Origin of the sequence: Bradyrhizobium sp. RT6a (assembly GCF_040547675.1) — a bacterium.
Classification (GTDB): Bacteria; Pseudomonadota; Alphaproteobacteria; order Rhizobiales; family Xanthobacteraceae; genus Bradyrhizobium.
In genome coordinates this window covers 1-230686 of record NZ_JBEPQC010000009.1, presented here as the reverse complement: position 1 = coordinate 230686, position 230686 = coordinate 1, and the positions used below count along the sequence as shown (strand labels likewise).

Genomic DNA, 230686 nt, shown 5'->3' with positions numbered 1-230686 from the left:
TATGCGCCACGACCTCTTCCTTGGTCGGGTTCGGATTCTTCGCCAGCAGCGATGCCGCCTGCATGATCTGCCCGGACTGGCAGTAGCCGCATTGCGGAACCTGCTCGGCGATCCATGCCTTCTGCAAGGGATGGTCGCCCTTGGCGGCGAGGCCTTCGATGGTGGTGATCTTCTTGCCGGCGACATCGCCGACCATGGTCTGGCACGAACGCACGGCTTCGCCGTTGACGTGCACGGTGCAGGCCCCGCACAGGCCGGCACCGCAGCCGAACTTGGTGCCGGTCATCTGCAATTGCTCGCGGATCGCCCAGAGGAGCGGCGTGTCGTTCGCCGCATCCACGGACATACTCCGCCCGTTGATGGTGAGAGTTGGCATAGGCGTCTTCCCCTGCCGGTGCATGAAGCCGCTTACGGCGGCAACTTGAGTAGCGGACGCCCACCGGGCCGGCGCCAGCCTTGCCCGCAAGAATGATCGCGTTCAGGCGCGGAGGCAAATGCAATTTGGAATCGATCGAAACAAACGCGACGCGCGCATGTTGTGCGTTGCGAGACCAGCGGTGATGCAGCGGCTGAACGCAACAGAGTGCACGCCAAGCATGCAGGCCATCGCGTCACGGCGGTTTCCTCCGAGTAACCGACCGCGTTAGGATGAGCGAAGAAACAAGATGACAAGGTGGATGCAATGCCTGGGATCGATCGGGACGGCGTCCGAATCTACTACGAGGTTCATGGCGAAGGTCCGCCGCTGCTGCTCACCCACGGCTACTCCTCGACCTCGGCGATGTGGCATGGGCAGATCGAGGCGCTTGCCAGGGATCACAAGCTGATCTTGTGGGACATGCGCGGTCACGGCCAGTCTGACTATCCCGCCGATGCCGCCGCTTACAGCGAAGCGCTCACGGTCGGCGACATGGCGGCGATCCTCGATGCGGTCGGCACTGAGCGCGCCATCATCGGCGGACTGTCGCTCGGCGGCTACATGTCGCTCGCCTTCGCTCGCGCGCATCCAAAGCGCGTCCGCGCGCTGCTGATTATCGACACCGGCCCGGGCTTCAAGAAAGATGACGCACGCGAGGCCTGGAATGCGCGGGCGCTCGCCACTGCCGACAAGCTCGACCGCGAAGGGCTCGACGTGCTGAAGGCGGCGACGCGCGAGCGCGCCACCGCGAACCATCGCAGTGCCAGGGGATTGGCGCTCGCCGCGCGCGGCATGCTGACCCAGCGCGATGCGAAGGTGATCGAGCTGCTGCCGGAGATCAAGGTGCCCAGCCTGATCGTGGTCGGCGCCGACGACACGCCGTTTCTCGCCGCGTCCAACTACATGGCGGCGAAAATTCCCGGCGCACAAAAGGTTGTGATCCCCGCCGCCGGACACGCCGTCAACATCGACCAGCCGCAGGCTTTTGTTGACGCGGTGGTGCCTTTCCTGAAGAACTTGCCGGACTAGGTCGGACAGGAACACTGGCAATGAAGCGAGCAATGTTGGCTGCGGGCGCGGTGTTGCTGTCAGTCTCCGCGCAGGCCGAGCAATTCGGCGGGACACCACCCCGCCTGCCCTTCGTCACGACCTTGTCGAACAACACCCCGCTCGCCTTCGGCATGGACGCCGGGCAGACCGCGCGGGCGTTGGGGCAACCGCTGCAATATGTGAGGGGCCGCCCCGGCAACGAGATCTATCTCGCGCTTCGCAATATCGGCGGCAGCGGACTGATTTCCAACCGTCACCGCCTGTTCCTGCAGTTTCGTCATGGCCGGTTGGCGGGATGGAAGGAGGATTACGGCGAGAACTGGATGTGGGAGTGAGCGGCCGCACAACCGCTTCCCCTCATCCTGAGGAGCTTGCAAAGCAAGCGTCTCGAAGGATGAAGGCCCGCTGCTGCATCTCGGCCTCTATCCTTCGAGACGCGCGCCGAGGGCGCGCTCCTCAGGATGAGGGGAGATAGTGAATTCGTGACAACCAACAAGGACAACCCGCGTGGGACAAGACATCAAGCTGACGGCCTCCGATAATTTCCAGCTCAGTGCCTATCGCGCTGACCCCGCGGGCACGGCGAAGGGCGCGGTGGTGGTGATCCAGGAGATTTTTGGGGTCAACCATCACATCCGCTCGGTCTGTGACCGCCTCGCCGGGGAAGGCTATGTCGCGATCGCGCCGTCGATCTTCGATCGGACCTCGCCCGGCTTCCAGTCCGGCTACACACCTGACGAGATCGCGGAAGCGCGCAAGTTCGTCGCCAGTCCGGATTGGGACGCGATGCTGCGCGACACGCAAGCGGCGATCGATGCGGTGAAGAGCGTCGGCCCGGTTGGCATCATCGGCTTTTGCCTGGGCGGTAGCGTCGCCTTTGTCGCGGCGACGCGGCTGTCGGGCCTGAAGGCCGCTATCGGCTATTACGGCGGCGCCGTCGTGCGCTTTGCCGACGAGACACCAAAAGCGCCGACGCAGCTGCATTTTGGCGAGAAGGATGCCGGCATTCCCCTGACCGACGTCGAGACCATCAAGACGAAGCGGCCGGACGTCGAGGTCTTCGTCTATCCGGGCGCCCAGCACGGCTTCCATTGCGATGAGCGGGCGAGCTACGACAAGGCGAGCGCCGACATCGCCTGGCCGCGCAGCATGGAATTTTTCGCCAGGCATTTGAAATCGTAGCGCGCGGCTTCGCTGTCATTCCGGGATGCGCCGACAGGCGCAGGCGCGCAATGACGAGCAGGAATCGGGTGGCTGCATCCTGCTGCCCGGCGATAGAGCTGGCTGATCAAGCCATCGTACGCCGGGAGATCGTCATGCAGCAGGCCAATACGAACATCGTCATCCGCAATCCGTTCGGCACCATGGACGTGCCTGCGCCTGATGATCGCGACGTCATGGACTATGCCGCAACCGCCTTACTTTCGGGCGATGCGGCCGACGTCAACGCGGCGCATTGGGCAGACATTCAGGCGCTGTCCGATCCTCTGGAAGGCCCGTGGGCCAGCCGCTGGAATGGCGGCGCCGATCCGACCATCGCCGGCGATACGCCGGAGACGTGGAAAGACGGGCGCGCGGAGGTGCGGGTCGCAGGCGGACGCATCTATCTGCGCTTCGATTGGGATCACGGCCGACGGCACGGGCTGATCGATGCTGCGCGCGAGGGCGCGCGCCTGGTGGGGAAATACATCAACCTAACCAATCCCGCGATCACGCGGCCATGGATCGGGCGCGTGGTCGATGCCGCGCGCATCGACGGATGTTTTCCGAACGGGCGGCTGGATTTCAGAAGGTGAGCTAGAGCTTCGGTTCTGATTGCATCAGAGCCGAAGCTCTAGATTCGTTTTTGACGCGTTTTCTTCACGCGAACCGGTATCCACTTCGCTCGAAACGCTCTAGAACCAGCGCTCGCCGACGAACACGGTGTCGCCGGGGCTCAAGGGGGTGCCGAGCGGCACCACGGCGCGCATGGCGCCGCCGGCTTCGGTATGCGTGACGGTGACCACGTCGCGCTTGGCGCGGGGCGAGAAGCCGCCGGCGATCGCGACGGCGCTTTCGACCGTCATGTTCGGCACGTAAGGATACTGGCCGGGCGCGGAGACTTCGCCCAGAATGAAGAACGGGCGATAGGCCTCGATCTCGACGGCAACCGAGGGTTCGCGGATGTAGCCGTTGCGCAGCCGCGCGGCGATCTCGCCGGCAAGGCCCGCCGGCGTGCGACCGCGTGCGGGCACGCCGCCGATCAGCGGCATGGTGATGGAGCCGCCGGCGTCGATCGCGTAGCTGTTGGTGAGACCTTCCTGGCCATAGACCACGACGCGCAGCCTGTCGCCGGCGTCGAGATGGTAGGAGGAATCGTAGCGGACCGGCGCCGCCATCGGTGCGGCGTAACCGACCGGCATGGGCGCAGGCGAAGAGGCAAAGGAATTGCGCAACGCCCCGATGGCGCCGCCACCGTCGGCGACCGCGACCGGCTGTGGCGCATAATAGGGCTGGCCATAGGCCATGGAGTCGAGATCGGCGCGCGGCTGCATCACCGCGACGGGGCCGGCGGTCTGCATGCAGCCGCCAAGGGCAAGCGCGGCGGACGCTGCCAGGGACACTGCCGAAATCGACCATCGAAACGCGCGTGCAACCGGCACCGGACCTATCCCTCGAAACGAGACAGATCCAGTGATGCACCGGTTATGGTTAATAAAGCGTTGAGGGGGCGGGTGGCGATGCGGCTAAGGGCGCAGTGCGCTCCCTCTCCCGCTTGCGGGAGAGGGTTGGGGAGAGGGTGTCTCCACGACGAGACAGCCCCCTAGAGGAAAGAGCCCTCACCCGCCGCGCTCGGGACGATGCTTCGCATCGCCCGAGGCGCATCGACCTCTCCCGCAAGCGGGAGAGGTGCAGCGAGTTCGTGGTTAGACTTACGCGCTCACACCCACCCCGATCGGGCAGGACACGCCGGTGCCGCCCAGGCCGCAATAGCCGGCGGGATTCTTGGCGAGATATTGCTGATGATAGTCCTCGGCAAAGTAGAATTCGCCGGCGGGTGCGATCTCGGTGGTGATGGTGCCGAGACCTTTTGCAGCAAGCGCCTTCTGATAGAGCGCCTTCGATTGATCGGCCGCTTTCTTCTGCGCGTCTGAATAGGTGTAGATCGCGCTTCGATATTGCGTGCCGACGTCGTTGCCCTGACGCATGCCCTGCGTCGGGTTGTGGCTCTCCCAGAACGTCTTCAACAGCTTCTCGTACGACACCTTGGTCGGATCGAACACGACCAGCACCACTTCCGTGTGACCGGTGCGGCCCGAGCAGGTCTCTTCATAAGTCGGGTTCGGCGTGTGGCCGCCGGCATAGCCGACAGCGGTGGCGTAGACGCCGTCGCCGAGCTCCCAGAACTTGCGCTCGGCGCCCCAGAAGCAGCCGAGCCCAAACACCGCCTGCTCGAGACCGGCGGGATAAGGCGGCTGCAACTTCGCGCCGTTGACGAAATGGGTGGTCGCGGTCGGAATGGCTTGCGCACGGCCCGGCAGCGCTTCCGTGGCGCTCGGCAATGCGGTGGTCTTGCGCATGAACAGCATGGACGGATCTCCAAGAACGAGCTGTCGGTCGCCTGGGACAAGCTATTGAGCCAAGGCGATGAGCAAAGCGCTCAGGCGGCGTGCTCGCGATCAGTTGGGAATATAGGTCTTTACGCGCAAAGGGGCAGCCCTGTTACGCGCCGGCTCAGTCGCGAATGCAGGCTCAATCCCGGGAATAGCCGATCAGCGGCTTGCGCGGGCGGAACAGGATCATCAGGAGAATGCCGAGAATGCCGAGGACGGCGAAAACCGGCTGATCCAGCACCAGGCGGATCACCGAGGTCCAGAGCCAGGGCGCCTTGGCCTCGACCCAGGTCCGGAATGCCGTCTGGCTGGCCTGATTGATGTCGTTCCAGAACTGGCCGAAGCGGGTGAACCGCAGGGTCTGGTCGGCCACCCAGCGGGCGCCGTCGTAGACCATGAAGATGAACCCGCCGGCGAGCAGCAACAGCCCAATCAGTCGGAAAAAGCCGCGGATCATGCCTCACCCTCTATGGTCGTCCGATCGGACGACCCTCGGAACGCCGCCAGCCAATACAAGGGAGACGGCAGAAATTCAACCTCTTCAGGGCGTTACGGCACTCATCCGCGCCCTAAGGGGCTGCTTGTCCAGCCCGGGAAAGCGTTGACGGTGCCAAAGACCCTCTCTATAAGGGCGCCAACTGGCGGCGGGCGCAATCCTGCCGCCGCTGTTCTTTGAGCAGATGCAGGCTCTTTGGGCCCAGAGGCCCCTTGAGCCTCAGAGACGGCCGCAAGGCTGTCGCTCATGTTCCGGGAACGGCCTAGCAACCGAACACCTTAAATCCGAGCGTCGATTACGCGGTCAAGCAAGCCGGCGCTACCCGACCAAGACGCGACCGGTACCCGCAAAGGACATTGAGACCATGGCCAATACCACTTCCGCCAAGAAAGCGACGCGCAAGATCGCCCGCCGCACCGCCGTCAACAAGTCGCGCCGCACCCAGATGCGCGGTGCCGTGCGTAACGTCGAAGAAGCCATCAAGACCGGCGACCGCGCCGCTGCCGTGACGGCGCTGGCGAATGCCGAGCCCGCTTTGATGCGCGCCGCGCAGCGAAACATCATTCACAAGAACAATGCCAGCCGCAAAGTCTCGCGGCTCACCGCGCAGATCGCCAAGCTCGCCAAGTAAACTCGCGAGCGTTCTGGCACGCCGTCCGGTCGAGTCATTCGATCGGGCGATCACATCGCACATCACACCCGTCAAACAGCCCGGCATCGCGCCGGGCTTTTTTGTTGCCCGTCATAGTCACGCAACCAGTCACGCCTCGAACGACCTTCGATCGGAGGATTGCGGCGTTTGCACCATGATGCGTCCGTAGTTTTACCTGCGAATGGTTTTGCAACAGCGGAAACTTCCACCGCGGTGCAAAAAGCCCCTGCGAGGCGGGCGCAAGTTGAATTCGTGTGCCTGCGAGTTCTGCACACCGTAGTTTCCCCGGATCGCGTCACGCGATGGAGTTACCCTGTGAAACGAGACTCAAAAAACGATGGCTCGCTAACAACTTATCGACATAGTGACGCCAAGCATTTGGAAAATTCACCCGCGCGTCGCGCGCGTGACGCTTTTGTAAAAAATTTTTGGCGGTGGCGGAGAATTGTCACATCAAACGTGGCGTCTTCGATTCTGAGCACGATTCCAAAAACTTGCTCTGAAGCCTGTGCACAAGTCTGCGTGGCGTTAACGCAGATCAAGATTTTTGATGCCTCAAGTGTGAATCAATTCCGTTGCGAGTCTTTCCGCATAGTGTATTCCTTAAGAGGTCAGCGGCGCCCACGATCTTGAGACCAGCGCGGTATCGGAAACGGGGCGAGCGTGCAAATCGGCGGCGATGTGCACGTAGGCGGCGCTTCAACAAGCGATTGTCGGATCAAAACCCACAGCAATGTGGGACGGTAGCTCTTTGTCTGAATGTCTCCAAGCGGGATCTATCTCTTGCGCTTAAGAGACATCTTGAAAGCTGCCCCGACAGGCATGATGGCGAAGCCGAGCGGACGACGAGTACACGGGCAGGCATCCGACTAAGACGCGGGTGTCGTTTAGACACGCAGGACCTTGTCGTGAGCAATTACGGCAGGACGGGGAGGTATCATGTCTTACGAACTCAACGCGGTATTGAAACACATTTCGACTTCCAGCATTTCGACTTCCAGCGATGCCGTTTTAGATCCGTCGGACACCAAGCCTCCCGCGTGTCACGGAGCGCCGAGTACGCGCTGACCTCGCGACCCCTCCATCTCTAGACATTGCTGATCGGACGCGGCGTTTCCGCCGAACGGTCGAGCCATGCCTGCAGGTGAAATCGCTTGAGGTCCCGCCATCGCAAATATCCCTGGGCAGGTATCCCTGGCAGGAACTCTGCATGGCGCTCACCACGCAACCTTATCTCTCAAGAAAAGTTCTCAAATGATGACAACCCCGGAACAGGATCGCTGGTCACGCGTGAAGAGTCGGCTGCGCTCGAACGTTGGCGAGGACGTCTATACGAGCTGGTTCGCGCGCATGGATCTGGAAGGCGTCCAGGACGAGAGCGTGCGTCTGTCGGTGCCGACCCGCTTCCTGAAGAGCTGGATCCAGGCCCATTATGCCGAGCGCGTGCTGTCGTGCTGGCAGGCCGAGATGCCCGAAGTGCATCGCATCGATCTCACCGTGCGCTCGGCCGTGCGCCCCGTGGTTCAGCAGAAGGAAGCGCCCGCGCCGATCGAAACGCGCCGCTCGCCTGCGCCGGAGCTGCGTTCGACCGCGACCGCGCCGGTCTCGGCCAATCATGATGCGCTCGGCGGCTCGCCGCTCGATCCGCGCCTGACATTTGCAAGCTTCGTCGTCGGTCGCTCCAACACGCTGGCGCATGCGGCTGCGCGTCAGGTCGCCGAGGGTCGTCGCGGCGATCCCGTCATGTTCAATCCGCTCTATATCCATGCGGGTGTCGGCCTCGGCAAGACGCATCTCCTGCAGGCGGTGACCTGGGCCGGCAATTCCGGCAACGAGCGCAAGGTGCTCTATCTCACCGCCGAGAAATTCATGTACGGTTTCGTCGCCGCGCTGAAGACGCAGACGGCGCTGGCCTTCAAGGAAGCGTTGCGCGGCATCGACGTGCTCGTGATCGACGATCTCCAGTTCCTGCAGGGCAAGTCGACCCAGGCCGAGTTCTGTCACACGCTGAACGCGCTGATCGATGCCGGCCGCCAGGTGGTGATCGCGGCCGACCGTCCGCCGTCCGATCTCGAAAGCCTCGACGACCGCGTGCGCTCGCGGCTGGCCGGCGGCCTCGTGGTCGAGATGGCCTCGCTCGGCGAGGAGCTGCGACACGGCATTCTCAAGTCGCGCGTCGCCGCGGCCCGCGCCCATCATGCGACCTTCGAGGTGCCGGAGGAGGTGCTGACCTATCTGGCCCGCGCCATCACCCACAACGGCCGCGATCTCGAAGGCGCGATCAACCGCCTGCTCGCACATTCGAAGCTCAACAACCGGCCGGTGACGCTGGAGATGGCGGAGCACGAGGTGCGCGACCTGATCCGGCCGCAGGAGCCGAAGCGGATCAAGATCGAGGACATCCAGCGCGTGGTGGCGCGGCAGTATAATGTCAGCCGTTCCGACCTCTTGTCCTCGCGCCGGACCGCCAACGTGGTGCGTCCGCGCCAGGTGGCGATGTATCTCGCCAAGACGCTGACCCTGCGATCGCTGCCGGAAATCGGCCGCCGCTTCGGCGGGCGCGACCACACCACGGTGCTGCACGCCGTGCGCAAGATCGAGGCCCTGGTTTCCAAGGACACGGCGCTGTCGGACGAGGTTGAATCGCTCAAGCGCCAGCTTCAGGAATAAACGCCTAGGCCTTTCCTCTTTGCTCCCGCCGCCCCGGCCTGCCTGGGCGGCGGTCTTGGTCTGCCTGGGCAGCGGCCTTCCTCCTGCCTGGGCGGCGGCCCCCGTCTTTGCGGGTAAATCGTGGGGAACTGTCGCGCAATCCCTTGAAACGGATGACTTTACGCGCCACCTTGCGCGACCCTGACGGCTTTGGTCATATCGGCTGGATGATCCGGCCTTCCGGGGTCTTCGGTGCCGTGGCGCGCGTCCCGCCGCCCGGCTTTTCCAGATTTGTGTTTCCTTGGGGATCGGGCGAGTAGTGCAATGAAGGTTACGGTCGAACGCGCGCAACTCCTGAAGTCGCTGGGCCACGTCCACCGCGTGGTCGAGCGCCGCAACACGATTCCGATCCTCGGCAACGTGCTTGTTAGGGCCGAGAACGCGAAATTGTCGCTGAAGGCGACCGACCTCGACCTCGAGGTCACCGAAACGCTCGCGGCGGAAACCGCGACCGCGGGCTCCACCACCGTGCCGGCGCACATGTTCTACGACATCGTCCGCAAGCTGCCGGACGGTTCGCAGATCGTGCTCGAAGCCGATGGCGACCGCGCCGTGCTGGCGATCCGCGCCGGCCGCTCCCGCTTCACGCTGCAGACCCTGCCGGAGAATGATTTTCCGGATCTCGCCGCCGGCGACATGTCGCATTCGTTCAGTCTCGCCGCCAAGGACGTCAAGCGGCTGATCGACCGCACCCAGTTCGCGATCTCCACGGAGGAGACCCGCTATTATCTCAACGGCATCTACCTGCATGCCGCGGGCTCCGCCAAAGCCGCCACCCTGCGCGGCGTCGCCACCGACGGCCACCGCCTCGCCCAGCTCGACCTGGTGCAGCCCAAGGGCGCCGAGGGCATGCCCGGCGTGATCGTGCCGCGCAAGACCGTCGGCGAAGTGCAGCGTCTGATCGAGGACAACGAGGCCGAGGTCACGATCGAGCTGTCGCAGGCCAAGATCCGCTTCACCATCGGCAATGTGGTGCTGACCTCAAAACTGATCGACGGCACCTTCCCCGATTACGGCCGCGTGATCCCGCAGGGCAACGACAAGGAGCTCGTCGTCGACAAGAAGGATTTCGAGAACGCGGTCGACCGCGTCTCGACGATTTCCAGCGAGCGCGGGCGCGCCGTGAAACTCTCGCTGTCGCCGGGCAAGCTGGTGCTGTCGGTGACCAATCCGGATTCCGGCAGCGCGACCGAAGAGCTCGAAGTCGAATACGCTTCCGACGCGCTCGATATCGGCTTCAACTCCCGCTACCTACTCGACATCGCCGCCCAGATCGAAGGCGACGTCGCAACGCTCCGGCTCGCCGACCCCGGCTCGCCCACCTTGGTGCAAGACCGCGACGACAAGAGCGCGCTGTACGTGCTGATGCCGATGCGGGTGTGAGGGCTACCGGCGCTCCTTCGCATCGACTACATCCGTCATGGCCGGGCTTGTCCCGGCCATCCACGTCTTTGGAGACAAAACGTGGATGCCCGGCAATGACAAAGACAACATGACCCCCTCCCGCATTCATCGCCTGGCGCTGACGCATTTTCGTAATTACCGGGCGGCGGGGCTCGAGGCTAAGGCTGACTTGGTGGCGCTGGTCGGGCCGAACGGGGCGGGCAAGACCAATTGCATCGAGGCGATCTCGTTCCTCTCACCGGGACGCGGCCTGCGGCGCGCGACGCTGGACGACGTCGCCGACAACCAGGGCGACGGCTCCTGGGCGGTGTCGGCACAGGTCGAGGGCGCGCTGGGCCTTGCCACGCTCGGCACCGGCATCGATCCGCCGCGCACAGATAGCCCGGTCAGCCGGCGCTGCCGCATCGACCGCGAACCGGTCAATTCGGCGGCGTCGTTCGGCGACCACATCCGCATGGTGTGGCTGACGCCGGCGATGGACGGGCTATTCATGGGAGCGGCATCCGAGCGGCGGCGCTTCTTCGACCGCCTGGTGCTTGCCATCGACAGCGACCATTCCAGCCGCGTCTCCGCGCTCGAACGCTCCCTGCGCTCGCGCAACCGCCTGCTCGAGACGCGCAATTACGACGACCATTGGTGTGACGCGATCGAGCGCGAGACCGCGGAGCTCGCGGTCGCGGTCGCCGCAACCCGCGGCCAGACCGCGGCGCGTCTCACCGGCATGCTGAACGCGCGCGCGCAGGCCTCCGCCTTCCCCTCGGCGCAGATCGCGCTCGACGGCTGGATGGAGAACGCGCTGCTGACGGAGACCGCGACCTCGGTCGAGGACCGCTACCGCCAGATCCTGCGCGACAACCGTCCGCGTGACGCCATCGCCGGCCGCACCACGGATGGTCCGCATCTCACCGATCTGCAGGTGATCTACGCGCCGAAAAGCATGCCGGCGCGCGATGCCTCGACCGGCGAGCAGAAGGCGCTGCTGATCGGGCTGGTGCTGGCGCATGCGAGCCTAGTCGCCGAGATGACCGGCATCGTGCCGCTGCTGCTGCTCGACGAGGTCGTCGCGCATCTCGATCCTAATAGGCGCGCGGCGCTGTTCGACGAGTTGCGCAAACTCGGCGCGCAGGTGTGGTTGACCGGCGCAGACCCCGCCGCCTTCGCCGAGATCGGCGCCGGGGGCGAGATCTTTGACGTCGAAAGCGGACAGGTATCGGCCCGGCGCTAGTCGCCGCCGTTGAACCAGCCCCATTTCCGCCGCGACTAGTTGCCGGAGGCGGCGGCGACGGTGTCGCAGCCGTTTTGCAATCGCGCAATGACATCACGCGCGAGACCCTGGACGCGCGAACCCCTGGAGAGTGAGATGCGGGCGGCAAGGTTCGGGGCGCAGGCCCCGGCACGATGGTTGGCGTTTGCGTGCGGCATCGTCTTGCTCGCGACGTGCATGCTCGCGGCGAGCGCCGGCGCCTGGATGCCGCAGCCGCTGTTTTCGGCCGAACTCACGCCGGACCCCGATGCCAGGCTGCCCGCACCGACCCGCTACAGCTTTAGAGGAATCCACACCACCCTGATGCGGGGCGTCGAAGCGCCGCTTCGCGTCAAGCTCGAAGCCACCGTGCCCGCCGGGCTCAGCGACGTTCTCGCCTTCTACCGCAGGGAGCTCGCAAAGCTCGGCTGGCAGGAGCAGCACGATAGCGCCGTCGTCTCCGCCGATCACGTGCAACTCGCGTTCGTCTCTCCGCTCGGGCCGGCCATGCTGGAGCTCGGCCGCAAAGACAGCAGCACCTTGATCCATCTCGTGCAGAAGAACTCGGATACTGCAACCCGGGCGAATGTCATGCCCGAACCGGGCCAGGCGAAGCTGGTGTTCAGCAACATCGGCGAGACGGAAGCCGTGCTCGGGATCAACGCGCGGACGATCAAGCGCGCCGCCGGCGCTAACGCCGTCTCGCTGGATCTGGCGCCCGGCAGATATTCCTACGAATTGGGCGTCCCCGGCCGTCCGGCCCGGACCCACATCCTCACCGTCGCGGCCGGCGACGCCTGGGAGCTCACCGTCGGGCGCGACGGCGAGGCATGGTCGCCGCTCCAGCTGTATTGACTGGTCCGGGATGTTTGAACCTGCCCGGTTCCTGCCGCGACTTCTCGTCTGAGGCTCGCCGACGGTGTCGCAGCCGTTGCAATCGCGCGCGCCCAGGCGACGCGCGGCATCCAGGAGACGTAACAATGGCGATGATCCCGCGCGGGATGCAAGTCCCGGCACGATGGCGGCTGCTTGCATGCGGTCTCTTCCTGATGGCGAGCTGCTCGATCGCAGCCGGCGCCGACGAGGGCGTCGTCGACGTCCACGCGCTGCCGCAGCTCGAAGGTGCGGTGGAAGACACCTCGCGCCCCGATCCCTACCGCGTAGAATATCGTGTACCGACGCCGCAGGCCGTGACACTGCCCGCGATCCAAAAGCTCCTGAGCGCCAACGGCTGGGTGCCCTATGTGATGCCGCTTGAGGAGAAAAGCACCCTGCTGAAGTTCAGGAAGGGACGACAGGGCCTTTCCGTTCATTTCACGCAGGCCCCCGGCCGGCCCGACCAGTCCGTGGTTTACTACACCACCGACCGGATCTACGGGAACGTGCCGTTTCCGGAAGGCGCAAGCGACATCGTGTTTGATGGGACCCGACCCTATCTCGGCTGCATCGCGCCGACGGCGCTTGATGCAACGTCGGGTTTCTATGCCAGCCAGATGGCTGCGATCGGCTGGCAGAAGCTCACGCCGGAAACCGCAGCGCGCTGGACGACCGGCCTGGATGAAACCGCTCCCAACGGCCTGCGCGCGTTCTACGCGCATGCCGATAGCAAGGAGACCGGCTTCTATCAGCAGAAGCCTGTAATGCTGACGCTGACGCGCCGCGACGATGGCCGCACCAATGTCGATATCCGGGTCGCGCCCTTCGCCCTACCCAGCGAGCTCAAGGCCGATAGCGATCTGGCCGGCCTGCCGCGGCCGAGCCCGACCAAGACGGCCAGGGGCCTCGGCAGCGCAAGCTCCGACAAGCGCGAGATGTCGGCCGCCGCGATGGCCGAGCTGCCTGCCGTGCTCGCCTTCTATCATCGCGAACTCGCCGCGCGCGGCTGGCAAGAGGACGGCAGCGCGCCACTCGCGCCCGGCGACGAGATCGCGATCAAGATCTCTTCGGCGGAGGAAACCGGCGTGCTGCGGCTCGGCCGCAAATACGATTTCACCATGGTCAGCCTCACCGTGCAGGTGAAGGGATCCGCGCTTGCCGCCCGTGCAAAGGCGAAGAAAGAGGCGGACGAGAAGTTCCTTGGGGATGCGTTAGGTGCGGCCAAGCAGCTGATCACCGCCGACGAAGCAAGGCGCAAGGTGCAGGCGGCCGCATTGTCTGACGCGCCGCTGAATGCGCTCGCCGACAGCAAGACTCCGGTGCCGCTGCCCGAAAACGCCGAAGGCGTGAACTTCGAGGGCGAGGACGGCAGACTCGAATTCTCCTCGACCTCGAGCGTGAAGGCGCTCACCGCGTTCTATCGCGCATCGCTCAAGCCAGCGGGCTGGAAAGAGCAGCCCTCCGTCATCAACCAGCCCAACATGGCGATGATGGAATTCTCCAAGAGCGGCAAGTCGATTTCGATGACCGTGATGCAGATGGGGCCGAAGGTGAACGTCAGCGCCAACGGCTCCGGTCTGGTCATCGCCGCGGCGAAGCCCGTCGAGGCCAAATCGACCCAGGCCAAGACGATCCAGACCAAATCGAAGGAGCCGCTCACGCCCGATCCCGATTCCGCCCTGCCGGTGCCGACGCAGCGCAGCTCGACCGGATTAAGCTCCACCAAATTCCCCGGCAGCGACCAGTCGTTCCGGACCGAGCTCGAAGCCAGCGTCCCCGCCGAGCTTGGCGAGGTCCTCGTGTTCTATCGCGCGGAGCTGACCAAGCGGGGCTGGCAGGAAAAGACCGACGGCGCGACCGTAACGGCCGAGCGGGCGGAGCTCGCGTTCACCTCGCCGCGGGGACCAGCCGTGCTGAAGCTCGGCCGCGCCAGGGATGAGACGACGGTCAGCCTGGTGCAGCGGAATCCGCAGGCCGCAACCAAGGCCGACATCATGCCGAAGGCGGGACAGGCGAGATTGATGCTCGGCAATATGGGGCCGAAGGAAGCATCGCTGACGATCAACAATCAGACCGTGAAGATCGCGGCCGGCGCCGGCGGTCCGCAGTCGCCAAAAGGCCCGATGCTCGATCTGCCGCCCGGCAAGTACCAGTACGCGCTGCGCCTGCCCGGACGTCCTGCTCGCACCGAGACGCTCACCGTAGCCGCCGGCGATGCCTGGGGCCTCCTGGTGGGACCAAGCGGAGACGTGCTGCCGCTGCAGATGTATTGAGCCAGGGGCGCTGATGCGGAGAACGGAGATGGCGACCGTAAGGCGCATGATGAGGGGGCCGGCACGCCGCTTGCTGCCGCTGTGCGGCGTCGTGCTTCTCGCAGGCGGTCTGGCCGCCGCAAGCGCGGGCGGATGGATACCACATCCATGGCCGCAAACTTCGGCCGCACTCACACCGGCGGATCCCGGCGCCGACATGCCGGTGCCGAAGCAACACAACTTCTTCGCCTCCAAAACCACCCGTGCGACCGGCATTGAAGTCCCGCTGCGTGTCGGATACGAAACCCATGTGCAAGCCGAGCTCAGCGATGTGCTGGCCTTCTACCGCAGGGAGCTCGCAAAGCGCGGCTGGGAGGAAAAGCCGCACGGCACGATGGTCGCCGCCGATCACGCTCAACTCGCCTTCGTCTCCCCAAAGGGGCCGGCCACCTTGAAGCTGGCCCGCGCCAAGGACGAGACCACGGTCGAGCTTGTGCAGCGGAATACCGAGGCCGCGGCCAAGGCCAACTTCCTGCCGATAGCCGAACAAGCGCGGCTGATATTCGGCTATCTTGTACCTGACGTGGCTTCGCTCACGATCAACGATAGGACCGTCAAGATCGCGGGCGGCGCAAATCACCCACAAACGCTGGATCTGCCGCCCGGCACCTATTCCTACGAGCTGCGCGTGTCCGGCCATCTGTCGCGTACCGACACCATCATCCTGGCTGCGGGCGAAGCTTGGTCCCTCAGGTGGGATGACGACGATCAGAAGCCGGATCAGATCTACTGAACCCGCTGGCCGGTTCCGGGGCGCCACGGCCCTCTCAGATCGCTTCTCCGCCCCGCAAAATCCACGTCTCTGAGGGCTAAAAACAGAGCGTCGAATCAGGCTTTTTGCAGCGGCCGGAATCGGCCATCGTGAGGCTTGAAAATAGGCTCAAAAACCCTATCTCATCAAAGACTTGCCGGGAGATACTTTGCGCTAGGCGCAATCCGTCTTTCGTGGCACAAATAGCCTGCATATCAGCGCCTTTTGCGCCGCTGATTCGGGCGACATCTCGAAGGCCTCTCATGACAGAACCTGCTCGGCAGACGCCTGCCGAAAACGAACCCTCAAATCCGAGCGATTACGGGGCGGAATCGATCCGCGTGCTCAAGGGTCTCGACGCCGTTCGCAAGCGCCCGGGCATGTATATCGGCGACACCGATGACGGCTCGGGCCTGCATCACATGGTCTACGAGGTCGTGGACAACGCGATCGACGAGGCGCTCGCGGGTCATGCTACGCGCGTGGATGTGATCCTCAATGCCGACAATTCCGTCACCGTGCGCGACGACGGCCGCGGCATTCCCGTCGACATCCACAAGGGCGAAGGCATCTCGGCAGCCGAGGTCATCATGACCCAGCTCCATGCCGGCGGTAAGTTCGACCAGAATTCCTACAAGGTTTCCGGCGGCCTGCACGGCGTCGGCGTCTCCGTCGTCAACGCGTTGTCGAGCAAGCTGGGCTTGCGCATCTGGCGCGACAACAAGGAGCACTACATCGAATTCGCCCATGGCGATGCGGTCGCGCCGCTCAAGGTGGTCGGCGATGCGCCCGGCAGGCGCGGCACCGAGGTGACGTTCCAGGCCTCGACCGAAACCTTCAAGAACATCGAGTATGATTTCGCCACGCTGGAGCACCGGCTGCGCGAGCTCGCCTTCCTCAACTCCGGCGTCAACATCGCCCTCTCGGACATGCGTCACGCGGTCGAGAAGCGCGAGGAGATGCACTATTCCGGCGGCGTCGAGGAATTCGTCAAATATCTCGACCGCAACAAGAAGGCGATCGTGCCGGCGCCGATCATGGTGCGCGCGGAAGCCAACGGCATCGGTGTCGAGGCCGCATTGTGGTGGAACGACAGCTACCACGAGAACGTGCTGTGCTTCACCAACAACATCCCGCAGCGCGACGGCGGCACCCATCTCGCCGGTTTCCGCGGCGCGCTGACGCGCCAGGTCAACGGCTATGCGGAGGCCAACGCGAAAAAGGAAAAGATCGCGCTCACCGGCGACGACTGCCGCGAAGGCCTCACCGCCGTTCTTTCGGTGAAGGTGCCGGACCCCAAATTCTCGTCGCAGACCAAGGACAAGCTGGTGTCCTCGGAAGTGCGCCCCGTGGTCGAGAACGTACTCAACGAGGCGCTGCAGGCCTGGTTCGAGGAGCACCCCTCCGAAGCCAAGATGATCGTCGGCAAGGTGATCCAGGCGGCCGCCGCCCGCGAAGCCGCGCGAAAGGCGCGCGAGCTGACGCGCAAGAGCCCGCTCTCGGTCTCCTCGCTGCCCGGCAAGCTCGCCGACTGTCAGGAGAAGGATCCCGCGAAATCCGAGCTCTTCATCGTCGAGGGTGACTCGGCAGGCGGCAGCGCCAAGCAGGGCCGCAACCGCGAATTCCAGGCCGTGCTGCCGCTGCGCGGCAAGATCCTCAATGTCGAACGCGTGCGTCCCGACAAGATGCTGGGCAGCGAGCAGATCGGCACGCTGATCACCGCGCTCGGCACCGGCATCAGCGACGAGTTCTCGATCGAGAAGCTGCGCTATCACAAGATCATCGTGATGACGGACGCCGACGTCGACGGCGCCCACATCCGCACGCTGCTGCTCACTTTCTTCTACCGGCAAATGCGCGAGATCATCGACGGCGGCTACCTCTACATCGCCCAGCCGCCGCTCTATAAGGTCAACCGCGGCAAGTCCGAGCAATATTTGAAGGACGAGCGGGCGCTGGAAGACTATCTGATCGACACCGGGCTGGACGATTGCCTCTATATTCCCGGCAGCGGCGGCGATCGCACCGGCCGCGACCTGCGCTCGCTGGTCGACGACGCCCGCGCCGTCCGCGGCATCCTGCGCAGCCTGCACACCCGCTACAATCGCAAGGTGATCGAGCAGGCCGCCATCACCGGCGTGCTCAACAAGGCGATCTACGGCGATCCGGAGAAGGCCGCCGCGGCCGCGCAATACATCGCCGCCCGCCTCGACACGCTCGCCGACGAGGTCGAGCGCGGCTGGATCGGTCAATATGTGGAAGGCCAGGGTTTCCAGTTCGAGCGCACGGTGCGCGGCGTCAAGGAAGTCGCCCTCATCGACGATGCCTTCCTGGGCTCGGTCGAAGCCCGCAAGCTCGACGAGTACACGGTGAAGCTCCAGGACGTTTATGCCCGCCCCGGCAAGCTGCGGCGCAAGGACGTCGAGCACATGGTCTACGGGCCGGTCGATCTGTTCGAGGCCGTCACCGACGCCGGCCGCAAGGGCGTCACGCTGCAGCGCTACAAAGGTCTGGGCGAGATGAACCCGGAACAGCTCTGGGAGACGACCCTGGATATCAATGCGCGCTCGCTGCTCCAGGTGAAGGTCAAGGAGGTCGACGAGGCTGACGACATCTTCACCAAGCTGATGGGCGACGTGGTCGAGCCGCGCCGCGACTTCATCCAGGAACATTCGCTGAGCGCGACGATCGATATCTGAGATCGGTCGTACCGGCGATCTTGTTGCGGCCCATCCTTCGAGACGCCCGCTTTGGCGTGCTCCTCAGGATGAGGTCTCGCTTCGCGGCGAAACTCTAAACCCTCATGGTGAGGAGCGCCGCCTGCGGCGCGTCTCGAACCACGAGGCAGAGCCGTCAGGAGCTTGTGCTCGGCTCTCCCTGAACCTCACCACCCGCGATCGCGACGAAGTGGCATGAACCCGCGAGGCCTGTTCCGGCCGGGAAGCGCCACGCCATGACCTGCTCCGTAGCAACCAGTTCCGCTGTGCCATCTCGCCGTCTAGGCATCATCGGCAGCATTGTCGGCATGCTGGCGCTGATGGCGGCGGTGTTGCCGCATTGGGTCGTCCCGATCGTGTTTCCTCCATCACCGGCGGATCAGGTCATCGTCGACACCGGACACCGCATCAAGGACCGCGTGATCGCGCGGGTGAAGGGCATGGAGTATCAGGCTCCGAAAGTCGAGAAATCGGCTGGACGAAGCTGGAGCGAAGCCTCCTCGGTCACCGCGATCTCGCTCGGCCTGCTCGCGATCCTGCTCTCGGTCCTTGCGCTCATTTTTCGGGAGGAACGGCTGCTCGCCGCCGTGGCGGCCACGCTCGGCACCGGCGCCGTCGCGATCGAAATCTCCTTTGTCGTGATCGGCGCGCTGATTCTGATCGCGATCCTCTATGTGGTGGCGAATATCATCGGGCTGTTTTAAGGCCCTTCGGGCAGGCTCGAGCCGCGGCCGGCGCAATTGCTACCGCGCTCAATTCTCTGTAGTTTCCGCCTCGAAAACCCGCCCCACCAACAGGACAGCGAGAACCCCGTGGCGCCCATCCAGTACATCGTCGAGGGCGGTCACCGGCTCTCGGGCTCGATCGAGCCGTCCGGCAACAAGAATTCGGCGCTGCCGATCATCGCCGCAGCCCTGCTCACCGAGCATCCGGTGACGCTGGAAAACGTGCCGCGGATCCGCGACACCGAGACGCTGGTCGAACTGATCCGCTCGGTCGGCGCTGCGGCGGAATGGACGGCTCGCAACACGCTTCATATTCACGCCAAGAGCATCCGCGCCGCCGATCTCGATCCTGAGCTGTGCGTCCGCATCCGCGCCTCGATCCTCCTCGCGGGCCCCCTGCTCGCCCGCTGCGGCGAAGTGATGCTGCCGCCGCCCGGCGGCGACGTCATCGGCCGCCGAAGGCTCGACACGCATGTGCTGGCGCTCGAGCAATTGGGGGCCAAGGTCACCGCGACCGACCGACTCGAATTCCGCGCTTCGAAACTGACCGGCGCCGACGTGTTCCTGGACGAGCCCAGCGTGACCGCGACCGAGAACGCGCTGGTCGCGGCCGTCGCCGCCGAAGGCACCACCTATTTGCGCAACGCCGCGTCCGAGCCGCATGTGCAGGACCTCGCCAACTTCCTGGTCGCGCTCGGCGCTGGAATCGAGGGCATCGGCACCAACACCATGATCGTGCACGGTCCGGCGACGCTGGGCGGTGCGACCTACCGGATCCAGCCCGACCATATCGAGGTCGGCTCGCTGATCGGGCTTGCGGCCGTGACGCGTTCGCCGCTTCGCATCACGCGCGCGGGCGTCGAGCATCTGCGCTCGATCCGGATGGGGTTCGAGCGGCTCGGCATCGTCTGCCGCATCGAGGGCGACGATCTCATCGTGCCCTCGAACCAGACGCTGAAGATCCAGGACGATTTCGGCGGCCACGTGCCGAAGCTGGAAGACCAGCCCTGGCCGGCCTTCCCGGCCGACCTGATGTCGATCGCAATCGTCACCGCAACGCAATGCGAGGGCGTGATCCTGATGTTCGAGAAGATGTTCGAATCGCGGATGTTCTTCGTCGACAAGCTGATCGCGATGGGCGCGCGCATCGTGCTGTGCGATCCGCATCGCGCCATCATCGCAGGGCCGAGCCGGCTGCACGGCGCGACGATGACCTCACCCGACATTCGCGCCGGAATGGCCATGCTGCTCGCGGCCGTCTGCGCCGAGGGCACCTCCACGATCAACAACGCCGACCAGATCGAGCGCGGCTACGAGCGCATCGACGAACGGCTGAATGCGCTCGGCGCGAAGATCAGGCGCGTACCCGAACGGAAGGGGTGAGACGCTTTTCCCTTCTCCCCTTGCGGGAGAAGGTGGCGCGAAGCGCCGGATGAGGGGTTCTCTCCGCAAATTCACATCGCGAGAGATGGACTCGCGGAGACAACCCCTCACCCGTCTCGCCGCTACGCGGCAAGCCACCCTCTCCCGCAAGGGGAGAGGGGAAGAAGCGGAAGCCATGTTTTCGTCGCCCGGCTGTGCTATTGACCCGGCCATGCTCGACACCATCCAACCCCGTACGCAGCCGCAAGCCGGCGTGCCGCTAAATCCTCTCGCCGACGAATTCGTCGAGACGCTGCGGCTGGCCGTGCCGATGATGCTGACGCAGCTCGGGCAGATCGCGATGATCACGACCGATCTCGCGCTGATCGGGCGGCTCGGCGAGAGCGCGGTCGCAGCAGCAGCGCTGGCGCATACGGTCTATTTCGTCAGCTTCACCTTCGGGCTCGGATTGATGGCGGCGGTGTCGCCGCTGGTCGCGCAAGCCTTTGGCGCCGGCGATATCAGACGCATCCGCCGCTCCTTGCGCGTCGGCTTGTGGGTCGCGTTGCTGATCTCGCTGCCGATGATGGCCTCGCCGCTCTATGGCGAGCACATCCTGGTCGCACTCGGTCAGGCGCCGCACTCGGCCGCGCTCGCCCAGCGCTATCTGAACGGGCTGGCCTGGGGCATCGCGCCGGCGCTCGGCTTCATCGCGCTACGCAGCATGATGAGCGCGGTGAACCGGCCGCAGGCCCCGCTGTGGATCACGCTCGCGGCGATCCCCGTCAATGCCGCGCTGGTCTACGTCCTGATCCATGGCCTGTTCGGCCTGCCGGAGCTCGGCCTGTTCGGCGCGGGGCTTGCGACAACGCTGGTCAATCTCGGCACGTTCGTCGCCACGCTCGCCATTGCGGGCCTGCGCAAGCCGTTCGCGGACTATCGTCCGCTTGCCCATTTCTGGCGGATCGACTGGCCCCTGATGCGAAAACTGATCGCGATCGGCGCCCCGATCTCGTTCTCGCTGCTGCTGGAATACGGCCTGTTCTCTTCGGCGGCGCTGCTGATGGGGTTGATCTCGACCACTGCGCTCGCGGCGCATCAGATCGCGCTCCAGGTTACCGCCGTGCTGTTCATGGTCCCGCTCGGCATCGGCATGGCGGCCACGGTGCGGGTCGGCCATGCCTTCGGCCGCGGTGAGCCGCTCGCGGTGAAGCGCGCAGGTCTCGTCGCGGCCGTGATCGGGATCGCGTTCGTCTCGGCCCTGACCGTCGCGATCATCTTCGGCCGCTATCAGCTCGGACGGCTGTTCTTCGGGAGCGGCGATGCGAGCATGGCGAGCGTCGAGCTGACAGCGAAGCTGCTGCTGGTCGGCGCGACCTTCTTCATCGCCGATGCTATCCAGACCATCATGGGCGGCGCGCTGCGCGGCATCAATGACACCAGGATGACATTGGTATTCGCCGCGATCGGCTATTGGTGCGTGGGCTTTCCGATCGCCTGGTGGCTTGCCTTTCACGCCGATCTCGGCGCGGTCGCTGTCTGGATCGGATTGTCGATCGGATCGTTCGTCTATGCCGGGCTTCTGATCTTGCGCTTCCGGATGCTGACGCGCAAACTGGCGGGATGAACGGAACCGTCCGCGAAGTCACTCCCAATGTCGATGCCGGCACGCTGCTGGCCGGTGCGCATTTCATCGACGCCTTTCGCGTGGAGATCGGCACAGCACCGGTGAATGCCCGCGAGGCCTGCACGAGGATGGTGTTGCACGGACTGCGCTGGATCGATGCACTGATGCGCCTGCGCAATATTCTGGTGGCGCCATTCGGTCTGAAGACATCGGGCGAGGGCGCGCCGGCGCCGGGCGGTTTGATCGGCCCGTTTCCGGTGCTCAGCGAAACGCCGGAACGGCTGGTCGCCGGCTTCGACGATTCCCACCTCGATTTTCGGCTCGTGGTCGATGTGACAGGCGAAGCGACGGGACGGCGGGTGACCTCGACCACGCTGGTGCGGACGCATAATCTGCTCGGCCGCACCTACCTTGCGGCTATCATGCCCTTCCACAAGCTCGTGGTCCGCGGCATGATGAGCCGGATCGCCGAGTCGGCGCGATGACGCTCTCGGTCGACCTCTTCTACTCCTTTCGCAGCCCGTTCAGCTATCTGGCGCTCCCTAAGACGCTAAAGCTCGTCGAAGACTACGACCTGACGGTGAATTTGCGGCCCGTCTATCCGCTCGCAGTCCGTGTGCCCGGGTTTTTCAAGAAGGCCAGCCCGAACTTCATTCGCTATGTGGTGCTCGACAGCACGCGCGTGGCGCAGCACGAGGGCATTCCGTTCCGCTTTCCGAGGCCAGATCCGATCGTGCAGGACAAGGTGACGTTCGATGTCGCGGCGGAGCAGCCCTACATCCACCGCCTGACTCGGCTTGGTGCCATGGCGCAGCTCGAGGGACGGTCGCTCGCATTCACTGATGCGATCGCCCGCGTGCTGTGGGACGGCTCGGTGGCGGGCTGGAATGAGGGCGATCATCTCGCGCGCGCCGCCGACAAGGCCGGCTTTGATCTCGCCGAAATGGATGCCGCGATCACCGCAGACCCGGATCGCTACGAGCAGGTGATCACGGAGAACGAGAAGGACCATGCCGGCTCCGGCCATTGGGGCGTACCGACCTTCGTGTTCGACAACGAGCCGTTCTTCGGCCAGGACCGCATCGATTTGCTGGTCTGGCGCATGGAAGGCAAGGGCTTGATGCGGCGTTAGCTCACTCCGCCACGCGCGCGGGCTTGTCGGCCGCGGCCTCCGACCATTCGCCGACGACGCGGTCGAGATCGCAAAGATTCTGGTGCATCTGCTCCAGCGAAAAGCCGAGCGCGAAGAAGCGCTCCGCGGTGTCGCTGGGCTGGCCACGGATCAGGCCGTCCTGGCGCACGGCGGCGACCGCCTCGGCATAATGCTGGAGCGCGACATGCACGGGATGGATCGGCGGAGCGCCGGCGCCTTCGCGCAAGGCCGCGGCGGCCGAACGCAGGAAGCGTGCGATCACGGTCGAGACTTCCGTCAGCGGCGCGGCAAGCCGTGTCTGCACCTCGGCCGGCAACGGCACCACGGTCGCGCGGCCGATCATCACGACGTCATGGCGCAGCCGCAAGATCGTGCGCAACAACGGGCCGGTGTCCGGCCCGCTCGACAATCGCGCCGAGCGCTCGCGCTCGGCTTCGGCGCCGATGGTATTCATGCCAACCATTGCGGTGCCGATACCGTCCTGAATCCGATGCAGCGCGTCATTGTCCCGGCCGCGCGTCAGGCCGGCGAGCAATTCGGTGAAGGCCTCTGCGATCAGTTCGAGCAGCTTCGCCGCGCTGGCGCGGATTTGCCGCACCGCGCGCGATGGCAGCACCAGGAAGGAGACCAGCAACCCAGTGATGGCGCCGACCGCGACTTCGCTGACGCGATCGATCGCCGAGGCCATGGGATCGGCATGATGCATCGACGGAAGCACGAGCACGATCACGGCCGTCACCGTTGCAGAGCTCAGATTTGGATAAATGGATGCGACAAAGGCAAGCGGCGCCACGGCCAGCACCAGCAGACCCAGCAGTCCCAGTTCGCCGGAATAGGGGATCAGGATCGCGATAGCGCCGCCATAAATCGCGCCGCCGATGGTGCCGAGCATGTAGTCGCGCGTCGCCTTCAGCGAGCGCCCGACGCTCATCTGGGTCACGATGATGGAGGTGAGGACGGCCCAGAGCGGCAACAAGAGATGCAGCGCGGTGGCGAGCGCGTAGGCGCCGGTGGCCGCCACCGTGACCCGGATCGCCAACCCCAATTGGGTCTTTCGCGACCAGACCCGGTCGAACAGCTCTCCTGCGAATGCCATGGTCGCGTATCCCGGTCCAACTCTGGTAAAGCCAGCCAAAAGCATAGCTGATGCCCGCGGCCCCGAGGCCGCTTGAAAGGCCAAATCAGCCCGCCTAACTTGCGCGCCAAAACGAGGAAACACGATGGCTCACGAAACCGCAACGCTCGCCGCCTATGTCGCCAACCTGAAATTCCAGGATATTCCGGCGGAAGTGCTGGATCGGGCAAAAGTGCTGACGCTGGACTTCCTTGGCAGCGCGATCCGGGCCCGCAGCGAAGCGGAATCGACCCCCTCGATCCTGAAGATGCTCGAGGCGCTCGCGCTCGACACCAAAGGCGAATCCACCGTGTTCGGCGACAGCAAGACCTGGACGCCGGCGGTCGCGGCGCTGCTCAACGGTGCGCTCGGCCATTCGCTCGACTTCGACGACACCCACGCCGATTCCTCGCTGCACCCGAGCGCGCCGGTGGTTCCGGCCGCCTTCGCCATCGGCGAGATGGTCGGCGCGTCGGGCCGCGACGTGCTGACCGCGATCGTTGCGGGCTATGAGGTCTGCTGCCGGCTCGGCAACGCGCTCGACCCGACCTCGCATTATGCGCGCGGCTTCCATCCGACCGCCACCGCCGGCACCTATGGCGCAGCAGCGGCCGCCGGCAAACTGTTTGGCCTGTCCGAGCAACAGCTCATCGCCGCCTTCGGCGTCGCCGGCAGCCAGGCCGCGGGCTCGCTGCAATTCCTGGTCAACGGCGCCTGGAACAAGCGCTACCAGGTCGGCGCCGCCGCGATGAATGGCGTGATCGCCGCGACGCTGGCGCGCAACGATTTCGTCGGCGCGACGGAATCGGTCGAGGGCAAGCACGGCCTGCTCACCGGCTACACCGACGATGCGCATCCCGACAAGGCGGTCGCCGAGCTCGGCAAGACCTACGAGACCATGAAGATCGGCGTGAAACCGTATCCGAGCTGCCGCTATACCCACGCCGCGATCGACGCGCTGATCGCGATGCGGCGCGAGCACAATCTGACGCCCGATCAGGTCAAGCGCGTCGAGATCGGCCTGCATCGCAACGGCATCACGCTCACCGGCGACGCCGCGACCAAGCGGCACCCGACCTCGATCGTCGGCGGCCAGTTCTCGATGTTCTTCACCGGCGCGCTCGCGCTCGACCAGGGCTCATTTGGCTGGGACGACTACAACCGCCTGGGCGACGCAGCCATCGACGCGCTCGCCGACAAGTTCGACGTGGTGCAGGACGATCGCCTCGAAGTCGGCCGCACCCATCCGTTCGGCGCCCGCGTCAGTATCACCACCGACCACGGCGTGCATGAGCGGCTCTATGCCGATCCCTCGGGGGAGCCGACCTCCTTCCCCGACGCGCAGGCGATGCAGCAGAAGTTTTTGACGCTGGCCCGCCCGGTGCTGAACGCGCGCGCGGAGAAATTCGCGGACGCGATCATGACGCTGGAGCGGTTCGATCGCGTGGCGAAGGCGACGGAGCTGGGGAGGTGAAGCACCTCAATTCACCCCCGCCACCTTCCCTTTGTCGCGCGTAGCCGCAACCACGTCGCGCACCAGATCGAACACACCGTCCGCTTCCGGCGGCCAGTTCGGCGAACGGCCTAAACGCACGATCACCAGCCGCTCCGACGGAATCACGATCGTATACTGCCCGATCGTACCCTTGGCGAAGAAGGCATCGCGCGGCCAACCGTGATCGACGCGGAAGGTCGCGCCAAAGCTGTCGCCCTGGTTGGTCCAGAAGCCGGCGCCGATACCAACCCACGCGCCTGGCGTCGCCGACGCCGAGTAATTCACCCATCCCTCGGGCAGGATGCGCCGGGCGCCGGCGACGCCGCCGTTGAGATAAAGCTGGCCGAACCGTGCCCAGTCGCGCGCGGATGCGAGCATCTCGCTCGAACCCTTGATCGTGCCGGCGCCGTCGAGCTGGAGCGTGACGTGGCGCATGCCGAGCGGCGCGAACAATTCGCGGCGCGCGAAGGCAAGCGCATCGGCTGGATTGCCGCCGACGGCATTGCGGATCAGACGCGCGAGCATGATGGTGTTGCCATCGTGGTAATTCCACACGGTGCCCGGCGCGGTCGCAAGCGGCATGCTCGCGGCATAAGCCGCCATGTCGTCTTCGATGAATTTCATGCGATTGACCGGCTCGAAGGCGGAGCCGAGCGAGGCCTGAAGCGAGCTGCCGAGCGCCAGGCCCGCGGTGTGGCGTAGCAATTGATCGACGGTGATGGCGTGACGCGGATCGTCCGGATTTGTCCAGGCAGCGACCGGTGCGGGCCCATCGAGTTTCAGTCTGCCCTGGCGCACGAGGACCCCAGTGAGAGCCGAGATCACGGACTTCGTCATGGAGAAACCGAGCAGCGGCGTCTCCGGTCCGATGCCGTCCGCATAGCGCTCGGCGATGATGCGGCCCGATTTCATGACGACGATTGCGCGGGTGCGGCGGTGTGGCTGCGATGTCGGCTCGGCGAAAGCGCGATCAAGCGCGGCTGACAGCTCCGGGCTTTGTGGCGATACGACCGCGGGCCCGGCGATCTCGGGCAGCAAAGCCGGCTGCCTGTCATCAGGCGGCAGCCTGACGTCGGCGATATCAGTGCCGTGCTCGAGCGTGCAGCCGAGGCCCTCGCGATAGACGGCATGGCTGCGGCCAATGCCGAACAGCGTCACCGTGACGTCCTTGCGTGCGCGATCGACCTGATAGTCCATCGCCCAGGTGAGCAGACCGGCGTCCGGCATAGCATCGGCGGTCTCGGACAAATTACGCCTGACATCGAGGCCCGAGACAAACGTCTCGGAACAGAGCACGTCGGCGATGAAGCCGGTGGCGATCTTGGGTACGTCATGGGCGCGAACCGCGCCGAGCGCGAGGCCGGCAAAGACGACGGTGGTGGTGAGAAGGACAATCTTGCGGCGGCGGGTCACAGGCTTGCTCCGGCTTGAGGCGTGTGCCGGAGACGAGACGGCATTCACGCGATGCCCGCTCGCCGGATCTGGAAAACGGCATAGCTGAAAACCGCGAGACGCTCGCCGATTCCAAAATAACCTAGATATTTCAGTACACTAAAGATTAGACAGCATTCACCTTGAGCCGCCGATATTCCGTCGGCGTCACGCCGGTCACGGCCTTGAAGGCGCGGTTGAAGGGGCCGAGCGACTGGAAGCCGGAATCCATCGCGATGGTGATGACGGGGACCTCGGCTTGGGCGGGATCGGCCAGCGCGGCCTTGGCCTCCTCGATCCGGTGGTTGTTCAGGAACACATTGAAATTGCGGTAGCCGAGCCTCTGGTTGATCAGCCGCCGCAGCCGGTATTCGGGAATTTTCAGCCGGCCCGCCAGCACGCCGATGCTGATGTTCTCCTGGCGATAGATCCGCTCGTCCGCCATCAGCCGCATCAGGGCGTCGATGAGCTTTTGGTCGGCGGCGTCCTCGCCAACAGGCTGGCTCGCCGCGATCGCCGGCGCAGCATCCGTGGCGGCTGGAAACAGGTCGGCGCCGTCCACGCGCATGATCGCATAGGCGATGGCCGCGACGATGCTGGCGAGCACGCCGGTATTGACGGTGTTGGCGACATCGCCGACGTCGCTGCCGACCACGAGGATCTGGAGCAGCGCGTTCAGTCCGCCATAGAGCGCGGCAGCACAGACGATGAAGATGCGAACACGGCGGCGGCGCTCGACCAGATCGGCCGACCATGAGCCGATCGTCTGCATGATCGTGAGCGCAATGAAGCCGAGCACGATCAGGTTCACCGCGGTGACGGCGAACCGGACATGTCCGCTCGGTGCGATCCAGAGACAGCTGACGAAGCTGAAGGCTGTCACCGCCCCCCAGGTCAATCCGTGCCACCGGTGCAGGCGAAACTCGTCGTCGAACAGCGCGCGCGTGAACAACCAGAACACCACGATATTGCCAGTCGAGAACGCGACCAGCGGCGCATGCCATGCCGGGACCAGCGGCGATACACCGACGGAATAGCTCGCGGCATGCGCGGCCGAGCCGAGCGCAAAGGCCGCACCGAGCCGGGCTGCCAGCACATTGCGGAAATCGCTGACAAGCGATGCCGTCAGCACTAATAGCAACGCCACAGAAGCGGCGCGGAATGCGAGTTCAAGGGCGGCTGATGTCATCAGATGCTGTGGCCATCGGTATGGGCGAGCCGAACATCGTCCGTCGGGTTGATTTTTTCAAGCACCATCCGCACCACAGCTGTCATCGTCCGGCTTGACCGGACGATCCAGTACTCCGAGAGGGTTGTAATCGAGCTGATGGGCCGCGGCGTACTGGATCGCCCGCTTTCGCGGACGATGACAGTCGTGCATGCGGCACTGCTGCCGTCACAACGTCTGAACCCGGCTTTGTCGCGACGGCGGTGTAAATTTCTGCTAGCGTCGGGACCAAGAAAGCCAAAAGGACTCCATCATGAGTTGGCAACCCTCGAACGATCCCGTGCTCGGCGATCCCATGTCCTGCGATGCGCTCGATCTCGTCATCGTGCCGCGCACGCGCGATCTCGGCGATGGCTTCGCGGTGCGGCGCGCATTGCCGCACGGCAAGCGGCAGATGGTCGGTCCCTTCATCTTCTTCGACCATTTCGGGCCTGTGCAATTCGTCTCCGGCAAGGGCATGGACGTCCGGCCGCATCCACATATCGGGCTTGCCACGGTCACCTATCTCTTTGACGGCGCGATCATGCATCGCGACAGTGAGGGCAACATCCAGGAAATCCAGCCCGGCGCGATGAATTTAATGACAGCCGGCCGCGGCATCGCGCATTCCGAGCGCACGCCGGATGTGCAGCGCGCCTCGGGGCAGAAGATGCTGGGCCTGCAAAGCTGGATCGCGCTGCCGGCCGGATCGGAAGAGATCGCCCCGTCGTTCCAGCACTACGGCGCGGGTGACCTGCCGATGGTCTCCGAGCGCGACTTCACCGCGAAGGTGATTGCGGGCTCGGCTTTCGGCATCACCTCGCCTGTGTCGATGGTTTCGCCATGGTTCTATACCGAGGTCACGGCGGTCGCGGGCGCGACCGTGCCGCTCGATCCTGATCATGAGGAGCGCGCCATCTATGTCGTCGACGGCGAGGTCGAGATCGCGAACGAGCGCTACGAGGGGCCGCGGCTGCTGATCTTCCGTCCGGGCGACCGCATCACGGTGAAGGCGCTCAAAGCCACGCGGATGATGTTTCTGGGCGGCGACGCCCTGGAGGGCCCGCGCCACATCTGGTGGAATTTCGTGTCCTCCAGCAAGGAGCGGATCGAGCAGGCCAAGCAGGACTGGAAAACCGGCCGCTTCGCGGCAGTTCCGCAGGAACATGAGTTCATTCCGCTGCCGGAATAGGCTATCCCGGTTTCCGGTCGCGCGATCAGGTGCGGCCGGATTTCCTGTCGCAAGGCCTTGCTCCGAAAGTTCTGCCGATGACCGCCATGCTCTCCAGCGACCTGCCGCTGCCCAAGATCGGGCGCGGCAAGGTGCGCGATATCTACGCCATCGATGACGACCGCCTGCTGCTCGTCACCACCGACCGCATCAGCGCCTTCGACGTCGTGATGGGCGAGACCATCCCGATGAAGGGCGCGGTGCTGGCGCAAATCAGCGCGTTCTGGTTCAACGAGCTCGAAGGCGTGGTGCCGCATCACATGATCAGCGCCGACACCGACGAGATCATCGGCGCCGTGCCGGCCTTGAAGCCGCATCGCGCAGAAATTCTCGGCCGCGCCATGCTGTGCCGCCGGACCACGGTGTTTCCGATCGAATGCGTGATCCGCGGCTATCTCTCGGGATCGGCGTGGAAGGAATATGCGGCAAGCGGCACGCTGGCCGGCGAGAAGCTGAAGGCGGGTCTCGTCGAGAGCGAGAAGCTGGAGCCTTCGATCTTCAGCCCGGCGACCAAGGCCGAGACCGGCCATGACGAGAACATCACAATCGCGAAGATGCGCGAGGTCGTCGGCGACGAGACGGCCTACACGCTCGAGAGCATGACCCGCGCGATCTACACGCTCGGCGAGGAGCTCGCCCGCGAGCAGGGCATCATCATCGCCGACACCAAGTTCGAATTCGGCCGCGACAAGGACGGCCGGATCATCCTGATCGACGAAGTCATGACGCCGGACTCCTCGCGCTTCTGGGCCGTCGACGCCTACAAGCCGGCCCAGCCGCAGGCGAGTTTCGACAAGCAGCCCTTGCGCGACTATCTCGACGTCGAGCGCCGCGCCGGCCGCTGGAACGGCGACGCCCCGCCGCCGCCTTTGCCGGCAAGCGTGGTGGACGCAACCAGCAAGCGGTATCTGGAAGCGTATCGCCGCGTGACGGGAAGCGAGCTGAAGATCTAGCGCAGGCGCTATCGTCGTCCCGGCGAAGGCCGGGACCCATACCGCGAGGTCTATCGATCGCTGACGGTTCTAATCCCGAACAATCGATCTTCGCCACACATCTCCCTGGGGGTATGGGTCCCGGCCTTCGCCGGGACGACACCGAGTATGTGTGCCTGCTCGGTGACTCTCCATCCGCCTGCTGCGCATGATTGGCCGTTCGCACGCCGTGGACCGAATCCTCACCGAATGCTCCCGAAACTGTCGGGTACTCCACATTTGAAAGAAACTTGTTGCGCTACCGTCCGAGTCGTCTACCTCTCGGAGGGGAATATTCACGAGCGAGTGTCACGGCGTGACAGATCCAGCAATTGGCTTCACTCCGTCGACCGGACTTAATCCGGCCCTCAAGCGCGCGCTGAACGATATATTGGGCGGGAGCGCCGCCAGCGTCCTGACCGTCACGTTCGGACTATCCTACTCGCTGCTGATCTTCGCGGGGCCGTTGTCGCCCTATCTGTCCTACGGCATCACGGCAACTTTCGTCAGCTCCGCGGTGCTTGCGGCCATCATCGGGCTCGGCAGCTCCCTGCCCTTCGCGATTGCAGCCCCCGACAGCTCGACCGCCGCGGTGACGGGTATCCTGGCCGCCTCGGTGGTCGAGCGCATCGAGACGGCGAACCTGTCGGCGCCGTTGCTGTCGCCGATCCTGATCACGCTCGGCCTGTCGACCATGCTGACAGGATTGGTGCTGTGTGGACTAGGCCTGACGCGGCTTGGCCGCGCCATCCGCTACGTGCCCTATCCTGTGGTCGGCGGCTTCCTCGGCGCAACCGGACTTCTCATCGTCATGGGTGCGGTCCGGGTGATCACCGACCATCCGCTGCAATTCGCGACACTGTCGCACTTCGCCAACCGCACTGTCGTGCTGGAGCTCGGTGCCGCCTGCGTGATGGCGCTCGTGCTGTATCTCACCTGGCACCGCTCGCGCAGCCCGTTCGGACTGCCGATCATCCTGGTCGCGGGCATGCTCACCGCGCATCTGGCGTTCTGGATCACCGGCGTTTCCTTCGATGACGCGCGCACATTGGGCTGGACCTTTCAGCCCCCGCCGCAAGCGGCCTTCATGCTGCCCTGGCATACCGACGATCTCGCACGGTATCCCTGGTTTGCCATCCCGGACCTGCTTGGCAATGTCGTCGCCGTCATCTTCGTCACGGCCTCGAGCACGCTGTTCAACACCACCGGCATCGAGGTGGCCACGCATCGCGAAGCCAATCTGGAGTGTGAGCTGAACGTCACCGGCGCCGCCAATATCCTGACCGGCATGCTGGGCGGCTACCCAGGCTGCAGCTCGACCAGCCGCTCGATGCTGAATTTTTCCAGCGGCGGCCGCGGGCGTCTGTCCGGCCTCACCGTCGCGGCGCTGTCACTGCTGATGCTCGCTGTCGCGCCCGATCTGCTCGGCTTCATCCCCAAATTCGTGCTTGGCGGCCTGTTGCTCTATCTCGGCGCCGACCAGTTGCACAAATGGATTATCGAGTCGCGCAAGCGGCTGTCGAAGTTGGAATATCTGTCGCTGATCGCCATCATCGCGATCATCGTCGCCTGGGGTTTCGTGCCGGGCATCCTGATCGGCGTCATCATCGGCTGCGCGACGTTTGCATTCAGCGCCGCGCGGGTGGAGTCGATCAAATACAGTTTCGACGGCTCGGAGTACCGCTCCTCGCTCGACCGCTCGCGCGACGACCAGGACGTGCTGCTGGCCCATGGCGGCAAGATCCAAGGCCTCAATCTCCAGAGCTATCTGTTCTTCGGCTCGGCCAACCGGCTCTATCAGCACGTCAAACGGCTGCTGCAGGAACGCCCCGAATGCCGCTATCTGCTGTTCGACTTCAAGCTCGTCACCGGCGTCGATTCATCGGCCGCGTATAGCTTTGCCCAGATCAAGCGCAGCGCTGGCGAACTGGGCGTCGAGCTGATCCTGGTGCATCTGTCGGCTGCGGCCGAGAAGGTGCTGCGCTCCAGCGACTTCGTCGGCGAGGGCGTCACCATCATTCCCGAGCTCGATCACGCGCTGGAATGGTGCGAAAACGAGCTCATCTCGCAGCATCAGGAGCTGGCGCAGGAAGAAGCCAGCCTGCGCGACTGGTTCACGCGAATGCTCGGCAGCGAGGACGGCGCCGACGAGCTGATCCGCCGCTGCCAGCGCATCGAGGTCGAAGCCGGCGAGGTCATCGTGCAGGCCGGCGATCCCGCCGATTCCATGCATTTCATCCTCGACGGGCGCGTCGGCATCATGATTCCGGCCGACGACGACCGCACCACGCGCGTGCGCAGCCTCGGCCGGTACACCACGATCGGCGAGATGGGGCTGGTGTCACGGACACCGCGTAGCGCCACCATCCAGGCCGAAGTCGACAGCGTGCTCTACGTGCTGAATACGCACCAGTTCGACGCCATCAAGACCGAGGATCCCGCGCTCAGCCACAAGCTGCTGACCTATTTCGTGTCCGTGATGGCGGAGCGGCTGACCTTTGCGAATCGCACGATTGCGGTGTTGAGGCGGTAGCGAACGCCGTTGGGTAATTAGCGCACCACACATTGGATGTCGTCCTGGCGAAAGCCAGGACCCATACCGCGGAATCTATCTCTCGCAGGCGGTGCAAGTACCGGACCACCAATCTTCGCCAAACGCCTCGCTGGGGTAACGGGTCCTGGCTTTCGCCAGGACGACCCTGGAGGGGGCATTGCGTTCATCACATCCGCGAAGACGGCGAGGCTACACCCCGGCCATCATCACGTATTTGATCTCGACATATTCTTCCATGCCGTGATGCGAGCCTTCGCGGCCGAGGCCGCTTTCCTTGACGCCGCCGAAGGGGGCGACTTCGGTGGTGATCAGGCCAGTGTTGACGCCGACCATACCGGATTCCAGCGCCTCGGCGACACGCCAGACGCGGCCGAGATCGCGGGAGTAGAAGTAGGAGGCGAGACCGAACGGCGAGGCGTTGCACATCGCGATGACGTCGGCCTCGTCCTTGAAGCGGATCACCGGTGCGAGCGGGCCGAAGGTTTCCTCCTGCGCCACCAGCGAGTCCGGCTTGACGTCGGCAAGGACGGTCGGCTCAAAGAACGAGCGCCCGAGTTCGCTGCGCTTGCCGCCGGTGACGACCTTGGCGCCGCGCTTGACGGCATCGGCGATGTGGCGCTCGACCTTGTCGACCGCTTTCAAATTGATCAGCGGACCCTGCGTGACGCCGGTTTCCGTGCCATCGCCGATCTTCATCGCCGCAACCTTCTTCGACAGCTTCTGCACGAACTCGTCGTAGATCTTGTCCTGGGCGTAGAGGCGGTTGGCGCAGACGCAGGTCTGGCCCATGTTGCGGTATTTCGAGACAATCGCGCCTTCGACCGCCGCATCGATATCGGCGTCATCGAACACCACGAACGGAGCGTTGCCGCCGAGCTCAAGGCCGAGCCGCTTCACACCGACGGAGGCCTGCCGGTAGAGAATCTTGCCGACCGCGGTCGAGCCGGTAAAGCCGACGAAACGCACGGCCGGATGCTCGCACAGCACCTTGCCGATCGGCGCTGCATCGCCGGTGATGATGTTGAGCACGCCCTTGGGGATGCCGGCCTTCTCGGCGAGCACGGCCAGCGCCAAGGCCGAGAGTGGCGTCTCGTTGGCGGGCTTCAGCACCACGGTGCAGCCCGCGGCCAGCGCCGGCGAGACCTTTCGGGTGATCATCGAGTTCGGGAAATTCCACGGTGTGATGGCGCCGCAGACGCCGATCGGCTGCTTGATCGCAAGCAGGCGCGCATCGGGCCGCTGGGTCGGGATGGTCTCGCCATAGACGCGGCGGGCCTCCTCGGCGAAAAACTCGATATAGGCGGCGCCGATGTCGACCTCGCCGAGCGCTTCGGCGAGCGGCTTGCCCTGCTCGGAGGTGAGGATCAGCGCGAGGTCCTCGCGATTGGCGACAATCAGCTCGAACCATTTGCGCAAAATATTGGAGCGCTGCTTGGCAGTGTGCTTAGCCCAGGCTGGGAACGCGCGTTCGGCCGCTTCGACCGCCTTGGTGGCATCATCCGCGGAGAGCTGCGGAACCTTTGCAAGCTCGACGCCGGTCGCGGGATTGTTGACGGCGAAGCCCGGCGAGCCGACCCAGGCGCCGTCGATGTAGCAGGCCTCCTTCAGAAGCGACGGGTCCTTCAACCGGTCGCGCAGATTGGACGTGGCGTGCTGAGCAAGTGCGGTGGCGGTCGGGGTCATGGCGTTGCTCCCAGAGGGCTTTTCAGGTTCGCCCGCAATATAGGGACAGGCGGCGCGCAATGCACCGTCCCGCAACGCGCATCTGCTGGAAGCCAGGCTCGGAGCGGCGGACTTACGCCGCGCCGCTCAAATAGGTCTCGCGCCGCCCGATCATGCGCTCGGCGGCGGCCTTGGCGTCGGCCTTCGAGGAGGTCGCGCAGGTCCGGTATTCGAGATCAGGGACGTCGGAGGCGTTGCGGCGGCCGAACCAGGACTTTGAACCGACCGGCAGCAATGCAAGCGCCTGCGCCAGATTGTCGACCGCGCCAAACGAATAGAGCGCACCGGTGCCGGCGATGCGGACCTCATAGATGCCGGGCGCGATCGGCGCTTCCAGGTTTTCGCCCCGTCCGGGACGGGGATAGCGCTTCCATTCGCTCCAGGTGGAAATCATCTGAGGTCCCCTCACGGCCGGTGGGCGGCCGCCAAATTTGCATCAAGTCTTAACGTTGGCCCGCGATTGAGCCCGGTGCTGAACGCCACAACTCACAAAATGTTTCAAGTGCTCGAAAACTTTTGAAACATTTCGCCCAGGCCATCCAAGGTCACGGCTGGTTGCGGCCATCCACCGAAGATTGTGACGGCGTGTTGCGGTTCGGCCTGTTGTCGTCCTGCGTGGGTGACGGACCGTCAAGTCACGACATCGCGACCGCGGCAGGTATGTGGATGTGCTTGCCGCGCGGCGCCCGCGGGAGGACAATCGATCGCTTCCAACAATAATCAAACCGGAGGAAACGCGTATGCAAGGCAAAGCTGAGATCGACCAGATTCTGCGCCAGAAGAGCGAAGCCAGGGAGATTCCGGGCGTCGTCGCCATCGCCGCCAGCGGTACCGACGTGCTGTATCAGGGCGCGTTCGGCAAGCGCGACCTGTCCAAGCCGGATGCGATGACCGCCGACAGCGTATTCTGGATCGCATCGATGACGAAGGCGGTGACATCGGCCGGCGCGATGCAGCTCGTCGAGCAAGGCAAGCTGTCGCTGGATGCGCCGATCGGCGACGTGTTGCCCGATCTCGCCAAGCCGCAGGTGCTCGAAGGTTTCGACGCCAAGGGCGAACCAAAACTGCGGCCGGCCAAGGGGCCGATCACGCTGCGCCAACTCATGACCCACACGGCAGGCTTCTGCTACAACATGTGGAACGGCGATCTCGCGGTCTATCTGGACAAGAACGGCATCCCCGCCATCACCACCTGCCAGAACGCGGCGTTGAAGACGCCGATCATGACTGATCCGGGCACGCGCTGGGAATACGGCACCAATATCGATTTCGTCGGCAAGGCGGTGGAAGCTGTCAGCGGCAAGCGCCTCGATGCCTATCTGCGCGACAATCTGTTCGCACCGCTCGGCATGAGCGATACCGCTTTCAAGATCACCGACGACATGCGTAAGCGCCTGGTCGGCATGCATGCGCGCGGCGAGGATGGCCAACTCGCCGCGATCCCGTTCGAGCTCGAGCAGGAGCCCGAATTCCACATGGGTGGCGGCGGCCTCTATTCGACCGCAGCCGACTATATCAGGTTTACCCAGATGATCCTGAACAAGGGCCGCGGCAACGGCAATCAGGTGCTGAAGGCCGAGACCGTCGCGACGATGGGGCAGAACCACATCGGCGACCTCGCCATGGGCAAGATGACCACGGCGGCGCCGATGTACACCAACGACGTCGATCTCTACCCGGAACAGGTGAAGAAGTGGGGCCTCAGCTTCATGATCAACACCGCCAAGACCGCCGAGGGGCGTAGCGCGGGCAGCCTCGCCTGGGCGGGCCTCGCCAACACCTATTACTGGATCGATCCGGCGCGCGACGTCACCGGCGTGATCCTGATGCAACTGCTGCCGTTCGCCGACGCAAAGTGTCTCGAGGCCTTTGCCGGCTTCGAGCGCGGCGTCTATGCCGGGCTCGATGCCGGCAGCGGGCAGAAGGCCGCGTAAGGCGCGCCTGACTCTCACGACGCGTCACGGCCGGGCTTGTTGTCCCGGCCGTCACGCAGCTGGCTGGAGGACATCATTTTGGCAGACAAAGCCGACAGTTACGTTTGCGGCATCTCCGACACGCCGCTGCTCGGCAACACGATCGGGCGCAGCCTCGATCAGGCCGCGCGGCGCTGGAGCGATCGCGAGGCGCTGGTCTCGCCCAGCCACGGCGTGAGATGGACATGGAAGGAGTTTGCCGAGCGGGTCGACGCGCTCGCCGCCGGCTTTGTCGCGCTCGGCCTCGAACGCGGCGAACGGATCGGCATCTGGTCGCTGAACCGGCCGGAATGGACGCTGACACAATTCGCCGCCGCCAAGGCCGGTCTCATCCTGGTGACGATCAATCCGGCCTACCGGCTGAGCGAGCTGGAATTCGCGCTTCACAAGGTCGGATGCAGCGCTATCGTCACCGCGACGGCGTTCAAGACCAGCAACTACATGGACATGCTCAACACGCTGTTGCCGGAGCTTGCGAGCGCCAAGCCCGGACAATTGCGCGCCGCGCGGCTGCCGGCGTTGCGCATCGTGATCCAGATCGGCGGCCCCGCCTGCCCGGGCACGATCCCGTTCGACGAGGTCGCCGGCATGGGTGGAACCCTGCACCGCGAGCAGCTCGCCGCGCTCAGTGCCGCCCTGCAATTCGACGATGCCGTCAACATCCAGTTCACCAGCGGAACGACGGGATCGCCCAAGGGCGTGACGCTGACCCACCACAATATTCTCAACAACGGCTATTTCGTCGGCCGCGCCATGCGCCTGACCGAAGCGGACCGCATCTGCATTCCGGTGCCGCTCTATCATTGCTTCGGCATGGTGATGGGCAACCTCGCCTCAGTCACGCTCGGCGCAACGATGGTCTATCCCGGTGAGGGGTTCGATCCGCTCGCGACGCTGCGGACGATCGAGCAGGAGAAATGCACCGCGCTGTACGGTGTGCCGACGATGTTCATCGCCGAACTCGACCACGGCGAATTCTCAAACTTCGATCTAACGTCGCTGCGCACCGGCATCATGGCCGGTGCACCCTGCCCGATCGAGGTGATGAAGCGCGTCAACAGCGAGATGAACATGGGCGAGGTCACGATCGCCTATGGCATGACCGAGACGAGCCCGGTCAGCTTCCAGAGCGCCGTCGACGATCCGCTCGATCGCCGCGTCTCGACGGTCGGGCGAATCCATCCGCATGTCGAGGTCAAGGTCGTCGATCTCGATGGCAAGATCGTCAAGCGCGGCGAACGGGGCGAGCTCTGCACGCGCGGCTACAGCGTGATGCTGGGCTACTGGGATGAGCCGGAGAAGACCGCGGACGTGCTCGACGCCAACGGCTGGATGCATACCGGCGACATCGCCATCATCGACGACCAGGGTTATTGCAACATCGTCGGCCGCATCAAGGACATGGTGATCCGCGGCGGCGAGAACCTCTATCCACGCGAGATCGAGGAATTTCTCTACCGCCATCCCAAGATTCAGGACGTGCAGATCTTTGGCGTTGCGGATACCCGCTACGGCGAGGAGCTCTGCGCCTGGATCCGCGTCAGGTCCGGCGAGACGCTGACGTTGGAAGAGGTGCGCGCCTTCTGCGATGGCCAGATCGCCCACAACAAGATTCCGCGATACGTGGAATTCGTCGACGAGTTTCCGATGACCGTGACCGGAAAGATCCAGAAATTCCTGATGCGCGACAACGTGGAGCAACGGCTTGGGCTGAAGGCCGCGAAGACTGCGTAGGTTGCCAACCCAATCGTCATTGCGAGCGCAGCGAAGCAATCCAGAATCTTTCCGCAGAGGCAGTCTGGATTGCTTCGTCGCTGCGCTCCTCGCAATGACGGGGGAGAGAGTCCGCGCTACACGGTCAGGCCGCGCTGCCCGGCGAGCTCCTTCAGCGACACCTGCGGACGCGCGCCGATGTGCTGGATCACTTCGGCGGCCGCGAGCGCGCCGAGCTCGCCGCATTGCTTGAACGGCAGGTTGCGCGCCAGGCCATACAGGAAGCCGGCAGCGAACAGGTCGCCGGCGCCGGTGGTGTCCACGAGTTTCGCGATCGGAGACGCCGGCGCTGCGACTGCGTCAGTTGGCGTCACCACCACGCAACCCTTCTCGCTGCGGGTGACCACGCCGAGATTGACGTCATTGCGCAGCTGCTTGAGCGCGGTGTCGAAATCCGAGGTCTGGTAGAGCGAATGCAGTTCGGACTCGTTGGCGAATACGATATCGACGGTGCCGTTGCGCATCAGCCCGAGGAACTCGTCGCGATAACGATCGACGCAGAAGGAATCCGACAATGTCAGCGCGACCTTGCGGTTGGCATCATGGGCGATCTTGGCCGCCTTGACGAAGGCGTCCTTGGCGTTCTTGGGGTCCCAGAGATAGCCCTCGAGGTAGACGATGCCGGCCCCTGCGATCTCGGCGGGATCGATGTCGGCGGGCGACAAATCCTGCGCGGCGCCGAGATAGGTGTTCATGGTGCGCTCGCCGTCATCCGTCACCAGGATGTAGGAGCAGCCGGTCGCAGGGCCGTCCTTCGCCGCGGGCGTATTGAAGGCGACGCCGGCAGCGCGGATGTCGTGGACGTAGAGCTTGCCGATCTGGTCGTCCTTGACCTTGCCGACATAGGCGGCGCGCGCCCCGAGGCTGCCGATGCCGACGATGGTGTTGGCGGCCGAACCGCCGGAAACTTCCGTCGCCGGGCCCATGTCCTTGTAGATGGCGGCGGCCCGCGCCTCGTCGATCAGGGACATGCTGCCCTTGGTCATGCCGTGCTTGCCCAGAAAGGCTTCGTCGGTCTTGACCAGTACGTCGAACAGCGCGTTGCCGATGCCGAGAACGTCATATTTCACGTCAGCCATTCACCTTGATCCTGTTTGGCGGATTGCGATACCCGCGGAAATCCGCTTCCTGTCGGTCTGAAATCTGGCTCGCGGCCTATCACGACCGGCCCTTCGCGGGCAAGCAACGGTATTATGCAGTTCCGATGATCCGCTCCTTCCTGACCGTCTCGACGGGGACACTGGCTTCACGGCTGCTGGGCTTTGCACGCGATTCCCTGATCGCGGCGCTGCTCGGCACCGGTGCCGTGGCGGACGCGTTTCTAGCGGCATTTCAGCTCGTCAATGTGGTGCGGCGCCTGCTTAGCGAGGGGGCCCTGAATGCGGCGTTGATCCCAGCCTGGCTGCGCGTTCGTGACCACGAAGGCGAAGTGGCTGCGGCGGCGTTCGCGGGACGCGTGCTCGGTACGGTCAGCGCAGGCCTGATCGCAATCTCGATCGTGATTGCATTTCTGATGCCGCTGATCATCATGATCATCGCGCCGGGCTTCGTCGGCAGCGCATCGCTCGATCTCGCCGTCCAGAATGCGCGGCTGATGCTGCCTTATCTCGCCTTCGCGGGACCCGTCACGGTGCTGATGGGCCTGCTCAACGCGCAGGGTCGCTTTGCTCTCACCGCGTTCTCGCCGCTGCTGTTCAACATCGCCCTGATCGCCGCCATCGCAGCACTCCTGCTGTGGCACGCCGATGCAATCGTCGCCGCGTGGATGCTGGCGGCCACCGTCGGCATCGCCGGCCTGTTGCAGCTCCTGATGCTGCTGTCGCAGCAAAGTGCGCGTCTGGCGACACCGCTGCGCGTGAGCTTCGACAAGGACATGCGCGGCTTCTTCGCCAAGGCGATCCCGGGCATGATCGCAAGCTCCGGCCCGCAATGGCTGATGGTGGCCGGCGCGATCATCGCCTCCGCCACGCCTGCCGCGGTCTCCTGGCTCTATTTCGCCAACCGCCTGATCGAGCTGCCGCTCGGCATTGTCGGCGTCGCCATGGGTACGGTGCTGGTGCCGGAGCTGACGCGCGCGGTGAGAAGCGGCGACCGTGACGCGGTTGCGCATGCGGAATCGCGCGCGCTGGAACTCGCGACCGGGCTGGCTCTGCCGGCGACGTTCGGCCTGATCGTGCTGGCCGAACCGATCGTGCGGCTGCTGTTCGAACACGGCGCCTTTGGCGCGGAGGACAGCGCGGCCACGGCGCGCGCTCTGATGTGGCTGGTGCTGGGACTACCGGCTCACGTGCTGATCAAGGCGCTGTCCTCGGCCTATTTTGCCCGCAGCGACACCATGACGCCGCTGCTGGCGACAGCGAAGGGGTTCGTGGTCGCGGTCGCGCTCGCGATCCTGCTCGGTCACTTCTTCGGCGCAAGCGGGATCGCCGCCAGCATTGCCGCCGGCGCCTGGAGCAGTGCGATCTCGCTGCTCCGGAAAGGCAGCAGTGAATTCGGCTTCTCGGTCGATGCCGCCGCCCGCAAACGGCTGCCGCGAATCGTGCTCGCCGCGCTCGCCATGGGCGCCCTGCTCTGGCTGACCGCGGGCCTCTTGCCTTCGGAGGCCCATGGGCTCATCCGCTTCATTGCGCTGGGCTCACAGATCGGCGCCGGAATCGTCGTCTATGGCTTGCTCCTGCAAATCCTCGGCGTCGCGTCCTGGCGCGAGGCGGCCGGTGCCTTGAAGCGCCCCGCCCGGCCCGATCCCGGCGCCTGAGGTTAGCGAAATACCCTTGACGAGGCAGCGCCGCTGTTGGAAACGACGCCCGATTATCTCCAGGAAAGCTTGCCAGGACAGCTAACCATGCCATTCGTTGAACGGGTTTTTTCGGGCGTCCAGCCGACGGGCAATCTGCACCTCGGCAATTATCTCGGCGCGATCGTCAACTTCGTGAAGATGCAGGAAACCCACAACTGCATCTATTGCGTCGTCGACATGCACGCGATCACGCAGGGCGTGGACGTCTGGGGCGGACCGGTCGAGCTCGCGCGCAACACCCGCGAGGTCACCGCGGCGTTCATCGCCAGCGGCATCGATCCCAAGAAGCACATCGTGTTCAACCAGAGCCAGGTCTCGGGCCATGCCGAGCTCGCCTGGATCTTCAACTGCGTCGCGCGCATGGGCTGGCTGGGTCGCATGACCCAGTTCAAGGAGAAGGCCGGCAAGGACCGCGAGAACGCATCCGTCGGGCTGTTCGACTATCCCGTGCTGATGGCGGCCGACATTCTGCTCTACCGCGCCACCCACGTGCCGGTCGGCGAGGACCAGAAGCAGCATCTCGAGCTCTCGCGCGACATCGCGCAGAAGTTCAACAATGACTTCGCTGACTCGATCCGCAGCCAGGGCGCCAATGACGGCCTGTTCTTCCCGCTGCCGGAGCCCTTGATCACGGGCCCGGCGACGCGCGTGATGAGCTTGCGCGACGGCACCAAGAAGATGTCGAAGTCGGACGCGTCCGATAATTCACGCATCAATCTGACCGACGACGCCGACACCATCGCGCAGAAGGTGCGCAAGGCCAAGACGGACCCCGAGCCGCTGCCGACCGAGGAGAAGGGTCTGGAAGCGCGCCCCGAGGCCGACAATCTCGTCGGCATCTACGCAGCCCTCTCGGGCCGCTCCAAGGCCGACGTGCTCAGGGATTTCGGCGGCGGCCAGTTCTCCAGCTTCAAGAATGCGCTGGTGGAGCTGTGCGTCACCAAACTCGCGCCGATCGCCGGCGAGATGAAGCGCCTCGTCGCCGACCCCGGCCATATCGACGCGATCCTGAACGACGGCGCCGACCGGGCCCGCGCGATCGCCGACGAGACCATGAAGCTCTCGAAGGACATCGTCGGCTTCATTCGCCCGCGCTAAGGCGCGTTCGCGCAAACGCGGCCGACGCCACCGCGCCGGCCGCTTCTGCTCTCCCCAAGCACGACGGAGTGTGGCAGCATGTCAGCCGTGCACATTCCGGGACATGCATGACCAGCAAGCGACTTTGCTTCGAGCCGGGTCACAAGCCCAAATGCCTCGTCATCGTCGACGACACCGCCGAATGGGATCGCGCGGTCTACTATGCCAGCCGCTGGGCGATCCGCGCCGGCGGCGGCGTGGTGATGCTCCGCATCATCGAGCCCGAACAGCAGAGCCAGGAATGGCTGGGGGTCGCCGACATCATGCGCGCTGAAGCGCAAGAGGCGGCAGAAGCCGCGCTCGACCGTGCCGCCGGCCGCGCCAACGGCATCGCCGCGATCACGCCGGAACGGGTGATCCGCGAAGGCGGCGCCATGGAACAGCTGCTGGCGGTGATCGACGAGGACCCCGACATCGCCATGCTGGTGCTCGCAGCGAACCCCGGCGCGGAGGGCCCGGGGCCGTTGGTCAACCTGCTCGCGCACGCGCTGGGCACGTTCCCGGTGCCGGTGACGGTCATTTCCGGCGCACTAAGCGACCAAAGCGTGGATTCGCTGTCCTAGACGGCTGCTCGTTCGTCTCGCCTCGTTGGCCGGCAGAGGGAGAAGCGGGCACCCTAACCCGCTGATATAACAGGTGAACGGCCAGCTTACCCCTTGACCGTGCGTTCGCCGTCGCCATCTGCTAGTGGATAGAGCACGCGCCGGCCTTGAACCGGCGACGTCTGGAGAAAACCATGTTCATTCAAACCGAAGCCACCCCCAATCCCGCTACGCTGAAGTTCATTCCCGGCCGCGTCGTGGTCGACGGCGGTCCGATGGAATTTGCGAGCCGCGAATCGGCCGCACGCTCGCCGCTCGCCGAAAAGCTGTTCGAGGTCCCCGGCGTCACCGGCGTGTTCTACGGATCGGACTTCATCACCGTGACCAAGGCAAACGGTGAATGGCAACAGCTCAAGCCCGCGATCCTCGGCGCCATCATGGAGCACTACATGTCCGGCGCGCCGCTGCTCGCCGATGGCGCGGCCGCGAGCGATGTCGATCTCGACGACGAGGACGAATTCTTCGACGAGGCCGATGCCGAGACGGTCGACATGATCAAGGATCTGATCGAGACCCGCGTGCGGCCGGCGGTCGCCAATGACGGCGGCGACATCACTTTCCGCGGCTTCAAGGACGGTATCGTCTATCTCAACATGAAGGGCTCCTGCGCCGGCTGCCCGTCATCGACCGCAACGCTCCAGCACGGCATCCAGAACCTGCTCAAGCACTTCGTCCCCGACGTGGTCGAAGTCCGGCCGATGTAAATTGCACGCGCGACCCATCAATTTGAACTCCGTCATGCCCGGGCTTGTCCCGGGCATCCACGTTCTTGGGGCGCAAAGTCGTGGATGGCCGGGTCAAGCCCCGCCATGACGACCGGGATGATGCTATGATCGTTCCATGCTGATCCTCGCCATCGATACCGCGCTGGAAGCGTGCGCGGTTGCCGTTCTCGACACAGATTCCGGCCAGCTCCTCGCGCAGGAGCAGCTTCTGATGAAGCGCGGCCACGCCGAAGCGTTGATGCCGATGATCGCGCGCGTGATGCAGTCAGCCAATCTCGCCTTCACCGCGCTCGACCGCATCGCGGTCACCATGGGCCCCGGAAGTTTCACCGGCCTGCGCGTCGGCATTTCGGCGGCCCGCGGCCTTGCGCTTGCTGCGAAGCGACCCGCCGTCGGCCTGACCACCTTGTCGGCCTATGCCGCCGCCGTCGTTGGCCAAAGCGGGGCGGCGCCGGTGATCTCGGCGATCGACGCGCGGCACGACCACGTCTATTTCCAGATCGTGGCCGGTGACGGCAGCCAGCTGGTGCGGCCGGGCGTCGCTCCCATCGACGAGGCGATCGCGGCTTCGCAATTCGGCGCGCCGCATCTGGTCGGCAATGCCGCCAACATCCTCGCCGAGCGCTGGCCGAAAGACATGCCGCAGCCGGTCGCGGTCGACGCGCAGCCCGCGCCCGACATCGGCTGGGTCGCATGGCTTGGCGCCGCGGCCGATCCCGCGACAAATCCGGCGCGGCCGTTCTATCTGCGGGCCCCCGACGCAAAGCCGTCCGCACAACTGCCGCTTGCAGCACAAGCCGCAAGCTCATGATGAGATGGTTCTCGGAATGGTGGCGCGGCGGCACGGCCGTCGTCGAGCCGGCTGTCGCACGCGACGTCGCACGGCTCGCGCAGCTCCACGGCGCCTCCTTCGCGCGCGGTTGGGGCGAAGGCGAGTTCGAGAGCATGCTCAGCGAGCGCAACACGCTGGTGCACCGGTTGCGCCTCGGCCGCAACACCGTGGGCTTCGCGGTGTCGCGGATCGGCGCGGACGAAGCGGAGATCCTCTCGATCGCGGTCGATCAGGCCCATCGCCGCCGCGGCCTCTCTCGCACGCTGCTGATGACCCATCTCGGCCACCTGGCAGGGCGCGGCGTGCGCACAATATTTCTCGAGGTCGAGGAAAATAACCAGCCGGCGCGGCGGCTCTACGATCGAGCCGGATTCCTGGTGGTCGGACGCCGCGAACGCTACTATAAGCAGCCGAACGGGGAACAATTGAACGCACTTCTGATGCGACGTGACTTGTCGTAACATTGATGGCAGAAAGCGCCCCGTCAGGCGGACATCACATGACTGGTCTTAAACCTTCCCCCGCTTCCAAGGCGTCCGGCATCGAGGCGCGCTGTGCCGCCACCGGCATGCGCATGACCGAGCAGCGCCGTGTCATCGCCCGCGTGCTTGCGGAGGCGGTCGACCATCCCGATGTCGAGGAACTGTACCGCCGCTGTGTCGCCGTCGACGACAAGATCTCGATCTCGACGGTGTATCGTACCGTCAAACTGTTCGAGGATGCAGGCATCATCGAGCGCCACGATTTCCGCGAAGGCCGCGCGCGCTACGAGCAGATGCGCGACAGCCATCACGACCACCTCATCAATCTGCGCGACGGCAAGGTGATCGAGTTCACCTCCGAGGAGATCGAGAAGCTCCAGGCGGAGATCGCCCGCAAGCTCGGTTACAAGCTGGTCGATCATCGGCTCGAACTTTATTGCGTGCCGCTCGACGACGACAAACCCACGAATTAAGTGCCCGTCGATCTCGTCATCTTCGATTGCGACGGCGTGCTCGTGGACAGCGAGGTGATCTCCTGTCGCGCGCATGCGGATGTGCTGTCGAGGCACGGCTATCCGATCACATCGGAACAGGTGCTGGTCCGCTTCCTCGGCGTATCCGAGAAAGACGCACGGCGAATGGTCGAACAGGAGATCGGGCGCAATCTTCCCGACGATCTCGAGAGCCAGGTGAATGCGGCGACGCTGCAATTCTATGCCAGCGATTTGCAGCCGATCACCCATGTGGCCGCAGCGATTGGCGCAATCGATTTGCCCAAATGCGTTGCGTCGAGCGGCACGCCGGAGAAGATCCATCATGGCCTGACCTGCGCCGGTCTCTACGATCTGCTCGCTCCGAACATCTTTTCCGCGAGCCAGGTCGCGCGCGGTAAGCCCGCGCCCGATCTTTTTCTGTTCGCCGCCGCGCAGATGAAAGTCGCGCCGGAGAGGTGCCTCGTGATCGAGGACAGCGTCCCCGGAGTGACCGGCGCGCAGGCCGCCGGGATGACCGTGCTGGGCTTTCACGGTGGCAGCCATTGCCCGCCGGGCCACGCTGAAAGACTACGGGGCGCGGGGGCCGGATTGACGTTCGACGATATGCGGCAATTGCCGGAGCTGGTTCGGCAGGTCGCTGCGGACACCCTGGCGGGCTGAATCCCTCCTCTCGGCGTCATTCCGGGGCGATGCACCTGCATCGAACCCGGAATCTCGTGCCAAAACCTCCGGATTCCGGGTTCGCGACTGCGTCACGCCCCGGAATGACGACCGAAAAGACCCCCAATCGCTGGATTTCCGCGGCCCCAGCCTATATCTGGGGGCGGTCCTCCCACCTCCATTCCGGGTTCCATGACGCCGCCGCGCAAGCTGCACATCAAATCATATGGCTGCCAGATGAACGTCTACGATGCCCAGCGCATGGTGGACACGCTGGCCCCGGAAGGATTCGTGGAGACGGCCAGCGCTGATGACGCCGACCTCGTCATCCTCAACACCTGCCATATCCGCGAGAAGGCCTCGGAAAAGGTCTATTCGGAGCTCGGCCGCCTGCGCGTCGCCAAGGACGCAGCCGCGCGCGACGGGCGGACCATGCAGATCGCGGTCGCAGGCTGCGTGGCACAGGCCGAAGGCGAGGAGATCGTGCGCCGTGCACCCGCGGTCGACGTCGTGGTGGGACCGCAGAGCTATCATCATTTGCCCCAACTGTTGAAGCGCGCTGGCAATGAGGGCCGTGCCATCGAGACCGAATTCCCGGCTCAGGACAAGTTCGGCTTCCTCGCCCAGCCCAAGCCCGGCGCGATCCGCGCCCGCGGCATTTCCGCTTTCGTCACGGTGCAGGAAGGCTGCGACAAGTTCTGCACCTTCTGCGTCGTGCCCTACACGCGTGGCTCGGAAGTCTCGCGGCCGGTGGCAAAGATCGTCGACGACGTGAAGCGGCTCACTGAGAACGGCGTGCGCGAACTCACGCTGATCGGACAGAACGTCAACGCCTATCACGGCGAGGGACTGGACGGAAAAAGCTGGCCGCTCGGCAGGCTGCTGGAGCACCTCGCGGCGCTTCCGGGCGTCGCGCGGCTGCGCTATTCGACCAGCCATCCGCGCGATGTCGACGACAGCTTGATTGCAGCCCATCGCGATCTCGATGCCTTGATGCCGTTCGTGCACCTGCCGGTGCAGTCGGGCTCGGACCGGATTCTGGCCGCCATGAACCGGAAACATACCGCCGATGATTATCGGCGTGTCGTCGACCGTTTCCGGTCCGCACGCCAAGACATTGCTTTCTCATCAGATTTTATCGTCGGCTTCCCGGGTGAGAGCGAGCAAGATTTTCTCGCGACCCTCGCGCTTGTCACGCAAATCGGCTACGCTGCGGCGTATTCGTTCAAATACTCCGCCCGGCCGGGAACGCCGGCCGCGGACATGCAGGAGACGGTGTCCCCCTCCGAGATGGACCAGCGATTGGAGCGGCTCCAGGAACTGATCGACAGCCAGCAATCGGCCTTCAACAAGGCTGCGATTGGCTCAACGGTCGATGTTCTGTTCGAGCGTCCGGCCCGCAAGGATGGCCAGATCGTCGGCCGCACTGCATTCCTCCAGCCCGCGCATGTGATGGCCTCGCCCGACATCATCGGACAGATCCTGCCGGTCCGGATCGACAGCCTCGAACGCTACAGCTTCCTCGGCGAGCTCGCCATGGCGCACGAGCCCGCTTTATCGTCCATCGCCACTGGAGCCTGAACCCTTGCCCAAAAGCGCATCGGATTCGTCTTCTTCCATCGCTCCTAACCGCAAATTTGACCGCGACATGCAGGTTCCACCCGAGACCCAGGTCGTCATCGACTTCGACGACAACCGCGCCGCATCCGCGCTGGTCGGCCCTTACGGCCAGCATCTGGCACAGATCGAACGGCGGCTCGGCGTCGTCGTCGATTCCAAGGGCAACCACATCACGATTGGCGGCTCGCGCGACGGCTGCGATGCGGCGCGCCGCGTGCTGGAGACGCTCTACGCCCAGGCCGTGAAGGGACAGGATCTCGACCAGGGCGAGGTCGAGGGCGCGATCCGGGCCGTGATCGCGCAGGGCTCGCTGTTCGAGTTCGACGCCAAGTCGGCCAAATCCACCTTCGACAGCATCAATCTGCGCAAGCGCCCGGTGCGCGCGCGCACGGCGGCGCAGGATTCCTACATCCGCGCGCTGAAGCGCCACGAGTTGGTGTTCGGCATCGGCCCCGCCGGCACCGGCAAGACCTGGCTCGCGGTCGCGCATGCCGCGCAACTGTTCGAGCGCAAGGAAGTCGACAAGATCATCCTGTCCCGTCCGGCGGTGGAAGCCGGCGAGCGGCTCGGCTTTTTGCCCGGCGATCTCCGCGAGAAGGTCGATCCTTATCTTCGCCCGATCTACGACGCGCTCTATGACCTGATGGACGCGCGTATCGTCGAGCGCGCGCTGCAGACCGGCGAGATCGAGATCGCGCCGCTTGCCTTCATGCGCGGTCGCACGCTGACCAACGCGGCCATCATCCTGGATGAGGCGCAGAACACCACGTCGATGCAGATGAAGATGTTTTTGACCCGTCTCGGCGAGAACAGCCGCATGATCGTCACCGGCGATCCCTCGCAGATCGACTTGCCGAACGGCCAGACCTCGGGCCTCGCCGAGGCGACGCGCCTGCTGAGCGGCGTCGAAGGCATTGCGCAAGTTCATTTCAAGGCCGAAGACGTGATCCGCCACGAACTCGTGGCGCGGATCGTCTCCGCCTACGAAGGGGCACCGCAGCGGCCGGCCGCCGGTAAATCCTGACGAGACAGCAACCGGACCATATGGGCGCGGAGACGGCGCCCCTTCGTTCCGAACAAGGACAATGTCACACTCCAACCTTCCCATCACCGAGGTCCTCGTCGTCGCCGATTGCTGGCAGCGGGAGCCCGAATCCGAAGCCGTGATCCAGCGCGCCGTGGCGGCCGCCGCCGAGAATGTCGACGAAGACGTTGCGGAGGCGGAAGTGGCGGTGATGCTGACCGATGATGCCGGCATCCGCACGCTGAACAGCAACTGGCGCGGCATCGACAAGCCGACCAACGTGCTGTCGTTTCCCGCGCTGCAGCCGGAAGGCGACTGGAAACCGGGCGATGCCCCGCGCATGCTCGGCGACATTGCGATCGCCTACGAGACCATGCGGCGTGAGTCGGACGAGGAACAAAAGCCGTTCGATCATCATTTGAGCCATCTCGCCGTGCACGGTTTCCTGCATCTGGTCGGCTACGACCACGAAAACCAAGACGACGCCGAGGAAATGGAAGCGCTCGAACGAGAGATCCTGGCTCATCTCGGCATTCCCGACCCCTATGCCGACCGCCCAGGGACGCATTGAGATGCCGGATTCGGACCCGATTCAAGACAATCCGCGCACCACGGCAAATTTGCCGGTCGTGGTAACGCCCGGCGAGGTGATGCGCCCGACCGCGGAAGGCTGGCTGCTGCGTGCCATTCGCAGCCTGTTCGGCTGGAAGGCGGGTTCGGTGCGCGACGACCTCCAGGTCGTGCTCGACGCCACGACGCCGGACGACACCGGCTTCTCGACGGTCGAGCGCACCATGCTGCGCAACATCCTCGGCCTGCACGAGCGTCGCATCGCCGATGTCATGGTGCATCGCGCCGACATCATCGCGGTGAAGCGCGACATCCCGCTCGGCGAGTTGATGGACCGCTTCGAGAGCGCCGGCCATTCGCGCCTTGTGGTCTACAACGAGACGCTCGACGATCCCGTCGGCATCGTCCATATCCGCGATCTGCTCGCCTTCATGACCGCGCGTGCGCGCGTGTCGGGGGTCACGAAAACCAAGCGCAAGAAGCCGCTGCCGGCCGGGCTCGATCTGCGTACGGTCGATCTCGCGCTGCCGCTCGAAGAAGCGCGCATCATCCGCAAGTTGCTCTACGTGCCGCCGTCGATGCGGGCGATCGACCTGCTCGCGCAGATGCAGGCCACCCGCATCCATCTGGCGCTAGTCGTCGACGAATATGGCGGCAGCGACGGCTTGGTCTCGCTCGAAGACATCGTCGAGCAGATCGTCGGCGAGATCGACGACGAGCATGACAGCGACGAGCCGCCCTCGATCGTGCGGCTGCCCGACAACGCCTTCATCGCCGACGCTCGCGCCAGCCTGGACGACGTCCGCACCGTGATCGGCGAGGATTTCGTCACCGGGGAGGCCGGCGAGGAAGTGGAGACGCTGGGCGGCTATCTCGTCAGCTTCGTCGGGCGCCTGCCGGTGCGTGGCGAGGTGATCTCGGGCCCCGGCCATTACGAGATCGAGGTGCTCGATGCCGATCCGCGCCGGGTCAAGCGACTGCGGATCTCGACGCGAAAGGAGCGTCCCGCGCCGCGCACCCAGCGCGAGAGCCGGCGCCGCGAGGCTGCGCCGGATGGCAGCCCGCCGACGGCCAGCGACACGCCCACCCCGCCGCCAAGCGACGGGACCGGTCCGCAGTGAGTCCTTTCCAGCGATTCCGCCAGATCGCGCTTGCCATCATCCTGACCTGGGGATGGAAGCGCGCGCTCGTCGCGATAGCTGCCGGTGCGCTCTCGGTGCTGGCGCTGGCGCCGTTCAACGTCTTCCCGGTGCTGTTCATCACCTTCCCGATGCTGGTCTGGCTGATCGACGGCGCCGGCGCCGGACGATATCGCGGCGTCCCCGCCGCGGCGCTCACCGGCTACTGGTTCGGGCTCGGCTATTTCGTGCCCGGCCTCTACTGGATCGGCTACGCCTTCTTCGTCGACGCCGATGTATTCGCCTGGCTGACGCCGTTCGCGGTGCTGGGCCTGCCGGCCTATCTATCCATATTCACGGCAATGGGCTTTGCGCTCGCCCGCCTGCTCTGGACCAAGAACGCGACGCGCGTGCTTGCGCTCGCGGCAAGCCTTACCATCACCGAATGGCTGCGCGGTCATGCGCTGACCGGCTTTCCCTGGAACGCGTTCGGTTATGCGCTGTCCGAGCCGCTGCCGCTGGCACAAACGGCGTCGCTGATCGGCCTGTGGGGCATGACGTTCCTGACGGTTGCGATCTTCGCGAGCCCGGCGGCGCTGATCGACCGCACGCCCGATCGCCGCCTGGCGTGGCGCGCGCCGGCCGCAGCCGTGGCGCTCCTGCTTGTCATGAGCATCTTCGGCGCGATCCGCCTGTCGCTGCATCCGACCACGATGGTCGCGGGCACCAAGTTGCGCCTGATGCAGCCGGATCTCCAGCAGGACGCGAAGTTCAACTACGCCGCCAAGGCGGAGGTGATGAAGAAGTATCTGGCCTTGTCGGACCGCGCCTCCGGGCCGCAATCGACCGGCGTGCGCGATGCCACCATCCTGATCTGGCCGGAATCCGCCTTTCCGTTCTTCCTGACTCGCGAAGCCGATGCGATGGCGCAAATTGCGGAGCTTCTGCCCAAGGGCACCGTGCTGATCACGGGCTCGGTCCGCGCGCCCGACCTGCCGCGGGGCACGCCGATCACCCGCGCCTATAATTCGATTTATGTGATCGACCACGACGGCAGCGTGCTCTCTATGTACGACAAGCTGCATTTGGTGCCGTTCGGCGAATTTCTTCCGTATCAGGGCTTGATGGAGAAGCTCGGTTTCGAGCAACTCACGCGTGTGCGCGGCGGCTTCATTCCCGGCACCGTGCGGCATGCACTGCCGGTCCCCGGTGCGCCGTCCGCGCTGCCGCTGATCTGCTACGAAGCAATTTTTCCCGGCGAGGTGGCTGGACGCAATGAACGTCCGGGCTGGATCGTGAATCTCACCAATGACGGCTGGTTCGGAATCTCGACGGGCCCCTATCAGCACCTCGAACAGGCGCGGATGCGCGCGATCGAGCTCGGATTGCCGCTGGTTCGCTCCGCCAATACCGGCGTTTCCGCGGTAATCGATCCGGTGGGACGCATCGTCGCCAGTCTCGGTCTCGGGATCGAAGGCATTTTGGATGCAGATCTGCCCGCCGCGATCCCGCCGACCATCTATGCGCGCGTGGGCGACGTACCCGCGGCCATGCTCGTCGCGCTCGCCGTGTTTGTGGCGGTCCGCCGACGTGTTGCCAAACGGCACCTCTGATCGCGCAGCCGCGGCCGATAACTTTTGACAACCGTAGTCCCACGGTTGACAGACTGCACGCGGCCTCCTCATTCTGCACCGGCTGCAAAAGACAGTGGGTATTGCTAAATTTCTCCGCAATGTTTCCCAATAACAGGGTCTGATTTTGACGTTGCTTACACCTGAGGCATTCCTGATTGCGCCGAAGGTGATGTTTGGAGGGCTGAGGAAATGTCGAAAGCGCCCAACCCTGTTGACAAATATGTCGGCAGTCGCGTGCGGATGCGCCGCATCATGTTGGGCATGAGCCAGGAAAAGCTGGGTGAAGCTTTGGGCCTGACCTTCCAACAAGTTCAGAAATACGAAAAGGGCACAAACCGGGTCGGCGCGAGCCGCATCCAGCAAATTGCCGAAATTCTCCAGGTGCCGGTGTCGTTCCTGTTCGAGGGCGGTCCGAGCGGCGTGGCGGGGCCGGACGGCTTCGCAGAAGGCGCATCGCCGTCTTACGTCTCGGATTTCCTCGCGACTTCCGAAGGACTCGCCCTGACCAAGGCGTTCACCCGAATCACCGATTCCAAGATGCGCCGCTCGATCGTCGATCTCGTCGAGCAGATCGCGGCCCGCGAAGGCCCCGATAAGCGCTGAGGCGGTATCTCAATCCGATTTGAGGCTGCGTCAAATCTGGCCTATGTCGTCATTTGTGGCCGCGCTTTGATGCGCGTCTTCCTCGATGATGCGATTCAAAGGCACAGATGCGCTCATGACTGGCTCCAATTGGTTCGATACTAAAACTATTCTCGATGGCATCCGCCGCTGGGTGGAGGTCGAGACGCCAACGGACGCGCCTGAACAGGTCAACAAGCTGGTCTCGATGGTCGCGGAGCAATACCGCGACCTCCCTGTTACGCTCGAGCGCATCGCCTGCGTCGATGGCTGCGGCGATCATCTCGTGGCGCGCTCGACCTGGGGTCAGGACCGGCCCGGCATCCTGGTGCTGAGCCACCTCGATACCGTTCACCCCATGGGATTCATCGAGCGCCTGCCGTTCAAGGTCGAAGGCGACAGCGCATTCGGTCCCGGCATCTACGACATGAAGGGCGGCGCCTACATCGCCCATCACGCCTTTCGCGCGCTTTGTGCCACGGCCGATCGCTCGCCGCTCGGCATCACCCATCTGTTCACCTCCGACGAGGAGATCGGCAGCCCCACCTCTCGCGCACTCATCGAGACCGAAGGGCGCAAAGCGAAGTACGTGCTGGTGACGGAGCCGGCCCGCGACGGCGGCAAGATCGTCACCGGCCGCAAGGGCGTCGGGCGATTCGAAGTGTTCATCAAGGGCGTGCCCGCGCATGCCGGCACGCGGCCCCAGGATGGCCGCAGCGCGATCCGCGAGCTCGCCAACGTCATCCTGACGCTGGAAGCGATGAACGATCTGGCGCGCGGCGTCACCGTCAATGTCGGCGTGGTGCGCGGCGGCACGCGGCCCAACGTGACGCCGGAAGAAGCCTATGCCGAAATCGATCTGCGCGTGCTGAGCCTGAAGGACGCGGATGAATTCGTCGGCAAGATCCTCGCCCTGACATCGAAGACGGATGGCGTCACCGTCAAGGTCACGGGCGGGCTCAATCGTCCGCCTTACGAGAAGAGCAATGCCGGCGCCTCGCTGTACGAACATGCGAAGACGGTTGCCACGGAGATCGGCTTCGAGCTGGTCGACGTTCACACCGGCGGCGGCTCGGACGGTAATTTCACCGCCGCCCACACCGCGACGCTCGACGGGCTCGGCGTCGACGGTAAGGGCGCGCACACTCATTATGAGCAGCTCTATGTCTCGTCGCTCGAACCGCGCGCGCGGCTGCTTCATCGCCTGTACCAGACGCTACGATGAGTGAGCGCAAATCAGATCCCGATCGCGAGGACAGCGAGCGCGCCTTCTTCGGACGCCGCAAGGGCCACAAGCTCAGGCAGCACCAGGCCGAGCTGATCGATCAGCTGCTGCCGCGTCTTGCGCTGCCCATCGACCGCGAGGCACCGGCGGATGCCCGCGAGATCTTCGTCCCCGCAGCCGACGATTTGCGGCTCGAGATCGGCTTCGGCGGCGGCGAGCATCTTGCGGCGGAAGCGCAAAACTTCGCAACAACCGGCTTCATCGGCTGCGAGCCCTACGTCAACGGCATGGCGAAGATCCTCGCGCAGATCGAGGCCGCCGACATCGGCAACATCCGCCTGTTCGCAGGCGATGCTGCCGAGCTCCTGGCCTGGCTGCCGAAGGCTTCGCTGTCGCGGATCGACCTGATCCATCCCGATCCCTGGCCGAAACGGCGGCACTGGAAGCGGCGCTTCGTCCAGGACCGGACCATCGCCGCGATGGCGCGCGTATTGAAAGCCGGCGGCGAATTTCGTTTCGTCTGCGACATCGACGATTACTGCGCCTGGACGTTATCGCATCTGTCGCGCTCGACGGATTTCGTCTGGCTTACGGAGCGCGCTGATGATTTCCGGCAGCCCTGGGCTGGCTACACCATGACGCGTTACGGCAGGAAAGCCGCGCGCGAGGGACGCAAGGCGGCGTATCTGCGATTCAGGCGGGTCTAGATCGTCTGCCGATTGCGCCAGAAATTCACGACTCGCTCGGCGGTCGTCGGCATCAGCCGCGTGAAGTTGGCGCGCGCCTGCTCAAGATCGGCATCGGCTGGCGTGCGATTCGGGCCGTACCACATCAGGATCATCGCGCGCACCGTGGGCCAGCCGAGATTCAGCACGCGTCCCAGGACCAGGATTGGATCGTAGCGGTCACCCGTGATCAGGCGGTCGAGGACCGAGAGGCGGACGCCGGACATCGCCGAGAGCGAAGCGATCGCCTCCTCGTATTTGTGGGCCTTCGCGAAGCCAAGCAGCGCGCTCTCGCCAAGATGACCCTCGCGATGCAGGGCCAGCACGGTGCGCTGCGCCCCCGAGAAATCGCGGCGCGGGCCCGGCGGCAGCGTGGCTTCCTCGATGGCCGTCATGGCGCGCTTGATCTCGACCTGGCGCGCGGGATTGACCACGCTCGAGAGCCGGCGGCGGATGACGTCGAGCGTGCCGTCGAGAAGCTGTTTCAGGTTTTCGCCCGAAAGATCGTTGCGCTGGCCGATCCTGAGCGTCAGCACGCCGTCCTGCGCAGCACGCTTGATCAGCTCGGAATAGCTGCCAGGTGAGAACACCGCGCCGGAATTGCCTGCGGCGCGGCGCACTACGTCACGATCGCCGCGCTCGACCAGCACGTCGGTGATAATGGCCGACAGCGTGGGACGCTCGCTCATCGCCAGCAGATGGCCTTGGCCCTTCAGTCGCGCGATCTCGACGAGAGCGGCGTCATCGAGCACGGGCGAATGGCGCAGCACGGGGCCCGCCACCGCGATTTCGTTTTCGCGCGCGAGCTGACTGACGAGATGCCGCGGCGCGTTGTTCAAGCGCGAGAAGCGTTCGGCGAGATCGACGCGCGAGGCGAGCTCGGCATGCGGGACGAGATCGATCAGCAGATTATCGAAGAGATCAACGACATCGGGACGGAGGTTCTCGGCGTCCTGAAAGAACAATTGGGAGATGGCGTGCGCGATCTCGCCGCGACGCCGCGGGTCGCCGCGTTTGACGATATCGTCCAGTCCGGGGATGAGCGACGTGGCAACGGTCATGAAAACGCAAACTCGTACGGGGCACGCCGCGGGTGCGCCCTTGGTCCAAGCCGCCCCACAATCAGGGAATTTAGGCCTCGGAGGTGAAGGAAGCGTTGCGCGGGGCCGCAGGCCGGGCGCAAAAAGCCCGGCCTGCCCTGGATGGGCCTTGTCCGGGAAGACGGAAAGGGCTATATCAGCGCCAATTCATCTTCTCATACGATCCGCGTAGTGAGAGTGGGCCCGAAAGGACCCGCTCTTTTTTATTACCTGAACGCGGCTCGGTGGAAGATGTGCGGCCCGGCGATCTGTCGGGAGAGTTCCGAAGCGGGCTTTGAAATCCTAAACCAAGCCTTAACCATATCGAGCGCCTTGACCTCTGACATGACCGAACCGAACCCTGGTTCCACGGACGCCGAATTGCTGGCCGAGCCGAGGCTCGTGGTCGAGCCGGGCGTGGCGGCACGGGTGTCCGCGGTCGCGGGGCCGGTGCTCGAAGGCATGGGCTACCGCCTGGTGCGGATCCGCATTTCCGGGGAATCTGGCTGCACCGTGCAGGTTATGGCCGAGCGGCCGGACGGCTCCATGCAGATCGAGGATTGCGAGGCGATCTCGCGGGCACTGTCGCCCGTGCTCGACGTCGCCGACCCCGTCGATCGCGCCTATCGGCTGGAAATTTCCTCGCCGGGGATCGACCGCCCGCTGGTGCGCCGCTCTGATTTCGAGCGTTATGCCGGGCATCTGGTGAAGATCGAGATGGCGGTCGCCCATGAGGGGCGGAAGCGGTTCCGCGGCACGATCGGCCCCGTCGAAGGCGACCGGGTGCATCTGCATCGCGACGACGTCAAGGCGGGCGAGACTGCCGACGTTCTCCTGACGATGGAAGACATCGCCGAGGCTCGGCTGGTGCTGACTGACGAGCTGATCGCGGAATCCATGCGCCGCGGCAAGGCCCAGGCACGCGAGATGCGCCGCAATCTCGGCCTGGAGCCGCCGGCTGCACCGCACGCCAGCATCAGCGAAAAAACGACCAAGAACACCAAGCCGGCCAAGAAGCCGGCGCCGGCAACTACGAAGAAGCCGGCTCCGACCAATACCAAGAAACATCGCCTGGCCGCCGAACGCGCGCGACGAGGCGAGATCGATCCTGACGAAGGAGACTAGCCATGGCAGTCAGCGCCAATCGACTTGAATTGCTTCAGATCGCCGACGCCGTTGCGCGCGAGAAATCGATCGACCGCGGCATCGTCATCGCGGCGATGGAGGATGCCATCGCCAAGGCGGCGCGGGCCCGTTACGGCAGCGAGACCGACGTTCATGCCGAGATCGACCCGAAGAAGGGCGAGCTTCGGTTGTCGCGCCACATGCTGGTGGTGGAGACGGTCGAAAACCATTCCAACCAGATCTCGCTGGTGGATGCGCAGCGCGCCAATCCCGGTGCCCAGGTCGGCGACACCATCGCCGACACCCTGCCGCCGCTGGAATATGGCCGCATCGCCGCGCAGTCGGCCAAGCAGGTGATCGTCCAAAAGGTGCGCGAAGCCGAGCGCGACCGGCAATATATGGAATTCAAGGACCGCATCGGCGACATCGTCAACGGCGTCGTCAAGCGCGTCGAATACGGCAGCGTGATCGTCGATCTCGGCCGCGGCGAGGCCATCATCCGCCGCGACGAGATGCTGCCGCGCGAAGTGTTCCGCAACGGCGACCGCGTCCGGGCCTACATCTTCGACGTCCGCCGCGAGACCCGCGGCCCGCAGATCTTCCTCTCCCGCACCCATCCGCAATTCATGGCAAAGCTGTTCGCGCAGGAAGTGCCCGAGATCTATGACGGCATCGTCGAGATCAAGGCGGTCGCCCGCGATCCCGGCTCGCGCGCAAAAATCGGCGTGATTTCCCGCGATTCCTCGGTCGATCCGGTCGGCGCCTGCGTCGGTATGCGCGGTTCGCGCGTGCAGGCGGTGGTGAACGAATTGCAGGGCGAGAAGATCGACATCATCCCGTGGTCGCCCGACATCGCGACCTTCGTGGTCAACGCGCTGGCGCCGGCCGAGGTCTCCAAGGTCGTCATCGACGAAGACCGCGAGCGCATCGAGGTCGTCGTGCCCGACACCAACAACCAGCTCTCGCTGGCGATCGGCCGCCGCGGCCAGAATGTGCGTCTGGCCTCGCAGCTCACCGGCTGGGACATCGACATCCTGACCGAGCAGGAGGAATCGGAGCGCCGCCAGGCCGATTTCGAGAACTCCACCCGGGTCTTCATGGAATCGCTCAATGTCGACGAAGTGGTCGGCCAATTGCTGGCATCCGAAGGCTTCACCTCGGTCGAGGAACTCGCGATGGTGGACGTCAAGGAACTCGCCGGCATCGAAGGTTTCGACGAGGAGACCGCGCAGGAACTCCAGAACCGCGCCCGTGAATATCTCGAACAGCTCGAAGCCGAGCTTGAGGCCAGGCGCAAGGAGCTCGGTGTCGAGGACGCCGTAAAGGACGTGCCCGGCGTCACCTCGAAGATGCTGGTGAAGTTCGGCGAGAACGACATCAAGACGGTCGACGACCTCGCCGGCTGCGCCACGGACGATCTGGTCGGCTGGACCGAGCGCAAGGAAGGCGGCGAGCAGACCAAATATCCGGGCGCGCTCGATGGCCTCGATATCTCCCGTGACGATGCTGAAGCGATGATCATGCAGGCCCGCGTCAAGGCCGGCTGGATCACCGAGGCCGATCTCGCCAAGCCCGCCGAAGAGGCCGAGACGACCGAAGATCAGCCGGCTTAGGGCGAAGGAGGATGTCACCCGGATGCTCGCCGATACTGACCCCGAACTCGACCATGGACCGCGGACCGAAAGGTCCGCGACCATGCGGATGTGTGCGGTCAGCCGCGAGGTCCGGCCGATCGACGAGCTGATCCGCTTCGTCGTCTCGCCCCAAGGGCACATAGTTCCCGATCTCAAGCGCAAGCTGCCCGGACGCGGCATGTGGGTCACCGCCTCGCGCGAGGTGGTTGCGGAAGCCGTTCGGCGTCACCATTTTACGAAAGCCTTCAAGCGCGAGCTGCGCATCCCTCAGACGCTTCCCGCCGACCTCGAGGCGCTCCTGGTCCGGAGCGTGGTCGAAGCCCTTGGGATTGCTGCCAAGGCGCGCCAGATCGTCGCCGGTTTCGGCAAGGTCGAAAGCGCGCTTCGGGAAGGTACGGTCGAGGTCCTGATCCATGCCAGCGATGGGGCCGCGGACGGAATCCGCAAATTGGACATGCTGGCGCGTCAAAATGAGGGAAATCGCGGCGCCAAGCCGCAGATTCCCGTCGTCACCGCACTAAAATCGACAGAATTGGATTTGGCACTTACCCGGTCAAATGTGATACATGCTGCCCTGCTCGCGGGCCCGGCGAGCAAGTCATTCCTGTCACGTAGCCAGATGCTGGTCCGATACCGGATGGCGGACGCTGACAGGACTGCCGAAAAGCCCGGCCAGGATTTCTGAGAGACAACGACCACCCGATAGCACGGTGCGGCAACGCACAACGACAACAAGATCAGGATTAGGACTGCTTAATGGTTGATACCAAGACCCCTGGCGACAAGAAGCTGAGCGTTCCGAGCAAGACGCTATCGCTCAAGCCGCGCGTCGAAACGGGCACCGTGCGCCAGAGCTTCAGTCATGGCCGTAGCAAGCAGGTCGTGGTCGAGAAGCGTGGCAAGCGCCGTGTCGACGGCAGCCCCGAACCGCAGGTGGCCGAGGTGGCGAAGCCCGCGCCGGCCGCCGCCGCGCCCAAGCCTGCTCCGGCCCGCCCCGCGCCGCCGCGCAACGCCGGCTCCGGTGTGGTGCTGCGTACACTGACCGAGGACGAACGTTCCGCCCGCGCCAGCGCGCTGGCCGATGCCAAGGTGCGCGAAGTCGAAGAGCGCCGCCATGCCGAGGAAGAGGCCCAGCGCCGCGCCGTCCGCGAAAGCGCCGAGCGTGCCGATCGCGAGGCCGCCGAAGCCCGCCGCAAGGCCGAGGAGGAGCGTCACCGCCACGAAGAGGAAGCCAAGCGGAAGGCCGAAACCGAGGCCAAGAAGCGTTTTGGCGAAGGCGAGCAACCGCAATCTGCGGCGCGCCCTGCAACGGCGACCTCGGCCGCTCCTGCAGCGCGGCCCGGAGCGCCGATGGCGCGTCCCGGCACAACCACCACGGCACGCCCGGGAACGACGACCGCACGGCCCGGAACGACCACGCAGCGGCCGGGAGGCCCGGTAGGCCGCGCCCCCGCTGTCGCAGCCGGACCGGACGAGGACGAGGGTCCGCGCCAGATCCGTCGCGGCCCCGGCGGCGCTGCGCGGCCTGTGGTCGCTCCCAAGCCCACCCACAAGCCCGGCCCGCAGAAGGAGCGCGGCCGCCTGACGGTCGTCACCGCCTTCAATGCCGACGACGTCCGCGAGCGCTCGATCGCCTCGTTCCGCCGCCGCACCCAGCGCCTGAAGGGCCATGCCGCGAACGAGCCGAAGGAAAAGCTCATCCGCGAGGTGGTCATTCCGGAAGCGATCACCATCCAGGAGCTCGCCAACCGCATGTCGGAGCGCGCGGTGGAAATCATCCGCATGCTGATGAAGCAGGGCGCGATCCACAAGATCACCGACGTGATCGATGCCGACACTGCGCAGCTGATCGCGGAAGAGCTTGGTCACACCGTCAAGCGCGTTGCCGCGTCCGACGTTGAAGAAGGCCTGTTCGACGCCATCGACGATTCCACCGACACCGAGCCGCGCTCGCCGGTGGTGACCGTGATGGGCCACGTCGACCACGGCAAGACTTCGCTGCTCGACGCGCTCCGCCATGCCAACGTGGTCTCCGGCGAAGCCGGCGGCATCACCCAGCATATCGGCGCCTATCAGGTGCTGTCGCCCGAAAGCGGCAAGAAGATCACCTTCATCGACACGCCCGGCCACGCCGCGTTCACCGCGATGCGCGCCCGCGGCGCCAAGGTGACCGACATCGTCGTGCTGGTGGTTGCAGCCGACGACGGCGTGATGCCGCAGACGATCGAAGCCATCAACCACGCCAAGGCGGCGCGGGTGCCGATCATTGTTGCCATCAACAAGATCGACAAGCCCGACGCCAAGCCCGAGCGCGTGCGCACCGAGCTGCTCCAGCACGAGGTGCAGGTGGAATCCTTCGGCGGCGAAGCCGTCGACGTCGAAGTCTCGGCCAAGAACAAGACCAATCTCGACAAGCTGCTCGAGATGATCGCGCTCCAGGCCGACATCCTCGACCTCAAGACCAATTCGGATCGCCCGGCCGAAGGCACCGTGATCGAAGCCAAGCTCGATCGCGGCCGCGGTCCGGTCGCGACCGTTCTGGTCCAGCGCGGCACGCTCCGTGTCGGTGACATCATCGTCGCCGGCGCCGAAATGGGCCGCGTCCGCGCGCTGATCTCGGATCAGGGCGAAACGGTGCAGGAGGCGGGTCCGTCAGTGCCGGTCGAGGTGCTCGGCTTCAACGGTCCGCCGGAAGCCGGCGATCGTCTCGCCGTGGTCGAGAACGAAGCCCGCGCCCGCCAGGTCACCAGCTACCGCGCGCACCAGAAGCGCGAGAACGCGGCTGCCTCGATCTCCGGCATGCGCGGCTCGCTCGAGCAGATGATGTCGCAACTGAAGACGGCGGGCCGCAAGGAATTCCCGCTGATCATCAAGGCCGACGTGCAGGGCTCGCTGGAAGCGATCCTCGGATCGCTGGAGAAGCTCGGCACCGACGAAGTCGCCGCGCGTATCCTGCATGCGGGTGTCGGCGGCATCTCGGAATCGGACGTGACGCTCGCGGAAGGCTTCAACGCCGCCATCATCGGCTTCTCGGTTCGTGCGAACAAGGAGGCCGCTGCGGCCGCCAAGCGCAACGGCATCGAGATCCGTTACTACAACATCATCTACGACCTCGTGGACGACGTGAAGAAGGCCATGAGCGGCCTGCTCGCGCCGACCCTGCGGGAAACCATGCTCGGCAATGCCGCGATCCTGGAGATCTTCAACATCTCCAAGGTCGGCAAGGTCGCGGGCTGCCGCGTCACCGACGGCACCGTGGAACGCGGCGCCAACGTGCGCCTGATCCGCGACAACGTCGTCGTGCACGAAGGCAAGCTGTCGACGCTGAAGCGCTTCAAGGACGAAGTGAAGGAAGTCCAGTCCGGTCAGGAATGCGGCATGGCCTTCGAGAACTATCACGACATGCGCGCCGGTGACGTCATCGAGTGTTACCGCGTGGAGACGATCCAGCGCTCCCTGTAAGTCCAAATCTTACCGAAGCGCCTGGATCTTTTTTGAACTGAATTGCGGGAGTGGGATGGCCGGATTTTTTCCGGCCATCCACCCCTCTTCGTTTCAGCAAGACAAATGACAATGCCCGTGTCCCAAAAGCGGGCACGACGAGGTGATTTTCAGACCATGCCCCGCCATCATCAGAAAAAGAGTTCCGCGTCCGGCGGCTCGCAACGTCAGTTGCGGGTCGGCGAGCAGGTTCGCCATGCGATAGCCGAGATTCTGGCGCAAGGCAGCGTGCATGATGCTGACCTTGAAGGCCACATCATCACCGTGCCGGAGGTGCGGATGTCGCCCGACCTGAAGCTCGCAACAGTCTATGTGATGCCGCTTGGTGGCCGCGACACCGAGATCGTCCTCGTTGCGCTTGAGCGCAACAAGAAATTCCTGCGCGGCGAGGTCGCGCGGCGCGTTAACCTGAAATTTGCACCTGACCTTCGCTTCCGCGTCGACGAACGATTCGACGAAGCGGAACGGATCGAGAAGCTTTTGCGAACACCCGCGGTGCAGAAGGACCTGGAACAGGATCCGGATTCGGATCGGGAAGAAGAACGATGACGATGGACCCGGCTCACGGCACGATCGGCGGCGAAGAGACCGATCAGCTCGACGTGCAGAAAAATAATTTTGCGGACATGAGCGGCAATTCTCAGCCGCATCAGGAGCCGCGCCGCGTCAATAACGATCCGCGCGCCAACAAGCAGAAGGGCAATCAGCCGCGCCGCGACCGCCGCGACGTCCACGGCTGGGTCGTGCTCGACAAGCCGATCGGCATGACCTCGACGCAGGCCGTTGCCGTGCTGAAGCGCCTGTTCAACGCCAAGCGCGCCGGCCATGCCGGCACGCTCGATCCGCTGGCTTCCGGCGGCCTGCCGATCGCGCTTGGCGAGGCCACCAAGACCGTCCCCTTCGTCATGGACGGCCGCAAGCGCTACCGGTTCACGGTATGCTGGGGCGAGGAGCGCGACACCGACGACATCGAGGGCCGGGCGACCGCAACCTCGGACCATCGCCCGACCCGGGAGGCCATCGAGGCCCTGCTGCCCCGTTTCACCGGGGTGATCCAGCAGATCCCGCCGCGCTACTCCGCGATCAAGGTCCAGGGCGAGCGCGCCTACGACCTCGCCCGCGACGGCGAGATCGTGGAGCTTGCCCCCCGTCCGGTCGAGATTCACCGTTTAAGCCTTGTAGATCAACCGGATAGCGGCCATGCCGTGTTCGAGGCCGAGTGCGGCAAGGGCACCTATGTCCGCGCGCTGGCCCGCGATATGGGCCGGATTCTCGGCACTTACGGCCATATCTGCGCGCTACGGCGGACCCTGGTCGGCCCATTTGGCGAGAACGACATGATTCCGCTGGATCAGTTGGAGGCTTTGTGCGATAGAGCCGCGTCCGGCGAGGGTAGCCTCGCCGACGCGCTTATGCCCGTTGAGACCGCGCTGGACGACATCCCGGCACTGGCCGTCACTCGGGCTGATGCGGCAAGGCTCCATCGGGGCCAAGCCGTTTTGTTGCGCGGACGGGATGCGCCCACTTGTAGCGGCACAGTCTATGTCACGGTGGCAGGCCGGCTTCTCGCGCTTGCCGAAGTCGGCAATGGCGAAATCATCCCCAAGCGTGTGTTCAACCTGACCGGCCTGACTGCCAGCGCCGATCGCAACGAGAGAAATTGACCGATGTCGATTGCCGCAGAACGCAAAGCGGAAGTCATCAAGACGAATGCCAACAAGGCCGGCGATACCGGCTCGCCAGAGGTTCAGGTCGCGATCCTGTCGGAACGCATCGCCAACCTCACCAACCATTTCAAGACCCACGTGAAGGACAACCATTCGCGTCGCGGCCTCTTGAAGCTGGTCTCGACCCGCCGCTCGCTCCTCGACTATGTGAAGAAGAAGGACGAGGCGCGCTACAAGGCGCTGCTCGAGAAGCACAACATTCGTCGTTAAGAGTTCTTGCGCGCGCCAACCGGCGCGCGTTTTCGCGCGTGATTTCGAACGAAAGCGTTTGTTTAAAGGTTTTTCGTCGAGGCTGCGTGCGCATCGGATGCGAGCAATTGACGGCGAGCATCCGGGGCATGATGGGCGAACACCGCGCTTCGGTGTTCGCGTTCGTGCCGACTGACAGTCCAGCAGCAATCCGGCGGCTGGGCACAACGGGCAAGGCGCCCGTATGACCCGAAGGGATGGACGCCATCCGAAATCCAAAAACCATGGCAGGATCGCAGGACGCTGATCGCCCGCTTCGATCAACGTCCCGCAATCTTGCGCATGGTTTTTGTTTTTCGACCCGTCCTTCTTTCGAGAACCCATGAAAGAAGACCTCTATGTTCAATAAGCATTCAGTCGAGATCGACTGGGGTGGACGCCCTCTCAAGCTCGAAACCGGCAAGATCGCCCGCCAGGCCGACGGCGCCGTCGTCGCGACCTACGGCGAGACCGTGGTGCTCGCCACCGTCGTTGCCGCGAAGTCGCCCCGCGAGGGCGTCGACTTCCTGCCGCTGACCGTCGACTACCAGGAGAAGACCTACGCAGCCGGCCGCATTCCCGGCGGCTATTTCAAGCGCGAGGGTCGTCCGACCGAGAAGGAAACGCTGGTCTCCCGCCTGATCGACCGTCCGATCCGTCCGCTGTTCGTCGACGGCTGGCGCAACGAGACCCAGGTGATCGTCACCGTGCTCTCGCACGACATGGAGAACGATCCCGATATCGTCGCGCTGGTGGCATCGTCGGCTGCGCTGACCCTGTCGGGCGCCCCCTTCAAGGGCCCGATCGGCGCCGCGCGCGTCGGCTTCGCCAATGACGAGTTCATCCTCAACCCGACGCTCGACGAGATGGTCGACACCCAGCTCGACCTCGTCGTAGCCGGCACCGCGGACGCCGTGCTGATGGTGGAATCGGAAGCCAAGGAGCTGAACGAAGAGATCATGCTCGGCGCCGTGATGTTCGGTCACCGCCACTTCCAGCCGGTGATCAACGCGATCATCGAGCTGGCTGAAAAGGCCGCGAAGGAGCCGCGCGAGGTCACCACGATCGACAATTCGGCGCTCGAAAAGGAAATGCTCGGCATGGTCGAGCAGGAGCTGCGCGCCGCTTACGCCATTCCGGTCAAGCAGGATCGCTACGCCGCGGTCGGCAAGGTCAAGGAAAAGGTGATCGCCCACTACTTCCCCGAAGGGCAGGAGCCGAAATACGACAAGCTGCGCATCGGCGGCGTGTTCAAGGAGCTCGAAGCCAAGATCGTTCGCTGGAACATTCTCGACACCGGCAAGCGTATCGACGGTCGCGATTCCAAGACCGTGCGCAACATCGTCGCCGAAGTCGGCGTGCTGCCCCGCGCCCACGGCTCGGCGCTGTTCACCCGCGGCGAGACCCAGGCGCTGGTCGTGACCACGCTCGGCACCGGTGAGGACGAGCAGTACATCGACGCGCTGTCGGGAACGTACAAAGAGACGTTCCTGCTGCACTACAATTTCCCTCCCTACTCGGTCGGTGAGACCGGCCGCCTCGGTGGCACCAAGCGCCGCGAGATCGGCCACGGCAAGCTCGCCTGGCGCGCGATCCACCCGGTGCTGCCGCCGCACCACGAATTCCCCTACACCACGCGCGTGGTGTCGGAGATCACCGAATCCAACGGCTCCTCGTCGATGGCTTCGGTCTGCGGCGCCTCGCTCGCGCTGATGGACGCCGGCGTGCCGTTGAAGCGGCCGACCGCGGGCATCGCGATGGGCCTGATCCTCGAAGACAAGCGCTTCGCGGTTCTCTCGGACATTCTCGGTGACGAGGACCATCTCGGCGACATGGACTTCAAGGTCGCCGGTACCGAGCAGGGCATCACCTCGCTCCAGATGGATATCAAGATCGAGGGCATCACCGAGGAGATCATGAAGGTCGCGCTCGGCCAGGCCAAGGATGGGCGTATCTACATCCTCGGCGAGATGTCGAAGGCGCTCACCAATGCCCGCGCCGAGCTCGGCGAATATGCGCCGCGCATCGAGACGTTCAAGATCGCCACCGACAAGATCCGCGAAGTGATCGGCACCGGCGGCAAGGTGATCCGTGAGATCGTCGAGAAGACCGGCGCCAAGGTCAACATCGAGGACGACGGCACCGTGAAGGTCGCCTCCAGCGATGGCGAGGCCATGAAGGCCGCGATCAAGTGGATCAAGTCGATCGCCTCCGATCCGGAAGTCGGCCAGATCTATGACGGCACCGTCGTCAAGGTGATGGAGTTCGGCGCTTTCGTGAACTTCTTCGGCTCCAAGGACGGTCTCGTCCACATCAGCCAGCTCGCCTCGGCGCGTGTGCAGAAGACCTCCGACGTCGTCAAGGAAGGCGACAAGGTCAAGGTCAAGCTGCTCGGCTTCGACGACCGCGGCAAGACCCGCCTGTCGATGAAGGTGGTCGATCAGGAGACCGGCGAGGACCTCGAGGGCAAGGGCGAGAGCCAGCAGCCCGCGCGCGAAGCGGCCGGCGAGTAAATCTCGCTGCCTGCCAGAAACACGAAGGGCGGCCTCGCGGCCGCCCTTTTTGTTTGTGCGCCTTTAGAGTGTTTGCGCGCCTCGGCGATGTGCGATTCCGCCGCAGCATCAAAATGCCTTTGGCTGAAACCGGCAATGCGGCTTGACCCGTAACTGAGCGCACTGCCCGCGCCGCATCTCATCGGCGTCTTCACCCATGAAGCGAAGGAAGTTCAAATGTCATCGATCTCCAGGCGCCATCTCATGCTGGCCGCCACCGGCATTGCGGCGGTCGCCGCCGCCCCGCGTGTGTTCGCTCAAGCCGCGTCACCGGCCGCCGCAGCAGGTCCCTTCATGCTGCCTCCGTTGACCTATCCGACCGCGGCACTCGAACCGCATATCGACGCGAAGACCATGGAGATCCATCACGACCGACATCACCAGGCCTTCATCACCAACCTCAACAATTTCGCCAAGGACAACCCAGGGATTGCCGACAAACCGATCGGCGACGTTCTCGGCAATCTTGCCGCGGTGCCCGAAGCGATCCGCACCGGCGTGCGCAACAACATGGGCGGCCATGCCAACCACACGATGTTCTGGCAGATCATGGGACCGAACGGAGGCAAGCCGGAGGGCGAAGTGCTGGCCGCGATCGATCGCGATCTCGGCGGCATGGAAAAATTCCAGACTGACTTCAACGCTGCCGGCGGACGGGTGTTCGGCTCGGGATGGGTGTTCGTCATCGTCGACAAGGATGGCAAGCTGGCGATCGAGACGCGGCCGAACCAGGACAATCCCATCATTGACGGCAAGCGCGCTTTGCTCGGCAACGACGTCTGGGAGCACGCCTATTATCTGAATTATCAGAACCGCCGTGCCGACTACCTCAAGGCCTGGTGGAACACGGTGAGCTGGAGCAAGATCAGCGAGCGTTACGCTGCGGCGAAGGGCGGCACGCTCGGGGTGTAGACGCCGCAAATTTCGAGCAAAAAAAGGGCGGCTTCTCAGCCGCCCTTTTCATTACCGCTTGCTGAACTCAGCGATCAAGCCGCGATGTCGTACCGGTCGAGGTTCATCACCTTGGTCCAGGCCTTGGCGAAGTCCTTGACGAACTGCTCCTTGGAATCCGACGTGGCATAGACCTCGGCGTAGGCGCGAAGCTGCGAGTGCGCGCCGAAGATCAGGTCGACGCGCGTCCCGGTCCACTTGACCGCATTGGTCTTGCGGTCGCGGGCCTCATAAGTGCCGTCGGTGCCGGCCGGCGTCCACTGCGTGCTCATGTCGAGCAGGTTGACGAAGAAGTCGTTGCTCAGCGTTCCCACCTTCGAGGTGAGGACGCCGTTCTTCGAACCATTCGCATTGGCACCGAGCACGCGCAGACCGCCGACGAGCGCCGTCATCTCCGGGCCGGTAAGCCGGAGCAGCTGCGCACGATCGACCAGAGCCTCCTCGGGCATCATGAACTGCTGCCGCTTGCCGATGAAGTTGCGGAAGCCATCGGCCCGCGGCTCCAGCGGAGCAAACGAAGCGGCGTCGGTCTGCTCCTGCGAGGCATCCATGCGGCCCGGCGTGAAGCCGACCTTGACGTCGACGCCGGCATCCTTCGCGGCCTTCTCGACCGCGGCGGTGCCGCCGAGCACGATGAGGTCCGCCAGCGAGACCTTCTTCGCACCGGATGACGCGTTGAAGTCCTTCTGGATCGCTTCGAGCTTGCCCAGGACCTTCGAGAGCTGAGCCGGCTCGTTCACCTCCCAATCCTTCTGCGGGGCGAGGCGGATGCGCGCGCCGTTGGCGCCGCCACGCTTGTCCGAGCCGCGGAACGTCGAGGCCGACGCCCAGGCAGTCGAGACCAGCTCCGATACCGACAGACCGGAGGCCAGGATCTTGGTCTTCAGCGAGGCGATATCCTGCTCGCTGGCCAGCTCGTGATTAACGGCCGGGATCGGGTCCTGCCAGATCAGCGTTTCCTTCGGCACCAGCGGGCCGAGATAGCGCTGGATCGGGCCCATGTCGCGATGGGTGAGCTTGAACCAGGCGCGGGCAAAGGCATCCGCGAACTGGTCCGGATTCTCCAGGAAGCGGCGCGAGATCTTCTCATAGGCCGGATCCATACGCAGCGAGAGGTCGGTCGTCAGCATCGTGGGCCGGTGCTTCTTCGACTTGTCGAAGGCGTCGGGAATGATGGCGTCGGCGTTCTTGGCCGTCCACTGTTGCGCACCGGCCGGGCTCTTCGTCAGCTCCCATTCGAAATTGAACAGGTTCTCGAAAAAGTTGTTGCTCCACTTGGTCGGTGTCGTCGTCCAGGTCACCTCGAGACCGCTGGTGATGGAATCGCCCGAGTGGCCCGACGCGTGCTTGCTCTTCCAGCCGAGGCCCTGATCCTCGAGCGCGCCTGCTTCCGGCTCCGGTCCGACCAGCGACGGATCGCCGGCACCATGGGTCTTGCCGAAGCTGTGGCCGCCGGCGATCAGCGCGACGGTCTCTTCATCGTTCATCGCCATGCGGGAGAAGGTCTCGCGGATGTCCTTGGCCGCGGCGACCGGATCCGGCTTGCCGTTCGGGCCTTCCGGATTGACGTAGATCAGGCCCATCTGCACCGCGCCGAGCGGCTCGGCGAGCTGGCGTTCGCCGCTGTAGCGCTCATCGCCCAGCCACGTGCCTTCCGGACCCCAATACAGCTCTTCCGGCTCCCAGACGTCGACGCGGCCGCCGGCAAAGCCAAAGGTCTTGAAGCCCATCGACTCCAGCGCGACGTTGCCGGCCAGCACCATCAGATCGGCCCAGGAGATCTTGCGGCCGTATTTCTGCTTGATCGGCCAGAGCAGACGGCGTGCCTTGTCGAGATTGGCGTTATCGGGCCAGCTGTTCAGCGGCGCGAAACGCTGCTGCCCGGCACCGGCGCCACCGCGGCCGTCGGTGGTGCGATAGGTGCCCGCGCTGTGCCAGGCCATGCGGATCATGAGGCCGCCGTAGTGACCGAAGTCGGCGGGCCACCATTCCTGCGATTCGGTCATCAAAGCGGTCAGGTCCTTGATGACCGCGTTCAGGTCGAGCGACTTGAATTCCTTGGCGTAGTCGAAGTCCTTGTCCATCGGGTCGGACTTGGCCGAATTCTTATGCAGCATCTCGATGCTGAGCTGGGTCGGCCACCAATCGCGGTTCGCCGGCACACGTTTTCCACCCGAAAACGGGCACTTTGAAGAGTCGTCCATGAATACCTCCTCTGGTGGCGTCGAACTCGCGCCTTTGACCAGGTAGAAGCACTCTAAGCTTCGCGTTCGATCAGGGGAAGTTGACTTTAATGATCGCAGCGATAAGATTTTCTGATGCTAAACCTCACCCTGCGCCAGCTCCGGTACTTCGACGCCCTGGCGCGTCACAATCATTTCGGGCGCGCGGCTGAGTCTTGCTCGATCTCGCAGCCTGCCCTGTCGATGCAGATCAAGGAGCTGGAGGAGGCGCTCGGCGGTCTGCTGCTGGAGCGCAGCGCCCGGCAGGTGGCGTTGACCCGATTTGGCGAGGAGCTCGCGCAGCGCGTCCGCGACATTTTGCGCTCGGTCGACGAGCTTGGCGATTTCGCCCGCGCCTCGCAGGACCGATTCTCCGGACGGCTGCGCATCGGCATGATTCCGACGATCGCGCCCTATCTGCTGCCGACGATCACCAAGAACCTGACGCGCATGCATCCGGAGCTCGACATCCGCGTGCGCGAGACGATGACGCCGCGGCTGATCCAGGAACTGGTGGAAGGCCGGCTCGATACCGCCATCGTTGCGTTGCCGGTGTCCGAGCCCTCGCTCACCGAGGTCGCCCTGTTCGAGGAAAAATTCCTGCTGGTGCGGCCGAGCGCGGATGAGGGCACGCCGGCCCCATCGCGGGAGATGATGCGCGAGATGCGGCTGTTGCTGCTCGAGGAAGGGCACTGCTTCCGCGATCAGGCACTGTCATTCTGCAACATGCAATCGGCACCGCCGCGCGAGATGCTGGATGCCAATTCGCTGTCGACCTTGGTCCAGATGGTCAGCGCCGGCATCGGCGTCACCTTGATCCCGGAGATGGCGGTGTCGGTGGAGACGCGATCGGCCTCGGTCTCGCTCGCGCGCTTCCGCGACCCGCAGCCGTCGCGCACCATCGGCATGGTCTGGCGCAAGACCAGCCCACTGGCGCGGCAGCTGCTGCAAATCTCCGAGGTGGTGTGCCTGTCGGCGGGCAAGGTGCGCGCACGCCCATCCGTGCGCAGCAAGCCGACCTGAGGCCTCGATGTCGCATCCCACCATCCGCCCGGCCCGCGCGGACGAATACGACGAGATCGGCCGTGTCTGGATGGAGAGCTGGGTCTCGACCGGGCTCGGCGAGGCGAGCGAGTTCCTGCTGGCAAACCTGCGTGCACGCGTCCGGCGCGAGATCGAGGACGGCTGGAGCCTGTTCGTCGCCGACGACAGCGGCACGATCGCCGCTATGCTGGCGCTGCATTTGCCAAAACTCTATCTCGACATGCTGTTCGTCGCGCCCGGCTATCAGGGCCAATCGCTCGGCCGCCAATTGCTCGCCTTCACGCGCACACAAATGCCCGACGAGATATATCTGCGCTGCGTCCGCGAGAATGAAAAGGCCTGGCGCTGGTACGAGCGCGAAGGCTTTGTGTTCGAGAAGCAAGAGATCGAGCCGTCGAACGGGTTTGTGATGAAGTATTATCGGTGGCGGCGGCAGGGACGTACCGGATAGGCAGAGATCCCCGGCTGCAGCTTGCGGTTGTCACGATCGCAACCTAATGTGGCGCGTCCGATGACCTCCTGTCGCTGATCCCCTGCCGCTAATCCCCTGGAATCCATGTTTCGATTTGCTGCCTCAGTGCTCGTCCTGCTGTCCTTTCTGGCTCCGGCAGCAGCGCAAACTCCTTCCGCAACCACCGCATCTCCCGCAGCGGCCGCACCGGCAAAACCAGCTGCCAAGAAGCCCGCGAAAGCCAAACCGGTGGCGAAGCAGCCGGTCGCGCTCGAGAGCGGCCCGTGCCGGCTTGGCGTGATCTCGGTGATCGGCGAGCGCTATTCCGTCCAAAAATTCGGGCTGACCATTTTCGAGAACGAGGAGACCGAAGTTCCCATCGACTGGGGTCTCGACGATCTCGTGTTTGCGCGGGTTAAAGCCGCAACGGGTGGCGATCCCGGTATTCGCAGGATCGCCTACCCCAAGGGAACCTTCGAACCCTTTTACAATCCGAAATCGCGATTCATTCCCGATCCTAACGAACGTCTGCCAGCGATCGTGCGCGGCATCACTCCGAACGGGAGCTGCGATCGCTATCTGGTTGCGACCACGTACAAGGGAGAACTTCCGGGCACCCGCCTGATGTTAAACGGCATCGGCACGTTCAATCAGGGGCTCGGAAATCTGATCCGGCATTCGCATTTGTTCGCCAACATCTCGATCAACCTGATCGACGGCAGAAGCTATGAGGAAATCAAGCGCCCCTTTGTGAATTTCGGCGCGAACTTCGCCGCAAGTATGCGACTGACCGAAGACCCGCTGACCAAACTCGACAACTCAATGTTCCCCGACCCGCCCGCGGCAGCTTCGGCCAACGCCGCGTTGCGCGAGAGGACACGAACACTCGTCGCAGACAGGCTCGACCGGGGTCTGCCCGGCTATCTCAAGGAAGACTGAGCCGGAGCATTCTGTACCTGAGCGTAGTGCGTTGCGAATGCGCGGCAAACGCGCCATGAATTGCGCGCTGTTCGCCTCCCGTCGCTGAAAGGTCCGCTCCCATGATCAAGCTCTACTGGTCGCCCCGCTCGCGCTCGTTCACGACGCTCTGGCTGATGGAAGAAAGCGGTCTGCCCTATGAGCGCATGCTGACCGACATTTCGACCGGTGCGCAGAAAGCGCCGGACTATCTGAAGGTCAATCCGATGGGCAAGGTTCCGGCGCTGACCGACGGCGATGCCGCGCTCGGCGAATCCGCCGCCATCTGCGCCTACATTGCCGACCGCTATCCCGAGACCAGGCTGGCGCCAGCCGTGACCGACCCGCGCCGTGCGCGTTACCTGCAATGGCTGTTCTTCTCGCCGGGCTGCATCGAACCCGCCATCATCCAGATCTTCACCAAGATCGAGATCCCGACCTCGACCGCGGCCTGGGGCAGCGCGACGCAGGTCTTCGACGTGCTGGAAGCCGCGCTCGCCAAGGGACCGTGGATTCTCGGCGAGGAGTTTTCGGCCGCCGACATCACGATCGGCTCGGGCCTGAACTTCGCGGTGCGCCTGTTCAAGATGGTGCCGTCGCGCCCGGCCTTCGACGCCTATCTCGCCCGCTGCATGGCGCGGCCGGCGTTCCAGCGCGCGGAGAAGATCGCAGCGGGTTAGTCTTCCGACTTCAAATCATCCGGCCTCGGCATCAGGACGATGTTGTAGCCGGAATCGACATAGTGGATCTCGCCGGTCACGCCGCCGGAGAGATCCGATAACAGATACAGCGCCGAGCCGCCGAGCTCGTCGAGCGTGACGCCGCGGCGAAGCGGCGAATGTTTCTGCATGAAGGCGAACATCGCGCGCGCCTCGCCGATGCCGGAGCCGGCGAGCGTGCGGATGGGACCGGCGGAGATCGCGTTGACGCGGATGCCGCGCGGCCCGAAATCGGACGCAAGATAGCGCACCGAGGCTTCCAGCGCCGCCTTGGCCACGCCCATCACGTTGTAGTTCGGCATCGCGCGTTCCGAGGCGCCGAAGGTCAGCGTGATCATGCTGCCGCCCTCCGTCATCAGCTCAGCGCCGCGTTTTGCCACTTCCGTGAAGGAAAAGCAGGAGATCACCATAGTGCGCGAAAAATTCTCGCGGCTGGTGTCGGCGTAACGGCCCTTGAGCTCATTCTTGTCGGCGAAGCCGATCGCATGGATCACGAAATCCAGCCGGCCCCAGTTTTCGCGCAAGGCCGTGAACGTAGCGTCGACGCTGGCGATGTCCTCGACGTCGCATGGCAGCACCATGTCGACGCCAAGCTGCTCGGCCAGCGGCTTGACACGCTTGCCGAGAGCCTCGCCCTGGAAGGTGAAGGCGAGCTCGGCGCCGTGGGCATGCAGCGTCTTCGCCATGCCCCAGGCGATCGAATGATCATTGGCGATGCCCATGATCAGACCGCGCTTGCCTTTCATTAAACCTTCCATCTCGCAATTACCCTCCGCTCTCCGTCATGCCCGGGCTTGTCCCGGGCATCCACGCTCTTCCGAACCAGTAGCAAAGACGTGGATGGCCGGGACAAGCCCGGCCATGACTAACTATCCGTCGACGACAGTAACGTCACACGTCCAGCCGGCTGAACACCAGCGTGGCGTTGGTGCCGCCGAAGCCGAAGGAGTTCGACAGCACGGTGCCGATCTTGACGTTGTCGATGCGCTTGCGCACGATCGGCATGTCGGCGAACACGGGGTCGAGCTCCTGGATGTGGGCGCTCTCGCAGATGAAACCATTGTTCATCATCAGCAGCGAATAGATCGCTTCCTGCACGCCGGTTGCGCCCAGGGAGTGACCGGTCAGCGCCTTGGTCGCCGAGATCGGCGGGCACTTCTCGCCGCTTCCGAACACCCTGCGGAGCGCGTCGATCTCCGGCGGATCGCCGGCCGGCGTCGATGTCGCGTGCGGATTGATGTAGTCCACCTTGGTCTTCACGGTCGACATCGCCATGCGCATGCAGCGCTCGGCGCCCTCGCCTGATGGTGCGACCATGTCGTAACCGTCGGACGTCGCGCCGTAGCCGACGATCTCGCCGTAAATGCGCGCGCCGCGCGCCTTGGCATGCTCGAGCTCTTCCAGCACCAGCACGCCGGCGCCGCCGGCAATCACGAAGCCGTCGCGGTTGACGTCGTAGGGACGCGAGGCCGTGGCCGGCGTGTCGTTGTACTTCGAGGACATCGCGCCCATGGCGTCGAACAGCACCGACAGCGACCAGTCCAGCTCCTCGCAGCCGCCGGCGAAGATGACGTCCTGCTTGCCGATCTGGATCGTCTCATAGGCGTTGCCGACGCAATGGTTCGAGGTGGCGCAGGCCGACGAGATCGAATAGTTCACGCCCTTGATCTTGAACCAGGTCGCAAGCGTTGCGGAGGCCGTGGAGGACATCGCCTTCGGCACTGCGAACGGTCCGACGCGCTTCGGTCCCTTGGTGCGGGTGATGTCGGCGGCCTCGACGATGGTGCGCGCGGACGGACCGCCGGAGCCCATGATGATGCCGGTGCGAATATTGGAAATTTCGTCAGGCGAAAGACCGGAATCCTGGATCGCCTGTTCCATCGCGACGTGATTCCACGCCGCGCCCTGACCGAGGAAACGCATTGCGCGGCGGTCGACCATCGTCGAAGGATCGAGCGTCGGCGCACCTTGCACCTGCGAACGGAAGCCGAGCTCGGCATATTTCTCAGCCCGCGAAATGCCCGACTTCGCCTCGTGAAGGCTCGCAAGCACTTCCTGGGTGTTGTTTCCGATGGAGGAGACAATGCCCATCCCGGTGACCACAACCCGCCTCATGACAGCCTCGCCTCAATCGTTGTCTTCGTGGTGATGCGCTCAGCCCAGGCTCGTGCCCTGCTTGAACAGGCCGACCTTCAGATCCTTCGCGCGATAGATAATCTGGTCATCGACCGAAAGCCATCCGTCGGCGATACCGAGCACTAGCTTTGAACGCATCACGCGCTTGATATCGATGTTGTACACAACCTTGCGGGCCTCCGGCAGCACCTGGCCGCTGAACTTCAGCTCATTCAGGCCAAGCGCGCGACCGCGACCTTCCCCGCCGCTCCAGCCCAGATAAAAGCCGACCATTTGCCACAGCGCATCGAGCCCGAGGCAGCCGGGCATCACCGGATCGTTCTTGAAGTGGCAGCCGAAAAACCAGAGGTCGGGCTTCACGTCGAGCTCGGCGCGCACCACCCCCTTGCCGAATTCACCGCCGGTCTCGCTGATGTCCGTAATGCGGTCGAACATCAGCATCGGCGGCAGCGGCAATTGCGCATTGCCAGGGCCGAACATCTCGCCGCGGGCACATGCCAGCAGATCTTCATATTCGTAACCGTTGCGCCTGTTCAGCATGCGGAAGCCTTTGTGTTCTAACCCCGATTGAGCGGCGTTTCCGGCGAAAATGGGCCCCATCCTGTTCGAAAAGCAACATCTGCTGCCATTGTCAGACGAGAATACCGAAGGGCCCCGAATGGATAGCGAGCGGCCTTCAATGCCGGGTCGCGCCAAAATCGGTTAAGCGGAACCGCGGGCTCTCTAACACAGGCCATTTCGGGTAGCAAAGCGCTCTCATGAAGGTAAAATGACGGGCCGCCAAGCCGGTTCCCGCGCTAATTAGAACCACTCTAGTTGCGAGAAACTTGCATCTGCATCTATCTCTCCATATATGTTTGAGAACCACAGTGTTCACGCGTGCCCGAAGCTGGAAATGAACGAAAATAACGCGCCCCATCGCGACGACGAGGCCCACGCGGCGGCTCTTATGTCCGGCCGCCAGCCGGCTTTGACCGGTTGCCCGTGGCACGACGTCAACGAAATGCTCCAGTCCGCAGGGCTTCGCCCGACGCGCCAGCGCATGGCGCTCGGCTGGCTCCTGTTCGGCAAGGGTGCACGTCACCTCACGGCCGAAATGCTCTACGAAGAAGCGACGCTGGCCAAGGTGCCGGTCTCGCTGGCGACCGTCTACAACACGCTGAACCAGCTCACCGACGCCGGTCTGCTGCGTCAGGTCAGCGTCGACGGCACCAAGACCTATTTCGACACCAACGTCACGACCCACCATCACTACTATCTCGAGAACAGCCACGAGCTGGTCGACATCGAGGATCCGCATCTGGCGCTGTCCAAGATGCCGGAGGTGCCTGCGGGTTACGAGATCGCCCGCATCGACATGGTCGTACGGCTGCGCAAGAAGCGCTGAGCTTCGAATCTCGCGTCGTCCCGGCGAAGGCCGGGACACCCATACCGCGTGATTTATCGGTAGACACAGCTATCTGTACCGCGGGACGACTGTGTAACCACCAGTCTTCCTCAAACTACTGCCTGTGGTTATGGGTCCCGGCCTTCGCCGGGACGACAACCAGATCAGTTCACCTGCTCGTCCGAGTAGACGCCCCAGAGGCGCTCCTGCTGGATCCAGCCGTCAAAGCCGTTGCCGAGGACGTGACACCAGTTTGCGGTGCACTTCTTCACCTGTGTGACGACGCCGGCCTGGAGCCTGGCCGCAACCGCGCTGTCGGGATCGGCGCGATCGTAGATCGGCGCGAGGTCGTCCTTGTGCTTCATGGTGACGACAGCGGTACGGCGGCCCGACAGCAGCGAGTGATAGACCCAGCCCTCGGCGCCCTCGGAATCGCGGACCCGGCGCCAGTTCTCGAACTCGGCGGTGATTTCGACCGGCAGGCCGGAGCGGGTGTAGACCCAGGCGACGTCATTGTCCTTGGTCGGGCCGGCGCGGACGTTGACGTGATCCGATTTCAGGCTGACGTAGCGCGGCACCGGGAGGCCCGAGGCCGTCTGGGGTGTGCTGTCCTTTGCCGAATGCCCGGGACTGACCGAAGCGCTCAACCAGGTGCAAACGAGCGCCATCACCGAACAAAAACGCCCCAACGCCATCAACCCGTCTCCTGTCGAAGGTCCGACCGAGCCGGGCCCTCACCCCAAAATTCCAAAACCAGGCCGCTGTCGCCCCTGGCCCGCCCCACGCCGGTGTTCCCGAGCCCTTTACCCGTGGTTCTTGTCTTGGCCCGGCCTTCTGCTAGAGAGGACGGACATCTGAACAACCGGTTTGTCCCGATTTTCCGGCCGGAAATGTCGGGAGAGCTTGAAGGAAACGCCGGGGGACGACACGGCAAGCGCAGTGTCGAACAACCGGGTTAATGAGGCCTCAACGGCCGGCCTTTGGCGACAGAGGCGGCTCGCAACGCCTCATGAGGGCAGGAAATGTCGGTGAAGAAAAAGCCCCTCGTCGTGGTGACGCGCAAGCTTCCGGACTCGATCGAGACCCGGATGCGCGAGCTGTTCGACGCGCGGATCAATCTCGACGACGCGCCGATGTCGCCCGAGCAGATCGCGGAAGCCGCCCGCACCGCGGACGTGCTGGTTCCGACCGTGACCGATCACATCTCCGCCGACATCGTCAATCAGCCCGACTGCAGGCTGAAACTGATCGCGAATTTCGGCAACGGCGTCGACAACATCGATGTCGAGGCCGCGCATGCCCGCGGCATCACCGTCACCAACACGCCGAAAGTTCTGACCGAAGACACCGCCGACATGACCATGGCGCTGATCCTCGCCGTGCCCAGGCGGATGATCGAAGGCGCCTCGATCCTGACGGAAGGAAAACCCTGGCCGGGCTGGTCGCCGACCTGGATGCTCGGTCATCGCATCGGCGGAAAGCGCCTCGGCATCATCGGCATGGGCCGCATCGGCCAGGCGGTCGCACGCCGCGCCCGCGCCTTCGGCTTGCAGATCCACTATCACAACCGCCGGCCGGTGGCGCCGAAGATCGCGGAAGAGCTGGGCGCGACCTATTGGGAAAGCCTCGACCAGATGCTGGCGCGGATGGACATCATCTCCGTGAACTGTCCGCACACGCCGGCGACCTACCATCTGCTGTCGGCGCGCCGGCTGAAGCTGATCCGCAAGGACGCCTACATCGTCAACACCGCGCGCGGCGGGGTCACCGACGAGGACACGCTGATCAAGCTGATCGAAGGCGGCGAGATCGGCGGCGCCGGCCTCGATGTCTACGAGCACGAGCCCGCGGTGAACCCGAAGCTGGTGCGGCTCGCCAAGGCCGGCAAGGTGACGCTGCTGCCGCATATGGGCTCGGCCACGATCGAGGGCCGCGTCGAGATGGGCGAGAAGGTGATCATCAACATCCGCACCTTCCTCGACGCGCACAAGCCACCGGATCGCGTGCTGCCGAGCATGCTCTGAGAGTTCGGTGTCTCAGCGCGTTTCGCGCTTGCGCCTGTCGGCGACGAAATCGATGAAGGCCCGCAACGCCGGCGGCGTCTGGCGCCGGCTTGGATAATACAGGAACGGTCCGGAAAACGGCTCGCACCAATCCTGGAGCAGGCTGACCAGCGCGCCTGACTTCAGGGCTTCGCCGACATAACCATCAAGCGTCGCCCAGATACCGGCACCGTCGAGCGCAGCGCGCATGGAAAGACCCATGTTGGTCGAGATCAGCTTTGCAGGCGGATTGACCTTCACCAACTGACCGGCCTTCTCGAACTCCAGATCATGCATGACACCGCTGGAGTATCTGGCGCGGATGCAATCGTGGTCGAGCAGATCCTTCGGATGCTCAGGCTTGCCGCGGCGCGCGAGGTAATCGGGCGAAGCGACCACGACATAGCTCTGCGGGCCGCTCAGCGAGATCGCGACCATGTCCTGCGCGAGATGCTCGCCATAACGCACGCCGGCATCGAAGCCCGCGCTGACGATGTCCACGAACCCGCTCTCGGAGACAATGTCGAGGTCCACCTGCGGATAGTCCTTGAGGAACGGCCCGATCATCGGCGCCAGCACGAGATCGACCGCGGGCGGCGGCGCGTTGATGCGCAGCCGGCCCGAGGCCACTTCGCGCAGGCCGCGGACCTGATCCAGGGCGTCACCGACATCGCGCAGCGCCGGCGCCACGCGCGACAGCAGCAGCTCGCCTGCCTCGGTCAGGGCGACGCTGCGGGTGGTGCGGTTCATCAGGCGGACGCCGAGGCGCTCCTCCAGATCCCGAAGCCGCTGGCTAAGGCTCGACACCGACACACGAATTTCGACCGCCGCGCGCCGGAAATTGCGGGTGCAGGCAACCGCCACGAAGACGTCGAGATCACGCAGGTCGGGTTCAGCCATTGTTCGCTAATGTGAACAAGCCATTCTCGATTGTCCAGCTTATCGGCGCAATCGATCAGGCGCATATCAGGCCTCGTCACGCGGCGCAGTCAGCGCCTTTTCGAGGAGAGCCACCATGGAACAGCGCAAACTCGGTTCAACCGGTCCCACCGTCTCCGGTCTCGGTCTCGGGTGCATGGGCATGTCCGAGGTCTACGGCCCCGCCGATCGGGGCGAGAGCATCGCCACGATCCACGCGGCGCTGGATGCCGGCATCACCCTGGTCGACACCGGCGATTTCTACGCCATGGGCCACAATGAAATGCTGGTGCGCGAAGCGCTCAAGGACGTGCCGCGCGAAAAAGTGCAGATCAGCGTGAAATTCGGCGCGCTGCGCGGTCCTGCCGGCGAATTCACCGGCATGGACACGAGGCCGGCCGCAACGAGGAACTTCCTCGCCTATTCGCTGCAGCGGCTCGGCACCGACTACATCGACATCTACCGTCCAGCGCGGCTCGATCCCAACATCCCGATCGAGGAGACCATCGGCGGAATCGCCGATCTCGTGAAGGCCGGCTACGTCAAACATATCGGCCTGTCCGAGGTTGGCTCCGACACCATCCGCCGCGCGCATGCCGTGCACCCGATCGCCGATCTCCAGATCGAATATTCGCTGATCGAGCGCGGCATCGAACGCGACATCCTGAAGACCTGCCGCGAGCTCGGCATCGGCATCACGGCTTACGGCGTGCTGGCGCGCGGCCTGATCAGCGGCCACTGGTCGAAAGACGCCGGCAAGACAGGCAAGGACTACCGGCTGATGACGCCGCGCTTCCAGGGATCGAATCTCGATGCCAATCTCGCGTTGGTGGAGCAGCTGCGCGCTATCGCCGCCGAGATTGGTGCGACGCCGGCGCAGGTCGCGATCGCCTGGGTGGCGGCGCAAGGGAAAGAGATCGTGCCGCTGGTCGGCGCCCGCACCCGCAACCGGCTCAGCGAGGCACTTGGTGCGGCCAAGGTCACTCTGACGCCGGCTCATCTCGCGGTGCTGGCAAAGGCATTCCCGCCCGATGTCGCCGCCGGTACGCGTTACGCGGCCGAGCAGATGGCGCATCTCGACAGCGAGAAGCCGGCCACAATTTAACGGCTGCGATCAGGGCGATGGGCGCTCAAGTCGGTCACGACCGGCCCATCGCCATTGAGCGGATTCGCCGGATCGCGCGCGTAACGCAGCGTCTCGAAGCGCATCGCGCGCGCATCGATCATCAGGAGGCGGCCAACCAGGCCGTCGCCAAAGCCGACGATCTCGCGGATCGCCTCCAGCGCCATCATCGAGCCCATCACGCCCGCGAGCGCGCCCATGACGCCGGCTTCCGCGCACGCCGGCACGGTCCCGGGCGGCGGCGCCTCCGGGAACAGGCAGCGATAGGTCGGATTGAACTCGCCCTGCTCGTTCTTCTCATGGGCGCGGATGGTGGTCAGCGAACCATCGAAGGTGCCGAGCGCCGCCGTGATCAGCGGTCTCTTGGCGAAGAAGCAGGCGTCCGAGGCCAGATAGCGGGTCGAGAAATTGTCGGAGCCGTCGAGCACGAGGTCATAGTCGCCGATCAGCGACAGCGCATTGTCGGCATTGAGCCAGGTGGCGTGGCCGACGAAGCGGACATGCGGATTGAGCGCCGTGATCCGTTCGGCCGCGCTCTCGACCTTGTGCCGGCCGATATCGGGCGTGGTGTGAATGACCTGGCGCTGGAGGTTCGATAGCGACACCACATCGTCATCGACCACGCCGAGCGTGCCGATCCCTGCCGCAGCCAGATACATCAGGGCCGGCGCGCCGAGCCCGCCGGCGCCGATCACCAGCACGGAGGCCCGCTTCAGCGCAGCCTGGCCGGGGCCACCGACATCGCGCAGCACAATATGGCGGGCATAACGTTCGAGTTCGTCCGGGCTCAGCATCGTTATCCTTCGTCCTCTCAACCCTCATGGTGAGGAGCGCGGAACGCGCGTCTCGAACCATGCAGGCCCTGCTATCGCCGGGAGCCATCCTTCGAGACGCGGCCTTGAGGCCGCTCCTCAGGATGAGGGCCTGAGTCTGTGCCTCTATCGCCGGCCTGAACCACCGCAACATTGTTCGCGACCAACGAGATGTGCTTCAATGGCATTGCGTTCAATGGGCTGGCTGGATTTGTCATGAGATCGATGCTTGCGGCAACACTGATGTTTGCGGCTGCGACAGGCGCGAACGCCCAGATGACGACACCGCAGATTCCCGGCACCAAGCCGAAGACGGTCCAGACCGTTCCGATCCGGCCTCCTGCACTGCAGACGCCGGCTGCGACGGCCGATGCCATGGCGCAGGCGGAGCGGCTGTCGCTGCAGTCCGACCTCGCCTGGGTCGACCAATATAACGGCGCCATCACCGGCGACGTCAGCGCGCGCCTGGTCGAGGCGATCAAGGAGTATCAGAAGGCCAAGGGCGGCAAGCCGACTGGCGTGCTCAATCCGCAGGAACGCGCCGCGCTCGCCGAGACCGCGCGACGAAAGCAGGACAGCGTCGGCTGGAAGATCGTGACGGAGATGACCAGCGGCGCGCGGCTCGGCATTCCCTCAAAACTGGTGCCGCAGCAGGCGACCGACGCCAACGGCTCGAAATGGACCTCGCCCACTGGCACGGTGCAGGTTCTGCTCAGCCGCCGCAAGGAGACGAACCCGACCACCTCCAAGCTTGCCGAAGCGGAGAAGAAGGAGCCGGGTCGCAAGGTCGACTACACCGTGGTGAAGCCTGACTTCTTCGTGCTGTCGGGTTTGCAGGGCCTGAAGAAATTTTACGTGCGCGGCACTTCTCGGGGTGATGAAGTTCGCATCATGACGATCCTCTACGATCAGGCGACCGAGAACACGGTCGAGCCGGTCGTGATCGCGATGTCGAGCGCGTTCAATGCATTTCCGTCGGGACCACAGGCCGGGCCGCCGCCGCGCAAGACCGTCGAATATGGCACCGGACTCGTCGTCAGCGACGATGGTGCGATCGTCACCGACCGCCTCGTCACTGATTCCTGTCTCGCGATCACGGTCGCCGGCTACGGCGGTGCCGACCGCCTCGCCGAGGACCGGGAACACGATCTCGCGCTGCTGCATATCTACGGCGCCCGCGGCCTGAAGCCGCTCAGCCTCGTCGGGGGCGCGGCAAAGACGAGTGTCGATGTCGTCGGCATCGCCGACCCGCAGAGCCAGGGCGGCGCGGCCGGTGTGTCGACCCTCAGGGCTGCGCTGGCATCTGTCGGCGGCGGCGATTCCCCGCTCTCACCGCCACCGGCCGTCGGATTTTCCGGCAGCGCCGCCACCGACGCCGACGGCAAGTTCGCCGGCATCGCACTGTTGAAGCCGACGATGGTTGCGGGTCCCGCGACGTCGGTACCGGCGTCGCAGGCGGTGATGGTCTCCGCGGAAACCGTACGTGATTTCCTGAAGGCGAACGCCATCACAGCGAACGGCACCTCGACTGATGCGAAAGCCGCTGTCGTACGCGTGATCTGCGTGCGGAAGTAACTCTCCTGTCCGGGGCTGCGGCATGTAATGCCGCGCCGCTGCGTCTGGGGCACGAGACCTAGCTCAGCCTGAACCTGATCCCGGCCTTCGCAAGACCACCCGAGATTCCGATTGGCGTACCGTCCGCACGCCAGCAAGCGGCGCCACTCATGGTTCCGTCGTCGTGGAAGGCGATGCCGTTCATGCCGCCGGCGACTGTCGCCACAGGCTGCACCTTGTGGCCGAGGCTCTCGAGCTTCGCGCGCACGCTCTCCGGCACCTTCTGCTCGACTTCGAGTGCATTGCCCTCGGTCCAGACCCGCGGCGCCTCGACTGCTTCCTGCAAGCTCATACCGTGGTCGATCAGATTAACCAGCGCCTGCATCGCGCTCGGGAAGATTCGTTTTCCTCCGGGCAAGCCCAGCGCGTAGCGCAGCTTGCCGTCACGCAGCGCCATCATCGGCGACATCGAGGTCGTCACCCGCTTGCCCGGCGCCAGCGACAGGGCGTGGCCTGGACGCGGATCGAACAGGTTCATGTAGTTGTTGGCGATGACGCCGAGGCCCGGGATCATGATCTTGGCGCCGAACAGATTGTTGATGGTCTGCGTGGTCGCAACCACGTTGCCGAACGCATCGGCCGCCGTCATGTGCGTGGTGTGAGCGCCTTCAAGCTGCGACACGCCGGCGCCCCAGCTCTGCGCCCGCGCCGGATCGATCGCAGCGCTGCGTTCCTCGGCATAAACTTTTGAGGTCAGCCGCTCCACGGGGACGCCGACATAATCAGGATCGCCGCTGGCCGCGGCGCGATCGGCGAATGCGATCTTCAGGACCTCGGCGAGATAGTGGATCGTTTCCGGCGTGCCGAAGCCAAGGCTGCCGATGTCGTAACCCTCCAGGATGTTCAGCATCTGCGCGATATGCACGCCGGAGGCCGCAGGCGGCGGCGGGCCAAAGATGGTCCAGCCGCGGTAATCGACTCGGATCGGCTGCCGTTCGACGGTCTTGTAGCTGGTGAGATCGTTGCGTCGGATGAAGCCGCCGGCCTTTTTCATGTAGTCGACGAGGATGTCGCCAAGCGGCCCCTCATAGAGCGCCTGCTCGCCGTGGTCGGCGATATGCCGCAAGGTCTCGGCATATTCGGCCTGCACCACGCGCTCGCCGACCTTGAGCGGCTCGCCGTCTGGCAGATAGATCGCCGCGATCGGCTTGTCCTTGCGCATCTCGGCGGCGCTCTCGGTGATGCATTCGTGCAGATAGGGTGTCGCTGCATAGCCGCGCGCGGCGTGCTTGATCGCGGGCTGCATGACGTCGGCGAGGCTCATGGTGCCGAAGCGGCGCAGCGTCTCGCACCAGGCTTTCAGCGAACCCGGTGTAGCGACCGCCTTTGGGCCGTTGTGATTTTCATTGCCGACGGTATCGAACACGTCATGCGCGGAACCCGGCGTGGGGGTGTAGCTGGTGTCAAGCACCGCCGCGGGCACTGTGCTCTGCCCGTCGATGAAACGATGGCTGCCGTCGGCGAGCCGGATGTGCGCCATGCCACCGCCGATGATGCCGACCATCATCGGCTCGACCACGGTCAGCGTGAACAGGGTCGCAATCGCGGCGTCGATGGCGTTGCCGCCGGCGGCCAGCATCTCCGCGCCGGCGCTCGAGGCCAGTGGATGGTTGCTGACCACCATGCCGCGGCTCGATACCGCGGGCATCTTCTGGCATTCAAAATTCGTCGCCGTCCGGTCGCGCCAGTTTCCGCCCATGCCGCTTGTCCTTATTTATTCACGGCAGCAAGCACAGCACACGTACAAGTACGGGTCCAGTAATGGTACGGATTCGCTGGTATTCCCGATTCCGCCATCATCGTTACTGCTGATTCGGACCTCCGCGATCCCCTTTGGATCGGGCCGGCACGTCCTGAGCGAGAAGAGCTCAGCATCGAGATCGATGCACGTTCGCGTGGCGTTGTCCCGAGACCCGAGCACTCCAAAGGATTGATCTTCAATGCACACGATCGTACTGGCCACCCAAAAGGGTGGCAGCGGGAAGAGCACGCTCGCCATCGGCCTCGCGCTGGCAGCCAAGCAGGCCGGCTTCACCGTCCGCCTGATCGAAACCGACCCGCAGGGCACACTGTCCAACTGGCAGCGCCGCCGCACTACAGATGATCTCGTCGTCGAGCCGATCTATCACGCCGCCAACATCGAGCCGCGCCTGAAGATGCTGGCCGACAGCGGCCTCCAGCTCGCGATCGTCGATACCGCAGCCGGCCTCAGCGCCGCGACCACCGCCGCGATCCGCCATTGCGACCTCTGCCTGATCCCCGCCCGCCCGAGCGCTGCCGACATCGAGGCGACCGTTTCGACGCTGAGCGTCGCGCGCGCCTGGAAGCGGCCTTACAGCTTCGTGCTGAACCAGACGCCGATCCGCGGCCAGCGCATCGATAATGCCGCCAACACCCTCGCCGAGGAAGCAGCCCTCGATCTCGCCGAGGTGCTCGCGCGTCCCCTGATCGTGATGCGCAACGACCACCAGGACTCGCTCGCAAGCGGCCTTGCGGTCAGCGAGTTCGCGCCGAACGGCAAATCGACCGAGGAGATCCGCGGCCTTTGGCATTGGATCGAGACCCGGCTCGAGCTCGCCGCCACCACCAATGTCTTGATCGACCAGGTCATCGCGGCCGCGGACGGAATGTTGCACGTCGCCGCCGAGCTTGCGGCCGACGAGACCACGACACTGGCGTCCTGAGCGGGGCAATCGCTCAGACGGCAGCCGGCCCTTCGCCATCCGGAAGGGCCTTAGCGACGAAGCAATCCGGCCACCAGCCCGGCCGGATTGCTTCGCTTCGCGCTTGTGAGAACGCTCTATCGTGCCGTCATTGCGAGGAGCCCTTGCGACGAAGCAATCCAGATTGTTTCGTCGGAAAGATTCTGGCTTGCTTCGCTGCGCTCGCAATGACGATCGTGGTGGGCTCGTCACCCTCGCAGAAGCTCACGGCCTCTCGGTTACGAGCCTGATTTTCACTTCTGACATTTCGGACACCAGAAGGTCGACCGGCCGTTCTGCGTAAAACGCTTCACCGTGCCGCCGCATCGCGGCGTGGTGCATTTCTCGCCCTCGCGGTCATAGACCTTGAACGAGTGCTGGAAATAGCCGAGCTCGCCGGAGGTCTGACGGTGGTCGCGCAATGACGATCCGCCGGCCTTGATCGCGTCATTCAACACGGTGTGGATCGCGCCGACCAATCGCTTTGCGTGGTCCGTCGTCTCGCCCTTTTTTGTCGACATCGTCGCGGCGATCCGGCGCGGCGACAGATGCGAGCGATGCAGGGCTTCGCAGACATAGATATTGCCGAGCCCGGCGACCACGCGCTGATCGAGCAGCGCGGCTTTCAGGCTCGTGGTCTTGCCGGCGCAGGACCGCGCCAGCATCGCGGCGTCGAATTCGTTGCCGAGCGGCTCGGGGCCGAGCCCGCGCAGCAGCGGCTCCTCGTCAAGGGCACTGCGCGCGATCACTTTCATGTAACCGAAGCGGCGCGGATCGTTGAAGATGATGTCGGCGCCGGAGGACATCCGAAACAGCACGTGATCGTGCGTGGAGTCCTTGGCTCGCGGATAGTGAAACTCGCCGGGCGCCGCCTCGTTGCCGGGCTTGATGACGCGAAACGAGCCTGACATGCCCAGATGCATCAACAGCACGTCGCCGGAGGCGAGATCGGCCATGAGATATTTTGCACGGCGCCCGAGCCCGGTGACGACCTGTCCCTTCAGTCGGGCCACGAAATCCGGCTGGAAGGGAAAGCGCAAATCCGGCCTGCGGGCCTCCGCGACGAGGATTTTCGCACCCTCCATGACAGGCTGAAGGCCGCGGCGGACGGTCTCGACTTCGGGCAATTCGGGCATGGTCAGGCATTCACCTTATCAGGGCGGTGTGATAGCGCCATTGCGGCGGGCGCGCTATGGTCCGCCTCGTGGAGTAGAGTAATGGATCGGCCGGGCGAAACCACGCATTTTGGCTTCAGGGACGTTCCCCTGGGCGACAAGCAGACGCTGGTGAACGATGTGTTTCACAGCGTGGCGTCGCGCTATGATTTGATGAACGATTTGATGTCCGGCGGACTGCACCGGGTCTGGAAGGACATCATGATCACCACGCTCGACCCGCCGCGAGGCGACCGGCCGTTCGCGCTGCTCGACGTTGCCGGCGGCACCGGCGACATCTCGTTCCGCGCCGCCAAGGCCGCAGGAGCGGGCTTCCATGCCACCGTCTGCGACATCAACACCGAGATGCTGGCGGTGGGCCGCGAGCGTGCCGCAAAGCGGCATCTCGAGGCCCGGGTCGATTTCGTCGAGGGTAATGCCGAAGCGCTAGCCTTCGCCGATCGCAGCTTCGACGCATATACGATCGCTTTCGGCATTCGCAACGTGCCACGGATCGATCTCGCGCTGGCCGAGGCGTATCGCGTGCTTAAGCCAGGCAGCCGCTTCCTCTGTCTGGAATTCTCCACCGTCGAGATGCCCGGGCTCGACCGCCTTTATGACCTGTTCTCGTTCAAGGTGATCCCGCCGCTCGGCCGCATGATCACGGGTGACGCCGAGTCCTACCAATATCTGGTCGAGTCGATCCGCAAATTCCCAAGACCCAACGCCTTCGCCGACATGATCCGCGACGCCGGCTTCGCCCGCGTGAACTGGCAGATATTGTCCGGCGGCATCGTCGCACTGCATTCGGGCTGGCGTTTGTGATCTCTGCCATAACCCATAGTGCGCGCCTGATGCGCGCCGCGTTCGTATTCGCGCGCGAGGGCGTGTTCGGCGCCGTCGATCCGAGCCTGGTCCCGCCGCACGGACAGCTCGCGCTGAAACTTGCGCGCCTGATCGAACGGCGCGGTCCGAAGCATGGCCCGCGGCTGTCGCGCGCGCTGACCCGGATGGGCCCGGCCTATCTCAAACTCGGACAATTTCTGGCGACCCGCCCCGACGTCGTCGGCGTCCTCATGGCGCGCGACCTTGAAAGCCTTCAGGACCGCCTGCCACCGTTCTCGCAAGCCGAAGCGGAAGTTGCGATCGCGACGTCGCTGGAACGGCCGCTGACCGATGTGTTCGCGAGCCTTAGTGCGCCGGTCGCAGCCGCCTCGATCGCACAGGTGCATCGCGGCGAAGTCGTGCGCGACGGCATCCGCAAGGCCGTCGCCGTGAAAGTGCTGCGCCCCAACGTGGCCGCACGCTTCCGCCGCGACCTCTCCGACTTCTTTTTCGTCGCACACAAGGCCGAATCCTATTCGTCCGAGGCGCGGCGCCTGCGCCTCATCGAGGTTATCAACACCATGTCGCGTTCGGTCGCGATGGAGATGGACCTGCGCCTCGAGGCCGCGGCGCTGTCGGAGATGGCGGAGAACACGCGCGACGATCCGGATTTCCGCGTGCCGACCGTCGACTGGGACCGTACCACGCATAACGTGCTGACGATGGAGTGGATCGACGGCATCGCGCTGAACGATCACAAGCGCCTGGCAGAGTCGCAGGTCGACCTGCCCGATCTCGGCCGCAAGGTGATTCAAAGCTTCCTGCGCCACGCGCTGCGCGACGGCTTCTTCCATGCCGACATGCATCCGGGCAATCTGTTCCTGGATGACGCGGGTCGCCTCGTCGCGGTTGATTTCGGCATCATGGGCCGGCTCGGAATGAAGGAGCGGCGCTTCCTCGCCGAAATCCTGCTCGGCTTCATCACCCGCGACTATCGCCGCGTCGCGGAAGTGCATTTCGAAGCGGGTTACGTGCCCGCGCATCACTCGGTCGAGAACTTCGCGCAAGCGATCCGCGCCATCGGCGAGCCCATTCACAACCGCACGGCGGAAGAGATCTCGATGGCGCGGCTGCTGACGCTGCTGCTCGAGGTCACCGGCCTGTTCGACATGACCACGCGGCCCGAGCTGATCCTGCTGCAGAAGACCATGGTGGTGGTCGAGGGCGTGGCGCGCGGCTTCGATCCCAAGCTCGACATCTGGAAGGTCGCCGACCCCGTGGTGCGGGAATGGATTGAGCGCAATCTCGGACCGATCGGCCGGGTCCAGGGCGCGATTGCGGGGGGCGGCGATCTCGCGCGCATCCTGATGCGTCTGCCTGACATCGCCGAGCGCTCGGTTGCCGTGCTCGAGCAGCTCGAGACCATGACGCGGGATGGCATCCGGCTGTCGCCGGAGAGCATCGCGGCGATGGGCCGCAGCGAGGGCCGGAAGAACCGTTGGCGCACCGTGGCGCTCTGGATCATTGCCGCGACCTTCATCGGCATCCTGATCGCCGTCCGGAATCTGTGATTGCACTGCAATCACGCAAGTGATAGCATCGCTATCATTTGTGCTGGAGAGGCGTCATGGCGAGCCTGACCATTCGCAAGCTCGACGAAGGCATCAAAAATTACCTCAGGCTGCGCTCGGCCAAGAACCGCAGGTCGGTCGAGGAAGAGGTCCGGGTTATCCTCGGGGAGCTGATCGAAGGCCGTGAGGAGCCCCTGACGCCGTTCACGGCGCCGCCCGTGACCTCCACCACCCCGATGTCCCAACGCACCGGTGCCGTTCCAGAAGCCAGCGTCACCCTGATCATCGGCGGCGGGATCGCGGCCTACAAATCGCTCGACCTGATCCGAAGGCTCAAGGAGCGGCGGATCGAGGTCCGCTGCGTGCTGACCAAGGCGGCGCAGCAATTCGTCACGCCGCTGGCCGTGAGCGCGCTCTCGCATGAGCGCGTCTACACCGACCTGTTCGATCCCCAGAGCGAGTTCGACGCTGGCCATATCCGGCTGGCGCGCGAGTGCGACCTGATCGTGGTGGCGCCGGCGACCGCCGACCTGATGGCGAAGATGGCGCACGGCCATGCCGATGATCTCGCCAGCGCCGTCCTGCTCGCGACCAACCGCAAGATCCTGCTGGCGCCGGCGATGAACCCGCTGATGTGGAACAATCCGGCGACCCGCCGCAACGTCGCGCAGCTTCAGCGCGATGGGGTTGTGCTGATCGGGCCGAATTCCGGAGAGATGGCCGAGGCGGGCGAAGCCGGTGTCGGCCGGATGTCCGAGGCGATCGAGATCGCCACGGCTGCCGAGCGGCTATTGCGGCCGCCGGTGCCGCGCCCGCTTGCCGGCAAGCGCGTGCTGATCACCGCGGGCCCGACGCACGAGCCGATCGATCCGGTGCGCTACATCGCCAATCGATCCTCCGGCAAGCAGGGCTTTGCGATCGCCGCCGCCGCACAGGCCGCGGGCGCCGAGGTGATCCTGGTCAGCGGCCCGGTCGATCTCAGCGATCCCCAGGGCGTGACGGTCAAGCATGTGGAATCGGCACGGCAGATGCTTGAGCAGGTGCAGGCCGCGCTCCCCGCTGACATCGCGATCTTCGCCGCCGCCGTCGCCGACTGGCGCGTCGTCAATGAAGGCGAGCAGAAGCTCAAGAAGACCTCGGCCGGCATGCCGCCGCTCCAGCTGGTCGAGAACCCCGACATCCTCGCGACGATTGCCAAGCTGACCGACAAGCGTCCGCCACTGGTGATCGGCTTTGCCGCCGAGACCGAGCACCTCATCGACAACGCCAAGTCGAAGCTTGCCCGCAAGGGCTGCGACTGGATTGTCGCCAACGACGTCTCCCCCGCAACAGGCGTGATGGGCGGGGACCGCAACACCGTGCACCTCATCAGCCGCAAGAAAGGTGAGAAGCACGATGAGAAGGATGGCGAGATTGCAGTTGATCCCTGGCCGGCGATGACCAAGGAACAGGTCGCCATTGAACTGGTCGCGCATATCGCAAAGAGCGTGACCGGCAAATCCCGGGAGCCCGCATCTTGAGCACCAAAGTCACGGTCGAACTGCAACGCCTGGCCCATGCGGAGGGGCTGCCGCTGCCGGCCTATCAGACAGCCGATGCCGCCGGTCTCGACCTGATGGCGGCGGTGGCCGAGAACGAGCCGCTGACGCTGGCGCCCGGCCAATACGCGCCGGTGCCGACGGGCCTCGCGATCGCACTGCCGCCCGGGCACGAGGCGCAGGTGCGGCCGCGCTCGGGGCTTGCGGCCAAGCACGGCGTCACCGTGCTGAACTCACCGGGCACGATCGACGCGGACTATCGCGGCGAGATCAAGGTGATCCTGATCAATCACGGCCAGACTGCCTTCGTGGTCAAGCGCGGCGAGCGCATCGCGCAGATGGTGATCGCGCCAATGGTGCAGGCCGCGCTGGTTCCCGTCGCGACATTGTCGGCGACCGACCGCGGCGCCGGCGGATTTGGCTCGACGGGTCGTTAAACGCACGGCAATTCCCGCCGAATCACCCGAGGAACTACGTGAAACTGGAACACCGCGCCCCGCATTTTTTTGGGAGCGCCTTTGCGTTCACGATCTGGACTCTTACCGGTGGAGTCACGGTGAGGGTATTGTCGTTTGATTCGCGCGCGACGGGGGTCGCCGCGCGCAAATTCGTGCGATCTTGGGGCAACTATGTCAGGCGTGATCGTGTCGATGCGTCGGACGCTGCTGTCGTGCACATCGCTCGTGCGCAACGGCTTGTTGGGAAGCGCTCTCGCGGCGCTGCTGCCGGCTGCGCCGGCTGAGGCCGCCGACCTCGTCGACACACTCTCAACGTTGCTGGATTTCAACCGGCAGGAGCTCGCGGTGCTGGCCACCGCGCTGGCCCTGCTCGGCTTCTCTGTAGTCGCCGCGATCCTCCTGATGCGCACGCGCGTGCGCACGGCAAGGAACGAGGCGCGGCTGCGCGCCCGGATCGGGGAACTCCAGCTCCAGGCCGACCGCTTCCGCGCACTTCTGTTCGCCGAGCCGCAGATCCTGATTTCCTGGCCCGCCGGCGACAATCGCGCGCAGATCTCCGGTGACATCTCATTGGTGCTGCCGCGCGACTCTTCTCCACAGCGCGTGCTCGCGTTTGGAACCTGGTTGCCGCCGGAACCGGCGCTCCAGATGGATCACGCGGTCGATGCGCTGCGCGACCGCGGCGACGGGTTCCAGCTGACGCTCACCACCGCGCATGGCCACACGCTGGAGGCCATCGGCCGCGCCATCGGTGGCCAGGCCATCGTCAGGATTCGCGAACTCTCGGGGCTCCGCCGCGATCTGGCCGAGACCAATCTGCGTTACAAGGCACTCTCCGACGAGACGGAGATGCTGCGCGGATTCGCGACCGCCGCACCCTGGCCCATCTGGGCCAAGGGCGAGAACGGCGCGCTGGCTTACGCCAACCCCGCCTATGTCCGTGCGACCGAGGCAGCCAGCATCACCGACGCCCAGGAGCGCAAGCTCGAGCTGCTCGACAGCGCCGACCGGACCGCGATGGAGCGCGGACTGAAGGAAACCGCCAATTTCACCTCGCGGCTGCCGATCGTGATCGGCGGCGAGCGGCGCATCTATGACGTGCGCGCCGTCAATGTGGGCGGCGGCAATGTCGGCGTTGCCATCGATGCCAGCGAGGCGGATGCCTTGAGCTCGGCGCTGGTGCGGATGGCGGAAGCGCATCGCCGCACGCTCGACCAGCTCTCCTCCGGCGTTGCCGTGTTCGACGGCCAGCGCCGGCTCGCCTTCTACAATGATTCCTACCGCCAGCTGTGGGACCTCGACCGCGCTTTTCTCGACGCCAACCCTGATGATTCCAGCGTGCTCGACAAGCTCCGCTCCTCACGCAAATTGCCGGAGCAGCCGGACTTCCGCGCCTGGAAGGCCAAGCTGCACGAGGCCTATCGCGCAGTCGAGGCCGCCAAGGACACCTGGTACCTGCCCGACGGCCGCGCGCTCTCCGTCGTCACCACGCCGAACCCCGAAGGCGGCGTCACTTATTTGTTCGACGACGTCACCGAGAGCCTCGAACTCGCCCGCCGCTTCGACGGCATGATCCGCGTCCAGCGCGAGACGCTGGACAGCCTGGCCGAGGGCGTCGCGGTGTTCGGCAGCAACGGCAAGGCGCAGCTGTTCAACCCGGCCTTCGTCCGGATGTGGAAGCTGTCCGCTGACGCCATGCGCGACGAGCCGCACATCCAGACGGTCGAGGGCTGGTGCCATCAGCTGTTCGACGACGCGATCGTCTGGCGCCAGATCCGCGAGGCCGTCACCTCGATCGAGAGCCGCGCCGACGTTCCGCTGAAGCTGGAGCGCAAGGACGGCAGCGTGCTCGACGGCATGATCCGGCCCCTGCACGATGGCGCCACGATGCTGACGTTCCAGGACATCACCGACACCGAGAACGTCGAGCGCGCGCTGCGCGAGCGCAACGAGGCGCTGGAGGCGGCCGACCAGATGAAGGTGGATTTCGTCCACCACGTCTCCTACGAGCTGCGCTCGCCGCTCACCACCATCATCGGCTTCGCGCATTTCCTCAGCGATCCCTCAACCGGGCCGCTGACGCCGAAACAGGCCGAGTATCTCGACTACGTCACCAAATCGACCAATGCGCTGCTGGCGCTGACCAACAACATCCTGGATCTCGCCACCATCGACGCGGGCGCCATGAAGCTGGAACTCGGCCCGGTCGACGTCAGCAAGACCATCGAGCTCGCCGCCGAGGGTCTCCAGGACCGGCTCGCCACCGACCGCATCCGCCTCAAGGTCGAGATCGCGCCCGATGTCGGCAGCTTCACCGGCGACGAGAAGCGCGTGGTGCAGGTGCTCTATAACCTCCTTGCCAACGCCGTCGGGTTTTCTCCACCGGATTCCACCGTCGGCATCAGCGCCCGCCGCACCGAACGCAGTGTGGTCTTCACTGTGACAGATTCCGGGCCTGGAATACCTGCCGACATGAAGGACAAGGTGTTCAACTGGTTCGAAAGCCGCTCGCAGGGCTCGCGTCATCGCGGCGCCGGGCTTGGCCTGTCGCTGGTGCGCTCCTTCGTCGAGCTGCATGGCGGCAATATCCGGGTGGATTCGATCGTGGGCAGGGGCACGGTCGTGATCTGTGACTTCCCGACCGACCAGGCGGCGCATCGCGACGCCGCCGAATGACTGCGCCAACCACATTTTCCGTCGCGCTCCACAACGAGACGGCCACTGCGCAACTGATGGCCGACCTCGCGCTGCTGGTCGGCCCCGGCGATGTCATCACGCTCACCGGCGATCTCGGTGCCGGCAAGACCGCGGCGGCGCGGGCCATGATCCGCTACCTCGCCGGCGATGACGCACTGGAAGTACCGAGCCCGACCTTCACGCTGGTGCAGGGCTACGAGCTGCCACCATTCCCGGTGATGCATGCCGACCTCTACCGCGTCGAGGACGAGAGCGAGCTCGAAGAGATCGGGCTGTCGCCGCTGCCGGAAGCAACCCTCGTCCTGATCGAATGGCCGGAGCGCGCACCATCGGCGATGCCTCAAGACCGCATCGACATCGCGCTGACGCACCGGCCGGCGCTGGGCTCGAATGCACGCGCTGCCGACATCACCGGTCACGGCAAGGCTGCCGCCACCGTCGCGCGGTTGAAGGCGCTGCGCGAATTCCTCGATGCATCCGGCTACATGGAGGCAACGCGCAAGCGCATGGCGGGCGACGCCTCGACCCGCTCCTATGCGCGGCTGCTGCGCGACGACGAGATCGTTATCCTCATGAATTCTCCGCAGCGCCCGGATGGCGCTGCCATGTACAGCGGAAAATCCTACAGCGCCGCGGTGCATCTCGCCGAAAACATCAAACCGTTCGTTGCCATCGACGAGGGCCTGCGCGCGCAAGGAATCTCCGCGCCCGCGATCCATCATTCCGACCTCGACCACGGATTCCTGATCAGCGAAGACTTCGGCAGCGAAGGCGTGATCGAGGGCGATCCGCCGCGCCCGATCGCCGAACGCTACGAAGCCGCAACCGATTTGCTGGCCGTGCTGCACGGCAAGACGCTGCCGGAGACGCTGCCGCTCGGGGACCAGACCTACGCCATTCCCGTCTTCGATACCGAGGCGCTGCTGATTGAAATCGGCTTGATGCCGGAATGGTACCTGCCCGATCGCAACGCGCCGCTGGGCGACGGGAAGCGCGCCGAATTCTTCGCGATGTGGCGCGAGCTGTTGAAGAAGCCGCTGGCGACACCGAAGACGTGGATCATCCGCGATTATCACTCACCGAACCTGATCTGGCTCGGGAATCGCACCGGCATTGAACGCGTCGGCGTGATCGATTTCCAGGACACCGTGCTGGGGCCGCAATCCTATGACGTGGTGTCGCTGCTCCAGGACGCCCGCATCGACGTGCCTGAGGCGATCGAACTGACGCTGCTGTCGCGCTACATCAAGGCGCGCCGCACGAGCGACGCGAGCTTCGACGCGGCCGGCTTCGCCGAGCTCTACGCCATCATGTCGGCGCAGCGGAACACGCGTCTGCTCGGCACCTTCGCCCGCCTCAACCGCCGCGACGGCAAGCCGCATTATCTGCGTCACCAGCCGCGGATCTGGACCTATCTCCAGCGCTCCCTGGCGCATCCCGCGCTCGCCCATCTGCGCGACTGGTATCTCGCCAACGTCCCGCCGCCCCAAAGGCCGGCCCAAGGCTGAACAGCCAAAAGAGGCTGAAAAGGCTGATTTGGAACCCGATTTACCGGCTGTTAGCCAAGGCGCCGGTAATCTGGCGGCGAGGCAGCCGGATGATTACGGGGCTGGAGCAGGGCAGATGGCGGTGAAGACGGACGAGCGCGGCAACAGCCGGATTGTTTTCGAGCGCGGGATCGCGGCCCAGATGATGGGTATCGACGGTACCTGGCGGCGCGACTGCACCATGGAGGACGTCTCCGAGAGCGGCGCCAAGCTGACCATAGACGGCTCGGTCGAAGGTCTGCACCTGAAGGAATTTTTTCTGCTGCTGTCGTCCACCGGACTTGCGTATCGGCGCTGCGAGCTTTCCTGGGTCAATGGCGACCAGATCGGCGTCAACTTTCTCAAGCTCGGCGACAAGAAGAAAAAGGCGCGTTCCACATCCATCGGGGCGTAACGGCAACACCCGTCGTACAAGCGTCACGGCAGGTGGTTAAGGCGGTTAAGACGCGGTGCGGTCAGTTGAGCCTCGTGTTAGGATTGCTGCGAACGCGAAATCAGTGGGTCTGAGAAAGCGAAGGATGCCCGTCAAACCGACCAAAGCCATGGTGCTCGCCGCAGGATTCGGCCTGCGTATGCGTCCGCTGACGGACAAGATGCCGAAACCGATGGTTCCGGTGGCCGGTCAGCCGCTGCTCGACCACGTGCTCGACAAGCTTGCCCAGGCCGGCGTGAGCGAGGCGGTGGTCAACGTGCACTACCTGCCGGACCAGATCATCGATCACACCGCATCTCGCCAGCATCCGCGCGTGACCATCTCGGACGAGCGCGACCAGGTGCTCGGCACCGGCGGCGGCGTGGTCAAGGCACTGCCGCTGCTCGGGGACGCACCGTTCTTTCACGTCAATTCCGACACGCTGTGGATCGACGGCGTGCGCTCGAACCTGACGCGGCTCGCCGAAAACTTCGACCCTGAGCGCATGGACATCTTGCTCCTGATGGCGCCGACGGCGACCAGCATTGGCTATAGCGGCCGCGGCGATTACGGCATGCTGGCCGACGGCGCCCTGCGCAAGCGCAAGGAAAAAGAGGTCGTTCCGTTCGTCTATGCGGGCGCCGCGATTCTGTCGCCGTCGATCTTCGCCGATGCCCCGACTGGCGAGTTCTCGCTGACCAAGATGTTCGACCGTGCCAACGAGCAGGAGCGGCTGTTCGGCCTTCGCCTCGACGGCGTCTGGATGCATGTCGGCACGCCTGATGCCGTCCACGCGGCGGAAGAGGCGTTTTTGGAGAGCGTGGCGTAAGAGTTGCCTCGTCATTCCGGGGCGCGCGTAAGCGCGAACCCGGAATCTCGAGGTTCCGGGCTCGGTGCTGCGCACCGCCTCGGAATGACAGCGGGAGAGCGGGGACTATCCGCCTCCGCCCCATATCCATTTGAGTCCGCCTCCCTATATTGGCGCCTGATTCCCGAATCAGGCAGCTCATGCGCGTTTTCAGCGTTCCTATCTCAGTTCCGTTCCTGCGCACCGTCGTCTCGAGCCTGCTCGACGGCCGGCTGGTCGAGGGCTTTGAGGCGCGCAAGGAGCCGGCACGGCTTGCCGATGCCACGCTGTACCTGCCGACACGGCGCGCCATGCGCGTCGTCCGCGAGATCTTCCTCGACGAGATGAAGGCGGATGCGGTCGTGCTGCCGCGCATCGTCGCGCTCGGCGACATCGACGAGGATGAACTCGCGTTCGCCGATGAGGGCGAACAATTTTCCGGCGCAACGCCGCTCGACATTCCGCCGCGGCTCGGCGAGCTCGAACGGCGGCTGACACTGGCGCAGCTCGTCGCGGCCTGGGCCAAGGGTCCGGTGCTGTCGCCGCTGGTCGTCGGCGGCCCCGCTTCGACGCTGGCACTGGCGTCCGATCTCGCGCGCCTGATCGACGACATGGTCACGCGCGGCGTCGACTGGAGCGCGCTCGATGGCCTGGTGCCTGATATGCTCGACCGGTACTGGCAGCACTCGCTTGAATTCCTGCGCATCGCGCGCATCGCCTGGCCCGGTCATCTCGCCGAAATCAAACGCATCGAGCCCGCTGCCCGCCGCGACCTCCTGATCGATGCCGAAGCCAGGCGGCTGACCGCGCATCCCCTTGGCCCCGTGATCGCGGCCGGTTCGACCGGCTCGATGCCGGCCACGGCAAGATTTCTCCACGCAGTCGCCTCGCTGCCGCATGGCGCCGTGGTGCTGCCCGGCCTCGACACCGATCTCGACGACGATGCATGGCGCAGCATCGGCGGCGTCCGCGACTCGCTCGGCAAGTTCGCGGAGCATCCAGTCTCGAACCATCCGCAATATGCAATGCACGCGCTGCTGGATCGCTTTGGCATCAAGCGCAGCGACGTCGATATCCTCAAGCCTCCGGCGGAAGGCGGCCGCGATCTGCTGGCGTCGGAATCGATGCGGCCCTCGGCCAAGACGGAGATCTGGCACGACCGGCTGAAGCAGCCGGATGTGGCCGCGAAGATCACCGGCGGCATGAAGAACCTCGCGGTGGTCGAAGCTCCCAACCCCGAGATGGAAGCGCTCGCGATCGCCATCGCGATGCGCGAGGCGCGGCATCTCGACAAATCCGCGGCGCTTGTCACGCCCGATCGTGCGCTGGCGCGGCGGGTGATGGCTGCGCTGACACGGTGGGATCTCGCTTTCGACGATTCCGGCGGCGACGTCCTGATGGAAACGTCCGCCGGCGTCTTTGCGCGACTGACAGCGGAGGCTGCGACCAGGGGATTGGAGCCGCCGACGCTGCTCGCAATGCTGAAGCACCCGCTGTGCCGGCTCGGCCGGGCGCCTGGCGCATGGAAGGCGGCGATCGAAAGCCTGGAGCTCGCTTTGTTGCGCGGCACGCGCCCGCCTGCGGCCATCGCCGGGCTGTTGCGCGAATTCAATCGCTTTCGCGAGGAACTGGCAAAGCTGTGGCGCAGCGAGGTCTCCGCGCTGCACAAGGCCGAGCCGCGCGCACGTCTCAAGGCGGAAGACCTCGATCGCATTCAGGCGCTGATCGATGGCCTACGACAAGCCTTGGCGCCGATCGAGAGTCTTGCGTCATCAAAACCGTTTGACTTCGCCGAACTCGCGCATCGGCATCGCGAGATCATGATCGAGCTGTCGCGCGACGAGCAGGGTATCCCCCTGGCGTTCGAGGAGCGCGAAGGCCTCGCGCTCGCGAGCGCCTTCGACGATCTCCTGCGCGGCGGCACGACCAGCGGATTGATAGTCACGCTGCCCGACTACGCAGACGTGTTCCAGACCGCGTTCAGCGATCGCGCGGTGCGGCGGCGGGACAGGCCGGGCGCGCGGCTCCAGATTTACGGCCCGCTGGAATCGCGCCTGATGCAGGCCGACCGCATCATCGTCGGTGGGCTGATCGAGGGCGTCTGGCCACCGGCGCCGCGCATCGATCCGTGGCTGAGCCGGCCGATGCGGCACCAGCTGGGCCTCGATCTGCCGGAACGCCGTATCGGCCTCTCCGCGCATGATTTTGCGCAACTGCTCGGTGGCGACGAGGTCATCCTCACCCACTCCGCCAAGGCCGGCGGTGCGCCGGCGGTCGCCTCGCGCTTCCTGCACCGGTTGGAGGCGGTCGCGGGCGATGCGCACTGGAAGGCCGCCATTCGCGCGGGCGAGAAATACGTGCAGTTCGCAGCCGCGCTGGACCAGCCCGACGAGGTCAGACCGATCAAGCAGCCCGAGCCGCGACCGCCACGCGCAACCCGGCCGCTCAGGATGTCTGTGACTGGGATCGAGGACTGGCTGCGCGATCCCTATACGATCTACGCAAAACACATTTTGCGGCTCGACGCGCTCGATCCCGTCGACATGCCGCTGTCGGCCGCCGACCGCGGCTCGGCGATCCATGATGCGCTCGGCGAGTTCACGGAACGCTACGCCAACAATCTGCCCGATGATCCCGCGCGCGTGCTGCGCGCGATCGGCGAAAAACACTTTGCACCGCTGATGGAGCGACCCGAGGCGCGGGCGCTGTGGTGGCCGCGCTTCCAGCGCATCGCGCGCTGGTTCGGCGAATGGGAGACGGCGCGGCGCGACGCGATCGAGGCGATCGCCGCGGAAACTCGCGGCGAGATTTCGATCCCGCTCGACCATGGGCGCAGCTTCCGTCTCTCCGCGCGCGCCGACCGCATCGAACGGCGCCAGGGCGGCGGCTACGCCATCCTCGACTACAAGACCGGCCAGCCACCGACCGGCAAGCAGGTCCGCATGGGCCTGTCACCGCAGCTCACGCTGGAAGCCGCGATCCTGCGCGAGGGCGGTTTTCCCGACATCGATGCCGGCGCGTCCGTGAGCCAGCTCGTCTATGTTCGCCTGAGCGGCAACAATCCGCCGGGCGAAGAACGCATTCTCGAGCTCAAGTTCAAGCAAGGTGACGAGCCGCAGCCGCCGGACACCGCGGCTGCCGAGGCCAGGGCCAAGCTCGAGGCGCTGATTCGCGCCTTCGAGGACGAGAACCAGCCCTACACCTCGTTGAACCTGCCGATGTGGACCAACCGCTACGGCGCCTATGACGATCTTGCCCGGATCAAGGAATGGTCCGCGGCTGGCGGATTGGGGATTGAGGAATGGTAAAGGCACCGCGCCCGATTCCGGATGAGGTGCGCGCGAGGCAAGCGCGTGCATCGGACCCGACCGCATCAGCCTTCGTGTCGGCCAATGCCGGCTCGGGCAAGACGCATGTGCTGGTGCAGCGGGTGATCCGCCTGCTGCTCGCGGGTGTGCCGCCGGAAAAGATTCTCTGCATCACCTTCACCAAGGCGGCTGCCGCCAACATGGCCGAGCGCGTGTTCACCACGCTCGGGCATTGGGTGACGCTCGACGACACCGCACTCGATGCAGCGATCCGCGCGGTCGGCATCCCGCACCCCACTGCAAAATTGCGGCGCGACGCACGAAAGCTGTTCGCCTGTGCGCTGGAGACGCCGGGCGGGCTGAAGGTGCAGACCATTCACGCCCTGTGCACCCGCCTGCTCCAGCAATTTCCGTTCGAGGCCAACGTCCCGGCGCGCTTCGCCGTCATCGACGAGCGCGACCAGACCGACATGATGGAACGCGCCAATCTGAAGGTGCTGCTGGAGGCCGCGCGGGACCCCGACAGCGTGACCGGTCGCGCGCTGCTGACTGCGATGGCGAGCGCCGCCGATGTCACCTTCAAGGAGGTGGTGCGCGAAGCCTGTCTGAGCCGCGATCATTTCATGGCGTGGACCGATGAAGCCGGCAGCGCGGAGCTGGCTGCCGCGCAGATGGCAGCCGCGCTGGGCGTGGCCGCCAGCGATCGCATCGAGGACGTCGAGACCGAGATTGTCGACGGTCCGTTCCTGCCGCGATCGCGGTGGGACGACATCGCCTTTGCGCTGGAGGATGGCAGCAAGTCCGACAACGACCAGGCCTGCCGGCTTCGCGAGGCGAAGGTGTTTTCCGGCGGCGCGCAGGTCGATGCGTATCTCAGCGTCTTCCTGACTGACGAAAAGCTGCCGCGCAAGGCGGTGCTGACCAAGAAGTTCTGCGATCACAACCCGTCCGTCGCCCGCCTGTTCGAGAACGAGGCGCAGCGCGTCAGTGGGTTGGTCGAGACGCGCCGCGCGGTGACCATGCGCGACCGCACCGCGGCCCTACTGCATATCGCGACTGCTGCCGCCGCGAACTATCGCCGCGAGAAGCAGGATCGCGGGCTGCTCGACTATGACGACCTCATCGACAAGACGCTGGCGATGCTCGACCGCGTCTCTTCAGGTTGGGTGCATTACAAGCTCGACCGCGGCGTCGATCACGTGCTGATCGACGAAGCCCAGGACACCAGTCCGCGGCAATGGGACATCGTCGCGCATATCATCTCGGAGTTCACGGCCGGCGAAGGCGCGCGAGAAGGCCTGAACCGCACCGTCTTCGCGGTCGGCGACGAGAAGCAGTCGATCTTTTCGTTCCAGGGCGCTCAGCCCCGGGAGTTCGACGCACGCCGGCGCGAGCTGCACCGCAAGTTCATGGCGGCCGGGCTGAAATTCGATCCGGTCGCCTTCACCTATTCCTTCCGCTCCGGCGCCGCAATCCTGCATTCGGTCGACCACGTCTTCCGCGAGCCCGCGATCTACAAGAGCATCCATTCGATCGAGACCGGCCATCCCCTGCACAATGCACTCGGCGATGCCGGTCCCAGCGTGATCGAGCTGTGGGACCTTGCGGAAGCCGACGACAGGCAGGAGATCGAGGGCTGGCGCGCACCGTTCGACGGCGTCGCCGCCACCAGCCCCGAGGTGAAGCTCGCGCGCCGGATCCAGATTGAGATCAAGCAGCTGGTCGAGAGCGGCACGCTGACCGGGCACGAAGGCGAGCGGCGTCCCCTGCGGTATGGCGACATGCTGATCCTGGTGCGCCGGCGCGGCAATGCGTTCGACGCGGTGATCCAGGCCCTGAAGCACGCCAACGTTCCCGTCGCCGGCGCCGACCGGCTCAAGCTGACCGAGCACATCGGAATCATCGACCTGATGAACCTTGCGGACGCGCTGCTGCTGCCGCAGGACGATCTCGCGCTCGCGGTGGCGCTGAAGAGCCCGCTGTTCGGGCTCGATGACGACGATCTGTTCCAGTTGGCCTGGGATCGCAAGGGATCGCTGCGCCGCGCGCTTGGCGAGCATGCCGGGACAAGCGAGAAATTCACTGCGGCGTTGCGACGCCTCGAGGCCTGCGAAACCCGAGCCCGCGAGGAGACGCCGTTCGCCTTTTACGCCTGGCTGCTCGGGGGCGACGGCGGACGCGCGCGCATGCTGCGCCGGCTCGGTCATGAGGCCAATGACGCGCTCGACGAATTTTTGGAGCTCGCGCTGAACTACGAGCGCAAGGCGCCGGCCTCGCTGCAGGGTTTCATGGCCTGGCTGCGCTCGGCCGATACCGAGGTGAAGCGCGACATGGAGATCTCGCGCGACGAGGTGCGGGTGATGACCGTGCACGGTGCCAAGGGACTGGAGGCCTCGGTCGTGTTCATGGTCGACACCACATCGTCGCCTGCGGATTCGCAGCGGCTGCGGCTGATCCAGGTCCCGCGCGGCAATGGCGGCGAGGTCGTGGTCTGGGCCGGACGCAAGGCGGACGATCCCAAGCCCGTCGTCGAGGCGCGCAAGGCGATGCTCGAGGAGACCGAGGACGAATATCGCCGCCTACTCTACGTGGCGATGACGCGCGCCGCCGACCGGCTCATCGTCGGCGGCTGCATGCCCGGCAACATGAAGACGGTCCGCAAGCTGAGCTGGTACGATCTGGTCGACACCGGGCTCGCCGGCTCGGGCCTGACGAAAGAGACAGTCGAGACGCCGCTGGGCAAGGTGACGCGTTTCTCCCGACCGGAGGATGTCGTGGCGCTGGGCACGCCCGCGACGTCGTTGGACCAGACCACCGCGCTCCCGGACTGGCTGAGGACACCGGTACCGCGCGAGACCATCGACGACGATCCGGTGCGTCCCTCCGGCCAGTCGTCCGGGGAAGGCCGCGCGGTGCTGTCAGGCGAATCAGTGCAGTCCCGCGCGCTCGCGCTGCAACGCGGCACGCTGGTGCACCGGCTGCTGCAATCGCTCCCCGACATCGCCACTGAGCGCCGGCGCGAGGCCGCGATCGGTTTCATGGCACGCAATGCCGCGGACTGGGCGGAGGCCGACCGCGCCGCGCTGGCCGACAAGGTGCTCGCCTTGATCGCCGAGCCACGATTCGCGCCGGTGTTTGCCGCCGGCAGCCGGGCGGAGGTCGCGATCGTCGGCAGGCTGGAGCGGCCGGGCCGCGCCCCGGCGCTGGTGTCGGGCCAGATCGATCGGCTCGTCGTTCGGCCGGACGAGGTCCTGATCGTCGATTTCAAGACCAATCAGGCGGCTCCCAGCAGCGCCAATGCGGCGCCCGCCGCCTATGTCCGGCAGCTGGCGCTATACCGGGCGGTGCTATCGAGGCTTTATCCCCAAAAGCCGGTCCGTGCCGTCCTGCTCTGGACCGAGGCCCTTGAATATATGGAGATTTCGGCTCCCGCGCTGGACGCGGCGCTGGCATCTCTTCATCTCGGTGTGAGCGTCCTTGACCCGGCAAGGAGCCATTCATAGGTTGACGCCATGATCTCGGGCGCGATTCCCGTCGCGCCCCTCTCTCAGGTACGAGGTACTCCCATGGCCGTTGGTAAGGTTTCTGACACCGATTTCGAAGCCGAAGTGCTCAAGGCAAACGGCCCCGTGGTCGTCGATTTCTGGGCCGAATGGTGCGGCCCCTGCCGCATGATCGCACCCGCGCTCGACGAGATCGCCGGCGCGATGGGCGACAAGGTCAAGATCGTGAAGCTCAATGTCGACGAGAGCCCGAAGACCGCATCGAAATATGGAGTGATGTCGATCCCGACCCTGATGATCTTCAAGGGCGGCGAGATGGCTTCCCGCCAGGTCGGCGCGGCGCCGAAGGCGAAGCTGCAGCAGTGGATCACCTCCGCGGTCTGACCCGCGACTGCACGAAATTATTTTTGGAAACGGCCGGCGAAAGCCGGCCGTTTTGCGTTGATGGGACAGTTCCAGCGTAAGACGAGTCCCTGCCTGTGCCTCCCCCTGCAAGACGCGCGCGAAAATCTACGTCCCTCGTAGCGATGGAAGCGCGCTCGGTCGACGCGATCCCGCGCGGCAAGGAGTGGCAATACGAGCCGAAATGGGACGGCTTCCGTTGCCTGCTGTCGCGCAACGGCGGCAGCATTGATCTGCGCTCGAAATCGGGCGAGGACCTCGCGCGCTATTTCCCCGAGATTGTCGCCGCGGCACTGAAGCTGAAGGCGGATCGCTTCACGCTCGACGGCGAGATCGTCGTGCCGCACGGCAAGGGGTTTTCCTTCGACGCGCTGCTGCAACGTATTCATCCGGCGGCGAGCCGCGTGAACAAGCTCTCGGAGGAAACGCCGGCGCTCTATCTCGCCTTCGATCTGCTTGCGACGGCCAGGGAGAAACAACTTGCCGAGCAGCCGCTGAGTGAGCGGCGACCGGCGCTGGAAGCGTTTGCCAAAGCCAATCTGAAAGGCAGCCTCTTCCGCCTCTCACCGGTGACGACGAGCTACGCCATCGCGAAAAAATGGCTGGCGCAATCCGGCGGCGGCTCGGACGGCGTCATCGCCAAACGTATCGACCTGCCCTACCAGGCGGGAAATCGCGACGGCATGCAGAAGATCAAGAAATTCCGCAGCGCCGATTGCGTGGTCGGCGGCTTCCGTTATGCCACCAACAAGATCGCCGGCCGGAGCGTGGTCGGCTCGCTGCTGCTCGGACTCTATGATGACGAAGGTCTCTTGCACCATGTCGGTTTTACCTCGGCAATCAAGGCGACGGAAAAGCCTGACCTGACCGATCGGCTGGAGGCGCTGATCGGCGAGCCCGGCTTCACCGGCAACGCGCCGGGCGGGCCGAGCCGCTGGTCCACCGAGCGGTCGGCAAAATGGTGTCCGCTCAAGCCGAAGCTGGTGATCGAGGTCTGCTACGACCATTTCAGCGGCGAGCGCTTTCGCCACGGCACCTCGATCCTGCGCTGGCGCCCCGACAAGGCCCCGCGGCAATGCAGCTTCGAGCAGCTGAAGCAGAAGGTGGCCGATCCTATGAAGCTGCTGAAACAGCTGTAGCCGGTAGCCCGGATGGAGCGCAGCGTAATCCGGGGCCGTCGTCATTTGTGGTACGATTCCTGGATTGCGCTTCGCTCCATCCAGGCTACGAGGCGACGGCGCTAGGCAATCCATCCCGTCGCCAGCGCGTTTGCCAACTCCGGCTGGCCATTGCGGCGAGCGAGCGCGGCCATCGCCTCGTGATCGTAGACGACATGGCGGAACGTGACCTGCCAGGCACCATCGGTTAGCTCGAGGATCGCATAGCGCGCGTGCGGCGTGCCGGCCTCGACGACATGCGGGAACGGATGCTTGTCACGAAAGCCGGGGCCGCCGACGCTGCCGGGATTGACGATCAGTCTTCCGTCGCGAAGTCGCACCGCACGGGCGAGATGGGTGTGGGCGCACAGGGTCAACGATTGCACGATACCTTGCGCAAACTGTTCGATGCGATCGAGCGGCGACAGCGCCACCGCGCCGTCGGGATGCACGGTATCGAGCCAATAGACTTCGTCGCTGTCGGGCGTCGCGTGGCAGAGGAACACCTGATCGCGAAACACGCGCGTCATCGGCTGCGCGCGCAGCCAATCGAGTTGCGCGGCGTCGAGCGCCGCATGGGCCGGACGATCCCACGAACCCATCTTCTCCGGCGGACGGTCGAGCAGATAGCGATCATGATTGCCGAGCACATGCACGGCATCGAGCTGCATCAGGATCTCGATGGTGCGGCGCGCATCGAGCGGCCCGCTCAGCATGTCGCCGAGATTGACGATGTCGGAGACACCTTGCGCGCGGATGTCGGCGAGCACAGCTTCCAGCGCGAGATAATTTCCGTGGACGTCGGCAATCGCTGCAAAACGCATGGGTCTTCCTGTAGCCCGGATGGAGCGAAGCGTAATCCGGGGCCTTCGTCACTTGCGGTACAGTCCCGGATTGCGCTTCGCTCCACCCGGGCTACCCAACCTCTATACAGGAGGCGTGCCGTTGATGGCGAGCACGTGGCCGGCGAGATAGAGCGAGCCGGTGATCAGGATGCGCGGCGGCACTTCGTAGGCGAGCTTCGCCAAGGCGCGCAGTGCGGCCTCGACGCCGGGCGCGGGCTCGACGCGCATGCCGAGGCTGCGGGCGGCGTCCGTGAGGCGGTCGACCGGCATGGCGTTGTCGGTGTCGGGAATCGGCACCGCGATGATGTGACGCGTCAGACCGGCGAAATTGGCAAGAAAAGCCTGCGCGTCCTTGTTGGCCATCATGCCCGCGATCACGACCAGCGGCCGCGACACCCGCTCTTCGAGATCGCCGAGCGCGGCCGCCGCGACGCGGCCGCCTTCCGCATTATGGCCGCCGTCGAGCCAGATCTCCGAGCCCTGGGGGCCGAGAGCGAGCAGCTCGCCCGAAGCGATGCGCTGCATCCGCGCCGGCCATTCCGCACCGACGATCCCGGCTTCGAACGCCGCCTGGTTGATCTTGAAGGCGTTGGTGGCCCGCAACGTCGCGATCGCGAGGCCGGCATTGTCGAACTGGTGGCGGCCGAACAGGCGCGGCGCCGTGAGATCCATCAAGCCGCGCTCATCGGAATAAACCAGCCGCCCGTGCTCGACATTGACATGCCAGCTCTCGCCCCCGGCAAACAACGGCGCGCGCATGCGCTTGGCCTGCGCCTCGATCACGGCCATCGCCTCAGCCGATTGCTCGGCGCAAACCACGGGCACGCCACGCTTGATGATCGCGGCCTTCTCACCGGCGATGGGCGTCAGCGTATCGCCGAGAAAGTCCATGTGGTCCATGCTGACAGGCGTGATCACGCAGGCCACCGGTGTATCGACCACGTTGGTTGAATCGAGTCGGCCGCCAAGGCCGACCTCCAGCAGAACCACGTCGGCCGGGTTCTGCGCAAACAGATGAAACGCAGCAGCCGTCTTGAGCTCGAACACGGTAGCCGGCTCGCCGGCATTGACACGCTCGACCTCTTCCAGCGCCGCGCGCAACTCGTCGTCGCCGACCAGCACGCCGCCACCGACCCGGCCGAGCCGGAAACATTCGTTGATGCGCACGAGATAGGGCGAGGTGTAGGCGTGGACGCGCAGGCCGGCGGCTTCCAACGTCGCGCGCAGATAAGCGAGCGTCGAGCCCTTGCCGTTGGTACCGGCGATGTGGATCACCGGCGGCAGCTTGCGCTCGGGGTGACCGAGCCGCTCGAGCAGGCGGTGCATCCGCTCCAGCCCGAGATCGATGCGTTTCTGATGCAGGGCCGACAGCCGCCCGATCAATTCGTCAAGCGACGGTTTAGCGCGGTCAGAGGAAGCGTTCACGCGTGCGGCGCGGCCGGCGCCGTTTCGGGAGCCGACACGATCTGCGCCGGGCTCACGACCGGCTGCACCGGTTTCGATGCGCTCTCCAGCGCCGGCGCCCTGGTCAACAGTCGGCAGAGCCGCGCCAGGGTCGGGCGCAATTCGTGGCGGTGCACGACCATGTCGACCATGCCGTGCTCCTTGAGGTATTCGGCGCGCTGAAAGCCCTCGGGGAGTTTTTCGCGAATGGTCTGCTCGATCACGCGCGCGCCGGCAAAACCGATCAGCGCACCGGGTTCGGCAATCTGCACGTCGCCGAGCATCGCATAAGACGCGGTGACGCCGCCGGTGGTCGGGTTGGTCAGCACGACGATGTAGGGCTGTTTTGCTTCACGCAGCATCTGCACCGCGACCGTGGTGCGCGGCATCTGCATCAGCGACAAGATGCCTTCCTGCATGCGCGCGCCGCCCGATGCGGCGAACACGATGAACGGCGACTTCTTCTCGACCGCGAGTTCCAGTCCGCGCACGATGGCTTCGCCCGCGGCCATGCCGAGCGAGCCGCCCATGAAGTCGAAATCCTGCACGGCGACGACGACGGCGGCACCTTCGAGCTTGCCGTAGCCGACCTTGATCGCGTCGTTGAGGTTGGTTCGCGCGCGCGCATCCTTGATGCGATCGACGTACTTCTTCTCGTCACGGAATTTGAGCGGATCCAGCGTGACGTCAGGCAGCGCGACGTCGTACCAGGTCTCGTTGTCGAAAATCGACTTCAGACGCGCCACCGCGTTCATGCGCATATGGTAGTTCGAGCCGGGGATGACGAACTGGTTGGCCTCGACGTCCTTGTAGAACACGAGCTGTCCGGAATCCGGGCACTTGATCCAAAGATTCTCCGGCGTCTCCCGCCGCAGCATATTGCGGATCTTCGGCCGGACCACATTGGTAAGCCAGTTCATGGTTTGCTCCGATGTGCGATCCCGCCTGGGGACCGCCTGAAGGGATATATGGCGGCCGGGACCCGGCCCGGCAAGCCGCCGTATCGTCCGCCTTGCTCGTCGGACTTGCTCGTCGGACTTGGCAGCGGAATTAAGGCCTATTCCGCCGCCTGTTGCGCGCCTTTGACGCCCTGGGCCAGTGCCGCCGTCAGCTCAGCGACGGCGTTGACGGTTTTGCCGGTGGCGTGCCCGTCCGCATCGAGGCTGTTCTTGAGGGCATCGACCAGCGCGGTGCCGACCACGGCGCCATTGGCATGCGAGGCAATCGCGCGGGCATTCTCCGGCGTGCGGATGCCGAAGCCGACGCAGACCGGCAGCTTGGTGTGCCGTTTGATGCGGATAACCGCCTCGCCAACGGCGGAGGCATCCGCGGCCGCCGCGCCGGTGATGCCGGTAATCGCGACGTAGTAGACAAAGCCCGAGGTGTTGGCGAGCACGGCCGGCAAGCGCTTGTCGTCGGTGGTCGGCGTCGCCAGGCGGATGAAATTGAGGCCCGCCTTCATTGCGGGCAGGCAGAGCTCGTCGTCCTCTTCCGGCGGCAGGTCGACGATGATCAGGCCGTCGACGCCGGCGCTCTTCGCATCGACCAGGAATTTGTCGACGCCATAAATGTAGATCGGGTTGTAGTAGCCCATCAGCACGACCGGCGTCGTGTTGTCGTCCGTGCGGAAGCCGCGCACGAGATCGATCGTCTTCTTCAGCGTCATGCCGGCCTTGAGCGCGCGCAGGCCTGCCGCCTGGATCGACGGACCGTCGGCCATCGGGTCGGTGAAGGGCATGCCGAGCTCGATCACGTCGGCACCCGCCTTCGGCAGCGCCTTGATGATCTCGAGCGAGGTCGCCGGATCGGGATCGCCGGCCATCACGAAGGTGACGAAGGCCGCGCGGCCGGCTTTCTTCAGCTCGGCAAAACGGGTGTCGATACGCGTGGTCACTTGCTCTTGCCCCTCAGGATGTCGCCGACCTGTGGGACGTCCTTGTCGCCGCGGCCGGAGAGGTTGACGACCATCAGGTGATCTTTCGTCCGCTTCGGCGCGAGCTCCATCACCTTGGCGATGGCATGTGCCGGCTCGAGCGCGGGGATGATGCCTTCCAGCTTTGACAGCAACTGGAACGCTGCGAGCGCCTCGTCGTCGGTCGCGGAGAGATAGTTCACGCGGCCGATTTCGTGCAGCCAGGAGTGCTCGGGCCCGATGCCGGGATAGTCGAGGCCGGCGGAAATCGAATGCGCGTCCTGGATCTGCCCGTCCGCGTCCATCAGCAGATAAGTGCGGTTGCCGTGCAGCACGCCGGGACGGCCGCCCGCGATCGATGCCGCATGCAGTTGGGTCAGGCCGTGGCCCGCGGCTTCGACGCCGAAGATCTCGACGGTGGAATCGTCGAGGAACGGATGAAACAGGCCCATCGCGTTGGAGCCGCCGCCGATGCAGGCGACCAGCGAATCCGGCAGGCGTCCCTCGATCTCCTGCATCTGCGCCTTGGTCTCGTTGCCGATGATCGACTGGAAGTCGCGCACCAGTGTCGGATAGGGATGCGGACCCGCGACCGTGCCGATGCAGTAGAAGGTGTTGTGCACGTTGGTGACCCAGTCGCGCAGCGCCTCGTTCATGGCGTCCTTCAGCGTGCGCGTGCCCGACTGCACCGGGACCACGGTTGCGCCCAGCATCTCCATCCGGATGACGTTGGGCTGCTGCCGCTCGACGTCGACGGCGCCCATGTAGACGATGCATTCCAGCCCGAAGCGCGCGCACAGCGTCGCGGTGGCGACACCGTGCTGGCCGGCGCCGGTCTCGGCGATGATGCGCTTCTTGCCCATGCGCCGCGCCAGCATGATCTGGCCGAGCACGTTGTTCACCTTGTGCGAGCCGGTGTGGTTGAGCTCTTCGCGCTTGAGATAGATTTTGGCGCCGCCGAGATGCTCGGTCAGACGCTCGGCGAAGTAAAGCGGCGAGGGCCGACCGACATAATTCTTGAGATAGCCGTTCATCTCGGTCTGGAAGGCCGGATCGGCCTTGGCCTCGATGTAGGCTTTCTCCAGATCGAGGATCAGCGGCATCAGGGTTTCGGCAACGAAGCGTCCACCGAAAATGCCGAAATGGCCGCGCTCGTCGGGACCGCTGCGATAGGAATTGGGTTTTACAGCATTCATCGGACGCTCAACTCTTGACTTGCATCTTGGCTTGCGCGCGCGGCGCGAATGAAGGCCTTGATCATCTCGGGGTCCTTCACGCCCGGGGCGCTCTCGACACCGGAGGAGACGTCGACACCACCGGCTCGGGTGACGCGAACGGCTTCGGCGACGTTGTCGGCGCTGAGGCCGCCCGAGACCATATACGGCAACGCAAGCTCGAGGTTTCCGAGCAGATGCCAATCGAACGGTGCACCGAGGCCGCCGGGCCGGGTCGCGTCCTTCGGTGCGCGCGCGTCGAACAGGATGCGTTCGGCCACCTCTGCGTAACCGGGCAGCACGGCGAGATCGGCTGACGTTGCGACCGGCACGACCTTCATCACGGGGCGACCGAACCGCTGCCTGATGTCGCGCAGCCGCGCCACGCTCTCCGTGCCATGAAGCTGGAAAATGTCCGGCGACAGCGCGTCCATGATGTTGTCGAGCGTGGCATCGTCGGCATCGACGGTGAGCGCGACCTTGAGCGCGCGCCGCTTCACCTGCCGGCCGAGCTCCCGACCGGCTTCCAGCGACAAATGCCGCGGCGACGGCGGGAAGAACACGAAGCCCACCATGTCGGCACCCGCATCGAGCGCCGTTTCGAGCGTCGCGGGCGTGGACAGGCCGCAGATTTTGACGAGCAGGGACATGTTCTCGCGGGATATGGGCTCAAAGCAAATGGAGGCCGCGGGCCCGCGGCCGGAAAACGGGCTTTTCGGTTTCGGCCGCTTCTACAACGTCGCGCGCTGCTTGTCTCGCCCGACGGGCCCGTAAAGCCCCATCCCGGAGGGAACGGGGAGGCGCTGGGACTCAGGCCTTGCTGCGGCCGCCTGGGCCCGGAGATCAGCCAGCTCGCTTCGCGCGGCCCGGGCATCCGAGTCATGCCGGCGCGCCGCACGCCGCCAGTGCCGCTGGCCGAACCAGACGGCACAACCGCCCGCGAGGACCCCGAGCGCAGCCACCACGATCAGGAGCAGGAACAGCGGCAGCGTGACCGAGAATGACGGGTCGTTGGAAACGAAGGGATCGAACGAGACCGTGACGAATTGCCGGTTGGCGACGGCAAAGACCATCAGGATCAGGCCCAGCGGAATCACGACCAACGCGGTCAGGAATTTTCGCATCTCGGCTCGCTCGCCTTGAATCAAGCTTGCGGCCGCATCGCGCGCGGCCGCGGGAAACCTGAGGTGGACCTCAGTCTGGCGCGCCTGGATCCGGGTGGTCGCGATTCAGCCGTTCGCGCATTTCCTTGCCGGTCTTGAAGAACGGAACGCTCTTCTGATCGACAGGTACATGGGCGCCGGTGCGCGGATTGCGCCCTGCGCGCGCAGGGCGATGCTTGACCGAGAAGGCGCCGAAGCCGCGCAACTCGACGCGGTCACCGCGCGCGAGAGCCGCTACGATCTCTTCGAGAATCGCATTCACAATGTTCTCGACATCCCGCTGGTACAGATGCGGGTTGTGCTCGGCGATACGCTGAACAAGTTCGGATTTGATCATCGAGAGATAGGACCCGGGAGCGTGCGGACGACCATTTCCGTGAAAATACCGTGATCTGTCAAGACGCTAAATGAAGGTTGAGCGTCGTGAAAATACGTGACAAATGCCAAAAAAGCGGGCTGGCCCTGTACGCGCCGAACGGGAAAAACCTCCGGGGCTCGCCCAGTTCCGTCAGTTCGACGCCGCCGGCTGCCACAAGGCGAGCATTCCATCCATTCCGAGCCGATCGACCGCCTGTGCGACGCCGGTTTGTCCGATTTGATGCGCAATCGAGCCTAAACCCAGTGCTTCCAGCGTCACTGCGGCCGCCGTCTTGAGGAACGGCAGATCGCTGAAGCGCGGCTGCAGCTTGTAATCGCGCACGGAGAGCCCCTTCTTGATGCCCTTCTGCTCGACCAGCCAGGTCACGGCGGTCTTCTCGTCGCCGATCTGATCGATCAGCTTGAGATCGATGGCCTGGCGTCCGGTGAAGACACGGCCATCAACCACTTTCTCGAGCTGCGTGTCATCCATGCCACGCCGGTCCTTCACCAATCCCTTGAACCAGGCGTAGGAATCCTTCACCAGCGCATCGAGCGCGGCCCGTGCCTCGGGGCTGGTTGGCTCGAAACCGTTGGGCGCGGCCTTCAGCGGCGTGGATTTTACCTCCTCGACCTTGACGCCGACGGTCTTCAACAGCTCCGAGACGTTCGGAAACTGGAACAGCACGCCGATCGAGCCGACCAGCGAGCTCTGCTGGGCGATGATGTGATCGCTGGCGATCGCGGTGATGTAGCCGCCGGAGGCGGCGAGGCCTTCGACGACCACGACGAGCGGCTTCTTTGCCTTCAGCCGTACAAGCGAATCGTAGAGCTGCTCGGAGCCGGCGGTGGTGCCGCCCGGCGAATTGATGTGGACGATGACGGCGGCAGCCTGCGAATTTTCCAACCGCTCGAGCGCCTGCGTGCGATCGGAATCGCTGCGGATCAGGCCGTCAATCTGGACCCGAGCGATCGAGCCGGCGGATGCGAACGTGCCGCGCGCACCCGGCGTCGCGACCAGCGCGAAGCCTGCGATCGCCGCGATCGCGATCAGCGCGGCCAATACGCGCCAGAACGTCAGCTTCCGGCGGATCCTGCGCCGATCGACGATGATGTCCGAATCGAGCGACATCGAGATATCTCCAAATGAAAGGCCAGGCGCGTTGTGCCGTCGCAGCGTCACCATTGGCTTATCTGGATACATCAATTGCGGCGCAATTAGAAGAAAACAAGGCCGGTAGCGGCATGGGCCACGACGTAGCGACACACTCATTGTCGTCCCGGCGAAGGCCGGGACGACGATAGCAACAAAAAAGCCCCGGCTCGCGCCGGGGCTTTGATGCAGTGAAACCTGCGTTTCGCTTACTTGGTGTCGCGGTTCTTGAGCGCGGTGCCGAGGATGTCGCCGAGCGTCGCTCCCGAATCGGAGGAGCCGTATTGCGCGATGGCTTCCTTCTCTTCGGCGACTTCGAGCGCCTTGATCGACACCTGGACCTTGCGGGCCTTCTTGTCGAACTGGATCACGCGGGCATCGACCTTCTCGCCGACGGCGAAGCGTTCGGCGCGCTGATCGTTGCGGTCACGGGCAAGCTCCGAGCGCTTCACGAACGTGGTGAAGTCGGTACCGGTGATCTTCACCTCGATGCCGCTCTCCTTCACTTCGATCACTTCGCAGGTCACTACCGCGCCCTTCTTGACATCGCCCGGCTCGGCGAAGGGGTCGCCTTCAAGCTGTTTGATTCCAAGAGAAATGCGCTCCTTCTCGACGTCCACATCGAGCACCACGGCCTTGACCATGTCGCCCTTCTTGTAGTTGTCGATCACCTGCTCGCCCGGCTGCTTCCAGTCGAGGTCGGAGAGATGGACCATGCCGTCGACGTCGCCCTCGAGGCCCAGGAACAGACCAAACTCGGTCTTGTTCTTGACCTCGCCTTCGACCGTCGAACCGGTCGGGTGACCTTCGACGAAGACCTCCCACGGGTTGCGCATGGTCTGCTTGAGGCCGAGCGAGATGCGGCGCTTGACGGAATCGACTTCCAGCACCTGCACTTCGACTTCCTGCGAGGTCGAAACGATCTTGCCGGGGTGCATGTTCTTCTTGGTCCACGACATCTCGGAGACGTGGATCAGGCCTTCGATGCCCGGCTCGAGCTCGACGAACGCGCCGTAGTCGGTGATGTTGGTGACGCGACCGGTGAAGCGGGCACCCAGTGGGTACTTGGCTTCGATGCCCTGCCACGGATCGTCCAACAGCTGCTTCATGCCCAACGAGATGCGGTGCGTCTCGTGGTTGATCTTGATGATCTTGACCTTCACGGTCTGGCCGATCGAGAGCACCTCGGTCGGATGGTTGACGCGGCGCCACGCGATATCGGTGACGTGCAGCAGACCGTCGATGCCGCCGAGATCAACGAACGCACCGTAATCGGTGATGTTCTTGACCACGCCGTCGATGACCTGACCCTCTTCGAGGTTCTGCACCAGCTCCTGACGCTGCTCGGCGCGGGTCTCTTCGAGAACCGTGCGGCGGGACACGACGATGTTGCCGCGGCGGCGGTCCATCTTGAGGATCTGGAACGGCTGCGAGTTGTTCATCAGCGGCGCAACGTCGCGGATCGGACGGATGTCGACCTGCGAACGCGGCAGGAAGGCCACGGCACCGTCGAGGTCGACGGTGAAGCCGCCCTTGACCTGGTTGAAGATGACGCCGTTGACCTTCTCGTTGTTCTGGAAGGCCTTCTCGAGCTTGCCCCAGCTCTCTTCGCGGCGCGCCTTGTCGCGCGACAGCACGGCTTCGCCGAGGGCGTTCTCGATCCGGTCGAGGAACACTTCCACCTCGTCGCCGACCTTGAGCTCGCTGTCACGGCCGGGGCCGGAAAATTCGCGCAGGGCAACGCGGCCCTCGGTCTTCAGGCCGACGTCGATGACGGCCATGTCCTTTTCGATTGCAACAACCTTGCCCTTGATGACGGAGCTTTCCTGCAGGTTGCCACCAGCGAAGGACTCGTCGAGCATCGCGGCGAAATCGTCGCGCGACGGGCTATAGGTATCAGCAGAAGTCGAAGCCATTTGTTCTCCAGTTGCGGATGTCGTGCCGGCCGTTGGGTTCTTGGGCGCATCGTACGCGCAGTGTCGGAAGGTCCGCAGAACCTTCGAGCGACCGCTCGCTGCTCCGACCTGGAGGCGGAACAGCGGAAGCGGGCCGGCTGAGGCCCGCGCGTTCGATACGTGGAAATCTTTTGTCCGGAGCCTGGATCGCGTCGGCCCCAAGCAGGGACCGAGAGTATCGACCTCAAAGAGCGGGAGCGGGCGCTTCCTCCAATGACGGCAGCGGCTTAACCCCGCGACCGGCCCGCTCGGACGGCCTCGATAATGTCGATGGCGGCCCGGACGCCGCCTTCTATATCCAGTTGGGAGTTATCTAGCAAGTAAGCATCCGCGGCCGGCTTCAGGGGCGCGATCGCCCGGTTCTTGTCGCGTTCGTCGCGCTGGATGATGTCGGCGAGCACGGCCGCCTCGTCAGCCTCCTCGCCCCGCGCCTTGGCCTCCATGGTTCGACGGCGGGCGCGGACCTTGGGGTCGGCGACGACGAAGATCTTCACGTCGGCATGGGGGCAGATCACGGTTCCAATATCCCGGCCATCGAGCACGGCGCCGGGCGGGTCGGCGGCGAATTGCCGCTGAAAACTGACCAGGGCCTCGCGCACCCTGGGGATCGCCGAGACGATGGAGGCGCCCTCGCCGGCCTTTTGGGTCTTCAAGGCGGGATTGCCGAACTTTTCGGGATCGAGTTCCAGAGCCGCGGCGACCGCCGCCGCCTCGTCCCGGAGATCATGCCCGGACTGCATCAGGGAATAGGCCACCGCGCGATAGATCACGCCGGTATCAAGATGACGGTAGCCGTAATGATGGGCAAGACGCTTGCCGAGCGTGCCCTTGCCCGACGCCGCGGGCCCGTCGATAGCGATGATCATGAAAACTCGGCCCCAAGCGAACGCATCATCGGGATGAAATCCGGAAAACTGGTGGCGATGAAGGCGGTGTCGTCGACGGTCACGGGCTGGTCGGAGGCGCAGCCCATCACCAGCGCGGACATCGCGATGCGATGGTCCATGTGGGTGGCCACAACGCCGCCGCCGGGAACGTGGCCGCGGCCGTCGACGATCAAATCATCGCCGGAGACCTCGACCTTGACGCCGTTGACCCGGAGCATCGCGGCGGTGGCTTCGAGACGGTTGGATTCCTTGACGCGCAGCTCCTGGAGGCCGCGCATGATGGTCGTGCCCTCGGCGTAGGCGGCCGCCACCGCCAGCACCAGAAATTCGTCGATCATCGACGGTGCGCGCTCTGGCGGCACCTCGACACCGCGCAGTTTCGAGGCGCGTACGCGCAGCTTCGCCATAGGCTCGCCGGCGTCGCCGCGAACTTCGCTTTCCTCGATCGAGGCACCCATTTCGCGCAGCGTGGTGAAAAGACCGGTCCGCAGCGGATTGGTCATAACATCGGACAGGACGATTTCGGAGCCTTCGACGATCAGCGCAGCAACGATGGGGAACGCCGCCGACGAGGGATCGGCGGGCACGACAACATTGGCGCCATGCAGTTCCGGCTGGCCCACGAGCGTGATACGGCGGCCGTGCTGACCTTCCTGCACCGAGGTGATCTCGGCGCCGAAATGCTTGAGCATCAGCTCGGTGTGGTCGCGACTGGCCTCGGTTTCGATGACGGTCGTGGTGCCCGGCGCAGCCAGGCCCGCGAGCAGCACGGCGGATTTGATCTGGGCCGAGGCAACAGGCGTCTTGTAGGTGATCGGGAGCGGATCGCGCGCACCCTGGACAGTTAGCGGCAAACGGCCGCCCTCGCCGCCGGAGACGACCTTCGCACCCATCTTTTCCAGAGGGTCCAGAATCCGGCGCATGGGCCGGCTCCGCAGCGAGGCATCGCCGTCGAAAATCGCAGAGATCGGGCAGCCCGCAACGGCGCCCATGACGAGCCGGCACCCGGTGCCGGAGTTGCCGAAATCCAGCGGCGCTTTGGGCTCCGCAAAGCCTGCCACACCCACGCCGTTCACCTTCCAGGCGAAATCCCCGGTGCGCTCGACCCTGGCGCCAAGCGCCTGCATGGATTTAGCGGTGTTAAGGACGTCTTCGCCCTCCAGGAGGCCCGAAATCCGCGTCTCTCCGACCGCGAGCGCGCCGAGGATGAGGGCACGGTGGGAGATCGACTTGTCTCCGGGCACCCGTATTTTCCCGGTCAGGGGACCGCTGGCGCGCGACTGGAGCGGCGTCGGCTTGTCGGAATCGGTCAAGTTTGTGTCCTTGGATAGGCCCGAAACGTCCCCGCGGGACTCGCGGGGCAGGTACCACATGGTCTCCCCGCCGTCACGGGCATGTCGTTCTCCCGCAATGCGCTATTGACAGCGGGCCGCCAACTAGCCAAGTGAAGCACCGCTTTTCAGACATTTCCAGGATTCCTCTGCCGTGGCCAAGTCCGAACTCGGAACTAAACGTATTTGCCCGACCACGGGCAAAAAGTTCTATGACCTCAACAAGAATCCGGTGATCTCGCCCTATACCGGTGAAGTCGTGCCGATCGCGCCCATCGCGCCTGCTCGGGCACCCCGCGGCGCCGAAGCTCGCCACGCAGCCGCTGCCGCCGACGCCACGCCGGAGCCGGCGGAGGTCGAGGAGGTCTCGCTCGAGGAGGCCGATGCCGAGGAGAACACCGGCAAGGTCAAGGCCGTCGTGCCCGAATCCGAGGACGACATCGAAGTCGATGAGACCATCGAGGACGACGACGACGATGATTCGACCTTTATCGCCGACGACGAAGAGGGCGATGAGGACGTCACCGACATCATTGGTGATGTCGGCGGTGACGAAGAGACTTGAGATAATTCCAGAACTGTGGTTCTGGGTCTTTCCCGACGCGTCGCCCAAGGCGCGTCGGACGGTTAAGGGGCCATAGCTCAGCTGGGAGAGCGCTTGCATGGCATGCAAGAGGTCGGCGGTTCGATCCCGCCTGGCTCCACCAGCCTTCGCTCGCTTCGCGAGCTTCGGCTGGGCAAGCCCGGGAAGTCCCTCGTAGCGAAGTGAGCGAAGGCTGTCCCGCCATAGCCCGAAGAGCGACGGCGGACGAGGCAAGCACCTTTAAGGCGCCCGGGAACTGCTATCCTGCCCTCAGGGAGGAAGCGGAATGAAATACGTCTATATTCTTGAAAGCCTCGATTCCGAGCACTTCTACGTTGGCATCACCGACGACTTACGAGCCCGTTTGGCAAAACATAACGCCGGGGAGGTGCCACACACGTCAAAGTACGGACCTTGGCGAATTCGGACCTATTTCGCGTTTGATGACGCGGCACGCGCTGTCGCCTTCGAGCGATACCTGAAATCTGGCTCGGGCCGCGCGTTCGCGAAGAAGCACTTCTAACCCTACTCCCCGATCACCGCATTCAACCGATCGCGCAACGCCACAATCTCATCCTTCATCGCGACCAGTTCCGCGACCGAGCAGTCCGATGCCGCCAGGATCGATTGCGGCACGGCGCGCGCCTTGTCCTTCAGGGCGTGGCCCTGCGGGGTCAATGCGATCAGCACCTGACGCTCGTCTTCGCTCGAGCGCGTGCGCTTGACGAGGTGGGCTGCCTCGAGGCGCTTGAGCAGCGGCGTCAGCGTGCCCGAATCCAGGTGCAGCTTTTCGCCGATGCTTTTGACCGGCACGTCGTCGCGCTCCCACAGCACCAGCATCACCAGATATTGCGGATAGGTCAGGCCGAGCCGGTCCAGCAGCGGCTTGTAGACGCGGTTGAAGGCATGCGCGGCCGAATAGACCGCGAAGCAGATCTGGTTGTCGAGGCGCAGCGGCGCGTCCGCTGCTGAATGTTTCCGGGGCATCGAGAATCTCACAGGACCAGCTCCATTCTGGGGCCGGCCGGCGCCACATTCAATTGCGAACAATTAAATGTGAGACGCCATAATTTCAATTGTGCGCAATCTAATTGTTTGCGATAAGGATCGCGCCCCACCCGAAACACAGGGAGACCAAAATGTCAGTGAACGTCCTCTACAAGACCAGCGCAAAGGCCACCGGCGGCCGCGACGGCCATGCTGCGACCCTCGACGGCGCGCTCGACGTCAAGCTCACCACGCCGAAGGAGCTCGGCGGCGGAGGCGGCGCCGGCAACAATCCCGAGCAGCTGTTTGCGGCGGGCTATGCCGCTTGCTTCATCGGCGCGATGAAGTTCGTATCCTCGCAGGGCGGCCCCAAGGTTCCGGCCGACGCCTCCGTGACCTCCACCGTCGGTATCGGCCCGCGCGCCGAGGGCGGCTTCGGTCTCGACATCGATCTTGCCGTCTCGCTGCCGGGCCTCGCCCGTGCGGAAGCCGAGGCGCTGGTCGAGAAGGCGCACCAGGTGTGCCCGTATTCCAACGCGACGCGCGGCAATGTCGACGTTCGTCTGACGGTCGTCTGATCGGTTCGGTGAAGCGGCTGGCCCGGCATTCCCCCGGGTCGGCCGCTTCCCTTGATTTGCCAAGCCTTGATTTGCCATGCCGCGGGATTGCGGCAACCGGCCTGCATAACGCCCTACGCGGGAGGCCATTGCCGGCTCGGACGAACCTCGTTAGGCCTGTGATCACATCGACACAGGGGACGCGAAGGCATGACTGAAGCCGCCAGTTCTGGAGCTGCCACGGGCGCAATGAGCGGCCTGCGCGTCATCGATCTCACGCGCGTGCTCGGCGGTCCCTATTGCACCCAGATCCTCGCCGACCATGGCGCCGACGTGATCAAGGTCGAGCCGCCCGCAGGCGACGAGGTGCGCGACTGGGGCCCTCCCTTCCACGAGGAAGACGCGGCCTATTTCATCGGCATCAACCGCAACAAGCGCTCGATCGGCCTCGACCTCGCCTCCGAGGGCGGCCGGACCGTGCTGCTCAAGATGCTGGAGAGCGCCGACGTCCTGATCGAGAACTTCAAGCCGGGCACGCTGGAGAAATGGGGCATCGGCAACGAGGTGTTGCGCGAAAAATTCCCGCGCCTCGTGCATTGCCGGATCTGCGGCTTCGGCGCCGACGGCCCGCGCGGCGGCAATCCCGGCTATGACGCCATCATCCAGGCCATGACCGGCATGATCGCGGCGACCGGCTCGCCCGAGAGCGGACCGATGCGGATCGGCGTGCCGCTGGTCGATATCGGCACCGGCCTCTATGCGGCGATCGGCATCTTGATGGCGCTGGCGGAGCGGCAGCGCTCGGGCCAGGGCCAGTTCCTGGAAACCACGCTGTACGAGACCGGTCTCGCCATCATGCATCCGCACACCGCGAATTATTTCATGCATGGCAAGCCGCCGTCGCTCACCGGCAACGAGCATCCCAACCTCGTGCCCTATGCGATCTTCCCGACCAAGACCGACAACATCTTCATCGGCGTCGGCAATGACGGCACCTTCCGCAAGCTCGCCAAGGAGATCGGCAAGCCCGAGCTCGGCACCGATCCGCGCTTTGCGCGCAACAAGGATCGCATCGCCAATCGCGAAGCGCTGCGGGCCGAGCTCGCCGCCGTGTTCAGCCAGCACGAGGCCGAGCCGCTGTGCAATCGCCTGCTCGCCGCGGGCCTGCCCGCAGGGCCCGTGCAGAAGATCGACCAGGCGTTGACCAACCCGCACACGATCGCGCGCGGCGATATTATCGAGAAGGATTGGTACAAGGGCGTGGCGTCGCCGATCCGGCTCGACCGCAGCAAGCCGAGCCTGCGTCGCCTGCCGCCGAAATTCAGCCAGCACGCCGCCGAGGTGCTGGGCGAGTTCGGCTATTCGACGTCCGAGATCGACGCGATGGTCGAGCAGGGCACGGTCTGCGGACCCGAGCGCAAGCGCTAGGGCCCTCGCCTTCCACATCCGACGGCAATGCCGCACTGCGGCGCGGGCGCTCTGTGCACCGCGAACGGAGGACGCTGCGCGCGCGGCATTCGCCTATTTGACGGCTTCCCTTTTGCCGCGCTTGCCGCTTTCGTTTCGGCCGCTTACACAGTCATGTGAACGTCATATGGCGCTGCTAGCGCAAGCGATCTTTTTGACGGCCAAGGGAGGTTTACTTGATGGCTCTTCGACACTTTGGAGCGGCTGCCGCTATTGCACTCACGGTTGGACTCTCGGCCTCGCCGGCCTTGGCCGCGACCGAAATCCAGTGGTGGCACGCGATGACCGGCGCCAACAACGACGTCATCGTCAAGCTCGCCACCGACTTCAACGCGTCGCAGAGCGACTACAAGGTGATCCCGACCTACAAGGGCAACTATCCCGATACGATGAACGCCGGCATCGCAGCGTTCCGCGCCGGCAACGCCCCGCACATCATGCAGGTGTTCGAAGTCGGCACCGCGACCATGATGGCCGCGACGGGCGCCGTGAAGCCGGTCTACAAGCTGATGGCCGACGCCGGCGAGAAGTTCGACCCCAAGATCTACCTGCCCGCCATCACCGGCTACTATTCGACCTCGAAGGGCGAGATGCTGTCCTTCCCCTTCAACTCGTCCTCGACCGTGATGTGGGTGAACCTCGACGAGCTGAAGAAGGCGAACGTCGAGATCCCGAAGACCTGGCCCGAAACGTTCGAGGCCGCCAAGAAGCTGAAGGCTGCCGGTCATGACACCTGCGGCTTCTCGGGCTCCTGGATCACCTGGGTCAATCTCGAGCAGCTCTCCGCCTGGCACAACGTGCCGCTCGCCAGCAAGGCCAATGGCCTCGACGGCTTCGACACCGTGCTCGAGTTCAACGGACCGCTTCAGGTCAAGCATCTCGAAACCCTGGTCGAGCTGCAGAAGACCAAGACGTATGATTACGCCGGCCGCACCAACACCGGCGAGGGTCGCTTCACCTCCGGCGAGTGCCCGATCTACCTGACCTCGTCGGCGTTCTTCGGTAACGTCAAGGCGCAGGCCAAGTTCGCCTTCACCGCCGTGCCGATGCCGTATTATCCGGACGTCAAGGGCGCACCGCAGAACTCGATCATCGGCGGCGCTTCGCTGTGGGTGATGGGCGGCAAGTCGGCCGAGGAATACAAGGGCGTCGCGAAGTTCCTGACCTTCCTCTCGGACACCGATCGCCAGGTCTATATCCACAAGGCCTCGGGCTATCTGCCGATCACCAAGGCTGCTTATGAGAAGGCCAAGGCCGAGGGCTTCTACAAGGATCAGCCCTATCTCGAAACCCCGCTGCTCGAGCTGACCAACAAGGAGCCGACCGAGAATTCGCGCGGTCTGCGCCTCGGCAACATGGTTCAGCTGCGTGACGTCTGGTCGGAAGAGATCGAGCAGGCGCTGGCCGGCAAGAAGACCGCCAAGCAGGCGCTGGATGCCGCCGTCGAGCGCGGCAACACGATGCTGCGGCAGTTCGAAAAGACCGCCGTCAAGTGAGGCAATGAGCGGCAGGCCGCGACCCGGCCTGCCGCTCTGCTGGCATCATGCAAAAGCAAGCCATTTTCCAGTCAAGGCTGTTGCCGTACGCGCTGGTTGCGCCGCAGCTCGCGATCGTCCTGATTTTCTTCTATTGGCCGGCCCTGCAGGCGGTGATCCAGTCCTTCCTGCTCCAGGATGCGTTTGGGCTGTCGACCACCTTTGTCTGGTTCGAGAATTACATCGACCTGTTCAAGGACGCGGCCTATTTCGAGGCGATCGTCCGAACGTTCTTCTTCTCGTTCGCCATCGCCGTCTCGTCGCTGTCCTTCGCGCTGCTGCTCGCCGTGATGGCGGACAAGCCGCTGCGTGGCTCGATGCTCTATCGCACGCTGCTAATCTGGCCCTATGCGGTGGCGCCGCCCGTGGTCGGCGTGCTCTGGATCTTCATGCTGCATCCCTCGCTCGGCGTGCTTTCGCGCTATCTACGCAACATGGGCATCGACTGGAATCCGCTGCTCGATGGCGACCAGGCCGCGGCGTTGATCATCCTCGCCGCCGCCTGGAAACAGATCTCCTATAATTTCCTGTTCTTCCTCGCCGGCCTGCAGGCGATCCCGAAGAGCGTGTTCGAGGCCGCCGCGATCGACGGCGCCCGTCCGATGCGGCGGTTCTGGACCGTGACCTTCCCGCTGCTGTCGCCGACCATCTTCTTCCTGCTGGTGGTCAACATCGTCTACGCCTTCTTCGACACGTTCGGCATCATCGACACCATGACCCGCGGCGGTCCGGGAACGTCGACGGTCACGCTGGTCTACAAGGTCTATTCCGACGGCTTGCTCGGCGGCAATCTCGGCAGCTCGGCGGCGCAGTCGGTGATCCTGATGGTCATGGTCATCGTGCTCACCGGAATCCAGTTCCGGTTCGTCGAACGCAAGGTGACCTACTGATGGTCGAGGAAGAGGGCTTCCGGCGTTACATCGCCCACATCATCCTCTGGATCGGGATCGCGATCGTCGCCTTCCCGGTCTACATCGCGTTCGTCGCCTCGACGCAGGACAACGCGCTGATCGCCAACGGGCAGATGTCGCTGCTGCCGGGCGGTCATTTCTTCGAGGTCTACTACCAGACCATTTTCGTCGGCACGAGCGGATCGACCCGCGAGCCCGTCGGCAACATGATGCTGAACTCGCTGGTGATGGCGCTGCTGATCGCGGTCGGCAAGATCGCGATCTCGATCATCTCGGCCTATGCGATCGTCTATTTCCGCTTTCCGTTCCGGATGCCGATCTTCTGGATCATCTTCATCACCCTGATGCTGCCGGTCGAGGTGCGCATCTATCCGACCTACAAGATCGTCGCGGATCTGCACATGCTCGACAGCTATGCGGGCCTGTCGCTGCCGCTGATCGCCTCCGCCACCGCGACGCTGCTGTTCCGCCAGTTCTTCATGACCGTACCGGACGAGCTGCTGGAGGCCTCGCGCATCGACGGCGCCGGTCCCCTGCGCTTCTTTTGGGATACACTGCTGCCGCTGTCGCGCACCAACATGGCGGCGCTGTTCGTGATCCTCTTCATCCTCGGCTGGAATCAATATCTCTGGCCGCTGCTGATCACCACCCGCGACGACATGCAGACCATCCAGGTCGGCATCCGCAAGATGATCACCACCACCGACGCGCTGACCGAATGGCCGATCGTGATGGCAACCGCCGTGCTGGCGATGCTGCCGCCGGTGTTCGTCGTCGTAGCGATGCAGAAATTATTCGTGCGCGGACTCGTGGAGACGGAAAAGTAGATCTCATGGCTAACGTCACCCTGCGCAACGTCCGCAAGACCTATCCCGGCGGCTTCGAGGCCATCAAGGGCGTCAACGTCGATGTCGGCGACGGCCAGTTCTGCGTGCTGGTCGGCCCCTCCGGCTGCGGCAAGTCGACATTGCTGCGCATGGTCGCAGGCCTCGAGACCGTCACCGGCGGCGAGATCGACATCGGCGGCCGCATCGTCAACCAGATCGAGCCCGCCGACCGCGACATCGCGATGGTGTTCCAGAACTACGCGCTCTATCCGCATATGAGCGTCTTCAACAACATGGCCTACGGCCTGCGCAACCGCGGCATGAAGGAGGCCGAGGTCAAGAGCCGCGTCGACGAAGCCGCGCGCGTGCTCGAGCTCACGTCGATGCTGGAGCGCAAGCCGCGCCAGCTCTCCGGCGGCCAGCGCCAGCGCGTCGCCATGGGCCGCGCCATCGTGCGCCAGCCGAAAGTGTTTCTGTTCGACGAGCCGCTGTCCAACCTCGACGCCAAGCTCCGCATCGCGATGCGGGTCGAGATCCGCAAATTGCAGCGCCGGCTCAACACCACGTCGATCTACGTCACCCACGACCAGCTCGAGGCGATGACGCTCGCCGACGTTCTCGTGGTGATGAATGGCGGCCAGGTCGAGCAGGTCGGCAATCCGCTCGCGATCTACGAGAAGCCGGCGACGACCTTTGTCGCCTCCTTCATCGGCGCGCCGCCGATGAATCTGATGTCGACGCGGCCCGAGGAGATCCGGTCGCAGCTCGCCGGCAGCGGCGCGGCTGACGCCGGAATCCTCGGCATTCGCCCGGAGGATTTCGTCATCACCGACCAGACCCCCGCCGACGGCGTCGTGTTGCCGCTGACCGTCGAAGCGATCGAGCGCGTCGGCGCCGAAACCTTCGTCTACGGCACGCGGGCCCAGGACGAGCAGCGCATCGCCGCCAACCCCGGCGAGCTGCCCCCTGGCGAGGTCATCGTCCGCATTCCCGGCTCAGAGGCGCCGCCGATCGGCGAGAAGATCCGCGTCGCAGCAATGCGCCAAAAGCTGCATCTGTTCAGCGACGACGGCCGGACGCGGATCGAGGCCTGACCGGGTTCCGCGGGGCCGTCGATTAAAAAAACGCGAAAACAACCCCATGCACAGTAGAAGGGGGTTTGTTTTCGTTGAGAAAAATCGCGCCGCAATTTCGTCGTGCCGGGCTTGTCGCAGGCGTTTCGCGCCATGACGAAGTCGGCATTTGTGCATGGCAGAGTGGGTGAGCTGCCAATCCACAGCCCCCGGCTACGTCCTTGAACCTACACGCGGATATGCCCATATTGCTGATCAAGGGGTGCCTTGACGGGCCCTGATGCACCAAAGTCGCTTCGAGAGGACTTTGTAAACTATGTCTCGTGTTCCCATGCTTTCCAGTCCGTTCCTTCTGGGCTTCGACGAGATCGAGCGCGTGCTCGATCGGGTCGTCAAAGGCGCCGACGGTTACCCTCCCTACAATATCGAGAGGTGCGACCGATCGGAGGGCCAGCCCGAGCGTTTGCGGATCACGCTGGCGGTCGCCGGATTCACCCGCGACCAACTCGATGTAACCATTGAAGAAAACCAGCTCGTCATTCGCGGACGGCAGCAGGACGACAAGATCCGGCAATACATCCATCGCGGCATCGCCGCGCGCCACTTCCAGCGCACTTTCGTGCTGGCGGAGGGGATGCTGGTGCTGGGTGCGGATCTGAAGAACGGATTGCTGGCGATCGATCTTGCCCGGCCGGAACCGGAGAGGATCGTTAAGACAATCGCTATCAATGAGCACGAATAATGGAACGAGTAGCGGACTCGACCGCTTAGTTTCTGTGAAGGAGTCGAGACCATGAGTGAAGGTCACGTTGCGTTCGAATACGAAGCCAAGAACGTCTCGCCAGAGACGCTGGCAACCCTCGGCGAAGGCCATATCGCCTATGTGAAGCAGATCCGCTCCGAGGATGTGCCGGGCCTGTTTCCCGAAGCGCCGAAGATCGCGCCGGGCCTCAAGCTCTTCGCGCTCCACGCCGCCGACGGCACGCCGATCATGCTGACCGACAGCCGCGAAGCCGCGATCGCCAACGCCTGGAGCAACGAGCTGCAAGCGGTGAGCGTGCACTGAGCACGCGCGCGTCGCGCGAATAGGGTTTCAAGCGGGCATGCCTTCGCAGGAAGGCGTGCCCGTTTTTATTTCGACGACGGATCGCTGCAATCTCCACGTCATTGCGAGCGAAGCGAAGCAATCCAGTCTCTCTCCGCGGAGACATTCTGGATTGCTTCGTCGCTTTGCTCCTCGCAATGACGGAGTGTGAAGCTAAAGGCGTGCCTAGCACTCGTGTCCCGGACGCGGAGACGATTACGCCGCGGTCGCCGGCGGCAGCGCCAGCACCGAATAGATCGCCTGGGCGTCGCGCGAGGCGCGGAGCTTTTTGGCAATGTCCTGGTCGCGGAGGAGACGGGCGATGCGGGCGAGCGCCTTGAGATGATCGGCGCCGGCGCCTTCGGGGGCGAGCAGCAGGAAGACGAGATCGACCGGCTGGCCATCCATCGATTCGAAATCGATCGGGCGATCGAGGCGCGCGAACAGGCCGAAGATCTTTTCCAGCTTGGGCAGCTTGCCGTGGGGAATGGCGACGCCGTAGCCGACCGCGGTGGTGCCGAGCTTTTCGCGCTGCAGGAGCACCTCGAACACGGAGCGCTCGTTCTGCCCGGTCAGCTCGGCGGCCTTGGCCGCGAGTTCCTGAAGCGCCTGCTTCTTGCTGTTGACCTTCAATGCCGGGAGAATCGCCTCGGGCGCGACCAGATCGGTAATCGGCATGGAAGTCTTCCGAGGTGAATGAAAACGTCAGGTTCCGAATTGGCCAGCCTGGACAAAGAACCTGGGCGGGCCGACGTCGAGAAGTTGAAGCAGGAAGCGGACTTAGCTCGCCCCTGATGTGGGGGGCTTCTACTCCAACGCAATCCCGGTGCCAACTCCCGCGTGCAGCTTTGCCCCGGTCATTGTTAAGGCCGAAAGGGGCCCCGGCGCGGAGCCCCAGGGGCGTCGCCCGACAGCCTCAGGCCTTGCCGTCCTTGCCGTCCGCCTTGGTGCCCGGGGGGTCGATCCAGCCGACATTGCCGTCCGCCCGGCGGTAAATGATGTTCACCCGACCCGAGGAACCGTGCTGAAACACCAGGCAAGGCGCCCCGCTGAGGTCGAGTTCCATGACCGCTTCGCTGACGGACAGCGGCTTCAGCGAGGTGGTGGCCTCGGCGATGATGACGGGGCTGTAGCCGGTGATCTCGTCCTCGTCCTCACCCTCGCCCGGTGCCTCCAGCACATAGCTGGTGGCATCCATGGCGGCCAGCGCCGCGGAGGCGACATGGGCCTTGCGGGCGGAGCGGTCCTTGAGCCGGCTCTTGTAGCGCTTGAGCCGCTTCTCGATCATCAGCAGCGCCTGGTCGGCACTGGCATAAGCGTCCGGTGCGTTCGAATCGGCCTCGAGCGTAATTCCCGAATCAAGATGCAGCGCACAGTCGGTGCGGAAGCCGAAGCCGTCCTTGCTCAGCGTGATGTGACCGGAGTAATTGCCGTCGAAATATTTGCGCAGAACCTCTTCAGTCCGGTCGGTGACGCGGCCGCGCAGGGCCTCGCCGACATTGACGCTCTTTCCCGAGATGCGGAGAGTCATGTGAACCTCGCTTGGTTCGTGCCTGGCCTGGATTTGGGCCCGATAGCAGATCGAGAGTAGCGCGATTTGGCGCCGGCGCAATCAGGCCGGTTCGGGATTGCGGGAGCGATCGGCCATGGCGGTGGAGAGGACGTTACCAAGAGCGCTCTGCTTGTCGCGACGGCGTTGCACCGAGGAAGGAATGCGCATGGCTTCGCGGTACTTCGCGACCGTGCGGCGGGCGATATCAATGCCCGAGCCGCGCAAGCGTTCCACGATGGTGTCGTCGGACAGGATCGCGGACGGCGCCTCCGCATCGATCAGCTGCTTGATGTGATGGCGCACGGCTTCGGCCGAATGCGCCTCGCCGCCATCGGCCGAAGCGATCGAGGCCGTGAAGAAATATTTCAGCTCGAACGTGCCGCGATTGGTCGCCATGTATTTGTTGGCGGTGACGCGCGACACCGTGGATTCATGCATCTGGATGGCGTCGGCGACGGCCTTCAGATTCAGCGGTCGCAGATGCGCCACGCCATGGGTGAAGAAGCCGTCCTGCTGGCGCACGATCTCGGTTGCGACTTTCAGGATGGTGCGGGCACGCTGGTCGAGCGCGCGCACCAGCCAAGTCGCGTTCTGAAGCGCGTCGGTGAAATAGGATTTGTCGCCGTCCTTGCCGATCTTCTTCGAGAGCTGCGAATAGTAGGTCTGGTTGACCAGCACGCGCGGCAAGGTGTCGCTGTTGAGCTCGACATGCCAGCCGCCGTCGGGACCCGGCCGGACATAGACATCGGGCACCATGGTCTGCAGCCGGGCCGAGCCGAACTTCATGCCGGGCTTGGGATTGAGCCGGCGGATCTCGCCGATCATGTCGGCGATGTCCTCGTCGTCGACGCCGCAGACCTTGCGCAAGGCTCCGATGTCGCGCTTGGCGAGGAGGTCGAGATGCTCGACCAGGGCCTGCATCGCGGGATCGTAGCGGTCGAGCTCGCGGAGCTGGATCGCCAGGCATTCGCTCAAATTGCGCGCGCAGACGCCGGGAGGATCGAATTTCTGCAGCACGGCAAGAACGCTCTCGACGTCCTGTTGCGACGCGCCCAGCCGTTCGGCGGCCTGGCCGAGATCCGGGGGCAGATAGCCGGCCTCGTCGACGAGGTCGATCAAATACTGGCCGATCATGCGCTGCGCGGCCCCGGTGAAGGCGACCGAGAGCTGCTCGGCGAGATGGTCGCCGAGCGTGATCTCGGCAGCGACGAAGGCTTCGAGATTGTAGTCCTCGTCACCGGAGGCGCCGCCGCCCCATTCGGTATAGGTGGTCGGCGCCGCATCCTGGGCGTTGCGGGCAGCCGCCTCGGCGGGTTCCTCGGAGAAGACGTTGTCCAGACCGGTGTCCATGGTCTGCTCGATCTCGGCGCGGGTGCCGAGATCCTTGCTCATCCACTCTTCCTGGCCGGGCTCGAAGGCTTCGCCCGGGCCGCCGCCGGGCTCGTCGTTGTGGCCGCCGTCGCTATCGTTGAACTGCCCGGTCTCGGCCGGGCCCTCGCCGGCGGGCGGCTCGTCATTGGCCCGTTCCAGCAGCGGGTTACGCTCGAGTTCCTCTTCGACGAACGTCGTGAGATCGAGATTGGACAATTGCAGCAGCTTGATCGCCTGCATCAACTGCGGCGTCATGACCAGCGACTGCGATTGCCGGAACTCTAATCTCTGCGAAAGCGCCATGAAGCAAGAACCGATCCCAAAAAGTTGGTCCGATTTTTGCTTATCCTAGTCCAAGCCCGATGTACACGTCTTGACGAAATGGAAAAACGGGCTAGAGGCGGAATTCCTCGCCAAGGTAAAGGCGGCGCACGTCCGGATCGGCGACGATCTCATCCGGGCTCCCCTCGGTGAGGATTTCACCGGCATAGACGATGTAGGCGCGATCGGTAAGGCCAAGCGTCTCGCGCACATTGTGGTCGGTGATCAGCACGCCGATGCCGCGGTTGGTGAGGTGGCGGACGAGGTCCTGGATATCGCCGACCGCGATCGGATCGATGCCGGCAAAGGGCTCGTCGAGCAGCATGTAGTTCGGGCGCGTCGCCAGCGCGCGCGCGATCTCGACGCGGCGCCGCTCGCCGCCGGACAGCGCGATCGACGGCGATTTCCGCAGGCGCGTGATGTTGAATTCGTCGAGCAGCGAGTCGAGCTGCTGCTCGCGCTTCTTGCGCGAGGGCTCGACCACTTCGAGCACGGCGCGGATGTTCTGCTCGACGGTAAGGCCACGGAAGATCGAGGCTTCCTGCGGCAGATAGCCGATGCCGAGCCGCGCACGCTGATACATCGGCAGCTTGGTGACGTCGTGGCCGTCGAGCTCGATCGCACCGCGATCGGCCTTGATCAGGCCGGTGATCATGTAGAACACGGTGGTCTTGCCGGCGCCGTTGGGGCCGAGCAGGCCGACCGCTTCGCCGCGGCGCACATAGATGCTGACGCCGCGCACGACCTGGCGGCTGCCAAAACTCTTTTCCACGCTATGCACAGCCAGGAAGCCCGGCCGCTTCAAGAGCTGAGGCCCGCCCGCGCCGTTGGGCCTGCCGGCGGCCCTCACGGGGTGAACCGCCTGGGCCCGGGGCTGCTCGGCCTGATAGTCGCCTTGGAACTGATCGGGTGCATGCATCGGCTGGTTACGGGCGATCGGCGGCGCGTCCCGTACGGGACTGGCCACGAGACCACCGACGCTGTCACCGAGTGCGGTGATGTCCTGGCGCGCAAATCCTGGCCGGCCGCGTTTGGCGGGGCGCCGACGGAACATGCTGAAGAGATCGACCATCCCCGCCTTCTAGCCTTTCGCGACGATCCTGCGCGGTCTTCGCGCGATCTGCCGCGCCGGCCTCAGGATTCGCCGACGCAGCATGAATGAAGGGATGTCTCATGCCCAGTGAAACACGCCCGAAGAGCGGCGGACTCCGCTTCGAAAGCCCTTCGCGCTAGATACAGTCTCGGCGGGCAAGCTTCAACCTCGGATCGGCAGCGCTCAACCCAACCGTCTGAAATCATTCTTCAAATTTACTTTGACTGGCTTGGGTTACTCTGACTTATTTGGGCTTAGTTGCGCCAGGCAATTGCAGAGGTCCCGCATTGGGCTTGGCCGCGCCTCCGGATCCACAATCATTGCCGCCGCCCTGCGGCAGCAGCGCCTGCACCCGGCCACTGTCGGATTCCACACGCGACACGCCGGTGGTCATGTCGACCGCCAGCCGGTCGCCGCGCAGCACGTTCTTGCACTGCGTCAAGACGACGCCGCCAAGCATGGTGATGAGGTTGGTCCGGGTGTCGAACACGGCGGTCTCGCCCGTCACCACTTGGTCCTTCTGGGTGACGACGACATTGCCGCGCGCCTCCAGCCGCTTGATCGAGGAGTTGCCCCCCGGCCCCGGCGTTGCCGACTGCATCGGCGCACCCTTTGCCGACTTCGCCGCAGGCTGCGGCGCGGCGGGCTTGTCGCCGCCCGAATCGTAAAACACCACCAGCGTCTTCGAGGTCATGGTGGTGTCGCCCTGGATGACCTTCACATTGCCGGAGAAGGTCGCTTCCTTTTTCTTGTCGCGCATCTCGAGCGAGGCGGCTTCGATCTGGATCGGCTGATCGCGGTTCTGCGAGAAGCCCTGCATCGCGTTGGGCACGCCTTGCATCGTGCTCTGCGCGCTTGCCGCACCCGTTGCGACCAGTGCGATGCCGACGGCGAGCGCGGCTGCACCAGGGATGACGCGCCGCTTGTCGTCGTTGCGCGGAAAAAACCTGATCATGAAAATCACTTTGAATTGGCAGACTTGTTCTGGGGCGTACGTGTCTTCGCTGGCGACGCGGGCTCGGCCGGCGCAGGCTGAGCGGCGGCGGGGTCGTCCAGCTTGTCGAGGTGCATCACCACATTGCCGTCGAAGCGGATGACGTCGCCGCCTTCCGTGATCCGCAGCCGATCCGCGGTCAGCGTTCCGTTGGTCAGCTTGACGTCGACATGCTCATCCGAGGAGACCGTGCCCTTGCCCATGTCGACGAAGGCCGAGTTCAGCCGCGCCTCGTAGCCGGAGGAGGTGCGCAGGAAGATGTCTTTGTGCAGGTCGAGCTGCTGCTGCTTGTTGTCGAACCTTCCGGTGCGGGCATCGAGGAACAGGGTCGATTGGTCTTCCATCAGCACTTTCGCGCGCAAATCATGGAGATCGACATGATCGGGATCGGTGATGTCCTGGGTCGCGGTCTTGGCCCAGAGCTCGTAGGGCCGTTGGTCCGGCGTGAAGCCGGACATGTGCGGCGATTCCATCGTGATCTTGGTGCCTGTCACCACGAGATTTCCGGAGTCGAGCTTCACGGGAATCTGGAACGGGTTGAAGATGGTCGAGATGAGGACGAGCAGACCCATTGCCGCAGCCACTGTCGCCGGCACCGCGATGCGCAGAATCCGCACCAGGCGGCTGTGGCGCGCCGCGCTGGCGAACTTCGCCGCAAGCGCGGCATCATAGGTGACATTATGGGCCGAATTCACCTGGGCTCCTGAGGTGTCGCTCGCCTTGTCCGGTTGGCGGGCGCCCCATTGTAGCCGGCAACGCCAAAATATGCAGCCCGCGACAGGCCGTTACGAAAGTGTCTGAAACGGGGCGACCGCCCAATCCGGCCGCCACGCGAAAGCCTAGGAATGCGCGAAAATGTCCTCTTCGGCCCAGCCTTGGAGATCGAGCAGGGCGCGGGTCGGCAGGAAGTCGAAACAGGCTTTGGCGAGCGCGGTGCGGCCTTCCCGCACCAGCATGGCATCGAGCCGCTCGCGCAAGCCGTGCAGATGCAGCACGTCGGAAGCGGCGTAGGCGAGCTGCGGCTCGGTCAGGCTGTCGGAACCCCAATCGCTCGATTGCTGCTGCTTGGAGAGGTCGACATTGAGGACCTCGCGCACGAGGTCCTTGAGGCCATGGCGGTCGGTATAGGTGCGGATCAGGCGGGAGGCGATCTTGGTGCAGTAGATCGGCCCGGTCATGACACCAAACGTCTGGTGCAGCACCGCGACGTCGAACCGCGCAAAGTGGAAGATTTTCGTGTTGGCGGGATTGGCCAGCAGGGCTTTCAGATTCGGCGCGTCGGTATGACCCTTGGGGATCTGCACCACGTCTGCGCTGCCGTCGCCGGGCGAGAGCTGCACCACGCAAAGCCGGTCACGATGCGGGTTCAGGCCCATGGTCTCGGTGTCGATCGCCACCGCTCCGGTGTAGCGGGACAGATCGGGCAGGTCGCCGCGGTGCAGGCGTACGGTCATGGCGTTTCAAACCTCAATCGAATCGGTGCGCTTTTGCAGGCTAATCCCCGGGACAGATGCTGGCGAGGGCCGGCCGCGATGTATCCGCTGGCAGCCCCCGGCGCAAGCGTCAGGCGCGGCTAGTAATTCAGGCGCACGAGCACGTCGTTCACGCCAAAGGGGCTGGCGGGCGCATCGCAAGCGCCGCGGCGCGCGAAGACGCAGGCCGGCTTGTCATCGCTCATTGTCGCGCAACTTCGTGGTGAGAAATTCGCCGGCAATTCGCTGGCCAGGGTCGCCGGGCCGATGATGCGGTTGAACCCGGCCTGGTGCGTCTGCACCACAGCCGGAAGTCGTCCTTTGGCCAAGGGGTCGTCCCGATAAAACGAATAGATCGGCTTGCGGGCCGCGAACTGCCCACGTCCGGGCACAAAGGGATAGTTGATGGCGTAGAGGGCCAGACCGCAGAACTCCGGATCGACCTCGAGCTCCGCCATCAACTGGGCCACGCCGATGCCGCGCATCCAGTTGTCGCGCATGATGAGCGTAGCGCCCGACAGACCGAGCGAGAGCAGCAGCCAGCCGCCACATACGACGGCAAGTGCCCGGGAGCGCCACGCGCGTTGCCGGCGCATCATCTGGATCCAATCGGCGGAGCCAAGCGCCGCCGCGATGATCAGCAGCACGATCGACAGGAAAATGAAGCGGTATTCCTTGTGCACGATCATGCTGTGAAACGCGACGTTCACGACGGCCGCGACGATCAGCAGGGGGGCATGTCGCCAGCCGCGCCAGAGCGCCAGCAGCATCAGCAGCGTCGTGCCCGACCACAGAATTGAAGCCTGCAGAACGTACGCGGCCGCCGGCGCATCACCGAATTCCGACGCGCGGTCATGCAGGAGGTTTTGCTGAATATTCTGGACGAGCCACGCAAACGGCGCTGAGCCGTGAACCAGGTCGAGGGCGCCGCACAGCACCAGGACGACGCATGCGCCCGTGACCAGCGCGATCGCGTTTCGCAGGTCGCGCCAGCACGCCGCCAACGCAAACACCGCGCAAGCCGGCACATATTGAAAGCGCCAGACACAGGCGAGAGCAAGCAGTGCGCCTGCGGTGAAGAGCCGGTTTCGCGCCAGTTCGCCCGTCAGCAGATAAGCCGCCGGCAGGATCGCGGCCGTCGCCAGCGGTTCGCTCAGCGTGTGGGGCGCGTAGTAGACCAGCTCGAACCAGACCGCGGCGGCAAACGCCGCAACGACGGCATGCGACCTGGAGATGCGTTCGCCGAAATGCCAGGCGGTCGCGACGATCGACAGCGAGGCGAGCCCGACCATCAGGCGAGGCACGACGAAGGCGCCCCACCCACCCGGCGCAAGCCAGTCTCCGAGAGCGACCGGCCCCGCGAACAAGGTCGGCAGAAACCAGCTCCGAATGCCGTCGCGCCATTCCCAGGTGACGACCCCCTGGTTTCCAAGCAGGCGCCAGGCCGGCTCCAGATATTGATACAGCTCGTCGACGTGAACGATGTTCGGCCAGAAGGCGAGCGGCAGCCGGACTGCCGCGGCCAGCAGCAGCAATGCGCACAAGGCGCCGTACCGCGTCGCGAAGCTCTCGGCTTTGACGGCAGGTGCGATGACGGGCAGAGCTGCGGCGCTCGTCGTCATTGTGTTTTGGCTTCGCCGGCCAAACCGGATTGCGGCCTGACGTAAACGGTCTCGTAAGCGCCGGTGTATTGTTCGCGCCAGCCTCGCCGCTCCACCAGGAACTGCCGCAGCTGTTCGTGCGCCTTGACCCACAGCACGGCGTCGATCCGGTATTTGTCGAGCACCATGTCCCACGCGGCTTCGTCGACCTCCCAGCTCACCAGCTTGAAATAGTCGCGCAGCAAATCGTCCGGATAGGCGGTCGCAGCGCGGCCATCGACGAACAGGGGAACGGTCCCGTGCGTCGCGAAAATCAGATAGCCGCCGACGTTCCAATTGTTCAGGACCCGCCGGCCTGCGAGATGCTTTTGCAGATAGCCGGCATCTTCGCTCGACAGCATCGGCGGAAGTGCGAGCGCCGGCGCCACGCGCAAGTAAGCCATCGGGAGGGTGCCGAGACCGATGATGCCGGCGGCCAGCAACGCTCCCCGCACGTCGCGACCGGTGAGACGCTCAGGCAGCAAGCGGCTGAGGTGAAGCGCCATCGGTGCGGTCGAGAAGATGAAGAAGAAGGCGATGTACCTGAACTGATACAGCCCCAGAATCAGGAACAGCCAGGACATCAATCTCGGCTCGAGCGGGATGGGCCTGGAGTTTCTGTAGCGAAGCTCGAGCGCGACAAAGGCCAGCATGTACAGGATGCCGGGAATGCTGCCCGGCATTTCCATGTTGTGATAGTAGGACAGCCATTCGCCGATATTGCCCTGGACGAAGTGCCCCATCGTCGCGGCGGCACCGGCATAGATAGTCCAGCCGAGCGGATTGACGAAAGTCGCGGCAAGGCACCCGATCCCCGCCAGAGCAAGGATCCTGAGGTCGGCCCAGGCCCCTCTGAGCAAGGCGGCGCCGCAGAAGACGCCAATCACCAAAAAGCCCAGCAGAAAACCGCCGTGCAGATTGGCCCAGAGCACCATCAACACGGGAAGCACGAACCATCGCGTTCGTCTCAGGCATTCGCGATAGAAGACGACGCAGAACAGCATCGTGCATGTATTCGGCGAGACCGCGAGATACATGTTCGGCGAAGCTTCGTAAGCGGGATAGAGCAGGCAGGCCAAGAAGACCGAGACGCAGACTGCGATCGCCGACGCGCCGTAGCCAAGAGAGATCGCAGTCAGGATGCCGACGATCGCTGCGCCACAGGCGACCGTCGACAGGACGAGGCCGCCGAAGCCTGTGTATTGAAACGTCGCACTGGCAAGCGCGTCCCAGAGCCAGGACAGATTGAGCCATGGGTTGTCGCCGTGGGTGAACGACCACGGATCCTGGAGCGGGATGGCGTTGCGTTCCCGGATGAGATCTCCGGCCGCGAGATGCCAACCCAGATCGTAGTGACCGAGCAGAAGCGGTGCGTTCAGGACGTAGAACAGGCAAATGAACGAGATCAGGAACAGATAAATTCCCGATCTCAGGAAGAACGGGCTGATCGCGTTCGCAACCTTGTCGAATGCCGGCTCGTGCCAGACCTGGTGCTGATCCACCGCTTCCCTCACGACAAAGCGAGCCCGATGGCTCCGCGCTCGCCGACGGCCGGATGCGAGCCTGCCCGCTGACTTAGGGCCAGTTTGTCTAAAGTAGGGTAAATTCGGACGGTGCAATCGATGGGGTTTGGCGGAATGAAATTTGGCGCGACGGCGGGCTTCCGAGGCCGCTAAGCAGCTGTTTAGACTTGAAAGTTTCAGCGCCCAATAAAAGTTATTAGACATTGAACGGAGGGTCCGGCATGGCCGTGAGCGCCGATTTGGGAGAGACGCTCGAGAGCGTGATGAACGAACTCGTGGCGTCCGGCCGGTGCCGCCGTCATTGTTCGTCAGCGTAGCTCCTGTTCCACATTCAGGTGAACCAACGCTGGGCCTTCGATGACCAAATTTGCATGTATCACCTATTGGTCGAAAATCTCGTAAGTCAGGTCAAGGCGCATCAAAGGCATTGATTGGAGAGGGCGTAGCCGAAGCCGCATACCCCCTCGTGTTCCCTTCGCACTCGCCGTCCGGCCCTTCCGCCACACCCGCCGGTCTACCGTCTCGCTGAGCTTCATGCGCTCGCAGTGGTATTGTGTTTCATATTTTCGATGCGCCGAACGGAGATCTCCAATGAAGCTCAAACTTGCCGCCGCGATGCTCGCCGCAAGCCTCCCGCTCGCATCGATGGCTTTCGCCCAAGGCATCGCGCCAGCCGAACTTGCGGTGATCGATGGCTGCCTGAAGGCCGCGGAGAAAACCGGCGGTTTCGGCGGCGCGTGCGTCGGGCTCGTCGCCGACCCCTGCATCAAAGCGGCAGAGGGCGCGAATGACGATGTCGCCAAATGGAAAGCCTGCGCGGCGCGCGAACTCGCCATTTGGACGCAGAAAACCAATGAGGCGCTAAAGAAGGTTCAGGCCGGCGGGTTCGCCGACGTGATCCAGGCGGTCAATGACTCGCAGAAAACTTTCGCCGCGTCGCGTGATCGCTTCTGCGCGGTCTTCGACAAGGTCGAGCCCGGCATGTACCCGGGCGACGCGAGCTACTGCCGCCTGCGCGAGACCGCGAACCGCTCGCTGAGCCTGATCAAGCTCGGTGCTGCAGTCAACGAGCACTGAGACCTCTTAGGCGCTTGCAGGCACAGACTGGGCCATTCTGCTCAATGTGGTGCGCCGCTTAGATGGTTACGGCGCTGCTTGCTCGGTGCAACCTGACCAAGGACAATTATGGCCCTGACGCTTGTGGCCATATGCATTATATTCCGCATTGGAATCATTCACGTTTGCTGGGACATTGTTGTCTCGGCCTCTACGCAGCCTTAAGGAAGGGCTCGCTGCAGATGCGCCCATAGGTTTTGACAAAAAACATTCAATTTGCTTGGATTGAAGGCAATTGTAGTTCTCAGATATTTTTGGAGATGGGCATGAGAGTTTTTTTCTTTGTGGTGCTTCTCGCGTACGCAATCGGCGTTGCTCCCAGTTTTTCTCAAGATTCGATTGCGGCAACTTTGGATATGCCGGACGAGCCAACTATGCCTCAAGTGCTCGCAGCTTGCGACGAGGCTAGATTACTTGAGAATATGAGATGGTTTAACAGAGACGCTCCAAATAGCCGCCATACCGCAGCTGTGCGAGGCATATTTGTTCGACTTGTCAACGCGGCGGAAGTCGACTCATTAAGAGAGGCCTACAAAGAAGGGCAACGACATAATGCGGAGGCCTCTCGTCTCATTGATGATTGTGACGATCAGACCGTGATAAATCTCGCGTATACGATGGCCGAGGAAGTGAGAATACAGCAGTGCGGAGGCTCGCCACCGGCCAGATCCGCTTCGTGCGCCGATGTGTATGAAAATATTAGATGGTCATTGTTTGAAGCCGGCATATGCTCGAACCTTACCAGAGTCTATCTTCGCCGGGCGATGGGGTCTGATTTGCTGCTTCACAAGGCGGCCGACGTCATTCGTAAAGGCGTCAAGATTTCTGAAGGCCACAGACGAGAAGTGTATGACTCGGTAGACTATATAGGCGATGCCCTTTTGGTACGGATCGCGGCAAAGGTTATGAAGGATCATAGCATTGATGGTCTTTCCACCTCATACGCCATTAATGACGTTACTCGAAGGCAATGCCCGGGACTCGCCCTGTTGGAGAATAACGAGTGACCTTCGTTGTTAAAGTGTTGCCTTCCTTGCTTTCCGGGCAGCCGCAGCCGTCGTCCCGGTGACGCGAGCAGCTAGTTAGGCAGGAGTGCTCACGCGCGTCGACGAAGTAACCGAATAGCTACTGCTCTTGCGGCCTTTTAATCCGCAGTAGCCGCTTTGCCGGCTTGCAATGCCTAAGTGACGTCAACCCTGGGAAACTTCGCGATAGCGCCCGCCTTCGCCTTAATGGTCACATCTCCGTAGCCCTCCGAAACATTGCGCGGCGCATGCCCCTGAATGGCGTCCAACACGCGCATCTCGACACCTTGATCAATGCCGAACGTCTTGAAGCGATGGCGCCAACCGTGGCTTGGATCAACATTCTTGTCCTTCACCACCTCGCGCACGAATTCGTTGACCTTGTTACGCGCCGTCTTCACCGCGTTGCGCACACCTAGCTCACCGGCCTTGGGGTCAATGAATAGATAGCCGCCCTTCGATTTCTCAAAGAACCCTAAGAAGCCCTCCTCGATGATTTGCCGATGCAGCACGACATCCCGGGCTTCATCCGTCTTCACCGGTCCCGCCTCAGGTGTCACGTGCAGCACCCAGTGCTTGCCCTCGCGCCGAATGTCCTCCTTGCGAATCTGGATCATCTCGCCCACGCGCGCCCCCGTGAAGGCACACAGCCACGGCACCCACCGCTTAGCCGCCGCCAGCTTGGGGGCTTCCCGGCCCGGTACGAACTCGTGGGCATGCTTCAAAATGGCGATGGCCTCCGAATCATAGAACCCCTTCGACCGGAGCTTCCGCGACTTGCCGACCTTGATGGTGATTCCTTCGGCCGGATTACTGGGCAGCCGACGATTGACCACCGCCCAACCGAACACCGTCTTCATGCCCGCGAGGTCGCTATCCTTCACGGTCTTCGGGCTCACGCCGCTCTGCACGCGATAGTCCTTGAAGCGAACGATGTCCTCCGGCGTCACTCGGCTCGCCGTGTCATGCTTCAGGAATGTCACGAGACGCGCCATCGAATTGCGATAGCTCTCATAGGTGCTCTGCTTGCGACCGGCCCGCTTGGCTTCCTTCCACCAGTCCTCGACTAGCCCGCTGAGGGAATTGTTGGGAGCGCCCCGCTTTGGCTTTTCCTTCGGCGCATCTGCCGGGGCCTGCCATTCCGGAAAGCGAGCGGCCTTGGGGTCGAGCGAATAGTCTCCCCCGGCGTTCCGTTGGCGGCTCGCGAAGGCGTCACGCAGTGCCATCCAAAAGGCCGTCAGTAGAAGGGCGCGTGATTCGCTATCAGCACGGCGGATGCCCTTGGTCAGCAAGAGGCGGTCCACAATGGGCCCAAGCGTCTTCTCTAACTTCTCGGCTTCACCGTCGCCGCCGACCCTCCCCCACATCTCCGTTACGGCCGCCCAGTGAGCTTCCTGCTCCTCGTGGCTCTCAGTATCCGGCGCCCAACCCGCACCGGGCGTGTGGACCATGGCGACACTCCGGGCGCGGTTCTCGCTGTCCGCCCAAACGCGATAGAGTTCGCCTGCCAGGGCCGTCGCCTGCCGGTGGGTCAGATACACGGGAGCGTCGTTGCGGAGTGCCTCCCAGACGGTTTCCAGATGAGCCGCTGCGACCGCCTGACGCGTCTTAATCTCGCTGGGCTCTGCCGTGCGAAGGGAGAACCGGACGGCCTGAGCGCCCTCGCTAGGCGTTACGAAAACGAAGCCGTCACCGAGCGGAATCGCCAGCTCAACACCGACTGCTTTACGTCGGACATCAGCCGGAATGCGCTGCACGAAAAGAGGAAAGCGAGACCCGTCCCGGCGCATCGGCCGAACAACCCTGAACAGCAATGTTACACCCCATTGTTACACAGTCGGGGCCAACGCAACACTCTGATTGGGCTTATCTATCTGGATTTGTTTGATATCCAGAATTGTATGGTGCCCAGGAAAGGACTCGAACCTTCACGGCCGTTAAGCCACTGGCACCTGAAGCCAGCGCGTCTACCAATTCCACCACCTGGGCATGCCGGTTAGGCACGGAGGCGGTTACTACGGTTCGGTGACGCGGTTGTCAATTCATGCTTGAACCCCGCTTCGGGATGCGGATTGCGCATCGCAAACCGGCCCGATACAAGCCTGACGAGACGCACTCTTCCCGCAGGATATGGACCCCAGGAATGGATCCCATGGCATCGAATCTGGACACGCTCGTCACGGTTTTCGGCGGATCGGGGTTTTTGGGCCGGAATGTCGTCCGCGCGCTGTGCCGGCGCGACTACCGGGTCCGGGTCGCGGTGCGGCGGCCGGAGCTGGCCGGGTACCTCCAGCCGTCCGGCAAGGTCGGTCAGGTCCACACCGTCCAGGCCAACGTCCGCTATCCGGCCTCGATCGAGGCGGCGCTGCGTGATTCGCAGGTCGTGATCAATCTGGTCGGCGTCCTGACCGAAGGCGGCGCGCAGAGCTTCGATGCCGTCCAGGCCAGGGGCGCCGAGACCATCGCCAAGGCGGCCGCGGCCGCCGGGGCACAGCTGATCCATGTCTCGGCGATCGGCGCCGACGCGGAATCGCCCTCGCGCTATGCCAGGGCCAAGGCGGCCGGCGAAGCCGCAGTCCTGGCCGCAGTGCCGTCGGCGACAATCTTCCGCCCCTCCGTGATGTTCGGCCCCGAGGATCAGTTCACCAACCGCTTCGCGGCACTGGCGCGGATGTCGCCGGTACTGCCGCTGATCGGCAGCGACACGAAGATGCAGCCGGTCTATGTCGGCGACGTCGCCACCGCGGTCGCGGATGCCGTCGACGGCAAGGCCAAGGCGGGCGCGACCTACGAGCTCGGCGGCCCGGAAGTGCTGACCATGCGCGAGATCATCGAGGCCATTCTCGAGATCGCCGATCGCAAGCCGATGCTGATGCCGCTGCCGTTTGGCCTCGCCCGCTTCAAGGCCAACTTCCTGCAATTCGCGCCGGGCGCGCTGAAGCTGACGCCGGACCAGGTCACGCTGCTCGCGCGCGACAATGTGGTGTCGGATGCGGCGAAGGCCGCCGGCCTGACGCTGGAAGGCCTCGGCATCACGCCCGACTCGCTGGAAGCGATCGCCCCGCAATATCTCTGGCGTTTCCGCGCCGCCGGGCAATTCCAGCGCAAGAGCGCGTAACCATCCCCGCCGTCATGGCCGGGCATGACGAGCTTCAGTGTCCGGACTGCAGTCGTTTGACGTTCGGGTTTACCGCCCCAGCGCCAGCGCGATCAGGCCGAGCGTGCCGACGATCACACGCCACCAGGCGAACACCACGAAGCCGTGGCGGGTGACGTATTCCAGGAACGTCTTCACCACGATGATCGCGGTGACGAACGACACCACGAAGCCGATCGCGACGATGCCCATGTGGTCCATCGTCATCTCGGAGCGGTTCTTGTAGAAATCGTAGGCGAACGCGCCGATCATGGTGGGAATGGCGAGGAAGAACGAGAACTCCGCCGCCGCGCGCTTGTCGGCCCCCAGGAACATCGCCGCGACGATGCTGGCACCGGAGCGCGACACGCCCGGGATCATCGCGATGCACTGCGCGATGCCGATATAGAGATACATCAGCAGCGGAAACCGGGTGGCGTCGTGCTCGCGCGCCTTGAGATCGAGCTTGTCGACCCAAAGCAGGATGGCGCCGCCGACGATCAGCGAGAAGCACACCACCCACGGATTGAACAGCATGCTCTTGATGTACTTGCCGGCGACGAGACCGACGACGACAGCGGGCAGGAACGCCACCAGCACGCCGATCACGAAGCGGCGTGCATAGGCGTCGCCCGTGAACATGCCGATCGCGACGTCCCACAATTTCTTGAAGTACAATACGACGATCGCGAGGATGGCGCCGAGCTGGATCAGGACCGTAAACGAATCCCAGAACGCGCCCTCGCCGAGATGGAAGAAGCGCTCCGCAAGCAGCAAATGGCCAGTCGAGGACACGGGAAGGAACTCGGTCACACCCTCGATGATGCCGAGGATCACTGCCCGTATTGCATCTGACATATTTACGGTCCATTTCGGCTGGAAAAGCGGGGTTCTTCTCGCCCATCCGCTCCCTTGCTGCAATCGCAAAATGCGGCGTCGCGCCCTTGCTTCGCGGTTTTGAATGACTAGTGTGGCGCCGCACAAACATTGATGGATTCTTAAGCACCATCACATAGTCAAAGGCTTCATGTTTACGCTGTTTCATCATCCGTTCTGCCCGCATTCGCGGTTCATCCGCCTGATCGCGGGAGAATACGGGCTTGAGCTGAAGCTGATCGAAGAGCGCAGCTGGGAGCGGCGCGAAGCATTTCTGCTGCTCAATGCGGCGGGCACGACGCCCGTCCTGGTGGACGACGAGCAGCCTCCGATCCCGGGCGCGGCGATCGTCGCCGAATATGTCGACGAAGCCTATGGCTCCGAGATGGGACTGAAGCGCCTGATGCCGGACACCATCGGCGAGCGCGTCGAGGTCCGCCGGCTGATGGCCTGGTTCAACGAAAAATTCTTCGAGGAAGTCTCCCACCCGCTCGTCACCGAGCGCATCTACAAGCGTTTCATGAGCGAGGACAACGGCGGCGGCCCGCCCTCGGCCGACGTGATGCGCGCGGCCAAGGCAAATGTGCGCTATCATCTGGCCTATATCGGCTGGCTGGCGCAGACGCGTAATTTCCTCGCCGGCGACCGGCTCAGCTACGCGGATCTCGCCGCCGCGGCGCACCTCTCGGCGATCGACTATCTGGGCGACGTGCCATGGAGCGAGGACGACGCGGCAAAGGCGTGGTACGCACGGGTGAAATCCCGCCCGTCGTTCCGTCCGCTGTTGAGCGAATGGCTGGCCGGCGTGCCGGCGTCGCGGACCTACGTGGACCTCGACTTCTGAACTCCGATCCGACCGAACTGAAGACGGCGCTTGCAAACGAGGCACGCGCGCTCGGCTTCGACTGCATCGGCATCACGGAGCCCGGCACGATCGAAAGCGCCGGACAGCATTTTCTCGAATTCATCGCATCCGGCGGCCATGGCGACATGGACTGGCTCGCCGCGCAGCCGGAGCGCCGGGTCGATCCACGCGGGCTGTGGCAGGACGTGCGCAGCGTCATCATGCTCGGCGTCAATTACGGCCCCGACCAGGATCCGCTCGCGATCCTGCAACAGCGCACGCGCGCGGCCATCTCGGTCTATGCGCAGGGCGACGACTATCACGACCTCATCAAGAAGCGCCTCAAGGCATTGGCGCGATGGCTGGTCGCGACCGCACCGTCCCAAGTGAAAGTGTTCGTCGACACCGCGGCCGTGATGGAGAAACCGCTGGCGCAAGCCGCGCATCTGGGCTGGCAGGGCAAGCACACCAATCTGGTCTCACGCGAATTCGGCTCATGGCTGTTTCTCGGTGCGATCTACACCACGCTGGAACTGCCGCGCGACGATTCCGAGATCGATCATTGCGGCTCGTGCCGGGCGTGCCTCGACATCTGCCCGACCACAGCCTTCCCCGCGCCCTACAAGCTCGACGCGCGGCGCTGCATCTCGTATCTCACCATCGAGAACAAGGGACCGATCCCGCGCGAGTTTCGTAAAAGCATCGGCAACCGCATCTATGGTTGCGACGATTGCCTCGCCGCCTGTCCTTGGAACAAGTTCGCGCAGGAGGGCCGTGAGGCAAAGCTTGCCGCCCGTGACGCTTTGCGCGCGCCAGGTCTTGCCGAGCTTGCACGGCTCGACGACGCGTCGTTCCGTGCGCTGTTCACGAAGTCACCGGTGAAACGGATCGGCCGCGACCGCTTTTTGCGCAACGTGCTGATCGCGATCGGTAACTCCGGCGATGCGGCGTTGGCGGACGAGGCGCTGCGATTACTGGAGGATGAGAGCGCGCTGGTGCGCGGGGCTGCGGTGTGGGCGCTGGGGCAGTTGGTGTCGCGGGATGAGTTCGAGGCGATCAAGACGGATGCGATTGCTGGCGAGCGCGACGAAAGCGTGCGTCAGGAGTGGCGCACCGCCTCCTAATCCTCCGCTGTCATGCTCCGCGACCCGGCTACGCCAAGGCTTCGCCGGGGTTGAGATCCAGGAGCGCCGAAGCTTTAGCGTAGGCGGCAAGCGGGGCATCCAGTACGCCGCGGCCTCTCGATTGAACCACAGCCGTCTCGGAGTACTGGATCGCCCGGTCAAGCCGGGCGATGACACCGTTGTTGTGAGAGCGCTTCGCGCCTCCTCACCGTGAGGATTGAGCATCTTGATTTCCCCACACGTTCCTTCAATCTCGCGTGTCATGACAAACATGCCTTTCTTCACCCGCGACGGCGACACATTCCACCCGACGGAAGTCGCCAACGGCCCGTGGGATCCGAAATCGCTGCACGGGCGCGTCATCGTCGGCCTGCTCGGCTTCGCCATCGAGGAGCGGCATTCCGGCCCTGAATTCGTGCCGGCGCGGCTGACCGTGGATATGTTTCGGCTGCCGACCATCGACAATCCAATCGAAGTAACCACACGGCTGGTGCGCGACGGGATGCGCATCCGCGTCGTGGAGGCGGAGTTCTTCTCCGCCGGCGTCGGCATGGCGCGCGCCTCATGCCAGCTGTTGCGGCGGACCCAGAATCCGGACGGCAATGTCTGGTCGCCGCCGAACTGGGACGTGCCGAAGCCGGCCGACATTCCCAAGCCGACCGATCCCAGGCTTGGCATGAACGGCAAATGGACCACGCGACCGATCGTCGGCCAGATGGGCTCGCTCGGGCCACGAAAACTCTGGATGAGCGAGGTGCGCGAGCTGGTCGCGGGCGTGCCGATGACGCCGTTCGTCCATGTCGCCACCGGCGCGGACTTCGCCAGTCCGTTCGCGAACGCCGGCGACAAGGGGCTCGGCTACATCAACAGCGACGTCACGATCTATCTGCACCGCCTGCCGGTGACGAACTGGATCGGCTTCGAGGTGGTGAACCACCAGGCCACCGACGGTGTGGCGATCGGCGAATGCTGGCTCTATGACGAGCAGGGCCCGATCGGCACTGCCACGGTCGCCGCGCTGGCGCAACGCAAGCCGATGGTAAATCCGTCGAAGCGGTAAGGGGCGCAAGAACAACGGCTAACCCAAGTGCCGCTTCATTTCCGGCCGCGCCTTGAGCTCCGCGCCCTGCCTGGCGACGATCTTCGCGATCCGTTCCGGCGCAAACTTCAGATCGACAAACGCCGGCGCGGTGTTCGCGACCTCGTGATAGCTGACGATCCTGCCGCCGCGAAGCGTCATGATCGCCACGCCCTCGAACATCGCCCGCGCGCCGTTCGCTTCCGGCAAGGTCGAGCGATAGCTGAACGTGTAGCGCGCATAAAGCGTGGTGCCGTTCGACACCGGGTCGTGCATGTCCCAGCGGAAGTCGGTCGCCGTGCGATAGAACCAGTCGTCGATCATCGCTGCGATCTTCTCGCGGCCCGCGAAGGTGCCGTAGAACACGTCGTGATAGACGCCGTCCTCGGTGAAGAGATCCGCGAAGGCTTTTCCGTTGCGCTGTTCGACGGCGTCGCAGAAGGCGCGCAGCATGGCGGTGTTTGTCATTGACGATTCTCCCCTCCCTTTCTCAGTCATGCCCCGGCTTGACCGGGGCATCCAGTAAGCCGCGGCTTCTCGGCTTGAGCACGAGCGCCTCTGGAATACTGGATCGCCCGATCAAGTCGGGCGATGACACCGAGTGCTAGGTCGCGATTTCACCCGATCTCGGCCACCGCGGCAAGAATGCGGGCGATGTCCTGCGGGCGCGAGAGGCGGTGATCGCCGTCCTGGATCATCGTTAGCACGACGTCGTCGGCCGGCAGGCGATGGGTCAGTGCGAACGCATGCTGCCAGGGCACGTCAGGATCCTGAGCACCTTGCAGGATGCGGACGGGACAGCCGAGATCGATGGCGCTGCCGAGCACGAGGTGATTGCGCCCCTCCTCGATCAGATTCCGCGTGATCGGATAGGGCGAGCCGTCGCCATAGTCCGACGGTCTCAGCCAGACGCCCTTGGTCTCGATCTCTTTCTTCGCTGCGGCCGGAAAATTCTTCCACATCAGCTCCTCGGTGAAGTCGGGCGCCGGCGCGATCAGCACCAGGCCCGCCAGCGAGGCTTTGGCTTGCTGTTTCTCTTGCCGCTTTTTGATCTCGCGCGCGAGTAGCAGCGCCATCCAGCCGCCCATGGACGAGCCGATCAGGACTTGCGGGCCGTCGCAGAACCGCTCGAAGACCGCGACGCTTTCCTCGAGCCAGCGCCCGATGGTTCCGTCGGCGAAATCGCCACCGGATTCGCCGTGGCCGGAATAATCGAACCGGACCACGGCACGGCCGTGATCACGAGCCCAATCGTCCAGCGCCACGGCCTTGCTGCCCCGCATGTCCGATTTGAACCCGCCGAGCCAGACCAGTCCCGGTCCTTGACCAGATTTTTGGCTGGCGCGGCGGCGCACCGCGATCCGGCGTGCGGACGGGCCCTCGCCCACATCGATGAAGTCGAGCACGGCATCGGGAATTGCAGGGGTCATGGAACGTTTACTCTGGCTGTGCAGTTTGAGCTGTCCGGACGTGCTCCGCAGCAGCCGGACGTCGGCATTTGCCCTTTGGGACGCTTGCGGAACAGTAGCAAGGTGTCTATGTCGGTCTGCGTGCCCCGCCGTGGCCAAAATGCCTCGCATTTGAGGCTTTTTCGACCGCCGCCCGAGCGATTGCTTGCCGGCAAGCGTATCTTCCTGCAAAATAGCCGCCTCTTTTCATAACTTTGGAGAACCACCCATTCGCCGTCCCAATAAAGCCCCGCCCACTGCCGCCAAAGACGGGCCGCGCATCAATGACGACATTCGCAATGCGCAGATCCAGCTGATCGATCAGACCGGTGACAACAAGGGCACCATCGAGACCGTCGCGGCTATCCGCCTGGCCCAGGAAGCCGGCATGGATCTGGTCGAGATCTCGCCGAACGTCAGCCCTCCCGTCTGCAAGATCATGGACTACGGGAAGTATAAATATTCCGCGCAGAAAAAAGCCGCCGAAGCCCGCAAGCGGCAGAAGATCGTCGAGATCAAGGAGATCAAGCTCCGCCCGATGATCGACGACCACGACTACGAAGTGAAGATGCGCGCCATGCAGCGGTTCTTCGAAGAGGGCGACAAGGTCAAGATCACCCTGCGCTATCGCGGCCGCGAAATGGCGCACCAGGAGATCGGTACCAAGCTGCTCGACAAGATCAAGACCGACGTGGCCGAGCTCGCCAAGGTGGAGCAGGACGCGCGGTTCGAGGGCCGTCAGGTCGTCATGGTGCTGGCGCCGCGCTGACGCGAGTTGTTCAGGATTGAGAGTTCAACGGCCCGTCCGGATGTCCGGCGGGCCGTTTTGTTTTCCCTGGGCACCCGTCCTGTTGGCGATAGTTACGTCCTCGTCGCCTGCCAGGTGCCGCTGCACTGATCGCCGGAGATGATACCCCTCCACGAACCGGCGCCCTTCACGCCGGCGAGCCGGCCGCCGCCGCTGGCATGGGACGCCCCGACCGAAACCTGGACCGCGACGGCACCGCTGCGATTGACCTTGCCGGAGACCCGGCCACCGCCTGCGGACGACACCCGGCTGCCGGCGACGGTGAAGGGAACGCTGTAGCCGGAGCTGCAATTGCCGCGGGTGGTGGCGAAGGTGACGTTCCAGACGCCGTCATAGCCGCGGATGCGCGCATCGGCAGTCGAGGGAAACGCAGCCATGGCGAGCACGGCCAACAGCGCCAGGCAGCGCGGACGAGCGACATCCGTCAAAGACGGAAGCGATTGGGAAAAATAGGGCATGTTAATCCTGCTCCGGGCGACACGGCTCGGACATGAAGATAGCAATCCCGGATAGTCGGCGGCTAGGTTCCACCGGTTCATCGTTGCCAATTCGCCCGTCCTCTGTCATAAGCCCAGCCTTCATTGCCCGGCTGATTAAGGGCTGCCGTGGCGGTGTCCGTGCGGGTTTCGCGCTAGTTCGTAAAACCTGAGCACAATCAACGCTCTAACGAGCATTTTGACGGCCAGTCGCCTTTGCGGGCGGATTTCTATGGCCATTAGGAGAGCCAAATGCCCAAGCTGAAGACCAAATCGGGCGCTAAAAAGCGCTTCAAGGTGACTGCCACCGGCAAAGTGATGTTCGCGCATCGTAGCAAGCGTCACGGCATGATCAAGCGGACGAAGAAGCAGATCCGGCAGCTGCGCGGCACCGCCGTGCTGTTCAAGACCGACGGCGACAACGTCAAGAAGTACTTCTTGCCCAACGCCTGATCGCGTCCACGATCATTGCCACCCGCGCCGCAGCTTTCGCGGCGATCCGAACATCAAGTCATCTTTCGAAGGATTTTTGTCATGGCTCGCGTCAAACGCGGTGTGACCGCCCACGCCAAGCACAAGAAAGTCTACAAGGCCGCCAAGGGTTTCCGCGGCCGCCGCAAGAACACGATCCGCACCGCCAAGCCGGCGGTCGAGAAGGCTCTCGTGTATGCCTTCCGTGATCGCAAGCGCAAGAAGCGGACGTTCCGCGCACTCTGGATCCAGCGCATCAACGCTGCCGTGCGTCCGTTCGGCCTGACCTACAGCCGCTTTATCGACGGCATGGCCAAGTCCGGGATCACCGTGGACCGCAAGGTGCTGTCGGATCTCGCGATCAACGAGCCCGCGTCGTTCCAGGCGATCGCCGAGAAGGCCAAAGCCGCTCTGGCGGCCTGAGGCCTAACGGCCGGCCCCGCCGGCCTTCAGCGCGCGTTGCGAATAGCGCTGGGCGATCTCCGCCCGGCAGAATGCCGTGAATGACAGATACATGGTGCCGGATTTATTCCGGTACTTCCGGTCGCACACGCGCATCTCGCGTTGGTAAGCCTGTTTCCGCGCAGTGTTGAGGCCGGGCATGAAGTCCGCCTCGCATTTCTTCTCGACGGCGGCGCCGAGCTGGACATCGCCGCTCGCGGTCAATTGGCAATCCTGAAACATTTTCATCGCGCTTTCGCAGCCCTTCTGGGCAGCGATGGCGTCGACGACCTCGTCCAGCGTCATCGACTTCTCCATGCAGACCATGGCGCGCGCCGGGGTGCTCGCGACGGAGAGAACGACGGCGAGAGCAGCCAGACAGGATCTTGAGAGCATCGCGAAAGCCTCCTCGCTTTCCCCTTGGTGCCAGCTCCCCGCGCGAGGTTCAACCCAGCCGCTCGTCAGCCCGAAATGACCGGCTTTTCGCTTGACGTTACGGCCTTCGGGCGGCGACAACCCAGCCGAATTTGGCAGCAGGGATTTGACCGTGTCCGACCTCGCAATGCTCGAAACATCCATCCTCGACCAGATCGCCGCCGCCGGCGACGAGGCCGCCCTCGAAGCGGTGCGCGTCGCTGCCCTCGGCAAGAAGGGTTCGATCTCGGCGCTGCTTGCCACGCTCGGAAAAATGTCGCCGGACGAACGCAAGACGCAAGGCGCTGCGATCAACCAGGCCAAGGACAAGGTCACCGAGGCGCTCGCCGCGCGGCGCGACGTCTTGAAATCGGCGGCGCTCGACGCGCGGCTTGCGTCGGAAACCATCGACGTCACCCTGCCGCTGCGCGATGCGCCGGCCGAGGCCGGCCGCATCCATCCGCTGAGCCAGGTCTGGGACGAGCTGACCACGATCTTCGCCGATATGGGATTCTCGGTCGCCGAAGGGCCCGATATCGAGACCGACGACTACAACTTCACCAAGCTGAATTTTCCGGAAGGACATCCCGCGCGCGAGATGCACGACACCTTCTTCTTCCATCCGAAGGAGGACGGCTCCCGCATGCTGTTGCGCACCCACACCTCGCCGGTGCAGGTGCGCACCATGCTGAGCCAGAAGCCGCCGATCCGCGTGATCTGCCCGGGCCGCACCTATCGCATCGATTCGGACGCGACCCACACACCGCAATTCCACCAGGTCGAAGGCCTCGTCATCGACAAGCACTCCCATCTCGGCCACCTCAAATGGATCCTGCACGAGTTCTGCAAGGCGTTCTTCGAGGTCGATCACATCAACATGCGCTTCCGCCCCTCGTTCTTCCCGTTCACCGAGCCGTCGCTGGAAGTCGATATCCAGTGCCGCCGCGACAAGGGCGAGATCCGCTTCGGCGAGGGCGAGGACTGGCTCGAGATTCTCGGCTGCGGCATGGTGCATCCGAACGTGCTGCGCGCCTGCGGCATCGATCCCGACGAGTACCAGGGCTTCGCCTGGGGCATGGGCATCGACCGCATCGCCATGCTGAAATACGGCATTGCCGACCTGCGCCAGCTGTTCGACAACGACGTCCGCTGGCTGTCCCATTACGGCTTCAAGCCGCTCGAAGTGCCGACGCTGGCGGGAGGGCTGAGCTCGTGATGGGCTTGCTCGGACGCACGAAGACTCTCTCCGTTCCCTCCCCCCTTGTGGGGGAGGGTCAGGGAGGGGGGTAGCCGCGGATGCCGCACGCAGTTGTAAGCCAGCGTCAGCGCGGCCGGGCGAAGCAACTTCGCCAAGCGATGACGCGCGCCGAAACACTGCTGTGGCGCTATCTAAAAGCTAACCGGATGGATGGTGTCGGCATCCGTCGTCAGACGCCGATCGGAAACTACATCGCCGATTTCGTGTGCTTCTCATCAAAGATCATCATTGAGGTCGATGGGGAATCCCACGATTTCGAAGAGCGCCAAAAGGCGGATCGACGGCGCGACGCATTCTTCGCTGCCGAAGGGTTTCAGGTTCTGCGCTTCACCAACGAGCAGGTGATGACAAATCTGGAGGGAGTTGTTGAGGCAATCCGCCAGGCGGCATCCGCCGGAGCCCGCGGCTTACCCCCCTCCCTGACCCTCCCCCACAAGGGGGGAGGGAACATTGACACCGACCAAAGCAACTCAGTGAACACCGACAAAAGCCGAGGCACGCAGCCATGAAATTCACTCTCTCCTGGCTGAAGGAACATCTCGAGACCGACGAGCCGCTGGACAAGCTCGCCGAGAAGCTCACCATGATCGGGCTCGAGGTCGAGAACATCGAGGACAAGGCGAAGGCGCTGAAGCCTTTCACCATCGCGAAGGTGATCTCGGCCGAGCAGCATCCGAACGCGGATCGGCTGCGCGTCTGCATGGTCGACACCGGCGACGGTGGCGCGCCCGTGCAGGTGGTGTGCGGGGCGCCGAATGCGCGGACGGGTCTCGTCAGCGTGTTCTCGCCGCCGGGCACCTACATTCCCGGCAAGGACATCACGCTCGGTGTGGGCACCATCCGCGGCGTCGAGAGCCGCGGCATGCTGTGCTCGGCGGCCGAATTGCAGATTTCCAACGACCATGACGGCATCATGGAATTGCCCGCGGATGCGCCGATCGGCGCTGCTTACGCCGCATGGGCCGGCCTCGGCGATCCCGTGGTCGAGATCAATCTGACGCCGAACCGGCAGGACTGCACCGGCGTGCACGGCATCGCGCGCGATCTTGCTGCCGCGGACATGGGCAAGTTCAAGGACCCGACCATCAAGCCGATCAAGGGCGAATTCCCGTGCCCGGTGAATGTCACGGTCGAGGATGCCGCGCTCTGCCCGGGCTTCGCGCTACGCCTCGTGCGCGGCGTGAAGAACGGGCCCTCGCCGGAATGGCTGCAGAAGCGGCTGACCGCGATCGGGCTGCGTCCGATCAACGCGCTGGTCGACATCACCAACTTCATGACTTACGACCGCGCGCGGCCGCTGCACGTGTTCGACGCGAAGAAAGTGAAGGGCAATCTCGTGGTGCGCCGCGCCCGTGACGGCGAGACGCTGCTCGCGCTCGACGGCCGCACCTACAACCTCGATCCCACGATTTGCGTCATCGCGGACGAGCACGGCGTCGAATCACTCGCCGGCATTATGGGCGGCGAGGCCTCGGGCTGCGACGAGACCACCACCGACGTGCTGATCGAATCGGCGCTGTGGAACGAGATCAACATCGCCCAGACCGGCCGCAAGCTCGGCATCAATTCGGACGCGCGCTACCGTTTCGAGCGCGGTGTCGATCCGGCCTTCATGGTGCCAGGGCTGGAGCTCGCGACGAAACTCGTGATGGAGATGTGTGGCGGCACGCCGTCGGAGAACGTCGTGGTCGGCAAGACCTTCGGCGACGACCGCGTGATCGATTTTCCGGTCACCGAGGTCAAGCGACTGTCGGGCATCGAAGTACCGATTCCGGAGATGAAGCGCATCCTGACCCATCTCGGCTTCATGATGGCGGGCCCGGGCCCCGTCGTGAAGGTCGCGGTGCCGTCATGGCGGACCGATGTGCACGGCAAGGCCGACATCGTCGAGGAAGTCGTCCGTATCCACGGCGTCGACAAGGTGCCGATGACGCCGTTCGAGCGCGGCGAGGACGCACGCAAATCCGTGCTGACCCCGCTCCAGCTCCGCACCCGCCGCGCCAGGCGCGCGCTGGCGAGCCGCGGCATCATCGAAGCGGTGACCTGGTCCTTCATCACCAAATCTGCCGCACAGCTGTTCGGCGGCGGCCAGCGCGAACTCGAAGTCGCCAACCCGATCGCGTCGGATTTGTCCGACATGCGCCCGACCCTGTTGGCCGGCCTGATCGCGGCGGCGCAGGCCAATGCCGATCGCGGCTTTGGCGATGTCGCCCTGTTCGAGGTCGGGCAGGTGTTCAAAGGCGACCGCCCGCAGGATCAGTTCATGGCAGCGAGCGGCGTCCGCCGCGGTTTTGCGTCGTCGCAGGGTCTCGGACGGCACTGGTCGGCTTCGGCGCAGGCTGATGTGTTCGACGCCAAGGCCGATGCGCTCGCGGTGCTCGCGGCTGCCGGTGCTCCGATGCAGGCCCTTCAGATCGTCGCGGGCGGCCCGTCCTGGCTACATCCCGGGCGCTCCGGCACGATCCAGATCGGACCGCAGAACGTGCTCGGTTATTTCGGCGAGATGCATCCGCGCGCGCTCGAGGCGCTCGGCGCCGGCGGTCCGCTGATGGTGTTCGAGGTGATCCTCGACCGCATCCCCGAGGCGAAGAAGAAGCCGACCCGCGCCAAGCCCGTGATCGAGCTGTCGGCATTCCAGCCTGTGTCGCGCGACTTCGCTTTCATTGTCGACCGCACCGTGAAGGGCGGCGACATCGTGCGCGCGGCTCAGAGCGTCGACAAGAAATTGATCACCGCCGTGAACGTGTTCGACGTCTACGAAGGCAAGGGCATCGACGACGGCAAGAAGTCGATCGCAATCGCGGTGACGATCCAGCCGCGCGAAAAGACCCTGACCGACCAGGAGATCGAGGCCGTCGCGGCGAAGATCGTGGCGGAGGTGACGAAGAAAACCGGCGGCACTTTGCGAGCATGATCATGCTCGAGAAATAATAGAGCATGAATCTCACTGACTTTCTTCCAAAGGACGTCAGCCTCACTGTTGCGACGGCGCTCTGCGCCGTCGCTTTCGTTTCGGGCACCGCGCGCGGCTTCTCCGGCTTCGGCTCGGCGCTGATCTTCATGCCGCTGGCGAGCAGCATCGCGGCGCCGCGTCTCGTTGCCGCGCTGCTCCTCGTGATCGATTTCGTCGCGGCCGCGCCGCTGTTGCCCGACGCCTGGCGCAAGGCGGATCGCAAGGCCACCGCGGTGCTCGTGCTGGGCGCGCTGGTCGGCGTCCCCGTCGGCACCTATTTCCTCAGCGTGCTCGAACCCGTCACGACACGATGGATCATCTCCTGCTTCGTCGCTGCGCTGTTGCTTCTGCTGCTGTCGGGCTGGCGCTATCGCGGCAAGGACCACGCCTGGCTCTCGGTCGGCATCGGTAGCCTCTCCGGCTTCTGTAGCGGCCTCGCGCAGACCGGCGGCCCGCCGATCGTCGGCTATTGGCTCGGCCGCCCCATCGCCCCGATCGTCGCGCGCGCCAACATCTTGCTGTTTTTTGGCGCGTCGGATTTCTTCTCGATGGTCAGCTATGCAACCACAGGCCTGATCTCACGCGAGTCGCTGGTGCTCTCGCTCATTGTTGGTCCGGTCTATGCGATCGGCGTCGCCTTCGGCGCGTCGCTGTTCGGCCGTGCCAGCGAGAAAGTGTTTCGCGCCATCTGCTACGCGCTGATCGCGATGGCCGTGATCGCCGGGCTGCCGGCACTGGATGGGGTGTTGCGGTAAACACAACTGTCGTCCCGGCGAAGGCCGGGACCCATACCGCGTGATCTCGCGATTGTGGTCGGTCGCAGTACCCACGAAGAGTCTTCGTCAAACCACTCCCTGTGGTTATGGGTCCCGGCCTTCGCCGGGACGACGAGGAGTTGGCTTAATTAGGTCGCGGCGCCCTGCGCTTCTTCGTCGATTGCGTCGGCACGTCAGCTGGCTCGTCCTTCAGCGCGCCGATCTTGCGCAAGGCCGCGTCCGCGGCCCGCTCGCCGCTTTCCCAGGCGCCATCGACGGTGCCCCACAGCGTCTCGTGCGTGGCTTCGCCAGCGAGGAACATGTTGCCGATCGGCTCGGCGAGGATTCTTCGCGAGAGCTGACCGCCCGGGGAGGCCGCCGACATCGCACCCATCACGAAGGGCGAGGCGTTCCAGCGCGTCACGCTGGCTTTCTGCACGGCGGCGGCGACCTCGCTGCCGAACAGCTTCGTGATCCATTCCCTGGCGAAGGCCATCATCGCCTTTTCACCTTGCTGGGTGAGATCGCGGCCGAACGAGCCGCCGACATCGATCGAACATAGCGAGGAACCGCCGATATTGGCGAACATCAGCGCCGTGCGCGTCGAATTGCTCTGCTCGATCAGGATGTCGTCGCGCGACAGGCCCAGCGGATTGCCCGGTAGCTGCAGCACGATGTGATCGTAGCTTCCGAGCGTGAGCTTTGATGCGGCATCGAGCGTGCGCTTGGGAATGTCAGGCCCAAACTTGATCGCGCCCGAAATCAGTACATTGGTCGAGACCGTGATGATGGCGGCGCGGGCGGCGATCCTGCCGGCCTGTGTCTCCACGCTGACGTCGCGATTGCTCCAGACGATCCGGCTCGCCGGCGTCGACAGCGCGACCGGCGCCTGCTCACCGAGTTTGGTGATCAGGGTCCCCAAGCCCTGGCGGCAGGCGATCGCGGCGTTGCGATCCTGTGCCCGCGCCTTGTCGATCGCAGACAACTCCTTCAGGTCCTTGCCGGCGAAGCTCGCGCCGAGCATGAACTCGACCGCACCGGCCCAGTCGCCGAGATCCTTCGGCAGCACCGAGGCGCAGGCGGTATCGAGCTTGCCGCGCGCGGCCTCGTCGATGGTGCGGTTGGCGCGCACCAGCGCCGCCAGGAATTCCTCGGTCTCGCCGGCGCGTGCGTTGCGGCGGCCGATGCGCATCTTCTGGCCTGATGGCGCCGGCAGAACGTCGAGCCCGGCGCTGCGCGCCAACCGGATCATCGGATTGGTGTCGGGATTGTGCATCCAGCGCGCCCCGCGATCGAACGGCGTGTCGAAGGTCGTCGTATCCGTGATGCAGCGGCCGCCGATCTGCGATGCCGCTTCCACCACCACGACCTTGCGATTGGCCGCCATGATGCGCCGCGCCGCGGCAATTCCGGCCGCGCCCGCGCCGATCACGACAATGTCAGCCTCGCGCGGCAGGGTCGCGGCGGTTGCGCGCAGGACCGGCATCGCGGCAAGGCCCGCCGACGCCGATAGGAAGCTGCGGCGCGTGATTGTCATGGCATGGTTTCCGGAGACTTGCAGCAAACGGGAACAGCTAGCGAACCTTGCCGTATCTGATGTTGCGCGGCAACCATCATGGTGAATCAATCGTGCTTGATGTCACAGATCGATGAACCGAATTGCAACACGTTCCGACCATGGTAGAGAAGAGAAAAAGACGGCCGCAAAAGGCCGTGGGGGAGTTTTGGAATGGGGACGGTCCTGGATTCAGTCGGCAAGCTGATTGCCGCGTACCTCTCGAAGGAGGTGCCGGGCTATGAGCCGTTCACGCCGAGCGACCCCGAGCATCTGCGCGGCGTCATCGAGCCCGGCGACGTGCTGCTGGTCGAGGGCAACAACCGCATCTCGGGCATCATCAAATATCTGACGCAGTCGACTTGGTCCCACGGCGCACTCTATGTCGGCCCGATCGAGGGCGCGGAAGAGCCCGACGGCGAGCCACACGTCCTGATCGAGGCCAATATCGGCGAAGGCGTCACGTCCGCGCCGCTGTCGAAATATTTCCCCTATCACACCCGCCTCTGCCGCCCGGTCGGGTTGTCCTATGAGGACCGCACCACGGTCTGCCGCTATGCGATCAACCGCATCGGCTTCGGCTACGACACCAAGAACATCGTCGACCTGATGCGCTTTCTGTTTCCGCTGCCGATCCCGCAGCGCTGGCGCCGCCGCATGATCTCGATCGGCTCCGGCGATCCCACCAAGATCATCTGCTCGGCCCTGATCGCGCAGGCTTTCGATGCCGTGCGTTACCCGATCCTGCCCAAGATCACCAAGGCCGGCAGCCGCGCCGCCCGCCGCGAGATCCTTCACATCCGCGATTCCTCGCTCTACATGCCCCGCGACTTCGACATCTCGCCCTATTTCGAAGTCGTCAAACCCACCATCGTGCACGGCTTCGACTACACCGCCTTGCACTGGGCCGACAAGCAGAAGCCGCTCGAGGAGGTAGCCGGCACATTCAGTGTGTTTCCAGAAACGTTCTGTGCGCCGCCGCTCGTTCCTGAAGCGATTGACGAAGAGGCGTCGGTTTCGGCTGAAGAAGTGATGCGCGAGGCGGCTGCGGAGATGAGCGTTGCCTTCTCCGAACATTTTGTGCTGCTGAACGATCTCGCAAAGTACCGCGCACGGGGACACGCGCTGGAGATGGCGGCGTAGCCGTTCCTCCAGCATCGTCATTGCAGCGAAGCAATCCAGACTGCCTCTGCCCGAACAGTCTGGATTGCTTCGTCGCTACGCTCCTCGCAACGACGGCGACCTACCGCTCCGCCCGCCCGATCACCGCCATCAGCTCCGCGATCTTCTCGCGCTGGTCGGCCTTGTCGCCGCTCGCGATCGCATGCTCGACGCAATGGGCGACGTGGTCTTTCAAAACCTCTTCCTCGACCCGGCGCAGTGCGGCGCGGACCGCCGAGATCTGGGTGACGATGTCGATGCAATAGCGGTCTTCCTCGACCATTTTCGAGAGGCCGCGAACCTGCCCCTCGATCCGGCCGAGACGTTTTCCGAGCGATGCCTTGATGTCCTTGCGCATGCGGCCTATATACCCCCCCAGGGTATAACTTGCAAGGCCGGAGCGTGGCAATGAATGACGCCGAACACGAACACCATCACAAGCCGGAAACACATTCCGGATGCGGCTGTTCCAGTAAAGCTGCTCCGGTCGACAAGCCCGCCGCTGCCTCCTGCTGCGGCGCGCACGGCGATCACGCGCATGACCACGGCGCCGCGGCAAAAGTCCGCGATCCCGTCCGCGGCATGACCGTCGATCCCGCGACCTCAAAGCACCGGTTCGACCATCACGGCGAGACCTTCCATTTCTGCTCGGCCGGCTGCCGCACCAAATTCGCCGCCGATCCCGCAAAGTACCTCGCAAAGGACAAGACGCCCGAGCCCGAGATGCCCGCAGGCACGATCTACACCTGCCCGATGCATCCGCAGATCCGCCAGGCCGGACCCGGCACCTGCCCGATCTGCGGCATGGCGCTGGAGCCGGAACTGGCGAGCCTGGAGACCGGCCCCAATCCCGAGCTTGCCGACATGACGCGGCGGTTCTGGGTCGGCGGCGCGCTGGCTTTACCGGCCGTCGTGCTGGAGATGGGCGGCCATCTCGCAGGCCCGCACAACTGGATCGATGCGACGCTGTCGAATTGGATCCAGCTCGTCTTCGCCACGCCTGTGGTGCTGTGGGCCGGTTGGCCGTTCTTCGTCCGCGGCTGGCAGTCGCTGCTGACGCGCAACCTCAACATGTTCACGCTGATCGCGATGGGCACGGGCGTTGCCTATGTCTACAGCCTGATCGGCACCATCGCGCCGCAGATCTTCCCCGCAACGTTCCGCGGCCACGAAGGCGCGATCGCGGTGTATTTCGAGGCCGCGGCCGTCATCACCGTGCTGGTGCTGCTCGGGCAGGTGTTGGAACTGCGCGCCCGCGACGCGACGTCGGGTGCGATCAAGGCGCTGCTGCAGCTCGCCCCCAAGACAGCGCGCCGCGTCGATGCTGACGGCGGCGAGCACGAGGTCGAGATTGACGCACTTCATGCCGGTGACCGCTTGCGCGTGCGGCCGGGCGAAAAAGTGCCGGTCGACGGCGTCATTCTGGAAGGCCGTTCCTCGCTCGACGAGTCGCTCGTAACAGGCGAATCCATGCCGGTGACCAAGGAGACGGACGCGAAGGTGATCGCCGGCACGCTCAACCAGTCCGGCAGCTTCATCATGCGCGCCGAAAAGGTCGGGCGTGAGACGCTGCTGTCGCAGATCGTGCAGATGGTCGCGGACGCGCAGCGCTCGCGGGCGCCGATCCAGCGCCTCGCCGACCAGGTCGCGGGCTGGTTCGTGCCGGCCGTGATTGCGGTCGCGGTCGCTGCTTTCGCGGCCTGGGCCTGGTTCGGGCCGGAGCCGCGGCTGGCCTTCGGCCTCGTTGCCGCCGTCAGCGTGCTGATCATCGCCTGCCCCTGCGCGCTTGGCCTGGCGACTCCGATGTCGATCATGGTCGGCGTCGGCCGCGGTGCGCAAGCGGGCGTGCTGATCAAGAACGCCGAGGCGCTGGAGCGGATGGAGAAGGTCGACACGCTGGTGGTCGACAAGACCGGCACCCTGACCGAGGGCAAGCCGAAGGTGGTCGCGATCGTGCCGGCCGCCGGTTTTGCGGAAGATGACATCCTCCGCTTGGCCGCCAGCGTCGAGCGCGCCAGCGAGCATCCTCTTGCCGACGCGATCATGCGCGCCGCAAAGGAGAAGCAGCTCGCGCTGGGCCAGGTCGAGCAATTCGATTCACCGACGGGCAAGGGCGCCACCGGCAAGGTCGACGGCAAAACCATCGTGCTCGGCAATGCCAGATATTTGACGTCGATCGGCATCGACACCAAAGCGCTCGATGGCGAAGCCGAACGGCTGCGCGGCGATGGCGCGACCGTGATCAATATGGCCGTCGACGGCCGGCTTGCCGGCCTGTTCGCGATCGCCGATCCGGTCAAGGCCTCGACCCCGGAGGCGCTGAAGGCACTCGCGGCCGAGGGCATCAAGGTCATCATGCTGACCGGCGACAACCGCACCACGGCGGAGGCAGTGGCGCGCAGGCTCGGCATCGCCGATGTCGAAGCCGAGGTGCTGCCGGATCAGAAGAGCGCGGTGGTGACAAAGCTGCAGAAGGCCGGCCGCAGCGTCGCGATGGCCGGCGACGGCGTCAACGACGCGCCGGCGCTGGCCGCGGCCGAAGTCGGCATCGCGATGGGCACCGGCACGGATGTGGCGATGGAGAGCGCCGGCGTCACGCTGCTGAAGGGCGATCTCATCGGCATCGTGCGTGCGCGAAAACTGTCGCAGGCGACGATGAGCAACATCCGGCAAAACCTGTTCTTCGCCTTCATCTACAACGCCGCAGGCATTCCGATCGCGGCTGGCATCCTCTATCCGACCTTTGGCGTGCTGCTCTCACCGATCATCGCCGCGGCCGCGATGGCGCTGTCCTCGGTCAGCGTGGTCGGGAATGCACTGCGGCTGCGGGCAACGCGGCTGTGAGCACCGTGGAATCCGTGTAAAACGGCATCGAGCGCGCGATGGAGCATTCTGATGCAGCGAATTACGATCACGATCGAGGACGATCTCCTGGCGGAGATCGACGCGGCGGCTGAAGCGCGCGGCTACCAGAACCGCTCCGAGATCATCCGCGACCTCGCGCGCGCCGGCTTGCAACAGAGCAGCGAGGACACCGCACAGACCGGGCCCTGCGTCGCCGGCCTCGTCTATGTCTACGACCACGCCGCCCGCGATCTCTCAAAACGCCTGGTGCAGGAATTCCATGGCCACCACGACCTCGCGCTGGCGACGCTGCATGTCCATCTCGACGACAACAATTGCATGGAGATGACGGCACTGCGCGGCGACGCCGGCGAGGTCAGACATTTCGCCGACCACATCATCGCCGAACGCGGCGTCCGCTACGGCCGCGTCGTGATGATCCCGACGGGTGACGGCAAGCAGGCGAAAGCGCGCAAGCAGGCGCACCGGCATGACTGATACTTCTCCCTCTCCCCGCAAGCGGGGCGAGGTGAAGAAAGAGCCTCAGGCTGCCTTCGCACTCCCACCCGGCAGCCCCGCCCGCGCGATGCCGCCATACAGCGTTTCGTTCGGCATCTCCTCGCGCAGGATCCTGCGGACCGCGATCAACTTCTCCAAATCGATACCCGTCGCAAAGCCCTTGCTCTCGCACAGGAACACGAGATCCTCGAACACGACATTTCCGGTCGCGCCGGGGGCGAAGGGGCAGCCGCCGAGGCCGCCCAGCGAGCCGTCGAGGATCCGCGCGCCTTCGTCGAGCGCCGCGGCCGCGTTCGCGATACCCATTCCGCGGGTGTCGTGGAGATGAATGCAGATCGGCTTTGACCCTGCGAGCTTCACCGCCGCACGCGTCAGCTCCGCCACCTGCTTCGGCCCGGCATAGCCGACGGTGTCGGCGATGCCGACGAAATCGACACCGGCCTCGAGGCACTTGTCGACCAGCCGCAGCACTTCTGCGGGATCAACCGCCCCCGTGATCGAGCAGCCCAGCGCCATCGAGATCGCCGCGTTGACGAGCGGCTTGTGGCTGGTGGCATCGCGCAGCTCGCACAAGCGTTTCAGATTGGCGATCGCGGACTCGCGCGAGCGGTGCGCATTGGCCTGGCTGTGCTCTTCCGTCGCCGAGACCACCGAGGCGATCTCGCCGACGCCGGATTCCAGCGCCTCGTTGACGCCGCGCTCGTTGAGCGCAAGCGCGATGCCATGCGCGCCGGGCAATGAAGCGACGGTTGCGACGACGTCCCGGACATCAACGAACTGCGGAAACGTCTTTGCCGGCAGGAACGAGCCGACCTCGAAATGCCGCACGCCGGCGGCATATTCCTCGCGCACCCAGCGTTGCTTGGCGTCGGTCGACGGAATTTTCTTCACAAGCTGGAGCCCGTCGCGCAAGCCCACCTCGCGCAGGCTGACGCGCTCCGCGGGGTAAATCTCCTGGATCCGGCTCATGCGCGCCTCCCTGTTGTTTTTGACGTGACGTCTTCATTTTCGTTGTCGATCTCGGCGCGAACGACCGCGGTGTCGGCGCCGAGCGGCGCGACCTGCAGGCCTTCGCCGATATGGCTGCCGTTCCATTCGATCGGCAGCGCCGGGACCCGGAACGGCTTGCCGTCGGCGGTGACATTGTTGACGAGCCCACCCGGCCGCAGCACATGCGGATCGGTGAAGAGATCCTCGGGCCGGTTGATGGGCGAGAAGCAGATGTTGAGCGCATCGAGCCTCTCGGACAGTTTTTTCACGTCCCACTGCCTGATGATGTCAGCGGCGCGCGGAATGATCCGCCCGCGCGCCAGGATGCGATCGGTCGTGGTGCGCAAGGCGGGATCATCGAGCAAGTCAGTCAGCCCGAATTCGCGGCAAAAGCTCTGCCAATGGCCTTCGGTGACGACGCCGATGAAGATGCGCTCGCCGCCGGCGGTCTCGAAGATGTCGTAGATCGGCCAGGCATGCTCGCGCTCCGGCATCGAGCGCGGCTTGTTGCCGGTCATCTCGTATTCGACCATGTGCTGGGCGACCAGGAACAGGCAGTTCTCGAACAGGCCGATGCGGATATCGGCGCCGTCGCGTTGTCCTCCGCGCTTTTGATAGAGCGCCGCGAGGATCGCGATCACGCCGAACATGCCGCCCATGATGTCGTTGGCGGACGAGCCGACACGCTGGGGCTTTTCGCTGGTGCCGGTCATGGCGGCAAGGCCCGCCATCATCTGCACGACCTCGTCGAGCGCGGGGCGGTGCTCGTAGGGACCGGAGAGGAAACCCTTGTGGCCGGCGATGATCAGACCCGGATGCCGGCGACGCAATTCGTCCGCGCCGAGCCCCTGCTTCTCGAGCTGGCCGTCGCGAAAATTCTCCAGGAACACGTCGGCCGTCGCCAGCAGCCGGTGCATGGTGTCGCGATCCTCAGGCTTCTCGAAATCCAGCACCACGCTGCGCTTGCCGCGGTTGAACAGCGGAAAGAAGGCGGTGCCCATGCCGCCCAAGCTCCGGGTCTTGTCGCCCGCAGGCGGTTCGACCTTGATCACGTCGGCTCCGAGCTGCGCCAGGATCATGCCGCAGGTCGGGCCCATGACCATGTGGGTCATCTCGACGACGCGCACGCCTGCAAGCGGCAATCCGGCCGCCGGTTCTTCCATCGCCATATGAGCCTGTTCCTTTGCCCGGCTGGTTCCGCTTGTTGTCAAGCGGGTTGATGAAGCAACAGTCTTGCCGAATTCATCGTGGCTTCGTTGATGCGAGCGGTCAATCCGCCACTGCGCTGGTGCCGCCGATCTCTCTTGCCGAACGGGCCTGCTGTGTCTACCTCTCGCGGGTGGTTTTCCCGAGAGGTGCTCCCATGCTGGATGCCGCCGTCAAGGCGCTGTCGCAAATGATCTCGCCGCCGATGCGCTCGATCCTGTGGCGGTCGATCGGCGTCGCACTGGTGCTGATCATCGTGCTGGCGATCGGCGTGCAGCGGCTCCTGAGCTGGTTTGCGACCTATGGCGAGGCCTGGCTGGAGGGCCTGCTCGGTCCGGGCTGGCACTCATCGCTCGAGGTATTGTCCTGGATCATTTCGATCGCCGCGGGCCTTGGCGTCGTGTTCGGGGCTGTGTTCCTGATGCCCGCGATCACCTCGCTGGTGGCGAGCCTGTTCGTCGACGACGTCGCCGACGTCGTCGAGCGCGAGCACTATCCGGCCGAGCGGCCCGGCGTCGCGCTGCCCTTCAGCCAGGCGATCTACGAGGGCGTCAAGACCGCGCTGCTGACGATCCTGGTCTATCTGGTCGCGTTGCCGCTGGTGCTTTTCGCCGGCGCCGGCTTCCTGGTCTTCTTCCTCGCCACGGCCTGGCTGCTCGGCCGCGAATATTTCGAGCTCGCGGCGATGCGGTTTCGCTCGCCGGAGGAAGCCAAGGCGATGCGGCGCGACAATGCCGCGACCATCTTCACGGCGGGCCTGTTCATCGCAGCCTTCGTCTCGATCCCGATCCTCAATCTGGCGACGCCGATCTTCGCCATGGCCTTCATGGTCCACATGCACAAGCGGCTGTCAGGCCCGCGGCCCGAGCTGATCGAACCGGCGCGGCAAATGCGGTGACTGGACGCTCCCTCTCCCGCTTGCGGGAGAGTTGATCAACCCCACGCACGATCGAACGAACCAACCATCATCGTTCAGGCGACGTTCACCCCGCACTTCCGCAACAGCATCCTGGCGAAGCCGAACGGCGCCGGCGTGAACGGGCCGGGCGGGGCACGGGTGACCAGCGCAACGACGCCGAGCGCGGCCATCGCGACCCAGAAGCACAGCCAGAAGCCGTCGATATAGGCGAGCACATTGGCCTCACGCTGCACCAAGCCCGCGAGTGTACCGACCGCGCGCGCCTGTGCCGAGCCAGCACCATGGGCCGCAAAATGGTCGGTGAGCTGTTTCAGCATGCGGACCACATCGACGTCACCGACGCCGAGATTCTGGCCGAGATAGAAGGAATGGATCTGCTCGCGGACCCGCAGCCACGTCCCCATCAACGCCACCCCGATCTCGGCGCCGCCGAGCCGCATGATCTGGATATAGGCGGCAAACGAGGTGGCACGGCTCGGATCGGAATTGGACAGCAGCGTGATGATCAGCGGCAGCAAGGTCAGCGACTGCCCGATCGCCTGGAGCAGCACGATGCCGGCGAAATCCTCGCGCGCCCAATCATGGCTGAGCTGCGTGCCCCAGAGATTGGCGGCGGCGAAGCAGGCAAATCCCATGACCACCACCGTCCGCGTATCGAAATGCCGCAGCAGCCAGATCGACAGCGGCACCAGGACGAACATCGGCAACGCGCCGTAGGTAAGCAGCAGCAAGCCACTCTGCTCCGGCCTGAGCAGGGCGATGGTGGCGAGGAAATTCGGCACCAGCGACGCGTTGGACAGGCTGGTCAGAGTGTAGAGCAGGATCAGGACCAACCCCAGGCCGATATTGCGCGAGAACAGCACGTTGATATGCGCCCATGGCTGTCGCACCAGGGCCTCATTGACGAGGAAGCCCGCGACCAGCACCGCGCCGGCAGTGATCAATGCCATCACCGTCCCCGACCCCAGCCAGTCCAGCCGGTTGCCCTGGTCGAGCCCGGCATAGATCATCGAGACGCCGGCGCCAAGCAGCAGCATGCCGCCCCAATCGGCGTCGCGGAGCAAAGCGCGATTCACCGGCTCGTTCGGCGTGCCCCAATAGACCATCAGGCCCATCAACGGCGCGATCACGACGCTCTGCCAGTACAGCCATTGCCAGCCGAGATGGTCGACATAGAAGCCGACCAGCGAGCTTGACGTGTCCAGCGCAAAGCCGACGCGGATCGAATAGATCGAGATCGCCGGCAGCCACCAGCGGATCGGCAAATTGCGGAACACGATCATCAGCGTCGCCGGCACGAAGGTGCCGAGCAAGAGGCCATGCACGACGCTGAGCGCGAGCAATGTCGGATAGTCGTGCACGAACGGGATGATCAGCGAGACCGCGGCATAGACGAGGCTGGGGATGCCGAGCACGCGGCGCAGGCCGAATACGGTGGCAAGCCAGGCCACCGCAGGCGCAATGAAGATCTGCGAGCCGATGCCCGCAGTGGAAAGCCAGGCGCCCTCGTCGAACGAGAGCGAGAACGCGCCGCGCAAGTCCGGCAGGCCAATCGTGGTCAGCCGGCTGTCGAAATTTGCGAGGAACGAGCCAAGCAGCACCGCCGCCACCGCAAACAGCGGCTGCGGCGCGACGCCGCCGCGCGAGAGCGGTTCGCGACTGGAATCGTCATTTTCCGCCATTGCCGGCCTTGGTGTCGATGCTGGTGACGACCGACATCCCCGGCACCAGCCGCGCCAGCAGCGGCTGGTTGTCGTCGAACTGGATGCGCACGGGAATGCGCTGCACGACTTTGGTGAAGTTGCCGGTTGCGTTGTCCGGCGGCAGCAGCGCGACCTGCGCGCCGGTCGCGGGCGCAATGCGTTCGACCCGCCCGCGCAGCTTCTCACGCGGGAAACTGTCGACGCTGATCTCGACCGGCTGACCCGGTGCCACGTGCGTAAGCTGGGTCTCCTTGTAGTTCGCGATCACATAGACCTTCGGCAACGGCACGACATTGATGAGGTTGGTGCCGATGTTGACGTAGTCGCCGGGCTGGACCTGCCGCTCGCCGACGACGCCGTCGAACGGCGCCGATATCCTGGTGTAGCCGAGCTTGAGCTTCGCACTCGCCAGCGTCGCCTTGGTCGCTTCGAGATCGGCGGCGCGCTGCTTCCTGGTGCCTTGCAGGACTTCGAGTTGGTGCTGCTGGGCCGCGATCACGGCACGGCTCGCGCGCACATCGGCCTGCGCCTTGGCGTAGCCTGCGACCGCCTGCTCGAAGCGTTGCCGCGTGCCGGATTCGGTCTGCGATAGCGACTGCTGACGTTCCTGCTCCTGCCGCGCCTCGACCTCCATGGCTTCGGCCGAGAGCCGCGCGGCTTGCGCCTGCGCGATCGTCGCATATTGCAGCTCGATCTGGTTGGCCAGATTGTCGAGCACGGCTTGCGCGGCGGCGACCGCCGCTTCGGACTGCGCGACTTGCGCCTCATAGTCGGCAGGATCGATCTGGATCAGGAGATCGCCGGCCTTGACGCGCTGGAAGTCGGTGACCCCGACGGTCAGCACTTCGCCGGAGACCCGACTGGCAAGCCGCGTCAGCTCGGCGCGCACATAGGCGTCGTTGGTGGTCTGGACCACCGAATTGCCGACCCATTCGTCGAAGCGCTGCGTTGCCAGCGCGACGAAGCCGAGCGCGACGATCACCGCGAACAGCGGAATCGCAAGCCGGCTCCATAGCGAGCTCGCCGGTGGCTGCGTAGGCTTCGGTGGCGGCGCCGGTGTGGCAGCAGGTGGCGACGACGGGATTTGTTCCTGCTGACTCACGATAGACTCCAAAAACACTTTCCGAACGCCAGTCTCAGACCGTCTTCTCCGGCCACCGGCAGAGATCGTTGATCAGGCATACCTCGCAACGCGGCTTGCGCGCGATGCAAGTATAGCGGCCATGCAGGATCAGCCAATGATGGGCATGCAGCATGAACTCGGCCGGGATCACCTTTTCGAGACCGAGCTCGACCTCCAGTGGCGTCTTGCCGAGCGCAAGTCCGGTCCGGTTGCCGACGCGGAAGACATGCGTGTCGACCGCCATGGTGTGCTCGCCGAAGGCCATGTTGAGCACGACATTGGCGGTCTTGCGCCCGGCGCCGGGCAACGACTCGATCCCGGCGCGCGTGCGCGGCACCTCGCCGCCAAACTCGCTGAGCACCTTTGCCGACAGCGCGATCACGTTTTTCGCCTTGGTGCGGTAGAGGCCGATGGTCTTGATGTACTCGCGCAGGCGTTCCTCGCCGAGGTCCAGCATCTTCTGCGGTGTGTCGGCGATCGCAAACAGCGCGCGCGTCGCCTTGTTGACGCCGGCGTCAGTCGCCTGTGCCGACAGCACCACGGCAACCAGCAGCGTGAACGGATTGACGTGCTCGAGCTCCCCTTTCGGCTCGGGGTTGGCCTTGCGGAAACGGCTGAAGGCCTCGTGGACCTCGGGCGGCGTCCAGGGCTTCATAGCTTTGAGCGATTTCTTCGCGGCCGCCTTCGGTTTGGCCGTGACCGGCTTTGCCTTTTTCTTCGGCACGGACGTTTTGCGCGGGGCCGGCTTGCGGGTGATTTTCGCCATGATCGGGATATACTGAGGGACGATGAGCACAGGCAACGAAATTGAGCGGGAACGATCCGGAAGCGAGGCTGAGCCTCAGATCTTTTCCGCGCGGCTGACGCCGCACCGCTCGCTGAACCGCACCGGCTTCCTCGCCGTCATGCTGTTCCTGAGCGCCGTCAGCTTCGTCACCGGCCTCGTCTTCCTGATGATGGGCGCCTGGCCGGTGTTCGGCTTCTTCGGCCTCGATGTGCTGGTGATCTGGTGGGCCTTCAAGGCCAATTTCCGCGCGGCGCGGGCCAGCGAGGAGATCGTGGTCACGCCGTCTGAATTGCGCGTGCGGCGCGTCAGCCAGCACGGCCAGGTCGTCGAATGGACCTTCAATCCGCTCTGGGTCCGGCTCGACACGGAAATCGACGAGGATTTTGGCATCGAGCATCTCTATCTGATTTCGCGAGGTCACCAGATCCAGATCGCCCGCTTCCTGGGACCGGACGAAAAGGCAAGTTTCTACAAAGGCTTGGTTGAGGCATTAAATGCCGCCAGGCGCGGGCCGACCTACAATCCGGTCACCTGATTTGCGGATCGGAAATCGGGTGGTTTCGTACCCTGCCCTCTCCTACATTTGTGGTCATGATGACACTCGCGATACATGACCAGCGCCTGGCCGGGCCGGGCTCCCAGAACGCCGCGTTGCGCGACTATGATTCCGTGCGCCGGGCGATCGCCTTCATTTCGGAAAACTGGCGCGCACAGCCGACCATCGAGGCGATGGCGGATGCGGCCGGCGTCACCCCGGATGAGCTGCACCATCTGTTCCGCCGCTGGGCCTCGATCACACCGAAGGCCTTCATGCAGGCGCTCACGCTCGATCACGCCAAGGGCTTGCTCAGGGACTCCGCGAGCATCCTCGACGCGGCGCTCGACTCGGGCCTTTCGGGTCCGGGCCGGCTGCATGATCTCTTCGTCACCCACGAGGCGATGTCGCCGGGCGAATGGAAGAACGGCGGCGCGGGGCTCATCCTGCGCTACGGCTTCCATCACTCGCCGTTCGGCACCGCAATCGTGATCGCGACCGATCGCGGATTGTCGGGCCTCGCTTTCGCCGATCCCGGTGAGGAACAGGTGGCATTTGCCGACATGACGCGGCGCTGGCGAAACGCAACTTACGTCGAGGATCACGAAGGTACCGCGCCATTGGCGCAGCGCATCTTCGACACAAAACTGTGGCGGCCGGATCAGCCGCTGCGCGTGGTGATGATCGGCACCGATTTCGAGGTCCGGGTGTGGGAGACGCTGCTGAAGATCCCGATGGGCCGCGCCGTGTCCTATTCGGACATCGCCTGCAACATCAACAGCCCGAAAGCCTCACGCGCCGTCGGGGCTGCCGTGGGCAAGAACCCGGTCTCCTTTGTCGTGCCCTGCCACCGCGCTCTCGGCAAGAGCGGCACGCTCACCGGCTACCACTGGGGCATCACCCGCAAGCAGGCGATGCTGGGCTGGGAGGCCGGGCAGCTGGGGATGCAGTAATAGTCGTTACGCGTAAATTCCCCCACTTGGTCGTCCTGGCGAAAGCCAGGATCCATTACCCCAGGCAGATGTTTTGGGGCCGACTGCCAACCACCAGTCATCGCAAAACCAACGACGGTGGTTATGGGTCCTGGCTTTCGCCAGGACGACGGCTGAGTATTTAGCCGGCTCCGTCGCGCGCGAACGTCTTTAACCCGCCAGATCCAGCTTCGACGCCACCGTCGAATCCGCATTGAGGCGATAGATGATCGGCACACCCGTCGCGAGCTCGCGCTTCAAGATGCCTTCGGGCGAGAGTTTTTCCAGCACCATGATCAGCGCGCGCAGCGAATTGCCGTGGGCCGCAACCAACGTGCGCTTGCCGTTGAGCACGCCGGGCAAAATCTCCTGCACGTAATACGGCAATGCGCGCGCCAGCGTGTCCTTCAGGCTTTCACCGCCGGGTGGCGGCACGTCGTAGGAGCGGCGCCAGATCAGCACCTGGTCCTCGCCCCATTTCTTGCGGGCGTCGTCCTTGTTGAGGCCGGAGAGATCGCCATAGTCGCGCTCGTTCAGCGCGAGGTTCTTCGTCGTCGGCAGGCCCTTCTGGTCGAGCTCGCCGAGAATGAGATCGAGCGTGTGCTGTGCGCGCGTCAACACCGAGGTGTAGGCAACGTCGAACACGAGACCCTGCGCCTTCAGCTTGCGGCCAGCTTCCGAGGCTTCCTTGACGCCGAGCTCGGTAAGGTCAGGGTCCTTCCACCCCGTGAACAGGTTCTTCAGATTCCATTCGCTCTGGCCGTGCCGCACCAGCACGAGAAGACGTTCGCTCATTGACTGCTTTCCGTTTCGTTCGTTGTCTAAGCATGATCTTGTCGGAAAACCGCTTCACACTTTTCCGGATCATGCTTCGTTCAAATGTCAGACAGGCCGAGCACGTCGGCCATGGAGTAGTGCCCCGGCTTCTTGCCATGCGCCCAGAGCGCGGCCTTCAGCGCGCCGTGGGCGAACAGCATGCGATCCTCCGCGTGATGCGACAGCGTCAGGCGCTCGAACGGGCCGAGGAAGCTCACGCTGTGATCGCCGGCCGCGGTGCCGCCGCGCAATGACGCAAAGCCGATGTCGCCGGGCTTGCGCGCGCCGGTGATGCCGTCGCGGCCGCGGTCTGCATGCTCATCGAGCGCGATGCCGCGGCCGCTAGCTGCGGCCTGACCTAGCATCAGTGCCGTGCCCGAGGGCGCGTCGATCTTCATGCGATGATGGGTTTCGACGATCTCGATGTCGAAGCTCTCGTCGAGCGCCTTGGCGACGCGCTTGACCACTGCGGCGAGCAGATTGACACCGAGGCTCATATTGCCGGACTGCACCACCACGGCGCGGTTGGTGACGCTCTTGATCACGGCGTTGTCGGAGCCCGACAGCCCGGTCGTTCCGACCACGTGCACGAGGCCGCGTTCGGCGGCGATCGCGACATTGGCGAGGGTCGCCGCGGGCACGGTGAAATCCAGAATGCCGTCGGCGTCCTTCGACAATGCCCAGAGATCGCCGGAGAGTTTGATGCCATTGGCTGGCAGGCCTGCGAGCACGCCGGCATCCTTGCCGAGGAGCTCCGAGCCCGGCGCCTCCAGCGCGCCGGCCAGCACCGCACCTTTGCTCTCGGCAATCGCCCGCGTCAGCGCCCGGCCCATCCGGCCGCCGGCTCCAGCAACAATCAAGCGCATGTCGGACATGGTGCGATCCTCTCACGGTCGTTGTAGCGGGGGGACGCAGTTCCGGCAACCGAGGGAGATTAAGCTGACGGGCAGGCTCTTACGGCCCCTGGAGGGGGGAGCTATCGCACGCGAGAGTTCAGGCGCGAGGGCCTCCACGGCATCGTGGCCGGGCTTGTCCCGGCCATCCACGCCACACCACACGGCACGAAGAACGTGGATGCCCGGGACAAGCCCGGGCATGACGATCTGTTGCTCACACGTTTGCCGCCGCTCGGAAGCGGACAGCAAGACGGCGGCCCAGCTTCGATGGCGCCTCAGCCGTCTGACGGCTGCGGGCCGTCATAGCCCTCGATGATGATGAGGTCAGCGACGGAGTGCGGCTGGCGCACCTTGATGTTGGCCTGGTATTCCGGCGAGTTGTAGCAGGCGATCGCGGTCTCGTAGTCCGGGAATTCAATCACGACGTTGCGGGTGCGGCTACTGCCTTCGACAGTGGTGAACTTGCCGGCACGGACGACGAAGCGGCCACCCCATTTCTTGAAGATCGGACCATTGGCGACGGCATAGGGCTTGTAGCCCTCATCACTGCTCACGTCGACGCGTCCGATCCAGTAGCCTTTTGCCATTGTTCTTCTCCCTGTTGTTGATTAGCCGAGCGCTTGCGCAATCTCAGCCTGAATAGCCTCCGCAATCGCCTTGGGGTCCGTGGCTTCCAGCACCGGCCGCCCGACGACGAGATAGTCCGCGCCGGCCGCAATCGCGCGGCCCGGCGTCATGATGCGTTTCTGGTCGCCGCTCGCCGCGCCCGCCGGCCGGATGCCGGGAGTGACGAGGCTCATCTGGTGGCCGACGATCTTGCGCAAGGCTCCGACTTCCTCCGGCGAGGATACCAGCCCGTCGATGCCGAGCACCTGCGCCTGCTGCGCGCGCGCTTCGACGAGTTCGGAGACGCCAAGCCGGAAGCCTGCCGCGTGCAGATCGTCCTCGTTGTAGGAAGTCAGAACAGTAACGGCGAGAATCTTCAGTTTCGAGCTGCCGCGACCTTCGACGGCACCCTTCATGGTCTGCGGATAGGCGTGCACGGTGAGGAAGGTCGCGCCGAGCCTGGTGATGCTGTCGACGCCCTGCGCCACGGTGTTGCCGATGTCGTGCAGCTTGAGATCGAGAAAGACCTTCTTGCCCTTGTCGGCGAGCTTGCCGACCAGCGGCAAGCCGCCGGCATAAGCGAGCCGATAGCCGATCTTGTAGAAGGTGACGCTGTCGCCGAGCCGGTTGACCATCGCTTCCGCGGCATCAACGCCGGGCAGATCGAGCGCGACGATCAGGCGGTCTTTCGGGGCAATCTCGGCTGGCCTCATGTCACCTCACATCATGCGTTGGGAAACGTCGATCAACTGCCGCACCAGTTCCTTCAACGCGGCGATATCGCCCTCGTGCTTCAGCCTGTCCATATCGTCATAGGCCTGGTCGGCAAAGGCGAGCGTCAGCTGGCTGGCAATCACATTGGCGTGGCAGGAGGTCAGGATCAGCCGCAACGCCTGCAGCGCGCGAGCCGCGCCGAGCCGGCTCTGCGAGGCGCCGGCGAGCGCGAAGACGCGGTTGCGGAACACCTCGCCGCGCGGCTCGTGCAGCTCATGCACGCGACTGACCCAGTCGATCGCGTTCTTCAGCAGCGGCGGCACCGAGGCATTGTATTCGGGCGAGACGATCAGCACGCCATGATGCGCGCCGATCATGCGCTTGAGATTGATCGCGTGCTTGGGCACACCGGACTTGGCCTGCAGGTCGCCGTCATAGATCGGCAGCGGAAAATCGGCGAGCGAGATGCGTGTGACGTCGACACCGGCCTGGTCGAATGCATAGGCGGCGACCGCTGCCAGCTTCGCATTGTGCGAGCCGGTGCGCAGAGAGCCGGGAATGATCAGGATCTTCGGTGCGGACATCCGCTTCCATGCGTTCGGCGAAACGAGCCCGCCACGCAAACAAGAATGCCGGCGGAATTAGTCCTTGCGATACACCCAGACGCGGGCGGGCGGAAGGTTCATCCAGATCCGTTCCGAGGCCTCTGTGGACACGCCGGGCAACGATTTCGGAATCGGCGGCACCACCGCATAGGTGAACTGGACGAAGGGCGCACCGGGCGCCAGGGCCGTGAAGGCGTCGCGGATGAGCCGCAGCCGCGTCAGCATCGGTTTTGTGACCAGCGGCAGGCCCGACACCACCGCAGAGGCCGGCGCGCTCAGCACGTTCCACAGCGTGTCGCGCAGGCGATAGGCATCGCCCTGCACCACCTTGGCCTGCGGATAGCGGTCGCGCAGCAGGGCGCAGAAGCCTGGATTGTATTCGACGAGGACGAGACGCTTCTGGTCGACGCCGCGCTCGACCAGGGCCGAGGTGATGGCGCCGGTGCCGGGCCCGAGCTCGACCACCGGTGCGTCCGAATTGATATCGACGTAGTGGGCCATGGTCCGGGCCAGCAGCTTGCCCGACGGCATCACCGCGCCCATGTGGAGGGGCTTTTCGATCCATGACCGGAGAAAACGCACCTCGTCATCGAGACGGGGCTTCTTCAACGCACGCGCGGACGATGGCAATGGCATGTCGGGACCGGCCGGGACCGCGTGACCGCGGCGTGTCAGAAAATGGTCATAAAGACGTATAGGCCGAAGGCGGCACGGTCAAGACGCGTCAACTCGCGCGATTACCGAAGAAATCCTTGACCTTGGTGAAGAAACCCTCGGATTCCGGCTGGGTGTTGCCGGAGGAGAGCTTGTCGAACTCGGCCAGCAATTCCTGCTGCTTCTTGGTGAGGTTCTGCGGGGTCTCGACCACGACCTGAACGTACATGTCGCCCATCTGGCGCGAGCGCAGCACCGGCATGCCTTTTGATGCGATGCGGAATCGGCGGCTGGACTGGGTCCCTGCTGGGACCTTCACCTTGGTCTTGCCCTTCTCGATGGTCGGCACCTCGAATTCGCCGCCAAGCGCCGCCGTCACCATCGAGATCGGCACACGACAATGCAGATCGGCGCCGTCGCGCTGGAAGAACTGGTGCTGGGCCAGCGACAGGAAGATGTAGAGGTCGCCGGGCGGGCCGCCGCGGACCCCGGCCTCGCCCTCGCCAGCGAGCCTGATCCTGGTGCCGTCCTCGACGCCCGGGGGAATGTTGACCGACAGCGTCCGTTCGCGGGTGACGCGCCCCTGACCTGAGCAGGACGGGCAAGCGTCCTCGATCATTTGGCCGCGCCCCTGGCAGCCCGGGCATGTGCGCTCCAGCGTGAAGAAGCCCTGCGACTGCCTTACGCGTCCGGCGCCGCCGCAGGTCGAGCAGGTCTTCGGCTTGGTGCCGGCCTTGGCCCCGATGCCCGAACAGGCTTCGCACGTGACCGAGACCGGGATCTCGATCTGCGCGGTCTTGCCGCCAAAAGCTTCCTCGAGTGTGATTTCCATGTTGTAGCGCAGGTCGGCGCCGCGCTCGCGGCCGCCACGGCCGCCGCGCTGTCCAGCCATGCCGAACAAATCTTCGAAAATGTCGGAAAAGGAGGAGGCGAAGCCCGCGCCGAAACCAGCGCCGCCACCGCCGCCCTGCTCGAAGGCGGCATGGCCGTAACGGTCATAGGCCGCGCGCTTGTCCCTGTCTTTCAGGACCTCGTAGGCCTCGTTGATTTCCTTGAACTTGACTTCGCTAGTGTCGTCCCCGGGATTGCGGTCGGGGTGAAACTTCATCGCCAGCTTGCGGAACGACGATTTCAGGACGGAATCGTCGGCATCGCGTTCGACTTCGAGGGTTTCGTAGTAGCAGCGCTTGGTGGACGTGGACATGATGAGCTCGGTCTATCCGATCGCGATTCAAGTCGGAGCGAAGCAACGTCGCCATGCAGCGATATAAGCACCCTTCCGCCTCGCGGCAGAGGATTGCACAGCAGTGTTCAGAATAACGGCTGGGAATTGATCGATCGTAACGGGGCCGACTTTAGAGCCTTGGCCCGTCGAGCCCGACACGATGGCCTCCCCCGCGAGGGAGGAGGCCGTTGGCGCGTGTGGGGTCCAAGCCGTCCGCATCATCACCCTCGCAGGGTTCAGGCGGACTTCTTGTTGTTCTTGTCGTCGTCGACTTCGGTGAATTCCGCGTCGACGACGTCGTCCTTGGCCGCATCCTTCTTGGCGTCGGCCTCGGCCTGCTGCTTGTACATGGCCTCGCCGAGCTTCATCGAAGCCTGGGCCAGCGTTTGGGTCTTGGCCTTGATCGCTTCGGCATCGTCGCCCTTCAGCGCTTCCTTGAGGTCGCTGACGGCGTCCTCGATGGCGCGGCGCTCGGTCTCTGCGACCTTCGAACCGTGCTCGGCCAGTGCCTTCTCGGTCGAATGCACCAGTCCGTCCGCGTCGTTCTTGGCAGTCACGGCCTCGCGGCGCTTCTTGTCCGCCTCGGCATTGGCCTCGGCGTCCTTGACCATCTTCTCGATGTCGGCTTCCGACAGACCGCCGGAGGCCTGGATGCGGATCTGCTGCTCCTTGGACGTGGCCTTGTCCTTGGCCGAGACGTTGACGATGCCGTTGGCGTCGATATCGAAGGTCACCTCGATCTGCGGCATACCGCGCGGAGCCGGCGGAATGCCCATCAGGTCGAACTGGCCGAGCATCTTGTTGTCGGCCGCCATTTCACGCTCGCCCTGGAAGACGCGGATGGTGACCGCGTTCTGGCTGTCCTCGGCGGTCGAGAACACCTGGCTCTTCTTGGTGGGGATCGTGGTGTTGCGGTCGATGATGCGGGTGAACACGCCGCCCAGCGTCTCGATGCCCAGCGACAGCGGGGTCACGTCGAGCAGCAGCACGTCCTTGACGTCGCCCTGAAGCACGCCGGCCTGGATCGCGGCACCGATCGCCACGACTTCGTCCGGGTTGACGCCCTTGTGCGGCTCCTTGCCGAACAGCTGCTTCACGACTTCCTGGACCTTCGGCATGCGCGACATGCCACCGACCAACACCACTTCGCCGATCTCGGCGGCGGTGAGGCCGGCATCCTTCAGCGCCTTGCGGCAGGGCTCGACGGTTTTCTGGACGAGGTCATCGACCAGCGCCTCGAACTTGGCGCGGGTAAGCTTCATCGTCAGATGCTTCGGGCCGGTCTGGTCCGCGGTGATGAAGGGCAGGTTGATCTCGGTCTGCGTCGTCGACGACAGCTCGATCTTGGCCTTTTCGGCGGCTTCCTTCAGGCGCTGCAACGCGAGCTTGTCGTTGCGCAGGTTGATGCCCTGCTCCTTCTGGAATTCGTCGGCGAGATAGCCGACCAGGCGCATGTCGAAGTCTTCGCCGCCGAGGAAGGTGTCGCCGTTGGTCGACTTCACCTCGAACACGCCGTCGCCGATTTCGAGAATCGAGATATCGAACGTGCCGCCGCCGAGATCGTACACGGCGATCGTGCCGGCCTTGGTCTTGTCGAGGCCATAGGCGAGCGCGGCCGCGGTCGGCTCGTTGATGATGCGCAGCACTTCAAGGCCCGCGATCTTGCCGGCGTCCTTGGTCGCCTGGCGCTGGGCGTCGTTGAAGTAGGCGGGCACGGTGATGACGGCCTGGTCGACCTTCTGGCCGAGATGGGCTTCCGCGGTCTCCTTCATCTTCTGCAAGATGAACGCCGAGACCTGCGAGGGCGAGTAGGTCTGGCCGTCGGCCTCGACCCAGGCGTCGCCGTTGGAAGCCTTCACGATCTTGTACGGAACGAGCTTCTTGTCCTTCTCGACCATCGGGTCGTCGTAGCGGCGGCCGATCAGGCGCTTCACTGCGAAGAACGTGCGCTCGGGATTGGTGACGGCCTGGCGCTTGGCCGGCTGGCCGACGAGGCGCTCACCGTCGTCCGTCACGGCGACGATCGAAGGCGTCGTGCGCATGCCTTCGGAATTCTCGATGACTTTGGCGTTCTTGCCATCCATTACGGCGACGCACGAATTCGTGGTGCCGAGGTCGATCCCGATGACCTTTCCCATGGTCCTATATCCTTGTTTTTGCGGCAGGCTGGCTGGGCCCAGAAGGCACCCGAACCGAAACCCCCTAAGATCAAACATTCGCGATATTGCGATGGTTGGGGGTCATATAGGAGGGGGGGAGGTGCCCGCAAGGACCGAACGCAAGTTTCGGCCGTGAAAACATTGGGTTTTGGAAGAACATATCCGGGCTGCACCGCCCTTGCGGGTGAGGAATTATTAACAGGTGCCGCGATCGGCGGCATCGGCTACCGCATTCCGCCCCGCCCTGTTGCGGCAAGTCCAAACCCGCTAAAAGGCGGGCAGCCGGCCGGGCTCGTCATCGGGCTGCCTCGCGCGACAAAGCGACCGGCCGGCCACCATCGAACGGCCTCAATGTGAACCAATCAGAGTGCCCATGAAGCTGATCCGCCCCCTCGCTGCGCTCGCCCTCCTCGTCGCCTCTGCGCTTCCGGCTCTGGCTGCCGACGCCGTTTTCCCGCCTGGCTTGCGCCTCGGCATGGTGCCATTGGTCGGTCTTAACACGGCCAAGACCTTTCCCGGCTTCGAGAGCGAGGACGGCAGCGTCAAGGTGCTGATCACAGAGCTGCCGCCGGCGGCCTATGGCGAAGTCGTGAGCGCCTTCAACTCCAATCCGGCCGGAGCCAACGGCGTCAAGCAGGACAAGATCGAGACGCCCGCCGGTCTTGCCTATTTCACCACTGAGAGCGGCAAGGCCGGCGAGACGCCGGTGCGGCGCTATTCGATGATCGTGCCGGGCGCCGGCTTCTCCGGCTATGTCGCGGTGCAGATCCCGGAGAATGCGATCAAGATCTACACCGACGAGGCGGTGCGGCAGATGTTCGCGAGCGTCGTCACCCGCAAGCAGGTCTCGGCCGAAGAGCAGATCGCGCTGATGCCGTTCAAGATCACCGATCTCGCCGACTTCAAGGACGTTCGCACGCTGGCGCCGGGCTCGAGCATCATCCTGGCCGACGGCGACGAGAGTACCGGCTATGAATCGAAGCCATTCATGATCCTCGGCGTGATCGGCGCCACCCCGCAGCAGGCCGACGACCGCGCCCGCTTCGCCCAGGAGGCGGCGCTCCAGATTCCCGGCGTGCGGGAGTCGCGCGTCACCATGTCCGAGCCGATCCGCATCAGCGGCCAGCAGGGTTTCGAGACCCGGATCGACGGCGTCAGCGGCAAGGACAAGACGCCGGTGACCGTGGTGCAGTGGATCCGCTTCAGCAGCGGCGGCGCCTCGCTGCGCATCATCGCCAGCGCCCCGCGCGAGCAGTGGCCGGCCGCCTTCACCCGCTTCCGCGCGGTCCGCGACGGCATCCAGCCGAAGGGCTGACCCGACACTAACCGTCGTCCCGGCCTACGCCGGGACGACGATGATATCCGGTCAGCAGCCCAACGACTCACCAAAGCCGGCTGCATTTTCGGGCTTCTGTTCGTATACGAACGGAACTAGGCTCCCCTTCCGTTGAGTTCATCCTAGAGGGAGGCGAATGATGCTGGATCGGCGACAAGTCTTGGCGGCGCTCGGGACGAGCGCTCTCGTGGCCCTCGCGCCAACCGCAATTCTGGCAGCTGCATCGATCAAGCCGGACGATGCATCCGCGCTGCTCGTGATCGACGTACAGAACTGCTTCCTTCCCGGCGGCAGCCTTGCCGTGAAGGAAGGCGAGCAGGTGGTCCCCGTCATCAACAAGATCTCGAAAGCGTTTTCGAACGTGGTGATGACGCAGGACTGGCACACGCAAGGCCATATTTCCTTCGCGTCAGTCCACGCCGGCAAGAAGCCGTTCGAGACCGTCGATCTTCCCTACGGCAAGCAGGTGCTGTGGCCAGACCATTGCGTGCAGGGCACCGACGGCGCCGCGCTGTCGAAGGACCTTGCGATCCCGCACGCCGAGCTCATCATCCGCAAGGGTTTTCACAAGGACGTCGACAGCTATTCGGCCTTTCTCGAAGCCGACGGCAAGACCTCGACCGGCCTTGCCGGCTATCTGAAGGGGCGAAAGATCAAGCGCGTCTTCGTCGCGGGGCTGGCGACGGATTTCTGCGTCGCCTGGACCGCGCTCGACGCGCGCAAGGCGGGCTTCGAGGTCTATGTGGTGGAAGACGCCTGCCGCGGCATCGACAATCAGGGCTCGCTCGCAAAAGCCTGGGCCGATATGGCCAAGGCCGGCGTGAAGCGGATTCAGTCCGCGGATATCGCGGCGAGCGCGTAAGAGGCGCGACCGAACTGCCAGACCCTCATCCTGAGGAGCGCACCCTTCGCGCGCGCCTCCTCACCATGAGGATCGATCAGTTGGCCGCGCCGTTCGGCTCGTTGCTGTTGGCGGGCGCGGCCTTGGCGCCGCCCTTGGCGACACCGACCAGGGCGGGACGCAGCACGCGCTCGCCGATGGTGTAGCCGGCCTGCATGACCTGCACGACGGTGCCTGCGGGCACCGACGCATCGGGCACCTCGAACATCGCCTGCTGAAAGTTCGGATCGAACTTCTGGCCCAAGGGGTCGAATTTCTTCACGCCGTGTTTTTCCAGCGCGCTGAGCAGCGAGCGCTCGGTCAGCTCGACGCCCTCGATCAGCGAGGCCAGGCCTGCATCGGCCGTCGCACGAGCTTCGGCCGGAACGGCATCGAGCGCGCGCTGGAGGTTGTCGGCGATGTCGAGCACGTCGCGGGCAAAGCCCGTGACGCCGTAGAGCTTGGAGTCTGCGACCTCTTTGGCGGTGCGCTTGCGCAAATTCTCCATCTCGGCCAGCGTCCGCAGCATGCGATCGCGCGCCTCGGCGGCTTCCTTCTGCAGGAGCTCGACCGAGCCGGGCTCGGGATCGTCGGGCATGATGTAGGGTTTTGACACCACGGGCTCGCCGGCCGCAGCACTCGTGTCTTCGGGTTGCCGGTCTCGATCGGTCATCGGCTCTCTTTTCGCATTCGTCTCAGGGGGTTTCTGGCCCGGATATCGTGCTTCGGGCGCCGAAAATCAAGCGCCCGTGATCGGGAGAGACGCCGGTCAGCCCCCCAGGAGCCGGCTGACGATGCGGGCAGCGTAGTCCACGGTCGGGATCACGCGGGCATAATTCAGCCGTGTCGGCCCGATCACGCCCAAAACGCCGACGATATGGCCGGCGGCATCCCGATAGGGCGAGATGATGGTGGACGAGCCCGACAGCGAGAACAGCTTGTTCTCACTGCCGATGAAGATTCGCACGCCTTCCGCGGTTTCGGCCCGGCCGAGCAGGTCGATCACGCCACGCTTGGTCTCGAGATCGTCGAAGAGCAGGCGAACGCGCTCGAGATCCTCCAGCGCATGCAAATCTTCGAGCAGATTGGCGTGGCCGCGAACGATCAGCTGGCGATCCTCGTTTTCGCCGCCCGACCAGCTGGCGATACCGGCCGAGATCACCTTGTGCGTCAGCTGATCGAGCTCGGTCCGCGCCTCTCCGAGCGCGGTCTCGAGCTCCAGCCGGGCCTCGGCCAGGGTCCGGCCACGGATACGTGCATTGAGGAAGTTACCGGCTTCAGTCAGCGCCGAGGATGGAACCCCCGGCGGGAGCGTCAGCACGCGGTTTTCGACCTGCCCGTCCTCGCCGACCAGGATCACCAATGCCTTTTCCGGTTCCAAGCGGACGAATTCGATATGTTTCAGCCGCGCATTGGATTTCGGCGTCAGCACGACGGCGGCTGCGCGGGTCAGGCCGGAGAGTCGCGTCAATGCCTCCTCGAGCGCAGCCTCGACCGATTGCGCGTGGCCGACGGAGGTCAACTGGCTCTGGATCGCCTGCCGCTCACTGTCATTGAGGTCGCCGACCTGCATCAGGGCGTCGACGAAGAACCGCAGGCCGAGTTCCGTCGGCAGCCGGCCGGCGGAGGTATGCGGGGCGTAGATCAGGCCGAGCTGTTCCAGGTCGGCCATGACGTTGCGGACCGAGGCGGGCGACAGCGGCATGGCAATCAGGCGCGAAATATTGCGCGAGCCCACCGGCTCCCCCGTCGCGAGGTAGCTTTCGACGATTTGACGAAAGATGTCGCGGGAACGCTCGTTGAGCTGGGCGAGGCCCGCGCGCGGCGCGATCAGATGGATCGGATCGTGATGGGCCACAGACGGTAACTCCTCTCAGATACAGGTAATTTGTCTATCCCTGCGGCTTCTGACAAGCGTGGCGTTCGCGGATTGAAAATCGGGGGTGAATAAGGCCTCGATCTTCCCCCTTGCCGCCCACCCTCACCCCACCTACAAGCACCGCCAACAGCCCCTTTCCGAGAGTTTTGGAGGATTTCCCATGCGGCCAAGCCGCCGTGCGCCCGACGAACTGCGCCCCGTGACGCTGGAGCGCGGCGTGGTCAAATATGCGGAAGGCTCGTGCCTGGTGAAGTTCGGCGACACCCACGTGCTGGTCACCGCCACGCTGGAAGACCGCCTGCCGCCATGGCTGAAGGGCCAGGGCCGCGGCTGGGTCACCGCCGAATACGGCATGCTGCCGCGCGCGACCTCGGAACGCACCCGCCGCGAGGCCTCCGCCGGAAAGCAGAGCGGCCGCACCGTCGAAATTCAGCGCCTGATCGGACGCTCGCTTCGCACCATCATTAATCTCGAAGCGCTCGGTGAGCGCCAGATCACGGTCGATTGCGACGTGCTGCAGGCCGACGGCGGCACCCGCACGGCCTCGATCACCGGGGCCTGGGTCGCCCTCGCCGATTGCATCACCTGGATGAAGGCGCGCAACATGGTCAAGGCCAATGTGTTGCGCGACAACGTCGCCGCGATCTCCTGCGGCATCTACAAGGGCACGCCGGTGCTCGACCTCGACTATGCCGAGGACTCCGAAGCCGATACCGACGCCAATTTCGTCATGACGGGCGATGGCCGCATCATCGAAGTCCAGGGCACCGCGGAACGCGAGCCGTTCACGGAAGCCGAGTTCCTGGCTCTGATGGCGCTGGCGCGCAAGGGCGTCGCGCGTCTCGTGGACTTGCAGAAACTGGCGGTAGCGTAGTCAATAGGCCGATGCATCGCCGAATCACCGGAAAGCTGGTCATCGCGACCCATAATCCCGGCAAGCTCGCCGAGATGAAGGAGCTGCTCGCGCCTTACGGCATCGAGGCGGTGTCGGCCGGCGAATTAGGCCTTTCGGAGCCGGAAGAGACCGGAAACGATTTCCGCAGCAATGCCGCGATCAAGGCCGTCGCGGCAGCGCAGGCGACGAAGCTGCCATCTTTCGCCGATGATTCCGGCATCGTGGTCGACGCGCTCGATGGCGCGCCCGGCATCTATTCGGCGCGCTGGGCCGGGCCGAACAAGGATTTTGACGCGGCGATGGCTCGGATCGAGCGGCTGTTGCAGGAGCGCGGCGCGACCACGCCCGCCAAACGCAAGGCGCATTTCGTTTCCGCGCTCTGCGTTGCATGGCCCGACGATCATCTCGAAGAGGTCGAGGCGCGCGTCGACGGCACGCTGGTGTGGCCGCCGCGCGGCACCGCCGGCTTCGGCTACGACCCGATGTTTTTGCCCGACGGCCATAGCCGCACCTTCGGCGAGATGGAGAGCATCGAGAAGCACGGCCTGCCGCCGCTCGGTCTCGGCCTGTCGCACCGTGCCCGCGCCTTCGTGAAACTGGCGGAGATCTGCCTTGAGCCGCGCTAAGGAAGCCTTCGGCGTCTACGTGCACTGGCCGTTCTGCCTGTCGAAGTGCCCCTATTGCGACTTCAACAGCCACGTTCGCCACGCCGCGATCGACGAGGCGCGTTTTGCGTCAGCATTCGCGCGTGAGATCGAAACGACCGCGCAACGTTCGCCCGGCCGCGAAGTCACCTCGATCTTTCTCGGCGGCGGAACGCCCTCGCTCATGCAGCCTGCAACCGTCGGCGCTGTGCTCGACGCCATCGGCAAGCACTGGACCGTGGCGAAAGACGTCGAAGTCACGCTGGAGGCAAACCCGACCAGCGTCGAGGCTACGCGCTTCGCCGGCTATCGCGCCGCCGGCGTCAACCGCGTCTCGCTCGGCGTGCAGGCGCTCGACGATGCCTCGCTGAAAGCGCTGGGCCGCATGCACAGCGCGCGCGAGGCACTCGATGCCGTCGCCATCGCGCGCCGCTCGTTCGATCGTTATTCGTTCGACCTGATCTATGCCCGTCCCGACCAGACGCCGGCGATGTGGGCCGATGAATTGCGTCTCGCGATCGACGAGGCGGCCGAGCATCTGTCGCTCTATCAATTGACGATCGAAGAAGGCACGCCGTTCTTCGGCCTGCATCAAGCCGGCAAGCTGAAGACGCCGGATGAGGCGATCGCACGCGCGCTCTACGACGTTACGCAGGAGACCTGCGACAAGCTCGGCCTGCCCGCCTACGAGATTTCAAATCACGCGCGGCGCGGCGCCGAGTGCCGGCACAATCTGGTCTACTGGCGCGGCGAGGAATATGCCGGCATCGGCCCCGGCGCCCATGGCCGGCTCGACATCGATGGTATCAGGCACGCAACCGCCACCGAGAAGCGTCCCGAAGCCTGGCTGATGCGGGTCGAGACCAACGGCCATGGCAACGTCACCGACGACCTCCTCAACAGCGAAGAACGCGCCGACGAATTCCTGCTGATGGGGTTGCGCCTCGCCGAGGGCATCGACCCCGAGCGCTACCGCGCGCTGTCTGGCCGCTCGCTCGATCCCAAGCGCATCACGCTGCTGCGCGAAGAAGGCGCGATCACGGTGGATGCAACGGGTCGGCTGCGCGTGACCAGCAGCGGTTTTCCGGTGCTGGACGCAGTGGTCGCGGATCTCGCGGCGTAGCGATATCTCGTAGTACGCAAAGCGTAACCAGCAACTTCGCGCGCGGAAGCATGATGGGTTACGCCTTCAGTTCGGGGTTGTATCGCGCGGTGGCTTGTGCGGTTCGGCTTCCCCTTGGGACTTCGCCTCAAGACCTCGTCCCGAGATGGATTGTCCTGATTTCCTGCTTCTTTATCCGTCAAGGTACGGTCTCCCGCTTGGGGAAAAGCGGGACGGACATAGGAATCCTTGCCATTAGCGTGGACTCCGGAACAGCGACGCCCCACCATTGATCTGCGATTCGGATCCATCCGATTCGCAACGTGGAGGGGAGCCGGTCTTCCGCCAAGTCGACCCGGCTCTCCCCACTGGCGATCCCTGACCTAGGGGACCATCTGACCAAAGGCCGTCCGGTTTCCACCCCGGGCGGTCTTTGTATTTTCAGCAGGGGCTCGAATCACGAGCTTCAGCCTGACTGAAATCACGTACACACTACGCACAGTAGAATCCCACCTACAAGACGCATGAGGACACACAGTCCTCAAACAACGGGGACAAAACTAACGCGCCGGCCTGTCACGCGGTTCAAACATACCGCACGCAAATCTGGCACCTTACGCCCCAAAACTCTTTGGCGAGCCCGCCACGGCCACGCCGCCACCGGTCGTGACCTTCATCACCGCGAGCCCGCGCTCGTTGGTTCCGTCGGCGCGGAAGCGGAACAGGCCGTCGATGCCGGCGAAGCCGGAGGGGTTGGTGAGCACGTCCGGCGAAAAGCGCGTGGTGCCTTGCGTGCGCGCCAGCGCGGCGACCAGGGCAACCGCATCATAGGCGAGCGTGGCCGTGCGGATCGGCTCCGCGCCGTATTTGGTGCGATAGCGGCCGGAGAAGGCGCGAAAGCCGGCCGGGTCCGGCGCGGCGTAGAGGCCGCCTTGCAAGCTTGAACTGGCATAGACGCGCGGACTGTCCCACAGGCCGGTGCCGAGCAGCTGGATATTGCGCAGGTTAGCACCCGCGGCGCTCAACGCATCGGCGACCGCAACGACGGCGTCGCCATCATCGGCGATGAACAGCGCATCCGCACTGCCGAGCTGCTGCGCCACGGTCCGGGCCGGCGCGGCGCGATCGGCGCCGTATTTCTCGAACGCGACGATGCGCCCGCCGCGGCGCGGCACGGCCGCCTTCACCGCGGCCTCGACCACGTTGCCATAGGCATTGTCGGGCACGAGCACGGCGACGGAGCGCTTTCCGATGCTGGCGGAATATTCGACGATGCGGTTGACGTCGGACTCCGGCAGGAAGCTCAGCAGATAGACACCGCGGCCGGCGATGCTGGAATCGGTCGAGAACGCCATCACCGAGATGCCGCGCGTCCGCGCGATCTGCGCCACCGCGGGCACCGACTGCGCGAACAGCGGCCCCAGGATGATCTCGGCGCCCTCGTCGACCGCCTGCTGCGCACTCGCCTGCGCGCCCTGCGGGCTGCCATTGTCGTCCTTGATTAGGAGCTGGATGTTGGGATTCTGGAACTCGGCCAGCGCCATCTCGGCGGCGTTGCGCATCGACTGCGCGGCAAGGCCGGCATTGCCGGATGCCGAGAGCGGCAGGATCACGGCAACCTTCACCCCGCCGGTGCCGGCGGTCGTCGCCTGTTGCGGCGGGCCGGCCGGCTGGGCCGGAGGCGGAGAGGAGCTGCTGAACGGATTGGAGAACTGGCTCAGGCTCTGCTGCACGCCGGCGCAGGCCGACAGCAGTGGCGTGCCGAGCAACAGGCCGAGCGCGCTTCGCCGGGTTGCCCCCGATATCAGGGGCCCCTGAACGGGAGACTCCCCCGAAAAGGAAGATCTGGGATCACGTGGGCCCGTCATGACAGTTTCTCTTCTGACCGACCGTCGCCAGTCGCTCACGATATTCTTTCCACGACACCAGCCATGGATTCAGGCATATTGTCGGCAAATAGTTAACTCAAACAAAAGGATAATGCCCGCTTAACGCGGCTTCCTCTCAAGTTCTGGCTAGCTGTCCGCCGTCCGTCACCCAGCATCAAGGCGGCGTTTCCGCCGCGAATATGGCGCTGACGCTTCATTCCCTAGGGAATGTGATGCCGAATGGATCACATTCCAGTCCTTCCTCGCCCCTTGCCTCGCCCCCTGCCCAGGCACCATCTTTTTCCGCGGACCGGTTCCCAGCCCCGGGGATCATGCCTAAGTTCGTCTGATTATGCGCGCAAAGCCGTCCCCGATAAATACACCTGAGACGATGGAGCCCGCCTCGCGCGGTTTCTCCATCGACGCCCATCGGCTTGCTGCGCCGAAGGCCGCGCCGGGCCTGCACCTGGTCGCGACCCCCATCGGCAATCTCGGTGACATCACGCTGCGGGCGCTGCAGACCCTCGCCGGGGTCGATGTCATCGCCTGCGAGGACACCCGGATCACGCGGCGTCTGACCGAGCGCTACGACATCTCCGCGCAGCTCAAGCAATATCACGAGCACAACGCGGAAGCGGCCCGCCCAAAGATCCTGGAGCGGCTTTCGCAGGGCGGCTCGATCGCGCTGGTGTCGGACGCCGGCACGCCGCTGATCTCGGACCCCGGCTACAAGCTGGTGCGCGAGGTCTGCGCCGCCGGCCACGCCGTCTACGCGCTGCCCGGCCCGTCCTCGGTGCTGGCGGCGCTGTCGGTCGCAGCGCTGCCGACCGACCGCTTCTTCTTCGAGGGCTTTCTGCCGGCCAAATCGGCCGCGCGGCGGTCGCGCCTGACCGAGCTGGCGCGCATCGATGCGACACTGGTGATGTTCGATTCTGGCAACCGCGTGCAGGACACGCTCGCCGAGCTTGCCGAGATCATGGGGACCCGCGAAGCCGCGATCTGCCGCGAGCTGACGAAACTGCACGAGCAGATTTCGCGCGCGACGCTGCATGAGCTGGCGCGCGATGCCGACACGCTGGAGACGCGCGGCGAATTCGTGCTGGTGATCGCTCCGCCTGCGGCGGATGCCGAGATGCTGACATCGGATGCGCTCGACGACTTTCTGCGCGAGCAGCTCGCCGCCAACAGCGTCAAGGATGCGGTGGCGCATGCGGTCGCGCTCTCGGGCCGGCCGCGCCGCGAGGTCTATGCCCGCGCGCTCGAGCTTGCCAAAGATCTGCGGGGCGGCGATGGCGAAGACTAACGTCCCGGCGGAACCAAAAATCGCTTCGCCCGAGCGCGTCGCCGCGTTTCGCACGGGCATCTCCGCGGAAAGCCGCGCCGCAGCCTATCTCATGGCCAAGGGATACCGCATCCTCGCCAAACGCTACCGCACGCCGCATGGCGAGATCGACATCGTGGCGCGCCGCCGCAATTTGATCGCCTTCGTCGAGGTCAAGGCGCGCGCGACGCTGGACGACGCCGCCTTCGCGGTGACACCGCGCCAGCAGCAGCGCATCATCGATGCCGCGCAAGGCTGGCTCGTCGCGCATCCCGAGCATGCGGAATTCGAATTGCGATTCGATGCCATGCTGATTGCGCCGCGGTCACTTCCACGCCATGTGTTGGCGGCATTCGACGCCTCGACCTGAAAGGCAGACCATGAAACTGAACGTCGCCGTCCAGATGGACCCCATCGCCCGCATCAACATCAAGGGCGATTCCACCTTTGCGCTGCTCCTGGAGGCGCAGAAGCGCGGCCACGGCCTGTCCTATTACACGCCCGACAAGCTCTCGATGGTCGGCGAGGAGATCGTCGCTCCCGTTCAGCTGCTCACCGTGCGCGACGAGCCCGGCAATCATTTCACCTTGGGCGAACCCAGGCGCGAGGCGCTCAACGGCTTCGACGTTGTGCTGCTGCGCCAGGATCCGCCGTTCGACCTCGCCTACATCACCTCGACGCACCTTCTCGAACGCATCCATCCGAAGACACTCGTCGTCAATGATCCCGCCTCGGTGCGCAACGCGCCGGAAAAGCTGTTCGTGATGAACTTTCCGCAGCTGATGCCGCCGACGCTGATCTCGCGCGACCTCGACGAGATCAACGCATTCCGCGACAAGTATGGCGCCGTCGTGATGAAGCCGCTGCACGGCCATGGCGGCGCGGCGGTGTTCCGCGTGATGCCGCAGGACATGAATTTCGGCTCGCTGTTCGACATGTTCTCGGTGACGTTCAAGGAAGCCTGGGTGATCCAGCAGTTCATTCCCGAGGTGAAGCACGGCGACAAGCGCATCATCCTGATCAATGGCGAGTTCGCCGGCGCGGTGAATCGCGTCCCGGCCGCCGACGACCTCCGCTCCAACATGGTGCGCGGCGGCGCCGCGCAGGAGACCGAGCTCACGCCGCGCGAGCGTGAGATCTGCGCCACCGTCGGCCCGGCGTTGCGCGAGCGCGGGCTGTTGTTCGTCGGCATCGACGTCATCAACGGCAACCTGACCGAGATCAACGTGACCTCGCCGACCGGCATCCGCGCCATCGCGCGGCTCGGCGGACCGGACGTTGCCGCAAAGCTCTGGGACGTGATCGAGCGGAAGCGGACGAAGTAGGCATTGGCCCGTAGCCCGGATGGAGCGCAGCGAAATCCGGGCTACGTAATGCATGCGCGGCATCACCTCACCCATCACTAACGACCCATTCACCATGACGCGGCGCGCATCATTCGAACGCAGCGGCAGCACTGCGTGAAACTACGGGGCCAGTGGCCGACCGGCTAACGCGACGTTCACCATCTGCCGAAAGACCACAGCGCGGCCGTCGATCACGTTCGGCCTCGCAACACCGCTTATACTTTTACTGCCTACTCATCGACACGGGGAACCCGCCAGGTGCGGTTCGAGTGCCCCGCGTAAGAGTAGAAGCGTATGAACACCGCACGCATTGTCGTTCTCGTCATCGCACTGGGCGCCGGCGGCGTCGCTGCGTATCTGGCGAGCGGCTATGACAACAAGCCCGCGCCCGTTCTCCCCGTCGCCGAGAAGCTGCCGACGGTCGAGGTCCTGGTCGCCAAGAACGATATCCAGCTCGGCCAAGCCGTGAAGCCCGAGGACCTGCAATGGCAGGTCTGGCCGGCGGCGACCGCGAGCAGCGCCTTCATCCGCCGTGACAACAGGCCCGAGGCGCAGACCCAGATCGCAGGCTCGATTGCACGTGTGCCCTTGATGCAGGGCGAGCCGATCCGCGAGCAGAAGCTGGTCAAGGCCGACGGCTCCGGCTTCATGGCCGCGATCCTACCGTCGGGCATGCGCGCCGTCTCCACCGAGATTTCAGCCGAGACTGCCGCCGGCGGTTTCATCCTGCCGAATGACCGCGTCGACATCATGCTGACCCGCCGCCTGAAGAATCCTGACGGGGCCGGCGGTAACGACCTCATCCTGTCCGAAGCGATCCTGACCAATATTCGCGTGCTCGCGATCGACCAGGCGCCGAAGGAAAAAGACGGCCAGAACGCCGTCGTCGGCAGGACCGTCACGCTCGAGCTCAAACCCGACCAGGTCGCCGCGCTATCGGCAGCGCGCCAGGGCGGCACGCTGACACTCGCGCTGCGCAGCATCGTCGATGCCAACTCGATCGACAGCGCGCCCGAGGACCAGGCGAGCAAGCGGTCCGGCGGGGTCAACGTGATCCGCTACGGCGTACAGGCGCGGCAACTGACGTCACAGAAGTGATGGGGATATGATGAACTTTGGGGATGATCGGACGAGCATGCGCATTCGGGGGAATCGCGCACGCTCGTTCTGGACGGGGACGATGCTGATCCTGGGGCTCCTCGCAGCCCCCGATGTCGCCAGCGCCGCAGATGCACCGGTCGGCGACCAGGCACCGATGCAGGCAACGGATCTCGATCTGTCGCCGGTCGGGACGATCGTGCCGGCGAAGACGCGCTTCCTGTCGCTCGGCGTCGGCAAGTCCGCCGTCATCGATCTGCCGCGCGACGTCAAGGACGTGCTGGTCGCCGATCCCAAGATCGCCAATGCCGTGATCCGCTCGGCCCAACGCGCCTATATCATCGGCGGACAGGTCGGCCAGACCAACGTCGTGTTCTTCGCCGCCGACGGCCAGCAGGTGGCCGCCTACGACATCGCGGTGAAGCGCGATCTCAACGGCATGCGCACGGCACTGCGTCAGGCGCTGCCGGGCGTGCAGATCGAAGGCGTCGGCGACAGCGTGATGCTGACCGGCTCGGTGTCGAGCCCGGTCGAGGCCCAGCAGGCCGGCGACGTCGCCGCGAAACTGGTCGGCGGCTCCGACAAGGTGGTCAACAACATCGTCGTGCGCGGCCGCGACCAGGTGATGCTCAAGGTCGTGGTCGGCGAAGTGCGCCGCGATATCGTCAAGCAGTTGGGCGTCGATCTCAGCGCCAGCCTGAACGCCGGCACCGCGGTGGTGAACTTCAACAATTCCAACCCGTTCTCGGTCAGCGGCGGACCGATCGTCAGCAACAACGGATTAGGTGTGGCCGGCCTCACCAAGGGCTTCGCGACCGTCAGCGCCACGATGCGTGCGATGGAAAGTGCCGGTGTCATGCGCACGCTCGCCGAGCCGAGCCTGACCGCGATCTCCGGCGAATCCGCCACCTTCATCGCCGGCGGCGAATTCCCCATTCCGTCGGGCTATGCCTGCGATCCCGTCACCCACGTTTGCACCACCCAGATCACCTACAAGAAGTTCGGCATCTCCCTGAACTTTACCCCGGTCGTGCTGAGCGAGGGCCGCATCAGCCTGCGGGTGATGACCGAGGTGTCCGAGCTGTCGAACCAGAGCGCCATCACCGTTACCCAGGCGCTGTCCTCGACCTCGACCAACTCGATCACCATCCCCTCGATCCAGACACGCCGCGCCGAAACGACGCTGGAAATTCCCTCGGGCGGCTCGATGGCGATGGCCGGCCTGATCCAGCAGCAGACCAAACAGGCGATCAACGGCCTGCCCGGCGTCGACCAGGTGCCGATCATCGGCGCGCTGTTCCGCAGCCAGGACTTCGTCAACAACGAGACCGAGCTGATGGTGATCGTGACCCCCTATGTGGTGCGCGCGGTGGCTCAGAAGGAGCTGTCCCGGCCCGACGACGGCTTCGCGCCCGCGTCTGATGCCCAGACGGCGCTGCTCGGCCGCATGAACCGCCTCTATGGCATCGCGCGCCGCGTCGATCCGATCGCGGGCACGCCGGGCGATTTCGGCTTCATCATCGACTGATGACGAACGGACGGCTTGGGGAACGGGACAAGAGACGGGGCACGAGGGGATGAAGCGATGAGGAAGACCATGGCCGATCGGCGTCGCACGTTGAGCGTCGCGCTGGCCTTGACGGGGCTCTCCGTGATGCTGGGCGCCTGCAACACCACCGGCGAGATCGTCACCCAGACGGTGCCGACCGACTATCGCCAGCGTCACCCGATCGCGGTCGAGGAAGCCAAGAAGTCGATCGTGATCTTCGTCGGCAAGGCTCGCGGCGGTCTCTCGGCCGCGCAGCACGCGGACGTCGCCGGCATTGCCCGGGACTGGGTGCGCGAAGGCACCGGCTCGGTGGTCGTCGACGTCCCCGTCCACGCCGCGAATTCGCGCGCGGCGGCAGCGACCTATCACGAGATCCGTTCCGTGCTCGCATCCGGCGGCGTACCCGCGCGTGCGATCGTCCAGCATCCCTATCGGCCCGAGGATCCCGGACTGCTGCCCACCATCCGCTTGAGCTATTCCCGGATCGCCGCGGTCGCCGGCCCCTGCGGGCTGTGGCCGGAAGATATCGGCCCCTCCATCCTCGACCCCGGCTACAACGAGAACCGGCCCTATTTCAATCTGGGCTGCGCCAACCAGCGCAACCTCGCGGCAATGATCGACAATCCGGCCGACCTCGAGCAGCCGCGGTCCGAGACGCCGGCCTATAACGCTCGGCGTGACATGGCCTTCGAGCGCTATCGCAAGGGAACGCCGATCGCGACCATGAATCCAGACGCCGACAAGGCCAAACTCAGCGACACAGGCAGATGACACGCGTCCACGACGAAGAAGCGGACGATCCGCAGCACCCCGAGGAACACATTGCGCCGGTTCCTCGCATTTCCGTGCAGGCCTTTTGCGAGACCGAGCAGACGCTCGCCGCGGTGACCGCGGCCGGGCAGGATCGCCGTCTCGCCAAGGCGCATCTCACTGCCAAGGACGGGGGCCTCGCGGCGGCCATCGAAGTCTATGAAACGATGCCGACGCCGAACGTCATCGTGATCGAATCCGACGGCACGCGCGACATCCTCGAGGGCCTCGACGATCTCGCTGGCGTCTGCGATCCCGGCACCCGTGTTGTCGTGATCGGCAATCCCAGCGACACCGCGCCCTATCGCGAGTTGGTCCGCCGCGGCGTCAACGACTATGTGGTGGGACCGGTCGAAACGCTCGACGTCGTCCGCTCGATCTGCAGCCTGTTCTCGGCGTCCGAAACCATCATCACTGGCCGCGTCATCGCGGTGGTAGGCGCCAAGGGCGGTGTCGGCGCCTCCACCGTCGCGCACAATGTGGCCTGGACCATCGCCCGCGACCTCGCGCTCGATTCCGTCGTGATCGATCTCGACCTCGCCTTCGGCACCGCGGGTCTCGACTACAACCAGGACCCGGTGCAGGGCATCGCAAATGCGGTGCTGTCGCAGGATCGGCCGGACACGGCCCTGATGGAGCGTCTGCTCTCCAAATGCACCGAGCGTCTCAGCCTGCTTGCTGCGCCTGCCACCCTTGACCGCGTCTACGATTTCGGCGCGGAGGCCTTCGACGCGGTGTTCGACACGCTGCGCATGACCACGCCCTGCATCGTGCTCGACGTTCCCCACCAATGGTCGGGCTGGACGCGGCGTGCGCTGGTCAACGCGGACGACATCGTGATCGTGGCCGAGCCCGATCTTGCGAACCTGCGCAACACCAAGAACATGCTGAACGTGTTGAAGGCGGCGCGGCCGAACGACCGGCCACCGCTCTACTGCATCAACCAGGTCGGCATGCCGAAGCGGGCGGAGATCGAGGTCAAGGCATTCGCCAAGACCATGGAGAGCCAGCCGATCGCGGTGATCCCGTTCGATTCGAAGCTGTTCTCGACCGCGGCCAACAACGGCCAGATGATCGCGGAGGTCTCCAAGAGCCACCGCACCACCGAGCTGTTCCAGAACATGGCGAACCGCCTCGCCGGGCGCGGCGAAGTGAAGAAGCCGAAGCGTTCGCTGCTCGGGCCGCTGCTGAAGAGGCTGAAGGGCAGGTCGGGGCGCGCGTCAGCCCCGCATCGCAAAGCGTCCTGACCAAGGATCCTGATCGAGGCGTTCTGACCAAGGCGTCCTGACACGCGCGCGGGCGGGTTACTTCTCGGCCCGCTGCTGCTTCTTCACCAGCAACTGCCGCAGCGCCGTGACCTTTGCCGCCGCCTGATCCGGCGGCAGGTCCGCCTTCACCATGGTTTCGGCCTCGGCCTGCTTTCCTTGCAGTCCCAGCACGAGCGCGAGATTGGCGCGCACGCGGGAATCGGCGGGATTGCGCTCGTGCGCCCGGCGCATCGTTTCCTCTGCCCGCGGCAGATTGTTCTGCAGCATGTAGGACAGCCCGAGATTGGACAGCACCGACGGCTCCTCCGGCACGATCTTCAGCGCGGCGGCGTAGTATTGCTGCGCCTCCTCGTTGCGACCGAGCTGATCGAGCGCGGCGCCCTGCGCCGACAGGATATGCCAGTCGGGATCCTCGGGCGAATGCGCGCGGCCGAGGACGTCGAACGCCTGCTGGAAACTGCCGCTGTCGGCAAGCGCGCGGCCATAGCCGGCGAGCAGCGCCTTGTTGGTGGAATGGGCGAGCACGGCCTGCTCCAGTACCGCGAGCGCCTGCGCGCGCTGGCCGGTCTGGCGCAACGCCTTGCCGTATTCGAGCGCGACGTTGGGATCGCCAGGCTTGGCGCGATAGCGCTCGCGCAGCGCATCCATGTCCGGCTTTGCTTCCGGCTTGGCGTCGGCCCTGCCGGCCGTGTCCGACTTTCCGCCGAGCGCGCCGGTGATGTCCTCGATGCCGGTGGTCTGACAGCCGCCGAGGGCCAGGATCAGAAGCGCGGAAAACAGATATCTCGCCGGAGGAGAGGCGACGGACGAACGCTTGGACATACTCTGATCACTCGGCGACTGATCAGAGATGCTTACCGATTAACGCTAAAGTCCCGTTAAGGCGGGGCGCTTCCGATAGCTCAGTCGGTGAATTCAGCGCCGAACTCGCAGCCGATGCGCCAGCGCAGGCGGCACTGGCGGGAATAGTCGGGCGCGAAGATGATGGTGAATTGCGGCGGCACTTCCAGAAATTCCGCCACCACTTTCACGCCGCCATCCGAAATATCCGTGATCGTGCAGTCCCGCGGCAGCGAACCCGCGCCAAAATGAATCTTGGCGAGCCGCGTGCACATCCGTCGTTCGCTTCTCCGGCGATTTGCAAGCATTTGAATTGTTCACCCGTTAGACCACGGCCCATCCCGCAGCCCTAGGAGTAGCGGACATTCGTTGGAATGTGCTGAGCAGAGCAGCTTGCATTCGAGGCGTAGTGTCTTCGTCGTGTTTACGATGGGTTAGGGTCTTGCGGCCCCCCTCGACATGTTCCCGTATTGTTCTTGCCAGAAGTGGTGCGCTCTGCTACCCCTAATTGTGCAAAAGGGCAGGCTGGTGCGGGCATGGTTCAACGCGTTTCTACCGTCGCCTTTGAGGGAATCGAGGCCCGCGCGGTCGACGTGCAGGTGCAGGTCGCGCCCGGTCTGCCGGCTTTCGCAATAGTGTTTACAATAAACCCGGAACTTGTTAGCCAGGGGGTCGGGGCTCAGTCCCCTGAAGCCCCCGGTGACGGATGCCCCGCGCCTACTCTTACCTCCGTATGTCTACGGCCCCGCAACTCAAGGGCGATAGTCGCCGCCGACAGCTTGAAGCATCCCGGACCTATGCGGCTGCTAACGGCCTGGAGTTGGCCGGCGATGCCGAGCTTGAGGACATCGGCGTGTCAGCCTTCAAAGGCGACAACGTACGCGACGGGGCTCTTGGGCAGTTTTTAGATGCGGTAAGGTTAGGGACGGTCGCTTCCGGATCGTTTCTCATCGTCGAATCGCTGGATCGACTCAGCCGTCAGGAGGTGCGTTTTGCTCAGTCGCTGTTTCTGAGCATCATCCAGGCAGGCATCAACGTCGTGACCCTGATGGACGGCAAGGTCTATCGACCGGAGACCGTCGACGTGGGTGACCTCATCCTCTCACTCGTCATCATGAACCGGGCTCACGAAGAGTCGGCGACCAAGAGCAGACGCATCGCGGCTGCTTGGCAAAATAAGCGCACGCTCGCGTCGCAGAAGCCGATGACAAAGTGGTGCCCCGCTTGGCTGAAGCTCGCGGACGATAGGAAGAGCTACGAGGAAATCGCAAGCCGGGTTGAGGTCGTTCGACAGATATTTCGGGACACAGCCGATGGCTTAGGGATGTATTCCATCGCGGCTCGGCTTAATCGCGCCAACGCTGAGACTTTTGGTGGACCAAACGGCTGGCACCAATCTTACATTGCGAAGATCTTGGCCAATCGGGCGGTGCTAGGTGAGTCTCAACCTCACGTCAGGCGCGACGGGAAGCGTGTTCCTCATGGCGACCCGGTTCAGGACTACTACCCGGCGATAGTCGACGAAGAATTGTTTTACCGGGCGCAAGTCGCAAAAGCTGAACGTCGAGTCAACGGAGCCGGTCGCAAGGGTCATGGGTTTTCAAACCTGTTTTCCGGTCTCGCGCGTTGTGCTTACTGCAATGGTCCAATCCTTTTCGAGAACAAGGGTTCTGCGCCGAAGGGCGGAAACTACCTCATCTGCGATTCGGCGAAGCGTCATATCGGTTGTCCGAGCGTCCGGTGGCGGTACCGGGATTTTGAAGTGTCGTTCCTGCGCTTTGTCGAAGAGCTCGATCTCACAAGCGTCATTGACGGTTCATCGACGAGTCAACGCAAATTGATTGAGGACGAGATCAGCTCGTTGCAGGGCGAGGCCGCTAGCCTTTCGGATTTGATGGAAAAGACCTATCGTCTCCTAACAGAAGACGCTTCGCTGCCTTTCGTCAAAGGAAAGCTCAGCGAATTGGCCGCTCGGCGGAACGACTTGGCAGTTGCCATCGAACGCAAGTCCAAGGCGCGAGATGAAGCAGCTTCGAGTTCTGAGCAACGGAATAAGAGCACAGCCGAGATCAAGGACCTGATTAGACAAATTCAAGCAGCGGGTGACAAGGATCAATATGCGCTCCGGGCGCGAGTTTCTTCCCACCTGAAAGCTCTGATCGCAGACCTCAAGGTAGGCTCAGTTGGCTACAAGGGCGGGAAGATAATCGACCCGGCAGAAGACCGGCAGGCGTTCTACATCGATCGCTACATGAGCGACGGCGGCGTTCGTGATCGGAGATACTTCGCAATCACCTTCCGAAACCATCGAGTGCGAATTGTTTTTCCGGATGATGCCGACCCGTTCGAGTACAAGCAAATGATCCAGATCGCTCACGCGGGCGATCCCAATTACAGGACCCCGGAGCAGATCGAGGTCGAGCAAGCCGAGATGGTCGAACAGCTGAGGAGCACAGGCATCATCTCACCCTAAATCGAGGCCGATTTCCGCGTGAACGCTTGCCCGGTCAAGCACCATCGTTCGCCTTGAGAAACAGCGATTTGATACTAGGACGGTAAGCATCCCAGAGGGTCGTGTGAACACAGACCTCGCCCGGCGCGGACCACTCGGCAGGTATCCGTCTCCCGGTGGATGGATCAACGTGCCAAGATGTGACACGGGACGCAATTCGATCATGAACCCCGGCGCCAAAAAAGCAGTAAGCCTGGTCCGGTAGTATTCCTTGCGCTTTGTGATCCCATACCAAAAGGCCTACAGCCATCAATGCTGCAATAACGATGTCTCTCATCAGACTATCCTATGCTTTAAAGTCGACACGCTGGAATTACCAATGACACTTTGCGATCAACGCCTTGAGCATGCCCACGACGCGCTGCTCGGTTGCGGGGTAGGGGAAACCTTGGTAAGGCGAATACACGATGCCGAGCGCGGACATTCGAAGCTGTAGTCCCGATGAAGATAGGTCGAGGCTCCGCAAGAGGTCGCTACCCGAGTAGGGCTGCATGCGTTCCGACCACCTGCGCTCTTCAGCAGACAGTGCTTGCCTCCGCGCACTCGGGTCCGGATAGGAGGCCGAGAGGTGCGCTTCCAGCGGGGGCGGCGGGAGAGAGACCCAAACTTCTGGCTTGTCGGACATAGCCACTCTGAACGTCGGCACGCTCGCCTCTGTAACGTCGAAGCCAAGGTTGATCGTCGGTTTGAGGCTGATTCGGCTTTCGTTAAGGGATCGAAGATCAAGAGTTGCTTCGCGAGCGATCGGCAATGAGCCGTCGATCGTTCCATCCCACTTGCGGTGCACGTCGGGCGGCAACGCCCGACGTTCGACGACAGTCATCCGGCACTCGTCCGGATAGTGTATCTCCATGGTCGCGCCAAAGCGCGCGAAACACTTGATCCGATCCGCGTACGGTTGCCCCGGGATACAATCGCCGACCAACTTGGTCATGACCCAGTTGCGCTTGATCAGGGCACCAAATTCTTGCTCGGGACTGGCCGCTTCCATCGCGAGCGACGGGCCGGGACGGACGCGATCGACCGGTTGGCCGATGGCTTCGTGTGTGGGGAGCAGCCATGCGCAAGCAGACAGAGCGGCGCTTGCTGCAATGCAAGTCCTCATTCCAAACCAACTTACCATTTCCCCCTCACCGCTCCTCGATACTTTGAGGCTTAAAAGCCGTGGGCGAATAAACCACAGGTTGGTCTGGTCCGTACATGGACCTGCGCCAAGTTTTTGCGACCAACCTCAGGCGCATCCGGCATGACCGGAAGCTGTCCCAGGAGCGGCTGGCGAACGATGCTGGGGTGGACCGGGCCTACCTGAGCCGGGTCGAGCGGGCCGTGACCTACGTGGGCCTGGAGATCATCGAAAAGCTGGCCAAGATCCTGGACGTGGACCCGGCCGAGTTCTTTCGGAAGCCGGCAAGGACAGGTGCCCGCCGAAAGGCCGGCTGAGCCCCTTCCAGCCCAGGCCTGCCTTCCCCGGGATGACCGGAAGGGCATGACCAGCCCCGTTACCCACCGGGTCAGGAGAGCTTTCCGGCTTGGCTCCTTCTCGTCGTGACTTTATGCGCGAAAGCGCTGGACGAAATGGATTCGTCCGGGAGACATGCCATGCCGGACTCAAAGGCAAGCTGGACGAGCGACAGCACGTCGAGGGAAGGATGCTTGCCAGCGCTGACGGCGTGGGCGGACAGCCTGGTATAGCGGGCATTGACGGCGACGTCGCAAGGACCGGGCGGCCGAGCAAGTCACGTCCGAGAATCGTCTTCCTCAGTTTGGGACTAAGGGCCGGACGAGCGTCTCCAATCGCTCATGGAAGGGAATGCGCACCGGAGCGGCCCGTGTCCGGTTGGAAGTCCGACAGACGGGTTGGGGGCAGAGTTGCGTGAGAGTCAGTGCCTTAGTGAGCGGGTCTGCTAAGCTCGCGTAGCATGGTCTCGGGGTTGAAGCCGCCGCGCAGCATTAGCCATTTGTCCAGAGCTCGCATTTCGAACAGGGCGCGTGACATCGCCCCGCCGTCGAGCGTCTCGATGGAGAGGCCTCGCCGAGCTAGGTTCTGGTCGAAAGCTGGTTTTTCCGAGAGGACCGCTCGCATATAGTTGCGATAGCTGTGCGGACTGATACCCTTCCCAGCCCTTCGAAGCGCGTTTTGCACGCGAGCGTCATAGGGAATGTAGACCAACGGGCAAACAGCCAGCGCGAGCTTGGAGAGCATCGACGTCGGCCGCCCCAACGTCGCCCCCTCCTTCAGTGCTTTCGCGCTAAGGTCTTCGATCACTCCATAAGCTTCATCCGAAGCGTGATCGATACCCAGCAGGGTTGGCATCACGTGGTCGTTGAGAAAGTTCAAAAGCGCTCCCCGCTTATTGAGCGGATTTGACCGTGCGAGCATCCACAGATTGAGAAAGCGTGCGAGGCCATCCGCGTCCAATCGCCTAGCCGTCCGGATTGCTTCGGCGTACCGGCCTTCTGATCCTTGCCAGCACGCAACGGCTGCGCGAGCAGCCAATTCCTCGTGGTCCATGCTTCCCCCGCTAAGCTTGCTGAGCGCCAATAATACCCATGGATTTCAAGTACCATCTACTAAATGTGGTGGCCTGCCAGTGGGGGGCGAAACCGGACAAAGGCGTTACCTTTGTCCGGCTGATAGCTAGGCCGCTTTCCGGGCCTTGCCGATGCCGCCGGTCTTGGCTGCTTGGCTGAAGTGCTCGTCCAGCTCGCCGGCCCGGACCGCTCCGATCAGGGCATCGATGACGGCCGGGAGCTTCTCCTTCGATCCGACGACGATGCCCGCCTTGCCCTTCTCGAACTCGACCGGCTTTGAGCCGAACTTGATGGACATGACCACCTGTCCACTAGCGTCTGTCTTCCACCAGGCCCGGACCGCCTGCTGCTTAGTGGTGGGCTGACGCTCCCCGTTGACCTTAGTCCATCGCTGGACTGTCCGGACGTGGTTCGGGTCGCCAAGGAGCAGCTTCTGCTCTTCCAGCTTGGTGATGAACTTGGTCCGGCGCATCTGGACTGGATCGTTACCTGCCTTGGGCAGCGCGGTGAACGACAAGGACTTGAGGATCGGCATTGGGGTTCTCCGATGTTGGATAAACCCGCCCGATCCTAACCGCATGCATCACGTTGTACATGCCCAGAAACGTGTCAGGTATCGAGCTTCTTTACGATTTGCTCCCAATCCTGTGAAAGAGCCGAATTTAATTCGTCGAACACCCTCGACGAAAGGGAAATTCCCGCTTGAGCTTTACTCGTTTCGTAACGGAGAAGGTAGTCGACCGTTCGCGCCTTAAATTCCTTGGAACGCTTGTCGCCGGACGTTTGTATCAATCCATAAAAGTCGTCATAGACCCGCTCAAATCGTGTACGGAGCCATTCCATCCGGATCCAACGAGAAAAAATCTCCTCGCTGAATATCACCTGAGCGACGGCAGTCACGAGAGCTAAGTCCGTTGCTCTATTGAGAACGGCGACCATCCACGCAACTGCATAAGCCGCGATGATTGCCCGTTCCCGCCTCAACATCCTTTGCAAAATGATCTTGCTGAAGAACGCGTTCTCAAGAGTCGAGTAAGCGATTCGTGCAAACGGATCTGTCGCGGTGTTATTGAAATAGCCTTTTGATGTCTCTGCAATCAACGAGACTTCAAATACCTGCGAAACAAAGTCCGAATTCCGCTTCTCATGGGCCCTGGTAGACCAATATAGCCGCGCCATCGAGCTCAAAAGAAAAAAAAGGACTACAGTGATAACGAAAGTTGCCTGAACCACGTCATACAAGATCGGAGAAGAAGGTCGTTCAATTTGTAGCGCCGCGATAGAAGACGCAGCAGCGGCCCAGAAGATCACAGTCGACCAGCGTTCAGCCGTGCCGAGCGGGGCGTAGTATCGCGGACCCAACGGGTCAGATCGGGATCCCGACGGCTCCGGTTGCGGAGGGGCAGTGTTTTGCAACTAGGTTACCTCCTGATCTCCGACGGCGACGACACCCACTTCGACCAACTTTGTCCTGAGTAGTTTCGCCACTCCTTCACCTTCAACAAGTATTCCAATTTCAGCGCCTCTTGCTCTCGTTCCACTCACAACTGTTGACATCCAGTTGAAACTGGTGACTGCAATGGCGTCGTCATCAAAGCTCAAAAACTTGGCGTGAAAGTTGGGCGTAACGGTTATGTCCATCCCACGAGCCTTAATCTGATCAGGCTCTGGTCGTCTGCCTTCATCTCTTAGAAGTTTCGAGGCGCGACAGTAGAATAGATCCACTTTACATTGGTCGGAGGCCGCCTCTGTCATTGGAACCAAAACTGAAGTCTCCGCTGAGAGGCCGAAAAGGTCGCAGCCGATGGCGATGCGCTTCTTGGCGAAATCTCTTGCATACGTGACACATGCATAGTGATCGTCATCAAGAAGCAGCATAATCTCGTGCTGACCTTTCTCCTGGGTCGCAGGAATCTTTTGCTTCAACTCGGACCAGTGCCTATCAAGCCTTCGCGCGAGAGGGCTCCAGCCCCCCGACGCTGGAAGTTGAGCTGCAATGAGCCGGCTCAAGACGTAGGCGGCAAATCTTTGATTTCGTACTCTCACTGAAATTTCTGTCCAATCGAATTCCGTGGACAGGAAATTGCAGCTCCCGACGATTGTCGCCCATCCACCGCCCTGAATTTCATCATACATGATGACTTTGGCATGAGATCCAGAGGAGACCGACGACAGTTGCACCTTCGGCCTTAGCGCGCGCGGGAGTCGGTCGAGAACCTTCTCTGTATCGGTGATCGGCTTACGAGGGATATTTTGCTCCGGGTCGTTGTGCAAACCCCATAGCAACTCTACCCGGACATTCCTCAAGGCTGCCTGTTCGAGCTCTGGCAGTAGTTGCTCGACCGTATCTGGAGCCACGAAGCAAGAATGGATAATCAGTGTTGTCTTCGCCTGAGCTAGAGCACTCCTAATCAACTCTCGATGCTGAGGACCGCCTACAATAACATCTTCATCTTGAATTTCGGCGAAGAGCCCTACATTTCTCGACAGCTCAAGCTTAGAGCGCGCTTCTTCCGACGAATCTGGAAATGCCCGTGACCATCTTACGATGGCATCGTTCAAGTTAAGCGACGCCGATTGCGGCAATCCGCCTGCTACTCTATCAAAAGCGATTGTGACCCTGGCATATGGCTTCGACGGTGTCCGAAATTGGGGCAGAGACGGTTCAAGCGCCTCATCCATATTGAGATAGAAGAGATCCCGGATGCCCCCGTCCGCAGGATCATATGTGTGAAGAATTGGATCCAGGACGTTCGCATCTGCAGGAAGGTCTCGTTCGTACACGAGATCGAGCTCATCAGCTCGAAACCACGATCCCGTCAATCTATCGACGCAGAGGGACTGCCATTTCGTCTCTCTTTGCAAGGTAACGGGGAGGTCTTGTTCGTCTGAATGCCTCATGCCGGCTGCAGTTGCTGTAAAGTATACGCCCCTGTCGGTAGAGCGTACTTCAACCCAACTCGTGCGCATCAAATTGATCATTGCCTCAATTACTAGGCGGTCTGGCATCCTAGTCGCCTTAGATAATTCTGCGACCGTACGACGTCTGGCCGCAACTTCGACGAGGAGAAGTTGCTCCAAGATGCTCCAACGACGTCCAAAGCTGACAACGTAGCTGACCGCCATTCGGTAGAGTGGGACATACACCGTTTTCATGGCTTGTATTTGACCTTCGCCAAAGTGCCAGCAGTTAGCGCCTTTTTAAACTGCTGCATCATGTCATTGATGTACGAGTATTCATCGTCAGCCGTCGTGAATTCGTTATACCGCGTGTCGAAGAAATCCCAGCTGCCAATGATGATTAGCTTATGCCGCGCACGGCTAAGGAGCACATTCATTCGATTTGATTCCTTGAGGAAGCCGACACTTTTCCAAGGAACGAGAGCGTTATTTCGCACCAAACTGACAACAACGACGTCAGCTTCCGACCCTTGAAACTCATCAACGGTTGCCCCCATGCGCGTTCCAAGATGAAGATCGAAGGGATCCTTGAACATATTCGTCAGCAAGCCACCTTTTTGAGCTTTTTCGACAGCGCCGCGAATTGCTCTCAGTTGATCGTTGTATGGCGATAGAATTTGTATTTCACATGGGTCTTGCCCGCGAGGTCGGAGCTCCCGCAATACTCTTGGGACCAGATTAGCTTCTACAGACGACAGAAACAGACCGTCGGTCTCTCCTTCCGCGAAATGTTCCTTCTGAACCCAAGGTACATCGCACCAAACAATACGAGCTTGCGGAAGCCACGAGTCGTTCGGGATAATGAAAGGTGCTGGATTGAGAAATTTGTCGTGCGTTTCCTTGGGAGACGTCAGAATCGTGCCGCCAAATTCGTCGGGGTAAAAGACGTTGCCAACAAGATCGGCGATATGAGGGTGCATACGATGTTGATCGGTCAACGTTGCCGCAGGTCCCAACCGACCGTCAGCTTGAACACTGTTCTCGAACAATTCGGCAAACAACGTGACCATGCGTCGCCACAACGCACATCGCTCCTCAAGAGGAGACCTTCCCTCGTCTTCGTCTGCAATCGACGGATCGATTAGGCCCGGTGCGAATGGCGCTCCAGTTTGAATAGCTTTGCGGACCTTGAGCGGGTCACCCAGAAGGTCTTTGAATGTGCGCACATTAAACGGAGGAAGTTGATGATGATCTCCGATCAGGAGGATACGGTGGCTCTCCTGAAGTGCCACGGCCATATCGAAGCCGTGCGCTTTGGCAGCTTCCTCGATGATGGACCAATCGAACCTCCGTCCTCTAGTTGCTAAATCGGCCAATTCGGCCGAATTTGACGTTGAGAACGTCAGATTTGCAGCGTCTTGGACAAGGCGCTGCATTGTGCCGACCTCCACCTCGGCGCCATCACTAGCTCCAGTCGCAGCCGCGGAGATGCGCAATCTCAAATATTCGGGAGCAGAAGCTGCAAGTTCACTCTCGTTAAGTGCACGGATCAAAGCACCGGTTACCGGCCCTAGATCATGTTCCGTTTCTTCATTTGCTCCCAAACGTACCAAAATAGGTCTATCGGAGCCACTCTCCGCCACAAACAGTTTGGCGAGCTTCTTTCGAACGTCATCGACCGTGTGATGTGAATGTGCCGTGACAAGGATCTGCGAGCTACGATCTGCAGTAAACAGCCTGTCCGCGAACGCCTGGATGAGGGTCGTCTTGCCTGTTCCTGGTGGGCCCTGAATTGCGAATGAGGGTTGTGTTTTCCAAAGCGCTTCGAGAGCTGCCAGCTTCGATGCATCTAACGGGATGTTCGCCGTTCCCGCCGGCAGAGTGTCGGTGCTGCGGTGACTGGCATCCCGTGGCGCGGCTATAACGCGGAGCAGCCCCTCGTGAGAGCGAAGATCTTCGATCGCTTTGTGACGCCGACGAATTTGAGCGAGAGTGCCTCCGTGGTTTCTCGCCAAGTAGAGCCGGCCCTCCTTCAGTCTTGCCGTCCCTTGCGCACGAAAGCGATACTTGGGACCGGAACGTTCCGGCTTGGCACTGACGAAGCGCCAGACTGCGGATGACGACTCGCTGCCGATGGTTTTCCGATCGAGAAACGAGTACCTGTCGCGCTTGGGATCATCCTCATCATCTGCAGAAATAGTTTCCGCACCTAAGTCGAACCAATCTTTTAATTGCTCTGCAGGCGAACCAAACCCGAGGTACCGAGCCAGCTCTGTACGTTCAGGCTCGTCGAATGGAGTTACATCAACGATGGTGTCGCTTGTGGTGTACGATATGTTCGTCACAACGACGGGGCAGACCTGGGCTACAGTCAGAACAGTATCCAGTTGCTGTGTCACGCGGAAAAAATCGTGAACGTCTCTTAAATGAGCCGGAAGACGGACTTTCTCCTTTCGGAATGGATAGACCTTGTCCCATTGTGCACTTCGATCTCGAACCGATCGATAGTTTCGACGAACATGAGGGTATAACTGAATGTCGAGCTTTCGTTGCCCCAAACTGAAATATTGATCGTCGGGAGTGACACGAGGCAGAGGTTCGATACCCTCACAAAAGCCTATGTCCCAAGTGCTCAACCCATCGGCATCCCATTGCCGAACACGGTACTCCAACTTCTCACCCTTGAGTACAAAATGAGGATAAGGGCTGGTACGAGCTATAATACGAACGTCACCGCGCAAATCGAACTTCATCCAGTCGCGCTGCTTAATGATATCGTGAGCCGGAGCTGACGACAATGACGCGGCTTCAATGGTGCGCTGAAGATCCAATTCCGGGGAAAGACGGACAGCAATCACGAGATCACGTCCGGCTCCCGACGTCGCCACACTAAGCTCCCGAATGATGTTCCTGATCTCGTGAGTTATGCCATCGGACGATGACAGTCGCTGTTCTTCATCTTCTGCAAGTAACTGCAGTATGAATTCCTTTTCTTTCACGCGCAGCGTCGAAAGCCGTTCAACCGAAGCGCGCGCGATGTCTCGGTTCTTGGATGCCCGGATCGGCGCTCCGAAAAGCTCAGCTACCACAAGGCCAAAGTCGAACCAGTCTGTTCCTGTGGAATATTCTCCGGAATCTTCGTCTAGTTCAGGAGCTAGGGGCGAAGTGCCACGCACGACCTGTACGGCCGCTCCCTCCAGACCGACTAGACGCAAAGACCATTCAAACCCGCTTAGACGAAAGTCCGCCTGTCCGTCCGGGCCCACGAAGACCGATTCTGGCAAGAGGGATCTGTGTAGCGTGCCTTCTCCGTGCAATATCGACAGCGCTTCAGCGAGGCGTAGCAAGCCCTCCCAAAGTGGACGTCTTCGGCCGATCTCGCCTAGGTTTAGTAACCAGGGGTGGCGCCCTCGATTCTGTAAAACGTCGGATAACAACATTCGGCGACCACCATCGAGAACTGCATAATAATGCGTCTCGGTCACCTCTAAGTCTCGAAGCCGCATGAACAACTCAGCGGCACCCGGATAGCCCTGGAGACGCATTAAGCTTCTCACCTCGCGATTCCACATCGCTCGAAGTGCTATGCTTTCTTCGGAACGCCGCTGCCAAAGTTTTATGTAATAACGATCACCGGCATCTTCTGCTTGCCAAAGGTCCGGCATTCCTCGAGTCCGGTCACCTGTCACGATCTTTCTGATTAGTCGATATCTGCCAACATATTGATCGGCCATAGTGTCAATCATCCCAAAAGGCGAGCCATGAGCTCTGAGCCTACTGGAAATTGCGCCTTTAGAAGCGCCGGCGCAAATACGGCTTTGGTCGTGTATCTGTAAAGTTGGGGATAGCTAACCAATCGCACTGCAACGGCAACGCCCGCAGGGTCGAAAACTTCGTCAGCTGATCAGAGTCGGGGCCCGTTGGGTGCAGGGGACTGATTATAGAACAACCCTTCTATCATCAGTCCCCTCAAGTCCCTGACCCGGGGGCATTTTTATGTTCAGTAGGAAGCGACCTCTTCTCGGACCGATCACGATTCGGCATCATCGCTGTGTTTTATAACGGGTCGAGAGAGCCGGCGAGTTGCCACGGCTGATTTCTGTGATCAGCCCAAGCGTCTGATTGGGGGGCTGGGGGGTAGCCGAAAATGGGTCCCCGGAAAGGGTAGCACAGCCAGCAAGGATCCTTTGCTGCGAGACCCTTGAAGTCGTTGATCCCGCTTGCTGCACGATCCACTTAAAGCGATGTCTGCTCCTGGGCCGGGAGCGGACGGAATAGCCCCGCGCAAGCGTGTTCGCTAAGGGCCACAAGCGGAAGTCGCTGACGCGCGAAGAAAGATGCTGCCCACTGAGGCGGCTCAACGAGAGCCGCGAAGCTATGACCAAACGCTGTTGCGATTTCTTCATGTTGCGCCAAATGCAGGAACGCGCATCGAGTTTCTGCGCGGCGCTCGGCACCCAGGACCCTTACTGCCGCGTGAGGCTGCGTAGCTCGGCTGCTAGCTCGGCTTTCAGTTCTTCCTCAAGCTCCGGGATGTGCTTGGCGGTTGGCCCGTCGGGAAATTCTTTCGAGAGTTGGCGACAGTGCGCCAGCTTCCGTTGGATTGCCAAAATAGCCGGGTCATTTTCCATCAGGAAAATCCTAATCGGGCACGCTTGGATCGCTGCATCGGCTCGGGCTGACCCGGCCTAGCTCTTGTAAAGCAGTATGCCCTGTTCGCGAGCTTGCCGACGGACCGAGCTAACGCGGCGCCCTAGCACCTTGGCCGCCTTGGTTGCGGTGGCCTTTTCTCTGGCGAGCAGGACTAGACGAGCTAATTCATGCTTCGTCCAAGCGGGCTTCGGTCTGGGCGAATTCTCAAGGGTGTCCATGTCGCAAGGTGGCGTCTTATGGTTAACAAATTGAAAACAGGTGGCGCTTACCAGCGGTGATGATGTCGCCAGGCATAGTGATGGCCTCGCCCTCTGCCCCAACCGTAATGATGACCACGGCCGCCGCGATGACCCCAACCGTGTCCACCGCCATGTCCGTGGCCCCCCTTGACCTCAATAGGGGCGTTCTGAGACACGCCCAGTGCGTCCGGCTTGGCAACGGGCAGCGCTGAAGCAGGACTAAAAGCAATGGCGCCTGCCACAAGGCCGGCCAAGCAAACCCGCTTCATGAAAGTGCCTCCTGCAAGAAGATGGGACCAGAGGCCCAACATCGGTCGCCCGCGCACTCGCTGAAGCTCGTCAACAATGAAGACGGGAAAAAGTTGCAATGGAGAGCTTTGCGGTGGGCATTCCGCTCAGAACGCAAGCCAGAGGTCGCGCCACGGCTGTCTATTTCTCTTGCCGGTGTTGGCCTGCTGTAAGGCGCGCAAAGGGGAGGAAGACCATCTGTCTTCGATGTCCGGCAACGAGGCGTATTCTGAGCCGTTCCTAACTGCTGCGGATTTTGCTTCCGTGAAAACTCGCTGACCCAGGAATCCCGGACATGCTCGGTGGTTGGCTTGTCCGCGCCTGTGGCTCATCAGCGGGGAACCTCAGCCCTTCGCATAGGTTAATTAAGCGAGGTTGTTCCGCCATGACTCATACAGTTTTAGTAGTAGATGATGATCCCGGCGTACTCGCCGTGATCGCGTCCATGCTAGAAGAGCTTGGCTGCAAAGTTGTTTGTGCGCATAGCGGCCCCGAAGCTCTCGATACGCTGGCGAGGAATGACGACGTTTCGATCTTGATCACCGACATCAACATGCCGGGTATGGACGGCCATGAATTGGCCGAACGTGCCACGCGGGTGCGCCCAACGCTGAAAGTTTTACAGCTATCGGGCCGGGAGCGAAGGCGTGATGGCTTCCCATTGCTGAGGAAGCCGTTCTCTGAGGAAGACCTTCATCGCGTCATGGAACAAACGACCGGCATTTGTTAGCGCAACAGAGTCGCTAGACAGCGCTCAAGCTCGTCCATTGGGAATGGTTTTTGAAGGACCGCATGTCCTTGAAGCCTTTGGGTATCCCGTCCGCGCCGTATCCGCTCGCAAAGGCAAACGGAATGCCTCTGCTTTGTAGCGCCTCTGCGATGAGTCCAGAGCTATCTGTTCCAAGCTGTGTGTCGAGAATGGCATCAACGCCGGGTGCAGTAAGCAAGCACAAGCCCGCCCTGCAAATCGCTAGCTTCACCAGCCAGGGTGTGACCTAGCTCGGCTGCATATCCGCAATCATCATGCGGATAAGCGGTTCATCCTCGACCAGAAGCACAGACGCCATACCCCACCCCGAGCGCAGTGTACCCGACTAGTCATTCCTTCAACATGCCTCTGACTGCCATGACTGCTCACCGAAACTGTCACACCGATAGATTCAAAATGTGCGGCCGGTTGTCGGATCAAGAATGGAAGTCACCAACCTTGGCTTGTGACCGCAGCGATGGCAATCGTCGCGCGAAGGGATTTTACGCTCTTGCATCGCACCCTTAGGCAGGGAGCGGGAATCATCGGCAAGCCCCTGTCAACTACTGAGCGCTTCTCCTGGGCCATGTGGATGCTTCTGCAAATGCCCGAAGACCAACAGCCCGAAGCTCCTCAAGGGAATGTTGTCCCGCTTCCGCAGCTTTCAGAAGCCGCTCCGCGACCATCTTCCGAACGTCGTGGTCACCGCCGTTCGGAAGCTCACGGCAAACCTCTTCTAGTACGACTTCTAGCTTTGACCTGACACGATCCGTTAGCGTCATCGCCTTTCCCGTTTGTCCGTTCCCGCGATGGAACTTATGTTCCCACTCTGCGTTCTTATGTCAAGGTCCGAGAGCGCCCATTTCGCGGTGCAAGGGTGGGAGTAACGCATGAGCGAGCGTCGCCGTCCGGTCACGCATATCAAGACATTCGCGGAGCGCCTGATGGAAGAGGCGGCGAAGTTCAGGGAAGCCGCAGAGCGGCTTGCTCCCGGCACCGAACGCGAGCTTCTGATGAAGCGTGCGGATCAGGCGGAAAAGGCGGCCCAGATGAGCGACTGGTTGACCAAGCCAAACACTGCCCCGCCGCCGCCGTTGAGCAACCTTTTGAAGGCTGTCAAACCCGGCGTGGCGTGACAAGAGGACGGCCTTCCCGGGAAGTAGGGACCAGTGAAGCAGTTGACGGACTATCTTGAGCGTGCAGTTCAGCTTGAAGCGCTGGCCGCAGATGGATCTGATTCACGCCTCAAAGACCAGTTGCTGGCGCAAGCTCAGTCCTACCGAAAGTTGGCGGCGAAGCGAGCGCAGCAATACGGGCTGCCGATGCCGAGTCCTCCCGCTTCATCGAGCGAGACTACCACCTGAACGATGCTGGATTTCGCGCAGCATCGCTTGCGCGCGATCGGTGTAAACACCGTGGGAATAGTGCTCGTCCAGCGCCACCACGACGGCAATGAAAATCGCGGCTGCAATCAGCCCCGGATTTGCTTGGGCCATTTCCTTGCGATTGGCGACAACGAAGAGGCCGCCAACAACTCAGGGCGGCCTCTTAGCTTGTTTTGCATATTCACTTAGTGAGGAGAGAGGATAGCCGCAAAGCTAAACGCCACCACGCAGGCGGCAGATAAGGACCATAGCGTGATAGCAATTTCTCGCGGCATCGAGTTGCAACGTTATGTTAGGGAGGATGGTTCCAAGTCCGCCTACGGCCGAGAAATCTGCCATTCAACCTCAGAGAAGGCGATCTGTACCGTTTCCCTGTGTTCCGATTGAGCGCCCGGAGGCGGACACTTTCCTCAACGGCCCGATCGGCGCGTTCTAGCAGTTTCCGCGTTTCAAAGCTGGTGCTGTCGCTGGTCATGCTTCGCTCCCGTAAAGCAGGCGGGAGCGCGCGATCTCTCAGCGACCGACGCCCACGGCAAAGCCTGCAAAAGTGAAGAAAGCAAATCACCGCGCCGACCGCAGGCGGCCCTATTGCTCCTGAGGCTTCACGGGCTGTAACGGGCCCATGATGGCCTGCACCTGAGGCGACTTCATCGGGTCCGGCCGCTCGCAATCAAGGCATTGGAAGGTCCGGGCGGCACGCCACCGGGCTGTAGCTGCAACGTCATCGAACGGTTGCAACTTGGGCAAATAGGCTCATGGCGTGAGTTCGGCATGACAACGCTCCGGTAGTGGCGGGAGCGCAAAAACTCTCAGTCACCGATAAAAGCGAGAGGCGGGGCGGTGATGCGGAGCCATAAATGATGTGGTTCCACAAGCGCGAGTCAATTCGGTTCGGCATTCCAAAGCCGGTGCGAATTTCAAACTAGATCGTGTCCCGTGGCGTGGTGTAGCTCGGCGGGTCACCGCGTTCTGTGAGCCGACGTGCAGCGATACCCCGCCAACGGAAGCGATGGGCCATGTGTGGACGGCTCCGGGTTGGCAAGGAGAATCTTCACTTGCGGCGTTGGTCGGAGCAGCCATGTGTTCGGCCTTCTTGTGCGGTACTCATCACCGCTGGCCATAATGCCCTCCGCGGATCAGGTCCCGATCAAAAGCACGCATTCGAAGATGCCCTGGCCCATGTGGGTTGTCCTGATCGCCGGATCGACCGGCGCTGCATTAGTGCTGTTCGCCCTTCCAACCGTTACGTCACAGCCGGATGACCGGCTGTGATCTCGTTCACGCCGTGAGGCCGGCGGGTTCCTTGTAGGGTTCGTTCCTGGTCATCATCGCCCATGCCATCCTGGCGAGCTTGTTGGCGAGTGCGATGGCTGCGACCTTGGTAGGGCGCCGTGCCAACAACGCAGTGAGCCAAGGCCGATGGCTTGTGCCATGGATCTTGGCATAGCGGATCACGGCGAGTGCGCCCGCCGTGAATAGGCTGCGTAAATAGCGATCGCCTTGCTTGCTGATCCGGCCAAGCTTGTCCTTGCCCCCACTCGAGTTCTGCTTCGGCACGAGCCCGACCCAAGCCGAGAAGTCCCGCCCCGATCGGAAGGTCTTGGCATCGGCAACGCTCGCGACTAGCGCCGTTGCCAGTGCTGGACCGACGCCAGGGATCGCATCCAGTCGCTTGCTCGTCGCGTTTGATCGATGCCAGGCAATAATGCGCCTATCGAACTCCAGGATTTGAGCCTTCAGTGCCCGCAACTGGCCGCCGAGAGCCGCAAGACACGCGCGGGCCACCTCCGGAACTCGGCGGTCGGCTGGATCGGCGACGACTACTAACAGCTGTTCGACACCCCTGCGCCCGACGGGGGCAACGGCAACAATCCCGAACTCGGCCAGATATGCGCCGATCGAGTTGATGACGGCAGTCTGCTGGCGAATGAAGAGATGGCGCACGCGATGAAGCATCAGACAGCTCTGTTGTTCGATGGTCTTGGTCGGCACGAACCGCATGTTGGGCCTTGTGACCGCCTCGCAAATAGCCTCTGCGTCGGTGCTGTCGTTCTTCTGCCGCTTAACGTAGGGCTTCACATAGGCCGGAGGCATCAATCGCACCGTATGCCCCAACGCCTGCAGCTCGCGCGACCAATAATGCGAGGACGCGCAAGCCTCGATCCCCGGCACGGCGGCAACTTCTCAAAGAAGGACAGCACGAAACGGCGCTTGAGCTGACGGCGTATGATCACCTGGCCGGCTGCATCGACCCCATGCACTTGAAAGACCGACTTCGCTATATCCAGACCAATCGTTGAAATTGACTGCATAGGCTGCTCCTCCGAATCGTGGGAGCCTTAAACGGCGCCCATTGTTTGGCACTCTCGTGCCCGTGGAGGAGCCGTCCACAGCATCACAAGCGGAAGCGCATATCTCGGTCATAAGAAGTCAGCCTACGGTCGCCCCCGACTGTTAGCTGAACTATACGGTAGGCCAGCTTTGCGAGCCTCTCGGTCACAAGAACATTCAGCACACCGGGGATTCCAACATGTTTAGGAAGCGGGGGCGGGACTAATGCCGCCCCCGCGCGTTGCTGCCGAATATCGACCTGCTGTGCTTGCAAGGGGAGACGGAGTCCTAACGTCCAGATTTGTCGATATCGGCTTTGGTTTTCTTCACCGTGTCGGCGATCGTTTCGGTACGTTCGGTCGCTTCCTTGTGAACGACCAGTTCTTCCCCGGCTCGAACGTCTTTCTGGACTACGGGTTCCTCATGCAATTCTCGCACTTCGTATTCGCGTTCCATGGGCTGCCCTGTCGCAGCTCCCGTGGCTGGACGACGCTCGATCACAGTTCGTTCGTCACGAAGGCGCACGTCCTTTTGCACGGGCTCCTCAACGACGTAGGTCCGTATATGTTTGACCGTCTCCGTGGCCCGCTTGCCGACCTTCAGTTCTTCTTCAGGAAGAGGGATGACTTTCTCGCGCTCTCCGTCCTGAGCGCCATATCCTGCTTGCCCTACCGCGCTTCCTGATAGTCCGCTTCCGCCTGCTGTGGAGCTATCTCTGTTTTCTTCGTGAATCTCTACAGGATTGTATTGCTGTAGCACTCCTTCGATACGGTCGAGGTCGGCCATTGAAGGTGAGTCCACCAACACTGACAAAGCCGCACCACCTTTTGCCATATGGCCCTCGTAAACACGGCGTTCGTCTTCCGGCACATCACTTCCAAACAGCCAGTCCCAGATGCTCTCTCCACCGGAGCTGGCGTCTACTCGTTCAGAGCTGGAGCCCTGCGAAGGCTGCTGATTGCTGAGCCTAACATGGTCAGAGGGAACTCCTGAACCGACCACAGCACGGTACGCCTGCTCCGCATCGTTGCGGGAGTTGTATACTGCTACTACGCATTGTCCTTGCATGATTGCCTCCTCTATGGACGTGCCTCAACGTCAGCTTCATCGCATCGTTCTTAATTTTTTTCCCAAGCACTAGTCGTGCGCGGAGCCTCACATTGCAGCGGGGAAAAAGGTGGCAGCGAGCGGAACGTTGAGATGGCGCTGAGGATGATCGGCGGTGAAGGGATTGGCGGAGCCGTGCTGAGCACATCAATCGATAACGGCTACGCATAAGGTGCGACCAAAGGTGGTCTGTGAGACGTTGGTCGGCATTCGTGTTGCTCGGGCCGTTCGTGGGCTCCTTGGTGTTTGTCGCCTTTGGCCGGGGTTTCAGAGCAACGCAGTCGAGGCATTCCTACTGGCAGGTCCTATGGCAGCAGTAGTCCCCCGCGTCATTTGAGTACCTCTTTGAGGAGTGGGCCATTCGGGCAGGTCCATCGACTTATTGGTTTGGGATCGCCTACCTACTAACAGTCGCAAATCTCGCCGAGGCCACACCTTTGGTTCCCTTAGAGTTTGCAGTTGGCACCGCCCGACACTTTGCTTCCTCGTTACGAGAACTCCTCCGCTTGAGAGAAATCGGCAGCGCTATGCACGCCAGCAAGTACGCGGGTTGTATCGCTTACGTCGCAGACCAAGAGCAGGAGCGTGGTGCTCCGGGAAATTGCCTACGGCTTGAATTAGGAACGTCATGATGAAACGCCCGGTTAGCGCATGAACCTCTCCTTCCTAGGTATGGACACCATGGCTTACCCAACCGAAGCGCCTCGCCAGAATCATCGATCTCCTCCGCAGAGGAGTGAAGTCGCTCCTGCCGACGACATACGCACGATCATGTTGAATGAGGTGGCTTGGGGCGCTGTTTTCGCAGGGGCCGTGATCGGGCTAGTCATGCAGATTATCCTCAATATGGTCGGGCTGGGCGTCGGTCTATCGACGATGGATATCGCTCAAGGCGACGCGCCTAGCGCGGGCTCAATGTCGGTCGGTGCTGGGATTTGGTTTGTCGTCTCGGGAATAGTCGCCGCTGCGCTCGGCGGGTACATTGCTGGCCGGCTTTCCGGCAAAGCATCGCAATCGACGACAGCTTATCACGGTCTAATATCTTGGGCAGTCTCGACGCTCACTGTGGTCTATCTTCTCTCGTCGGCTGCCTCCGGCATGATCGGTGGCGCTGTCAGCACGACGTCCTCGGCTCTTGGTGGAGCAGGTAAGGCTCTTGGCGGAACAGTTCAGACTGCGGTTCAGAGCGCAGCGCCCTCTCTGAATAACGTTGCCGACCCAATGGCAGCCATCGAAAGCAAAGTGCGAAGCGGGTCCGGCGGCCAGGATCCTGCAGCACTTCGTGACGCCGCAATGACAGCTGTTCGAGCGGCACTAAATGGCGACCCTGCTCAACAGGCCGCTGCGAATGATAAGGCGGCGGACGCCTTGGCCAAGGCGCAGAACATCTCTCAAGACGAGGCGAAAGGCCAGATCGCTCAGTATCAGCAGCAGTACAAGGAGACGGTAGCGAAGACCAAAGAGCAGGCAAAACAGGCGGCCGACACCGCGGCGAAGCGTGTATCGCAGGGCGCATTATTCGGTGCCCTTGCCCTCCTTCTGGGCGCGCTAGCTGCATTTTTCGGTGGTCGTGCGAGCGCTGTGACTCCGACTGTTTCCGTCAGAACAACCTAGGCCGGGATGCCTGACCACATTGGCTTTCCAGAAGGTCCGAAGCTGGCTTACGGATCTCGGAGTCCTCGCCTCGCGTCCCGCCGCATTCGCTGTCTTTGTCGTGTACGGACTACTCTGGGCCTTCCATTGGCGGTGGGCTGGGGTGGCACGATCTGGCGACGCTTTCGACGTGGGGGATGACCTTGGTGATTCAGCGAGCTGAGCACCGCGACACGCAAGCTCTTCACGCAAAGTTAGACGAACTGTTGAGGGTTAACTGGGATGCGAAGAACTCACTCATGACCCTCGACGACAAGGACGCCAAGGAAGTCGAGCAAGAACGGGCGGCTCAGTTCCATTCCTGATGGGACGAGCCGAAATATGCAGGCGAGAGAATTCGGCAGCACCAGGTAGAGTGCCATTCGGAGGACGTGTCAACAGAACGCCTGTAGGTTCGGCCGTTTTCGTTTGCGGCCAGAATCCGATCGGGTGTGTAGGCTGTTCTGGCGAACTGTGGCGGCCTTGCCCAAGATGTCCGGTCTGCCCCAGACTGCCGACGTGCCGGACACGATGGCAGTCTTCCCTTCGGGCTAATCGCGGCATTGAGCCCATCCCATCTGATTGCAAGGACGTACCTTTAAAAATGGCAATCGGAACCAGGAAACGTTGGGGAATCCGCGCGTTTAGCAGACCGGGGCAATGCACTGGAGGAGACGCATGCGAATAGCAACTCTCGCGATGATTGTCGTTGCCGGAAGCGCGATTGCCTTCCAAGCAGCGGCGCAACAGCAAAAGGCCGCACCTAGTGAGCAAACCAAGCAGGAGATGCACGGTGATGTAGACAAAGGGCTCAAGACTAGCGAGCCCAATGAGCAGATGCAGCGTGATGCAGACAAAGGGGTCAAGACGCGCAACTCCGGAGAATCCGGTTACGTTGCCGATCAAGACAAGCCGGGGGCTTCTGCGCATCCGCCGGGCCGACCGGGAAGTGAGCAGACGACGGGCTCGGGCAGCCAGACCGGCGCTCCAAAATAGAGCCATCAGCGCTCGCGTCGGCGGCGAGTTGTGCCAAGGTCAGCTTGAGCACGGCGCTCAGATCGAGCGCCCACCTCCGCGGTTGGTCATCGACCATGATGTCACCCTCGCGTTGGCGACAAGTCGCGCCCTGGATCATTGCGCGTGCCGCCGGTCAGGAATTCACCGAGGATGATTTTCGAGGAGCAGCAACGACATGAAGCAACACACCTTCGGAGCCTCCAACACAGCGATCTGCTGGACACCGCTCGTGCTTATGGGCAGCGCGACACCGCCAAGAGATCCCGAGGAAGATGATGAGGACGAGGAGGATGAAGATGACGAAGACGGCGCTGACGAACCGACGGTCGTGCGCGAGCCGGACGAAGACTGATTGACGCGTGATCGGCCGTCGGTGCTATAACATCCTCCATGGGCTGGGATGCGAAAGACATAGGGCTCCTCACCAGGCTCTGGTCCGCAGGACATAGCGCGGCGCAGATAGCGCGGCGCCTCGGGTGCAGTCGTAAGGCGGTCTGCGGCATGCTGACCCGTCAGGGCCTGAAGCGCGGTCACAAGCCGCCCACGGCAAGGCCCAAGATAAGGCCGACGCCGAAGCTGAGGGCGACGTCGTCGGGAGCTTGCGCCCGTCCAGTCGCAAAGAAGGTGTCGCGGAACGCAGCGCACAGGCAGCAGCCCAACCAACTCAGCAAGCGGCAGCTTTACGAGATACTGGCTGAGGCGGTCAAAAACACCGGCTAAGAGGTCACCGCGAACGCGGTTGCGCTGTGCTGAGTATTCGGCTCGGCTCGGCGGTTCGGGGGGGGGCACCTTGCCAAGTTCGTCTGCTTCGGGTCGAAGACTGACTTCGACACCTGCCTGACCTAGGTCGGCCTATCTGCTGAAGGCAGACATGGGGGCCTGTAAGCGAAGGCCGGCAACGGGCCAATAACCGACATCGATCGAATGATCCGCTACGGCACCCCTCCGGCAACTAGCGCCGTCCCGGAAGACGGCCGCGTGATCGGGAGCACTTCGCGCATATAGGCCGCGAGCGCATCGCAGCAGGTCCGAGCATAGGCCGGCATCGCACGCCGTTTGTCCCACTGCATGACATAGCGGTCGCGCAGCGGCTTTCCTCGGTGCGTCACGCGCGCGATCTTCAGCCGGTAGCGGTCGGCTCGCAGCAGTGACGGAATGATGGCAACACCCTGCTCGGCTTCGACGAGCGCCAGCAAGGTGTGCGGCGCGCGGCTCTCGAGCAGGATGTTGGGTTCGATGCCGGCGATGCGGCAGGCGGCGTTGAACAGGCGGCGCACCGAATAGCCCTCGTCTGGCAGCAACAGCGGATGGGCGGCGAGCTCGAAGATATTGACCATCCCGTTGCGGCCGAGCGGCAGCGACCGCGGGCAAGCGGCCAGTACGTCGTCCGGCGGCATCGCGAGGCTTTCCAACCACGGGTGGACGCCTTGGTCGTGCCGAATCCCGACGTCGACCTCGCCGCGCTCGATGAGCGGCACCTGATCCATGCCGAGCGCTTCAATTAGTTTCACCCGCACGTTGGGGAAGCGTTCGGCATAGCGCGGCAGGAATTTCGAAAGCACGCTTTCAATCGTCTGCGGCGGTGCCGCAACCTTGACCACGCCGGAGTCCCCGCGCTTAAGCAGTTCGATCCGCGCGCCAAGCGAGCCCATTTGCCCCAACACTCCGCGGCAATCGCCCAGGAGCTGCTCGCCCCGCGTGGTGAGGAACAGGCGGCGGCCGATCCGGTCGAACAGCTTGAACCCGCATTCGTATTCGAGATCAGCAATTTGCCGCGACAGCGCGGACTGGCTGATGCCCAGGCGCGACGCCGCCTTCGACACTGTGCCGAGGTCAGCGACTGTAACGAACGTACGCAGGCGCTTGATGTCCATGTTGCTTATCTCCAAATTGCATAATCAATAGTACAATTATGTATTGGACGGCAAAGCAGGTTGTTCCTAACCTCCACCGGGACGCATCCAGTAACTAACCTTCCCCTGCTAACAGCCCTGGCGCCGGCGCAGTCGGTTCCGGAGGGCGGATCGTCATTGCCACCCTGAAGGGAGGCGAACCATGAAACCGAGATCGCTTGTTCTCCTCGCGGCCCTCCCCGTGCTGCTGCTCGCGCGCCCCGGCGACATGTACGCGCAGCAGCCGGACGCATCTGCCAAGCGGCGCGTGATCGTCTTCGTCTGGGACGGGCTGCGCGCCGACGACCTGACGCCGGAGATCACGCCGAACTACTTCGCGCTCGCGCGAACGGGCGTCGTCTTCGCCGACCATCACGCGGTCTATCCGACTTTCACGATGATGAACTCCGCCTCTATCGCCACCGGCACCTATCCGGGCGCGCACGGATTCTACGGCAACGTGGTGTACGCGCCGCGCGCGAGCGGAAAGAACGCCAAAGGTACAGAGATCGACTTTTCGGCGCCGGTCTTTATCGAGGATTTCGGCGTGGTGGAGGCGGTGCGCGAGGCCTACCAGAGCAGGTTGACGCTGGTCCCGACACTGCTGCAAGCAGCACAAGCCAAGGGTCTGACCACTGCAGCGGTAGGCAAGTTCGGTGCCGCCTTCATCCAGGACTACCGACGCGGTGGCATCATCTTAGACGAGGACACGGCGATACCGCTCGCCTTCGCCAAGGAACTGCAGAACACCGGCTACGCGCTGCCACGCAACAGCGTTAACGCCCATCCGGCGGGTGCATTGGCGCTTGCCAAGGACAACGGGGATCCCACTGCGCCGATTCTGATTCAGCGGCTGAAGGACGGGCAGAGCGCCAACCCGCTCGATCGCAGCGGCGCGCTGTCGCGGCGCGCCTTCCGCTACTTGACCGACGTGTTCGTCGACTACATCCTGCCGGCCAGGCAACCGGACCTGACTGTGTTCTGGTCGAAGGAGCCGGATGCCACCAATCACGCCTATGGACCGGGGACTCCCAATTCGATCGACGCCACCCGGATGAACGACGAGATCCTGGGACGCGTCATGGACAAGCTTCGCCGGCTCGGCTGGGAGCAGTCGACCGACATCATCATCACCCAGGATCACAATCACAGCACGGTTTCCGGCGACGTCGGACACTTCCCACTGCGCGACATCGCTGACGGCGGCGCGGGCGTGCTCGATCCGCACGGTTACTCGGTGTCGGGCTTCGTGCGCACGGCCGAGCTGCTGACGCGGGATGGGCTCAAGGCCTACGACGGCGCCGGCTGCCGCGTGATCCCGATCCTTTCTGGCATCCTGCCCGACGGCACGCACCTGCAGCCGCGGCGGAATGACGAGGACGGAAGCGTTTGCGGCAAGCCGCAGGAACTTACCTCGTCGGCCTTCGTGCTGCCGAAGCCAGTCCCGCCGGGCGCGATCGTCGTGGCCGCCAACGCCGGCAGCGACTACCTGTTCGTTCCGGACGGCAACCGCGACGTAGTAAAGGCCGCCGTTGCCAGCCTGCAGAGTCGCCAGCAATTCGGCGCAATCTTCGTGAGCGACCGCTACGGCGAGATCGTTGGCACGCTGCCTATGAGTCTTATCAATACCGAACCAAAGGTGGCCGGACGAGCGCCGGACATAATGGTCAGCTTCAATTACGACGAATCCATTCCGGTGGCCGGGAAGCTGGGCATCAGCTATGCGAGCTCGGTCAACCGTCGCGGCGACCACGGCAGCTTCTCGCCGACCGACACACGGATCTCGCTGCTGGCGCGCGGGCCCGATTTCAAAGCGGGCCTTTACGACACGCTCCCCACGGCCAACGTCGACATCGCCCCGACTGTCGCGCACATCCTCAAGCTTGACATGCCGGACATGCAGGGGCGCGTTCTGGAGGAGGCGCTGCAGGACGGCCCCCCGTTCACCGACTTCAGCGTGCTGCGCAAGGCGCACCGCTCTTCTACCGTGACCGGCCTGACCGTAAAGCTGCCGACCGATCTCGACGGCAGCGGCATCGATCCAAGATTCACCACCTATGCAGTCGAGCTGCAAACCAAGGTGCTGAGCCGCGGTAGCAGGAGATACACCTATTTCGATTACGCGAGAGCGATCCGGGAATAGGATGGTCTGATATCGAGTCCGCTGTGGGTCACAAGCGGCCCTCGACGGGCCGCCCTCCGCAGGTCAGGTGCGGGCCAAAGGCAGACATTCGAGCGCTGCATGCGCGAAGGACATGACCCTCATGAGAGCGGAACTGTGTATTTAGCTACAGACGGAAGAGATCAACTTCGGTAGGGTGGCAGGAGTAATTTTATGTAAACGATTTTACGCGCACGGCGGTTACGGACCCCCCGTAGACACAGCAACGCTGTGATCAGGGGGGTTTGCGTTGCCAACCGTGGTCTACATCGTCGATGACGACGTTTCGTTTTACACTGCTGCCCGGCAGCAATTGCAGCTAGCCGGATACGAAGTGCAGGTATATTCGTCTGCCGCACAATTCCTAGATCAGGAGCGCGACGAAAACCGGCTTGGCTGCGTTCTCGTCGATGCGAGCATATCCGGACCTACGCTGCAAGCCCGGCTCCACGAAGACGGTTCGGTGCTGCCAGTTGTGTTTGTTTCCGTCCTCGTAGATACCAACATAGTCGTGCAGACCATCAAGGCAGGTGCGGAAGACTTTTTAGCCAAGCCGGTGACATACGACATACTACTCGCTGCAATTGAGCGCGCGGTAGCTCGGCATGATGCATTAATGCAGCTCCGGAACCGTCTGAACACCCTGCGCGCTCGAATTGCTACTTTGACGCCCCGGGAGCGGCAGGTTTTCGACTTGGTGACACGAGGCAAGACGAACAAGCTTATGGGCCTTGAGCTGGGCGCGACCGAACGCACGATTAAGGCGCATCGACAAAGGGTTATGGAGAAAATGCAGGTCCTGACGTTGGCCGAACTGGTTCTGATCGCTGAGCGTCTATATCACTCTACGCGTGAACCAGATTAGCGGCCCGGTGGCATCCAACTTCGATGGATCAATGAAATCGGCCGATATTGCCGTCCCGCTCGATGACCAGGCGCGCTATTTTACCGCAGCCGACGACATTGATATTTAGGGGCAGTGTGAACGTTTCATTCTCGCGGCGCTTAGTCGCAACGAAAAGCTGCCCCAGTTCGTTGATGTGCACTACCAGTGCGTTGCCGCTGTCACCCACAGCACGGACAACGAACGGCGGCTGCATGTCATACTCGTCGAGGCACCGCTCGATAATCGTGGCCAAGAACCGCACAACTCTTTCGCTCATCTGTTTCCGATCTTTTGAGCGCATTGATTCTGGACAATTATCTGCTCTCCGAGGGTTGACTTAGATCAACATTTTGACGCCCTCTGCGTCGGGTGCTGCACCGAAAAGGACTTCATGTCCGCTCTGGGTCAAAATGCGAAGAACTCAACCTCGGCAGCTCTAGTCCGCTGTGGCCTTGCGGATCTCCGCAGATTTGGTCCGGCTCCAGCCCGTGCCGACCTTCCCGATGTAACGGTCTTTCCCTTCCTGCTTGCCGAGGTAGAGGGCGGCAACGCCGGACGGGTCCTTTATGAACCCAACGACGGGGAATTTCTCACGTTGGACCGTCTTGATCTTCTGCCAAGCCTCAACCCGCTCCGACCGGTACGGCGCATCAACCCGCTTGGAGACTATGGCCTCGTAGTTGAGCTTGCTGGCCGCCTCGAACAACGCCTGACCATCACCTCCATGGTGCTCGCTGTAGAAGATCGGTGCTACCAGTTCGTTCTCTTCTATCAGCTGCTTCAGCAGCTCCTTGCGGGCAAGCTGCGCAAGTCTGCCGAGGTCTACGGCGTCCAGCCACAGGAGATCGAAGGCGAAGTAAACCAGCCGGTCCTGGTCGCCTCTGCCGAGGTCCGCCTGCGTGTGTCTGCAGAGGCACAGCTCGACCGACGCGTTTGCTCAGCTCGGTTGAGACCTTGACCGGAACTGTCGTGGTGTCATTCCCGTCCATCGCTTGAACGCGTGTGTGAGTGAACTCAGTTCGCGATACCCAAGCAGCCAAGCAACTTCGGACACGGGCAGCTGCTCCTCTTCGAGATAGCGCTTGGCGAGCGCGGCCCGCGACTGATCAAGGATTTCAGCGAAGGACGTCTTCTCTTCGCCAAGCTTGCGCGACAACGTGCGGGTACTCAGTCCCATCTGCCGCGCGACTTCCTTCGCGACCCCTCTACCGTGAGGCAGCAGTGGAGTAAGCGTCTTCTCGACTCTTGAACGGACCGTCGCGCCGTGCGGCGCTTTCCGTACCAACGCTTCCTCCGCATAGCGTCGCAACAAATCGTGCAGATAGCCGTCGCGGCCGACCAGCGGAAGCAGTGCGACTGGCACCGGAAAAGAGATCACATCGCCGTCCGCGCCGAACTCAACGTCCCTGCCAAAGAACGTTCTAAATTCGGGGGGCATTCCGGCTCGCAGGTGCCTCACTTGGAGCCTGGACGGCACCAGACGGCCGTCCGTCACCTGCCTGCAGATCCGAACCAGCGTCACCAGCCAGAATTCGATCTGATGCCGCTCGCCCCTTCGATCGACACCAACATATTCGAGCGCAATGGCCGCAGTACGCCCCTCCATGTTGAAACGCAGTCGGACTCCATCGTTCATAATCCGGCTGTACCGTTCCGCGGCACGAAGCGCGTCGGCGACATTCTCCGATGAAGCCATAACGTAGTAGACAAGGCCGATCTCACGCAGATCAAAGCTCCGGGCGAGCCGGAAGCCCAAGATGTCGTCCTCCAATTCTCGAGCAGCCAATTCAAGAATCTTGATCTGGGTCGCAACCTCGAGCCGGACTGCAGGGTCGCGGAAGTCGTTTAGCGTCAATCCTGCCTGGGAGAGCAGCGCAGCTGGATCTTTGCCAGACTCAGCGACGCGCGCGCAGGCCAGCCGAGCAATCCCGCCCGTCGCGCTAGGTATCGCACTCAGGCTTCCCGCCGACCTATAGCTCGTTCCTGACCTGCTCAAGACGTTAAGGCCCCCACATCTATGGCGGGCCATCATAGGGCGATCCCCGCACTTGCATAATGGAAACATCCCCGTGCAGCGCCCTTTCACATTTGCCCGACTCCGGAACGTCAAAGTGCTGCTCCTCCAAAGCCCGCTTTTTTCCGGCGGGAACTCAAAAAGTTGCGGGGCTTCGATTTCTTTCCAAATACCTGAGGTCATTGCATTCGCAATGTTTGATCTAGGTCAAACACTGGGCGACCAGCGATCCAAGATGGACCCGTCGCCGGCTATCCCGGTCGCTACCTCACGCAGGCGCATCGGTCCGTTTGCAGAGCTTTTGCGCCGCAATGGACTTGTGGCCTCAAAGAACAAAAATCTGGCGACCTCTAGCAAGCGCGTGTCTGCTGGCTACGACTATGTCCGGCCGACCTTAACCCAATGCTCAGGCTAATCCCCGAGCAACGGTCGCGGTTGGTCAATGCCTCCAAAAGACACTAGACGAACTTTGATCGACGGCAGCACGCACCCGAAGGGCGCTTACGCGAGAGCAGAGCACGTTGCATGTGTCGGACATTGCGGGCGGTGCGGTTTCTCGCAAACGGCTCGTACGCGGCAACGGAAGGCGGCTCCGGGTGCCGCAGACGTTATGACTTACGGGGCAAGGTAGAATTCATGCTATTGGCAAGAGAAGCCGTGGAGCTGCTGGTTCAAGCGTCGAGGATCTGGTATTTCGAAGGCAATCAGCATGGATTGCGCGATCGGGAATGGATGGCACTGCGCTTTCTCGGCCGCGCCAACAGGTTTTCGCGCACACCGTCCGCGCTCGCTGGCTTCATCGGCGCCACCAGAGCGACTGCATCGCAGATCGTGAAGACGCTGGAGAGCAAATCCTTCCTGGTGCGAAAACCGTCGCAAAAGGATAAGCGTTCCATCGTGCTCCACGTCACTGCGCAGGGCGAGAAGTGCCTGAACCAGCACGATCCGGTCAATCACGTGCTGAACGCCGTCACGGCGCTGGGAGCCGACGAGTGCGTCAGGTTGCGCGATTTGCTGCGGGCGATCCTCAGTCACCTGGACGCGGCACATCAGCGGCTCGATGCCAGCGTGTGCCGGGACTGCATGTTTCTTACCGAGCGCGGGCCGGGTACCGGCAAGAGGCGCGCAACGGCGGAATTCACGTGCCGGCTGTATCGCGCCCCGGTCGCGCTGGAGGAGACCGAACTGCTCTGCACCAATTTCGAGCTCACCCGCGACCGCCCCAAGCTCAAGGAACACCGAGACCTCGCGCGCGCGGCGAGCCAGGGGTGAGGCTCGCGTAAATTTCTTCTGGTCCGGATCCTGCGCAGAGCTTGCGGCAAACTTCGCAGCGATGGCCATCTATGGAAGGCGCATCTGGAGCCTTTTTCCCGGACAAGCTGCACCACGCAAGCGTTGCGGCGCAGAACCGGGAGCAGAACGGGCGGAGTCTCTGCCGCATAGGCCCCGGCTCCGCACAGAAACGTTGACACTTTTTTGCGCATGCACTGGATCCGATGCAGTGAAGCTTCCAACGATACGGACGCCGGTCGCCTCCCCGCTTGGCCGATTTATTGACTTAGATCAACTCGTCTTCCTACCCGCAGGCAAACTCGGTCCGAACTTTTATTGATAGCGGAAATCGTAATGCCAGAGGCGGCGACTGCTGCAAGCTCACTCGCGCATCGCGAAGCCGCAACTCCATCTCGCGCAGTCAAGAACCGTCATGATAGTCGCTACTTAATGTCTCAGTCGGAGAGGCAAAAGATGAAAACTCTTACTCTGTTGCTCTCTTCGGCATTCTTGTTTGCATGCGCCGGCGATAGCCACGCCGTAGTGAGAATTGTTAATGATCGGGGTGGTTTGATCCAACGCTACCTGGATCGTTACGATGGGTTGAAGGGCACCGGCCAAACCGTAGTAATCGATGGCCTCTGCGCATCCGCCTGTACGATCGTATTAGCAAAGATCCCATCAGGTAGAGTTTGCGTGACTGAGAGGGCAAACCTTGCGTTCCACGCAGCATGGGACTTCGGCGCTGGCGGACGCCATATTACAAATCGAGAAGCTACACGGATGATGTATTCGATGTACCCGGCCCCAGTTCGGAGTTGGATCTCAGGGCGAGGTGGTTTGTCGCCTCACACAATTTTCCTCCGCGGGACGCAGTTGCAGACTATGTTTCCCCGCTGCTATTTGGACGCTGCAGTTTTCCTGCGGTCGTAGTCATCACGCCCCCAGCTCCTTTCCTCTGCGCGAGGCACTACACACGCGGGACAAGACCACCTGAACTAATAGCCAGTAACCCCGCTCAAAAATGCTGATTTTTCCGCAGTGTCAGGCGATCCCGTCCGATGCGGGACGTTCAGCAGATCCCAGCCTCGGACGAGTTGATGGATCGCGGCTAATCTTATTTCGCAATTCTAAGAGGTCGGTGAAGACATCTGCTTGGCGCCGCAGCTCATCTGCGATCATAGGCGGTTGACTCGAAACCGTCGAGACGACCGTCACGCGCACCCCGCTCCGCTGCAATGCTTCGACCAACGTACGGAAATCTCCGTCTCCCGAGAACAGAATGATCTCATCAACGTGCTGAGCCAATTCCATCGCATGCACCGCGAGCTCAATAGCCATGTTGCCCTTGACCTTGCGGCGGCCATTGGCGTCGAAGAATTCTTTGCTGGCTTTGGTGATCACGGTGAAGCCGTTGTAATCGAGCCAATCGACCAGCGGGCGGATGGACGTGTATTCCTGATCTTCGATCATCGCTGTGTAGTAGAAGGCTCGGGCCAACGTCCCTCGGCTGCGAAGCTCGTTCAGTAGCCGCTTGTAGTCGAGATCAAAATCGAGGGCCTTCGCTGTAGCGTAGAGGTTGGGACCGTCGATGAAAGCTGCAATTTTGCTAAAGCGTGATAGGGACATAATGGAAACGACCTTGCTCACAAAAACCGTTGGCCGGCAGCCGGCGCTGACATGAACGTCAACGTTCTTACTGGCGAGCGCCATAGCAAGCACTGCGGGTGAGCGCTTGTTCTAAAAAGCCAATGATTTGCTTTTGAGGGCCAACCGCTAGCCGACGAGGCCGCCCGCGATCGCACCGACGGCGGCAATCGAGCGAGCGCGCCCGCGATCAATGCAATCGTGCCCGCAGCCGTACCTTCAAATTGCGATCTGATGGCGGCTTCCCCGGTTGCTCCTCACGGGATGCCACTTTTTCCGGGTGCTCGTTGGAGACTTCCGAGTTTGTCACCGTTGCCCCCGCGCACAGGTCCCACGTTCGGACTTCTAACAATAGCAGAATTTGCGCGGCTTCAGGTTGGTCAACGCTTCTGACTCATTCGCCCTTCTTTTCTAAAGTGTCCCCCGACAATCGCCGGATAGAAGTCCGCTGTGGGCCAAGAGTAGACATAGAGAGTCCAGGTGTACTGCTGCTGAACGTGTCAGCGTTTTTGTTCGACGGAACCATTTACGAGGGAATCGGCGGCGGAGCTCCTAAACCTTTTTCGTTCACTTCCGGGGCAAGGCCAAGGTAAAGGTTGTCCCTTCATTGACTGCAGAATGAACTGTGATGGTTCCGCCATGGGCAGAGACGATCTTATGCGTGATGAAAAGGCCAAGGCCCAAATTTGCGGAGTGGGTGCTGGCGCCTCCATCGGTACCTCGCGTCAGTGGATTAAAGATGGACTTCTGCTGGTCGGGCGGAATCGGTTCGCCGTCATTGTGCACTGATACCAGGACCTGTTCGACTTCACCCACGATCTTCATGGCGATCGTGCTGCGAGGAGCGCTGTACTGCAGCGCATTGCCGATCAGGTTGGAAAACACCTGGCCCAGTCTGGCCTGATCCCATTCGCCTCTCGTCTCACCGACGGTTGTCAACTCAATCTGCCTTACATCCGACAGCGACCGCATTTCCTCCACGATCTGAGCACCGAGTACGCTCAGGTCTATTTCCGTCCGTCGCAGCGGGATTGCAGATCCGAAGGCAGAGCGCGTCAGCTCCAGAAGGTCATCCAGGATCGATGTGGCGCGCTCCATTGTTTTTTCAATCTGCTCCGCCATCCTGTTTTGTGTACTGGTTGCCCCGCCCTGCTTCGTCATCCGGCGCGCCGCCATCAAGACGGCACCGATTGGGTTTCGCAGGTCATGGCCCAGGACCCCGAGAAACATGTCCCGCGATTGATTGATCATCTTGGTGTATTCGGCAACCGACTCTGCCATCGCCTGATCTAGCGCCTCATTGAAGCGCGTCATGTCCTCTAAATCCGTCATCGAAAGTGCCGGACTGGCAGCAGTCCACTGCTTAATGACGCTTGCGCGCAAGGCGCGATATTCGGAGACCATCTGGTCTATGTTGAAACCATCGGACAGGCGCAGCGCGGCGTGGATTTCCGCCGCACTCCGAGTGAAGTTGCCGTCCGCTGCTCCCAACCCTTGTGACTTTTCAACTTGCTCAGTATGAGTTTGAGCAGTCTCAAGGTCATCAGCAATGAAGGTAAGAAGTTCTACGATATGGTCCTGCAGGGCCAATCGGGTCATGGTCTCACTGGCGGGCGTGCGGGTCCCTGCAAACTTAACCCACTCCTCAACGATAGGATCAACGTTTGCCCGGATAAAATCTGCAAGTCGGACTGTTTCGGCGGCGGCGACGCGCTCTGACAAATGATTATCCCTCTAACGGCAACAGCGCCATATTTGACTACAGCCAGTTGGCGGGTTCCTTACAACACTTATTTGGTGAGCGCGAACGCCCCTACGCCGCGTGAGGCGGCCATTCTGGCGTGCGGACGGCATGTCCGCTGTGGGTCACAGGCTGACTTCCGCACCGACTCGCGCTGGGGTCGGCTAATCTTCTGAAGGCAGACATTGTGGCCTCAGTAACCAAAGGCGGCAACGGGCGTACAAGCGGTGATTGCCGTCGACGTAGCGCCGAATTAGACCTCGGCCCTGGCCCAACTGATGAACTTCCTTATGGTAGGACCATTCCCGGCACCCGCGCGATGGACGATGTAGAATCCATAGCCACTCAGAGTGACCGGCGATACCGGAACGAGCACGCCGCTCGCCAATTCGGCGGCGACCAGGACATCGCTGCAGATGGCCACACCTTGACCAGCGATGGCGGCCTCGATAGCGTGAAGTTCCTCTTGAAACCTCAAACTCACAAGCGAAGCAAGTTTGCGTTTGGACAAGGGGAGTGCCGCCCGCTGCCAGCGCTGCCAAGTCGGCGCGTGTGTATCGCCCGGCGGCCATGCAGCCTCGATGAGCGGAAGTCGGGCCAGATCTACCAGCCGCATCTTCGTCGCTCGCGTGTCCACGAGCTTTGGGCTTGCTACCACGTAGAAGGTGTCGCGCATCAACTCGACAACATTTCCATCGGCCGGTGGCCCGAGAGCGTAGCGGATCGCAACATCAGTTTCGTCCGACTCGAGATTGAGCACGGCGTCGGTGCCGACAATGTCAAGCTTGAGCCGTGGATGCGCCGCCCGCCAAGACTGCAGCCGTGGCAATACCCAGCGGGCGGCAAAGGCGTTTGTCGCCGTGATGCGCAGATGCCGGCCCGCGTGGCTGCTCTTGATATTGGAAAGTGTCTCGGCAAATCTTCCGAATCCGTCACGGACGACCGGAAACAGCTGTCTGCCTGCCGAGGTCAGCGCCAGCGGTCGCGGCCGGCGACGGAATAGCGGGCGACCACAATGCTGCTCCAGAAGCTTGATTTGATGACTGATGGCCGTCGGTGTGACGCCAAGTTCACCTGCTGCATGCTTGAAGCTCAGATGACGTGCCGCGGCCTCAAAGGCGCGCAACTCCGTCAAGGGCGGTAACTTTCGCATTCGGACAATGTAGATGAAATCATCTCATCTGAACATGAAATGTTCAGACTTGCCCCCCGGAAGCAAATGCCGACTATGGACTTATGCGGGAAGATGACAGTGCAGCCCCGTTTCTGGAGGCTCTTGAAGATATCCAGCCGTTGATTGCCGAACATCGGGCGGCATTCGATCGTGAACGGCAACTGCATGGAGACGTTGTTAAAGCGCTGGCCGATGGAGGGTTCTTCAGGCTCTGGCTACCCGCATCGCTTGGCGGCCCTGAGTTGTCGCCGCTCGCCTTCATGAGCGTCGTAGAACGCGCAGCAGCGCTCGACGGAGCTGTCGGCTGGCTGGTTGGCAATGGAGGCGGTATGAGCCGCGTCGGCGGCTATTTGCCTTCTGCCGTGGTGTGCCGCTGGTTCGAAGACCGCCGCACGTTTATCGTGAGTGCAACGGGGGCCGTAGGGACCGCCATGCCTGCCGATGGCGGAGTCCGCGTCTCGGGACGATGGCCGTTCGGAAGTGGCGCACCGCATGGCACCCACTTCATGGGTTTGGTGACAATGGGCGGAAATCAGGCGCCTGACCAGCCGCGCTTCTGCTGTTATTTCGAACGAAAGCAGGTCACGATTCACGACACTTGGCACGTTTCAGGTTTGCGCGGCACCGGAAGTTCGGACTGGGAAGTCGGCAATGCCTACGTTCCTGCCGAATGGATGCACCCGTTTATTGACCACAAACCCGCTGAAGGTGGGCTGCTCTATCGCATTCCAGCTCTCTCATCATTCGCCTGGACGATTGCAGTGGTGCCACTGGGCATCGCAAGGGGTGCCATGGAGAGCTTTGCAAAGCTGGCGGGCGGCAACAAGGGGCGGCTCGGGACTGCCGGTCTCATGCGCGATCGGGAAGTCGTACAGGCAGTGATCGGTCGCGCCGAGACGCTGCATAACTCCGCACGAGCATTCCTTCTCGAGGCAATGACGGAGCTGATGACTGCGACTGATATTGGCGGCCATCGCCTCGTCGACGCGCGCCTGAGATTGCGGATGGCCGCAGCCCATGCGGGCGAGACCGCAGGTCGCATCGTTGACAGCGTGGCGACGGAGGCCGGCGCAGGCTCGATCTTCGAAACCAGCGCACTGGAACGCGCCGTTCGCGATGTGCAGGCCGCCACCAAGCATATCGCCTTGAATCCTTCGATCTACGTCACTGCTGGACGCGTTGGACTTGGTTTAGACGCTGGAACAGCGCGATTTTGAGTGAGAGACGGTTCGTCTGCAACGGGTCAAGAGCGTCGGTGTCCCGCTCGGCTGCAAATTTCCGGTCTGCCCCTATGAACTGACATGTAGCTGCACCGCATCAACGGAAGCGATGGGCCAAAAGCCGAAGTGGATCATCTCTCTTGGATAATGTTGAGGAGGTTCATCATCCCGCGCGAACGAGGCTCAGCAAGAACTCAATCGTTGATCGCGCCCTTACGGTACGTTTCCAATATGTTTTAAGCCTATGTATGGGCCGCTCACTGAAAAATCAGTTGTATTTCGCCGAGCTCCGGAGATGTTTTGAGTACCAGGTGGAATGGCGGGGTTTGATCTGGGTGCGTTGGGGGCGGGCAACGTGCGAGCGGTGGCCCCATTTCCAAACGTGACACCGTTGCCCGATCGTTGGAAATTCTGTGCGCAGGCATCGGAAGCAATCAGATGGACGCCGAGAACAAGCGTTGCACTTGCTAACGAGGCAATTCTTATAATCATAACGGGTGGTCCTCCATGCAATCGACTTCAAGTGGAGCATGACTGCGAGGATTTATCAAGGTACGGGCTCCGTCCGCCGTGACGGGGCTCAGTTCCAAGTGTAGCGGATTCCCCCTTGAAAGCCAGTTGTCTGGGTCGGGCTGTATCCTGCAATCGGGATGCTAGGGCCGCCGGTCTGCCCGATCGCGTGGACCTCGAAGTAAGACGAGAAGCTCGGGCTCCAGATCACGGCAATCTTGCCAGACCCGCGGTAGCCGATTGCGCTCGATGGGATGACAGGCCCGACTGCTCCCAGCGCGCTGGAGTCGGTGATCTGATACGCGAACAGGGAGAGGGACGGCTGAATTATATAATCCATCCATTTCATTTGGGTCCCGAACCGCGCGCCGCCGTGCACCTCTGTCGTGTCGGAAATCTTGGTGCCGAAGTTCTTAGTGTAGCCTTCGGAGTAGGTCATTCCGATCCCCGGTTCGATGAACACCGAAAAGGGAAAATCAAACCGGTATTGCACATTCCCGGTGGAGCCCAGCGAATTGCCCTCAATAACAGCCGGCAGGAATCCAGGAGCTGACAGCGTGCTTCTTGTCCAGCCGACGAAGCTGGTCAAATCGGCTGAAAGTCCTCCCCTCAAATAAGAGACCGTGATCGAGGTCGAAGGTGCGGAGGTGTCGACGGTCAAAAGGCCGCCTTGGTAGGACCAGGAGCCGCCTCCCGTCCCGATGAACGTCAGCGCGTCATCAACGGTGAAAATTCCGATCTTCGTAACGTCGAATGCTCCGGTTACTGAAGAGGTATCGGTCACAGTGCCCGCGGTTATCGAGCGGTCTATTCCGCCAATTAGATTGCCGCCGTAAAGCCAGCCGGAAACAACGTCAGGTATGGTGCTCGGGGCTTTCGCATAAGCTAAAGCTTGGCGGGCATCCTCGGCTCCACGGAAGGCAAAAGGATCGCGGTTGTCGAAATCCGAACCGGTTGCAGCGAACCCCAGTCTTCCAGAGGACGGCGGAACAGCACCTTGGCGGCGCAGTTGGTCGCGAACGTTCTGCAGGATGTTCTGCACCACGTTGTTATTGATTTCCTGATAGATGCTGATGCCCCCGGACTGAGCTGCGGCGGGGTGTACCGAGATCCACGTTGAGGCCGCCGCTGCAGTCAAGGCGCTACAAATTCCTCCAAACTTCATTTTCACCCCCAAAACCATTTGGGAAACTAGCCAAACTATCGAGCTGTGGCGAGTGCAGAGTAGGACGATTCGAGGCCCCGCGGGGTTGTTGTTAAGTCCGCTAATGGGATGGTCCGGCCGTGCTCCTGCCCCGCCAGCAAGCGAAGCTGGCAAGGGGCGCCAAAGACAAGGAGCACGCCATGTCTAAGACACCC

General features: G+C 63.5%; 210 protein-coding genes, 2 tRNA genes and 2 pseudogenes (1 of these 214 cut by a window edge). 126 read left to right on the top strand and 88 right to left on the bottom strand.

Annotated features, from left to right (window positions below; all coding sequences use genetic code 11):
* Nucleotides 1–376: the 5' portion of a (2Fe-2S)-binding protein gene (locus ABIC03_RS33535; RefSeq protein ID WP_027514647.1), read on the bottom strand. Its footprint begins 116 nt before the window's first position; 376 of the gene's 492 nt are visible here — the first part of the coding sequence; its start codon is at nt 374–376; its stop codon lies beyond the left edge, outside the window.
* Nucleotides 377–682: 306 nt separating this feature from the next.
* Here ABIC03_RS33535 and ABIC03_RS33530 point away from each other — a divergent pair, with 306 nt between their 5' ends.
* From ABIC03_RS33530 to ABIC03_RS33515, 4 genes are all read left to right on the top strand, one after another.
* Nucleotides 683–1447: an alpha/beta fold hydrolase gene (locus ABIC03_RS33530; RefSeq protein ID WP_354064475.1), complete on the top strand. Its 765-nt coding sequence runs from the start codon at nt 683–685 to the stop codon at nt 1445–1447.
* Between the two features lie 20 nt (nt 1448–1467).
* Complete coding sequence (locus ABIC03_RS33525; protein WP_354064473.1) at nt 1468–1803, top strand: hypothetical protein; 336 nt, start codon at nt 1468–1470, stop codon at nt 1801–1803.
* 172 nt (nt 1804–1975) lie between these two features.
* Entirely contained in the window at nt 1976–2650 is a 675-nt protein-coding gene (locus ABIC03_RS33520; RefSeq protein ID WP_354064471.1) for a dienelactone hydrolase family protein, read from the top strand.
* Nucleotides 2651–2784: 134 nt separating this feature from the next.
* Complete coding sequence (locus ABIC03_RS33515) at nt 2785–3264, top strand: hypothetical protein (RefSeq protein ID WP_354064469.1); 480 nt, start codon at nt 2785–2787, stop codon at nt 3262–3264.
* Nucleotides 3265–3363: 99 nt separating this feature from the next.
* Here ABIC03_RS33515 and ABIC03_RS33510 read toward each other — a convergent pair whose 3' ends face one another.
* The 3 genes from ABIC03_RS33510 to ABIC03_RS33500 all read right to left on the bottom strand — a co-directional run bounded on the left by ABIC03_RS33510 (nt 3364) and on the right by ABIC03_RS33500 (nt 5518).
* Nucleotides 3364–4110 (bottom strand): polysaccharide biosynthesis/export family protein, encoded by a 747-nt coding sequence (locus tag ABIC03_RS33510; RefSeq protein ID WP_354064467.1) that lies wholly within the window; start codon nt 4108–4110, stop codon nt 3364–3366.
* 270 nt (nt 4111–4380) lie between these two features.
* Entirely contained in the window at nt 4381–5037 is a 657-nt protein-coding gene (gene msrA, locus ABIC03_RS33505; protein ID WP_354064465.1) for a peptide-methionine (S)-S-oxide reductase MsrA, read from the bottom strand.
* Nucleotides 5038–5200: 163 nt separating this feature from the next.
* On the bottom strand, nt 5201–5518 hold the full coding sequence (locus ABIC03_RS33500) for a hypothetical protein (RefSeq protein ID WP_007616084.1): 318 nt from the start codon (nt 5516–5518) through the stop codon (nt 5201–5203).
* A 403-nt stretch (nt 5519–5921) separates the two neighbouring features.
* On the opposite strand from ABIC03_RS33500, the gene rpsT reads away from it, so the two are divergent.
* The 13 genes from rpsT (at nt 5922) to ABIC03_RS33435 (ending at nt 23067) form a co-directional block, all read left to right on the top strand.
* On the top strand, nt 5922–6188 hold the full coding sequence (rpsT, locus tag ABIC03_RS33495; RefSeq protein WP_007598259.1) for a 30S ribosomal protein S20: 267 nt from the start codon (nt 5922–5924) through the stop codon (nt 6186–6188).
* 1278 nt (nt 6189–7466) lie between these two features.
* Complete coding sequence (gene dnaA, locus ABIC03_RS33490) at nt 7467–8879, top strand: chromosomal replication initiator protein DnaA (protein WP_354064595.1); 1413 nt, start codon at nt 7467–7469, stop codon at nt 8877–8879.
* A 303-nt stretch (nt 8880–9182) separates the two neighbouring features.
* The gene (gene dnaN / locus ABIC03_RS33485; RefSeq protein ID WP_007598262.1) at nt 9183–10301 is read left to right on the top strand and encodes a DNA polymerase III subunit beta; all 1119 of its coding nucleotides are present in this window, start codon (nt 9183–9185) and stop codon (nt 10299–10301) included.
* A gap of 109 nt (nt 10302–10410) precedes the next feature.
* Nucleotides 10411–11547, top strand: a complete 1137-nt coding sequence (gene recF / locus ABIC03_RS33480; RefSeq protein WP_354064593.1) for a DNA replication/repair protein RecF — start codon at nt 10411–10413, stop codon at nt 11545–11547.
* Between the two features lie 135 nt (nt 11548–11682).
* Nucleotides 11683–12420 (top strand): hypothetical protein, encoded by a 738-nt coding sequence (locus ABIC03_RS33475; RefSeq protein WP_354064462.1) that lies wholly within the window; start codon nt 11683–11685, stop codon nt 12418–12420.
* 125 nt (nt 12421–12545) lie between these two features.
* Complete coding sequence (locus ABIC03_RS33470; RefSeq protein WP_354064460.1) at nt 12546–14714, top strand: hypothetical protein; 2169 nt, start codon at nt 12546–12548, stop codon at nt 14712–14714.
* Nucleotides 14715–14910: 196 nt separating this feature from the next.
* Entirely contained in the window at nt 14911–15486 is a 576-nt protein-coding gene (locus ABIC03_RS33465; RefSeq protein WP_354064458.1) for a hypothetical protein, read from the top strand.
* A 281-nt stretch (nt 15487–15767) separates the two neighbouring features.
* On the top strand, nt 15768–18203 hold the full coding sequence (gyrB, locus tag ABIC03_RS33460) for a DNA topoisomerase (ATP-hydrolyzing) subunit B (protein WP_354064456.1): 2436 nt from the start codon (nt 15768–15770) through the stop codon (nt 18201–18203).
* 254 nt (nt 18204–18457) lie between these two features.
* A complete protein-coding gene (gene yidI, locus ABIC03_RS33455) occupies nt 18458–18925 on the top strand; it encodes an inner membrane protein YidI (RefSeq protein ID WP_354064454.1) in 468 nt (155 codons plus the stop codon).
* A gap of 108 nt (nt 18926–19033) precedes the next feature.
* Nucleotides 19034–20329, top strand: coding sequence for a UDP-N-acetylglucosamine 1-carboxyvinyltransferase (gene murA / locus ABIC03_RS33450; RefSeq protein ID WP_275168717.1), 1296 nt, complete (start codon nt 19034–19036; stop codon nt 20327–20329).
* Nucleotides 20330–20540: 211 nt separating this feature from the next.
* The gene (locus ABIC03_RS33445; RefSeq protein WP_354064452.1) at nt 20541–21935 is read left to right on the top strand and encodes an MATE family efflux transporter; all 1395 of its coding nucleotides are present in this window, start codon (nt 20541–20543) and stop codon (nt 21933–21935) included.
* Complete coding sequence (locus tag ABIC03_RS33440; RefSeq protein ID WP_354064450.1) at nt 21932–22420, top strand: DUF2867 domain-containing protein; 489 nt, start codon at nt 21932–21934, stop codon at nt 22418–22420. Before ABIC03_RS33445 ends, ABIC03_RS33440 begins: the two co-directional genes overlap by 4 nt.
* Nucleotides 22417–23067, top strand: a complete 651-nt coding sequence (locus ABIC03_RS33435) for a 2-hydroxychromene-2-carboxylate isomerase (RefSeq protein WP_354064448.1) — start codon at nt 22417–22419, stop codon at nt 23065–23067. Before ABIC03_RS33440 ends, ABIC03_RS33435 begins: the two co-directional genes overlap by 4 nt.
* Before the next feature lies 1 nt (nt 23068).
* Here ABIC03_RS33435 and ABIC03_RS33430 read toward each other — a convergent pair whose 3' ends face one another.
* Nucleotides 23069–24184: an FUSC family protein gene (locus ABIC03_RS33430; RefSeq protein ID WP_275168725.1), complete on the bottom strand. Its 1116-nt coding sequence runs from the start codon at nt 24182–24184 to the stop codon at nt 23069–23071.
* 124 nt (nt 24185–24308) lie between these two features.
* On the opposite strand from ABIC03_RS33430, the gene ABIC03_RS33425 reads away from it, so the two are divergent.
* Entirely contained in the window at nt 24309–25676 is a 1368-nt protein-coding gene (locus ABIC03_RS33425) for an MmgE/PrpD family protein (protein WP_354064445.1), read from the top strand.
* 6 nt (nt 25677–25682) lie between these two features.
* Here the strand turns inward: ABIC03_RS33425 and ABIC03_RS33420 are convergent, their stop codons facing one another.
* Nucleotides 25683–27110, bottom strand: a complete 1428-nt coding sequence (locus ABIC03_RS33420; RefSeq protein WP_354064443.1) for a serine hydrolase domain-containing protein — start codon at nt 27108–27110, stop codon at nt 25683–25685.
* Nucleotides 27111–27255: 145 nt separating this feature from the next.
* Nucleotides 27256–28317 (bottom strand): helix-turn-helix domain-containing protein, encoded by a 1062-nt coding sequence (locus tag ABIC03_RS33415; protein WP_354064441.1) that lies wholly within the window; start codon nt 28315–28317, stop codon nt 27256–27258.
* Between the two features lie 292 nt (nt 28318–28609).
* Here ABIC03_RS33415 and ABIC03_RS33410 point away from each other — a divergent pair, with 292 nt between their 5' ends.
* From ABIC03_RS33410 to ABIC03_RS33400, 3 genes are all read left to right on the top strand, one after another.
* On the top strand, nt 28610–29527 hold the full coding sequence (locus ABIC03_RS33410; RefSeq protein ID WP_354064439.1) for a pirin family protein: 918 nt from the start codon (nt 28610–28612) through the stop codon (nt 29525–29527).
* Nucleotides 29528–29604: 77 nt separating this feature from the next.
* Nucleotides 29605–30519, top strand: coding sequence for a phosphoribosylaminoimidazolesuccinocarboxamide synthase (locus tag ABIC03_RS33405; protein WP_354064437.1), 915 nt, complete (start codon nt 29605–29607; stop codon nt 30517–30519).
* A gap of 334 nt (nt 30520–30853) precedes the next feature.
* Complete coding sequence (locus ABIC03_RS33400; protein WP_354064435.1) at nt 30854–33070, top strand: SLC26A/SulP transporter family protein; 2217 nt, start codon at nt 30854–30856, stop codon at nt 33068–33070.
* A gap of 210 nt (nt 33071–33280) precedes the next feature.
* Here ABIC03_RS33400 and ABIC03_RS33395 read toward each other — a convergent pair whose 3' ends face one another.
* Together ABIC03_RS33395 and ABIC03_RS33390 are read right to left on the bottom strand one after the other, a co-directional pair.
* Nucleotides 33281–34774: an NAD-dependent succinate-semialdehyde dehydrogenase gene (locus ABIC03_RS33395; protein ID WP_354064433.1), complete on the bottom strand. Its 1494-nt coding sequence runs from the start codon at nt 34772–34774 to the stop codon at nt 33281–33283.
* A 112-nt stretch (nt 34775–34886) separates the two neighbouring features.
* Entirely contained in the window at nt 34887–35207 is a 321-nt protein-coding gene (locus ABIC03_RS33390) for a hypothetical protein (protein WP_007603877.1), read from the bottom strand.
* Nucleotides 35208–35553: 346 nt separating this feature from the next.
* On the opposite strand from ABIC03_RS33390, the gene ABIC03_RS33385 reads away from it, so the two are divergent.
* Together ABIC03_RS33385 and ABIC03_RS33380 are read left to right on the top strand one after the other, a co-directional pair.
* Nucleotides 35554–36747: a serine hydrolase domain-containing protein gene (locus tag ABIC03_RS33385; protein WP_354064431.1), complete on the top strand. Its 1194-nt coding sequence runs from the start codon at nt 35554–35556 to the stop codon at nt 36745–36747.
* A 78-nt stretch (nt 36748–36825) separates the two neighbouring features.
* Nucleotides 36826–38520, top strand: a complete 1695-nt coding sequence (locus tag ABIC03_RS33380) for an AMP-binding protein (protein ID WP_354064429.1) — start codon at nt 36826–36828, stop codon at nt 38518–38520.
* A gap of 116 nt (nt 38521–38636) precedes the next feature.
* Here the strand turns inward: ABIC03_RS33380 and ABIC03_RS33375 are convergent, their stop codons facing one another.
* Entirely contained in the window at nt 38637–39638 is a 1002-nt protein-coding gene (locus ABIC03_RS33375; RefSeq protein WP_354064427.1) for an adenosine kinase, read from the bottom strand.
* Nucleotides 39639–39763: 125 nt separating this feature from the next.
* On the opposite strand from ABIC03_RS33375, the gene murJ reads away from it, so the two are divergent.
* From murJ to trmB, 16 genes are all read left to right on the top strand, one after another.
* Nucleotides 39764–41314 (top strand): murein biosynthesis integral membrane protein MurJ, encoded by a 1551-nt coding sequence (murJ, locus tag ABIC03_RS33370; protein WP_354064425.1) that lies wholly within the window; start codon nt 39764–39766, stop codon nt 41312–41314.
* An 87-nt stretch (nt 41315–41401) separates the two neighbouring features.
* Complete coding sequence (trpS, locus tag ABIC03_RS33365) at nt 41402–42454, top strand: tryptophan--tRNA ligase (RefSeq protein WP_354064423.1); 1053 nt, start codon at nt 41402–41404, stop codon at nt 42452–42454.
* A gap of 107 nt (nt 42455–42561) precedes the next feature.
* Entirely contained in the window at nt 42562–43056 is a 495-nt protein-coding gene (locus tag ABIC03_RS33360; RefSeq protein WP_275168742.1) for a universal stress protein, read from the top strand.
* Nucleotides 43057–43229: 173 nt separating this feature from the next.
* Nucleotides 43230–43799: a NifU family protein gene (locus ABIC03_RS33355; RefSeq protein WP_275168744.1), complete on the top strand. Its 570-nt coding sequence runs from the start codon at nt 43230–43232 to the stop codon at nt 43797–43799.
* A 136-nt stretch (nt 43800–43935) separates the two neighbouring features.
* Nucleotides 43936–44631 carry a tRNA (adenosine(37)-N6)-threonylcarbamoyltransferase complex dimerization subunit type 1 TsaB gene (tsaB, locus tag ABIC03_RS33350; protein WP_354064420.1) on the top strand — a complete coding sequence of 232 codons (696 nt, stop codon included), beginning with the start codon at nt 43936–43938 and terminating at the stop codon, nt 44629–44631.
* Nucleotides 44628–45113, top strand: a complete 486-nt coding sequence (rimI, locus tag ABIC03_RS33345) for a ribosomal protein S18-alanine N-acetyltransferase (protein ID WP_354064418.1) — start codon at nt 44628–44630, stop codon at nt 45111–45113. The genes tsaB and rimI overlap by 4 nt, the downstream gene beginning before the upstream one ends.
* Nucleotides 45114–45151: 38 nt before the next feature.
* Complete coding sequence (locus ABIC03_RS33340; RefSeq protein WP_275168750.1) at nt 45152–45607, top strand: Fur family transcriptional regulator; 456 nt, start codon at nt 45152–45154, stop codon at nt 45605–45607.
* The gene (locus tag ABIC03_RS33335; protein ID WP_354064416.1) at nt 45608–46288 is read left to right on the top strand and encodes an HAD family hydrolase; all 681 of its coding nucleotides are present in this window, start codon (nt 45608–45610) and stop codon (nt 46286–46288) included.
* A 192-nt stretch (nt 46289–46480) separates the two neighbouring features.
* Nucleotides 46481–47869 (top strand): tRNA (N6-isopentenyl adenosine(37)-C2)-methylthiotransferase MiaB, encoded by a 1389-nt coding sequence (gene miaB / locus ABIC03_RS33330; protein WP_354064414.1) that lies wholly within the window; start codon nt 46481–46483, stop codon nt 47867–47869.
* A gap of 4 nt (nt 47870–47873) precedes the next feature.
* On the top strand, nt 47874–48932 hold the full coding sequence (locus ABIC03_RS33325; RefSeq protein ID WP_275168756.1) for a PhoH family protein: 1059 nt from the start codon (nt 47874–47876) through the stop codon (nt 48930–48932).
* Between the two features lie 61 nt (nt 48933–48993).
* Complete coding sequence (gene ybeY, locus ABIC03_RS33320) at nt 48994–49503, top strand: rRNA maturation RNase YbeY (RefSeq protein ID WP_354064411.1); 510 nt, start codon at nt 48994–48996, stop codon at nt 49501–49503.
* A 1-nt stretch (nt 49504) separates the two neighbouring features.
* Nucleotides 49505–50623 (top strand): hemolysin family protein, encoded by a 1119-nt coding sequence (locus ABIC03_RS33315; RefSeq protein WP_354064409.1) that lies wholly within the window; start codon nt 49505–49507, stop codon nt 50621–50623.
* Entirely contained in the window at nt 50620–52233 is a 1614-nt protein-coding gene (lnt, locus tag ABIC03_RS33310; protein ID WP_354064407.1) for an apolipoprotein N-acyltransferase, read from the top strand. The genes ABIC03_RS33315 and lnt overlap by 4 nt, the downstream gene beginning before the upstream one ends.
* 210 nt (nt 52234–52443) lie before the next feature.
* The gene (locus ABIC03_RS33305) at nt 52444–52857 is read left to right on the top strand and encodes a helix-turn-helix domain-containing protein (RefSeq protein WP_007598327.1); all 414 of its coding nucleotides are present in this window, start codon (nt 52444–52446) and stop codon (nt 52855–52857) included.
* A gap of 85 nt (nt 52858–52942) precedes the next feature.
* On the top strand, nt 52943–54100 hold the full coding sequence (locus ABIC03_RS33300) for a M20 family metallopeptidase (RefSeq protein WP_354064404.1): 1158 nt from the start codon (nt 52943–52945) through the stop codon (nt 54098–54100).
* Nucleotides 54097–54807 carry a tRNA (guanosine(46)-N7)-methyltransferase TrmB gene (trmB, locus tag ABIC03_RS33295; RefSeq protein WP_354064402.1) on the top strand — a complete coding sequence of 237 codons (711 nt, stop codon included), beginning with the start codon at nt 54097–54099 and terminating at the stop codon, nt 54805–54807. The genes ABIC03_RS33300 and trmB overlap by 4 nt, the downstream gene beginning before the upstream one ends.
* Here the strand turns inward: trmB and ABIC03_RS33290 are convergent.
* Complete coding sequence (locus ABIC03_RS33290; protein ID WP_354064400.1) at nt 54804–55886, bottom strand: DUF2336 domain-containing protein; 1083 nt, start codon at nt 55884–55886, stop codon at nt 54804–54806. The two genes, trmB and ABIC03_RS33290, sit on opposite strands and share 4 nt — an antisense overlap.
* 363 nt (nt 55887–56249) lie before the next feature.
* Between ABIC03_RS33290 and rimP the strand changes: the two genes are divergently transcribed.
* The 9 genes from rimP (at nt 56250) to ABIC03_RS33245 (ending at nt 67583) form a co-directional block, all read left to right on the top strand.
* Nucleotides 56250–57029 carry a ribosome maturation factor RimP gene (gene rimP, locus ABIC03_RS33285; protein WP_354064591.1) on the top strand — a complete coding sequence of 260 codons (780 nt, stop codon included), beginning with the start codon at nt 56250–56252 and terminating at the stop codon, nt 57027–57029.
* Between the two features lie 2 nt (nt 57030–57031).
* On the top strand, nt 57032–58642 hold the full coding sequence (gene nusA, locus ABIC03_RS33280) for a transcription termination factor NusA (protein ID WP_354064398.1): 1611 nt from the start codon (nt 57032–57034) through the stop codon (nt 58640–58642).
* A 22-nt stretch (nt 58643–58664) separates the two neighbouring features.
* Entirely contained in the window at nt 58665–59348 is a 684-nt protein-coding gene (locus tag ABIC03_RS33275) for an RNA-binding protein (protein WP_354064396.1), read from the top strand.
* Nucleotides 59349–59419: 71 nt separating this feature from the next.
* Entirely contained in the window at nt 59420–62125 is a 2706-nt protein-coding gene (gene infB, locus ABIC03_RS33270; protein WP_354064394.1) for a translation initiation factor IF-2, read from the top strand.
* A gap of 156 nt (nt 62126–62281) precedes the next feature.
* Nucleotides 62282–62713, top strand: a complete 432-nt coding sequence (gene rbfA / locus ABIC03_RS33265) for a 30S ribosome-binding factor RbfA (protein ID WP_275169145.1) — start codon at nt 62282–62284, stop codon at nt 62711–62713.
* Complete coding sequence (gene truB / locus ABIC03_RS33260) at nt 62710–63828, top strand: tRNA pseudouridine(55) synthase TruB (RefSeq protein WP_354064392.1); 1119 nt, start codon at nt 62710–62712, stop codon at nt 63826–63828. Before rbfA ends, truB begins: the two co-directional genes overlap by 4 nt.
* 3 nt (nt 63829–63831) lie before the next feature.
* Complete coding sequence (rpsO, locus tag ABIC03_RS33255) at nt 63832–64101, top strand: 30S ribosomal protein S15 (RefSeq protein WP_007598346.1); 270 nt, start codon at nt 63832–63834, stop codon at nt 64099–64101.
* Between the two features lie 377 nt (nt 64102–64478).
* Entirely contained in the window at nt 64479–66632 is a 2154-nt protein-coding gene (gene pnp / locus ABIC03_RS33250) for a polyribonucleotide nucleotidyltransferase (RefSeq protein WP_007603907.1), read from the top strand.
* A 216-nt stretch (nt 66633–66848) separates the two neighbouring features.
* A complete protein-coding gene (locus ABIC03_RS33245; protein ID WP_275168778.1) occupies nt 66849–67583 on the top strand; it encodes a superoxide dismutase in 735 nt (244 codons plus the stop codon).
* Nucleotides 67584–67657: 74 nt separating this feature from the next.
* Here the strand turns inward: ABIC03_RS33245 and katG are convergent, their stop codons facing one another.
* On the bottom strand, nt 67658–69826 hold the full coding sequence (gene katG / locus ABIC03_RS33240) for a catalase/peroxidase HPI (RefSeq protein WP_275168781.1): 2169 nt from the start codon (nt 69824–69826) through the stop codon (nt 67658–67660).
* A gap of 114 nt (nt 69827–69940) precedes the next feature.
* On the opposite strand from katG, the gene ABIC03_RS33235 reads away from it, so the two are divergent.
* From ABIC03_RS33235 to ABIC03_RS33220, 4 genes are all read left to right on the top strand, one after another.
* Complete coding sequence (locus ABIC03_RS33235; protein WP_275168783.1) at nt 69941–70867, top strand: hydrogen peroxide-inducible genes activator; 927 nt, start codon at nt 69941–69943, stop codon at nt 70865–70867.
* A 7-nt stretch (nt 70868–70874) separates the two neighbouring features.
* Nucleotides 70875–71339, top strand: coding sequence for a GNAT family N-acetyltransferase (locus ABIC03_RS33230; protein WP_275168784.1), 465 nt, complete (start codon nt 70875–70877; stop codon nt 71337–71339).
* Between the two features lie 126 nt (nt 71340–71465).
* Entirely contained in the window at nt 71466–72278 is an 813-nt protein-coding gene (locus ABIC03_RS33225; protein ID WP_275168786.1) for a hypothetical protein, read from the top strand.
* Nucleotides 72279–72379: 101 nt separating this feature from the next.
* Nucleotides 72380–72976, top strand: a complete 597-nt coding sequence (locus ABIC03_RS33220) for a glutathione S-transferase family protein (protein WP_275168788.1) — start codon at nt 72380–72382, stop codon at nt 72974–72976.
* On the opposite strand, the gene fabI is transcribed toward ABIC03_RS33220, so the two are convergent.
* The 3 genes from fabI to fabA all read right to left on the bottom strand — a co-directional run bounded on the left by fabI (nt 72973) and on the right by fabA (nt 75691).
* Nucleotides 72973–73773: an enoyl-ACP reductase FabI gene (fabI, locus tag ABIC03_RS33215; protein WP_275168790.1), complete on the bottom strand. Its 801-nt coding sequence runs from the start codon at nt 73771–73773 to the stop codon at nt 72973–72975. The two genes, ABIC03_RS33220 and fabI, sit on opposite strands and share 4 nt — an antisense overlap.
* A 133-nt stretch (nt 73774–73906) precedes the next feature.
* Nucleotides 73907–75130 carry a beta-ketoacyl-ACP synthase I gene (gene fabB, locus ABIC03_RS33210; protein ID WP_354064387.1) on the bottom strand — a complete coding sequence of 408 codons (1224 nt, stop codon included), beginning with the start codon at nt 75128–75130 and terminating at the stop codon, nt 73907–73909.
* A 39-nt stretch (nt 75131–75169) separates the two neighbouring features.
* Entirely contained in the window at nt 75170–75691 is a 522-nt protein-coding gene (fabA, locus tag ABIC03_RS33205; protein ID WP_007603915.1) for a bifunctional 3-hydroxydecanoyl-ACP dehydratase/trans-2-decenoyl-ACP isomerase, read from the bottom strand.
* A gap of 355 nt (nt 75692–76046) precedes the next feature.
* Here fabA and irrA point away from each other — a divergent pair, with 355 nt between their 5' ends.
* Complete coding sequence (gene irrA, locus ABIC03_RS33200) at nt 76047–76538, top strand: iron response transcriptional regulator IrrA (protein ID WP_007598357.1); 492 nt, start codon at nt 76047–76049, stop codon at nt 76536–76538.
* Between the two features lie 164 nt (nt 76539–76702).
* On the opposite strand, the gene ABIC03_RS33195 is transcribed toward irrA, so the two are convergent.
* Nucleotides 76703–77233 carry an SH3 domain-containing protein gene (locus ABIC03_RS33195; protein ID WP_211395128.1) on the bottom strand — a complete coding sequence of 177 codons (531 nt, stop codon included), beginning with the start codon at nt 77231–77233 and terminating at the stop codon, nt 76703–76705.
* A gap of 327 nt (nt 77234–77560) precedes the next feature.
* Between ABIC03_RS33195 and ABIC03_RS33190 the strand changes: the two genes are divergently transcribed.
* Nucleotides 77561–78562 (top strand): 2-hydroxyacid dehydrogenase, encoded by a 1002-nt coding sequence (locus ABIC03_RS33190; protein WP_007598360.1) that lies wholly within the window; start codon nt 77561–77563, stop codon nt 78560–78562.
* A 12-nt stretch (nt 78563–78574) separates the two neighbouring features.
* On the opposite strand, the gene ABIC03_RS33185 is transcribed toward ABIC03_RS33190, so the two are convergent.
* Nucleotides 78575–79480 (bottom strand): LysR family transcriptional regulator, encoded by a 906-nt coding sequence (locus ABIC03_RS33185; protein ID WP_354064384.1) that lies wholly within the window; start codon nt 79478–79480, stop codon nt 78575–78577.
* A 115-nt stretch (nt 79481–79595) separates the two neighbouring features.
* Between ABIC03_RS33185 and ABIC03_RS33180 the strand changes: the two genes are divergently transcribed.
* Nucleotides 79596–80603, top strand: coding sequence for an aldo/keto reductase (locus ABIC03_RS33180; protein ID WP_354064382.1), 1008 nt, complete (start codon nt 79596–79598; stop codon nt 80601–80603).
* On the opposite strand, the gene ABIC03_RS33175 is transcribed toward ABIC03_RS33180, so the two are convergent.
* Nucleotides 80600–81415, bottom strand: a complete 816-nt coding sequence (locus ABIC03_RS33175) for a HesA/MoeB/ThiF family protein (RefSeq protein ID WP_354064380.1) — start codon at nt 81413–81415, stop codon at nt 80600–80602. The two genes, ABIC03_RS33180 and ABIC03_RS33175, sit on opposite strands and share 4 nt — an antisense overlap.
* 234 nt (nt 81416–81649) lie before the next feature.
* Between ABIC03_RS33175 and ABIC03_RS33170 the strand changes: the two genes are divergently transcribed.
* On the top strand, nt 81650–83008 hold the full coding sequence (locus tag ABIC03_RS33170) for a peptidoglycan-binding protein (RefSeq protein ID WP_354064378.1): 1359 nt from the start codon (nt 81650–81652) through the stop codon (nt 83006–83008).
* Nucleotides 83009–83066: 58 nt separating this feature from the next.
* On the opposite strand, the gene ggt is transcribed toward ABIC03_RS33170, so the two are convergent.
* On the bottom strand, nt 83067–84746 hold the full coding sequence (gene ggt / locus ABIC03_RS33165; RefSeq protein WP_354064375.1) for a gamma-glutamyltransferase: 1680 nt from the start codon (nt 84744–84746) through the stop codon (nt 83067–83069).
* Between the two features lie 241 nt (nt 84747–84987).
* Here ggt and ABIC03_RS33160 point away from each other — a divergent pair, with 241 nt between their 5' ends.
* The gene (locus ABIC03_RS33160) at nt 84988–85731 is read left to right on the top strand and encodes a nucleotide-binding protein (protein ID WP_354064373.1); all 744 of its coding nucleotides are present in this window, start codon (nt 84988–84990) and stop codon (nt 85729–85731) included.
* A gap of 272 nt (nt 85732–86003) precedes the next feature.
* Here ABIC03_RS33160 and mutM read toward each other — a convergent pair whose 3' ends face one another.
* Nucleotides 86004–86885: a bifunctional DNA-formamidopyrimidine glycosylase/DNA-(apurinic or apyrimidinic site) lyase gene (gene mutM / locus ABIC03_RS33155; RefSeq protein ID WP_354064371.1), complete on the bottom strand. Its 882-nt coding sequence runs from the start codon at nt 86883–86885 to the stop codon at nt 86004–86006.
* An 81-nt stretch (nt 86886–86966) separates the two neighbouring features.
* Between mutM and ubiE the strand changes: the two genes are divergently transcribed.
* The 12 genes from ubiE (at nt 86967) to ABIC03_RS33095 (ending at nt 105150) form a co-directional block, all read left to right on the top strand.
* A complete protein-coding gene (gene ubiE / locus ABIC03_RS33150) occupies nt 86967–87728 on the top strand; it encodes a bifunctional demethylmenaquinone methyltransferase/2-methoxy-6-polyprenyl-1,4-benzoquinol methylase UbiE (RefSeq protein WP_354064369.1) in 762 nt (253 codons plus the stop codon).
* Nucleotides 87725–89299, top strand: a complete 1575-nt coding sequence (gene ubiB / locus ABIC03_RS33145; protein ID WP_354064367.1) for a 2-polyprenylphenol 6-hydroxylase — start codon at nt 87725–87727, stop codon at nt 89297–89299. Before ubiE ends, ubiB begins: the two co-directional genes overlap by 4 nt.
* Before the next feature lie 56 nt (nt 89300–89355).
* Nucleotides 89356–90819, top strand: coding sequence for a bifunctional phosphopantothenoylcysteine decarboxylase/phosphopantothenate--cysteine ligase CoaBC (gene coaBC, locus ABIC03_RS33140; protein WP_354064365.1), 1464 nt, complete (start codon nt 89356–89358; stop codon nt 90817–90819).
* A complete protein-coding gene (dut, locus tag ABIC03_RS33135) occupies nt 90816–91274 on the top strand; it encodes a dUTP diphosphatase (protein WP_354064363.1) in 459 nt (152 codons plus the stop codon). Before coaBC ends, dut begins: the two co-directional genes overlap by 4 nt.
* A gap of 192 nt (nt 91275–91466) precedes the next feature.
* On the top strand, nt 91467–93971 hold the full coding sequence (locus ABIC03_RS33130; protein ID WP_354064361.1) for a sensor histidine kinase: 2505 nt from the start codon (nt 91467–91469) through the stop codon (nt 93969–93971).
* A complete protein-coding gene (gene tsaE, locus ABIC03_RS33125) occupies nt 93968–95500 on the top strand; it encodes a tRNA (adenosine(37)-N6)-threonylcarbamoyltransferase complex ATPase subunit type 1 TsaE (RefSeq protein ID WP_354064359.1) in 1533 nt (510 codons plus the stop codon). The genes ABIC03_RS33130 and tsaE overlap by 4 nt, the downstream gene beginning before the upstream one ends.
* Before the next feature lie 115 nt (nt 95501–95615).
* Nucleotides 95616–95933, top strand: a complete 318-nt coding sequence (locus ABIC03_RS33120) for a PilZ domain-containing protein (RefSeq protein WP_354064357.1) — start codon at nt 95616–95618, stop codon at nt 95931–95933.
* A gap of 124 nt (nt 95934–96057) precedes the next feature.
* Nucleotides 96058–96780: a nucleotidyltransferase family protein gene (locus ABIC03_RS33115; protein WP_354064355.1), complete on the top strand. Its 723-nt coding sequence runs from the start codon at nt 96058–96060 to the stop codon at nt 96778–96780.
* A 179-nt stretch (nt 96781–96959) separates the two neighbouring features.
* The gene (gene addB, locus ABIC03_RS33110; RefSeq protein ID WP_354064353.1) at nt 96960–100106 is read left to right on the top strand and encodes a double-strand break repair protein AddB; all 3147 of its coding nucleotides are present in this window, start codon (nt 96960–96962) and stop codon (nt 100104–100106) included.
* Nucleotides 100100–103609: a double-strand break repair helicase AddA gene (gene addA, locus ABIC03_RS33105; protein WP_354064351.1), complete on the top strand. Its 3510-nt coding sequence runs from the start codon at nt 100100–100102 to the stop codon at nt 103607–103609. The genes addB and addA overlap by 7 nt, the downstream gene beginning before the upstream one ends.
* Nucleotides 103610–103672: 63 nt before the next feature.
* The gene (gene trxA, locus ABIC03_RS33100) at nt 103673–103993 is read left to right on the top strand and encodes a thioredoxin (RefSeq protein ID WP_007598398.1); all 321 of its coding nucleotides are present in this window, start codon (nt 103673–103675) and stop codon (nt 103991–103993) included.
* A gap of 143 nt (nt 103994–104136) precedes the next feature.
* Nucleotides 104137–105150, top strand: coding sequence for an ATP-dependent DNA ligase (locus ABIC03_RS33095; RefSeq protein WP_354064347.1), 1014 nt, complete (start codon nt 104137–104139; stop codon nt 105148–105150).
* A gap of 101 nt (nt 105151–105251) precedes the next feature.
* Here the strand turns inward: ABIC03_RS33095 and ABIC03_RS33090 are convergent, their stop codons facing one another.
* The 12 genes from ABIC03_RS33090 to aroA form a co-directional block, all read right to left on the bottom strand.
* Nucleotides 105252–105992, bottom strand: a complete 741-nt coding sequence (locus ABIC03_RS33090; RefSeq protein ID WP_354064345.1) for a metallophosphoesterase family protein — start codon at nt 105990–105992, stop codon at nt 105252–105254.
* A 102-nt stretch (nt 105993–106094) separates the two neighbouring features.
* Complete coding sequence (locus ABIC03_RS33085; RefSeq protein WP_354064343.1) at nt 106095–107438, bottom strand: bifunctional folylpolyglutamate synthase/dihydrofolate synthase; 1344 nt, start codon at nt 107436–107438, stop codon at nt 106095–106097.
* Entirely contained in the window at nt 107435–108376 is a 942-nt protein-coding gene (gene accD / locus ABIC03_RS33080; protein ID WP_354064341.1) for an acetyl-CoA carboxylase, carboxyltransferase subunit beta, read from the bottom strand. The genes ABIC03_RS33085 and accD overlap by 4 nt, the downstream gene beginning before the upstream one ends.
* Before the next feature lie 137 nt (nt 108377–108513).
* Entirely contained in the window at nt 108514–109350 is an 837-nt protein-coding gene (trpA, locus tag ABIC03_RS33075; protein WP_354064339.1) for a tryptophan synthase subunit alpha, read from the bottom strand.
* Entirely contained in the window at nt 109347–110564 is a 1218-nt protein-coding gene (gene trpB, locus ABIC03_RS33070) for a tryptophan synthase subunit beta (RefSeq protein ID WP_354064337.1), read from the bottom strand. Before trpB ends, trpA begins: the two co-directional genes overlap by 4 nt.
* Nucleotides 110561–111232, bottom strand: coding sequence for a phosphoribosylanthranilate isomerase (locus ABIC03_RS33065; protein WP_354064335.1), 672 nt, complete (start codon nt 111230–111232; stop codon nt 110561–110563). Before ABIC03_RS33065 ends, trpB begins: the two co-directional genes overlap by 4 nt.
* Before the next feature lie 81 nt (nt 111233–111313).
* Nucleotides 111314–111706, bottom strand: coding sequence for a lipopolysaccharide assembly protein LapA domain-containing protein (locus ABIC03_RS33060; RefSeq protein ID WP_354064333.1), 393 nt, complete (start codon nt 111704–111706; stop codon nt 111314–111316).
* A gap of 70 nt (nt 111707–111776) precedes the next feature.
* On the bottom strand, nt 111777–112082 hold the full coding sequence (locus ABIC03_RS33055) for an integration host factor subunit beta (protein WP_007598410.1): 306 nt from the start codon (nt 112080–112082) through the stop codon (nt 111777–111779).
* 171 nt (nt 112083–112253) lie between these two features.
* Nucleotides 112254–113234: a signal peptide peptidase SppA gene (gene sppA, locus ABIC03_RS33050; RefSeq protein ID WP_354064331.1), complete on the bottom strand. Its 981-nt coding sequence runs from the start codon at nt 113232–113234 to the stop codon at nt 112254–112256.
* 230 nt (nt 113235–113464) lie between these two features.
* The gene (gene rpsA / locus ABIC03_RS33045) at nt 113465–115171 is read right to left on the bottom strand and encodes a 30S ribosomal protein S1 (RefSeq protein WP_027566167.1); all 1707 of its coding nucleotides are present in this window, start codon (nt 115169–115171) and stop codon (nt 113465–113467) included.
* 266 nt (nt 115172–115437) lie between these two features.
* Complete coding sequence (gene cmk / locus ABIC03_RS33040) at nt 115438–116076, bottom strand: (d)CMP kinase (RefSeq protein WP_027514724.1); 639 nt, start codon at nt 116074–116076, stop codon at nt 115438–115440.
* Nucleotides 116073–117470, bottom strand: coding sequence for a 3-phosphoshikimate 1-carboxyvinyltransferase (gene aroA, locus ABIC03_RS33035; protein WP_502916950.1), 1398 nt, complete (start codon nt 117468–117470; stop codon nt 116073–116075). Before aroA ends, cmk begins: the two co-directional genes overlap by 4 nt.
* 112 nt (nt 117471–117582) lie before the next feature.
* On the opposite strand from aroA, the gene ABIC03_RS33030 reads away from it, so the two are divergent.
* From ABIC03_RS33030 to ABIC03_RS33020, 3 genes are all read left to right on the top strand, one after another.
* Nucleotides 117583–117993, top strand: a complete 411-nt coding sequence (locus ABIC03_RS33030) for a TIGR02300 family protein (RefSeq protein ID WP_007598417.1) — start codon at nt 117583–117585, stop codon at nt 117991–117993.
* A gap of 66 nt (nt 117994–118059) precedes the next feature.
* Nucleotides 118060–118135 (top strand) — tRNA-Ala (locus ABIC03_RS33025).
* Nucleotides 118136–118297: 162 nt separating this feature from the next.
* Nucleotides 118298–118534 carry a GIY-YIG nuclease family protein gene (locus tag ABIC03_RS33020; protein WP_018645072.1) on the top strand — a complete coding sequence of 79 codons (237 nt, stop codon included), beginning with the start codon at nt 118298–118300 and terminating at the stop codon, nt 118532–118534.
* 2 nt (nt 118535–118536) lie between these two features.
* On the opposite strand, the gene ABIC03_RS33015 is transcribed toward ABIC03_RS33020, so the two are convergent.
* Nucleotides 118537–118998 (bottom strand): MarR family winged helix-turn-helix transcriptional regulator, encoded by a 462-nt coding sequence (locus ABIC03_RS33015; RefSeq protein ID WP_354064325.1) that lies wholly within the window; start codon nt 118996–118998, stop codon nt 118537–118539.
* 152 nt (nt 118999–119150) lie between these two features.
* On the opposite strand from ABIC03_RS33015, the gene ABIC03_RS33010 reads away from it, so the two are divergent.
* The 8 genes from ABIC03_RS33010 (at nt 119151) to ABIC03_RS32975 (ending at nt 126434) form a co-directional block, all read left to right on the top strand.
* Nucleotides 119151–119576: an organic hydroperoxide resistance protein gene (locus ABIC03_RS33010; protein ID WP_063992186.1), complete on the top strand. Its 426-nt coding sequence runs from the start codon at nt 119151–119153 to the stop codon at nt 119574–119576.
* A gap of 189 nt (nt 119577–119765) precedes the next feature.
* Nucleotides 119766–120983, top strand: coding sequence for a CaiB/BaiF CoA transferase family protein (locus ABIC03_RS33005; RefSeq protein WP_354064323.1), 1218 nt, complete (start codon nt 119766–119768; stop codon nt 120981–120983).
* Nucleotides 120984–121201: 218 nt separating this feature from the next.
* The gene (gene ugpB / locus ABIC03_RS33000; RefSeq protein WP_354064321.1) at nt 121202–122518 is read left to right on the top strand and encodes a sn-glycerol-3-phosphate ABC transporter substrate-binding protein UgpB; all 1317 of its coding nucleotides are present in this window, start codon (nt 121202–121204) and stop codon (nt 122516–122518) included.
* 47 nt (nt 122519–122565) lie between these two features.
* Nucleotides 122566–123447, top strand: coding sequence for a sn-glycerol-3-phosphate ABC transporter permease UgpA (gene ugpA, locus ABIC03_RS32995; RefSeq protein ID WP_275168860.1), 882 nt, complete (start codon nt 122566–122568; stop codon nt 123445–123447).
* Entirely contained in the window at nt 123447–124295 is an 849-nt protein-coding gene (ugpE, locus tag ABIC03_RS32990) for a sn-glycerol-3-phosphate ABC transporter permease UgpE (RefSeq protein WP_354064318.1), read from the top strand. Before ugpA ends, ugpE begins: the two co-directional genes overlap by 1 nt.
* A gap of 5 nt (nt 124296–124300) precedes the next feature.
* Complete coding sequence (locus ABIC03_RS32985; protein WP_354064316.1) at nt 124301–125389, top strand: sn-glycerol-3-phosphate import ATP-binding protein UgpC; 1089 nt, start codon at nt 124301–124303, stop codon at nt 125387–125389.
* 295 nt (nt 125390–125684) lie between these two features.
* Nucleotides 125685–126110, top strand: coding sequence for an Hsp20 family protein (locus tag ABIC03_RS32980; RefSeq protein ID WP_354064314.1), 426 nt, complete (start codon nt 125685–125687; stop codon nt 126108–126110).
* A 51-nt stretch (nt 126111–126161) separates the two neighbouring features.
* The gene (locus ABIC03_RS32975) at nt 126162–126434 is read left to right on the top strand and encodes a BQ00720 family protein (protein WP_007598581.1); all 273 of its coding nucleotides are present in this window, start codon (nt 126162–126164) and stop codon (nt 126432–126434) included.
* A 234-nt stretch (nt 126435–126668) separates the two neighbouring features.
* Here the strand turns inward: ABIC03_RS32975 and ptsN are convergent, their stop codons facing one another.
* The 9 genes from ptsN to ABIC03_RS32930 form a co-directional block, all read right to left on the bottom strand.
* Entirely contained in the window at nt 126669–127130 is a 462-nt protein-coding gene (ptsN, locus tag ABIC03_RS32970; RefSeq protein WP_027514736.1) for a PTS IIA-like nitrogen regulatory protein PtsN, read from the bottom strand.
* A 238-nt stretch (nt 127131–127368) separates the two neighbouring features.
* Nucleotides 127369–127983 (bottom strand): ribosome hibernation-promoting factor, HPF/YfiA family, encoded by a 615-nt coding sequence (hpf, locus tag ABIC03_RS32965; RefSeq protein WP_275168865.1) that lies wholly within the window; start codon nt 127981–127983, stop codon nt 127369–127371.
* An 81-nt stretch (nt 127984–128064) separates the two neighbouring features.
* Nucleotides 128065–129678 carry an RNA polymerase factor sigma-54 gene (gene rpoN / locus ABIC03_RS32960; protein WP_354064311.1) on the bottom strand — a complete coding sequence of 538 codons (1614 nt, stop codon included), beginning with the start codon at nt 129676–129678 and terminating at the stop codon, nt 128065–128067.
* A gap of 91 nt (nt 129679–129769) precedes the next feature.
* A complete protein-coding gene (gene lptB, locus ABIC03_RS32955) occupies nt 129770–130768 on the bottom strand; it encodes an LPS export ABC transporter ATP-binding protein (RefSeq protein ID WP_354064309.1) in 999 nt (332 codons plus the stop codon).
* Nucleotides 130769–131033: 265 nt separating this feature from the next.
* The gene (locus tag ABIC03_RS32950) at nt 131034–131744 is read right to left on the bottom strand and encodes an LptA/OstA family protein (protein ID WP_354064307.1); all 711 of its coding nucleotides are present in this window, start codon (nt 131742–131744) and stop codon (nt 131034–131036) included.
* A gap of 5 nt (nt 131745–131749) precedes the next feature.
* On the bottom strand, nt 131750–132478 hold the full coding sequence (gene lptC, locus ABIC03_RS32945; protein ID WP_354064305.1) for an LPS export ABC transporter periplasmic protein LptC: 729 nt from the start codon (nt 132476–132478) through the stop codon (nt 131750–131752).
* 144 nt (nt 132479–132622) lie between these two features.
* On the bottom strand, nt 132623–133237 hold the full coding sequence (locus tag ABIC03_RS32940) for a ribonuclease D (RefSeq protein WP_354064303.1): 615 nt from the start codon (nt 133235–133237) through the stop codon (nt 132623–132625).
* A 119-nt stretch (nt 133238–133356) separates the two neighbouring features.
* On the bottom strand, nt 133357–134877 hold the full coding sequence (locus ABIC03_RS32935) for a glycosyltransferase family protein (RefSeq protein WP_354064301.1): 1521 nt from the start codon (nt 134875–134877) through the stop codon (nt 133357–133359).
* Nucleotides 134874–136397 (bottom strand): hypothetical protein, encoded by a 1524-nt coding sequence (locus tag ABIC03_RS32930; RefSeq protein ID WP_354064299.1) that lies wholly within the window; start codon nt 136395–136397, stop codon nt 134874–134876. Before ABIC03_RS32930 ends, ABIC03_RS32935 begins: the two co-directional genes overlap by 4 nt.
* A gap of 612 nt (nt 136398–137009) precedes the next feature.
* Here ABIC03_RS32930 and ABIC03_RS32925 point away from each other — a divergent pair.
* The gene (locus ABIC03_RS32925) at nt 137010–137495 is read left to right on the top strand and encodes a lysozyme inhibitor LprI family protein (protein WP_354064297.1); all 486 of its coding nucleotides are present in this window, start codon (nt 137010–137012) and stop codon (nt 137493–137495) included.
* A gap of 305 nt (nt 137496–137800) precedes the next feature.
* Nucleotides 137801–138541 carry a hypothetical protein gene (locus ABIC03_RS32920; protein WP_354064295.1) on the top strand — a complete coding sequence of 247 codons (741 nt, stop codon included), beginning with the start codon at nt 137801–137803 and terminating at the stop codon, nt 138539–138541.
* Nucleotides 138542–138714: 173 nt separating this feature from the next.
* On the opposite strand, the gene ABIC03_RS32915 is transcribed toward ABIC03_RS32920, so the two are convergent.
* Together ABIC03_RS32915 and ABIC03_RS32910 are read right to left on the bottom strand one after the other, a co-directional pair.
* Entirely contained in the window at nt 138715–140373 is a 1659-nt protein-coding gene (locus ABIC03_RS32915; protein ID WP_354064293.1) for a tyrosine-type recombinase/integrase, read from the bottom strand.
* Between the two features lie 88 nt (nt 140374–140461).
* A tRNA-Leu gene (locus ABIC03_RS32910) sits at nt 140462–140548 on the bottom strand.
* Nucleotides 140549–140711: 163 nt separating this feature from the next.
* Here ABIC03_RS32910 and ABIC03_RS32905 point away from each other — a divergent pair.
* Complete coding sequence (locus ABIC03_RS32905; protein ID WP_275168881.1) at nt 140712–141677, top strand: complex I NDUFA9 subunit family protein; 966 nt, start codon at nt 140712–140714, stop codon at nt 141675–141677.
* 69 nt (nt 141678–141746) lie between these two features.
* Here the strand turns inward: ABIC03_RS32905 and ABIC03_RS32900 are convergent, their stop codons facing one another.
* Complete coding sequence (locus tag ABIC03_RS32900; protein WP_027566187.1) at nt 141747–142553, bottom strand: undecaprenyl-diphosphate phosphatase; 807 nt, start codon at nt 142551–142553, stop codon at nt 141747–141749.
* 169 nt (nt 142554–142722) lie between these two features.
* Between ABIC03_RS32900 and ABIC03_RS32895 the strand changes: the two genes are divergently transcribed.
* The 3 genes from ABIC03_RS32895 (at nt 142723) to ABIC03_RS32885 (ending at nt 145599) form a co-directional block, all read left to right on the top strand.
* Nucleotides 142723–143415 carry a glutathione S-transferase family protein gene (locus ABIC03_RS32895; RefSeq protein ID WP_007598553.1) on the top strand — a complete coding sequence of 231 codons (693 nt, stop codon included), beginning with the start codon at nt 142723–142725 and terminating at the stop codon, nt 143413–143415.
* The gene (gene queG / locus ABIC03_RS32890; protein ID WP_354064290.1) at nt 143364–144539 is read left to right on the top strand and encodes a tRNA epoxyqueuosine(34) reductase QueG; all 1176 of its coding nucleotides are present in this window, start codon (nt 143364–143366) and stop codon (nt 144537–144539) included. Before ABIC03_RS32895 ends, queG begins: the two co-directional genes overlap by 52 nt.
* 262 nt (nt 144540–144801) lie before the next feature.
* Nucleotides 144802–145599, top strand: a complete 798-nt coding sequence (locus ABIC03_RS32885) for an acyl-CoA thioesterase domain-containing protein (RefSeq protein ID WP_354064288.1) — start codon at nt 144802–144804, stop codon at nt 145597–145599.
* Between the two features lie 18 nt (nt 145600–145617).
* Here ABIC03_RS32885 and ABIC03_RS32880 read toward each other — a convergent pair whose 3' ends face one another.
* Together ABIC03_RS32880 and ABIC03_RS32875 are read right to left on the bottom strand one after the other, a co-directional pair.
* Nucleotides 145618–146085, bottom strand: coding sequence for a nuclear transport factor 2 family protein (locus ABIC03_RS32880; RefSeq protein ID WP_354064286.1), 468 nt, complete (start codon nt 146083–146085; stop codon nt 145618–145620).
* 149 nt (nt 146086–146234) lie between these two features.
* Nucleotides 146235–147047, bottom strand: a complete 813-nt coding sequence (locus tag ABIC03_RS32875; protein ID WP_354064284.1) for an alpha/beta hydrolase — start codon at nt 147045–147047, stop codon at nt 146235–146237.
* Nucleotides 147048–147294: 247 nt separating this feature from the next.
* Between ABIC03_RS32875 and infC the strand changes: the two genes are divergently transcribed.
* Nucleotides 147295–147834 (top strand): translation initiation factor IF-3, encoded by a 540-nt coding sequence (infC, locus tag ABIC03_RS32870; protein ID WP_085349942.1) that lies wholly within the window; start codon nt 147295–147297, stop codon nt 147832–147834.
* 92 nt (nt 147835–147926) lie between these two features.
* Here infC and ABIC03_RS32865 read toward each other — a convergent pair whose 3' ends face one another.
* On the bottom strand, nt 147927–148331 hold the full coding sequence (locus ABIC03_RS32865) for a hypothetical protein (protein WP_275168893.1): 405 nt from the start codon (nt 148329–148331) through the stop codon (nt 147927–147929).
* Between the two features lie 270 nt (nt 148332–148601).
* Between ABIC03_RS32865 and rpmI the strand changes: the two genes are divergently transcribed.
* Nucleotides 148602–148802 carry a 50S ribosomal protein L35 gene (gene rpmI / locus ABIC03_RS32860; protein ID WP_007598540.1) on the top strand — a complete coding sequence of 67 codons (201 nt, stop codon included), beginning with the start codon at nt 148602–148604 and terminating at the stop codon, nt 148800–148802.
* 81 nt (nt 148803–148883) lie between these two features.
* Nucleotides 148884–149243: a 50S ribosomal protein L20 gene (rplT, locus tag ABIC03_RS32855; RefSeq protein WP_007598538.1), complete on the top strand. Its 360-nt coding sequence runs from the start codon at nt 148884–148886 to the stop codon at nt 149241–149243.
* A 3-nt stretch (nt 149244–149246) separates the two neighbouring features.
* On the opposite strand, the gene ABIC03_RS32850 is transcribed toward rplT, so the two are convergent.
* On the bottom strand, nt 149247–149657 hold the full coding sequence (locus ABIC03_RS32850) for a hypothetical protein (RefSeq protein WP_275168894.1): 411 nt from the start codon (nt 149655–149657) through the stop codon (nt 149247–149249).
* A gap of 151 nt (nt 149658–149808) precedes the next feature.
* On the opposite strand from ABIC03_RS32850, the gene pheS reads away from it, so the two are divergent.
* From pheS to ABIC03_RS32830, 4 genes are all read left to right on the top strand, one after another.
* Entirely contained in the window at nt 149809–150891 is a 1083-nt protein-coding gene (gene pheS / locus ABIC03_RS32845; protein WP_354064281.1) for a phenylalanine--tRNA ligase subunit alpha, read from the top strand.
* 80 nt (nt 150892–150971) lie between these two features.
* Nucleotides 150972–151442, top strand: a complete 471-nt coding sequence (locus ABIC03_RS32840) for an endonuclease domain-containing protein (protein WP_275168895.1) — start codon at nt 150972–150974, stop codon at nt 151440–151442.
* Nucleotides 151439–153847 (top strand): phenylalanine--tRNA ligase subunit beta, encoded by a 2409-nt coding sequence (gene pheT / locus ABIC03_RS32835; protein ID WP_354064279.1) that lies wholly within the window; start codon nt 151439–151441, stop codon nt 153845–153847. The genes ABIC03_RS32840 and pheT overlap by 4 nt, the downstream gene beginning before the upstream one ends.
* A 23-nt stretch (nt 153848–153870) precedes the next feature.
* The gene (locus tag ABIC03_RS32830) at nt 153871–154641 is read left to right on the top strand and encodes a sulfite exporter TauE/SafE family protein (RefSeq protein WP_354064277.1); all 771 of its coding nucleotides are present in this window, start codon (nt 153871–153873) and stop codon (nt 154639–154641) included.
* A 145-nt stretch (nt 154642–154786) separates the two neighbouring features.
* Here the strand turns inward: ABIC03_RS32830 and ABIC03_RS32825 are convergent, their stop codons facing one another.
* The gene (locus ABIC03_RS32825) at nt 154787–156178 is read right to left on the bottom strand and encodes a flavin monoamine oxidase family protein (RefSeq protein ID WP_354064275.1); all 1392 of its coding nucleotides are present in this window, start codon (nt 156176–156178) and stop codon (nt 154787–154789) included.
* 192 nt (nt 156179–156370) lie between these two features.
* Between ABIC03_RS32825 and ABIC03_RS32820 the strand changes: the two genes are divergently transcribed.
* Nucleotides 156371–157339 (top strand): C40 family peptidase, encoded by a 969-nt coding sequence (locus tag ABIC03_RS32820; RefSeq protein ID WP_354064273.1) that lies wholly within the window; start codon nt 156371–156373, stop codon nt 157337–157339.
* 100 nt (nt 157340–157439) lie between these two features.
* Here the strand turns inward: ABIC03_RS32820 and ABIC03_RS32815 are convergent, their stop codons facing one another.
* On the bottom strand, nt 157440–157715 hold the full coding sequence (locus ABIC03_RS32815; protein ID WP_354064271.1) for a metal-sensitive transcriptional regulator: 276 nt from the start codon (nt 157713–157715) through the stop codon (nt 157440–157442).
* A gap of 50 nt (nt 157716–157765) precedes the next feature.
* Between ABIC03_RS32815 and ABIC03_RS32810 the strand changes: the two genes are divergently transcribed.
* Nucleotides 157766–160201: a heavy metal translocating P-type ATPase gene (locus ABIC03_RS32810; protein ID WP_354064269.1), complete on the top strand. Its 2436-nt coding sequence runs from the start codon at nt 157766–157768 to the stop codon at nt 160199–160201.
* 51 nt (nt 160202–160252) lie between these two features.
* Complete coding sequence (nikR, locus tag ABIC03_RS32805; protein ID WP_354064267.1) at nt 160253–160699, top strand: nickel-responsive transcriptional regulator NikR; 447 nt, start codon at nt 160253–160255, stop codon at nt 160697–160699.
* 45 nt (nt 160700–160744) lie between these two features.
* Here the strand turns inward: nikR and ABIC03_RS32800 are convergent, their stop codons facing one another.
* Nucleotides 160745–161689, bottom strand: a complete 945-nt coding sequence (locus ABIC03_RS32800) for a hydroxymethylglutaryl-CoA lyase (RefSeq protein WP_354064265.1) — start codon at nt 161687–161689, stop codon at nt 160745–160747.
* Nucleotides 161686–162879 (bottom strand): CaiB/BaiF CoA transferase family protein, encoded by a 1194-nt coding sequence (locus tag ABIC03_RS32795; RefSeq protein WP_354064263.1) that lies wholly within the window; start codon nt 162877–162879, stop codon nt 161686–161688. Before ABIC03_RS32795 ends, ABIC03_RS32800 begins: the two co-directional genes overlap by 4 nt.
* Nucleotides 162880–163073: 194 nt before the next feature.
* Between ABIC03_RS32795 and ABIC03_RS32790 the strand changes: the two genes are divergently transcribed.
* Complete coding sequence (locus ABIC03_RS32790; RefSeq protein ID WP_354064261.1) at nt 163074–163814, top strand: sulfate transporter family protein; 741 nt, start codon at nt 163074–163076, stop codon at nt 163812–163814.
* Nucleotides 163815–163888: 74 nt separating this feature from the next.
* Here the strand turns inward: ABIC03_RS32790 and ABIC03_RS32785 are convergent, their stop codons facing one another.
* From ABIC03_RS32785 to nth, 3 genes are read right to left on the bottom strand one after another with little or no spacing between them, the layout of a single operon-like run.
* A complete protein-coding gene (locus tag ABIC03_RS32785) occupies nt 163889–165517 on the bottom strand; it encodes an MFS transporter (RefSeq protein ID WP_354064259.1) in 1629 nt (542 codons plus the stop codon).
* Complete coding sequence (locus ABIC03_RS32780) at nt 165504–166640, bottom strand: HlyD family secretion protein (RefSeq protein WP_354064257.1); 1137 nt, start codon at nt 166638–166640, stop codon at nt 165504–165506. The genes ABIC03_RS32785 and ABIC03_RS32780 overlap by 14 nt, the downstream gene beginning before the upstream one ends.
* Before the next feature lie 34 nt (nt 166641–166674).
* A complete protein-coding gene (gene nth / locus ABIC03_RS32775; protein ID WP_354064255.1) occupies nt 166675–167427 on the bottom strand; it encodes an endonuclease III in 753 nt (250 codons plus the stop codon).
* 22 nt (nt 167428–167449) lie between these two features.
* On the opposite strand from nth, the gene ABIC03_RS32770 reads away from it, so the two are divergent.
* Both ABIC03_RS32770 and ABIC03_RS32765 read left to right on the top strand, forming a co-directional pair.
* A complete protein-coding gene (locus ABIC03_RS32770) occupies nt 167450–167983 on the top strand; it encodes a DUF2244 domain-containing protein (RefSeq protein WP_354064253.1) in 534 nt (177 codons plus the stop codon).
* A 56-nt stretch (nt 167984–168039) separates the two neighbouring features.
* Nucleotides 168040–168936 carry a methylated-DNA--[protein]-cysteine S-methyltransferase gene (locus ABIC03_RS32765; protein ID WP_354064251.1) on the top strand — a complete coding sequence of 299 codons (897 nt, stop codon included), beginning with the start codon at nt 168040–168042 and terminating at the stop codon, nt 168934–168936.
* Nucleotides 168937–169125: 189 nt separating this feature from the next.
* On the opposite strand, the gene ABIC03_RS32760 is transcribed toward ABIC03_RS32765, so the two are convergent.
* The 8 genes from ABIC03_RS32760 to dnaK all read right to left on the bottom strand — a co-directional run bounded on the left by ABIC03_RS32760 (nt 169126) and on the right by dnaK (nt 176608).
* A complete protein-coding gene (locus ABIC03_RS32760; protein WP_007598504.1) occupies nt 169126–169749 on the bottom strand; it encodes a 2,3-bisphosphoglycerate-dependent phosphoglycerate mutase in 624 nt (207 codons plus the stop codon).
* An 80-nt stretch (nt 169750–169829) separates the two neighbouring features.
* Entirely contained in the window at nt 169830–170645 is an 816-nt protein-coding gene (gene dapB / locus ABIC03_RS32755) for a 4-hydroxy-tetrahydrodipicolinate reductase (protein ID WP_275168924.1), read from the bottom strand.
* Between the two features lie 296 nt (nt 170646–170941).
* On the bottom strand, nt 170942–171253 hold the full coding sequence (locus tag ABIC03_RS32750) for a DUF1330 domain-containing protein (RefSeq protein ID WP_007598500.1): 312 nt from the start codon (nt 171251–171253) through the stop codon (nt 170942–170944).
* Nucleotides 171254–171274: 21 nt separating this feature from the next.
* A complete protein-coding gene (gene pyrF / locus ABIC03_RS32745; protein ID WP_354064248.1) occupies nt 171275–171985 on the bottom strand; it encodes an orotidine-5'-phosphate decarboxylase in 711 nt (236 codons plus the stop codon).
* A gap of 6 nt (nt 171986–171991) precedes the next feature.
* Nucleotides 171992–172570 (bottom strand): NADPH-dependent FMN reductase, encoded by a 579-nt coding sequence (locus ABIC03_RS32740; RefSeq protein WP_085359535.1) that lies wholly within the window; start codon nt 172568–172570, stop codon nt 171992–171994.
* A gap of 57 nt (nt 172571–172627) precedes the next feature.
* A complete protein-coding gene (locus ABIC03_RS32735) occupies nt 172628–173227 on the bottom strand; it encodes a class I SAM-dependent methyltransferase (protein WP_148743606.1) in 600 nt (199 codons plus the stop codon).
* A gap of 88 nt (nt 173228–173315) precedes the next feature.
* Nucleotides 173316–174449: a molecular chaperone DnaJ gene (gene dnaJ, locus ABIC03_RS32730; RefSeq protein ID WP_275168930.1), complete on the bottom strand. Its 1134-nt coding sequence runs from the start codon at nt 174447–174449 to the stop codon at nt 173316–173318.
* A 257-nt stretch (nt 174450–174706) separates the two neighbouring features.
* Complete coding sequence (gene dnaK, locus ABIC03_RS32725; RefSeq protein ID WP_007604023.1) at nt 174707–176608, bottom strand: molecular chaperone DnaK; 1902 nt, start codon at nt 176606–176608, stop codon at nt 174707–174709.
* Nucleotides 176609–177002: 394 nt separating this feature from the next.
* On the opposite strand from dnaK, the gene ABIC03_RS32720 reads away from it, so the two are divergent.
* A complete protein-coding gene (locus tag ABIC03_RS32720) occupies nt 177003–177944 on the top strand; it encodes a hypothetical protein (protein ID WP_354064245.1) in 942 nt (313 codons plus the stop codon).
* A gap of 160 nt (nt 177945–178104) precedes the next feature.
* The gene (gene pncA / locus ABIC03_RS32715; RefSeq protein ID WP_354064243.1) at nt 178105–178827 is read left to right on the top strand and encodes a bifunctional nicotinamidase/pyrazinamidase; all 723 of its coding nucleotides are present in this window, start codon (nt 178105–178107) and stop codon (nt 178825–178827) included.
* Between the two features lie 76 nt (nt 178828–178903).
* On the opposite strand, the gene grpE is transcribed toward pncA, so the two are convergent.
* On the bottom strand, nt 178904–179518 hold the full coding sequence (gene grpE / locus ABIC03_RS32710) for a nucleotide exchange factor GrpE (RefSeq protein ID WP_354064241.1): 615 nt from the start codon (nt 179516–179518) through the stop codon (nt 178904–178906).
* Nucleotides 179519–179614: 96 nt separating this feature from the next.
* Nucleotides 179615–180703 carry a heat-inducible transcriptional repressor HrcA gene (gene hrcA, locus ABIC03_RS32705; protein ID WP_007598483.1) on the bottom strand — a complete coding sequence of 363 codons (1089 nt, stop codon included), beginning with the start codon at nt 180701–180703 and terminating at the stop codon, nt 179615–179617.
* Between the two features lie 181 nt (nt 180704–180884).
* Here hrcA and rph point away from each other — a divergent pair, with 181 nt between their 5' ends.
* The 3 genes from rph to hemW are packed head-to-tail and all read left to right on the top strand — an operon-like array spanning nt 180885 to nt 183386.
* The gene (rph, locus tag ABIC03_RS32700; protein ID WP_027514789.1) at nt 180885–181598 is read left to right on the top strand and encodes a ribonuclease PH; all 714 of its coding nucleotides are present in this window, start codon (nt 180885–180887) and stop codon (nt 181596–181598) included.
* 11 nt (nt 181599–181609) lie between these two features.
* Nucleotides 181610–182245: an RdgB/HAM1 family non-canonical purine NTP pyrophosphatase gene (gene rdgB / locus ABIC03_RS32695; RefSeq protein WP_354064238.1), complete on the top strand. Its 636-nt coding sequence runs from the start codon at nt 181610–181612 to the stop codon at nt 182243–182245.
* Nucleotides 182232–183386 carry a radical SAM family heme chaperone HemW gene (gene hemW / locus ABIC03_RS32690; RefSeq protein WP_354064236.1) on the top strand — a complete coding sequence of 385 codons (1155 nt, stop codon included), beginning with the start codon at nt 182232–182234 and terminating at the stop codon, nt 183384–183386. The genes rdgB and hemW overlap by 14 nt, the downstream gene beginning before the upstream one ends.
* A 593-nt stretch (nt 183387–183979) precedes the next feature.
* Here hemW and ABIC03_RS32685 read toward each other — a convergent pair.
* A complete protein-coding gene (locus ABIC03_RS32685; RefSeq protein ID WP_354064234.1) occupies nt 183980–185233 on the bottom strand; it encodes a penicillin-binding protein activator in 1254 nt (417 codons plus the stop codon).
* A gap of 352 nt (nt 185234–185585) precedes the next feature.
* Between ABIC03_RS32685 and rsmI the strand changes: the two genes are divergently transcribed.
* From rsmI to ABIC03_RS32650, 7 genes are all read left to right on the top strand, one after another.
* On the top strand, nt 185586–186536 hold the full coding sequence (gene rsmI, locus ABIC03_RS32680; RefSeq protein WP_354064232.1) for a 16S rRNA (cytidine(1402)-2'-O)-methyltransferase: 951 nt from the start codon (nt 185586–185588) through the stop codon (nt 186534–186536).
* Entirely contained in the window at nt 186523–186924 is a 402-nt protein-coding gene (locus ABIC03_RS32675; RefSeq protein WP_354064230.1) for a YraN family protein, read from the top strand. The genes rsmI and ABIC03_RS32675 overlap by 14 nt, the downstream gene beginning before the upstream one ends.
* Before the next feature lie 10 nt (nt 186925–186934).
* The gene (gene gshB / locus ABIC03_RS32670) at nt 186935–187879 is read left to right on the top strand and encodes a glutathione synthase (RefSeq protein WP_275168946.1); all 945 of its coding nucleotides are present in this window, start codon (nt 186935–186937) and stop codon (nt 187877–187879) included.
* A gap of 315 nt (nt 187880–188194) precedes the next feature.
* Nucleotides 188195–188998 (top strand): Flp pilus assembly protein CpaB, encoded by an 804-nt coding sequence (gene cpaB, locus ABIC03_RS32665; protein WP_354064227.1) that lies wholly within the window; start codon nt 188195–188197, stop codon nt 188996–188998.
* 10 nt (nt 188999–189008) lie between these two features.
* Complete coding sequence (locus tag ABIC03_RS32660) at nt 189009–190526, top strand: type II and III secretion system protein family protein (RefSeq protein ID WP_354064225.1); 1518 nt, start codon at nt 189009–189011, stop codon at nt 190524–190526.
* A gap of 57 nt (nt 190527–190583) precedes the next feature.
* Complete coding sequence (locus ABIC03_RS32655) at nt 190584–191318, top strand: CpaD family pilus assembly protein (RefSeq protein ID WP_354064223.1); 735 nt, start codon at nt 190584–190586, stop codon at nt 191316–191318.
* Complete coding sequence (locus ABIC03_RS32650) at nt 191315–192604, top strand: CpaE/TadZ family protein (RefSeq protein WP_354064221.1); 1290 nt, start codon at nt 191315–191317, stop codon at nt 192602–192604. The genes ABIC03_RS32655 and ABIC03_RS32650 overlap by 4 nt, the downstream gene beginning before the upstream one ends.
* 57 nt (nt 192605–192661) lie before the next feature.
* Here the strand turns inward: ABIC03_RS32650 and ABIC03_RS32645 are convergent, their stop codons facing one another.
* Entirely contained in the window at nt 192662–193447 is a 786-nt protein-coding gene (locus ABIC03_RS32645; RefSeq protein ID WP_354064219.1) for a tetratricopeptide repeat protein, read from the bottom strand.
* Between the two features lie 80 nt (nt 193448–193527).
* A complete protein-coding gene (locus ABIC03_RS32640) occupies nt 193528–193773 on the bottom strand; it encodes a PilZ domain-containing protein (protein ID WP_007598461.1) in 246 nt (81 codons plus the stop codon).
* 228 nt (nt 193774–194001) lie between these two features.
* Here ABIC03_RS32640 and ABIC03_RS32635 point away from each other — a divergent pair.
* Nucleotides 194002–194103, top strand: a pseudogene (locus ABIC03_RS32635) (ATP-binding protein); the annotation flags it as partial.
* Between the two features lie 68 nt (nt 194104–194171).
* On the top strand, nt 194172–195938 hold the full coding sequence (locus tag ABIC03_RS32630; protein ID WP_354064217.1) for a recombinase family protein: 1767 nt from the start codon (nt 194172–194174) through the stop codon (nt 195936–195938).
* 352 nt (nt 195939–196290) lie between these two features.
* On the opposite strand, the gene ABIC03_RS32625 is transcribed toward ABIC03_RS32630, so the two are convergent.
* Nucleotides 196291–196968 (bottom strand): hypothetical protein, encoded by a 678-nt coding sequence (locus ABIC03_RS32625; protein WP_354064215.1) that lies wholly within the window; start codon nt 196966–196968, stop codon nt 196291–196293.
* Nucleotides 196969–197177: 209 nt separating this feature from the next.
* On the opposite strand from ABIC03_RS32625, the gene ABIC03_RS32620 reads away from it, so the two are divergent.
* Nucleotides 197178–197417, top strand: a complete 240-nt coding sequence (locus ABIC03_RS32620; protein WP_354064213.1) for a helix-turn-helix domain-containing protein — start codon at nt 197178–197180, stop codon at nt 197415–197417.
* Nucleotides 197418–197865: 448 nt separating this feature from the next.
* On the opposite strand, the gene ABIC03_RS32615 is transcribed toward ABIC03_RS32620, so the two are convergent.
* The 7 genes from ABIC03_RS32615 to ABIC03_RS32585 form a co-directional block, all read right to left on the bottom strand.
* A complete protein-coding gene (locus ABIC03_RS32615; RefSeq protein ID WP_354064212.1) occupies nt 197866–198489 on the bottom strand; it encodes a hypothetical protein in 624 nt (207 codons plus the stop codon).
* Nucleotides 198490–198615: 126 nt separating this feature from the next.
* Nucleotides 198616–199044: a DUF6641 family protein gene (locus ABIC03_RS32610; RefSeq protein ID WP_354064210.1), complete on the bottom strand. Its 429-nt coding sequence runs from the start codon at nt 199042–199044 to the stop codon at nt 198616–198618.
* 74 nt (nt 199045–199118) lie between these two features.
* Nucleotides 199119–199925, bottom strand: a complete 807-nt coding sequence (locus tag ABIC03_RS32605) for a hypothetical protein (RefSeq protein ID WP_354064208.1) — start codon at nt 199923–199925, stop codon at nt 199119–199121.
* Nucleotides 199926–201518 carry a phospholipase D-like domain-containing protein gene (locus tag ABIC03_RS32600; protein ID WP_354064206.1) on the bottom strand — a complete coding sequence of 531 codons (1593 nt, stop codon included), beginning with the start codon at nt 201516–201518 and terminating at the stop codon, nt 199926–199928. It abuts the gene before it with no gap.
* A 143-nt stretch (nt 201519–201661) separates the two neighbouring features.
* Nucleotides 201662–205075, bottom strand: coding sequence for an AAA domain-containing protein (locus ABIC03_RS32595; protein WP_354064204.1), 3414 nt, complete (start codon nt 205073–205075; stop codon nt 201662–201664).
* A gap of 801 nt (nt 205076–205876) precedes the next feature.
* Nucleotides 205877–206041 carry a hypothetical protein gene (locus ABIC03_RS32590; RefSeq protein WP_354064202.1) on the bottom strand — a complete coding sequence of 55 codons (165 nt, stop codon included), beginning with the start codon at nt 206039–206041 and terminating at the stop codon, nt 205877–205879.
* Between the two features lie 262 nt (nt 206042–206303).
* Nucleotides 206304–206435 carry a hypothetical protein gene (locus ABIC03_RS32585; protein ID WP_354064200.1) on the bottom strand — a complete coding sequence of 44 codons (132 nt, stop codon included), beginning with the start codon at nt 206433–206435 and terminating at the stop codon, nt 206304–206306.
* A gap of 540 nt (nt 206436–206975) precedes the next feature.
* Here ABIC03_RS32585 and ABIC03_RS32580 point away from each other — a divergent pair.
* Complete coding sequence (locus tag ABIC03_RS32580; RefSeq protein ID WP_354064198.1) at nt 206976–207320, top strand: response regulator; 345 nt, start codon at nt 206976–206978, stop codon at nt 207318–207320.
* Between the two features lie 908 nt (nt 207321–208228).
* Nucleotides 208229–208474, top strand: a complete 246-nt coding sequence (locus ABIC03_RS32575) for a hypothetical protein (RefSeq protein ID WP_354064196.1) — start codon at nt 208229–208231, stop codon at nt 208472–208474.
* A 204-nt stretch (nt 208475–208678) separates the two neighbouring features.
* Here the strand turns inward: ABIC03_RS32575 and ABIC03_RS32570 are convergent, their stop codons facing one another.
* The 3 genes and pseudogenes from ABIC03_RS32570 to ABIC03_RS32560 form a co-directional block, all read right to left on the bottom strand.
* Complete coding sequence (locus ABIC03_RS32570; protein ID WP_354064194.1) at nt 208679–208834, bottom strand: hypothetical protein; 156 nt, start codon at nt 208832–208834, stop codon at nt 208679–208681.
* A 1167-nt stretch (nt 208835–210001) separates the two neighbouring features.
* Nucleotides 210002–211035: pseudogene (locus ABIC03_RS32565) on the bottom strand (IS110 family RNA-guided transposase).
* A gap of 307 nt (nt 211036–211342) precedes the next feature.
* The gene (locus tag ABIC03_RS32560; protein ID WP_354064192.1) at nt 211343–212122 is read right to left on the bottom strand and encodes a YsnF/AvaK domain-containing protein; all 780 of its coding nucleotides are present in this window, start codon (nt 212120–212122) and stop codon (nt 211343–211345) included.
* Nucleotides 212123–212833: 711 nt separating this feature from the next.
* Here ABIC03_RS32560 and ABIC03_RS32555 point away from each other — a divergent pair.
* From ABIC03_RS32555 to ABIC03_RS32535, 5 genes are all read left to right on the top strand, one after another.
* On the top strand, nt 212834–213775 hold the full coding sequence (locus tag ABIC03_RS32555) for a PhnA-like protein (RefSeq protein WP_502917356.1): 942 nt from the start codon (nt 212834–212836) through the stop codon (nt 213773–213775).
* A 176-nt stretch (nt 213776–213951) separates the two neighbouring features.
* Nucleotides 213952–214119, top strand: a complete 168-nt coding sequence (locus ABIC03_RS32550; protein ID WP_354064190.1) for a low affinity iron permease family protein — start codon at nt 213952–213954, stop codon at nt 214117–214119.
* A 352-nt stretch (nt 214120–214471) separates the two neighbouring features.
* Nucleotides 214472–214789, top strand: coding sequence for a hypothetical protein (locus tag ABIC03_RS32545; protein WP_354064188.1), 318 nt, complete (start codon nt 214472–214474; stop codon nt 214787–214789).
* 196 nt (nt 214790–214985) lie between these two features.
* Entirely contained in the window at nt 214986–215162 is a 177-nt protein-coding gene (locus tag ABIC03_RS32540) for a hypothetical protein (RefSeq protein ID WP_354064186.1), read from the top strand.
* A gap of 38 nt (nt 215163–215200) precedes the next feature.
* Nucleotides 215201–215530, top strand: a complete 330-nt coding sequence (locus ABIC03_RS32535) for a GcrA family cell cycle regulator (RefSeq protein WP_354064184.1) — start codon at nt 215201–215203, stop codon at nt 215528–215530.
* Nucleotides 215531–215742: 212 nt separating this feature from the next.
* Here the strand turns inward: ABIC03_RS32535 and ABIC03_RS32530 are convergent, their stop codons facing one another.
* A complete protein-coding gene (locus tag ABIC03_RS32530; RefSeq protein ID WP_354064182.1) occupies nt 215743–216684 on the bottom strand; it encodes a LysR family transcriptional regulator in 942 nt (313 codons plus the stop codon).
* A 220-nt stretch (nt 216685–216904) separates the two neighbouring features.
* On the opposite strand from ABIC03_RS32530, the gene ABIC03_RS32525 reads away from it, so the two are divergent.
* A complete protein-coding gene (locus ABIC03_RS32525) occupies nt 216905–218845 on the top strand; it encodes an alkaline phosphatase family protein (protein ID WP_354064180.1) in 1941 nt (646 codons plus the stop codon).
* 277 nt (nt 218846–219122) lie between these two features.
* Nucleotides 219123–219728 (top strand): response regulator transcription factor, encoded by a 606-nt coding sequence (locus tag ABIC03_RS32520; protein WP_354064586.1) that lies wholly within the window; start codon nt 219123–219125, stop codon nt 219726–219728.
* Nucleotides 219729–219756: 28 nt separating this feature from the next.
* On the opposite strand, the gene ABIC03_RS32515 is transcribed toward ABIC03_RS32520, so the two are convergent.
* From ABIC03_RS32515 to ABIC03_RS32505, 3 genes are all read right to left on the bottom strand, one after another.
* Complete coding sequence (locus ABIC03_RS32515) at nt 219757–220002, bottom strand: hypothetical protein (protein ID WP_354064178.1); 246 nt, start codon at nt 220000–220002, stop codon at nt 219757–219759.
* A 183-nt stretch (nt 220003–220185) separates the two neighbouring features.
* Entirely contained in the window at nt 220186–220584 is a 399-nt protein-coding gene (locus tag ABIC03_RS32510) for a hypothetical protein (RefSeq protein ID WP_354064584.1), read from the bottom strand.
* A 102-nt stretch (nt 220585–220686) separates the two neighbouring features.
* Nucleotides 220687–221778 carry an AraC family transcriptional regulator gene (locus tag ABIC03_RS32505; protein WP_354064582.1) on the bottom strand — a complete coding sequence of 364 codons (1092 nt, stop codon included), beginning with the start codon at nt 221776–221778 and terminating at the stop codon, nt 220687–220689.
* A gap of 621 nt (nt 221779–222399) precedes the next feature.
* Between ABIC03_RS32505 and ABIC03_RS32500 the strand changes: the two genes are divergently transcribed.
* Entirely contained in the window at nt 222400–223035 is a 636-nt protein-coding gene (locus ABIC03_RS32500) for a MarR family winged helix-turn-helix transcriptional regulator (RefSeq protein ID WP_354064580.1), read from the top strand.
* Nucleotides 223036–223509: 474 nt separating this feature from the next.
* The gene (locus ABIC03_RS32495; protein ID WP_354064176.1) at nt 223510–223968 is read left to right on the top strand and encodes a hypothetical protein; all 459 of its coding nucleotides are present in this window, start codon (nt 223510–223512) and stop codon (nt 223966–223968) included.
* Between the two features lie 111 nt (nt 223969–224079).
* Here the strand turns inward: ABIC03_RS32495 and ABIC03_RS32490 are convergent, their stop codons facing one another.
* The 3 genes from ABIC03_RS32490 to ABIC03_RS32480 all read right to left on the bottom strand — a co-directional run bounded on the left by ABIC03_RS32490 (nt 224080) and on the right by ABIC03_RS32480 (nt 227558).
* The gene (locus ABIC03_RS32490) at nt 224080–224664 is read right to left on the bottom strand and encodes a LabA-like NYN domain-containing protein (protein ID WP_354064578.1); all 585 of its coding nucleotides are present in this window, start codon (nt 224662–224664) and stop codon (nt 224080–224082) included.
* Between the two features lie 585 nt (nt 224665–225249).
* Nucleotides 225250–226404 (bottom strand): ATP-binding protein, encoded by a 1155-nt coding sequence (locus ABIC03_RS32485; protein WP_354064174.1) that lies wholly within the window; start codon nt 226402–226404, stop codon nt 225250–225252.
* Between the two features lie 272 nt (nt 226405–226676).
* Nucleotides 226677–227558: a LysR substrate-binding domain-containing protein gene (locus ABIC03_RS32480; RefSeq protein WP_354064172.1), complete on the bottom strand. Its 882-nt coding sequence runs from the start codon at nt 227556–227558 to the stop codon at nt 226677–226679.
* 101 nt (nt 227559–227659) lie between these two features.
* Between ABIC03_RS32480 and ABIC03_RS32475 the strand changes: the two genes are divergently transcribed.
* Nucleotides 227660–228814, top strand: coding sequence for an acyl-CoA dehydrogenase family protein (locus ABIC03_RS32475; RefSeq protein WP_354064170.1), 1155 nt, complete (start codon nt 227660–227662; stop codon nt 228812–228814).
* Between the two features lie 583 nt (nt 228815–229397).
* Here ABIC03_RS32475 and ABIC03_RS32470 read toward each other — a convergent pair.
* Nucleotides 229398–230492 carry a hypothetical protein gene (locus tag ABIC03_RS32470; RefSeq protein ID WP_354064168.1) on the bottom strand — a complete coding sequence of 365 codons (1095 nt, stop codon included), beginning with the start codon at nt 230490–230492 and terminating at the stop codon, nt 229398–229400.
* Nucleotides 230493–230686: the final 194 nt, after the last annotated feature.

Bases quoted from the DNA above. Each gene is read 5' to 3' on its own strand.
- ABIC03_RS33530 (WP_354064475.1), top strand. From the start codon at position 683: ATGCCTGGGATCGATCGGGACGGCGTCCGAATCTACTACGAGGTTCAT.
- ABIC03_RS33525 (WP_354064473.1), top strand. From the start codon at position 1,468: ATGAAGCGAGCAATGTTGGCTGCGGGCGCGGTGTTGCTGTCAGTCTCC.
- ABIC03_RS33515 (WP_354064469.1), top strand. From the start codon at position 2,785: ATGCAGCAGGCCAATACGAACATCGTCATCCGCAATCCGTTCGGCACC.
- msrA (WP_354064465.1), bottom strand. From the start codon at position 5,037: ATGCTGTTCATGCGCAAGACCACCGCATTGCCGAGCGCCACGGAAGCG.
- ABIC03_RS33500 (WP_007616084.1), bottom strand. From the start codon at position 5,518: ATGATCCGCGGCTTTTTCCGACTGATTGGGCTGTTGCTGCTCGCCGGC.
- rpsT (WP_007598259.1), top strand. From the start codon at position 5,922: ATGGCCAATACCACTTCCGCCAAGAAAGCGACGCGCAAGATCGCCCGC.
- dnaA (WP_354064595.1), top strand. From the start codon at position 7,467: ATGACAACCCCGGAACAGGATCGCTGGTCACGCGTGAAGAGTCGGCTG.
- dnaN (WP_007598262.1), top strand. From the start codon at position 9,183: ATGAAGGTTACGGTCGAACGCGCGCAACTCCTGAAGTCGCTGGGCCAC.
- recF (WP_354064593.1), top strand. From the start codon at position 10,411: ATGACCCCCTCCCGCATTCATCGCCTGGCGCTGACGCATTTTCGTAAT.
- ABIC03_RS33475 (WP_354064462.1), top strand. From the start codon at position 11,683: ATGCGGGCGGCAAGGTTCGGGGCGCAGGCCCCGGCACGATGGTTGGCG.
- ABIC03_RS33470 (WP_354064460.1), top strand. From the start codon at position 12,546: ATGGCGATGATCCCGCGCGGGATGCAAGTCCCGGCACGATGGCGGCTG.
- ABIC03_RS33465 (WP_354064458.1), top strand. From the start codon at position 14,911: ATGCCGGTGCCGAAGCAACACAACTTCTTCGCCTCCAAAACCACCCGT.
- gyrB (WP_354064456.1), top strand. From the start codon at position 15,768: ATGACAGAACCTGCTCGGCAGACGCCTGCCGAAAACGAACCCTCAAAT.
- yidI (WP_354064454.1), top strand. From the start codon at position 18,458: ATGACCTGCTCCGTAGCAACCAGTTCCGCTGTGCCATCTCGCCGTCTA.
- ABIC03_RS33445 (WP_354064452.1), top strand. From the start codon at position 20,541: ATGCTCGACACCATCCAACCCCGTACGCAGCCGCAAGCCGGCGTGCCG.
- ABIC03_RS33440 (WP_354064450.1), top strand. From the start codon at position 21,932: ATGAACGGAACCGTCCGCGAAGTCACTCCCAATGTCGATGCCGGCACG.
- ABIC03_RS33435 (WP_354064448.1), top strand. From the start codon at position 22,417: ATGACGCTCTCGGTCGACCTCTTCTACTCCTTTCGCAGCCCGTTCAGC.
- ABIC03_RS33430 (WP_275168725.1), bottom strand. From the start codon at position 24,184: ATGGCATTCGCAGGAGAGCTGTTCGACCGGGTCTGGTCGCGAAAGACC.
- ABIC03_RS33425 (WP_354064445.1), top strand. From the start codon at position 24,309: ATGGCTCACGAAACCGCAACGCTCGCCGCCTATGTCGCCAACCTGAAA.
- ABIC03_RS33415 (WP_354064441.1), bottom strand. From the start codon at position 28,317: ATGACATCAGCCGCCCTTGAACTCGCATTCCGCGCCGCTTCTGTGGCG.
- ABIC03_RS33410 (WP_354064439.1), top strand. From the start codon at position 28,610: ATGAGTTGGCAACCCTCGAACGATCCCGTGCTCGGCGATCCCATGTCC.
- ABIC03_RS33405 (WP_354064437.1), top strand. From the start codon at position 29,605: ATGACCGCCATGCTCTCCAGCGACCTGCCGCTGCCCAAGATCGGGCGC.
- ABIC03_RS33395 (WP_354064433.1), bottom strand. From the start codon at position 34,774: ATGACCCCGACCGCCACCGCACTTGCTCAGCACGCCACGTCCAATCTG.
- ABIC03_RS33390 (WP_007603877.1), bottom strand. From the start codon at position 35,207: ATGATTTCCACCTGGAGCGAATGGAAGCGCTATCCCCGTCCCGGACGG.
- ABIC03_RS33385 (WP_354064431.1), top strand. From the start codon at position 35,554: ATGCAAGGCAAAGCTGAGATCGACCAGATTCTGCGCCAGAAGAGCGAA.
- ABIC03_RS33375 (WP_354064427.1), bottom strand. From the start codon at position 39,638: ATGGCTGACGTGAAATATGACGTTCTCGGCATCGGCAACGCGCTGTTC.
- murJ (WP_354064425.1), top strand. From the start codon at position 39,764: ATGATCCGCTCCTTCCTGACCGTCTCGACGGGGACACTGGCTTCACGG.
- trpS (WP_354064423.1), top strand. From the start codon at position 41,402: ATGCCATTCGTTGAACGGGTTTTTTCGGGCGTCCAGCCGACGGGCAAT.
- ABIC03_RS33360 (WP_275168742.1), top strand. From the start codon at position 42,562: ATGACCAGCAAGCGACTTTGCTTCGAGCCGGGTCACAAGCCCAAATGC.
- ABIC03_RS33355 (WP_275168744.1), top strand. From the start codon at position 43,230: ATGTTCATTCAAACCGAAGCCACCCCCAATCCCGCTACGCTGAAGTTC.
- tsaB (WP_354064420.1), top strand. From the start codon at position 43,936: ATGCTGATCCTCGCCATCGATACCGCGCTGGAAGCGTGCGCGGTTGCC.
- rimI (WP_354064418.1), top strand. From the start codon at position 44,628: ATGATGAGATGGTTCTCGGAATGGTGGCGCGGCGGCACGGCCGTCGTC.
- ABIC03_RS33340 (WP_275168750.1), top strand. From the start codon at position 45,152: ATGACTGGTCTTAAACCTTCCCCCGCTTCCAAGGCGTCCGGCATCGAG.
- miaB (WP_354064414.1), top strand. From the start codon at position 46,481: ATGACGCCGCCGCGCAAGCTGCACATCAAATCATATGGCTGCCAGATG.
- ybeY (WP_354064411.1), top strand. From the start codon at position 48,994: ATGTCACACTCCAACCTTCCCATCACCGAGGTCCTCGTCGTCGCCGAT.
- ABIC03_RS33315 (WP_354064409.1), top strand. From the start codon at position 49,505: ATGCCGGATTCGGACCCGATTCAAGACAATCCGCGCACCACGGCAAAT.
- ABIC03_RS33305 (WP_007598327.1), top strand. From the start codon at position 52,444: ATGTCGAAAGCGCCCAACCCTGTTGACAAATATGTCGGCAGTCGCGTG.
- ABIC03_RS33300 (WP_354064404.1), top strand. From the start codon at position 52,943: ATGATGCGATTCAAAGGCACAGATGCGCTCATGACTGGCTCCAATTGG.
- trmB (WP_354064402.1), top strand. From the start codon at position 54,097: ATGAGTGAGCGCAAATCAGATCCCGATCGCGAGGACAGCGAGCGCGCC.
- ABIC03_RS33290 (WP_354064400.1), bottom strand. From the start codon at position 55,886: ATGACCGTTGCCACGTCGCTCATCCCCGGACTGGACGATATCGTCAAA.
- rimP (WP_354064591.1), top strand. From the start codon at position 56,250: ATGACCGAACCGAACCCTGGTTCCACGGACGCCGAATTGCTGGCCGAG.
- nusA (WP_354064398.1), top strand. From the start codon at position 57,032: ATGGCAGTCAGCGCCAATCGACTTGAATTGCTTCAGATCGCCGACGCC.
- ABIC03_RS33275 (WP_354064396.1), top strand. From the start codon at position 58,665: ATGCTCGCCGATACTGACCCCGAACTCGACCATGGACCGCGGACCGAA.
- infB (WP_354064394.1), top strand. From the start codon at position 59,420: ATGGTTGATACCAAGACCCCTGGCGACAAGAAGCTGAGCGTTCCGAGC.
- rbfA (WP_275169145.1), top strand. From the start codon at position 62,282: ATGCCCCGCCATCATCAGAAAAAGAGTTCCGCGTCCGGCGGCTCGCAA.
- truB (WP_354064392.1), top strand. From the start codon at position 62,710: ATGACGATGGACCCGGCTCACGGCACGATCGGCGGCGAAGAGACCGAT.
- rpsO (WP_007598346.1), top strand. From the start codon at position 63,832: ATGTCGATTGCCGCAGAACGCAAAGCGGAAGTCATCAAGACGAATGCC.
- pnp (WP_007603907.1), top strand. From the start codon at position 64,479: ATGTTCAATAAGCATTCAGTCGAGATCGACTGGGGTGGACGCCCTCTC.
- ABIC03_RS33245 (WP_275168778.1), top strand. From the start codon at position 66,849: ATGTCATCGATCTCCAGGCGCCATCTCATGCTGGCCGCCACCGGCATT.
- katG (WP_275168781.1), bottom strand. From the start codon at position 69,826: ATGGACGACTCTTCAAAGTGCCCGTTTTCGGGTGGAAAACGTGTGCCG.
- ABIC03_RS33235 (WP_275168783.1), top strand. From the start codon at position 69,941: ATGCTAAACCTCACCCTGCGCCAGCTCCGGTACTTCGACGCCCTGGCG.
- ABIC03_RS33230 (WP_275168784.1), top strand. From the start codon at position 70,875: ATGTCGCATCCCACCATCCGCCCGGCCCGCGCGGACGAATACGACGAG.
- ABIC03_RS33220 (WP_275168788.1), top strand. From the start codon at position 72,380: ATGATCAAGCTCTACTGGTCGCCCCGCTCGCGCTCGTTCACGACGCTC.
- fabI (WP_275168790.1), bottom strand. From the start codon at position 73,773: ATGGAAGGTTTAATGAAAGGCAAGCGCGGTCTGATCATGGGCATCGCC.
- fabB (WP_354064387.1), bottom strand. From the start codon at position 75,130: ATGAGGCGGGTTGTGGTCACCGGGATGGGCATTGTCTCCTCCATCGGA.
- fabA (WP_007603915.1), bottom strand. From the start codon at position 75,691: ATGCTGAACAGGCGCAACGGTTACGAATATGAAGATCTGCTGGCATGT.
- irrA (WP_007598357.1), top strand. From the start codon at position 76,047: ATGAACGAAAATAACGCGCCCCATCGCGACGACGAGGCCCACGCGGCG.
- ABIC03_RS33195 (WP_211395128.1), bottom strand. From the start codon at position 77,233: ATGGCGTTGGGGCGTTTTTGTTCGGTGATGGCGCTCGTTTGCACCTGG.
- ABIC03_RS33190 (WP_007598360.1), top strand. From the start codon at position 77,561: ATGTCGGTGAAGAAAAAGCCCCTCGTCGTGGTGACGCGCAAGCTTCCG.
- ABIC03_RS33185 (WP_354064384.1), bottom strand. From the start codon at position 79,480: ATGGCTGAACCCGACCTGCGTGATCTCGACGTCTTCGTGGCGGTTGCC.
- ABIC03_RS33180 (WP_354064382.1), top strand. From the start codon at position 79,596: ATGGAACAGCGCAAACTCGGTTCAACCGGTCCCACCGTCTCCGGTCTC.
- ABIC03_RS33175 (WP_354064380.1), bottom strand. From the start codon at position 81,415: ATGCTGAGCCCGGACGAACTCGAACGTTATGCCCGCCATATTGTGCTG.
- ABIC03_RS33170 (WP_354064378.1), top strand. From the start codon at position 81,650: ATGAGATCGATGCTTGCGGCAACACTGATGTTTGCGGCTGCGACAGGC.
- ggt (WP_354064375.1), bottom strand. From the start codon at position 84,746: ATGGGCGGAAACTGGCGCGACCGGACGGCGACGAATTTTGAATGCCAG.
- ABIC03_RS33160 (WP_354064373.1), top strand. From the start codon at position 84,988: ATGCACACGATCGTACTGGCCACCCAAAAGGGTGGCAGCGGGAAGAGC.
- mutM (WP_354064371.1), bottom strand. From the start codon at position 86,885: ATGCCCGAATTGCCCGAAGTCGAGACCGTCCGCCGCGGCCTTCAGCCT.
- ubiE (WP_354064369.1), top strand. From the start codon at position 86,967: ATGGATCGGCCGGGCGAAACCACGCATTTTGGCTTCAGGGACGTTCCC.
- coaBC (WP_354064365.1), top strand. From the start codon at position 89,356: ATGGCGAGCCTGACCATTCGCAAGCTCGACGAAGGCATCAAAAATTAC.
- ABIC03_RS33130 (WP_354064361.1), top strand. From the start codon at position 91,467: ATGTCAGGCGTGATCGTGTCGATGCGTCGGACGCTGCTGTCGTGCACA.
- tsaE (WP_354064359.1), top strand. From the start codon at position 93,968: ATGACTGCGCCAACCACATTTTCCGTCGCGCTCCACAACGAGACGGCC.
- ABIC03_RS33120 (WP_354064357.1), top strand. From the start codon at position 95,616: ATGGCGGTGAAGACGGACGAGCGCGGCAACAGCCGGATTGTTTTCGAG.
- ABIC03_RS33115 (WP_354064355.1), top strand. From the start codon at position 96,058: ATGCCCGTCAAACCGACCAAAGCCATGGTGCTCGCCGCAGGATTCGGC.
- addB (WP_354064353.1), top strand. From the start codon at position 96,960: ATGCGCGTTTTCAGCGTTCCTATCTCAGTTCCGTTCCTGCGCACCGTC.
- addA (WP_354064351.1), top strand. From the start codon at position 100,100: ATGGTAAAGGCACCGCGCCCGATTCCGGATGAGGTGCGCGCGAGGCAA.
- trxA (WP_007598398.1), top strand. From the start codon at position 103,673: ATGGCCGTTGGTAAGGTTTCTGACACCGATTTCGAAGCCGAAGTGCTC.
- ABIC03_RS33095 (WP_354064347.1), top strand. From the start codon at position 104,137: ATGGAAGCGCGCTCGGTCGACGCGATCCCGCGCGGCAAGGAGTGGCAA.
- ABIC03_RS33090 (WP_354064345.1), bottom strand. From the start codon at position 105,992: ATGCGTTTTGCAGCGATTGCCGACGTCCACGGAAATTATCTCGCGCTG.
- accD (WP_354064341.1), bottom strand. From the start codon at position 108,376: ATGAACTGGCTTACCAATGTGGTCCGGCCGAAGATCCGCAATATGCTG.
- trpB (WP_354064337.1), bottom strand. From the start codon at position 110,564: ATGAATGCTGTAAAACCCAATTCCTATCGCAGCGGTCCCGACGAGCGC.
- ABIC03_RS33065 (WP_354064335.1), bottom strand. From the start codon at position 111,232: ATGTCCCTGCTCGTCAAAATCTGCGGCCTGTCCACGCCCGCGACGCTC.
- ABIC03_RS33060 (WP_354064333.1), bottom strand. From the start codon at position 111,706: ATGCGAAAATTCCTGACCGCGTTGGTCGTGATTCCGCTGGGCCTGATC.
- ABIC03_RS33055 (WP_007598410.1), bottom strand. From the start codon at position 112,082: ATGATCAAATCCGAACTTGTTCAGCGTATCGCCGAGCACAACCCGCAT.
- sppA (WP_354064331.1), bottom strand. From the start codon at position 113,234: ATGTCGCTCGATTCGGACATCATCGTCGATCGGCGCAGGATCCGCCGG.
- rpsA (WP_027566167.1), bottom strand. From the start codon at position 115,171: ATGGCTTCGACTTCTGCTGATACCTATAGCCCGTCGCGCGACGATTTC.
- cmk (WP_027514724.1), bottom strand. From the start codon at position 116,076: ATGATCATCGCTATCGACGGGCCCGCGGCGTCGGGCAAGGGCACGCTC.
- aroA (WP_502916950.1), bottom strand. From the start codon at position 117,470: ATGTGGTACCTGCCCCGCGAGTCCCGCGGGGACGTTTCGGGCCTATCC.
- ABIC03_RS33020 (WP_018645072.1), top strand. From the start codon at position 118,298: ATGAAATACGTCTATATTCTTGAAAGCCTCGATTCCGAGCACTTCTAC.
- ABIC03_RS33015 (WP_354064325.1), bottom strand. From the start codon at position 118,998: ATGCCCCGGAAACATTCAGCAGCGGACGCGCCGCTGCGCCTCGACAAC.
- ABIC03_RS33010 (WP_063992186.1), top strand. From the start codon at position 119,151: ATGTCAGTGAACGTCCTCTACAAGACCAGCGCAAAGGCCACCGGCGGC.
- ABIC03_RS33005 (WP_354064323.1), top strand. From the start codon at position 119,766: ATGACTGAAGCCGCCAGTTCTGGAGCTGCCACGGGCGCAATGAGCGGC.
- ugpB (WP_354064321.1), top strand. From the start codon at position 121,202: ATGGCTCTTCGACACTTTGGAGCGGCTGCCGCTATTGCACTCACGGTT.
- ugpA (WP_275168860.1), top strand. From the start codon at position 122,566: ATGCAAAAGCAAGCCATTTTCCAGTCAAGGCTGTTGCCGTACGCGCTG.
- ugpE (WP_354064318.1), top strand. From the start codon at position 123,447: ATGGTCGAGGAAGAGGGCTTCCGGCGTTACATCGCCCACATCATCCTC.
- ABIC03_RS32985 (WP_354064316.1), top strand. From the start codon at position 124,301: ATGGCTAACGTCACCCTGCGCAACGTCCGCAAGACCTATCCCGGCGGC.
- ABIC03_RS32980 (WP_354064314.1), top strand. From the start codon at position 125,685: ATGTCTCGTGTTCCCATGCTTTCCAGTCCGTTCCTTCTGGGCTTCGAC.
- ABIC03_RS32975 (WP_007598581.1), top strand. From the start codon at position 126,162: ATGAGTGAAGGTCACGTTGCGTTCGAATACGAAGCCAAGAACGTCTCG.
- ptsN (WP_027514736.1), bottom strand. From the start codon at position 127,130: ATGCCGATTACCGATCTGGTCGCGCCCGAGGCGATTCTCCCGGCATTG.
- hpf (WP_275168865.1), bottom strand. From the start codon at position 127,983: ATGACTCTCCGCATCTCGGGAAAGAGCGTCAATGTCGGCGAGGCCCTG.
- rpoN (WP_354064311.1), bottom strand. From the start codon at position 129,678: ATGGCGCTTTCGCAGAGATTAGAGTTCCGGCAATCGCAGTCGCTGGTC.
- lptB (WP_354064309.1), bottom strand. From the start codon at position 130,768: ATGGTCGATCTCTTCAGCATGTTCCGTCGGCGCCCCGCCAAACGCGGC.
- ABIC03_RS32950 (WP_354064307.1), bottom strand. From the start codon at position 131,744: ATGATCAGGTTTTTTCCGCGCAACGACGACAAGCGGCGCGTCATCCCT.
- ABIC03_RS32940 (WP_354064303.1), bottom strand. From the start codon at position 133,237: ATGACCGTACGCCTGCACCGCGGCGACCTGCCCGATCTGTCCCGCTAC.
- ABIC03_RS32935 (WP_354064301.1), bottom strand. From the start codon at position 134,877: ATGACGACGAGCGCCGCAGCTCTGCCCGTCATCGCACCTGCCGTCAAA.
- ABIC03_RS32925 (WP_354064297.1), top strand. From the start codon at position 137,010: ATGAAGCTCAAACTTGCCGCCGCGATGCTCGCCGCAAGCCTCCCGCTC.
- ABIC03_RS32920 (WP_354064295.1), top strand. From the start codon at position 137,801: ATGAGAGTTTTTTTCTTTGTGGTGCTTCTCGCGTACGCAATCGGCGTT.
- ABIC03_RS32905 (WP_275168881.1), top strand. From the start codon at position 140,712: ATGGCATCGAATCTGGACACGCTCGTCACGGTTTTCGGCGGATCGGGG.
- ABIC03_RS32900 (WP_027566187.1), bottom strand. From the start codon at position 142,553: ATGTCAGATGCAATACGGGCAGTGATCCTCGGCATCATCGAGGGTGTG.
- ABIC03_RS32895 (WP_007598553.1), top strand. From the start codon at position 142,723: ATGTTTACGCTGTTTCATCATCCGTTCTGCCCGCATTCGCGGTTCATC.
- queG (WP_354064290.1), top strand. From the start codon at position 143,364: ATGGCTGGCCGGCGTGCCGGCGTCGCGGACCTACGTGGACCTCGACTT.
- ABIC03_RS32885 (WP_354064288.1), top strand. From the start codon at position 144,802: ATGACAAACATGCCTTTCTTCACCCGCGACGGCGACACATTCCACCCG.
- ABIC03_RS32880 (WP_354064286.1), bottom strand. From the start codon at position 146,085: ATGACAAACACCGCCATGCTGCGCGCCTTCTGCGACGCCGTCGAACAG.
- ABIC03_RS32875 (WP_354064284.1), bottom strand. From the start codon at position 147,047: ATGACCCCTGCAATTCCCGATGCCGTGCTCGACTTCATCGATGTGGGC.
- ABIC03_RS32865 (WP_275168893.1), bottom strand. From the start codon at position 148,331: ATGCCCTATTTTTCCCAATCGCTTCCGTCTTTGACGGATGTCGCTCGT.
- rpmI (WP_007598540.1), top strand. From the start codon at position 148,602: ATGCCCAAGCTGAAGACCAAATCGGGCGCTAAAAAGCGCTTCAAGGTG.
- rplT (WP_007598538.1), top strand. From the start codon at position 148,884: ATGGCTCGCGTCAAACGCGGTGTGACCGCCCACGCCAAGCACAAGAAA.
- ABIC03_RS32850 (WP_275168894.1), bottom strand. From the start codon at position 149,657: ATGCTCTCAAGATCCTGTCTGGCTGCTCTCGCCGTCGTTCTCTCCGTC.
- ABIC03_RS32840 (WP_275168895.1), top strand. From the start codon at position 150,972: ATGCCGCACGCAGTTGTAAGCCAGCGTCAGCGCGGCCGGGCGAAGCAA.
- pheT (WP_354064279.1), top strand. From the start codon at position 151,439: ATGAAATTCACTCTCTCCTGGCTGAAGGAACATCTCGAGACCGACGAG.
- ABIC03_RS32830 (WP_354064277.1), top strand. From the start codon at position 153,871: ATGAATCTCACTGACTTTCTTCCAAAGGACGTCAGCCTCACTGTTGCG.
- ABIC03_RS32825 (WP_354064275.1), bottom strand. From the start codon at position 156,178: ATGACAATCACGCGCCGCAGCTTCCTATCGGCGTCGGCGGGCCTTGCC.
- ABIC03_RS32820 (WP_354064273.1), top strand. From the start codon at position 156,371: ATGGGGACGGTCCTGGATTCAGTCGGCAAGCTGATTGCCGCGTACCTC.
- ABIC03_RS32815 (WP_354064271.1), bottom strand. From the start codon at position 157,715: ATGCGCAAGGACATCAAGGCATCGCTCGGAAAACGTCTCGGCCGGATC.
- ABIC03_RS32810 (WP_354064269.1), top strand. From the start codon at position 157,766: ATGAATGACGCCGAACACGAACACCATCACAAGCCGGAAACACATTCC.
- nikR (WP_354064267.1), top strand. From the start codon at position 160,253: ATGCAGCGAATTACGATCACGATCGAGGACGATCTCCTGGCGGAGATC.
- ABIC03_RS32800 (WP_354064265.1), bottom strand. From the start codon at position 161,689: ATGAGCCGGATCCAGGAGATTTACCCCGCGGAGCGCGTCAGCCTGCGC.
- ABIC03_RS32795 (WP_354064263.1), bottom strand. From the start codon at position 162,879: ATGGCGATGGAAGAACCGGCGGCCGGATTGCCGCTTGCAGGCGTGCGC.
- ABIC03_RS32790 (WP_354064261.1), top strand. From the start codon at position 163,074: ATGCTGGATGCCGCCGTCAAGGCGCTGTCGCAAATGATCTCGCCGCCG.
- ABIC03_RS32785 (WP_354064259.1), bottom strand. From the start codon at position 165,517: ATGGCGGAAAATGACGATTCCAGTCGCGAACCGCTCTCGCGCGGCGGC.
- nth (WP_354064255.1), bottom strand. From the start codon at position 167,427: ATGGCGAAAATCACCCGCAAGCCGGCCCCGCGCAAAACGTCCGTGCCG.
- ABIC03_RS32770 (WP_354064253.1), top strand. From the start codon at position 167,450: ATGAGCACAGGCAACGAAATTGAGCGGGAACGATCCGGAAGCGAGGCT.
- ABIC03_RS32765 (WP_354064251.1), top strand. From the start codon at position 168,040: ATGATGACACTCGCGATACATGACCAGCGCCTGGCCGGGCCGGGCTCC.
- ABIC03_RS32760 (WP_007598504.1), bottom strand. From the start codon at position 169,749: ATGAGCGAACGTCTTCTCGTGCTGGTGCGGCACGGCCAGAGCGAATGG.
- dapB (WP_275168924.1), bottom strand. From the start codon at position 170,645: ATGTCCGACATGCGCTTGATTGTTGCTGGAGCCGGCGGCCGGATGGGC.
- ABIC03_RS32750 (WP_007598500.1), bottom strand. From the start codon at position 171,253: ATGGCAAAAGGCTACTGGATCGGACGCGTCGACGTGAGCAGTGATGAG.
- pyrF (WP_354064248.1), bottom strand. From the start codon at position 171,985: ATGAGGCCAGCCGAGATTGCCCCGAAAGACCGCCTGATCGTCGCGCTC.
- ABIC03_RS32740 (WP_085359535.1), bottom strand. From the start codon at position 172,570: ATGTCCGCACCGAAGATCCTGATCATTCCCGGCTCTCTGCGCACCGGC.
- ABIC03_RS32735 (WP_148743606.1), bottom strand. From the start codon at position 173,227: ATGCCATTGCCATCGTCCGCGCGTGCGTTGAAGAAGCCCCGTCTCGAT.
- dnaJ (WP_275168930.1), bottom strand. From the start codon at position 174,449: ATGTCCACGTCCACCAAGCGCTGCTACTACGAAACCCTCGAAGTCGAA.
- dnaK (WP_007604023.1), bottom strand. From the start codon at position 176,608: ATGGGAAAGGTCATCGGGATCGACCTCGGCACCACGAATTCGTGCGTC.
- ABIC03_RS32720 (WP_354064245.1), top strand. From the start codon at position 177,003: ATGAAGCTGATCCGCCCCCTCGCTGCGCTCGCCCTCCTCGTCGCCTCT.
- pncA (WP_354064243.1), top strand. From the start codon at position 178,105: ATGCTGGATCGGCGACAAGTCTTGGCGGCGCTCGGGACGAGCGCTCTC.
- grpE (WP_354064241.1), bottom strand. From the start codon at position 179,518: ATGACCGATCGAGACCGGCAACCCGAAGACACGAGTGCTGCGGCCGGC.
- rph (WP_027514789.1), top strand. From the start codon at position 180,885: ATGCGGCCAAGCCGCCGTGCGCCCGACGAACTGCGCCCCGTGACGCTG.
- rdgB (WP_354064238.1), top strand. From the start codon at position 181,610: ATGCATCGCCGAATCACCGGAAAGCTGGTCATCGCGACCCATAATCCC.
- ABIC03_RS32685 (WP_354064234.1), bottom strand. From the start codon at position 185,233: ATGACGGGCCCACGTGATCCCAGATCTTCCTTTTCGGGGGAGTCTCCC.
- rsmI (WP_354064232.1), top strand. From the start codon at position 185,586: ATGCGCGCAAAGCCGTCCCCGATAAATACACCTGAGACGATGGAGCCC.
- ABIC03_RS32675 (WP_354064230.1), top strand. From the start codon at position 186,523: ATGGCGAAGACTAACGTCCCGGCGGAACCAAAAATCGCTTCGCCCGAG.
- gshB (WP_275168946.1), top strand. From the start codon at position 186,935: ATGAAACTGAACGTCGCCGTCCAGATGGACCCCATCGCCCGCATCAAC.
- cpaB (WP_354064227.1), top strand. From the start codon at position 188,195: ATGAACACCGCACGCATTGTCGTTCTCGTCATCGCACTGGGCGCCGGC.
- ABIC03_RS32660 (WP_354064225.1), top strand. From the start codon at position 189,009: ATGAACTTTGGGGATGATCGGACGAGCATGCGCATTCGGGGGAATCGC.
- ABIC03_RS32655 (WP_354064223.1), top strand. From the start codon at position 190,584: ATGAGGAAGACCATGGCCGATCGGCGTCGCACGTTGAGCGTCGCGCTG.
- ABIC03_RS32650 (WP_354064221.1), top strand. From the start codon at position 191,315: ATGACACGCGTCCACGACGAAGAAGCGGACGATCCGCAGCACCCCGAG.
- ABIC03_RS32645 (WP_354064219.1), bottom strand. From the start codon at position 193,447: ATGTCCAAGCGTTCGTCCGTCGCCTCTCCTCCGGCGAGATATCTGTTT.
- ABIC03_RS32640 (WP_007598461.1), bottom strand. From the start codon at position 193,773: ATGCTTGCAAATCGCCGGAGAAGCGAACGACGGATGTGCACGCGGCTC.
- ABIC03_RS32630 (WP_354064217.1), top strand. From the start codon at position 194,172: ATGCCCCGCGCCTACTCTTACCTCCGTATGTCTACGGCCCCGCAACTC.
- ABIC03_RS32625 (WP_354064215.1), bottom strand. From the start codon at position 196,968: ATGGAAGCGGCCAGTCCCGAGCAAGAATTTGGTGCCCTGATCAAGCGC.
- ABIC03_RS32620 (WP_354064213.1), top strand. From the start codon at position 197,178: ATGGACCTGCGCCAAGTTTTTGCGACCAACCTCAGGCGCATCCGGCAT.
- ABIC03_RS32615 (WP_354064212.1), bottom strand. From the start codon at position 198,489: ATGGACCACGAGGAATTGGCTGCTCGCGCAGCCGTTGCGTGCTGGCAA.
- ABIC03_RS32610 (WP_354064210.1), bottom strand. From the start codon at position 199,044: ATGCCGATCCTCAAGTCCTTGTCGTTCACCGCGCTGCCCAAGGCAGGT.
- ABIC03_RS32600 (WP_354064206.1), bottom strand. From the start codon at position 201,518: ATGCCAGACCGCCTAGTAATTGAGGCAATGATCAATTTGATGCGCACG.
- ABIC03_RS32595 (WP_354064204.1), bottom strand. From the start codon at position 205,075: ATGCCGGACCTTTGGCAAGCAGAAGATGCCGGTGATCGTTATTACATA.
- ABIC03_RS32590 (WP_354064202.1), bottom strand. From the start codon at position 206,041: ATGGAAAATGACCCGGCTATTTTGGCAATCCAACGGAAGCTGGCGCAC.
- ABIC03_RS32585 (WP_354064200.1), bottom strand. From the start codon at position 206,435: ATGGCGGTGGACACGGTTGGGGTCATCGCGGCGGCCGTGGTCATCATT.
- ABIC03_RS32580 (WP_354064198.1), top strand. From the start codon at position 206,976: ATGACTCATACAGTTTTAGTAGTAGATGATGATCCCGGCGTACTCGCC.
- ABIC03_RS32575 (WP_354064196.1), top strand. From the start codon at position 208,229: ATGAGCGAGCGTCGCCGTCCGGTCACGCATATCAAGACATTCGCGGAG.
- ABIC03_RS32570 (WP_354064194.1), bottom strand. From the start codon at position 208,834: ATGGCCCAAGCAAATCCGGGGCTGATTGCAGCCGCGATTTTCATTGCC.
- ABIC03_RS32560 (WP_354064192.1), bottom strand. From the start codon at position 212,122: ATGCAAGGACAATGCGTAGTAGCAGTATACAACTCCCGCAACGATGCG.
- ABIC03_RS32555 (WP_502917356.1), top strand. From the start codon at position 212,834: ATGGACACCATGGCTTACCCAACCGAAGCGCCTCGCCAGAATCATCGA.
- ABIC03_RS32550 (WP_354064190.1), top strand. From the start codon at position 213,952: ATGACCTTGGTGATTCAGCGAGCTGAGCACCGCGACACGCAAGCTCTT.
- ABIC03_RS32545 (WP_354064188.1), top strand. From the start codon at position 214,472: ATGCGAATAGCAACTCTCGCGATGATTGTCGTTGCCGGAAGCGCGATT.
- ABIC03_RS32540 (WP_354064186.1), top strand. From the start codon at position 214,986: ATGAAGCAACACACCTTCGGAGCCTCCAACACAGCGATCTGCTGGACA.
- ABIC03_RS32535 (WP_354064184.1), top strand. From the start codon at position 215,201: ATGGGCTGGGATGCGAAAGACATAGGGCTCCTCACCAGGCTCTGGTCC.
- ABIC03_RS32530 (WP_354064182.1), bottom strand. From the start codon at position 216,684: ATGGACATCAAGCGCCTGCGTACGTTCGTTACAGTCGCTGACCTCGGC.
- ABIC03_RS32505 (WP_354064582.1), bottom strand. From the start codon at position 221,778: ATGGCCCGCCATAGATGTGGGGGCCTTAACGTCTTGAGCAGGTCAGGA.
- ABIC03_RS32500 (WP_354064580.1), top strand. From the start codon at position 222,400: ATGCTATTGGCAAGAGAAGCCGTGGAGCTGCTGGTTCAAGCGTCGAGG.
- ABIC03_RS32495 (WP_354064176.1), top strand. From the start codon at position 223,510: ATGAAAACTCTTACTCTGTTGCTCTCTTCGGCATTCTTGTTTGCATGC.
- ABIC03_RS32490 (WP_354064578.1), bottom strand. From the start codon at position 224,664: ATGTCCCTATCACGCTTTAGCAAAATTGCAGCTTTCATCGACGGTCCC.
- ABIC03_RS32475 (WP_354064170.1), top strand. From the start codon at position 227,660: ATGCGGGAAGATGACAGTGCAGCCCCGTTTCTGGAGGCTCTTGAAGAT.
- ABIC03_RS32470 (WP_354064168.1), bottom strand. From the start codon at position 230,492: ATGAAGTTTGGAGGAATTTGTAGCGCCTTGACTGCAGCGGCGGCCTCA.